The 230,686-nt window shown below is 41.0% G+C and carries 224 protein-coding genes; 208 read left to right on the forward strand and 16 right to left on the reverse strand.

Features of this window, described 5'->3' with window-relative positions; genetic code table 11:
- The first annotated feature begins 33 nt into the window (after window positions 1-33).
- The gene (locus AAZR19_RS08895) at window positions 34-87 is read left to right on the forward strand and encodes a hypothetical protein (protein WP_421727775.1); all 54 of its coding nucleotides are present in this window, start codon (window positions 34-36) and stop codon (window positions 85-87) included.
- Window positions 88-148: 61 nt separating this feature from the next.
- Here the strand turns inward: AAZR19_RS08895 and AAZR19_RS08900 are convergent, their stop codons facing one another.
- Window positions 149-1,858, reverse strand: coding sequence for an Rqc2 family fibronectin-binding protein (locus AAZR19_RS08900; RefSeq protein WP_024426952.1), 1,710 nt, complete (start codon window positions 1,856-1,858; stop codon window positions 149-151).
- Window positions 1,859-2,023: 165 nt separating this feature from the next.
- Between AAZR19_RS08900 and AAZR19_RS08905 the strand changes: the two genes are divergently transcribed.
- From AAZR19_RS08905 to spoVM, 17 genes are all read left to right on the forward strand, one after another.
- Entirely contained in the window at window positions 2,024-4,699 is a 2,676-nt protein-coding gene (locus AAZR19_RS08905; protein WP_434702908.1) for a calcium-translocating P-type ATPase, SERCA-type, read from the forward strand.
- A gap of 83 nt (window positions 4,700-4,782) precedes the next feature.
- Complete coding sequence (locus AAZR19_RS08910) at window positions 4,783-5,658, forward strand: YicC/YloC family endoribonuclease (protein ID WP_034281735.1); 876 nt, start codon at window positions 4,783-4,785, stop codon at window positions 5,656-5,658.
- Between the two features lie 76 nt (window positions 5,659-5,734).
- On the forward strand, window positions 5,735-6,004 hold the full coding sequence (gene remA, locus AAZR19_RS08915) for an extracellular matrix/biofilm regulator RemA (RefSeq protein WP_008344898.1): 270 nt from the start codon (window positions 5,735-5,737) through the stop codon (window positions 6,002-6,004).
- A gap of 9 nt (window positions 6,005-6,013) precedes the next feature.
- Window positions 6,014-6,628 carry a guanylate kinase gene (gmk, locus tag AAZR19_RS08920; RefSeq protein WP_024424214.1) on the forward strand — a complete coding sequence of 205 codons (615 nt, stop codon included), beginning with the start codon at window positions 6,014-6,016 and terminating at the stop codon, window positions 6,626-6,628.
- Window positions 6,629-6,631: 3 nt separating this feature from the next.
- The gene (rpoZ, locus tag AAZR19_RS08925; protein WP_003211647.1) at window positions 6,632-6,835 is read left to right on the forward strand and encodes a DNA-directed RNA polymerase subunit omega; all 204 of its coding nucleotides are present in this window, start codon (window positions 6,632-6,634) and stop codon (window positions 6,833-6,835) included.
- 117 nt (window positions 6,836-6,952) lie between these two features.
- Window positions 6,953-8,170 (forward strand): bifunctional phosphopantothenoylcysteine decarboxylase/phosphopantothenate--cysteine ligase CoaBC, encoded by a 1,218-nt coding sequence (coaBC, locus tag AAZR19_RS08930; protein WP_434702911.1) that lies wholly within the window; start codon window positions 6,953-6,955, stop codon window positions 8,168-8,170.
- The gene (gene priA, locus AAZR19_RS08935; RefSeq protein ID WP_076839542.1) at window positions 8,167-10,575 is read left to right on the forward strand and encodes a primosomal protein N'; all 2,409 of its coding nucleotides are present in this window, start codon (window positions 8,167-8,169) and stop codon (window positions 10,573-10,575) included. The genes coaBC and priA overlap by 4 nt, the downstream gene beginning before the upstream one ends.
- Before the next feature lie 15 nt (window positions 10,576-10,590).
- A complete protein-coding gene (def, locus tag AAZR19_RS08940; RefSeq protein ID WP_076839543.1) occupies window positions 10,591-11,073 on the forward strand; it encodes a peptide deformylase in 483 nt (160 codons plus the stop codon).
- A 5-nt stretch (window positions 11,074-11,078) separates the two neighbouring features.
- Entirely contained in the window at window positions 11,079-12,032 is a 954-nt protein-coding gene (gene fmt, locus AAZR19_RS08945) for a methionyl-tRNA formyltransferase (protein ID WP_076839545.1), read from the forward strand.
- Window positions 12,019-13,362: a 16S rRNA (cytosine(967)-C(5))-methyltransferase RsmB gene (rsmB, locus tag AAZR19_RS08950; RefSeq protein WP_326349655.1), complete on the forward strand. Its 1,344-nt coding sequence runs from the start codon at window positions 12,019-12,021 to the stop codon at window positions 13,360-13,362. Before fmt ends, rsmB begins: the two co-directional genes overlap by 14 nt.
- Before the next feature lie 3 nt (window positions 13,363-13,365).
- Window positions 13,366-14,448 (forward strand): 23S rRNA (adenine(2503)-C(2))-methyltransferase RlmN, encoded by a 1,083-nt coding sequence (gene rlmN, locus AAZR19_RS08955; RefSeq protein WP_024424208.1) that lies wholly within the window; start codon window positions 13,366-13,368, stop codon window positions 14,446-14,448.
- A gap of 3 nt (window positions 14,449-14,451) precedes the next feature.
- Window positions 14,452-15,222: a Stp1/IreP family PP2C-type Ser/Thr phosphatase gene (locus AAZR19_RS08960; protein ID WP_034281746.1), complete on the forward strand. Its 771-nt coding sequence runs from the start codon at window positions 14,452-14,454 to the stop codon at window positions 15,220-15,222.
- A complete protein-coding gene (gene pknB / locus AAZR19_RS08965) occupies window positions 15,216-17,171 on the forward strand; it encodes a Stk1 family PASTA domain-containing Ser/Thr kinase (RefSeq protein WP_076839548.1) in 1,956 nt (651 codons plus the stop codon). Before AAZR19_RS08960 ends, pknB begins: the two co-directional genes overlap by 7 nt.
- 12 nt (window positions 17,172-17,183) lie before the next feature.
- The gene (gene rsgA / locus AAZR19_RS08970; protein WP_326349654.1) at window positions 17,184-18,080 is read left to right on the forward strand and encodes a ribosome small subunit-dependent GTPase A; all 897 of its coding nucleotides are present in this window, start codon (window positions 17,184-17,186) and stop codon (window positions 18,078-18,080) included.
- A 3-nt stretch (window positions 18,081-18,083) separates the two neighbouring features.
- Window positions 18,084-18,734, forward strand: a complete 651-nt coding sequence (gene rpe / locus AAZR19_RS08975; RefSeq protein WP_262089406.1) for a ribulose-phosphate 3-epimerase — start codon at window positions 18,084-18,086, stop codon at window positions 18,732-18,734.
- Window positions 18,735-18,794: 60 nt separating this feature from the next.
- Window positions 18,795-19,439 carry a thiamine diphosphokinase gene (locus tag AAZR19_RS08980; protein ID WP_326349653.1) on the forward strand — a complete coding sequence of 215 codons (645 nt, stop codon included), beginning with the start codon at window positions 18,795-18,797 and terminating at the stop codon, window positions 19,437-19,439.
- A 71-nt stretch (window positions 19,440-19,510) separates the two neighbouring features.
- A complete protein-coding gene (gene spoVM / locus AAZR19_RS08985) occupies window positions 19,511-19,591 on the forward strand; it encodes a stage V sporulation protein SpoVM (RefSeq protein WP_008354550.1) in 81 nt (26 codons plus the stop codon).
- Between the two features lie 69 nt (window positions 19,592-19,660).
- Here spoVM and rpmB read toward each other — a convergent pair whose 3' ends face one another.
- Complete coding sequence (gene rpmB, locus AAZR19_RS08990; protein ID WP_003212514.1) at window positions 19,661-19,849, reverse strand: 50S ribosomal protein L28; 189 nt, start codon at window positions 19,847-19,849, stop codon at window positions 19,661-19,663.
- Window positions 19,850-20,120: 271 nt separating this feature from the next.
- Between rpmB and AAZR19_RS08995 the strand changes: the two genes are divergently transcribed.
- The 97 genes from AAZR19_RS08995 to AAZR19_RS09475 all read left to right on the forward strand — a co-directional run bounded on the left by AAZR19_RS08995 (window position 20,121) and on the right by AAZR19_RS09475 (window position 117,723).
- Window positions 20,121-20,483: an Asp23/Gls24 family envelope stress response protein gene (locus AAZR19_RS08995; protein WP_008344871.1), complete on the forward strand. Its 363-nt coding sequence runs from the start codon at window positions 20,121-20,123 to the stop codon at window positions 20,481-20,483.
- A 15-nt stretch (window positions 20,484-20,498) separates the two neighbouring features.
- A complete protein-coding gene (locus AAZR19_RS09000; RefSeq protein WP_076839554.1) occupies window positions 20,499-22,172 on the forward strand; it encodes a DAK2 domain-containing protein in 1,674 nt (557 codons plus the stop codon).
- Window positions 22,173-22,320: 148 nt separating this feature from the next.
- A complete protein-coding gene (gene sdaAB / locus AAZR19_RS09005; RefSeq protein WP_024424201.1) occupies window positions 22,321-22,983 on the forward strand; it encodes an L-serine ammonia-lyase, iron-sulfur-dependent subunit beta in 663 nt (220 codons plus the stop codon).
- A 20-nt stretch (window positions 22,984-23,003) separates the two neighbouring features.
- A complete protein-coding gene (gene sdaAA / locus AAZR19_RS09010; protein ID WP_024424200.1) occupies window positions 23,004-23,906 on the forward strand; it encodes an L-serine ammonia-lyase, iron-sulfur-dependent, subunit alpha in 903 nt (300 codons plus the stop codon).
- Entirely contained in the window at window positions 23,884-25,932 is a 2,049-nt protein-coding gene (recG, locus tag AAZR19_RS09015) for an ATP-dependent DNA helicase RecG (protein WP_076839555.1), read from the forward strand. Before sdaAA ends, recG begins: the two co-directional genes overlap by 23 nt.
- A 112-nt stretch (window positions 25,933-26,044) precedes the next feature.
- The gene (fapR, locus tag AAZR19_RS09020) at window positions 26,045-26,611 is read left to right on the forward strand and encodes a transcription factor FapR (protein WP_024424199.1); all 567 of its coding nucleotides are present in this window, start codon (window positions 26,045-26,047) and stop codon (window positions 26,609-26,611) included.
- Window positions 26,612-26,626: 15 nt separating this feature from the next.
- On the forward strand, window positions 26,627-27,625 hold the full coding sequence (gene plsX / locus AAZR19_RS09025) for a phosphate acyltransferase PlsX (protein ID WP_034281756.1): 999 nt from the start codon (window positions 26,627-26,629) through the stop codon (window positions 27,623-27,625).
- 15 nt (window positions 27,626-27,640) lie between these two features.
- Window positions 27,641-28,585, forward strand: a complete 945-nt coding sequence (gene fabD / locus AAZR19_RS09030) for an ACP S-malonyltransferase (RefSeq protein WP_326349652.1) — start codon at window positions 27,641-27,643, stop codon at window positions 28,583-28,585.
- Window positions 28,585-29,328: a 3-oxoacyl-[acyl-carrier-protein] reductase gene (gene fabG, locus AAZR19_RS09035; protein WP_024424196.1), complete on the forward strand. Its 744-nt coding sequence runs from the start codon at window positions 28,585-28,587 to the stop codon at window positions 29,326-29,328. Before fabD ends, fabG begins: the two co-directional genes overlap by 1 nt.
- Before the next feature lie 81 nt (window positions 29,329-29,409).
- Window positions 29,410-29,643, forward strand: coding sequence for an acyl carrier protein (gene acpP / locus AAZR19_RS09040; RefSeq protein ID WP_003212028.1), 234 nt, complete (start codon window positions 29,410-29,412; stop codon window positions 29,641-29,643).
- A gap of 181 nt (window positions 29,644-29,824) precedes the next feature.
- Window positions 29,825-30,568 (forward strand): ribonuclease III, encoded by a 744-nt coding sequence (gene rnc, locus AAZR19_RS09045; protein WP_008344850.1) that lies wholly within the window; start codon window positions 29,825-29,827, stop codon window positions 30,566-30,568.
- A 105-nt stretch (window positions 30,569-30,673) separates the two neighbouring features.
- The gene (smc, locus tag AAZR19_RS09050; RefSeq protein WP_326349651.1) at window positions 30,674-34,234 is read left to right on the forward strand and encodes a chromosome segregation protein SMC; all 3,561 of its coding nucleotides are present in this window, start codon (window positions 30,674-30,676) and stop codon (window positions 34,232-34,234) included.
- A gap of 21 nt (window positions 34,235-34,255) precedes the next feature.
- The gene (gene ftsY, locus AAZR19_RS09055) at window positions 34,256-35,242 is read left to right on the forward strand and encodes a signal recognition particle-docking protein FtsY (protein WP_024424194.1); all 987 of its coding nucleotides are present in this window, start codon (window positions 34,256-34,258) and stop codon (window positions 35,240-35,242) included.
- Between the two features lie 143 nt (window positions 35,243-35,385).
- Window positions 35,386-35,718 carry a putative DNA-binding protein gene (locus tag AAZR19_RS09060; RefSeq protein WP_012009935.1) on the forward strand — a complete coding sequence of 111 codons (333 nt, stop codon included), beginning with the start codon at window positions 35,386-35,388 and terminating at the stop codon, window positions 35,716-35,718.
- A 13-nt stretch (window positions 35,719-35,731) separates the two neighbouring features.
- Window positions 35,732-37,072, forward strand: coding sequence for a signal recognition particle protein (gene ffh / locus AAZR19_RS09065; RefSeq protein ID WP_024424193.1), 1,341 nt, complete (start codon window positions 35,732-35,734; stop codon window positions 37,070-37,072).
- Between the two features lie 105 nt (window positions 37,073-37,177).
- On the forward strand, window positions 37,178-37,450 hold the full coding sequence (gene rpsP / locus AAZR19_RS09070) for a 30S ribosomal protein S16 (protein ID WP_008344841.1): 273 nt from the start codon (window positions 37,178-37,180) through the stop codon (window positions 37,448-37,450).
- Window positions 37,450-37,695 carry a KH domain-containing protein gene (locus AAZR19_RS09075; protein ID WP_041108963.1) on the forward strand — a complete coding sequence of 82 codons (246 nt, stop codon included), beginning with the start codon at window positions 37,450-37,452 and terminating at the stop codon, window positions 37,693-37,695. The genes rpsP and AAZR19_RS09075 overlap by 1 nt, the downstream gene beginning before the upstream one ends.
- Window positions 37,696-37,798: 103 nt before the next feature.
- Window positions 37,799-38,185, forward strand: coding sequence for a YlqD family protein (locus AAZR19_RS09080; RefSeq protein ID WP_024424191.1), 387 nt, complete (start codon window positions 37,799-37,801; stop codon window positions 38,183-38,185).
- Between the two features lie 8 nt (window positions 38,186-38,193).
- Entirely contained in the window at window positions 38,194-38,718 is a 525-nt protein-coding gene (gene rimM / locus AAZR19_RS09085) for a ribosome maturation factor RimM (RefSeq protein WP_024424190.1), read from the forward strand.
- Window positions 38,715-39,449: a tRNA (guanosine(37)-N1)-methyltransferase TrmD gene (trmD, locus tag AAZR19_RS09090; RefSeq protein WP_326349650.1), complete on the forward strand. Its 735-nt coding sequence runs from the start codon at window positions 38,715-38,717 to the stop codon at window positions 39,447-39,449. The genes rimM and trmD overlap by 4 nt, the downstream gene beginning before the upstream one ends.
- A 137-nt stretch (window positions 39,450-39,586) precedes the next feature.
- Complete coding sequence (gene rplS, locus AAZR19_RS09095; protein ID WP_008354510.1) at window positions 39,587-39,934, forward strand: 50S ribosomal protein L19; 348 nt, start codon at window positions 39,587-39,589, stop codon at window positions 39,932-39,934.
- A gap of 89 nt (window positions 39,935-40,023) precedes the next feature.
- Window positions 40,024-40,872, forward strand: a complete 849-nt coding sequence (ylqF, locus tag AAZR19_RS09100; protein ID WP_034281765.1) for a ribosome biogenesis GTPase YlqF — start codon at window positions 40,024-40,026, stop codon at window positions 40,870-40,872.
- Between the two features lie 76 nt (window positions 40,873-40,948).
- The gene (locus AAZR19_RS09105; protein WP_087975448.1) at window positions 40,949-41,713 is read left to right on the forward strand and encodes a ribonuclease HII; all 765 of its coding nucleotides are present in this window, start codon (window positions 40,949-40,951) and stop codon (window positions 41,711-41,713) included.
- 26 nt (window positions 41,714-41,739) lie between these two features.
- Complete coding sequence (locus AAZR19_RS09110) at window positions 41,740-43,476, forward strand: glycosyltransferase (RefSeq protein WP_326349649.1); 1,737 nt, start codon at window positions 41,740-41,742, stop codon at window positions 43,474-43,476.
- Window positions 43,473-43,748: a FlhB-like flagellar biosynthesis protein gene (locus AAZR19_RS09115; protein ID WP_003211418.1), complete on the forward strand. Its 276-nt coding sequence runs from the start codon at window positions 43,473-43,475 to the stop codon at window positions 43,746-43,748. Before AAZR19_RS09110 ends, AAZR19_RS09115 begins: the two co-directional genes overlap by 4 nt.
- A 176-nt stretch (window positions 43,749-43,924) precedes the next feature.
- Window positions 43,925-45,085, forward strand: a complete 1,161-nt coding sequence (gene sucC / locus AAZR19_RS09120) for an ADP-forming succinate--CoA ligase subunit beta (RefSeq protein ID WP_024426972.1) — start codon at window positions 43,925-43,927, stop codon at window positions 45,083-45,085.
- A 22-nt stretch (window positions 45,086-45,107) separates the two neighbouring features.
- Entirely contained in the window at window positions 45,108-46,010 is a 903-nt protein-coding gene (sucD, locus tag AAZR19_RS09125; protein WP_007499624.1) for a succinate--CoA ligase subunit alpha, read from the forward strand.
- A gap of 63 nt (window positions 46,011-46,073) precedes the next feature.
- The gene (dprA, locus tag AAZR19_RS09130; protein ID WP_041108971.1) at window positions 46,074-46,976 is read left to right on the forward strand and encodes a DNA-processing protein DprA; all 903 of its coding nucleotides are present in this window, start codon (window positions 46,074-46,076) and stop codon (window positions 46,974-46,976) included.
- Window positions 46,977-47,168: 192 nt separating this feature from the next.
- Complete coding sequence (gene topA / locus AAZR19_RS09135) at window positions 47,169-49,244, forward strand: type I DNA topoisomerase (RefSeq protein ID WP_218677165.1); 2,076 nt, start codon at window positions 47,169-47,171, stop codon at window positions 49,242-49,244.
- Window positions 49,245-49,314: 70 nt separating this feature from the next.
- Complete coding sequence (gene trmFO, locus AAZR19_RS09140) at window positions 49,315-50,619, forward strand: FADH(2)-oxidizing methylenetetrahydrofolate--tRNA-(uracil(54)-C(5))-methyltransferase TrmFO (RefSeq protein WP_024424183.1); 1,305 nt, start codon at window positions 49,315-49,317, stop codon at window positions 50,617-50,619.
- Between the two features lie 62 nt (window positions 50,620-50,681).
- Window positions 50,682-51,599 carry a tyrosine recombinase XerC gene (gene xerC, locus AAZR19_RS09145; RefSeq protein WP_087978882.1) on the forward strand — a complete coding sequence of 306 codons (918 nt, stop codon included), beginning with the start codon at window positions 50,682-50,684 and terminating at the stop codon, window positions 51,597-51,599.
- A gap of 14 nt (window positions 51,600-51,613) precedes the next feature.
- Window positions 51,614-52,159, forward strand: coding sequence for an ATP-dependent protease subunit HslV (gene hslV / locus AAZR19_RS09150; protein ID WP_024424181.1), 546 nt, complete (start codon window positions 51,614-51,616; stop codon window positions 52,157-52,159).
- Between the two features lie 16 nt (window positions 52,160-52,175).
- Window positions 52,176-53,576: an HslU--HslV peptidase ATPase subunit gene (gene hslU, locus AAZR19_RS09155; protein WP_041108980.1), complete on the forward strand. Its 1,401-nt coding sequence runs from the start codon at window positions 52,176-52,178 to the stop codon at window positions 53,574-53,576.
- A 34-nt stretch (window positions 53,577-53,610) separates the two neighbouring features.
- Window positions 53,611-54,390, forward strand: coding sequence for a GTP-sensing pleiotropic transcriptional regulator CodY (gene codY / locus AAZR19_RS09160; protein ID WP_007499612.1), 780 nt, complete (start codon window positions 53,611-53,613; stop codon window positions 54,388-54,390).
- A 288-nt stretch (window positions 54,391-54,678) separates the two neighbouring features.
- Window positions 54,679-55,068: a flagellar basal body rod protein FlgB gene (gene flgB / locus AAZR19_RS09165; protein WP_041108983.1), complete on the forward strand. Its 390-nt coding sequence runs from the start codon at window positions 54,679-54,681 to the stop codon at window positions 55,066-55,068.
- Entirely contained in the window at window positions 55,068-55,520 is a 453-nt protein-coding gene (gene flgC / locus AAZR19_RS09170; protein ID WP_024424179.1) for a flagellar basal body rod protein FlgC, read from the forward strand. The genes flgB and flgC overlap by 1 nt, the downstream gene beginning before the upstream one ends.
- 11 nt (window positions 55,521-55,531) lie before the next feature.
- On the forward strand, window positions 55,532-55,849 hold the full coding sequence (gene fliE / locus AAZR19_RS09175) for a flagellar hook-basal body complex protein FliE (RefSeq protein WP_024424178.1): 318 nt from the start codon (window positions 55,532-55,534) through the stop codon (window positions 55,847-55,849).
- 49 nt (window positions 55,850-55,898) lie between these two features.
- Window positions 55,899-57,491: a flagellar basal-body MS-ring/collar protein FliF gene (fliF, locus tag AAZR19_RS09180; protein ID WP_326349648.1), complete on the forward strand. Its 1,593-nt coding sequence runs from the start codon at window positions 55,899-55,901 to the stop codon at window positions 57,489-57,491.
- An 11-nt stretch (window positions 57,492-57,502) separates the two neighbouring features.
- Window positions 57,503-58,519 carry a flagellar motor switch protein FliG gene (fliG, locus tag AAZR19_RS09185; protein ID WP_024424176.1) on the forward strand — a complete coding sequence of 339 codons (1,017 nt, stop codon included), beginning with the start codon at window positions 57,503-57,505 and terminating at the stop codon, window positions 58,517-58,519.
- Window positions 58,512-59,276: a flagellar assembly protein FliH gene (gene fliH / locus AAZR19_RS09190; protein WP_434702931.1), complete on the forward strand. Its 765-nt coding sequence runs from the start codon at window positions 58,512-58,514 to the stop codon at window positions 59,274-59,276. The genes fliG and fliH overlap by 8 nt, the downstream gene beginning before the upstream one ends.
- Window positions 59,273-60,589, forward strand: a complete 1,317-nt coding sequence (gene fliI, locus AAZR19_RS09195; RefSeq protein WP_041117382.1) for a flagellar protein export ATPase FliI — start codon at window positions 59,273-59,275, stop codon at window positions 60,587-60,589. Before fliH ends, fliI begins: the two co-directional genes overlap by 4 nt.
- An 8-nt stretch (window positions 60,590-60,597) precedes the next feature.
- Complete coding sequence (gene fliJ / locus AAZR19_RS09200; RefSeq protein WP_024424173.1) at window positions 60,598-61,041, forward strand: flagellar export protein FliJ; 444 nt, start codon at window positions 60,598-60,600, stop codon at window positions 61,039-61,041.
- 12 nt (window positions 61,042-61,053) lie between these two features.
- Window positions 61,054-61,755, forward strand: a complete 702-nt coding sequence (locus tag AAZR19_RS09205; protein WP_163115151.1) for a MotE family protein — start codon at window positions 61,054-61,056, stop codon at window positions 61,753-61,755.
- Window positions 61,756-63,081: a flagellar hook-length control protein FliK gene (locus AAZR19_RS09210; RefSeq protein WP_434702934.1), complete on the forward strand. Its 1,326-nt coding sequence runs from the start codon at window positions 61,756-61,758 to the stop codon at window positions 63,079-63,081.
- Window positions 63,081-63,527: a flagellar hook assembly protein FlgD gene (gene flgD, locus AAZR19_RS09215; protein WP_041108996.1), complete on the forward strand. Its 447-nt coding sequence runs from the start codon at window positions 63,081-63,083 to the stop codon at window positions 63,525-63,527. The genes AAZR19_RS09210 and flgD overlap by 1 nt, the downstream gene beginning before the upstream one ends.
- 17 nt (window positions 63,528-63,544) lie before the next feature.
- Window positions 63,545-64,339, forward strand: a complete 795-nt coding sequence (gene flgG, locus AAZR19_RS09220) for a flagellar basal body rod protein FlgG (protein WP_034281786.1) — start codon at window positions 63,545-63,547, stop codon at window positions 64,337-64,339.
- Window positions 64,340-64,376: 37 nt separating this feature from the next.
- Window positions 64,377-64,592, forward strand: coding sequence for a flagellar FlbD family protein (locus AAZR19_RS09225; RefSeq protein ID WP_008344794.1), 216 nt, complete (start codon window positions 64,377-64,379; stop codon window positions 64,590-64,592).
- The gene (gene fliL / locus AAZR19_RS09230) at window positions 64,589-65,017 is read left to right on the forward strand and encodes a flagellar basal body-associated protein FliL (RefSeq protein ID WP_024424168.1); all 429 of its coding nucleotides are present in this window, start codon (window positions 64,589-64,591) and stop codon (window positions 65,015-65,017) included. The genes AAZR19_RS09225 and fliL overlap by 4 nt, the downstream gene beginning before the upstream one ends.
- A gap of 32 nt (window positions 65,018-65,049) precedes the next feature.
- On the forward strand, window positions 65,050-66,048 hold the full coding sequence (fliM, locus tag AAZR19_RS09235) for a flagellar motor switch protein FliM (protein ID WP_024424167.1): 999 nt from the start codon (window positions 65,050-65,052) through the stop codon (window positions 66,046-66,048).
- The gene (gene fliY, locus AAZR19_RS09240; RefSeq protein WP_326148691.1) at window positions 66,038-67,159 is read left to right on the forward strand and encodes a flagellar motor switch phosphatase FliY; all 1,122 of its coding nucleotides are present in this window, start codon (window positions 66,038-66,040) and stop codon (window positions 67,157-67,159) included. The genes fliM and fliY overlap by 11 nt, the downstream gene beginning before the upstream one ends.
- 27 nt (window positions 67,160-67,186) lie before the next feature.
- Window positions 67,187-67,549, forward strand: coding sequence for a response regulator (locus AAZR19_RS09245; RefSeq protein WP_007499584.1), 363 nt, complete (start codon window positions 67,187-67,189; stop codon window positions 67,547-67,549).
- A gap of 18 nt (window positions 67,550-67,567) precedes the next feature.
- The gene (fliZ, locus tag AAZR19_RS09250; RefSeq protein WP_025092584.1) at window positions 67,568-68,227 is read left to right on the forward strand and encodes a flagella biosynthesis regulatory protein FliZ; all 660 of its coding nucleotides are present in this window, start codon (window positions 67,568-67,570) and stop codon (window positions 68,225-68,227) included.
- Window positions 68,220-68,885: a flagellar type III secretion system pore protein FliP gene (fliP, locus tag AAZR19_RS09255; RefSeq protein WP_008354479.1), complete on the forward strand. Its 666-nt coding sequence runs from the start codon at window positions 68,220-68,222 to the stop codon at window positions 68,883-68,885. The genes fliZ and fliP overlap by 8 nt, the downstream gene beginning before the upstream one ends.
- A gap of 16 nt (window positions 68,886-68,901) precedes the next feature.
- Entirely contained in the window at window positions 68,902-69,171 is a 270-nt protein-coding gene (gene fliQ / locus AAZR19_RS09260) for a flagellar biosynthesis protein FliQ (RefSeq protein WP_003211206.1), read from the forward strand.
- A 6-nt stretch (window positions 69,172-69,177) separates the two neighbouring features.
- Window positions 69,178-69,957: a flagellar biosynthetic protein FliR gene (gene fliR / locus AAZR19_RS09265; RefSeq protein ID WP_024426982.1), complete on the forward strand. Its 780-nt coding sequence runs from the start codon at window positions 69,178-69,180 to the stop codon at window positions 69,955-69,957.
- Entirely contained in the window at window positions 69,954-71,042 is a 1,089-nt protein-coding gene (gene flhB, locus AAZR19_RS09270) for a flagellar biosynthesis protein FlhB (RefSeq protein ID WP_056766440.1), read from the forward strand. The genes fliR and flhB overlap by 4 nt, the downstream gene beginning before the upstream one ends.
- Window positions 71,043-71,071: 29 nt before the next feature.
- Window positions 71,072-73,105, forward strand: coding sequence for a flagellar biosynthesis protein FlhA (flhA, locus tag AAZR19_RS09275; protein ID WP_041109003.1), 2,034 nt, complete (start codon window positions 71,072-71,074; stop codon window positions 73,103-73,105).
- Window positions 73,105-74,223 (forward strand): flagellar biosynthesis protein FlhF, encoded by a 1,119-nt coding sequence (gene flhF, locus AAZR19_RS09280; protein WP_076839572.1) that lies wholly within the window; start codon window positions 73,105-73,107, stop codon window positions 74,221-74,223. Before flhA ends, flhF begins: the two co-directional genes overlap by 1 nt.
- The gene (locus AAZR19_RS09285) at window positions 74,217-75,122 is read left to right on the forward strand and encodes a MinD/ParA family protein (RefSeq protein ID WP_434703155.1); all 906 of its coding nucleotides are present in this window, start codon (window positions 74,217-74,219) and stop codon (window positions 75,120-75,122) included. Before flhF ends, AAZR19_RS09285 begins: the two co-directional genes overlap by 7 nt.
- Window positions 75,119-76,192, forward strand: a complete 1,074-nt coding sequence (locus AAZR19_RS09290; RefSeq protein WP_075623043.1) for a protein-glutamate methylesterase/protein-glutamine glutaminase — start codon at window positions 75,119-75,121, stop codon at window positions 76,190-76,192. The genes AAZR19_RS09285 and AAZR19_RS09290 overlap by 4 nt, the downstream gene beginning before the upstream one ends.
- Window positions 76,193-76,197: 5 nt before the next feature.
- Window positions 76,198-78,225, forward strand: a complete 2,028-nt coding sequence (locus tag AAZR19_RS09295; protein WP_041109011.1) for a chemotaxis protein CheA — start codon at window positions 76,198-76,200, stop codon at window positions 78,223-78,225.
- A 24-nt stretch (window positions 78,226-78,249) separates the two neighbouring features.
- Window positions 78,250-78,711, forward strand: a complete 462-nt coding sequence (locus AAZR19_RS09300) for a chemotaxis protein CheW (protein WP_024424157.1) — start codon at window positions 78,250-78,252, stop codon at window positions 78,709-78,711.
- A gap of 12 nt (window positions 78,712-78,723) precedes the next feature.
- A complete protein-coding gene (locus AAZR19_RS09305; RefSeq protein ID WP_024424156.1) occupies window positions 78,724-79,350 on the forward strand; it encodes a chemotaxis protein CheC in 627 nt (208 codons plus the stop codon).
- Window positions 79,350-79,850 (forward strand): chemotaxis protein CheD, encoded by a 501-nt coding sequence (locus tag AAZR19_RS09310; RefSeq protein ID WP_024424155.1) that lies wholly within the window; start codon window positions 79,350-79,352, stop codon window positions 79,848-79,850. The genes AAZR19_RS09305 and AAZR19_RS09310 overlap by 1 nt, the downstream gene beginning before the upstream one ends.
- Before the next feature lie 24 nt (window positions 79,851-79,874).
- Window positions 79,875-80,642 (forward strand): FliA/WhiG family RNA polymerase sigma factor, encoded by a 768-nt coding sequence (locus AAZR19_RS09315; protein WP_024424154.1) that lies wholly within the window; start codon window positions 79,875-79,877, stop codon window positions 80,640-80,642.
- Between the two features lie 21 nt (window positions 80,643-80,663).
- Complete coding sequence (locus AAZR19_RS09320; RefSeq protein ID WP_041109013.1) at window positions 80,664-81,203, forward strand: hypothetical protein; 540 nt, start codon at window positions 80,664-80,666, stop codon at window positions 81,201-81,203.
- A 155-nt stretch (window positions 81,204-81,358) separates the two neighbouring features.
- A complete protein-coding gene (rpsB, locus tag AAZR19_RS09325; protein ID WP_024426991.1) occupies window positions 81,359-82,093 on the forward strand; it encodes a 30S ribosomal protein S2 in 735 nt (244 codons plus the stop codon).
- A gap of 91 nt (window positions 82,094-82,184) precedes the next feature.
- Complete coding sequence (gene tsf / locus AAZR19_RS09330; RefSeq protein WP_024424151.1) at window positions 82,185-83,066, forward strand: translation elongation factor Ts; 882 nt, start codon at window positions 82,185-82,187, stop codon at window positions 83,064-83,066.
- Between the two features lie 134 nt (window positions 83,067-83,200).
- Window positions 83,201-83,923, forward strand: coding sequence for a UMP kinase (gene pyrH / locus AAZR19_RS09335; RefSeq protein WP_008344767.1), 723 nt, complete (start codon window positions 83,201-83,203; stop codon window positions 83,921-83,923).
- Between the two features lies 1 nt (window position 83,924).
- Complete coding sequence (gene frr, locus AAZR19_RS09340) at window positions 83,925-84,482, forward strand: ribosome recycling factor (protein ID WP_024424150.1); 558 nt, start codon at window positions 83,925-83,927, stop codon at window positions 84,480-84,482.
- Between the two features lie 130 nt (window positions 84,483-84,612).
- Window positions 84,613-85,395 (forward strand): isoprenyl transferase, encoded by a 783-nt coding sequence (locus AAZR19_RS09345; RefSeq protein ID WP_024424149.1) that lies wholly within the window; start codon window positions 84,613-84,615, stop codon window positions 85,393-85,395.
- A 12-nt stretch (window positions 85,396-85,407) separates the two neighbouring features.
- Window positions 85,408-86,202, forward strand: coding sequence for a phosphatidate cytidylyltransferase (locus AAZR19_RS09350; RefSeq protein ID WP_024424148.1), 795 nt, complete (start codon window positions 85,408-85,410; stop codon window positions 86,200-86,202).
- Window positions 86,203-86,241: 39 nt separating this feature from the next.
- A complete protein-coding gene (gene dxr / locus AAZR19_RS09355; RefSeq protein ID WP_041109015.1) occupies window positions 86,242-87,393 on the forward strand; it encodes a 1-deoxy-D-xylulose-5-phosphate reductoisomerase in 1,152 nt (383 codons plus the stop codon).
- Between the two features lie 6 nt (window positions 87,394-87,399).
- A complete protein-coding gene (gene rseP, locus AAZR19_RS09360) occupies window positions 87,400-88,665 on the forward strand; it encodes an RIP metalloprotease RseP (RefSeq protein ID WP_087975441.1) in 1,266 nt (421 codons plus the stop codon).
- A gap of 80 nt (window positions 88,666-88,745) precedes the next feature.
- Window positions 88,746-90,443 carry a proline--tRNA ligase gene (locus tag AAZR19_RS09365; protein WP_226014873.1) on the forward strand — a complete coding sequence of 566 codons (1,698 nt, stop codon included), beginning with the start codon at window positions 88,746-88,748 and terminating at the stop codon, window positions 90,441-90,443.
- A 73-nt stretch (window positions 90,444-90,516) separates the two neighbouring features.
- Window positions 90,517-94,830, forward strand: coding sequence for a PolC-type DNA polymerase III (locus AAZR19_RS09370; protein ID WP_076839578.1), 4,314 nt, complete (start codon window positions 90,517-90,519; stop codon window positions 94,828-94,830).
- A gap of 425 nt (window positions 94,831-95,255) precedes the next feature.
- Window positions 95,256-97,106, forward strand: a complete 1,851-nt coding sequence (locus tag AAZR19_RS09375; protein ID WP_202739063.1) for a glycoside hydrolase family 9 protein — start codon at window positions 95,256-95,258, stop codon at window positions 97,104-97,106.
- 32 nt (window positions 97,107-97,138) lie between these two features.
- A complete protein-coding gene (locus AAZR19_RS09380) occupies window positions 97,139-99,244 on the forward strand; it encodes a glycoside hydrolase family 48 protein (RefSeq protein WP_076839581.1) in 2,106 nt (701 codons plus the stop codon).
- 80 nt (window positions 99,245-99,324) lie between these two features.
- Window positions 99,325-100,554: an endo-1,4-beta-xylanase gene (locus AAZR19_RS09385; RefSeq protein ID WP_076839583.1), complete on the forward strand. Its 1,230-nt coding sequence runs from the start codon at window positions 99,325-99,327 to the stop codon at window positions 100,552-100,554.
- Between the two features lie 24 nt (window positions 100,555-100,578).
- Complete coding sequence (locus tag AAZR19_RS09390) at window positions 100,579-101,712, forward strand: glycoside hydrolase 5 family protein (RefSeq protein WP_262089415.1); 1,134 nt, start codon at window positions 100,579-100,581, stop codon at window positions 101,710-101,712.
- Window positions 101,713-102,022: 310 nt separating this feature from the next.
- Window positions 102,023-102,616: a hypothetical protein gene (locus AAZR19_RS09395; protein ID WP_024426999.1), complete on the forward strand. Its 594-nt coding sequence runs from the start codon at window positions 102,023-102,025 to the stop codon at window positions 102,614-102,616.
- Window positions 102,609-102,902 carry a winged helix-turn-helix domain-containing protein gene (locus tag AAZR19_RS09400; RefSeq protein WP_024427000.1) on the forward strand — a complete coding sequence of 98 codons (294 nt, stop codon included), beginning with the start codon at window positions 102,609-102,611 and terminating at the stop codon, window positions 102,900-102,902. The genes AAZR19_RS09395 and AAZR19_RS09400 overlap by 8 nt, the downstream gene beginning before the upstream one ends.
- 21 nt (window positions 102,903-102,923) lie before the next feature.
- Window positions 102,924-103,817, forward strand: coding sequence for an ABC transporter ATP-binding protein (locus AAZR19_RS09405; protein ID WP_163115141.1), 894 nt, complete (start codon window positions 102,924-102,926; stop codon window positions 103,815-103,817).
- Window positions 103,818-104,044: 227 nt separating this feature from the next.
- Window positions 104,045-104,791, forward strand: a complete 747-nt coding sequence (locus tag AAZR19_RS09410; RefSeq protein ID WP_326349645.1) for an ABC transporter permease — start codon at window positions 104,045-104,047, stop codon at window positions 104,789-104,791.
- Between the two features lie 898 nt (window positions 104,792-105,689).
- Entirely contained in the window at window positions 105,690-106,163 is a 474-nt protein-coding gene (gene rimP, locus AAZR19_RS09415; protein ID WP_003211398.1) for a ribosome maturation factor RimP, read from the forward strand.
- Window positions 106,164-106,195: 32 nt separating this feature from the next.
- Window positions 106,196-107,311 carry a transcription termination factor NusA gene (gene nusA / locus AAZR19_RS09420; protein WP_024424140.1) on the forward strand — a complete coding sequence of 372 codons (1,116 nt, stop codon included), beginning with the start codon at window positions 106,196-106,198 and terminating at the stop codon, window positions 107,309-107,311.
- A 15-nt stretch (window positions 107,312-107,326) separates the two neighbouring features.
- Window positions 107,327-107,611, forward strand: coding sequence for an RNase P modulator RnpM (gene rnpM / locus AAZR19_RS09425; protein ID WP_024424139.1), 285 nt, complete (start codon window positions 107,327-107,329; stop codon window positions 107,609-107,611).
- Window positions 107,604-107,906: a YlxQ family RNA-binding protein gene (locus tag AAZR19_RS09430; protein WP_024424138.1), complete on the forward strand. Its 303-nt coding sequence runs from the start codon at window positions 107,604-107,606 to the stop codon at window positions 107,904-107,906. Before rnpM ends, AAZR19_RS09430 begins: the two co-directional genes overlap by 8 nt.
- A 19-nt stretch (window positions 107,907-107,925) precedes the next feature.
- Window positions 107,926-110,046, forward strand: a complete 2,121-nt coding sequence (gene infB, locus AAZR19_RS09435) for a translation initiation factor IF-2 (RefSeq protein ID WP_025092597.1) — start codon at window positions 107,926-107,928, stop codon at window positions 110,044-110,046.
- Window positions 110,043-110,321, forward strand: coding sequence for a DUF503 domain-containing protein (locus AAZR19_RS09440; protein WP_024424137.1), 279 nt, complete (start codon window positions 110,043-110,045; stop codon window positions 110,319-110,321). The genes infB and AAZR19_RS09440 overlap by 4 nt, the downstream gene beginning before the upstream one ends.
- 17 nt (window positions 110,322-110,338) lie before the next feature.
- Window positions 110,339-110,689, forward strand: a complete 351-nt coding sequence (rbfA, locus tag AAZR19_RS09445) for a 30S ribosome-binding factor RbfA (protein WP_007499525.1) — start codon at window positions 110,339-110,341, stop codon at window positions 110,687-110,689.
- Between the two features lie 68 nt (window positions 110,690-110,757).
- A complete protein-coding gene (gene truB / locus AAZR19_RS09450) occupies window positions 110,758-111,687 on the forward strand; it encodes a tRNA pseudouridine(55) synthase TruB (RefSeq protein WP_434702950.1) in 930 nt (309 codons plus the stop codon).
- A gap of 17 nt (window positions 111,688-111,704) precedes the next feature.
- The gene (gene ribF, locus AAZR19_RS09455) at window positions 111,705-112,670 is read left to right on the forward strand and encodes a bifunctional riboflavin kinase/FAD synthetase (protein WP_034623584.1); all 966 of its coding nucleotides are present in this window, start codon (window positions 111,705-111,707) and stop codon (window positions 112,668-112,670) included.
- Window positions 112,671-112,810: 140 nt separating this feature from the next.
- The gene (gene rpsO, locus AAZR19_RS09460) at window positions 112,811-113,080 is read left to right on the forward strand and encodes a 30S ribosomal protein S15 (protein WP_008354438.1); all 270 of its coding nucleotides are present in this window, start codon (window positions 112,811-112,813) and stop codon (window positions 113,078-113,080) included.
- Window positions 113,081-113,261: 181 nt separating this feature from the next.
- Window positions 113,262-115,379, forward strand: a complete 2,118-nt coding sequence (gene pnp / locus AAZR19_RS09465; protein ID WP_024424134.1) for a polyribonucleotide nucleotidyltransferase — start codon at window positions 113,262-113,264, stop codon at window positions 115,377-115,379.
- Between the two features lie 124 nt (window positions 115,380-115,503).
- On the forward strand, window positions 115,504-116,457 hold the full coding sequence (locus AAZR19_RS09470; RefSeq protein ID WP_218677185.1) for a polysaccharide deacetylase family protein: 954 nt from the start codon (window positions 115,504-115,506) through the stop codon (window positions 116,455-116,457).
- A 33-nt stretch (window positions 116,458-116,490) separates the two neighbouring features.
- On the forward strand, window positions 116,491-117,723 hold the full coding sequence (locus tag AAZR19_RS09475; RefSeq protein ID WP_041109058.1) for a M16 family metallopeptidase: 1,233 nt from the start codon (window positions 116,491-116,493) through the stop codon (window positions 117,721-117,723).
- A 51-nt stretch (window positions 117,724-117,774) separates the two neighbouring features.
- Here the strand turns inward: AAZR19_RS09475 and AAZR19_RS09480 are convergent, their stop codons facing one another.
- Window positions 117,775-118,038, reverse strand: a complete 264-nt coding sequence (locus AAZR19_RS09480; protein WP_051627339.1) for an acyl carrier protein — start codon at window positions 118,036-118,038, stop codon at window positions 117,775-117,777.
- 170 nt (window positions 118,039-118,208) lie between these two features.
- Between AAZR19_RS09480 and AAZR19_RS09485 the strand changes: the two genes are divergently transcribed.
- The 3 genes from AAZR19_RS09485 (at window position 118,209) to AAZR19_RS09495 (ending at window position 122,787) form a co-directional block, all read left to right on the forward strand.
- Window positions 118,209-119,129 (forward strand): aminoglycoside phosphotransferase family protein, encoded by a 921-nt coding sequence (locus AAZR19_RS09485; protein ID WP_326349644.1) that lies wholly within the window; start codon window positions 118,209-118,211, stop codon window positions 119,127-119,129.
- A gap of 173 nt (window positions 119,130-119,302) precedes the next feature.
- Complete coding sequence (locus tag AAZR19_RS09490) at window positions 119,303-121,072, forward strand: ABC transporter ATP-binding protein (RefSeq protein WP_226014865.1); 1,770 nt, start codon at window positions 119,303-119,305, stop codon at window positions 121,070-121,072.
- Window positions 121,069-122,787 carry an ABC transporter ATP-binding protein gene (locus AAZR19_RS09495; RefSeq protein ID WP_326349643.1) on the forward strand — a complete coding sequence of 573 codons (1,719 nt, stop codon included), beginning with the start codon at window positions 121,069-121,071 and terminating at the stop codon, window positions 122,785-122,787. The genes AAZR19_RS09490 and AAZR19_RS09495 overlap by 4 nt, the downstream gene beginning before the upstream one ends.
- Here the strand turns inward: AAZR19_RS09495 and AAZR19_RS09500 are convergent.
- Window positions 122,774-123,034, reverse strand: coding sequence for an acyl carrier protein (locus AAZR19_RS09500; protein ID WP_034281852.1), 261 nt, complete (start codon window positions 123,032-123,034; stop codon window positions 122,774-122,776). The genes AAZR19_RS09495 and AAZR19_RS09500 overlap by 14 nt on opposite strands.
- A gap of 101 nt (window positions 123,035-123,135) precedes the next feature.
- On the opposite strand from AAZR19_RS09500, the gene AAZR19_RS09505 reads away from it, so the two are divergent.
- From AAZR19_RS09505 to AAZR19_RS09520, 4 genes are read left to right on the forward strand one after another with little or no spacing between them, the layout of a single operon-like run.
- Window positions 123,136-124,149 (forward strand): hypothetical protein, encoded by a 1,014-nt coding sequence (locus AAZR19_RS09505; RefSeq protein WP_202739057.1) that lies wholly within the window; start codon window positions 123,136-123,138, stop codon window positions 124,147-124,149.
- A 19-nt stretch (window positions 124,150-124,168) separates the two neighbouring features.
- Entirely contained in the window at window positions 124,169-124,747 is a 579-nt protein-coding gene (locus AAZR19_RS09510; protein ID WP_144470524.1) for a CYTH domain-containing protein, read from the forward strand.
- Between the two features lie 6 nt (window positions 124,748-124,753).
- Entirely contained in the window at window positions 124,754-125,899 is a 1,146-nt protein-coding gene (locus AAZR19_RS09515) for a nucleotidyltransferase domain-containing protein (RefSeq protein ID WP_326349642.1), read from the forward strand.
- 23 nt (window positions 125,900-125,922) lie between these two features.
- The gene (locus AAZR19_RS09520) at window positions 125,923-127,092 is read left to right on the forward strand and encodes a hypothetical protein (RefSeq protein WP_226014861.1); all 1,170 of its coding nucleotides are present in this window, start codon (window positions 125,923-125,925) and stop codon (window positions 127,090-127,092) included.
- Here the strand turns inward: AAZR19_RS09520 and AAZR19_RS09525 are convergent.
- A complete protein-coding gene (locus AAZR19_RS09525; RefSeq protein WP_326349641.1) occupies window positions 127,089-128,171 on the reverse strand; it encodes a serine hydrolase domain-containing protein in 1,083 nt (360 codons plus the stop codon). The two genes, AAZR19_RS09520 and AAZR19_RS09525, sit on opposite strands and share 4 nt — an antisense overlap.
- A gap of 109 nt (window positions 128,172-128,280) precedes the next feature.
- Between AAZR19_RS09525 and AAZR19_RS09530 the strand changes: the two genes are divergently transcribed.
- The 53 genes from AAZR19_RS09530 (at window position 128,281) to mutL (ending at window position 192,458) form a co-directional block, all read left to right on the forward strand.
- Complete coding sequence (locus AAZR19_RS09530) at window positions 128,281-129,510, forward strand: methionine adenosyltransferase (protein WP_226014859.1); 1,230 nt, start codon at window positions 128,281-128,283, stop codon at window positions 129,508-129,510.
- Window positions 129,511-129,515: 5 nt separating this feature from the next.
- A complete protein-coding gene (locus tag AAZR19_RS09535) occupies window positions 129,516-130,550 on the forward strand; it encodes a hypothetical protein (protein ID WP_041109072.1) in 1,035 nt (344 codons plus the stop codon).
- A 13-nt stretch (window positions 130,551-130,563) separates the two neighbouring features.
- Window positions 130,564-131,115 carry an AAA family ATPase gene (locus tag AAZR19_RS09540; protein ID WP_326349640.1) on the forward strand — a complete coding sequence of 184 codons (552 nt, stop codon included), beginning with the start codon at window positions 130,564-130,566 and terminating at the stop codon, window positions 131,113-131,115.
- A gap of 4 nt (window positions 131,116-131,119) precedes the next feature.
- Entirely contained in the window at window positions 131,120-132,109 is a 990-nt protein-coding gene (locus tag AAZR19_RS09545) for a phosphotransferase enzyme family protein (protein ID WP_326349639.1), read from the forward strand.
- Window positions 132,106-132,834, forward strand: coding sequence for an SDR family NAD(P)-dependent oxidoreductase (locus AAZR19_RS09550; RefSeq protein ID WP_326148713.1), 729 nt, complete (start codon window positions 132,106-132,108; stop codon window positions 132,832-132,834). The genes AAZR19_RS09545 and AAZR19_RS09550 overlap by 4 nt, the downstream gene beginning before the upstream one ends.
- A gap of 14 nt (window positions 132,835-132,848) precedes the next feature.
- Window positions 132,849-133,622 carry an SDR family NAD(P)-dependent oxidoreductase gene (locus AAZR19_RS09555; RefSeq protein ID WP_202739047.1) on the forward strand — a complete coding sequence of 258 codons (774 nt, stop codon included), beginning with the start codon at window positions 132,849-132,851 and terminating at the stop codon, window positions 133,620-133,622.
- 15 nt (window positions 133,623-133,637) lie between these two features.
- Window positions 133,638-134,444, forward strand: a complete 807-nt coding sequence (locus AAZR19_RS09560) for a histidinol-phosphatase (protein ID WP_202739046.1) — start codon at window positions 133,638-133,640, stop codon at window positions 134,442-134,444.
- Between the two features lie 24 nt (window positions 134,445-134,468).
- A complete protein-coding gene (locus tag AAZR19_RS09565) occupies window positions 134,469-135,551 on the forward strand; it encodes an inositol-3-phosphate synthase (RefSeq protein ID WP_237727667.1) in 1,083 nt (360 codons plus the stop codon).
- A 3-nt stretch (window positions 135,552-135,554) separates the two neighbouring features.
- Window positions 135,555-136,406, forward strand: a complete 852-nt coding sequence (locus AAZR19_RS09570) for an HAD hydrolase family protein (protein WP_434702960.1) — start codon at window positions 135,555-135,557, stop codon at window positions 136,404-136,406.
- Window positions 136,407-137,543 (forward strand): aminoacyl--tRNA ligase-related protein, encoded by a 1,137-nt coding sequence (locus tag AAZR19_RS09575; RefSeq protein WP_254805754.1) that lies wholly within the window; start codon window positions 136,407-136,409, stop codon window positions 137,541-137,543.
- Entirely contained in the window at window positions 137,530-138,660 is a 1,131-nt protein-coding gene (locus AAZR19_RS09580) for a nucleotidyltransferase family protein (RefSeq protein WP_226014852.1), read from the forward strand. Before AAZR19_RS09575 ends, AAZR19_RS09580 begins: the two co-directional genes overlap by 14 nt.
- Window positions 138,661-138,664: 4 nt before the next feature.
- A complete protein-coding gene (locus tag AAZR19_RS09585; RefSeq protein WP_226014851.1) occupies window positions 138,665-139,921 on the forward strand; it encodes an ATP-grasp domain-containing protein in 1,257 nt (418 codons plus the stop codon).
- Window positions 139,908-141,218: a type III PLP-dependent enzyme gene (locus AAZR19_RS09590; RefSeq protein WP_202739041.1), complete on the forward strand. Its 1,311-nt coding sequence runs from the start codon at window positions 139,908-139,910 to the stop codon at window positions 141,216-141,218. Before AAZR19_RS09585 ends, AAZR19_RS09590 begins: the two co-directional genes overlap by 14 nt.
- On the forward strand, window positions 141,184-142,377 hold the full coding sequence (locus tag AAZR19_RS09595) for an acyl-CoA dehydrogenase family protein (RefSeq protein ID WP_202739040.1): 1,194 nt from the start codon (window positions 141,184-141,186) through the stop codon (window positions 142,375-142,377). Before AAZR19_RS09590 ends, AAZR19_RS09595 begins: the two co-directional genes overlap by 35 nt.
- A 25-nt stretch (window positions 142,378-142,402) precedes the next feature.
- Window positions 142,403-143,398, forward strand: a complete 996-nt coding sequence (locus AAZR19_RS09600; protein ID WP_202739039.1) for a hypothetical protein — start codon at window positions 142,403-142,405, stop codon at window positions 143,396-143,398.
- A complete protein-coding gene (locus tag AAZR19_RS09605) occupies window positions 143,367-143,921 on the forward strand; it encodes a hypothetical protein (RefSeq protein WP_075623087.1) in 555 nt (184 codons plus the stop codon). The genes AAZR19_RS09600 and AAZR19_RS09605 overlap by 32 nt, the downstream gene beginning before the upstream one ends.
- Window positions 143,922-143,939: 18 nt before the next feature.
- Window positions 143,940-145,901 (forward strand): asparagine synthase (glutamine-hydrolyzing), encoded by a 1,962-nt coding sequence (asnB, locus tag AAZR19_RS09610; RefSeq protein WP_202739038.1) that lies wholly within the window; start codon window positions 143,940-143,942, stop codon window positions 145,899-145,901.
- A 62-nt stretch (window positions 145,902-145,963) separates the two neighbouring features.
- On the forward strand, window positions 145,964-146,236 hold the full coding sequence (locus AAZR19_RS09615) for a YlmC/YmxH family sporulation protein (protein ID WP_056766481.1): 273 nt from the start codon (window positions 145,964-145,966) through the stop codon (window positions 146,234-146,236).
- Window positions 146,237-146,358: 122 nt separating this feature from the next.
- Window positions 146,359-147,261 (forward strand): dipicolinic acid synthetase subunit A, encoded by a 903-nt coding sequence (gene dpaA / locus AAZR19_RS09620; RefSeq protein ID WP_041117424.1) that lies wholly within the window; start codon window positions 146,359-146,361, stop codon window positions 147,259-147,261.
- On the forward strand, window positions 147,258-147,851 hold the full coding sequence (gene dpaB, locus AAZR19_RS09625) for a dipicolinate synthase subunit B (RefSeq protein ID WP_024427009.1): 594 nt from the start codon (window positions 147,258-147,260) through the stop codon (window positions 147,849-147,851). The genes dpaA and dpaB overlap by 4 nt, the downstream gene beginning before the upstream one ends.
- Before the next feature lie 139 nt (window positions 147,852-147,990).
- Window positions 147,991-149,010, forward strand: a complete 1,020-nt coding sequence (gene asd, locus AAZR19_RS09630) for an aspartate-semialdehyde dehydrogenase (RefSeq protein ID WP_024427010.1) — start codon at window positions 147,991-147,993, stop codon at window positions 149,008-149,010.
- A 92-nt stretch (window positions 149,011-149,102) separates the two neighbouring features.
- The gene (dapG, locus tag AAZR19_RS09635) at window positions 149,103-150,317 is read left to right on the forward strand and encodes an aspartate kinase (RefSeq protein ID WP_056766484.1); all 1,215 of its coding nucleotides are present in this window, start codon (window positions 149,103-149,105) and stop codon (window positions 150,315-150,317) included.
- Between the two features lie 30 nt (window positions 150,318-150,347).
- Window positions 150,348-151,214: a 4-hydroxy-tetrahydrodipicolinate synthase gene (gene dapA / locus AAZR19_RS09640; protein WP_024427012.1), complete on the forward strand. Its 867-nt coding sequence runs from the start codon at window positions 150,348-150,350 to the stop codon at window positions 151,212-151,214.
- A gap of 171 nt (window positions 151,215-151,385) precedes the next feature.
- Window positions 151,386-153,053: a ribonuclease J2 gene (rnjB, locus tag AAZR19_RS09645; RefSeq protein ID WP_056766486.1), complete on the forward strand. Its 1,668-nt coding sequence runs from the start codon at window positions 151,386-151,388 to the stop codon at window positions 153,051-153,053.
- A gap of 119 nt (window positions 153,054-153,172) precedes the next feature.
- A complete protein-coding gene (locus AAZR19_RS09650) occupies window positions 153,173-153,901 on the forward strand; it encodes a ClpP family protease (protein ID WP_024424124.1) in 729 nt (242 codons plus the stop codon).
- Window positions 153,898-154,134, forward strand: a complete 237-nt coding sequence (locus AAZR19_RS09655; RefSeq protein ID WP_008344712.1) for a YlzJ-like family protein — start codon at window positions 153,898-153,900, stop codon at window positions 154,132-154,134. Before AAZR19_RS09650 ends, AAZR19_RS09655 begins: the two co-directional genes overlap by 4 nt.
- A gap of 110 nt (window positions 154,135-154,244) precedes the next feature.
- Window positions 154,245-156,620, forward strand: coding sequence for an FtsK/SpoIIIE family DNA translocase (locus AAZR19_RS09660; protein ID WP_056766489.1), 2,376 nt, complete (start codon window positions 154,245-154,247; stop codon window positions 156,618-156,620).
- Window positions 156,621-156,784: 164 nt separating this feature from the next.
- Window positions 156,785-157,510 carry a GntR family transcriptional regulator gene (locus tag AAZR19_RS09665; RefSeq protein ID WP_024424122.1) on the forward strand — a complete coding sequence of 242 codons (726 nt, stop codon included), beginning with the start codon at window positions 156,785-156,787 and terminating at the stop codon, window positions 157,508-157,510.
- A gap of 102 nt (window positions 157,511-157,612) precedes the next feature.
- On the forward strand, window positions 157,613-158,842 hold the full coding sequence (locus AAZR19_RS09670; RefSeq protein WP_224426564.1) for an MFS transporter: 1,230 nt from the start codon (window positions 157,613-157,615) through the stop codon (window positions 158,840-158,842).
- Between the two features lie 312 nt (window positions 158,843-159,154).
- On the forward strand, window positions 159,155-162,271 hold the full coding sequence (locus tag AAZR19_RS09675) for an MMPL family transporter (RefSeq protein WP_349905054.1): 3,117 nt from the start codon (window positions 159,155-159,157) through the stop codon (window positions 162,269-162,271).
- A 145-nt stretch (window positions 162,272-162,416) separates the two neighbouring features.
- Window positions 162,417-163,697 (forward strand): EF-P 5-aminopentanol modification-associated protein YfmF, encoded by a 1,281-nt coding sequence (yfmF, locus tag AAZR19_RS09680; protein WP_056766495.1) that lies wholly within the window; start codon window positions 162,417-162,419, stop codon window positions 163,695-163,697.
- Window positions 163,694-164,986, forward strand: coding sequence for an EF-P 5-aminopentanol modification-associated protein YfmH (gene yfmH, locus AAZR19_RS09685; RefSeq protein WP_025092606.1), 1,293 nt, complete (start codon window positions 163,694-163,696; stop codon window positions 164,984-164,986). Before yfmF ends, yfmH begins: the two co-directional genes overlap by 4 nt.
- Before the next feature lie 151 nt (window positions 164,987-165,137).
- On the forward strand, window positions 165,138-165,614 hold the full coding sequence (locus AAZR19_RS09690; protein ID WP_041109112.1) for a MarR family winged helix-turn-helix transcriptional regulator: 477 nt from the start codon (window positions 165,138-165,140) through the stop codon (window positions 165,612-165,614).
- Entirely contained in the window at window positions 165,592-168,711 is a 3,120-nt protein-coding gene (locus tag AAZR19_RS09695; RefSeq protein WP_056766497.1) for an MMPL family transporter, read from the forward strand. Before AAZR19_RS09690 ends, AAZR19_RS09695 begins: the two co-directional genes overlap by 23 nt.
- A gap of 31 nt (window positions 168,712-168,742) precedes the next feature.
- Window positions 168,743-169,471 (forward strand): elongation factor P 5-aminopentanone reductase, encoded by a 729-nt coding sequence (ymfI, locus tag AAZR19_RS09700; RefSeq protein ID WP_056766499.1) that lies wholly within the window; start codon window positions 168,743-168,745, stop codon window positions 169,469-169,471.
- Between the two features lie 73 nt (window positions 169,472-169,544).
- Complete coding sequence (locus tag AAZR19_RS09705; protein ID WP_056766502.1) at window positions 169,545-169,802, forward strand: DUF3243 domain-containing protein; 258 nt, start codon at window positions 169,545-169,547, stop codon at window positions 169,800-169,802.
- A gap of 131 nt (window positions 169,803-169,933) precedes the next feature.
- Entirely contained in the window at window positions 169,934-170,725 is a 792-nt protein-coding gene (locus AAZR19_RS09710) for a DUF3388 domain-containing protein (RefSeq protein ID WP_003211480.1), read from the forward strand.
- Window positions 170,726-170,748: 23 nt separating this feature from the next.
- Complete coding sequence (locus tag AAZR19_RS09715) at window positions 170,749-171,648, forward strand: helix-turn-helix domain-containing protein (RefSeq protein WP_056766505.1); 900 nt, start codon at window positions 170,749-170,751, stop codon at window positions 171,646-171,648.
- Between the two features lie 74 nt (window positions 171,649-171,722).
- Window positions 171,723-172,304, forward strand: coding sequence for a CDP-diacylglycerol--glycerol-3-phosphate 3-phosphatidyltransferase (gene pgsA, locus AAZR19_RS09720; protein WP_076839598.1), 582 nt, complete (start codon window positions 171,723-171,725; stop codon window positions 172,302-172,304).
- A gap of 16 nt (window positions 172,305-172,320) precedes the next feature.
- Complete coding sequence (locus AAZR19_RS09725) at window positions 172,321-173,571, forward strand: competence/damage-inducible protein A (RefSeq protein WP_056766509.1); 1,251 nt, start codon at window positions 172,321-172,323, stop codon at window positions 173,569-173,571.
- 178 nt (window positions 173,572-173,749) lie between these two features.
- On the forward strand, window positions 173,750-174,793 hold the full coding sequence (recA, locus tag AAZR19_RS09730; protein WP_039178719.1) for a recombinase RecA: 1,044 nt from the start codon (window positions 173,750-173,752) through the stop codon (window positions 174,791-174,793).
- 143 nt (window positions 174,794-174,936) lie between these two features.
- Window positions 174,937-176,112, forward strand: a complete 1,176-nt coding sequence (locus AAZR19_RS09735) for a serine hydrolase domain-containing protein (RefSeq protein WP_056766511.1) — start codon at window positions 174,937-174,939, stop codon at window positions 176,110-176,112.
- A gap of 233 nt (window positions 176,113-176,345) precedes the next feature.
- Window positions 176,346-177,908, forward strand: coding sequence for a ribonuclease Y (gene rny, locus AAZR19_RS09740; RefSeq protein ID WP_003211958.1), 1,563 nt, complete (start codon window positions 176,346-176,348; stop codon window positions 177,906-177,908).
- Between the two features lie 90 nt (window positions 177,909-177,998).
- The gene (locus tag AAZR19_RS09745; protein WP_024424109.1) at window positions 177,999-178,793 is read left to right on the forward strand and encodes a TIGR00282 family metallophosphoesterase; all 795 of its coding nucleotides are present in this window, start codon (window positions 177,999-178,001) and stop codon (window positions 178,791-178,793) included.
- A gap of 202 nt (window positions 178,794-178,995) precedes the next feature.
- Window positions 178,996-179,256, forward strand: coding sequence for a stage V sporulation protein SpoVS (gene spoVS / locus AAZR19_RS09750; RefSeq protein WP_003211281.1), 261 nt, complete (start codon window positions 178,996-178,998; stop codon window positions 179,254-179,256).
- A 202-nt stretch (window positions 179,257-179,458) separates the two neighbouring features.
- Complete coding sequence (locus AAZR19_RS09755) at window positions 179,459-182,503, forward strand: efflux RND transporter permease subunit (RefSeq protein WP_434702974.1); 3,045 nt, start codon at window positions 179,459-179,461, stop codon at window positions 182,501-182,503.
- 174 nt (window positions 182,504-182,677) lie between these two features.
- Window positions 182,678-183,742, forward strand: coding sequence for an L-threonine 3-dehydrogenase (gene tdh, locus AAZR19_RS09760; RefSeq protein ID WP_163115125.1), 1,065 nt, complete (start codon window positions 182,678-182,680; stop codon window positions 183,740-183,742).
- Complete coding sequence (locus AAZR19_RS09765) at window positions 183,739-184,920, forward strand: glycine C-acetyltransferase (protein ID WP_117612523.1); 1,182 nt, start codon at window positions 183,739-183,741, stop codon at window positions 184,918-184,920. The genes tdh and AAZR19_RS09765 overlap by 4 nt, the downstream gene beginning before the upstream one ends.
- Before the next feature lie 150 nt (window positions 184,921-185,070).
- Window positions 185,071-186,597, forward strand: coding sequence for a tRNA (N6-isopentenyl adenosine(37)-C2)-methylthiotransferase MiaB (gene miaB / locus AAZR19_RS09770; RefSeq protein WP_434702977.1), 1,527 nt, complete (start codon window positions 185,071-185,073; stop codon window positions 186,595-186,597).
- 1 nt (window position 186,598) lies between these two features.
- A complete protein-coding gene (locus AAZR19_RS09775; protein ID WP_008358013.1) occupies window positions 186,599-187,033 on the forward strand; it encodes a RicAFT regulatory complex protein RicA family protein in 435 nt (144 codons plus the stop codon).
- A gap of 255 nt (window positions 187,034-187,288) precedes the next feature.
- Window positions 187,289-187,834, forward strand: coding sequence for an outer spore coat protein CotE (gene cotE / locus AAZR19_RS09780; RefSeq protein WP_024424105.1), 546 nt, complete (start codon window positions 187,289-187,291; stop codon window positions 187,832-187,834).
- 124 nt (window positions 187,835-187,958) lie between these two features.
- Complete coding sequence (mutS, locus tag AAZR19_RS09785) at window positions 187,959-190,535, forward strand: DNA mismatch repair protein MutS (RefSeq protein WP_434702979.1); 2,577 nt, start codon at window positions 187,959-187,961, stop codon at window positions 190,533-190,535.
- Between the two features lie 21 nt (window positions 190,536-190,556).
- Entirely contained in the window at window positions 190,557-192,458 is a 1,902-nt protein-coding gene (gene mutL, locus AAZR19_RS09790) for a DNA mismatch repair endonuclease MutL (RefSeq protein WP_087978924.1), read from the forward strand.
- A 36-nt stretch (window positions 192,459-192,494) separates the two neighbouring features.
- On the opposite strand, the gene bslA is transcribed toward mutL, so the two are convergent.
- Window positions 192,495-193,019, reverse strand: a complete 525-nt coding sequence (gene bslA, locus AAZR19_RS09795) for a biofilm surface layer hydrophobin BslA (RefSeq protein WP_024424102.1) — start codon at window positions 193,017-193,019, stop codon at window positions 192,495-192,497.
- Window positions 193,020-193,142: 123 nt separating this feature from the next.
- Window positions 193,143-193,547, reverse strand: a complete 405-nt coding sequence (locus tag AAZR19_RS09800; protein ID WP_024424101.1) for a hypothetical protein — start codon at window positions 193,545-193,547, stop codon at window positions 193,143-193,145.
- Between the two features lie 68 nt (window positions 193,548-193,615).
- Here AAZR19_RS09800 and AAZR19_RS09805 point away from each other — a divergent pair, with 68 nt between their 5' ends.
- From AAZR19_RS09805 to AAZR19_RS09820, 4 genes are all read left to right on the forward strand, one after another.
- A complete protein-coding gene (locus tag AAZR19_RS09805) occupies window positions 193,616-193,873 on the forward strand; it encodes a hypothetical protein (RefSeq protein ID WP_024424100.1) in 258 nt (85 codons plus the stop codon).
- 245 nt (window positions 193,874-194,118) lie between these two features.
- Window positions 194,119-194,592 (forward strand): CarD family transcriptional regulator, encoded by a 474-nt coding sequence (locus AAZR19_RS09810; RefSeq protein ID WP_024424099.1) that lies wholly within the window; start codon window positions 194,119-194,121, stop codon window positions 194,590-194,592.
- A gap of 309 nt (window positions 194,593-194,901) precedes the next feature.
- The gene (locus tag AAZR19_RS09815; RefSeq protein ID WP_285708386.1) at window positions 194,902-195,651 is read left to right on the forward strand and encodes a poly-gamma-glutamate hydrolase family protein; all 750 of its coding nucleotides are present in this window, start codon (window positions 194,902-194,904) and stop codon (window positions 195,649-195,651) included.
- Between the two features lie 161 nt (window positions 195,652-195,812).
- Window positions 195,813-196,961 carry a Rap family tetratricopeptide repeat protein gene (locus tag AAZR19_RS09820; RefSeq protein ID WP_024427032.1) on the forward strand — a complete coding sequence of 383 codons (1,149 nt, stop codon included), beginning with the start codon at window positions 195,813-195,815 and terminating at the stop codon, window positions 196,959-196,961.
- 89 nt (window positions 196,962-197,050) lie between these two features.
- Here AAZR19_RS09820 and AAZR19_RS09825 read toward each other — a convergent pair whose 3' ends face one another.
- A complete protein-coding gene (locus tag AAZR19_RS09825; protein WP_434702983.1) occupies window positions 197,051-198,376 on the reverse strand; it encodes a S8 family peptidase in 1,326 nt (441 codons plus the stop codon).
- A 585-nt stretch (window positions 198,377-198,961) separates the two neighbouring features.
- Between AAZR19_RS09825 and AAZR19_RS09830 the strand changes: the two genes are divergently transcribed.
- Window positions 198,962-199,696, forward strand: a complete 735-nt coding sequence (locus tag AAZR19_RS09830) for a poly-gamma-glutamate hydrolase family protein (protein ID WP_024427035.1) — start codon at window positions 198,962-198,964, stop codon at window positions 199,694-199,696.
- Between the two features lie 76 nt (window positions 199,697-199,772).
- Window positions 199,773-200,222 carry an OsmC family protein gene (locus AAZR19_RS09835; protein ID WP_024427036.1) on the forward strand — a complete coding sequence of 150 codons (450 nt, stop codon included), beginning with the start codon at window positions 199,773-199,775 and terminating at the stop codon, window positions 200,220-200,222.
- Window positions 200,223-200,268: 46 nt separating this feature from the next.
- Here AAZR19_RS09835 and AAZR19_RS09840 read toward each other — a convergent pair whose 3' ends face one another.
- The 3 genes from AAZR19_RS09840 to AAZR19_RS09850 form a co-directional block, all read right to left on the reverse strand.
- Entirely contained in the window at window positions 200,269-200,637 is a 369-nt protein-coding gene (locus AAZR19_RS09840; protein WP_434702985.1) for a DMT family transporter, read from the reverse strand.
- A gap of 15 nt (window positions 200,638-200,652) precedes the next feature.
- Complete coding sequence (locus AAZR19_RS09845; RefSeq protein WP_262089435.1) at window positions 200,653-200,970, reverse strand: DMT family transporter; 318 nt, start codon at window positions 200,968-200,970, stop codon at window positions 200,653-200,655.
- 307 nt (window positions 200,971-201,277) lie between these two features.
- Complete coding sequence (locus AAZR19_RS09850) at window positions 201,278-201,526, reverse strand: spore coat protein (RefSeq protein ID WP_262089436.1); 249 nt, start codon at window positions 201,524-201,526, stop codon at window positions 201,278-201,280.
- A 104-nt stretch (window positions 201,527-201,630) separates the two neighbouring features.
- Between AAZR19_RS09850 and AAZR19_RS09855 the strand changes: the two genes are divergently transcribed.
- The 9 genes from AAZR19_RS09855 (at window position 201,631) to AAZR19_RS09895 (ending at window position 208,501) form a co-directional block, all read left to right on the forward strand.
- Window positions 201,631-202,032 carry a YmaF family protein gene (locus tag AAZR19_RS09855; protein ID WP_041084774.1) on the forward strand — a complete coding sequence of 134 codons (402 nt, stop codon included), beginning with the start codon at window positions 201,631-201,633 and terminating at the stop codon, window positions 202,030-202,032.
- Window positions 202,033-202,102: 70 nt separating this feature from the next.
- A complete protein-coding gene (gene miaA / locus AAZR19_RS09860) occupies window positions 202,103-203,059 on the forward strand; it encodes a tRNA (adenosine(37)-N6)-dimethylallyltransferase MiaA (protein ID WP_395894620.1) in 957 nt (318 codons plus the stop codon).
- A gap of 25 nt (window positions 203,060-203,084) precedes the next feature.
- Window positions 203,085-203,306 (forward strand): RNA chaperone Hfq, encoded by a 222-nt coding sequence (gene hfq, locus AAZR19_RS09865; protein ID WP_024424088.1) that lies wholly within the window; start codon window positions 203,085-203,087, stop codon window positions 203,304-203,306.
- A gap of 162 nt (window positions 203,307-203,468) precedes the next feature.
- On the forward strand, window positions 203,469-203,789 hold the full coding sequence (locus AAZR19_RS09870; RefSeq protein ID WP_262089437.1) for a YmzC family protein: 321 nt from the start codon (window positions 203,469-203,471) through the stop codon (window positions 203,787-203,789).
- Window positions 203,790-203,868: 79 nt separating this feature from the next.
- Complete coding sequence (locus tag AAZR19_RS09875; RefSeq protein WP_003212415.1) at window positions 203,869-204,081, forward strand: hypothetical protein; 213 nt, start codon at window positions 203,869-203,871, stop codon at window positions 204,079-204,081.
- Between the two features lie 265 nt (window positions 204,082-204,346).
- The gene (gene nrdI / locus AAZR19_RS09880) at window positions 204,347-204,739 is read left to right on the forward strand and encodes a class Ib ribonucleoside-diphosphate reductase assembly flavoprotein NrdI (RefSeq protein ID WP_434702989.1); all 393 of its coding nucleotides are present in this window, start codon (window positions 204,347-204,349) and stop codon (window positions 204,737-204,739) included.
- Window positions 204,699-206,801, forward strand: coding sequence for a class 1b ribonucleoside-diphosphate reductase subunit alpha (nrdE, locus tag AAZR19_RS09885; RefSeq protein WP_034281935.1), 2,103 nt, complete (start codon window positions 204,699-204,701; stop codon window positions 206,799-206,801). The genes nrdI and nrdE overlap by 41 nt, the downstream gene beginning before the upstream one ends.
- 17 nt (window positions 206,802-206,818) lie before the next feature.
- Window positions 206,819-207,799, forward strand: coding sequence for a class 1b ribonucleoside-diphosphate reductase subunit beta (gene nrdF, locus AAZR19_RS09890; RefSeq protein WP_024424085.1), 981 nt, complete (start codon window positions 206,819-206,821; stop codon window positions 207,797-207,799).
- A gap of 84 nt (window positions 207,800-207,883) precedes the next feature.
- Entirely contained in the window at window positions 207,884-208,501 is a 618-nt protein-coding gene (locus AAZR19_RS09895) for a hypothetical protein (RefSeq protein ID WP_076839623.1), read from the forward strand.
- A 67-nt stretch (window positions 208,502-208,568) separates the two neighbouring features.
- Here the strand turns inward: AAZR19_RS09895 and AAZR19_RS09900 are convergent, their stop codons facing one another.
- Window positions 208,569-209,327, reverse strand: coding sequence for an N-acetylmuramoyl-L-alanine amidase (locus AAZR19_RS09900; protein WP_024427042.1), 759 nt, complete (start codon window positions 209,325-209,327; stop codon window positions 208,569-208,571).
- A gap of 320 nt (window positions 209,328-209,647) precedes the next feature.
- Between AAZR19_RS09900 and spoVK the strand changes: the two genes are divergently transcribed.
- The 5 genes from spoVK to glnA all read left to right on the forward strand — a co-directional run bounded on the left by spoVK (window position 209,648) and on the right by glnA (window position 215,184).
- Window positions 209,648-210,607: a stage V sporulation protein K gene (gene spoVK, locus AAZR19_RS09905; protein WP_024424083.1), complete on the forward strand. Its 960-nt coding sequence runs from the start codon at window positions 209,648-209,650 to the stop codon at window positions 210,605-210,607.
- Window positions 210,608-210,728: 121 nt separating this feature from the next.
- Complete coding sequence (gene hflX / locus AAZR19_RS09910; protein ID WP_041109155.1) at window positions 210,729-212,000, forward strand: GTPase HflX; 1,272 nt, start codon at window positions 210,729-210,731, stop codon at window positions 211,998-212,000.
- A gap of 6 nt (window positions 212,001-212,006) precedes the next feature.
- Window positions 212,007-213,287, forward strand: a complete 1,281-nt coding sequence (locus AAZR19_RS09915) for an aminotransferase class I/II-fold pyridoxal phosphate-dependent enzyme (RefSeq protein WP_041109157.1) — start codon at window positions 212,007-212,009, stop codon at window positions 213,285-213,287.
- Between the two features lie 91 nt (window positions 213,288-213,378).
- Window positions 213,379-213,789, forward strand: a complete 411-nt coding sequence (locus AAZR19_RS09920; protein ID WP_041109160.1) for a MerR family transcriptional regulator — start codon at window positions 213,379-213,381, stop codon at window positions 213,787-213,789.
- Between the two features lie 60 nt (window positions 213,790-213,849).
- Entirely contained in the window at window positions 213,850-215,184 is a 1,335-nt protein-coding gene (gene glnA / locus AAZR19_RS09925) for a type I glutamate--ammonia ligase (protein WP_024427046.1), read from the forward strand.
- 115 nt (window positions 215,185-215,299) lie between these two features.
- Here glnA and AAZR19_RS09930 read toward each other — a convergent pair whose 3' ends face one another.
- Window positions 215,300-216,454: a tyrosine-type recombinase/integrase gene (locus AAZR19_RS09930; RefSeq protein ID WP_076839627.1), complete on the reverse strand. Its 1,155-nt coding sequence runs from the start codon at window positions 216,452-216,454 to the stop codon at window positions 215,300-215,302.
- Between the two features lie 141 nt (window positions 216,455-216,595).
- Complete coding sequence (locus AAZR19_RS09935) at window positions 216,596-217,309, reverse strand: helix-turn-helix domain-containing protein (RefSeq protein ID WP_434702994.1); 714 nt, start codon at window positions 217,307-217,309, stop codon at window positions 216,596-216,598.
- 460 nt (window positions 217,310-217,769) lie between these two features.
- Between AAZR19_RS09935 and AAZR19_RS09940 the strand changes: the two genes are divergently transcribed.
- The 12 genes from AAZR19_RS09940 (at window position 217,770) to AAZR19_RS09995 (ending at window position 228,574) form a co-directional block, all read left to right on the forward strand.
- A complete protein-coding gene (locus tag AAZR19_RS09940) occupies window positions 217,770-218,930 on the forward strand; it encodes an AimR family lysis-lysogeny pheromone receptor (RefSeq protein WP_434702996.1) in 1,161 nt (386 codons plus the stop codon).
- A 35-nt stretch (window positions 218,931-218,965) separates the two neighbouring features.
- On the forward strand, window positions 218,966-219,088 hold the full coding sequence (locus tag AAZR19_RS09945; RefSeq protein WP_434702998.1) for a hypothetical protein: 123 nt from the start codon (window positions 218,966-218,968) through the stop codon (window positions 219,086-219,088).
- Between the two features lie 356 nt (window positions 219,089-219,444).
- Window positions 219,445-219,948 carry a hypothetical protein gene (locus AAZR19_RS09950; RefSeq protein WP_434703000.1) on the forward strand — a complete coding sequence of 168 codons (504 nt, stop codon included), beginning with the start codon at window positions 219,445-219,447 and terminating at the stop codon, window positions 219,946-219,948.
- On the forward strand, window positions 219,938-220,252 hold the full coding sequence (locus tag AAZR19_RS09955; protein ID WP_434703002.1) for a hypothetical protein: 315 nt from the start codon (window positions 219,938-219,940) through the stop codon (window positions 220,250-220,252). Before AAZR19_RS09950 ends, AAZR19_RS09955 begins: the two co-directional genes overlap by 11 nt.
- Complete coding sequence (locus tag AAZR19_RS09960) at window positions 220,227-221,288, forward strand: hypothetical protein (RefSeq protein WP_083703970.1); 1,062 nt, start codon at window positions 220,227-220,229, stop codon at window positions 221,286-221,288. Before AAZR19_RS09955 ends, AAZR19_RS09960 begins: the two co-directional genes overlap by 26 nt.
- A 328-nt stretch (window positions 221,289-221,616) precedes the next feature.
- On the forward strand, window positions 221,617-224,673 hold the full coding sequence (locus AAZR19_RS09965; RefSeq protein WP_434703004.1) for an RNA dependent RNA polymerase: 3,057 nt from the start codon (window positions 221,617-221,619) through the stop codon (window positions 224,671-224,673).
- Between the two features lie 183 nt (window positions 224,674-224,856).
- Window positions 224,857-225,057: a helix-turn-helix domain-containing protein gene (locus AAZR19_RS09970; protein WP_008343997.1), complete on the forward strand. Its 201-nt coding sequence runs from the start codon at window positions 224,857-224,859 to the stop codon at window positions 225,055-225,057.
- A gap of 480 nt (window positions 225,058-225,537) precedes the next feature.
- On the forward strand, window positions 225,538-226,005 hold the full coding sequence (locus AAZR19_RS09975; protein WP_434703006.1) for a hypothetical protein: 468 nt from the start codon (window positions 225,538-225,540) through the stop codon (window positions 226,003-226,005).
- Entirely contained in the window at window positions 226,002-226,715 is a 714-nt protein-coding gene (locus AAZR19_RS09980) for a hypothetical protein (RefSeq protein ID WP_434703008.1), read from the forward strand. The genes AAZR19_RS09975 and AAZR19_RS09980 overlap by 4 nt, the downstream gene beginning before the upstream one ends.
- A 43-nt stretch (window positions 226,716-226,758) precedes the next feature.
- On the forward strand, window positions 226,759-227,559 hold the full coding sequence (locus AAZR19_RS09985) for a hypothetical protein (RefSeq protein ID WP_434703010.1): 801 nt from the start codon (window positions 226,759-226,761) through the stop codon (window positions 227,557-227,559).
- A gap of 67 nt (window positions 227,560-227,626) precedes the next feature.
- Complete coding sequence (locus tag AAZR19_RS09990; protein WP_434703012.1) at window positions 227,627-228,091, forward strand: hypothetical protein; 465 nt, start codon at window positions 227,627-227,629, stop codon at window positions 228,089-228,091.
- A gap of 39 nt (window positions 228,092-228,130) precedes the next feature.
- Window positions 228,131-228,574: a hypothetical protein gene (locus AAZR19_RS09995; RefSeq protein ID WP_434703014.1), complete on the forward strand. Its 444-nt coding sequence runs from the start codon at window positions 228,131-228,133 to the stop codon at window positions 228,572-228,574.
- A 22-nt stretch (window positions 228,575-228,596) separates the two neighbouring features.
- Here the strand turns inward: AAZR19_RS09995 and AAZR19_RS10000 are convergent, their stop codons facing one another.
- Window positions 228,597-229,220: a hypothetical protein gene (locus AAZR19_RS10000; RefSeq protein WP_434703016.1), complete on the reverse strand. Its 624-nt coding sequence runs from the start codon at window positions 229,218-229,220 to the stop codon at window positions 228,597-228,599.
- 81 nt (window positions 229,221-229,301) lie between these two features.
- Here AAZR19_RS10000 and AAZR19_RS10005 point away from each other — a divergent pair, with 81 nt between their 5' ends.
- Window positions 229,302-229,709 carry a transposase gene (locus tag AAZR19_RS10005; protein ID WP_427128386.1) on the forward strand — a complete coding sequence of 136 codons (408 nt, stop codon included), beginning with the start codon at window positions 229,302-229,304 and terminating at the stop codon, window positions 229,707-229,709.
- 15 nt (window positions 229,710-229,724) lie between these two features.
- Here AAZR19_RS10005 and AAZR19_RS10010 read toward each other — a convergent pair whose 3' ends face one another.
- A complete protein-coding gene (locus AAZR19_RS10010; RefSeq protein WP_076839652.1) occupies window positions 229,725-230,375 on the reverse strand; it encodes a recombinase family protein in 651 nt (216 codons plus the stop codon).
- Window positions 230,376-230,686: the final 311 nt, after the last annotated feature.

The following is a 230,686-nucleotide window of genomic DNA, read 5'->3' on the forward strand; positions in this document are numbered from 1 at the left end:
TATATTGATTATTATAACAATATCCGAATTCAATTGAAATTAAACAGCCAGTCACCAAAAGAGTTTCGGCAACTGGCTGTTTTATAAAGGTGTTTTGATCCCTGTCTCAAAAACGGGGGTCAGTCCCGATTTTATCGGCTTTTTTTATTTATTTTCTCAGCTTGAGCACAAGATCTTCGTCAGGCGTGACAAATAATGTTTGCTGCTGATCATACGTAACAAAGCCTGGCTTTGCTCCGTTTGGTTTTTTCACATGCCGGATTTTTGTATAGTCGACAGGTACGGAGCTGGACTCTTTTGCCTTTGAAAAATAGGCGGCAATTTGAGCCGCTTCAAGCAGCGTTTGTTCATCAGGTGCTTGGTGGCGGATGACGACATGTGACCCAGGAATATCCTTTGTATGCAGCCAAATATCATCACGAGCAGCTGCCTTTGTAGTCAAATACTCGTTTTGTTTGTTGTTTTTTCCGACTAAAATTGGTATGCCTTGGGATGATTCATACGTTTCGAGCTGAATGGCCGCCGGTTTTTTCTTTTTGGCGAGACGCTTTTGTTTGGCGCGTAAATATTTTCCTTCAACAAGCTCTTCTCTCATTTCCTCTAAATCCTTCGGTGAAGCAGAGGACAGCTGCTGAATCAGCTCTTCAAAATAAGCAATTTCTTCATGTGTCCGCTTAATTTGTTCATTTACAGCTTCTACAGCATTTTTTGCCTTTTGATATTTTGTAAAATATGCCTGGGCATTTTCAGAAGGGGTTTTGTTCGTTTTGAGCGGAATCGTGATTTCTCCGCCGTCTTCATCGTAATAATTGATGACAGTCGCTTCTTTATCCCCTTTTTTAATCGCATATAAATTGGCTGTTAACAATTCGCCATAGAGCTGATATTTGTGTGCATCTTGAGATTCTTCAAGTGTTCTTTTTAGCTTTTTCAGCTTGTTTTCATTTTTCTTTTTTTCATTGACGACAAACCGTTCAAGGTCCGCTGCCTGCTGTTTGACTCTATCTCTCTCAGCTTTTCCAAAATAAAAGCGGTCAAGCAGCTGGCTGAGTGAGTCGAATGTCTTCATCTCGCCATGGACATGCTGAAGCTCTAATAAATAGAAATACTCTTTTCCGTCTTTTCTTGTGAGCTGCGGTGTAAAAGAATGCATGCGAATGAGCTGGAACATGTCGAGCAGTGTATTTGGAATCGTTTCTTGATTGGCAAGACCGGCCCGGTGTACAACTTCCTTTGCAAACAGCGGGGAAACCCCAGAGAAGGTATCGACAATTTGATTTGCGATCTTTCCTTCTTGAAAGCGTAAATGCTTCAAAATATCATCCTTTGTCACGTCAAAAGGATTCAATTTTTGCTGCGCAGGCGGCAGAAGGTATTCGTGACCAGGAAGCACCGTTCGATAGCTGTTCACAGATGGAGAAAGGTGTTTCAAACCATCAATGATCTGCTGCGTTCCATCCTCTACCAGAATGAAATTACTATGACGTCCCATGATTTCAATGTAAAGCTTACGCGTCTGCTCATCGCCAATTTCATTTCTGCTTCTTACATGAAGCACGATCACCCGGTCAAATCCAATCTGTTCAAAACGTTCAATGAAGCCGCCCTCAAGATGCTTTCTGAGGAGCATACAAAACATTGGCGGCTCGCTTGGATTGTCGTATTGATGCTCAGTGAGCTGCACTCTCGCATAGCTCGGATGAGCCGATAAAAGGAGCTTATGATTTTTCCCGTTTGCCCGAATATGAAAAATCAGCTCGTGCTTATATGGCTGATGGATTTTTGAAATCCTCCCGCCAGTTAATGTCTCTTGCAATTCATTTGTCATACCATATGTAAAAATGCCGTCAAATGACATGTTGGATACACCCTCTTCTTTCACACAAATCTACTGAAAGAACCTTCTGTTTTCTCGTTCTTTAGGCAGTCTTATTATTATAGCATGATTTAGGACGAGTCTGAATAAACTGGCTTATAGAACACTGCATATGAGAGAGAACAAAAGAGGAGTGGACGAGGTCAAATGAATTGGCATGAACTGAACCAAACCGATTTATTAAAAACAATGAATACATCGATAGGTGACGGACTGTCAGAAAAAGATGTACAAAAGCGGCTTGAAAAACACGGGCCAAATGAATTGCAGGAAGGAAAAAAGGCGTCGGCTCTGATCATTTTTTTAGCACAGTTTAAAGATTTCATGGTGTTAATCTTGCTTGCAGCAACAATCATTTCTGCCTTTTTAGGAGAATACATTGATGCTGTTGCGATTGTAGCCATTGTTTTAATTAATGGTGTACTCGGCTTTTATCAAGAGCGCCGGGCGGAAAAATCCCTTCAAGCGTTAAAAGAATTATCAACTCCGCATGTATATGCAAGGAGAAATAATGAATGGGTTAAGATCCCGTCTAAACATCTCGTGCCAGGGGATATTGTGAAATTTTCGAGCGGAGACCGGATTGGGGCGGATATTAGATTACTAGAAACAAAGAGCTTAGAAATTGAGGAGTCCGCTCTCACTGGCGAGTCCATCCCAGCAGTCAAACACGCAAGTCCTCTTTCAAGCAGCCATGTCTCGCTTGGAGATTTGACGAACATGGCCTTTATGGGGACGCTTGTTACTAGAGGAAGCGGCGTAGGGGTTGTCATTGGTACAGGAATGAATACAGCAATGGGACAAATTGCCGGTATGCTGGATGCAGCAGGTAATATGGAAACGCCGCTGCAAAGGCGTCTCGAGCAGCTTGGGAAAATTCTGATTGTGGCTGCTTTATTTTTAACGGTGCTCGTAGTGGTTCTCGGTGTTGTGCAAGGGCATGAATTGTATCATATGTTCCTAGCGGGAGTATCTCTTGCTGTTGCGGCGATTCCAGAAGGACTGCCGGCGATCGTCACTGTCGCACTTTCCCTAGGGGTGCAGCGGATGATCAAACAAAAATCGATTGTCAGAAAGCTCCCCGCGGTGGAAACACTCGGCTGCGCGTCAATCATTTGCTCAGATAAGACAGGAACGATGACGCAAAATAAAATGACCGTGACCCATGTATGGGCAGAGGGGAAAACGTGGAATATTTCTGGCACAGGCTACGAGCCATCCGGTGACTTTACCTTAAACGGAGAAATCGTCCATGCCGACAATCACCCAAGCCTGCAAAAGGTGTTATTATACGGGGCGCTGTGTAATACATCGACCATCGTTGAAAAAGACGGAGAGATGAGGCTTGATGGCGATCCGACAGAGGGGGCGCTTCTTACCGCAGCACGTAAAGCGGGTTTTACAGAGCAATTCATTGAAGCTGGATTTCATGTCATTGAGGAGTTTCCTTTTGATTCAGAAAGAAAGATGATGTCAGTCGTCGTTGAAACGAATCAAAAAGAGCGGTATGTCATTGCAAAAGGTGCGCCGGATGTACTAATGAACCGTTCAAGTCATATCATGCACGGCGGACGCACAGCTTCTTTTTCAGCGACTCACAGGCAAGAAACAGAAGCTGCAATTCAAGGGTTGGCAAGACAGGCGCTTAGAACCATTGCCATTGCGTATAAAAAAGTCAGTCTGACAGAAAAAATCACCTCTGTAAAGCAGGCTGAAACCGATTTAACATTGATCGGGTTAGAGGGCATGATCGATCCACCGCGTCCTGAAGTCAGACGAGCGATTAAAGAGTGCCGGGATGCCGGGATTAAAACGGTCATGATTACAGGCGACCACGTCGAAACGGCCAAAGCGATCGCCAAAGACTTGAGCCTTTTACCGAAGCAAGGACAGGTGCTCGACGGAAAAGCGCTTGATCAGATGAGCGACAAAGAGCTTGAGCAAACGGCTGAAAATGTATACGTCTTTGCCCGGGTTTCCCCTGAGCATAAACTGAGAATTGTCAAAGCCTATCAAAAAAATGGGCATGTTGTGGCGATGACAGGTGACGGGGTCAATGATGCGCCTGCCATTAAACAAGCAGATATCGGCATTTCCATGGGCATCACTGGAACAGACGTAGCCAAAGAAGCGTCATCTCTTATTTTACTTGACGATAACTTTGCGACCATTAAATCCGCCATTAAAGAAGGCCGGAATATTTATGAAAACATTCGTAAGTTTGTCCGTTATTTGCTGGCATCAAATGTCGGAGAAATTTTGGTCATGCTGTTTGCGATGCTCCTCGCGCTTCCGCTTCCGCTCGTTCCTATACAAATCTTATGGGTCAACCTTGTCACAGATGGTCTGCCGGCTATGGCACTTGGCATGGATAAGCCAGAAGGCGATGTCATGAAGAGAAAGCCGCGGAATGTGAAAGAGGGCATTTTTGCTAGAGGGCTTGGCTGGAAGGTCATTTCAAGAGGCTTCCTCATCGGACTTGCGACCCTTTTGGCATTTATATTTGTGTATCACCGCGATCCAAACAACCTGCAATATGCACAGACTGTCGCATTTAGTACGCTTGTTTTGGCGCAGCTCATTCATGTATTTGACTGCCGCAGTGAACGGTCCATTTTTGAACGTAATCCATTTGGGAACCTTTATTTGATCGGTGCGGTTTTGTCATCACTTTTGCTCATGTTTGTGGTCATTTATTACCCGCCGCTTCAGCCGATTTTCAAAACGGTCGCGATTGCACCAATTGATTGGCTGCTGATCATCGGGATGTCTGCACTGCCAACTTTTTTACTGGCAGGATCACTTTTGACAAGAAAAAAATAATTGATTATGGTATAATTTTGAGGTAATAGTGTCTGCTATTACCTTTTTCATTTTATTAATATGAAAGAATTGGGTGTTTTGACATGATACGCAGTATGACGGGATTCGGCCAAGCGAGTAAAACGGATGGAGAACTGACAGTGTCAGTTGAGCTAAAATCGGTCAATCACCGTTTTAAAGAGGTTCATGCCCGTTTGCCGAGGCCGCTTTTATATTTCGAAGATACATTAAAAAAAATCATTCTTCGTCACGTGCAGCGCGGTAGAATTGAGCTGTTTGTCACGATTGAAGGCGGTAAACTAGCAAGCCGGTCCTTACAGATCGACTGGCCGCTGCTTGATGAATACATGAAAGCCGCAAAAGACCTCGAAGAACGCTATCACATTTCAGGCATTCAGCATGCACATGACTTATTGGGGCTGGAGCTTGCCGTTCAGGTGGAAGAGTCAGCCAGCCGAAATGAACAGTTAGAGCAGCTGCTGATGGAAGCTTGCGAGGCTGCTGTCAAGGAGCTTTGCTTCATGAGAGAGCAAGAGGGAGCATCACTTCAAAAAGACTGTGAACTGAGGCTTTCTGAACTAGAGGCCTATACAGAAGAAATCAAAGTCTTTGCACCAGAGGTTGTGAGTCAGTACAAAGAACGATTGAATCAGCGATTGCAAGAATGGATCGGAGAGGCGCTTGACGAGAGCAGACTAACGACAGAGGCTGCCATCTTTGCTGACCGGTGTGACATTACAGAAGAGATTACGAGACTGAAAAGTCATTTTCAGCAGTTTCAGCAAATCTTGCTGCAAGGCGGTGCTGCCGGCCGAAAACTTGACTTCCTTGTACAGGAGCTCAACCGTGAAGTGAACACCATTGGATCAAAAGCGAACCATCACCATTTAACAAAGCTGGTGGTTGAAATGAAAAGTGCTATTGAAAAAATAAAAGAACAAGTGCAAAATATAGAATAGTCATTGTGTATGCTGTTTACAGTGCGTCTCTTTCGGCGAGACTAGAGACGTTTATATTACAGGGGGACGAAAGAAGATGACCATAAAGTTGATCAATATCGGATTTGGAAACATCATTTCAGCGAATCGGATGATTTCGATCGTCAGTCCGGAATCAGCACCGATTAAACGAATGATACAAGACGCAAGAGATCGAGGCATGCTCATAGATGCTACATACGGAAGAAGAACCCGTGCTGTTGTCATTATGGACAGTGACCATGTCATCTTATCTGCCGTTCAGCCTGAGACTGTCGCGCAAAGACTTTCTGTAAAAGAAGAAATCATAGATGAAGGGCAGGGGTAATACGCCATTATGAAAGAAAGAGGACTTTTAATCGTTCTCTCTGGACCTTCGGGAGTTGGAAAAGGAACGGTCAGACAAGCCATTTTCTCCCAGGAAGATACGAAATTTGAATACTCTATTTCTGTGACGACACGCAAACCGCGTGAAGGTGAAAGAAATGGTGTCGATTATTTCTTTAAAACCAGGGAAGAATTTGAACATATGATTGAAAACAAAAAGCTGTTAGAATGGGCAGAGTACGTCGGGAATTACTACGGCACGCCTGTTGACTATGTAGAACAGACATTAAGCGAAGGAAAAGATGTTTTCCTTGAAATTGAAGTGCAAGGTGCACTTCAAGTAAGAGAAGCATTCCCGGAAGGTCTTTTTATTTTCCTTGCACCGCCTAGTCTTTCAGAACTTCAAAACCGTATTATTACACGCGGTACAGAGTCTGAGGAGCTCATTCGAAACCGAATGGCCGCTGCGAAAGAAGAAATTGAAATGATGGATGCTTATGACTATGTCGTTGAAAACGATGATGTCGAGCTTGCTTGTGAAAGAATCAAAGCGATCGTCCTTGCAGAACACCTGCGCAGAGACAGAGTCGCACCAAGATATAAAAAAATGCTGGGGGTAGAATAAACCATGTTAGATCCTTCAATTGACTCATTGATGAACAAACTTGATTCAAAATATACACTTGTAACAGTGTCGGCACGCCGTGCACGTGAAATGCAGATCCATCAAGATCAGCAGATTGAAAACACAAAGTCTTACAAATTCGTAGGCAAAGCACTAGAAGAAATCGACGCTGGTCTTTTGACATTTGAAAAAGAGGATCAAGAATAACACATCGCTTCTGCAATGCAGATACGATACGTTCAAAAAAGTCAAAACTATGATTGGTTTTGACTTTTTTGAATTGTAGACGAATTTGTGAAAAAGGCCGTTAAGGGGGACAAACAAATGTTACAGTCAAAAAATATATTGCTTGGTGTCAGCGGAGGAATTGCCGTATATAAAGCAGCAGCACTTACTAGTAAACTCGTACAAGCAGGCGCAAATGTAAGAGTGATTATGACGGAATCTGCTCGTGAGTTTGTGTCTCCGCTTACCTTCCAAGCACTGTCTCGGCATGAGGTATATGTAGATACATTCAAAGAAAACAATCCAAAAGTCATTGCACATATTGACGTAGCTGACTGGGCCGATCTCATTCTTGTTGCCCCTGCAACAGCACATACGATTGGTAAAATGGCCGCTGGACTTGCAGATGATATGCTTACGACGACTTTGCTTGCTTCAACAGCGCCTGTATGGATCGCACCAGCGATGAATGTGCATATGTACGATCACCCGGCTGTCAAACGGAATATTCGCACATTATATGAACACGGCTACCGGTTTATTGAGCCAAGTGAAGGTTATTTAGCCTGCGGGTATATTGGAAAAGGACGACTAGAAGAGCCTGAAAAAATTGTGGAACACATCCGGGCCTTTTTTGAAGAGCCAAAAAGCTTACCGCTCTCAGGTAAAAAAGTCGTAGTGACAGCAGGTCCTACTCGTGAAGTCATCGATCCTGTCCGGTTCTTTACAAACCGTTCTAGTGGAAAAATGGGCTATGCGATTGCAGAGGCTGCTCAGCAAATGGGGGCAGATGTGACGCTGATTTCTGGACCTGTTTCTTTAAATGAACCTGACCATGTACATGTAGTGCACGTTGAATCAGCTGAAGAGATGTATCAAGCTGCGCTAGATGTATACGGGGAAGCTGATCTTGTCATTAAATCAGCAGCTGTCGCCGATTACACCCCTGTCACGACATATGCTCATAAAATGAAAAAACAGGACGGCGCTCTGGACATTGAATTCACCCGGACAAAAGATATTTTAAAAGAGCTGGGAAAAAGAAAAGAGCATCAAGTGCTGGTCGGATTTGCAGCTGAAACGCAGGATGTAGAATATTATGCGAAAAAGAAAATTGAATCCAAGCATCTAGATATGATTGTGGCCAATAACGTCACTAAAGAAGGGGCAGGCTTTGGCACAGATACCAATGTGGCAGCGATCATCAAAGCAGATGGAACGAAAAAAGAGCTGCCAATGATGAGCAAAAAAGACCTCGCCTTTGAAATTTTAAAGGAGGCAATACTGCTGCTTCCAAAAGAGCGTGATCGCGCATGATTGCTGAAGTCATCGTAGATGTCACAACGAAAGCCATTGACCGGCCATTTGATTACCGTGTACCAGATCGATTCAAAGATCTCGTCAAAGCGGGGATGAGGGTGGTCGTTCCCTTTGGCCCGCGGAAGATTCAAGGGTTTGTGACAAAAGTCAAAGAGGAAACAGACATCAAGTCAGGAAGCATCAAAGAGATAGTCGATTTATTTGATTTATCACCTGTTCTGACAGATGAGCTATTGGAGCTTTCCCACTGGCTGACGGAAAAAACATTGTCCTATCATATTACGGCACTTCAATCGATGCTGCCCGCAGCCATGAAGGCAAAGTATGAAAAAGAAATACAGGTGCTATCAGAGGAAGAACTTCCGCAGTCATTGAAAGAGCTTTTCGGTCAGCGAGAGAGCATTCTTTATGCTGACATCCCGGCTGAACAATTAAAACAGATTCAAAAACATGTCCAAAAAGGTCATCTAGAGGTGAGATACCATGTCTCGCAAAAATCTGGAAAGAAAAAGGTCCGCATGCTCCAGCTGGCTGTATCGAAAGAAAAACTTGAAGAAAAACAGCAGCAGCTAAAGAAAAATGCGGTAAAACAAAAGGCACTGATCTCTTACTTGCTTCAAGCGGGAGAGACAACCTTTTTAGCGAAAGACTTGCAGCAGCAAACAGGCGCGAGTTCTCAAACGCTTAAAACCTTTATTCAAGAAGGGCTGTTAACAGAAAGCTATGAAGAGGTCTATCGAGATCCTTACCGTGACCGGGAGTTTACACCATCTGCATCACTTGATCTCACGCCTGAGCAAAGAGAGGCGGCAAAACATATACATCAAGCAGTCAGTGAGGATCAGCACGAAACCTTTTTGCTGCACGGAGTGACAGGAAGCGGCAAAACGGAGATTTACTTGCAGACAATTGATCATGTTCTTCAAAAAGGGAAAGAAGCGATCGTTTTAGTTCCTGAAATTTCATTAACCCCTCAAATGGTGCAGCGATTTAAAGAACGATTTGGCTCAAATGTGGCTGTTCTTCATAGCGGCTTATCGACAGGAGAAAAATATGATGAATGGCGGAAGATTCATCGCAAGGAAGTCAAGCTTGTCGTTGGCGCAAGATCTGCTGTTTTCGCTCCATTTGAAAATTTAGGCATGATTATTATAGATGAAGAGCACGAATCCTCTTATAAACAAGAAGAAATGCCTCGTTACCATGCCAAGGATGTCGCCATTGAACGAGCAGTGCGGCATCAATGTCCAGTCGTATTAGGCAGTGCAACACCTTCACTTGAAACCTATGCACGTGCGAAAAAAGGCGTCTATACATTGCTGCCGCTCAAGCACCGCGTCAACCAGCAGCAGCTGCCGCACGTTTCGTTAATTGATATGAGAGAAGAACTAAGAAATGGAAACCGCTCCATGTTCTCAGAAGAATTAATGATCAGGTTAAAGGAAGTGCTTGAAAGAAAAGAACAAGCCGTTTTATTTCTGAACAAAAGAGGCTATTCATCCTTTGTGATGTGCCGTGATTGCGGATATGTGGAGCAATGTCCTCATTGCGAAATTTCTCTCACCTATCACCGCTATCAAAAACGGCTGAAGTGCCATTATTGTGGTCACGAAGCTCCAGTACCTTCTGAATGTCCAGAATGCCACAGTGAGCATATTCGCTATTTTGGAACTGGCACGCAGCGAGTAGAAGAAGAACTGACAAAGGTATTGCCTGAGGCGCGTGTGATCCGAATGGATGTGGATACAACGTCTCGAAAAGGTGCTCACGAAAAGCTTCTTACGTCTTTTGGCAATAAAGAAGCGGACATTTTGCTCGGGACGCAGATGATTGCAAAAGGGCTGGATTTCCCAGATGTCACACTTGTTGGTGTTCTCAGTGCGGATACATCCCTTCACATCCCTGATTTTCGTTCAAGTGAAAAAACATTTCAGCTTCTCACGCAGGTCAGCGGCAGGGCAGGGCGCCATGAAAAAGCGGGCTCGGTTATTATTCAATCGTATACCCCTTCTCACTATAGTATTGAATTAACGAAGCAGCATGACTACGAAGCCTTTTATGAACAGGAGATGCTGCATCGCCGCCACCAGTCCTATCCGCCATATTACTTTTTGGCGATGGTGACAGTGTCACACGAAGAAGTGACGAAGGCAGCACATGTCACTGATCAAATTGTCCAGTTCCTAAAAATGAACTGTGCACCGAATACTCGAATCCTTGGTCCGGCCGCATCGCCAATCGCTAAGATCAAAGATAGATATCGGTATCAATGCGTGATAAAATACAAAAGGGAAAATGAACTGACAAGTTTATTACGGAAAATACAAGACCATTATCAAAAGGAAATGGAACAAAAACAATTGATGATTTCAATAGATATGAATCCATACATGATGATGTAAAACGGAGGGCTGTAAGTGGCAGTAAAACCAATAGTCATACATCCGGCAGAAGTGCTTGAACAAAAGACAGAGCGTGTCGAGACGTTCGATAAAAAGCTTAAAAAACTGCTGGATGATATGTATGATACAATGCTTGAGCTGGATGGAGTTGGACTAGCAGCACCACAAATCGGTATTTCAAAAAGAATCGCTGTTGTAGATATCGGAGAAGAATCTGGCAGAATTGATTTAGTGAACCCCGAGGTGCTTGAAGTAGAAGGAAGCCAGACAGATATTGAAGGCTGCCTGAGCTTTCCAACTTTATACGGCACTGTAGAGAGACCGAACTATGTGAAGGTAAAAGCCTTTGATAAGAAAGGCAAACCATTTACAATAGAAGCAGACGGATTTTTAGCAAGAGCTTTATTGCACGAAATTGATCATTTAGACGGCATTTTATTTACGTCAAAAATCATTGAAACTTATACAGAAAAAGAACTTGCGGAAATGGAAGGGTGAAGAAAATGGCACGTATCGTATTTATGGGAACCCCTGATTTCTCAGTACCTGTGCTGCAAACACTGATAACAGAAGGATACGAAGTGGTAGGGGTCGTCACGCAGCCAGACCGCCCGAAAGGAAGAAAACGAGTGCTCACACCGCCTCCTGTAAAAGTGGAAGCCTTAAAGCACGGCATTCCTGTGTTGCAGCCTGAAAAGGTGCGCCTTGATGAAGAAATTGATAAGGTGCTTGCATTACAGCCGGATTTAATTGTCACAGCGGCATTTGGACAAATCTTACCAAAGCGATTACTCGATGAACCTAAGTTTGGCTGTATCAATGTTCATGCCTCGCTTCTGCCAGAACTAAGAGGCGGCGCGCCGATCCATTATGCGATCCTTCAAGGCAAAAAGAAAACAGGCGTTACCATCATGTACATGGTGGAAAGACTTGATGCAGGTGACATGATCAGTAAAGTAGAAGTAGAAATCGATGAATTAGACAATGTCGGAACATTGCATGATAAATTAAGTGCAGCTGGTGCCGCACTGTTAAAAGATACGGTGCCAAATGTTCTGAGCGGGTCTATTTCTCCGATTCCGCAAAATGAAGAAGCGGCCACATACGCACCAAATATTAAGCGGGAGCAAGAAAGGTTAGACTGGACAAAAACCGGTGAAGAGCTTTACAACCAAGTTCGCGGGCTAAATCCTTGGCCAGTTGCCTATACTGAATGGAACGGCGCTCATCTAAAAGTATGGGAAGCGAAAAAGGTTCCGCTCCAAGTTCAAGAAGAACCAGGGAAAGTGATTGAACTTCAAAAAGAAGGTCCGGTCATTGGAACGGGGAATGAGCAAGGCCTTTTATTAACAGGTGTGCAGCCAGCTGGTAAGAAAAAAATGAGCGGCGAAGACTTCTTAAGAGGCGCAAATATCGAAATTGGACAGAAATTAGGGTTAATGAATGAAGAAAAGTAATGTGAGAGAAGTAGCGCTGGACGCTTTAATCAAACTCGAACAAAATCAAGCTTACAGTAATTTGCTGTTGCAGTCAGTCATGAAAGATAAAGACTTAGCTGATCAGGACAAACCGCTGTTAACAGAGCTTGTATATGGTACACTGCAAAATAAACTGGCATTAGATTATATGCTGACGCCCTTTGTAAAAAAACCGCAAAAGGTCGCTCCATGGGTGATGCAGCTTTTGCGGATGTCTCTTTATCAAATGGTGTACCTTGAAAAAATACCAGATCGTGCAGCCATTCATGAAGCGGTCGAGCTAACGAAAAAGCGCGGGCACAAAGGCATTTCTTCACTTGTGAACGGTGTTCTTCGTTCTGTGCAAAGAGAAGGCGTTCCGGCATTTGATGCAATCAAAGATCCCGTAAAGCGGCTGTCCATTGAGACAAGCCACCCATTATGGCTTGTGCAGGAGTGGGTTCAGGCGTACGGGTTTGAAGCGGCAGAAAGCATGTGCCGCATTCATTTAGTCCCGCCAAAGCAAACCCTTCGTGTCAATCGAATGAAAACTGACCGCACGGCACTGCAGCAAAAACTAATGGATGCAGGCATCGAAACGGAGCTTGGCGACTTATCTGAAGATGCACTTAAGCTCATGAAAGGGTCCATCGTCTCAACCCCTTCTTTTCAAGAAGGCTATGTGACGATACAAGATGAAAGCTCGATGCTTGTCGCAAGAGCGCTCGACCCTCAGCCGGGAGAAACAGTGCTTGACGCCTGTGCGGCTCCTGGCGGAAAATCAACACATATTGCAGAACGTATGAATGATGAGGGCAAAATTGTTTCTCTTGATTTACATGAACACAAAGTGAAACTCATCAAACAAGCAGCAAAACGTCTGAACCTTACTCACATTGAGGCAAAAGCACTTGATGCAAGGAAAGCGGCAGACTATTACAGCGAAGCTTCGTTTGACCGTATTCTCATTGATGCACCGTGTTCCGGTTTTGGCGTCATTAGACGAAAACCAGATATGAAATATACAAAGTCTAAAGAAGACTCAGCAAAGCTTGCGGCTATCCAACAGGCCATTTTAAAGGAAGCGGCCCCGCTTTTAAAACCGGGCGGAACCCTTGTATACAGTACATGTACAATGGACCCAACAGAAAATCAACAAGTGATTCATGCGTTTTTACAAGAACACCAAGACTTCGAACCCGATCTATCTCTTAATGAACGGCTGCCTGAGCAGGTTGCTCCGTTTGTTCAAAACGGAAGTGTACAGATTCTTCCTCATTATTTCGGAACAGATGGTTTCTTTATTTGCAGCATGAGAAAGAAGGGATAAAAAATGACAGAACAAAAAGTAAGAAAAGAACTGAAGACAGAAATGCCGTCGATCTACTCATTTGAGCTTCACGAAATGAAAGAATGGTTAAAAGAACAAGGCGAAAAGCCTTTCCGCGCAGCCCAAATTTTCGAGTGGCTTTATGAGAAACGTGTGACATCCTTTGACGATATGTCTAACCTTTCAAAGGATTTAAGAGAAAAATTAAAAAATCAATTTGCGATCACTACATTAAAAACCGTGATCAAACAAACGTCTCAAGACGGAACGATCAAGTTTTTATTTGAATTACATGATGGCTATACGATTGAAACAGTACTGATGCGCCACGAATACGGCAACTCTGTCTGTGTCACAACTCAGGTTGGCTGCCGAATTGGCTGTACATTCTGTGCATCTACACTTGGCGGGTTAAAACGAAACCTTGAAGCAGGAGAAATCGTTGCTCAAGTATTGAAAGTGCAGCAGGCACTTGACGAAACAGATGAGAGAGTCAGCTCGGTTGTCATCATGGGAATTGGCGAACCGTTTGATAACTTTGACGAAATGCTTGCTTTCCTTAAAATCATCAACCATGATAACGGCTTAAATATTGGCGCGCGTCATATTACAGTGTCGACAAGCGGAATCATTCCAAAGATCTATCAATTCGCTGATGAGCAAATGCAAATCAATTTTGCTGTCTCCCTGCATGCACCGAACACAGAGATCAGAAGCCGTCTGATGCCGATCAATAAGGCATATAAGCTCCCAAAATTAATGGAAGCCATTGAATACTACATTCAAAAAACGGGTAGACGTGTCAGCTTTGAATACGGCCTGTTTGGCGGAGTAAATGATCAAGTGCATCATGCAGAAGAGCTTGCAGACTTATTAAAAGGAATCAAGTGCCATGTGAACCTCATTCCGGTGAACTATGTACCGGAAAGGGATTATGTAAGAACACCGAGAGAACAAATCTTCCTATTTGAAAAAACGCTGAAAGAACGCGGCGTAAACGTAACGATTAGACGAGAGCAAGGCCATGATATTGATGCTGCTTGCGGTCAGCTAAGAGCGAAGGAGCGTCAGGAAGAGACGAGGTGACGAATGTTGATAAGGGCAGCCTTTCAAACCGATACAGGAAAAGTCCGTCAGCATAATGAAGATGATGCAGGTATTTTTGAAGCAAAAGAAGACACCCTTCTAGCTGTTGTAGCAGATGGAATGGGAGGTCATCTTGCTGGTGATGTCGCCAGCAGGATGGCCGTCTCTTCTTTAAAAGAATACTGGGAAGAAACATCTTCAATCCCAGCAAAACCAGCAGAGCAAGAAAGCTGGTTAATCTCAAAAATAAGTGACATTAATGATCAAGTATATGAACATGCGAAAAACAATGAGGAGTGCCAAGGAATGGGGACAACCATTGTTTGTGCGCTCGTTCATTTGCAAACGGTCACAATTGCCCATATTGGCGACAGCCGCTGCTACTTGCTAAGAGAAGGAGCACTGACCCAGCTAACAGATGACCATTCACTTGTAAATGAGCTTGTGAAAACAGGTGAAATTTCTAAAGAGGATGCAGAATATCATCCAAGAAAAAATGTGCTTACGAAAGCATTAGGAACAGATAAACACGTTCAAATTGATGCACATACCTTTGAAGTGGACCCAGGAGATCAAATCCTGCTTTGCTCAGATGGTTTATCAAATAAAGTAGAAGAAGAGAATTTGATTCATATTTTAACGCAAACGACCGCACCAGATGAAAAAGTAACAGCATTAATCCAAACAGCGAATGACAACGGCGGTGAAGATAACATTACAGCAGTATTGTTAGAAATCTCCTCCCAGCCAGAGGAGGGTGACAGCAAGTGTTGATCGGAAAACGGATCAGCGGCCGTTATCAGATTCTTCGCGTCATAGGCGGAGGCGGAATGGCAAACGTTTATTTGGCGGAGGACATGATTTTAGATCGCGAAGTTGCGATTAAAATTTTGCGCTTTGACTTTGCAAGCGATGATGATTTTATTAGACGTTTCCGGCGCGAGGCGCAATCAGCCGCAAGCTTAGATCATTCAAATATTGTCAGCATCTACGATGTAGGGGAAGAAGATGACATTTATTATATTGTCATGGAATATGTCGAGGGGATGACGCTGAAAGAATACATACATGCCAATGGCCCGCTTCATCCGAAAGAAGCCGTTCGCATTATGGAGCAAGTGGTTGCGGCGATGGAAGAAGCCCATGCAAAGCAGCTCGTCCACCGGGACATTAAGCCCCACAATATATTAATAGACAACATGGGGAATATTAAAGTCACTGATTTTGGGATTGCCATTGCACTCAGCTCAGCGACCATCACCCACACAAATTCGGTTCTAGGATCCGTGCACTATTTGTCTCCAGAGCAAGCCCGCGGAGGTCTTGCGACGAAAAAGTCAGACATCTATTCACTTGGAATTGTGCTCTATGAACTCATTTCTGGACGCATGCCATTTGAAGGGGAATCAGCTGTCAGTGTTGCGCTGAAGCATTTGCAATCAGAGCCACCATCTGTAAGAAGGTGGAATCCTTCTGTTCCACAAAGCGTGGAAAACATCATTTTAAAGGCAATGGCCAAAGATCCATTTTATCGATATGAAGATGCATCTGAAATGCAAAAAGATTTACAAACTGCTTTCGACCCTTCAAGACTAAAAGAAAAACGCTTTGTCATTGAAGAGGATCATGAAGCAACGAAAGCGATCCCAATCATTCAAGATCATCAAGTCGATGAAGACAATGAAAAAACAGCTGTCCATCCGGTGCAAAAACCGAAGAAAAAAGAGAAACAAAAGCCGAAAAAGAAACGAAAAAAATGGCCATGGGTTGTGGCATCCATCCTGTTTATTCTAACTGCTGCGACCATTTTAGCCATCACTGTGTTTCCCGGACTGCTCTTTCCAAAAGATGTTGAGGTCTCTGATGTATCTGGCATGACGATTGAAAAAGCAGAGGACACCTTGAAGAAAGCCGGCTTTACCGTTGCCTCTGAACCAATTGAGATCGCTGATGAAAAAATTGAAAAAGGGCTTGTCGTCAAAACAGACCCGAAAATCGGCACAAAGGTAAAAGAAGGAACCGAGATTCAGCTTTACCAAAGTACTGGCAAAGAAAAGACCGAATTACCTGATGTAACAGGTGAAAAGGTCGATAAAGCAAAAGAATTATTAGAGAAAAAAGGGTTTAAGCAAGTTGTTGTGGAGGAAGTAAATGATAATGACACCGAATCTGGGATTGTCATGGAACAGAAACCTTCAGCGAGTACTGAGCTTGTGGCAGCAGATGAAGAAGTGACGTTGACGGTCAGCATAGGTCCTGCCGATATTACTTTGCGGGATTTAACGACATATAGTAAACAGGCTGCATCGAATTATTTAGAGGATAACGGATTAAAGCTTGATGAAAAAGAAGCGTATTCTGATGATGTGCCAAAAGGTGAGGTCATGAAGCAGGAGCCAGGAGCAGGTACTGCTGTGAAACCAGGGGATACGGTTAAGATCACCTTCTCACTCGGACCGAAGAAAAAACCGGCTAAAACGGTAACTGAGAAGATTGCCATCCCGTATGAGCCAGTCACTGAAGGGCAAGAGATGACCGTTCAGATTTCCATTGACGATGCTGAGCATAGCATTTCTGATTCATATGAAACCTTTAACATCACTGCACCAACGGAACGAACCATTAAATTTAAGATTGAACCAGGTCAAAAAGGATACTATCAAGTGACGGTTGATGATAAAGTCGTAAGCTCTAAAACAATTGAATACCCTGACGATGAATAAAGGAGGGACTTTATGCCTGAGGGCAAAATTATTAAAGCATTAAGCGGATTTTATTATGTGCTCGATGAGTCTTTAGAAAGTGGAAAAGTGATTCAGTGCAGAGCGAGAGGCATTTTTCGGAAAAACAAAATCACACCTCTTGTTGGAGATTATGTCGTATATCAAGCGGATAACGATAAAGAAGGCTATTTATTAGAAGTAAAAGAGCGGACAAACGAACTTGTTCGTCCGCCGATTAGTAACGTCGATCAAGCAGTGCTCGTTTTCTCTGCGATAGAACCGACCTTTAGCACATCGCTTTTAGACAGATTTCTAGTGCTGGTGGAAGCAAATGATATTAAGCCAATTATCTGTATCACAAAAGTGGACTTATTGAAAACAGATGAAGAGCTTGAAAGTATTCAAGGCTATGCAGAGGACTATCGGCAAATTGGATATGATGTTCATTTGACATCCACGATCGAGGGAGACGGAATTGAAAAGCTGACCCCGCATTTTTACAATAAAATCACTGTATTTGCCGGTCAGTCTGGGGTAGGAAAGTCCTCCCTTTTAAATGCGATGAGTCCTGATTTGGCGCTTAAAACCAATGATATTTCCTCCCATCTTGGAAGAGGAAAGCATACGACAAGACATGTCGAACTCATTCGTACAGCAGAAGGGCTCATTGCAGATACACCTGGCTTTAGTTCGCTCGAATTTACCGGCATCGAAGCGGAAGATTTAGGCCTTTACTTTTTAGAAATCAAAGAGCGGAGTGCAGATTGTAAGTTTAGAGGCTGTCTGCACGTGAAAGAGCCTGGCTGTGCGGTAAAAGATGCGGTCGAACAAGAGCAAATCAGAGAGTATCGTTATCAGCATTATTTAGAGTTTTTAACTGAAATCAAAGACAGAAAGCCGAGGTACTAACTCATGGTTTATATTGCCCCTTCCATTTTATCAGCAGATTTCGCCAATTTGGAGAAAGATATCCGTGATGTGGAACAAGGCGGAGCGGATTACATTCATATCGATGTGATGGACGGTCATTTTGTACCGAATATTACATTTGGTCCAAATGTTGTGGAAGCGATCAGACCGCATACAAAGCTGCCGCTCGATGTTCACTTAATGATTGAGCAGCCAGACCGGTATATTCCTGCATTCGCAAAAGCAGGTGCTGACATTATTTCTGTCCATGTAGAGGCTTGTCCGCACTTGCACCGCACGATACAGCACATAAAAGAACAAGGCGTAAAAGCAGGTGTCGTCTTGAACCCGCACACACCTGTTTCTCAGATTGAGCATGTATTAGAGGACGTAGACCTTGTCTTATTCATGACGGTGAATCCTGGTTTTGGCGGACAGGCGTTTATTCCATCTGTCCTCACGAAGGTAAAAGAAGTGAAGACCCTTAGCGAACAAAAGGGCTTAGCAGACTTACTCATAGAAATAGACGGCGGTGTCAATGTAGAGACTGCAAAGAGCTGTAAAGAGGCGGGCGCTAACTTACTTGTGGCCGGCTCAGCGGTATACGGTAAAGACAACCGCGCAGCAGCCATTAAAGCCATTCGAGAAGCGTAAAAAAAGGAACCAAAGTCACTCTGATCTTTGGTTCTTTTTACATGGAGAGGAGCGTATATCATGCACATACATATCGTAGCCGGCGGTCCTTTTGAATACATCCCGCCCCTTGAACATGAAGCATCACAGGACGATATTCTCTGGATCGGTGTAGACCGGGGGACGCTCTTTTTACTAGAGCACGGCATCATGCCTGCCAAGGCTTTTGGTGATTTTGACAGTGTGACAGAAGAAGAGCTTTGCGAGCTGAAAAAGAAATTGCCTGCCCTGAATGTATTTCAGGCTGAAAAAGATGAAACCGATTTAGAGCTTGCGCTGAACTGGGCCATGCGCCAGCACCCAGCGCATATTCACATCTACGGCATTACAGGAGGAAGGGCTGATCATTTTCTAGGAAATATTCACCTTCTATATCAAGGCATTCAGCACAAGCAGAACATCACTCTTGTAGATAAGCAAAATATCATTCAAATGTTTGGACCTGGTACATACGAAATAAAAGAAGACCCTGATAAAAAATATGTATCGTTCCTGCCCTTTGGTACATCGATTGAAAAGCTGACATTAAAAGGTTTCAAATATCCTCTGAAAAATTGTCATATTGAGCCTGGTTCCACACTATGTATTAGTAACGAACTCATCCACTCAAATGGTACTTTTTCTTTTCATGAAGGCATATTAATAATGGTAAGAAGCAAAGATTGACCAACCTATCAATGTGGATGGCTGATTAAGCTCAATTGTGCTGCAAGCGGTACTTTTAGGAGGGGGACAAAATGAAATTTTATACAATCAAACTGCCTAGATTTCTTGGCGGCATTGTCCGTGCGATGCTTGGTTCATTTAAAAAAGATTAATGAGTAATCTCCTTTATTTCCACATAAAAACGCCTGCTACAGTTTATTGTAGCAGGCGTTTACTCTTGCTTATACACGCTCAACTTTACCAGATTTCAAAGCTCGAGCTGATACATATACTCTTTTAGGCTTACCGTCCACTAGAATACGAACTTTTTGAAGGTTCGCGCCCCATGTACGTTTTGTAGAGTTCATTGCGTGAGAACGGTTGTTCCCAGCTTTTGTTTTTCTGCCTGTAATAACGCATTTACGTGCCATTTGTTTCCCTCCTAACTGCGAAAACATCATCATATTCTTCATATACGTACTTAGAGATGCCTCAAGATACTTTAATAATTTACCACAGCTTCAAGGGGTTTGCAAGGATTGTTTACTCCTCTTTCAAGAAAAATACCTTGACATCTTGATAAAAAATCAAGGCTATAGTATAAGTAGGATTGGGTCGGATTGAATGATTTCTTTTAAAAAGAAGGGTCTTATAGTAAAATAGTGATAACTCAGGGCAATTTCTCAAAAAGGGGGAACCAATGTGTCCATTGAACTTAGAACGAAATACGGACAAATTGATATATCAAATGAAGTCATTGCAATGGTGGCAGGAGGCGCTGCGATCGATTGCTATGGTATTGTTGGCATGGCGTCCAAAAACCAAATTAAGGACGGCTTGACGGATATTCTCCGCAAAGAGAACTTCAGCCGGGGTGTTCTTGTGCGTCAGAAAGAAGACCGCATTCATATTGATATGTACATCATCGTCAGCTACGGTACAAAAATATCAGAAGTCGCACATAATGTTCAAACGAAAGTCAAATACACGATTCATCACACAATTGGACTTTCTGTTGACTCGGTCAACATTTATGTACAAGGAGTAAAAGTTACGAACCCGTAGTAAGGAGGAAATATATTGTCTATTAGAAATCTTGATGGCCGCTCATTTGCAAAAATGATTCTTGCAGGTGCTCACCATCTTTCTCAAAACGCACAAATTGTTGATGCGTTAAATGTTTTTCCAGTGCCAGATGGAGACACGGGGACAAATATGAATTTGTCGATGACTTCAGGGGCAAAAGCAGTTGAAGAAACAAATACCGATCATATTGGGAAGGTCGGCGTGGCCCTGTCAAAAGGGTTATTGATGGGCGCAAGAGGAAACTCTGGTGTGATCCTGTCACAGCTCTTTAGAGGTTTCAGTAAACATATTGAACAAAAAGAAACGATTGATGCAAAAGAATTTGCTCTTGCCTTACAGGCGGGTGTTGATACAGCATATAAAGCCGTGATGAAACCGATTGAAGGAACGATCTTAACGGTTGCAAAAGATGCAGCAAAGAAAGCGGTTGCTGTTTCAGCAACAGAAGATCAAATTGACCGCGTTCTAGAGTTAACGATTGAGGAAGCAAGAGCATCACTTGATCGAACGCCAGATCTGCTTCCTGTCTTAAAAGAAGTGGGTGTTGTCGATAGTGGAGGTAAAGGACTTCTATGCGTATATGAAGGTTTCCTTGCTTCATTAAGAGGAGAAGAGCTTCCTCCTAAAGCGGCTTCTTTACCTACGCTAAAAGAACTCGTTAGTGCAGAGCATCATAAAAGTGCGCAAAGCCATATGAACACAGAAGATATCGAATTTGGCTACTGTACTGAATTTATGGTGAAATTTGAAGAAGACAAACAGTCCTTTGATGAGAATGCCTTCAGAGAAGACTTAAGTGAATTCGGAGATTCACTTCTTGTGGTGTCTGACGAGACACTGGCGAAAGTTCATATTCATGCAGAGCAGCCAGGAGATGTCTTATCCTATGCACAGCGCTACGGCAGCTTAATTAATATGAAAATTGAAAACATGAGAGAGCAGCATAGCTCAATCGTGAACGAAGAAAGAGAACACGCGCCTGCTGCACCAAAAGCACCTGCTGCTGAAAAACAGCGCTTTGGCGTCGTCAGTGTCGCAATGGGAGAAGGAATTGCTGACTTGTTCAAAAGCATCGGAGCTTCCGTCGTCATTGAAGGCGGGCAGACGATGAATCCGAGCACAGAAGACATTGTCACAGCAATAGAAAGCGTACATGCCGAAACCGTCTTTATCTTACCTAATAATTCTAATATTGTCATGGCAGCTAAACAGGCGGCAACTGTCTCAAGTCGTGAGGTCGTTGTCATTCCGACGAAGACCGTTCCTCAAGGAATGTCGGCACTTCTTTCTCTCAATGAAGCAGCTTCAAATGAAGACAACGAAAGAGCGATGCTAGAAGCGATTGACCATGTGAAAAGCGGGCAAATTACCTTTGCAGTAAGAGATACTCAAATTGATGGAATCGATATTGCGAAAGGTGACTATATGGGTCTGTTCAACGGGAAAATCACCTTAACAGCGAAAAATCAATTAGATGCAGCAAAAGAACTTCTCACCAAAATGGTGACAGAAGATGATGAGATTGTCACCATCATTAAAGGGGAAGATGCATCATCTGATGAGATGGATGCGTTACAAGCCTTTATTGAAGAAACATTTGAAGATGTAGAAGTTGAAGTCCACGATGGAAAACAGCCGCTTTATTCATATATTTTGGCGGTTGAATAACGAAAGAAGGGCAAATAAAGCCCTTCTTCTTCTTTTGCAATTTTTTACTAGCGATTCAACGGTGAAATGAGTTGCGGGAAATGAATGAATCCATTAGTCTAAAGAAAGAACCAAACCATACGCGAGTGGTTATGAGAGGGGAAGACCTATGAAATTTAGAAGTGTGTTTGATATTATTGGGCCCGTCATGATTGGTCCATCAAGTTCGCACACAGCGGGTGCGGCTCGTATCGGAAGAGTAGCTCGCAGCTTATTTGGAAGAGAACCGAAACGAATTGTCGTTTCATTTTATGGTTCCTTTAAAGATACGTATAAAGGACACGGTACAGATGTCGCCATTATCGGCGGTGTTCTTGACTTTGATACATTTGATGAACGAATCAAAACAGCGATCGATATTGCAAAAAGCAAAGAGATCGATATTGAATTTAAAGAAGAAGAAGCAGTGCCGGCACATCCGAATACAGCAAAAGTAGAGATTTCAGATGCGAACGGAAGCCTTGAACTAATCGGGATTTCCATCGGCGGAGGTAAAATTGAAATCACAGAATTAAATGGCTTTGAGCTCAGGCTTTCAGGGAATCATCCTGCCATTCTTGTGGTTCATAACGATCGCTACGGGACGATTGCGGCAGTTGCCAATGTCTTAGCGAAATTCGCCATCAACATCGGTCATATGGAAGTGGCGCGTAAAGATGTCGGGCAAGAGGCACTGATGACGATTGAAGTGGATCAAAATATTGACCCAGCTGTCCTATCAGAGCTTGAAACGCTGCCAAACATTATTCAAGTCACACAAATTGCAGAGTAACAACAAGGAGGTTATGAATGATGTTTAAAAACGTCAAAGAACTCGTGCAGCTAACAGAAGAACGGAATACCTCCATTTCAGAAATTATGATTGTGCAAGAAATGGAAGTGACAGGGAAATCACGTGAAGAAATTTTCTCCCAGATGTACCGCAACCTAGAAGTGATGGAGCAGGCCGTTGAAAACGGGCTGAAGGGTGTGAAATCATTATCAGGCTTAACAGGCGGAGATGCTGTCAAACTTCAAGCCTATATCGCATCAGGCAAAACACTGTCTGGTCATACGATATTAGATGCTGTCAGTAAAGCAGTTGCAACAAATGAAGTCAATGCCGCAATGGGAACCATTTGTGCCACGCCTACAGCAGGCTCAGCAGGTGTTGTACCAGGTACGTTATTTGCAGTAAAAGAAACATTAAAGCCAACAAAGGAACAAATGGTCAGATTCCTATTTACTTCTGGCGCATTTGGTTTTGTTGTGGCGAATAACGCCAGCATCTCCGGTGCAGCAGGCGGCTGTCAGGCAGAGGTAGGTTCTGCATCAGGGATGGCGGCAGCAGCTATTGTCGAGATGGCAGGCGGTACACCGCAGCAATCTGCAGAAGCGATGGCGATTACACTGAAAAATATGCTTGGACTTGTTTGCGATCCAGTAGCGGGACTTGTCGAGGTACCTTGCGTGAAACGAAACGCAATGGGTGCATCTAACGCCATGATCGCAGCAGACATGGCTCTTGCTGGCATCACAAGCCGCATTCCTTGTGATGAAGTCATTGATGCGATGTACAAAATCGGTCAAACGATGCCAACAGCTCTTCGCGAAACTGCACAAGGCGGTCTCGCTGCGACACCGACAGCAAGAGAGCTTGAAAAGAAGATTTTCGGAGGTGTGACCTCATCTCGTGATACAGAAACTGCAAGATAGTGTCTCTGTCCTGAAGGGGATTGGAGAGGAAACCGAAAAAACACTCAATGAACTTGGAATCTACACAGTAGCCGATTTACTCGGCTACTTTCCTTATCGATATGACGACTATGAGCTTCGTAACTTAGAAGAAGTCAAGCATGACGAACGTGTCACAGTTGAAGGGAAAGTACATAGTGAGCCCGTTCTCACCTACTATGGCAAAAAACGAAGCAGGCTGACATTCAGGCTGCTTGTCGGGCGTTTTCTCATTACAGCCATTTGTTTTAATCGCCCATATTTAAAACGAAGCCTTGTGTTAGGTGATACAGTTTCCGTCACAGGAAAATGGGATAAAAACCGTCAATCTATCATGGTGCAGGAATTTAAAAAAGGGACGCACGAGCAAGATGGCAGTATAGAGCCCGTTTATTCAGTAAAAGAAAATGTGACCGTGAAAATGATGAGGCGCTTTGTAAAGCAGGCCTTGTCACTTTATGCAGATAAAGCTGAAGATCCATTGCCAACGCAGCTTGTCTCTGCCTATAAACTCATGTCCTATCAGGAAGCATTAAAAACCATTCATCTTCCAGAAACAAGAGACTCGCTCAAGCAAGCAAGACGCCGTTTTGTGTACGAAGAATTTCTTATCTTTCAGCTGAAGATGCAGGCGATTAGAAAGAAAGAACGAGAGAGAACATCAGGTATCCAGCATCCGTTTTCCAAAGAGGCTGTTTTTGAGTTTGTTGACAGCCTGCCATTTCCGCTGACGAAGGCACAATCAAGAGTGCTTGATGAAATCATGTCGGACATGGCGTCTCCATATCGAATGAACCGGCTGCTTCAAGGAGATGTAGGTTCAGGGAAAACAGCTGTTGCAGCCATTGCGCTTTATGCCGCTCATTTATCAGGTTTTCAAGGTGCATTAATGGTCCCAACAGAAATTTTGGCAGAGCAGCATGCCGATTCACTTTACCAGCTGTTTGAAAAATGGGGACTGAATATCGCCCTTTTGACAAGCTCTGTGAAAGGAAAGCTGCGCAGAGAATTGCTTGAACGTTTAAAAGTAGGTGAGATTGACATATTAGTCGGCACGCACGCACTCATTCAAGACGAAGTCGAATTTCAGCAGCTCGGTCTTGTCATCACAGATGAACAGCACCGGTTTGGCGTCGAGCAGCGGAAAAAACTGCGAAGTAAAGGACAGGACCCAGATGTCTTGTTTATGACGGCCACACCTATTCCGCGAACACTTGCGATCACTGTCTTTGGAGAAATGGACGTCTCTGTCATTGATGAATTGCCAGCTGGCAGAAAACAAATCGAAACGTATTGGGTGAAGCATGACATGCTTGAGAGAATTCTTGCTTTTGTGGATAAAGAGCTGAGAAAAGGCAGACAGGCATATATTATTTGTCCGCTCATTGAAGAATCAGACAAGCTGGATGTGCAAAATGCGCTTGATGTCCATAGCATGCTCACTGAGGCATACCGCGGCAAGTGGTCAATCGGCTTAATGCATGGGAAGCTGGCAAGTGATGAAAAAGATCAGGTCATGAGAGCCTTTACCGCAAATGAAGTACAAATTCTCGTTTCAACCACAGTCGTTGAAGTCGGGGTCAACGTACCGAATGCAACCATCATGGTCATTTATGATGCAGACCGCTTCGGACTGTCTCAGCTTCATCAGCTAAGAGGCCGGGTCGGACGAGGAGAGCATCAATCATTTTGTATTTTAATGGCTGATCCGAAGTCGGAAACGGGGAAAGAGCGGATGCGGATCATGTCCGAAACAACCGATGGCTTTGAGCTGTCTGAAAAGGACTTAGAACTAAGAGGACCCGGCGATTTCTTCGGTAAAAAACAAAGCGGGATGCCAGAATTTAAGGTAGCAGATATGGTTCACGACTATAGAGCGCTGGAAACGGCTAGAAAAGATGCAGCAGACCTTGTCCAATCAGACGCCTTTTGGACTGATCCCGAATACAAAGAACTCCGGCAAACGCTGATAGACAGCGGTGTGCTGGGAGGAGATAAATTAAGCTGATCAAACGCTGGAGGAATTTTCTTGTCTTTTTGAAACAAGGATTGATTTATCATCTATGAGATTATATACTACTATTAGTACCTAGTCATAAATGTACGGATGGTGTCTGCATATGAAACTAAATAAAAAAGAACGTCAAAAGCTTCTCCAGCAAACGATCAGCTCGACTCCATTCATTACTGATGAAGAATTGGCAAGTAAATTCGGTGTCAGCATACAAACGGTTCGTCTTGATCGTTTAGAGCTGTCGATCCCTGAATTACGCGAAAGAATTAAGCATGTGGCCGAAAAGACATTAGAGGATGAAGTAAAGTCACTTCCACTGGATGAAGTGATTGGAGAAATGATTGATGTAGAACTTGATGACCAAGCCATTTCCATTTTAGAAGTGAGAAAAGAGCATGTATTCAGCCGAAACCAAATTGCCAGGGGACATCATCTCTTCGCCCAGGCAAATTCGCTGGCAGTTGCCGTCATTGACGATGAACTGGCTTTGACAGCAAAAGCGAATATCAGGTTTACAAGGCAGGTGAAACAAGGCGAAAGAGTCGTCTCTAAAGCCAAAGTAGCCTCACATGATAAAGAAAAAGGAAGAACCGTAGTTGAAGTAAACAGCTATGTTGGTGAGGAAGTTGTCTTCTCAGGTGACTTCGTCATGTATCGCTCAAAACAAAAGTAAAAGGTGGCACGTAATATGAGAATTGCAGTCGATGCAATGGGGGGAGATCATGCCCCTAAAGCCATTATTGACGGTGTGCAAAAAAGCTTAACAGCATTTTCAGATATCGAGATTACACTTGTCGGCGATGAAAACAAAATCAAACCATACATAACAAACAACGACCGCATCACGATTTTAGATGCAAAAGAAGTCATTGAACCGACGGATGAACCAGTGCGTGCAGTCAGACGTAAAAAGGATTCATCTATGGTGAAAATGGCGCAGGAAGTCTCCGAAGGACGAGCAGATGCCTGCATCTCAGCAGGAAATACTGGCGCCCTCATGACAGCTGGGCTGTTTATCGTAGGCAGAATTGACGGTATTGACAGACCGGCCCTTGCCCCAACTTTGCCAACACTGGATGGCAGCGGCTTCTTATTACTAGATGTTGGTGCCAACGTTGATGCTAAACCAGAACATCTCGTGCAATATGCCATGATGGGATCAATCTACGCAGAGCGTGTTTTCCCAAAGAGCAATCCGCGTGTTGGACTGTTAAATGTAGGAACAGAAGATAAAAAAGGCAACGATTTAACGAAAAAAACCTTTGAATTATTAAAAGCTTCCGACTTGAATTTCGTAGGAAATGTAGAGTCCCGTGACTTATTAGAAGGTGTTGCTGACGTTGTTGTCACAGATGGTTTCACTGGAAATATTGCGCTTAAAACGATTGAGGGCACAGCCCTTTCTGTCTTTAAAATGCTGAAAGAAACCTTAACATCCAGCTTCACAGCAAAAATAGCAGCAGGCATGATGAAGCCGAAATTGATGCAGATGAAATCTAAAATGGATTACTCCGAATATGGCGGTGCCGCATTATTTGGTTTAAAGGCACCTGTTATTAAAGCGCACGGCTCCTCTGATGAAAATGCCATTTTCCATGCAATTCGTCAGGCCCGTGATATCGTAGAAAAAGACGTTTCAGCCATCATTCATCAAGAAGTCCAAAAAGAAACGACGAATGAGTCTTAATGGAGGTAAAGCAGCATGACTAAAATTGCATTTTTATTCCCTGGCCAAGGCTCTCAAAAAATTGGCATGGGAAAAGATTTATTTGACCAAGAAGCAGTATCTAAAGCTGTATTTGAAGAAGCAGACAATACCCTCGGGTTTGATTTATCTTCTATGATTTTTGAAGGGGATGCAGAAGAACTGACGCTCACCTTTAACGCGCAGCCAGCTCTTTTAACGACAAGTATCGCCATCTTAAAGAAATTTGAAGAAAGCGGAATCAAAGCAGATTATGCAGCAGGACACAGTCTTGGTGAATACACTGCCCTCGTTGCAGCAGGCGCACTTTCGTTTAAAGATGCTGTTTATGCAGTCAGAAAGCGCGGAGAATTAATGAATGAAGCTGTTCCAGCAGGAGAAGGCGCCATGGCAGCGATTCTTGGCTTAGACAAAGCGGCACTTGAAGAAGTGACAAAAGAAGTGACAGAGAGCGGTCACCTTGTAGAGCTCGCTAACTTAAACTGTCCTGGTCAAATCGTAATCTCTGGTACAGCAAAAGGGGTAGAACTTGCTTCAGAGAAAGCGAAAGAAAAAGGCGCAAAACGTGCAATTGCCCTTGAAGTGAGCGGACCTTTCCATTCTGCATTAATGAAACCAGCCGCTGAAAAATTTACAGATGTTTTGTCAAAACTGGATATTGAGGATGCCAAAACTCCGGTCATCTCTAACGTAACAGCAGACATCGTGACTTCTCGTGATGAAATTGAGACAAAGCTCATTGAACAACTGTATTCTCCAGTTCGTTTTGAAGAAAGTGTGGAACGCCTTATTGATTTAGGCGTCACAACATTTATTGAAATTGGTCCTGGCAAAGTGCTTTCAGGTCTTGTGAAAAAAGTGAATCGCCGTCTGACGACGATTTCCGTTTCAGATCAAGAAACAATTGAAGCAGCCATTCAAACACTCAAGGAGGATTCTTGATGCTTACAAATAAAACAGCCGTTGTAACAGGAGCATCACGCGGGATTGGCCGTTCCATCGCGATTGATTTAGCGAAAAGTGGTGCAAATGTTGTCGTGAACTATTCTGGAAACGAAGCAAAAGCAAATGAAGTCGTAGATGAAATCAAAGCACTCGGTCAGCAGGCATTTGCTGTGAAAGCTGATGTCTCAAATGCTGAAGAAGTACAAGCCATGATGAAACAAGCAATTGATACCTTTGGTTCAATTGACATTCTTGTGAATAATGCAGGGATCACAAAGGACAACCTGCTCATGAGAATGAAAGAGAATGAATGGGATGATGTCATTAACATAAACTTAAAAGGTGTCTTTAACTGTACAAAAGCCGTGACACGTCAAATGATGAAGCAAAGAAGCGGAAGAATCATCAATTTGGCTTCAGTCGTTGGTGTGTGTGGAAACCCTGGACAAGCAAACTATGTTGCAGCAAAAGCTGGTGTCATCGGATTAACGAAAACAACAGCAAAAGAGCTGGCAACTCGTCACATTACAGTTAATGCAGTAGCACCAGGCTTTATTTCAACAGATATGACAGACAAGCTTGATGAAAATGTACAGACGGAAATGCTCAAGCAAATCCCGCTCGCACGCTTTGGTGCACCTGAAGATATTAGCAACGTCGTTGTCTTTTTAGCTTCAGAAGGAGCAGGTTATATTACAGGCCAAACCATCCAAGTAGATGGCGGAATGGTCATGTCCTAAGAAATATCAAAATTTCATTAGGTTTTCTCTAGTTTTTTAAAAACAATTCAACTATAATACTTTGAGGGGAGGTGAAAGGCAATGGCAGACGTATTAGAGCGTGTATCAAAAATTATTGTAGACCGCCTTGGCGTTGATGAGGCTGACGTGAAAATGGAAGCTTCATTTAAAGAAGATTTAGGCGCTGATTCCCTTGATGTAGTTGAGCTAGTTATGGAACTTGAAGATGAGTTCGATATGGAAATTTCTGACGAAGATGCTGAAAAAATTGCAACAGTCGGTGACGCTGTGAACTACATAAATAGCCAGCAATAAGCGTAACAAAGTCCCGTCTACTTTCGACGGGACTTTGAAAATTTATGTTAGTTTCAACACATTCAGCTGATCAATTGTCAGCCTTTTTCAGATGCTGGGAGCAATGTTTCCCTGCATGTAGAAAGAGAGACTCCATATAATCAGTATCCTTAAAGGCGATTACGCCTACCTGGAGGTTGCTATGCCAAAACAATATAAAGACAAACAGAAACAGAGCAAAAAACTAGAGCAATTTAGAGAATTCCAGCAGCGCATTTCTGTACACTTTAAAAATGAAAAGCTTCTATATCAAGCCTTTACCCATTCCTCTTATGTGAATGAACACCGGAAAAAGCCATATGAGGATAATGAAAGACTTGAATTTTTAGGAGATGCTGTTTTAGAATTGACCATCTCTCAATTCTTATTTGCAAAATATCCAGCGATGAGCGAGGGAGATTTAACGAAACTAAGAGCGGCGATCGTATGTGAACCGTCACTTGTATCACTGGCACACGAGCTGTCCTTCGGAGACCTTGTTCTTTTAGGAAAAGGTGAAGAAATGACAGGCGGCAGAAAACGCCCAGCACTCTTAGCGGACGTATTCGAGGCGTTTATCGGTGCACTTTATTTAGATCAAGGGCTTGAGCCGGTTGAACGATTCCTAGAAGCGTACGTCTATCCGAAAATTAATGATGGAGCGTTCTCGCACGTCATGGACTTTAAAAGCCAGCTGCAAGAATTTGTGCAGCGCGATGGAAAAGGTGTGCTTGAATACCGGATCCTGCATGAAAAAGGGCCTGCACATAACCGGGAATTTGAAGCAAATGTATCCCTTCGAGGTGAAGTGCTCGGAATTGGAAATGGACGCTCTAAAAAAGAAGCAGAACAGCACGCTGCACAGGAAGCACTTGCTAAATTGCAGAAACATCATATGAACCAATAAAATCCCCCTCGTTATTCAGGGGGATTTCACTCTGTTTTCCATCATCTTTTTTCACTTCATATGGTAAGATGATAGTACTTTAAATACATAAGGAGGATCACTCTCATGTTCCTCAAACGTTTAGACGTGATAGGATTCAAATCATTTGCACAGCGAGTGACCGTGGACTTTGTTAAAGGGGTCACAGCTGTTGTTGGACCAAACGGAAGCGGCAAAAGTAATATTACCGATGCCATCCGCTGGGTACTTGGAGAACAATCAGCGAAAAGCCTCCGCGGAGGAAAAATGGAAGATATCATTTTTGCAGGAAGTGACTCAAGAAAAAGAGTCAATCTAGCAGAGGTGACTTTAACGTTAGATAACGAAGATCACTTTTTACCGATCGATTTTCATGAAGTCAGTGTGACAAGAAGGGTTTATCGTTCAGGCGAAAGTGAATTTCTCATAAACAATCAATCTGTCCGCTTAAAGGATATTATTGATCTTTTCATGGATTCAGGTCTTGGAAAGGAAGCTTTTTCAATCATCAGCCAAGGAAAGGTAGAGGAAATTCTATCAAGCAAGGCAGAAGAGAGAAGAAGTATTTTTGAAGAAGCGGCTGGCGTTTTAAAATATAAAACAAGAAAGAAAAAAGCCGAAAATAAACTGTTTGAAACGCAGGACAACTTAAACCGAGTAGAAGATATTCTGCATGAACTAGAAGATCAAGTAGAACCATTAAGAATGCAAGCATCCATTGCAAAGGACTATTTGCAAAAAAAAGAAGAGCTTGAAAATGTCGAAATTGCCCTAACTGTTCATGACATCGAAGCACTTCATGAAAAATGGACAACACTTGGTGAAGCAGTCGAGCGCTTCAAACAAGATGAAATGAAGCAGTCTACAGATATCCAAGCAAAAGAAGCCAAAATTGAAGAGTCGAGAGACCGCATTCAAGCGCTTGACGAATCAATTAATGACCTGCAAGAAGTTCTTCTTTTCACAAGTGAAGAATTAGAAAAGCTTGAAGGAAAAAAAGAAGTGCTAAAAGAACGGAAAAAAAATGCGGCCGCAAACCAAGGACAGCTTGAAGAAACGCTCGTTCGTTTAACTGAAAAGCAGTCGCTGTTAACAGAAAAGATTGAGCAGCAGAAAATCACGCGGGACAGCTTGCAAAAAGAAGTGCACCAGCTAAAAGATGAAGTGAAAACAAAGCAGCATCAACTGTCGCTTCATAGTGAAGATGTGGAAGGTCAAATTGAACAGCTGAAAAGTGATTATTTTGATCTGCTCAATGAACAGGCTTCCATCCGTAATGAACGTAAATTACTAGAAGAACAGCAGCGCCAAGCAGCGATGCAGCTAGAGCGGCTGACGCAAAATAACCAAAAACATATCGAAGAACGAGTGTCTGTCAAAGAAAAGAAAACAGAAGCTGAGCAGCAGCTTTCAGCACTCGAAGAAGACATTCTGGCTCAAGTCAAACGTTTTAGAGAGGCAGAACAAAAGCTTGAGCAAATAAAACGTCAATACGAGAAAAAAGAAACGGCTCTTTACCAAGCCTATCAATACGTACAGCAGGCAAAATCCAAAAAAGAAATGCTTGAATCCATGCAAGAAGACTTCTCAGGCTTTTTCCAAGGAGTGAAAGAGGTCTTAAAGGCAAAAGAACGGTTAGGCGGTATTCATGGTGCCATTGCAGAGCTGATTCAAACGGATCAGCAGTATGAGACAGCGATTGAAATTGCACTGGGTGCAGCCACGCAGCACGTCGTTACAGAAAATGAAGCAGCTGCGAGACAAGCGATTGGATACTTAAAGCAGCATTCATTTGGACGTGCAACCTTCCTGCCAATGAACGTGATCAAAGAAAGAATCATTCAGCTCAGAGATGTTCAAACAGCAGAGCAGCATGCTGCATTTATCGGCGTAGCGAGTCACCTCGTTTCTTTCGATGAAAAGTATCAAAAGGTGATTCAGAATTTGCTTGGAACTGTGCTGATCGTTAGAGACTTAAAAGGCGCCAATGAACTGGCGAAAATGCTTGGACATCGTTACCGCATCGTGACCCTTGATGGAGATGTCGTAAACCCCGGCGGTTCAATGACTGGTGGTGGCGTAAAGAAAAAGAACAACTCTCTTCTTTCAAGAAACCGGGAGATCGAAACGTTAACAAAGCAGCTCGTTGAAATGGAAGAGAAAACAACGATCCTTGAAAAAGAAACAAAAGAAACGAAGCAATTGATCGGAGTTAACGAAAGCCAATTAAACGAACTGCGCCAGCGCGGCGAAACACTTCGTGAAAAGCAGCAAGATCTCAAAGGGAAGCTATACGAACTGCAAGTTGCAGAAAAAAATATCAATGCTCATCTTGAACTCTATGATCAAGAAAAAGAAGAATTGCAGCAGCGTTCTACTGAGCTCGCGGATAAGGATAAAAAGCAGGTTGCTCTTGAAGCCTCTATAGGTGAGAAACTGACGGCTTTAGATCAAGAGATCAATACATTAACAAAGCGTAAGCAGACGCAAAGCTCAACGAAGGAAACCATTTCAGCTGAATTAACAGACCTGAAAATCTCGCTTGCCAAAAAAGAGCAGTCCTTAGCGAATGAACAAGAAAAGCTTTCGAGCTTAATGGCTGAATTAGAAGAAGCTGAACAGACGCTGATGGAAACAAAAGAAGATCTGTCACTCTTAACAAGTGAAATGTCATCTAGTTCAAGCGGAGCCGAACAACTGGAAGAAGCGGCGAAAGAGAAGCTGGAAAACAAAAACAAAACAACTGCACTCATTTCAGAGCGTCGTAAGCAGCGTCTCGCTCTTTCTGAAACATTAGAATTCGCTGAACGTGAGCTTAAAGAACAAAAACGTTTGTATAAGCAGCTCACCACAAGCTTAAAAGATGAAGAGATTAAGCTTGGCCGTATGGAAGTCGAGCTCGATAACCTGATCGCTTATTTGAACGATGAATATGCTCTTTCATTTGAAGGAGCAAAAGAGATGTATCAGTTGACGTTATCGCCCGATGAAGCAAGAAAACGAGTGAAGCTGATCAAACTAGCCATTGAAGAGCTTGGAACAGTAAACTTAGGCAGCATTGACGAGTATGAACGTGTGAATGAACGCTATCTCTTCTTAACAGAACAGCGAAATGATCTGACAGAAGCGAAAAATACATTATTCCAAGTCATCGAAGAAATGGATCAAGAGATGACAAAGCGTTTCTCTGAGACATTCTCTCAAATCCGCGGTCACTTTGAATCTGTTTTCCAAGCATTATTTGGCGGCGGAAGAGCAGATCTTAAGCTGACAGATCCAAATGATTTACTCAACTCTGGCGTTGATATTGTCGCGCAGCCGCCAGGGAAAAAACTGCAAAACTTAAGCCTTCTTTCAGGCGGAGAGAGAGCCTTAACAGCGATCGCCTTACTATTCTCTATTTTAAAAGTGAGACCTGTTCCATTCTGCGTGTTAGATGAGGTAGAAGCGGCACTTGATGAAGCAAATGTTTTCCGTTTTGCGCAATATTTAAAGAAATACAGCCAGGAAACACAGTTCATTGTCATTACGCACCGCAAGGGAACAATGGAAGAAGCCGATGTGCTCTACGGCGTGACCATGCAGGAATCAGGTGTTTCTAAGCTTGTATCTGTCAAACTAGAAGAAACGAAAGAGCTTGTCCAGTAATTAAAGGAGGTTTTTGAACCAATGAGCTTTTTTAAGAAATTAAAAGAAAAATTTACGCAGCAAACCGATTCAGTATCAGAAAAGTTTAAAGATGGACTCGAAAAAACGAGAAACTCCTTCCAAGGAAAAGTGAATGAACTGATTTCTCGCTACCGCAAAGTCGACGAAGACTTTTTTGAAGAGCTGGAAGAGGTTCTGATCGGCGCTGATGTCGGTTTCACAACTGTGATGGAACTGATTGATGAGCTGAAAAAAGAAGTGAAATTAAGAAACATTCAAGACCCAAGTGAAGTACAAGCGGTCATTTCTGAAAAACTGGTTGATATCTACAATAGCGGAGAGGAACAAATCTCTGCGCTGAACATTGAAGACGGGCGTTTGAATATCATATTATTTGTAGGCGTCAACGGTGTTGGAAAAACAACGACGATCGGCAAGCTTGCAAATAAGCTGAAAAATGAAGGGAAATCCGTCATTTTAGCAGCAGGTGATACGTTCCGTGCCGGTGCCATCGAGCAGCTTGAAGTGTGGGGAGAGCGTTCAGGTGTTCCTGTCGTCAAACAAACGGCAGGCTCTGATCCAGCAGCGGTGATCTATGATGCCGTTCAATCAGCAAAAGCGAAAAATGCGGATGTCCTCATCTGCGATACAGCAGGAAGACTTCAAAACAAAGTGAACTTGATGAAAGAGCTGGAGAAAGTCAAGAGAGTCATTGAGCGCGAGGTTCCAGATGCACCTCATGAAGTATTGCTTGCTCTTGATGCGACAACGGGTCAAAACGCCATGGCACAAGCCAAGGAATTTTCGAAAGCGACAAATGTGACAGGGATTGCTTTAACAAAGCTTGACGGTACTGCAAAAGGCGGGATCGTTCTTGCAATTCGAAATGAGCTGAACATTCCCGTGAAGCTTGTCGGTTTAGGTGAAAAGGTGGACGATCTGCAAGAGTTTGATGCAGAATCGTATGTGTATGGATTATTCTCAGACGTGATTGATCAACAAGACTAACAAAAAAATGCCGGCGAAACTGCTGGCATTTTTATTTATACGCCGCTTCATGAAGTGACAAGATAAAAACTTGACACACAGAAGAGAACCGTGTAAACTTAGTTGATGTAAAGGGAATGAACTTAACAAAGGGGAGAGAGCCCATGACGCTTGAAAAAACAACGAGAATGAACTACTTGTTTGACTTCTATCAATCGTTGTTGACCGCAAAGCAAAAGAGCTACATGTCGCTTTACTACCTAGACGATTTTTCCCTCGGTGAAATTGCGGATGAATATGAAGTATCAAGGCAGGCTGTTTATGATAATATTAAACGGACTGAAGCGATGCTTGAACAATATGAAGAAAAGCTGCTCTTGTTTAAGAAATTTAAAGAGCGTAAAGAACTTCTCAAAAAAATGAGAGAGCTTGTAGCTGATTCTGCGCAAACAGAAGAAGCAGAAGCTTTAATTGAATCGCTTGAGAAATTAGATTAGGAGGCGGCACAGTATGGCATTTGAAGGATTAGCCGACCGACTGCAGCAGACGATTTCAAAAATCCGCGGCAAAGGAAAAGTGTCAGAGCAAGATGTAAAAGAAATGATGCGCGAGGTACGCCTTGCCCTTCTTGAAGCTGACGTCAATTTTAAAGTAGTCAAAGACTTTGTGAAAAAAGTAAGTGAGCGGGCAGTTGGACAAGAGGTCATGAAAAGCCTTACCCCTGGACAGCAGGTTATTAAAGTTGTAAAAGAAGAACTCACTGAATTAATGGGCGGAGAAGAGAGTAAGATCGCTGTAGCGAAAAAATCTCCAACCGTCATTATGATGGTTGGTCTTCAAGGGGCAGGTAAAACAACCACAACTGGGAAGCTTGCCAATTTACTTCGCAAAAAACATAATCGCAAGCCGATGATGGTAGCTGCTGATATTTACAGACCAGCAGCGATCCAGCAGCTTCAAACGCTTGGGAAACAGCTTGATATGCCGGTGTTTTCATTAGGTGATCAAGTCAGCCCTGTCGAAATTGCCAAACAGGCAATTGAAAAAGCGAAAGAAGAACACCATGATTATGTCATTTTAGATACAGCAGGACGTCTTCATATCGATGAAGAATTAATGGATGAACTTCAGAAAGTAAAAGAAGTAGCAAATCCAGAAGAAATTTTCCTAGTTGTTGACTCTATGACAGGTCAAGATGCTGTCAATGTCGCGAAAAGCTTTAATGAACAGCTTGGTTTAACGGGTGTCGTTCTAACAAAACTAGACGGTGATACAAGAGGCGGTGCAGCACTTTCTATTCGAGCTGTCACCAACACGCCGATTAAATTCGCTGCGCTAGGAGAAAAGCTTGATGCGATTGAACCATTCCATCCGGAGCGGATGGCATCAAGAATTCTTGGCATGGGAGATGTGCTCACGCTGATTGAAAAAGCACAGGCAAACGTCGACCAAGATAAAGCCAAAGAGCTTGAGCAAAAAATGCGGACAATGAGCTTCACGCTCGATGATTTCCTCGAGCAGCTTGGCCAAGTTCGGAATATGGGTCCACTTGATGAACTGATCCAAATGATGCCGGGAGCCGGTAAAATGAAAGGGCTCAAAAACGTCCAAGTAGACGAAAAGCAGCTCAATCATATCGAAGCGATCATTAAATCAATGACGACCAAGGAAAAAGAACAGCCAGAGGTCATCAATGCAAGCCGGAGAAAACGGATTGCAAAGGGAAGCGGAACATCTGTACAGGAAGTCAATCGCCTTTTAAAGCAATTTGATGAAATGAAAAAGATGATGAAGCAAATGACCAACATGTCCAAAGGAAAGAAAAAGGGCTTTAAATTACCATTTATGTAATTGGTTATACATGATAAAACCGTTGTTAAGAAAAAACACTTTACAAACCCTTTTATCATTGTTAATATACTATCTTGTTGAAATATTTTCGGAGGTGCTAGTAAAATGGCAGTAAAAATTCGTTTAAAACGTATGGGAGCAAAAAAATCTCCTTTCTATCGTATTGTTGTAGCAGATTCTCGTTCACCACGTGACGGTCGTTTCATCGAAACAGTTGGAACTTACAACCCAGTGGTATCACCAGCTGAGGTGAAAATCAACGAAGAATTAGCGCTTAAATGGCTTCAAAACGGTGCGAAACCATCTGATACAGTTCGCAACCTTTTCTCAAGCCAAGGAATTCTTGAAAAATTTCATAATGCGAAAAACAGCAAATAATGAATGAGCTGTCCTTGGAAGAATTGATTGTGTCCATCGTCGAGCCACTTGTTGATTTCCCTGAAGATATTCACGTATCTTCATTAGAAAAAGATGAGCAGCTGATTTACACACTGTCTGTCAATGCTGAAGATACCGGAAAAGTGATCGGAAAGCAGGGACGTACAGCAAAAGCGATACGAACAGTCATTTTTGCAGCAAGTGCAGAGTCTTCTAAGAAAGTTCAACTTGAGATTGCTGACTAAAAAGGGAGAGGGCTTAGGACCTCCCCTTTTTTTACACGTTTAAATCTATTTTTAGTTATACTGTAGAGGACAAATGCCTTCGGATAGGGGGACAAAAAGGAAGATGCAGATCATTCAACATGTCACCGTGATGCAAGTATTAACTGAAAGCAGTAAGGACAAACTGTTAACGACTTTTTTGGAGAAAAAAGAAAGACTAGAACGTGAATGCAATCAACTATATTTTCAACTAAAAAAACATGAAAAAGAACCACATCAGCAAGAAGCCATCCCTCAATTTCAAAAAGCGATCGATAAAAGGCAAGAGAAGATCCGGCAAATTGATTTTCAAGTAGAGCAGCTGCATATTTTGCCGCTTGGAAGTGAAATGAAAGAAACAGAAGTGGATGCATTGGTTGAAGTAAAAATAGGTGATAAATGGGATGACAAGATGCAAGATAATGTCATCGTCGTGAAAGACGGCACCATTGTGGAAATACGTCAGGGGTGATTGAGAACATGGAGCTAGAATGGTTGAATGTTGGAAAGATCGTCAATACACACGGAGTGCGCGGAGAAGTACGCGTCGTGTCAAAGACGGATTTCCCAGAAGAGCGCTACAAAAAGGGAAGCGTCCTCTATATTTTCAAGCAAGGTCAAAGCGAGCCGCTGAAAGTGACTGTCGCATCACATCGGCAGCACAAACAGTTTGATTTGCTCACATTTGAAGAAATCAACTCATTAAATGAAGCAGAGCATTTGAAAGAATCAATCTTAAAGGTAGAAAAAGAACATCTTGGGTCATTAGACGAAGGAGAATTTTATTTCCACCAAATCATTGGCTGTGAAGTATACGATGAAGAAGACAAGCTGATCGGCCAAATCAAAGAAATCCTTACGCCAGGGGCAAATGATGTGTGGGTGGTTGGAAGAAAAGGCAAAAAAGATGCCCTCATTCCATATATACCATCTGTCGTCAAAAAGATCGATATCTCATCCAAAACCGTACACATTGAAGTGATGGAAGGACTTATTGACGAATGAAAATCGATTTCTTAACCCTTTTTCCTGAAATGTTCGAAGGTGTGCTTCACTCATCGATCTTAAAAAAAGCACAGGAGAAAGAAGCTGTCTCATTTCAAGTCGTCAATTTTAGAAAGTATTCGGATCATAAGCATAAAACAGTGGATGACTATCCGTATGGCGGCGGTGCTGGTATGGTACTGAAAGCGCAGCCCGTATTTGATGCGGTAGAAGATTTAACGAAGAAAGCAAGCACGAAGCCCCGAATCATTCTTGTCTGTCCTCAAGGGGAAAGATATACACAAAAGAAAGCAGAAGAACTTGCAAAAGAAGAGCATCTTATGTTCATTTGCGGCCACTATGAAGGCTACGATGAGCGCATCAGGGAGCATCTTGTCACAGATGAGATCTCAATCGGAGATTTTGTCCTCACAGGCGGAGAGCTGCCAGCGATGATGATTGCAGACAGTGTGGTCAGGCTTTTGCCTCATGTGCTTGGAAAAGAAGCGTCTCACATCGAAGATTCATTCAGTACAGGTCTGCTTGAGCACCCGCACTATACAAGGCCTGCGGAGTATAAAGGACTAAAAGTGCCGGATGTGCTTCTCTCTGGAAATCATGCCAAAATTGAAGAGTGGCGGCGCAAAGAATCCTTGAAGCGAACCTATACAAGAAGACCAGATTTGATCGATTCTTGCAAAACATTAACGGATGAAGAAAAAAGATGGCTTTGGCAGCTTCATAATGACTAGATTGTATTGCACACGGCATAGAGGTATGGTATGATACTACTTGTGACTTGGACGGCTTGCTGATCCAAGTTTGAAAACGATGTTCCGCTGCAATGAAGAAAGAGGACATGAGCATCTGTTGGAAGGAGTTGAAAACGATGCAACATTTGATTGAAGAAATCACAAAAGAACAATTACGCACTGATCTTCCTGCGTTCCGTCCTGGTGACACTTTACGTGTACACGTTAAAGTTGTCGAGGGTACTCGTGAGCGTATCCAGATCTTTGAAGGTGTTGTAATTAAGCGTCGTGGTGGTGGAATCAGCGAAACTTTCACAGTTCGTAAGATCTCTTACGGTGTAGGCGTTGAGCGTACATTCCCTGTACACACACCAAAAATCGCTAAGATCGAAGTTGTACGTCACGGTAAGGTACGTCGTGCGAAACTTTACTACCTACGTGAACTTCGCGGTAAAGCGGCTCGTATCAAAGAAATCAGACGATAATGATATCAAAGGAAAGAGCTTGTTACCTGTAACAGGCTCTTTTTTTGTACAATGTATAAAGATAACGGTAGAAGAAAGAAGGTGCACATATGACGATTCAATGGTTTCCAGGCCATATGGCAAAAGCAAGACGTGAAGTCACAGAAAAATTAAAGCTCATCGACATCGTATTTGAATTAACCGATGCAAGAATTCCGATGTCCTCTAGAAACCCAATGATCGAAGAAATCCTTCAAAACAAACCCAAAATCATGCTCTTAAACAAAGCAGATAAAGCAGATCCTCGTATGACAAAGGAGTGGCAGGCGCATTTTGAGCAGCAAGGCGTTCGGTCACTTGCCATTAACTCTGTCGATGGACAAGGCTTAAATCAGATCATCACGGCTTCAAAAGAAATTTTAAAAGAAAAATTCGACCGCATGAAAGCAAAAGGCGTCAAACCACGTGCAATTCGAGCACTGATTATCGGGATTCCCAACGTCGGAAAATCGACCTTAATCAATCGTTTAGCAAAAAAGAACATTGCCAAAACAGGAGACCGGCCTGGTATTACGACATCACAGCAATGGGTAAAGGTAGGGAAAGAACTAGAACTGCTCGATACCCCTGGAATCCTCTGGCCGAAGTTTGAAGATGAGCAAGTAGGACTCAGACTTGCGGTGACTGGAGCGATCAAAGATTCGATCATCAATTTACAGGATGTCGCTGTGTATGCACTTCGTTTTCTAGAAGAGAACTACCCAGAGCGATTAAAAAAACGCTATGACCTAGCGGAGATACCTGAAGATACGGTTGAGCTGTTTGATGCAATTGGCACTAAGCGCGGCTGTCTAATGAGCGGGGGATTCATAAACTATGACAAAACCACCGAAATCATTATTCGGGATATTCGAACAGAAAAATTTGGTCCCCTCACTTTTGAGAAGCCTGAAAGCTAAAAGACACGCAGCTCATGCGGGTCTTTATTTTTTGCGAAAAACTGCCGATATAAAGAAGGAGGCTGCGAAAAAGCCTATGTACACGGTGAAACAAATAAAAGAACTTATAGAAAAGCATGCAGGCGACGAGTCCTACATTCGCGAGCTTGTGAAAGATGATACGAGAAAAAGTGTCCAAAAACTGATAGAAAAGTGGCACAAAGAGAGAGAAAAGCAGCAAGCACTGCGCGCAGCTTGGGATGACATGCTGCAATTTGAAAACAAAGCAAAGGCGCAGGGATACACATGTATTGCTGGAATAGATGAAGCAGGAAGAGGACCGCTCGCCGGCCCAGTTGTGGCAGCAGCCGTCATATTAAAGGAAGAGACAGTCCTGCTCGGTTTAAACGACTCAAAGCAATTATCTGAGAAAAAAAGATTGGCCTATTATGATTTAATTCAAAAAGAAGCACTTGATATCGGAATCGGCATTGTTGATGCGGCGACGATTGATGAAATCAATATTTATGAAGCATCAAGACTGGCAATGGTAAGAGCTGTGGAGCAGTTAACTCATACACCAGATTATCTACTCATAGATGCCATGACACTCCCGCTTTCTACTCACCAAGAGAATATCATCAAAGGAGATGCAAAAAGTGCATCCATTGCAGCAGGTGCATGTATTGCGAAGGTGACAAGGGATCAGATGATGGAAGAGTACGGGCGTAAGTATCCTGAGTATCAATTTGAAAAACATAAAGGGTACGGAACGAAAGAGCACCTAGCTGCGATTCAAACACATGGTGCTACCCCCATCCACCGATTATCGTTTGCGCCAGTGAAATCTGTTATATCATAAATTTTAATCTAAGGAGGCTGCCTGTGATGACAAGAGTTGAGGACATACATACAGCACTGAATAGCCGGCTGAATACGGCCGAATCGGTTCCATTAAACACCGAAGGGAAGGAAAATGTTCATCGGCTGATTCTCGGTAAAGTACTAAAAATGCTTGGAGATGATACAGCCCTTGTTCAAATAGGTTCAACGAAAATAAAAGCACAGCTGGCGGCCCAGCTTAAAGCAGACGCATTTTATTGGTTCCAATTTGAACAAGAGGGTGGAGGCAGCCTCAATAAACTAAGACCTGTTCAGCAATTTGATCAAGATCCTAAGACATTAAAGGATGCAGCAGCCAAACTATTAGAAGGTCTTTCACTTAAAAATGGGCTTGAAAACATGCTGACGGCTACAGCTTTTTTAAAGGAAAAGCCCGTCATCAATGAAGGAGAGTTAAAAACGGCAGTGAAGTGGATCGAACAGCTTCAAGGAGCTGATGTGAAGAAAGGGCTCCAGGCACTCCTCTTTGCTTTAAAGAAAGATTTACCGATCCAGCAAGGGGTGCTTCAATCTATTTTAGCCGTAAAATCACCCTCTGCCCTTCATCAGGATATAACAGCGCTATTAAATCAATTAACACAGCTTCCGAAGCACACAGATGCCACACAGACCCTTATACAAGCCGTTCGGTCAGTTGTAGATGCAGAGACAGCCGTCCATTCAGAAAAGCTCTTATCGGTCCTTCTAGCAGCGAGAGAAGGAGAGGCGAAGCAAGGCGGCAGTTTACCAGTAACGACTCAGCTTAATCCGTCTCAGCAAAAAGAAAATAGCCATGCCCCAATCGTTCAAGAGCGTCAGCCGTCCCAAGTTCTTCAGACAAACGTGCAGCAGTCAACAAGTCCAAAAGGGCTGCAAATCCCGCTTCAGCAAATTGAGCGGATACTGGCAAGCTTGATGAAACAAGGTGCAGACGGGCAGCAAGAGCCTAACTTAAAACAGCTTACAGCATTGCTTCAAGGACTCCAGCAGGCAGGCTCTCAGCCTGACGCAAAAGCAGCTGTACTGCAAAAAGAGTTTCCCTTCCTGTCAAAAAGAGAGGCGAAAGCTTTGGCTCAGGTGGTGCAGCAGACTGAACCAACATTAAGCAATAAAACCGATGTGCTCGATTTACTTATGACGATGAAAAAGGCAATAGGTGTGCGTGATGAAATTGGTATGCTGAAACTGCTTGAAAAAGGCAGCCAGGATGTCAAAAGTCAGGAGCTGCACCAATTAAAGCTTAGCTTAAATGATGTGAGACAGGCTGATTTACCAGAGCCCATTAAAAAAGAAGTGGATCAATTATTTCATAGATTGAATGGGCAGTTACTTGTGCAGCAGGAGAACCAAACCGTCAGTCAAATGATGGTTTCCTATCCTCTTTTCTCAAAACATAGTGTTCAAGATTTAACCTTTATACTAAAGGGACATAAGAAAAAAGATGGCTCTATTGATATTTCTCAGTGCCGTCTGATGTTTTATTTAAACATGGAAAACCTTGAAGAAACCTTAATAGACTGTACGATTCAGCAAAAGGTCATGTCCATTACTGTCGAGACAGCCCATGAACTGCAAGGAACCATTAATCCGATGATTCCGGCTGTTCGGGAGAATTTAAACGCTCTAGGATACAGTTTAACGGGAATTACAGCAAAAAAGAGACAAGAGCCAGTAGATCCGTCTCAATTTCTAGATGAACACTTTCATAAAATCAGCGAGAAAGGGCTGGACTTACGAGTATGAAGGATTCAAAACCGCTTAGAAGAGCGGTCGCTCTGCATTACGATGAAGAAAAACAAAAGGCGCCAAAAGTCGTTGCAACAGGCAGCGGCTATGTGGCAGATCATATTATTGAAGAAGCAAAAAAGTCGGGAGTCCCAATCCAGGAAGACCGTAATTTAGTCGAACTCATGCGCCACTTAACATTAGATGAGGAGATCCCTGAAGCGTTATACGATACTGTAGCAGAAATATTTTCGTTTATCTACAGGTTAGATCAAAAAATGAAAAAATAAGGTAAAAAAAGTGATTTGGCTGAAAAATTTATATTTTTAATAAAATAAAAGTTTGAATGTTTAGAAGGATTTTACGATTTTACATAGAACCCTAGACATTCTCTTTTTTATTCTTTAAAATGAAAGCGCAGTCTATTTTATAATTTTTGTTTCTACATATGTTGGGAGGATGGGAAATGAATATCCATGAGTACCAAGGAAAAGAAATCCTAAGAAAATATGGGGTTTCAGTTCCAAATGGTAAAGTAGCATTTACACCTGATGAAGCAGTGAAAGCATCAGAAGAGCTAGGGAGCTCTGTATATGTCGTAAAAGCACAGATTCATGCAGGCGGCCGTGGTAAAGCAGGCGGGGTAAAAATTGCAAAAACGAAAGATGAAGTGAAAGGGTTTGCAGAGGAATTGCTCGGCAAGACACTTGTCACACATCAAACAGGGCCTGAAGGGCGCGAAATAAAACGCTTACTTATTGAAGAAGGCTGCGATATTCAAAAGGAATACTATGTTGGACTAGTTTTGGACAGAGCGACATCAAGAATTGTATTGATGGCATCTGAAGAAGGCGGTACTGAAATTGAAGAAGTAGCAGAAAAAACGCCAGAAAAAATCGTCAAAGTGGTCATCGATCCAGCGATTGGTCTGCAAGGCTATCAGGCGAGAGAAGTGGCATTTAAAATTAATATTCCAACAAAATTAGTTGGCCAAGCTGTTAAGTTTATGACAAGCCTTTACAATGCGTTTATTGAAAAAGATTGTTCAATTGCTGAGATTAATCCACTTGTTGTAACAGGCGATGGAAAAGTCATGGCACTTGATGCAAAATTAAACTTTGATAGCAATGCCTTATATAGACAAAAAGATATATTAGAATACCGTGACCTTGATGAAGAGGATCCAAAAGAAATTGAAGCATCTAAATATGACTTAAGCTACATTTCTTTAGATGGAAATATTGGCTGTATGGTCAATGGAGCAGGTCTTGCGATGTCTACAATGGATATCATCAAGCATTACGGCGGGGACCCTGCAAACTTCCTGGATGTTGGCGGCGGTGCAACAGCTGAAAAAGTAACGGAAGCATTTAAAATCATTTTATCTGATCAAAATGTCAAAGGGATTTTCGTGAACATTTTTGGCGGTATCATGAAATGTGATGTGATTGCAGAAGGTGTTGTTGAAGCGACGAAACAAGTCGGCTTAACATTACCACTTGTTGTACGTCTTGAAGGAACAAACGTTGAATTAGGGAAGAAAATCCTGAGTGATTCAGGCTTAAATATCACTTCTGCTGAGTCTATGGCTGACGGGGCAGAAAAGATTGTATCTTTAGTCAAGTAGAGCAGAAAGGCAGGGAACCTAAATGAGTGTATTTATTAATAAAAATACGAGAGTAATTGTTCAGGGGATTACCGGTTCAACCGCATTGTTCCATACAAAACAAATGATTGAGTACGGAACAAATATCGTTGGCGGTGTCACACCTGGAAAAGGTGGGACTGAAGTAGAAGGAGTTCCTGTATTTAATACTGTATCTGAAGCAGTGCAGACAACCGGAGCGAACGCTTCTGTTATCTATGTACCAGCACCATTTGCGGCAGATGCCATTTTAGAGGCTGTTGACGCAGAAGTCGATCTCGTCATTTGTATCACTGAACATATTCCAGTACTTGACATGGTCAAAGTGAAACGGTATATGGAAGGGAAAAAGACAAGACTAGTTGGACCAAACTGCCCAGGTGTCATCACACCTGAAGAATGTAAAATTGGAATCATGCCTGGCTACATTCATAAAAAAGGTCATGTGGGTGTTGTTTCTCGTTCTGGAACGCTTACATATGAAGCGGTACATCAGCTTTCAGAAGCTGGCGTTGGTCAATCGACAGCTGTAGGAATCGGGGGGGACCCGGTAAATGGGACAAACTTTATTGATGTTTTAAAAGCATTCAATGAAGACCCTGAAACACATGCTGTGATTATGATCGGTGAAATCGGCGGTACGGCTGAAGAAGAAGCAGCTGAATGGGTAAAAGCAAATATGACAAAACCAGTCGTTGGCTTTATTGGCGGTAAAACGGCGCCTCCAGGAAAACGTATGGGACATGCTGGTGCTATTATTTCTGGTGGTAAAGGCACAGCTGATGAAAAAGTAAAAACAATGCGTGAATGTGGTATTGAAGTGGCAGAAACACCATCTGTCATGGGTGAAACATTGATTAAAGTATTAAAAGAGAAGAATCTCTTCGAAGCTTGTAAAACGCATTAATGACACAAGAAGACTTGTTCTTTGACAAGTCTTCTTCTTTCTATCTTAAACTGGAGGAATGGTATGTACAACGTGTCCGAAAGAATGATTTTTCACCGCTTAAAAGGCCTCATCTCACCCTCATTATTAACAAAATGGTGGAAAGTCGATCCTGAACTATATATAAATGAAGAAACACATCATTTTAAACAGGATCGAGCATTACAAACGATCGACTTTACCCGCTTAAAACAAGCTGAAGAAAATGAATTCCCCATTTTTCAACACATCGTTCAAGCCTATTTAACGCAAAACATTCACATGATTCCCATCACATCACCCTTATATCCCAGCACACTAAAAAATATTTATGATCCTCCCCCTGTGTTATTCCTAAAAGGAAACGTATCATATTTAAATGAAGAAAAAAGTTTAGGTGTAGTCGGCACAAGAATTCCATCATCTTATGGAGAAGCATGTGTGAAGAAAATTGTTGGTGAGCTTGTCAAGGAAGAGTGGATGATTGTCAGTGGTTTAGCTAAAGGAATCGATGGACTGGCACATAAAGAGTGCATCAGGAAAAAAGGGAAAACAATCGGCATTATAGCAGGCGGCTTTCAGCATTTATACCCAAAAGAACATGCACAAATGGCTCAATACATGGGCGAACATCATTTGCTTTTGTCAGAGCATCCACCTTATGTCAAACCAGAAAAGTGGCATTTTCCAATGAGAAATCGTTTAATTAGTGCATTGACGAAAGGGACCATCGTGATTCAGTGCAAAGAAAAGAGCGGTTCTCTTATTACAGCCTATCAAGCGCTTGAGCAAGGCAAAGAAGTATTTGCGGTTGCCGGATCCATCTTTGATTCTAATTCCACAGGTCCGGCAAGACTCATTCAGCAGGGGGCAAAGCTTGTTCATTCCACAAAGGATATTTTAGAGGAATTCTCCTTCCACAGCGTTCAATATACTGAACTCTCATAAAATATCGTTTGACAAAAGACATCGGAATATTTAATAATAGTGAGGATTTAAGTTTACACTTTGTTTTTCGTGTTTATAATGATGTTCATCATAAAGAATTTTTAATGATTGCCTGTTAGATAGGTGCAATTAACATAAATATGAATTGTGAAATGTATAAAGAGAGAACACCTCTTAAGGGGGATTTTGAGTATGGCTGATTATTTAGTCATCGTTGAGTCGCCAGCAAAGGCGAAAACGATTGAGCGTTATTTAGGAAAAAAGTATAAAGTAAAAGCTTCAATGGGGCACGTAAGGGATTTACCGAAAAGTCAGCTCGGTGTTGACACTGAGCATGACTTCGAACCGAGATATATTACGATTCGCGGGAAAGGCCCAGTTTTGAAAGAATTAAAAACAGCAGCGAAAAAAGCAAAGAAAGTCTATCTCGCAGCTGACCCCGATAGAGAGGGAGAAGCGATTGCTTGGCATTTAGCACACAGCCTTGACCTTGACCTCTCTTCTGACTGCCGCGTTGTTTTTAACGAGATTACAAAGGATGCGATTAAAGATTCCTTTAAGCATCCACGTATGATCAATATGGACTTAGTTGATGCGCAGCAGGCAAGACGGATCTTAGATCGTCTCGTTGGGTATAAAATCAGTCCGATTTTATGGAAGAAAGTGAAGAAGGGCTTAAGTGCCGGACGTGTTCAATCAGTTGCACTCCGCCTGATTATTGATCGCGAGAATGAAATTAATGAATTTAAACCAGAAGAATACTGGACAATTGACGGTACATTCCTTAAAGGAAAAGAAAGCTTCGAAGCGAGTTTCTTTGGCCTCAATGGCAAAAAACATCCATTGAAAACAAAAGAAGATGTAAATGAAATCCTTTCGAAATTAAAAGGAAGCAAATTCTCTGTAGAGAAAGTAACGAAAAAAGAGCGTAAACGTAATCCAGCCGTTCCGTTTACGACTTCTACTTTACAGCAGGAAGCTGCAAGAAAATTAAACTTCCGTGCGAAAAAGACGATGATGATTGCACAGCAATTATATGAAGGAATTGATCTTGGTAAAGAAGGAACAGTCGGTCTCATTACATATATGAGAACGGACTCCACACGTATTTCCAATACGGCGATTGAAGAAGTATCTGCCTTCATTGATCAGACGTACGGCAAGAATTTCTTAAATACAACAAAACGCCCGGCCAAAAAGAATGAAAATGCACAAGATGCTCACGAAGCCATCCGCCCAACTTCTACGTTAAGAAAACCGGCAGATGTCAAGCACGTGCTAAGCCGTGATCAGCTTCGTCTGTACAAATTGATTTGGGAACGATTCGTGGCAAGCCAAATGGCGCCGGCTGTTCTTGATACAATGAGTGTGGATCTTGATCATAACGGTCTTACTTTCCGTGCGAATGGAAGTAAAGTGAAATTTCCTGGGTTTATGAAGGTTTATGTGGAAGGAAAGGACGACCAGCTAGAGGAAAAGGACAAAATGCTTCCTGATCTGAAAGAAGGGGACACAGTTCTTTCAAAAGATATTGAACCTGAACAGCACTTCACACAGCCGCCTCCGCGTTACACTGAGGCAAGATTGGTCAAAACACTTGAAGAGCTCGGTATAGGCCGTCCATCTACGTATGCACCAACATTAGATACAATTCAAAAGCGCGGCTATGTCGCACTTGATAATAAACGATTTACTCCGACAGAGCTTGGAGAGATTGTACTCAACTTAATCATTGAATTCTTCCCTGAAATCATTAACGTTGAATTTACAGCGAAAATGGAAAAGGAACTTGATAGTGTTGAAGAAGGTACGATCGAATGGGTTCGTATTATCGACAGCTTCTATCAAGACTTTGCAAAACGGGTAGAAAAAGCTGAAGCAGAGATGCAAGAAGTTGAGATTGAGCCGGAATACGCAGGTGTTGATTGTGAAGAGTGCGGACATCCGATGGTGTACAAAATGGGTAGATACGGCAAGTTCATGGCGTGCTCTAACTTTCCTGACTGCCGTAACACAAAACCAATTGTCAAAGATATCGGTGTCAAATGCCCGTCATGTCATGAAGGAAACATTGTTGAACGAAAATCGAAAAAACGCCGCATTTTTTATGGCTGTGATCGTTTTCCAGAGTGTGAATTCGTCTCTTGGGACAAACCAATTGAAAGAAAGTGTCCAAAATGCGAAAATATGCTTGTAGAGAAAAAGCTGAAAAAAGGCGTTCAAGTTCAATGTGTCAACTGTGATTATAAAGAGGAACAACAAAAATAGCGGTGAGCAGCCTTGTTCACCTGCTTTTTTATGTCATCAAACAGACCTTACGAAATAGGAGAGTTGTACAATGAGTCAATTTGTAAATGTGATCGGAGCCGGTTTAGCTGGAAGTGAAGCAGCATGGCAAATCGCTAAACGAGGAATTAAAGTCAATTTATATGAAATGAGACCTGTGAAACAAACGCCGGCTCACCACACAGATAAATTTGCGGAGCTTGTATGCAGCAACTCACTGCGTGCGAATGCTTTGACAAATGCAGTAGGTGTATTAAAGGAAGAAATGCGTCATTTAGATTCAGCTATCATCGCAGCAGCAGATGAAAGCTCAGTTCCTGCTGGCGGCGCGCTTGCAGTAGACCGTCATGAATTTGCAGCAAACGTGACAGACCGCGTGAAAAATCATCCGAATGTTACTGTCTTTCAAGAAGAGGTGCAGAGCATTCCAGAAGGTCCGACAATTATCGCGACTGGCCCGCTGACATCTGAAGCACTTTCCAAAGAATTAAAATCGTTAACAGGAGAAGAATATCTCTATTTCTACGATGCAGCGGCACCTATTCTAGAGAAAGACAGCATTGATATGGATAAGGTGTACTTGAAATCTCGCTATGACAAAGGAGAAGCTGCTTATTTAAACTGTCCAATGACAGAAGAAGAATTCGATCGTTTTTATGAGGCGCTCATTTCTGCTGAAACTGTGCCATTAAAAGAATTTGAAAAAGAAATCTTCTTTGAAGGCTGTATGCCAATTGAAGTCATGGCGAAAAGAGGAAAGAAAACGATGCTGTTTGGTCCGATGAAGCCAGTAGGACTGGAAGATCCGAAAACAGGAAAAAGACCTTACGCTGTTGTTCAATTAAGACAGGATGATGCAGCAGGTACTTTATATAACATCGTTGGCTTCCAGACACATCTGAAATGGGGCGATCAAAAGGAAGTATTCCGTTTGATTCCAGGTCTTGAAGAAGCAGAGATTGTTCGTTACGGCGTGATGCACCGTAATACATTTATTAACTCCCCAAGCCTTTTAAGACCGACTTATCAGTTTAAAAATAGAGATGACCTATTCTTTGCCGGACAAATGACAGGCGTTGAAGGGTATGTCGAGTCCGCAGCGTCCGGACTTGTGGCTGGAATTAACGCCGCTCGTTTTGTCAAAGGAGAAGAGCTTGTGACACTTCCTGAGGAGACGGCGATTGGCAGTATGGCTCACTACATCACATCGACAAACAAGAAAAGCTTCCAGCCGATGAATGCGAATTTTGGTTTGCTGAAAGATCTAGGTGTTCGAATTAAGAACAAACAAGAACGCTATGCAGAGTACGCTAAGCGCGCAATCGAAACTATTCAAACTATTTCGAAATCTCTGTAGTAAAACATTGCACGGAAAGCAAGATATGTGATACCATTTAAAAGCCTTAAAGAGGTGTAAAAATGACGAATAAACAGCGTCTTGTCCACTTATTCATTGAATATCTGCAAATTGAAAAAAACTATTCAGCTTTAACGATCTCAGGATATACAGAAGCCATTGAAGAGTTTGTCAGATTTATGAACATTCAAGGAATAGACGGTTTTGAAGAGGTATCCTATCAAGATACGAGAATTTATTTAACAGAAGCTTATGAAAAAGGCCTGACAAGAAGAACGATTAGTAAGAAAGTCTCTGCGCTTCGCAGCTTTTATAAATTTTTATTAAGAGAACAGCTTGTGAAAGAAAATCCTTTTTTACTCGTTAGCTTACCAAAGCAGGATAAGCGGATTCCTTCATTTTTGTATGAAGAGGAACTAAAAGAGCTTTTTACAGTTTCTGATGTCAGCACACCGCTTGGGCAAAGAAATCAAGCCATTTTAGAACTTCTTTATGCAACAGGTATGAGGGTCAGTGAGTTATGTTCATTAAAAGAATCTGATCTTGATCTATCGATGGATACAGTGCTTGTTCATGGGAAAGGCAGCAAGCAGCGGTATGTTCCTTTCGGGTCATATGCTCATGAAGCGCTCATTACTTATTTAGAGGATGGAAGGCAGAAGCTGAAATCTAAAGGGAAAGACCGCGCTGATACTCATGTGTTTTTGAATCAGCGCGGGATGCCTCTTACAGACCGAGGTGTACGATTCATTCTCACTGAATTAATGAAAAAGGCGTCAGGTACATTACATATCCATCCTCACATGTTAAGGCACACCTTTGCTACGCATCTCTTAAACGAGGGGGCGGATTTGAGAAGTGTTCAAGAACTTCTCGGTCATTCAAATTTATCATCTACACAGGTGTACACGCATGTATCAAAAGATTCTTTAAGAAACACGTACATGTCTCATCACCCAAGGGCTTTTAAACGATCCTAAAAGGAGGTTTTTTCATGTCATCATTTCATGCAACAACCATCTTTGCCGTTCAGCATAAAGGAAAAAGTGCAATGGCTGGCGACGGTCAAGTCACTTTCGGGCAGGCTGTCGTGATGAAACACACAGCAAAAAAAGTGCGCCGTCTTTTCGGAGGCAAGGTGCTTGCAGGTTTTGCAGGTTCAGTAGCCGATGCTTTTACACTCTTTGAAAAGTTTGAAACAAAGCTTGAAGAATATGGTGGTAATTTAAAGCGGGCAGCCGTAGAACTAGCGAAGGAATGGCGAAGTGACAAGATGCTAAGGCAGCTTGAGGCTATGCTCATCGTCATGAACAAAGAAAGCATCCTGCTTGTGTCTGGAACAGGAGAGGTCATTGAACCAGATGATGGGATTTTGGCCATTGGCTCAGGCGGCAACTATGCGCTTAGCGCCGGGAGAGCACTCAAAACCCACGCAGGTGATCATCTCTCAGCGAGAGAAATTGCAAAGGCCGCTCTTGAAACGGCCGGAGAAATCTGTGTCTACACGAACGATCAAATCACTTTAGAAGAGCTTGAATAGAAAGGACATGAGACGTATGGAGAAAAAGCCGTTCACCCCAAGAGAGATAGTTGAAAAGCTTGATCAATACATCATTGGTCAGCTTGATGCGAAAAAAGCAGTGGCGGTGGCTTTAAGAAACCGTTACAGAAGAAGTCTTTTGCATGATAAGCTTAAGGATGAAGTCGTTCCTAAAAACATTTTAATGATCGGTCCAACAGGTGTGGGGAAAACAGAGATTGCCCGCAGAATTGCTCGAATTTCTGGTGCGCCTTTTATTAAAGTGGAAGCGACGAAATTTACTGAAGTGGGTTATGTCGGCCGTGACGTAGAGTCCATGGTGAGAGATTTAGTTGAAACAGCGATTAGACTCGTCAAAGAAGAAAAGATGAAAGATGTTCAAGAGGAAGCAGAAAAACAAGCAAATAAACGTCTTGTTCATTTACTTGTTCCTGGCAAGAAAAAAAGCCAGTCTGTGAAAAATCCGTTTGAGATGCTGTTTGGCGCCTCTGATGAAGATGACCGTGATCGAGATCATTCAAATGAAGAAGTGGAACTCGAATCGACAAGAAAGCGAATCGCTCATCAGCTGGCGATGGGAGAACTTGAAGATCATTACGTTACGATTGAAGTAGAAGAACAGCAGCCTTCCATGTTTGATATGCTTCAAGGCTCGGGTATGGAGCAAATGGGTATGAACATGCAGGATGCGCTCGGCAATCTAATGCCTAAAAAGAAAAAACGCAGAAAGCTGACTGTCAGAGAAGCAAGAAAGGCGTTAACGGCTGAGGAAGCTTCAAAACTGATTGATATGGATGAAGTCAGTCAGGAAGCGGTCTACAAAGCAGAGCAGCAAGGAATTATTTTTATCGATGAAATCGACAAAATCGCCAAAAGCGGTGGTGCATCATCTGCAGATGTTTCTCGTGAAGGGGTTCAGCGTGATATTTTACCGATTGTAGAAGGTTCAACTGTGATGACGAAATATGGTGCCGTTAAAACTGATCATGTGCTGTTTGTTGCAGCAGGTGCATTTCATATGGCAAAGCCATCAGATTTGATTCCAGAGCTTCAGGGACGTTTCCCAATCCGTGTAGAATTAGATAAATTAAGTATAGAAGACTTTGTGAAAATCTTAACGGAACCAGATAATGCATTATTAAAGCAATATAAAGCTTTACTTGAAACAGAAGGTATATCTCTTGAATTTTCTGACGATGCTATTCATAAGATTGCCGAAGTGGCTTATCATGTCAATCAGGAGACAGATAACATCGGTGCAAGAAGGCTTCATACCATACTTGAGAAGCTGCTTGAAGAGCTTTCATTTGAGGCGCCTGATATTACGATGGAGACAGTGACCATTACCCCTCAGTATGTCGAAGAGAAGCTAGGAAAGATTGCAAATAACAAAGATTTAAGTCAATTTATACTTTAACAAATGAATAAAGTAATCTAGGAGGATCATTATTATGGCGTTACTACAAAAAACAAGGATTATTAACTCAATGCTGCAAGATGCAGCGGGGAAACCAGTTAATTTCAAAGAAATGGCAGAAACACTGAGAGATGTCATTGATTCAAACATTTTTGTATTAAGCAGAAGGGGAAAGCTTCTTGGCTACTCCATTAATCAACAGATCGAAAATGCACGTATGAAAAAAATGCTTGAAGATCGTCAGTTCCCTGAAGAATATACAAAGAGTCTATTCAATGTCCCTGAAACGTCTTCAAACCTTGATATTAACAGTGAATATACAGCTTTCCCGATTGAAAACCGGGACTTATTCCAATCAGGTTTAACAACAATTGTTCCAATTATCGGCGGAGGAGATCGTTTAGGTACGTTAATCCTGTCCCGCTTACAAGATACATTCACAGATGATGATTTAATTCTTGCTGAATACGGGGCAACAGTTGTTGGAATGGAGATTCTTCGCGAGAAAGCAGAGGAAATCGAAGAAGAAGCAAGAAGCAAAGCGGTTGTCCAAATGGCGATTAGCTCTCTTTCATACAGTGAGCTTGAAGCGATTGAGCACATTTTTGAAGAGCTGGATGGAAACGAAGGTCTTCTCGTTGCAAGTAAAATTGCAGACCGTGTAGGGATCACGCGCTCAGTGATCGTAAACGCCTTACGTAAGTTAGAAAGTGCAGGCGTGATTGAATCTCGTTCTCTTGGAATGAAGGGAACGTACATCAAAGTGTTAAACAACAAATTTTTAATTGAACTCGAAAATTTAAAATCTCATTAATCAAAAACCTTTTTTGGCCGAAATAAAGGCTGAAAAGGGTTTTTTTATGTGAAAAAATGAGGATTTGTCCGAAAAATGTCACTCTTTTTCCCAAGAAACCCCTTACAAATCTGTAGTGCTTTGAATCTAGGTCTTTATACCCATTCGTAAAATAGATATATATTACGAGTTTTTTTTACATATACATCATAGACTTTAATCCTATTATTTCTTACAATGAACATATGGTTTTACAAATCTCGACATGATTAAATGGAATGAAATACATATGATTGGAGGTATATGGTTTTGGATATATTTTCTGGAACGATAAGCAACCTTGAGAATGCCTTGGGTAGAGCGAATGTTAAGCAAAAAGTCATAAGCAATAATATCGCAAATATAGACACACCGAACTACAAGTCGAAAAACGTCGCATTCCATGACATGCTAAATGATGCGTCAATCAAATTAGATGCTAAAAAAACATACCAAGGTCACATTGATTTTTCAAAAAAAGGGTCTAATTATTCAGTTGTTTCGAGCAACCGTACTTCATATCAAGAAAACGGAAATAATGTCGATATTGATCAAGAGATGAGTGAACTCGCTAAAAACCAAATTCAGTATAATGCGCTGGTGGAAAGAATGAGCGGGAAATTCAATTCTCTTAAAACAGTTTTGACAGGAGGTAAGTGATGTCGATCTTTTCAGGAGTGAACGCTTCGGCCTCAGCATTAACGGCACAGAGGCTCAGAATGGACGTTGTATCCTCAAACCTTGCAAATATGGATACAACAAGGGCTAAACAGGTTGATGGCAACTGGGAGCCTTATAGACGTAAGCTTGTCACATTACAGCCGTCAGGTGAATCGTTTTCATCTATATTGAACTCAAGTATGAATTCGAGCGGCAAATTAGGAAACGGCGTCAAAGTAACAAAGATTACTGAAGACGAAACTCCATTCAACCTTCAATATGATCCTACAAATCCCGATGCCAATGAAAATGGATATGTTCAAACACCAAATGTCGATCCATTAAAAGAAATGGTCGACCTCATCAGCAGCTCAAGATCATATGAAGCAAACGTGACTGCCCTAAATGCGAATAAAAGCATGCTGATGAAAGCTTTAGAAATAGGAAAGTAAGGTGAAAATAATTGGTTAATGCAATATCTCCTTTCCAGCTTCAAACTGCTCAGCAAGCAAGTGAATTGACGAATGCAACGCCCGTTCAGGCGGCTGCACCTAAAAGTCAAACGAATTTCTCTGATGTGCTGAAGAATTCCATTGAGGCATTAAATCAATCACAGCTGAAATCAGACCAGTATACAAATGCGCTTGCACAAGGAAAAGATGTCAATCTCGATGAAGTCATGATTGCTTCACAAAAAGCGAGTGTTACACTCACAGCTGCAACAGAGTTTCGAAATAAAGCAGTCGAAGCGTACCAAGAGATTATGAGAATGCAGATGTAGGAGGTGCTGGTGGACAAAAAAAGACTGAATGGAATGACCGGGGGTTAAGATGAATCGTACTTTAATGCAATTAAGAACAAAAACAGTTGAGTTTTGGCGAAATCGATCAAAATTACAAAAAATACTCATGATTGGCGGCGTTGCTGCCCTAGCAATCATTATTACGGTTGTTAGCATCTTTGCTTCTTCTGAAAAAATGGTTCCGCTCTTTAGAGACTTGTCTGAGGCAGAAGCTGGACAAATCAAACAGGAACTAGATGGCAAAAACGTTAAATCGGAACTTGCAAACAATGGAACAACGATTCTCGTTCCAGAAAAGCAAGCAGATTCTTTAAAAGTAACACTCGCATCTGAAGGGCTCCCTAAGACAGGCAACATTGATTATTCCTTCTTTGCAAACAATTCAGGCTTCGGTTTAACAGATAATGAATTTGATGTTCTGAAAGTAGACGCAACTCAGACAGAACTATCCAATCTGATCAACACGATTGATGGGATTAAAGATTCAAAAGTGATGATTAACCTGCCAAAAGATTCCGTTTTTGTTGGAGAAGAGCAAAGTAATGCATCAGCATCCATTGTGCTGCAAGTTGAGCCTGGCTACACGCTCACACCGCAGCAAGTAAAAGGCCTTTATCATCTTATTTCAAAAAGTGTGCCGAATTTAAAAACAGAAAACATTGTCATTATGGACCAAGATTCCAACTACTACGACTTAAACACCAGCTCCGATTCCTATGCAAGTGGAATGGATGCACAGCAGCAGAAAAAAGAGGAAATCGAAAAGAACCTTCAAAGAAAAATTCAGCAGCTGCTCGGAACAATGATGGGTCAAGATAAAGTGGCTGTATCGGTCACAACAGACATTGATTTTACTGAAGAAAAAAGAAAAGAAGATCTTGTAGAACCTGTTGATAAAGAAAACATGCAGGGAATTGCTGTCAGCGCTGAAAAGATTGCTGAAACTTATTCAGGCAATGGCGCAGCAGCTGGAGGCACTGCTGGAACAGGTGACGATGATGTCACAAATTATCAAGGTGCCGATGGAACGAATGGAAGCGGAGATTACGAAAAGAGCGAAGATCGCATCAATTATGAAGTCAACCGCATTCATAAAGATATCAAAGAAAGCCCTTATAAAATTAGAGATGTTGGCATTCAAGCATTGGTCGAACCACCAACTGCAAACGATGTAAACTCTTTAACGGCTGAAAGACAAGATGATATCAAAAAGATTCTTTCAACGATCATTAGCACATCGATTGATAAAGAATACACAAATGGTCAAGCGCTCACTCAAGCAGACTTAGATAACAAAATCGTTTTATCTGTATCAAAATTAGACGGTAAACAGCAAACTGCGGCAGATAACCCTTCAAACAATATTCCAATCTGGGTTTATATTGTAGGCGGTGTGCTCCTACTTGCAATTATCGCTCTTATCATTCTTCTTGTGCGCAAGCGTAGAAGAGATGAGGAAGAAGAGTTTGAGTTTGATGAACGTACACCAATCGATGTTCCTGATATCGACACTGAACCAGAAACAGAAGAAATGGTGAGAAAAAATCAGCTTGAAAAAATGGCAAAAGAAAAACCAGAAGACTTTGCTAAATTGCTACGCAGCTGGCTGTCCGAGGATTAGGAGGAATACACATGTCGAGAAAAGATCCAAATCGACTAACAGGCAGACAAAAAGCAGCAATCCTAATGATTTCCTTAGGGCTAGACGTGTCAGCATCTGTATACAAACATCTGTCTGAAGACGAAATAGAAAAATTAACATTAGAAATTTCCAATGTACGAAGTGTAGATACTGCTAAAAAAGATGAAGTCATCGAAGAGTTTCACAGCATTGCCATCGCGCAGGACTACATATCGCAGGGCGGTCTTATGTACGCAAGACAAGTGCTTGAAAAAGCGCTTGGTGAGGACAAAGCGGACAGCATCTTAAACAGGCTAACATCCTCTCTTCAAGTGAAACCATTTGATTTTGCTCGAAAGGCTGAGCCAGAACAAATTTTAAACTTTATCCAGCATGAGCATCCACAAACGATTGCACTTATCCTTTCCTACCTGGATCCAGTGCAGGCTGGGCAAATTTTATCTGAGTTAGGCGAGGAAGTACAAACTGAGGTTGCGAGACGTATTGCCTTAATGGACCGCACATCTCCAGAGATCATCAATGAGGTGGAACGTATTCTTGAACAAAAGCTTTCTTCAACCTTTACGCAGGACTATACGCAAACGGGCGGAGTCGAAGCGGTTGTGGAAGTGCTAAATGGTGTAGACCGTGCTACTGAGAAGACCATTTTAGACACACTTGAAATTCAAGATCCAGAGCTTGCGGATGAAATTAAGAAACGTATGTTTGTCTTTGAAGATATTGTCACTCTTGACAGCAGAGCGATTCAGCGCGTTATCAGAGATGTTGAAAATGATGACTTATTGCTCGCACTCAAAGTGGCAAGCGAAGAGGTCAAAGAAATTGTCTTCCGCAACATGTCACAGCGGATGGTCGAAACATTCAAAGAAGAAATGGAGTTTATGGGGCCTGTCCGGCTTAGAGATGTCGAGGAAGCACAAACCCGTATTGTCAGCATCGTAAGACGACTTGAGGAAGCTGGAGAAATCGTCATAGCTCGAGGCGGAGGAGACGATATCATTGTCTAGGATTATCAAACATGAAACATCTGTTATTCCTGAACAAGGACGGCAAACGATTCCTTTACAGCAAGTAGAGTTTAAAAGAGAACATCACGAAGAAGTGCTTGTCAATGAAACCGAAGCATCGCAGCTAGTACTCAGTGATGCAGAAGATCAAGCGAGCCGCATATTAGAACAAGCAAACAGTGAGCTGGAAAAAACAATGGCTGAAATCAATCAGCGCAGAACTGATTTTGAAGAAGAAAGAATGCAGCTCATTGAAGAAGCGAAACAGGCAGGTTATCAAGACGGCTTCCAAAAGGGCGAAGCAGATGCGAATATGCAGTACCAAGCTATTCTTGATCAAGCAAATGACATCGTTAGTCTTGCAAGACAGGACTACGAAGAAAAAATTGAAAGCTCTGCTGAGCAAATTGTGGAACTCGCTTTTGAACTCGCCAAACGCGTTTGGTATGCAGCCGAGGACACAAAAGATCCATTTTTGGCTCTTGTGAAGCAGGTCATTTCAGAAGTGAAAGAATATGATGATATTTCCATCTATGTTGACCCTGAACATTACGAGCATGTGATGGAATATAAAGACGAATTGATTAGAATCCTTCAAAAGGATACACACCTTGCCATTTACTCGGATGAAAAAGCGCCAAAAGGAACTTGTTACGTAGAAACAAGTTTTGGAAAAGTGGAAGCGAGTGTTGATACCCAAATGAATCAGTTGAAAGAAAAATTATTAGAAGTCATTGATTCAGGTGATCACAAATGAAAATGGATGTACTAAAAGAAACGATTGAAACCGCCGATCCTTATAAACGATTTGGTAAAGTCAATCGAGTGGTTGGGCTGATGATTGAATCTAAGGGGCCGGAGAGTTCGATCGGTGATGTGTGTCTCATTCATAAAAAAGGGAGCAAGCACCATCCGATAAAAGCAGAGGTCGTAGGATTTAGAGATGAAAACATTCTGCTCATGCCTTATGTAGAAGCATCCAATATTTCACCAGGAAGTCTTGTAGAAGCGACCGGTGAGTCGCTGAAGGTCAAAGTAGGGACTGGATTAATTGGTGAAGTCGTTGATGCCTTCGGTCATCCGCTTGATGGCAGTATGCTCCCAAAGGGACTTGCACCTGTTTCGACAGATCAGTCACCTCCAAATCCAATGGACAGGCCGCCTATTCGAGAAAAGATGGGTGTTGGTGTTAGAGTCATCGACAGTCTGCTCACAGTTGGCACTGGTCAAAGGATCGGGATTTTTGCCGGAAGCGGTGTTGGAAAAAGTACCTTAATGGGGATGATTGCAAAGCAGACAGAAGCAGACCTGAATGTGATTGCTCTTGTTGGAGAGCGTGGCCGTGAAGTTCGTGAGTTTATTGAAAAGGATTTAGGTGCTGAAGGACTGAAGCGATCCATTGTTGTCGTTGCAACTTCTGACCAGCCTGCACTGACGAGACTGAAAGCTGCGTATACAGCAACAGCTATTGCGGAGTATTTCAGGGACAGAGGCAAAAATGTCATGTTCATGATGGATTCTGTTACAAGGGTCGCTATGGCGCAAAGGGAAATAGGACTCGCAACTGGCGAGCCGCCAACAACAAAAGGATATACACCTTCAGTGTTCGCTATACTGCCAAAATTGCTCGAACGAACTGGGACAAATCAGCTTGGTTCCATCACAGCGTTTTACACAGTGCTTGTTGATGGGGACGATATGAACGAGCCGATCGCTGATACAGTGAGGGGGATCCTTGACGGGCACATTGTACTTGATCGTGCTTTAGCCAACAAAGGACAATTTCCCGCTGTTAATATTCTGAAAAGTATCAGCCGTGTCATGAGTAATATCGCAAGTCATGATCACAAGGAGGCGGCTAACCGGTTCCGCCAGCTTTTATCCACTTATCAAAACGCTGAAGACCTCATTAATATTGGAGCATATAAAAAAGGCTCCTCCAAAGATATTGATGAGGCCATGCAGGCTTACCCTCATCTGATTTCATTTTTGAAGCAGGATGTAGAAGAGGCTGTATCTATTGAAGACAGTGTGAGTTTATTGCTCAGTTTGATGAATAGAGAGGATTGACAAAAACAGTGAGATATCAATACAAATTTCAAAAGCTCTTAGAACTGAAAGAAAGTGAAAAAGACAAGTCACTCGCAGCATACCAACAATCCGTTTCGGCATTTGAGCAAGTTGCTGAAAAACTCTATGAAAATATGAGTAAAAAAGAGCTAATGGAAAAAAGCAAAGAAGAAAAGCTGAGAAGTGGAATGAGTGTTCAAGAAATGCGTCATTACCAGCAATTTGTGACCAACTTAGATAACACCATCCAGCATTATCAGCAGCTTGTGATCATGAAACGCCATCAAATGAATGAAAAACAATCTGATTTAACTGAAAAAAACATTGAGTTTAAAAAGTTTGAAAAAATGAAAGAAAAGCAATTTGAAAAGTTCTCCCTTGAACATAAGGCAATTGAAATGAAAGAAATGGATGATATCTCTATCAGCCAATTCATGTTTCAAGGACATTAGGAGTCGAGATGAATGCCTAAGAAGGAAAAAACGAAGGAATCAGGTGGCGGGAAATTTCAATGGATCTTGTTTATTGTCATCATCCCATTGATTGTGCTTGTGATTGTCACTGGCACGATCCTTTATATGGCAGGTTTTGATCTAAAAAAACCGCTCCAAAACATTCCGGTGATTAGCAGTTTAGTTGGTTCAGATGACACCTCAAAAACGTCATCTTCACCTAATGATCAAAGCGATGCAGAGTTGAAAGAACTGAAAAAGACCATTAAAGAGCAAAAAAATGAACTCGAAATTGCACAAAAAGATTTGAAAACAAGTGATGAAGAGATTAAAAGACTGAATCAAAAAATCAACTCACTTGAAAAAACATCTGAAAATGATGAAAAGAATACGTCAGCCAATGACAGTTCATCGAATAACAGCTCATCAAATAACACGTCAGGTAATAACTCGGCAGGAACGTCCTCTGATGCAGCGGCATCCTCTAATCAGCAGACAAAAGGAAAGGTCGCCAGCATTTATGAAAGCATGGACCCAGGGAAATCCGCCAAAATTTTATCAGAATTAAGTGATAAAGAGGCGTTAAAAATCCTTGAAGAGCTGAGCAAAAATAAACTGACAGACATATTAGCAAAACTGACACCTCAGAAGGCAGCAACGTTTACAAAAGAGCTTGCCAAAAAAGAAGAAAGTGAAAATGGGGGTGGACAATAAGTGAAGCTATTGGATATTGGAGCCTTACAGCAATCTTCTCAAGGTCTCTCAGGGCTAAAAGGAGACGGCGCTGCATCTGCACGCGGTTTGTTTAAACAATTGCTTAGCGGGGCAGGCGCTCAGAGCGGTCCTGTTCATGCTGAGACAGCCGCTCTTGCCTCTCTTTCTGTCAATGATGCGATGCAAATTGTTGAAAAATGGATGCAATCACCTGAAGAAGGAATGAGCGCAGACCTACTAAGTGCGCTTCAAACACTACAAGATCAAACGCTTGAATCATCCGATCTCAAATCACTTGAAGAGTTATTTCAAAAAATGGAATCTTCCATTTACGGTGATCAAGCTGAAAAGCCGGGTTCTGAACATAGTGAACAGCTCATACAAGTCCACTTTTTCATCTATCAATTGCTCAATCAACAGCCGCCAAGCTTTGATGCGAAACTTGTGCAGGATATTGAAGGGAAAGGTCAAGACTTCATACACTTTCTTTCGAAAAACGGGGTAGATGAGAAACTCATTCAGCAAGTAAAAGAGCAGTTCTTCTCGCAGGGATCAGCACCCAAGCTGAATTCGATGACTCAAAGTGAGCTAAAGCACTTTAATCAGTTAATCGACCATATGATGGCGAATGCGAAAGGATCTGACAAAGAGTGGAAAATTTCACTAGGAGAGTTGAAGGAACTAATCTCTCCAAAACAAGAATCTACTCTCGCTTCTCCGGCAAAAGGGAATGCATCTCTTGAGTGGCTCATCAAAAAAGAAGTCGTTAAAGGACAAAGCGCTGCTGCACCAGCTTCTGAAAAAATAATGACTCATACACTTTTGCCAGGTCATAAGCAGTTTTTCCAATTGCAGTCAGCGGCTCCTGTTCAGCAGACACAAACGACTGATGAAAAGCCAGGAACAGTTGATCAGCAAATTCTAAACACGTGGAAGCAAATGAAATTCACGCCGTTTGGCAATTCAAGCGGACGCTTTACCGTTCGATTAAATCCAGAAAATCTTGGATTCATTACCATTCAGCTAACCAAGCAAAACGGTATGTATGCGAGTAAAATTACAGCCTCGACGCAAGCAGCGAAAGAGCTGTTAGAGCATCATCTGCCGCAGCTCAAGCAGGCGCTTCCGAATATGTCGGTTCAAGTGGACCGTTTCCATATACCGCTTCAATCAAATGAGCAGCCGTTATTTGGACAGTTTAGTGAAGAAAACAAGCAGCAGCAGCCAAAAGGACAGAATTTCCAGCAGGCTGATGAACAGGAAGCAGAATTCCAAGATGTACTGGATGCTCTTGTTGGGTCAGATGAAGAAGAGGAGGAGATCTAATGGCAACAGTTGATGCTACGAATAGAACAGCCGCACTAGCAGACACTTCTTCAAAAGCAGAAAAGAAAACAGATACGCTTGGCAAAGATCAATTCTTGAAAATTTTGCTCACGCAGCTTCAAAACCAAGATCCGACAAACCCGCTTGATGACCGTGAGTTTGTCACGCAGCTTGCGACATTTTCATCTTTAGAACAGCAAACCAATATGAACGATTCGATCACCAAGCTGAATCAGCTCATGTCTACATTTGTTGCACACCAAGATCCGTTTACGACGTATGTAGGCTGGATTGGTAAAGAAGTATCGGGCAAATTGGATGATAAAGAGATATCGGGCACTGTGAAGTCTGTTAAAAACATAGACAATGAATACTTACTTGTTTTAGAGGATGGAACGAAAATCAGCCCTTGGGATGTTACAGCAGTTGGAGAAAAAACGAAGTAATTCGAGGAGGAAAATAAATGTTACGCTCACTTTACTCAGGAATTAGCGGAATGAAAAACTTCCAATCAAAATTAGATGTGGTAGCCAACAACGTAGCCAACGTCAATACACACGGATACAAAAAAAGCCGTATCACGTTTAAAGATATGGTCAGCCAAACAATTTCAAGCTCAGGTGGACCAACGAACAACTCTGGTTCAATCAACTCAAAACAAATTGGTTTAGGGTCCTCTTTATCTTCTATTGATAAAATCATGAAATCAGGTTCTTCTCAAAATACAGACGAACCATTTGATTTCTATATTAATGGAGATGGATTTTTCCGCATTCAAAAGCAAGGTGAAATCCTATTTACAAGAACAGGGAACTTCAAACCTGATTCAAATGGGGATTTGGCAACACCTGATGGAAACTATCTACTTGGCATGGATGGGCAAAGAATCAACATTCCAAGCGACAATGTGTCAAGTGTCAGTGTTGGGCCAGATGGGACCGTTTCTGTTGTTGAGAACAACGTTTCTCGTACTGTTGGGCAAGTATCACTTGTGTCATTCAGTAATGCAGGAGGATTAGATAAAGTTGGGGATAACCTATACCGCCAAACGCTCAGTTCCGGTGCGCCAAGTAATGCCATCGCTCCTGGAAGTCAAGGAACAGGTGAACTTCAAACAGGGAAACTTGAAATGTCAAACGTTGATTTAACAGATGAGTTTACCGAAATGATTATCGCGCAGCGTGGATTCCAATCGAATGCAAAGACGATCACAACATCTGATGAAATTCTGCAAGAGCTTGTGAATCTGAAACGATAGGAGGTAGGGGGAGCGGATGCTCGCTTCTCTGCTTAATATGATTGAAGTGACAAGATTAAATGGCAAAGGATTTATGCTGAACGCTCTCCATATCGAGCAAATCGAAAGTTTTCCAGACACGACCATTACTTTGGCCAATGGAAAGAAATTCGTTGTGAAAGAAGATGAAGAGCAGCTTCAAGAGAAAATCATTTCTTTCTACAGAAAAATCCAAGTCATTTCATTGAATCAAGGAATAGAGGAGTTTGAATGAAGAAGAAATTAGTCGTAGTAATGCTAATCATGATTATTGCCATCGTCGGAATTGGAGCAGGCATCTTTTTTCTGCTGAATGGGTCAGACGAAGCAAAAGCCGAAAAAGAGCCAACAGCAGATGAAGTTGTAAAAGCTTCTGTTGAAATTCCTGAGATTATCACCAATTTAAAATCTGAAGGAAATGCTGTCAAACTTGTCCTGAATATTGAAACGGACTCTGAAAAAGCAAAATCAGAGCTTGAGAAAAGAAGTTTCCAGGTAAAAGATGCTGTAATCGACATTTTATCAGACACGAATGCAGATGAACTTGATGGCAAAAAAGGCAGAGAACATTTTAAAACACAAGTCAAAAACAAAGTGAATAACTATTTGCAAGATGGCAAGGTGAAAGAAGTATATATAACCTCCTTTAATCTGCAATAGAGGCGATTAATTAACGCGATGGAGGTGAAGAAATGTCAGGAGAAGTGCTTTCCCAGAATGAGATCGACGCATTATTATCCGCCATCTCAACAGGCGAAATGGATGCAGAAGAGCTGAAAAAAGAGGAAACGACGAAAAAAGTGAAGGTGTATGACTTTAAACGTGCACTGCGCTTTTCAAAAGACCAGATTCGAAGTTTAACAAGGATTCACGATAACTTCGCTAGACTGCTCACCACGCATTTTTCAGCGCAGCTAAGATCATATATTCAAATTACTGTCAGCTCGGTTGACCAAGTACCATACGAAGAATTTATTCGTTCGATTCCTAATATGACATTATTAAACTTATTTTATGTCAGCCCGCTTGAAGGAAGAATCATGCTTGAAGTAAACCCAACAATCGGCTATGCGATGATGGACAGGCTGATGGGCGGGATTGGCATTAGTCATAATAAGACAGAATCACTTACAGAAATTGAAACAAAGATTATCTCAAACATGTTTGAGGGAGCTTTGGAAAATTACAGAGAAGCGTGGCAGTCCATAACCGACATCGAGCCTGAAATGGCAGATTTCGAGGTAAATCCCCAGTTTGTTCAAATGGTGTCACCAAACGAAACAGTTGTCGTCATTTCTCTTAATACACAGATTGGCGAGGTAAGCGGGGTTATTAACCTATGTATTCCTCACGTTGTATTAGAGCCTATTATTCCGAAGCTGTCTGTACACTACTGGATGCAGTCTGAACGAAATGAACCAAAACAGCAAGAAACAAAGGCCATTGAAAAACGGATTATGAAGGCAAAAATACCGGTAGTCGCAGAGCTGGGACAATCGGAAATGACGGTGGAAGAGTTTTTGAATTTGGAAATTGGTGATTGTATTGCCTTGGACAAACCAGTAAATGCGCCTCTTACTGTTATGGTCGGAAATAAACCGAAATTCTTGGGACAGGCCGGCCGCGTGAATCGGAAACAGGCGATTCAAATTCTAGATCACGACATAAGAGGTGAAGAAGATGGAGAATAACGGAAGTAAATTATCACAAGACGAAATCGATGCGCTCCTTAAAGGAGGCAGCAATGACGATATAGAGCCTGATACAATCCTTTCTGCAATGGAGCAAGATGCCATTGGAGAAATCGGAAATATATCATTTGGCAGCTCTGCAACAGCACTTTCAACCCTATTAAATCAAAAAGTGGAGATTACAACTCCAACTGTTACAGTGATTCAAAAAAGTATGCTGAATGAGGAATTTCCTCATCCGTATGTCGCTATTGAAGTGAATTATACGGAAGGTTTCAGCGCAAGTAACCTGCTTGTCGTCCAGCAAACAGATGCAGCAGTTATTGCGGACTTAATGATGGGCGGAGACGGGACAAATGCTGACCCTTCTTTAAGTGAAATTCACTTAAGTGCAGTACAAGAAGCAATGAACCAAATGATGGGTTCTGCTGCGACATCCATGTCGACTGTCTTTAATAAAAAGATTGATATTTCTCCGCCGCGCGTCGAATTACTTGATGTGAAAGAAGGAGAAGGGACAGACCGCATTCCAGCTGAAGAAATGCTTGTCAAAGTATCCTTCAGATTAAAAATAGGTGAACTCATCGATTCAAATATTATGCAGCTTTATCCTATTACATTTGCGAAGGATTTAATTGCAGAATTAACAGATCCTGCGCAAGAAGAAGAGCCGGTTCAAGAAGAAGTGAGTGCACCTGAACCTCAGCCGGCAGCTCCGCAAACGCAGTCTGCCCCAGCGCAGCAAGCAGCACCGCCGAAAAGACAGGCGAAGCCAAAGGCGGCAGCACCTGTAAATGTGGCGCCAGTTGAATTTGAATCGTTCAGTGAGCCTCAGCATACAACAAGCCAGCTTGGAAACCTTGATATGCTGATGGACATTCCGCTTTCCATTACGGTGGAACTTGGAAGAACTCAGCGCAGTGTGAAAGAAGTTCTTGAGCTTTCAGCTGGAAGTATCATTGAACTGGACAAACTTGCTGGTGAGCCAGTAGACATTCTAGTTAACAAACGAATCGTCGCCAAAGGGGAAGTCGTTGTCATTGATGAGAACTTTGGTGTTCGTGTGACTGATATTTTAAGTCAGTCAGAAAGACTTTCTAATTTAAAATAAACAAACATATAGGGAGAGAATAAGTAAATGGCTACTAAGGTATTAATCGTAGATGATGCAGCATTCATGAGAATGATGATCAAGGATATTCTTGTAAAAAACGGATTTGATGTAGTAGGAGAAGCAGAAAACGGCGCACAAGCAGTTGAAAAATACAAAGAAACATCTCCTGATCTTGTCACAATGGATATCACAATGCCAGAAATGGACGGAATCACTGCACTAAAAGAAATTAAACAAATCGATGCTTCTGCAAAAATCATCATGTGTTCTGCTATGGGACAGCAGTCAATGGTTATTGACGCGATCCAAGCAGGTGCAAAAGACTTTATCGTGAAGCCATTCCAGGCAGACCGCGTACTTGAAGCAATTAATAAAACGTTAGGCTAAAAAAGGGTGTAAGATTTGTTGAAAAAACGTTTGATATGTATAGCAATGATCAGTTTTATGCTTTTCTTGACGATGCAGCCTGCCTCACTGTTTGCCGAAACGAAAGATCCTGAGAATGGCACAGTGAATGACTGGCTCAAGGGTGAGAAAGAAAGCAAAAAGGATACAGAGAAGAAAACCACTGACAATCAAACGAATCCGGCAGAAGAAGTTCCCTCTTCTTCTGTCTCCATTATGGATTTTGTCAAAATGATTGGTGCCTTACTTTTTGTCATCCTGCTTATTTATGGATTGGTGAGATTTGTTGGTAAGCAAAACCGCTTACTCAAACCATTTCGATATGTTGAAAATATTGGCGGAACGACAGTCGGACAAAACCGTTCAGTCCAGCTGATCAAAGTGGGCAAACGAGTATTAGTTGTCGGCGTAGCAGACTCAATCCAGCTGTTAAAAGAGATTGATGATGAACAAGAATGTGAAGCAATCGTGAAACAATATGAAGAGGCGATGGAAAGCAAAACCGATTTACCAAAAATGGTTCAAAAATTCACATCGCAGGTAAAGAAACATGATCAGCCGACCACTTCTTCTTTTTCAGCCAATTTAAAGGCGCAGCTAGCCGAATTGAAAAAGACCCAATCAGAAGTCAGAAAGAAAGGCCCGAAACAAAATGAATGAGTTTATCGATTTATTTAATTCCAGCGGTGCAGGAAATATCAGCACATCTGTCCGTCTTCTATTACTTTTAACTGTATTTTCGGTTGCACCGGGCATTCTCATTTTAATGACGTGTTTTACACGGATTGTGATTGTTCTTTCATTCGTCAGAACATCACTTGCAACCAACTCAATGCCGCCAAACCAAGTGCTTGTTGGACTTGCGTTGTTTCTCACATTTTTTATCATGGCGCCCACGTTCTCACAGATTAATAAAGAGGCGCTGACGCCGCTTTTAAATGATGACATCACGTTAAATCAGGCGTATGAAAAAGCCGAAGTGCCTATTAAAGAGTTTATGAGTAAACATACAAGACAGAAAGATTTGGCTTTATTTCTTAGCTACGCAAAAATGGATACACCTGAATCGATTAAAGATATTCCATTAACGGCGATGGTTCCCGCTTTTGCCATTTCAGAATTAAAGACGGCATTTCAAATTGGTTTTATGATCTTTATTCCATTTTTAATTATTGACATGGTGGTCGCAAGTGTTCTGATGTCAATGGGGATGATGATGCTTCCGCCGGTTATGATATCGCTCCCTTTCAAAATATTGTTATTTGTTTTAGTCGATGGATGGTATTTGATAGTTAAATCTTTGCTGCAAAGCTTTTAGAGTAGGTGCTTAAAACATGAGTTCAGAATTTGTCATTACGATGGCTGAAAGATCAGTGTATGTAGTATTGCTTGTGAGTGGACCGCTTCTAGCGCTCGCACTTATTGTGGGACTGATTGTCAGTGTGTTTCAGGCGACAACCCAAATTCAAGAACAGACGCTTGCGTTTATTCCTAAGATTGTTGCTGTACTCATTGGGCTTGTTGTGTTTGGTCCATGGATGCTTTCAACAATCGTGTCCTTTACGACAGAGCTGTTCTCGAATTTAGATCGATTTGCAGGTTAACAAGCGATGTCAATCATAGAATTATTCCCTGCTTTTCTTTTAGTTTTTATTCGGATCACCGCTTTTTTTGTGACAGTACCGCTTTTAGCGCATAGAACGATCCCTGCTGTACACAGAGTTGGATTCTCACTGTTTTTAGCTGTCATTAGTTTTAGCACCATAAAAGAACCGCCAGCACTCGACATAGACGGTCTTTATATGATGCTTGCGGTGAAAGAAGCAATGGTCGGACTTCTGCTTGGGCTGATTGCATACATCATGGTGTCCGCTGTTCAGATTGCCGGCTCATTCATTGATTTTCAAATGGGTTTTGCGATTGCCAATATTATTGACCCACAAACAGGGGCGCAGACACCGCTGATGGGACAGTTTTTTTATACGGTCACATTGCTGTTGATGCTGGCAACAAACGCACATCACTTGCTGCTTGATGGAATCTATTACAGCTTTCAATACATTGCAGTTGATCAATACGCGCTGAATTTCGGCAGTGAATCCTTTGCTTACTTTATCGCAAAAAGCTTCAACCAAATGTTTATCATCGCCTTTCAAATCTCGGCACCTGTCGTGGCAAGTCTGTTTTTAGTCGATTTGGCGCTGGGGATTGTGGCACGTACAGTTCCGCAAATGAACGTATTTGTGGTTGGACTTCCTATTAAAATGGGTGTGAGTTTTATTATGATCATCATCTGTATGGGCGTCATCTTCGGTGTTGTCCAAAATACATTTGAAACGATTGTACTCACCATGAGGAATTTCTTAGCATTGGTCGGTGGTTCGTCATGATGACAAGGCTTAGACTAGACTTGCAATTTTTCGCAGGTGAAAAAACAGAAAAAGCAACGCCAAAAAAAAGGCGGGATTCACGTAAAAAAGGACAGGTTGCCAAAAGTACCGACGTCAATACAGCCATCTCATTTCTATTAATCTTTTTATCATTCTTTTTTATTGGGCCTTTTATGAAAGAGCGGATTATCGCGCTCATAGAACGTTTTTATTCAACAACTATGCTAATGAAGGTTAGCACATCTAATATTCATCAACTATTCTTGGAATTGCTTCAGGAAACAGGGCTCCTCCTCATGCCAATCCTTGGTGTTGGCATGCTGGCGGGGATTATCAGTAACTATTTACAAGTCGGCTTTCTCTTTTCGGCAGAAGTGATCAAACCGAAATTAGAAAAGCTTGACCCAATCAAAGGGTTTAAACGGATTTACAGTATTCGAGCCCTCGTAGAGCTATTAAAATCCATTTTGAAAATTGGCTTTGTTGGCTTTGCGACATTTATTGCTCTTTGGATGCACTTTGACGAAATTCTGCGGCTTCCTTTATTAACAGCAGAGGAAACCCTTCATTTCGTTGCAAATATGACCTTAATTATGGGGCTGTATGCTGCTGGTGCTCTTTTGATTTTGGCAGGGCTTGATTATATGTATCAGAAATTTGATTATGAAAAAAACTTGCGGATGTCGAAACAAGACATCAAAGATGAGTATAAAAAATCAGAGGGTGACCCGCTCATCAAATCAAAGATTAAACAGCGTCAGCGGGAAATGGCCATGAGACGAATGATGCAGGAAGTCCCAAAAGCGGACGTCATCATTACAAACCCAACCCACTATGCCATTGCTTTAAAGTATGATGAAGAAAAAATGGATGCGCCCTTTGTTGTGGCAAAGGGTACGGATATTTTGGCTTTGAAAATTAGAACGATTGCGAAAGAACATGATGTCATGACTGTAGAGAACCGCCCGCTTGCCCGCGCGCTCTATGATCAGGTCGACATCGACCAAGCGGTGCCGGAAGAATACTTTAAGGCCATCGCAGAAATTTTAGCTTACGTCTATAAAACGAAACAAAAGATTTTATGAATTTTTGGTTTTAAAAGGAGAGAACAGGCATGTCAGCAAGAGATTTATCTGTTTTATTCAGTGTTATTTTAATTGTGGCGATGCTGGTCATACCGTTTCCGCCCATTTTATTAAGTATTTTAATCATTATTAATATTTCTCTTGCGCTTATCGTGCTTCTCACCACAATGAACATGCAAGAACCACTGCAATTTTCAATTTTTCCATCATTGCTTTTGCTCTTAACGCTGTTTCGTTTAGGGCTAAACATCTCTACAACACGTTCTATTCTTTCAACAGGAGATGCTGGAAAGGTTGTCGAAACGTTCGGTTCATTTGTTGTTGGAGGAAATGTCCTCGTTGGTCTTGTTGTTTTCCTTATCCTGATCATCATTCAGTTTATTGTTATCACAAAAGGGGCAGAGCGTGTATCAGAGGTTGCGGCAAGATTTACACTCGATGCGATGCCAGGTAAACAAATGAGTATTGACGCAGATTTAAATGCAGGAATGCTGACCGAAAGTGAAGCAAGAAACCGCCGTGAAAAAGTAGCGAGAGAAGCAGACTTTTATGGAGCGATGGATGGTGCCAGTAAGTTCGTTAAAGGGGACGCCATCGCAGGTATTATCATCGTCATCATCAATATTATATTTGGAATCATTATCGGAATGCTTCAGCAAGGAATGTCGATTCAAGAATCAGCTTCCCACTTTACCCTATTAACGGTAGGGGACGGAATCGTTTCGCAAATTCCGGCACTCCTCATCTCAACGGCAACAGGGATTGTCGTGACGAGAGCTGCTTCTAACGGAAACCTTGGATCAGATATTACAGGGCAGCTCTTTGCATTCCCAGCCATGCTTTATGTGACAGCAGGCACGATCTTCCTTCTTGGGCTCTTTACTCCAATCGGCATCCTTTTGACAGGGCCGATCGCAGGTTTACTTGCCCTTGGCGCATACATGATGTCGAAAAACAAACAAGACCAAGAAGAAATCGAAGAGGTACTAGAGGAACAAGCAGAGGTAGAAGAGATGAAAAGTCCAGAAAGCGTTATTCATCTCCTGCAAATGGATGCCATTGAATTTGAATTTGGCTACGGCCTGATCCCGCTCGCTGATGCAAATCAGGGCGGTGACCTGTTAGACCGAATTGTGATGATCCGAAGGCAGCTTGCCCTCGAACTTGGTCTTGTCATTCCAGTCGTCCGGATCAGGGACAATATTGCACTGAACCCAAATGAATACCGGTTGAAAATTAAAGGGAACGAAGTAGCAAAAGGTGAGCTGCTGCTCGATCATTACTTAGCGATGTCCCCAACGCCTGATGATGATCCGATTGAAGGAATTGAAACAATCGAACCATCCTTTGGTCTGCCGGCTAAATGGATATCAGAAGCAGAAAAAGATCAGGCTGAGATGCTAGGCTATACGGTTGTGGACCCAGCTTCTGTTGTGTCTACTCACATCACAGAGAAGATTAGACAAAACACACACGAGCTGCTCGGACGCCAAGAAACGAAGCAATTAATCGATCATCTGAAAGAAAGTTATCCTGTCTTAGTGGATGAGGTAACGCCAAATCCGCTGGCAGTCGGTGATATTCAAAAAGTACTGGCGAAGCTGCTGAAAGAAAAGGTCTCTATCCGAAACCTTGTCACCATTTTTGAGACGCTTGCAGACTACGGAAAATTAACGACTGATACTGATTTATTAACAGAGTATGTGAGACAGGCGCTCGCAAGACAGATTACCGCACAGTATGCAAGAGAAAATGAATCACTCAAAGTCGTGACATGCTCAGGCCGAGTAGAAAAGGTGATTGCAGACAGCGTTCAGCAGACAGAGCATGGAAACTACTTATCGTTAGATCCAGAATCCTCTGAAAGTGTGATTCAATCAGTGGCGAGAGAAATTGAACAGCTTTCGCTTCGTCAGGAAACGCCGGTTCTATTATGCTCACCTCCTATAAGAATGTACGTTAAGCAGTTGTTAGAAAGATATTTCCCAGATTTACCGGTACTATCTTATAACGAACTAGAAGCGAATGTGGAAGTACAGAGCATCGGAGTGGTGGATATCTAATGAAAATGAAAAAAATCACAGCAAATTCTATGCAGGAGGCAACGATTCAAATCAGGCAGCAGCTTGGGAAAGATGCCGTTATTTTAAATTCTAAAACCGTTGTCAAACGCAAACTGTTCGGTTTGAAGAAACAGCAAATGGTCGAAGTGATTGCAGTGCTGGATCAAGATTTCGAAGAAAGAGCTGGTAAAGGGTTAAACCCTGCGCCGCCTCTTCCAGTATTACCAAAAAAGGAACAAGTTCAACAGCTGCCCGAAGAGCCTTCATTTGCTCCCAAGGCGGCGAAACCAGCGCCTTCTCATACTCAGCCTTTAGAATATGTGAGGAATGAACGGCATGCGGGTATTTTGCCTGATCCTCTCATATCAATCGATCAAAAGCTAAAGGATCAAGGGCTTGATGATGCCATTCGAGACGAATGCCTGAAGGGTCTTTTAACAAAGGGCGTGGTTAAAGAAGATCACATAAAAAAAGAACTTGAACAACTGCTGACAGATATGCTGCCAGCTAAAACCTCTGATGAGCCGATGATTTCTTCAAAATACATTGTACTGTTCGGTTCTACCGGAGCTGGTAAAACGACAACGATTGCAAAGCTGGCTGCTAAAACGGCCATTCAACAGCAAAAGAAAATCGCTTTTATTACAACCGATACGTACCGGATAGCAGCGATCGAACAGCTGAAAACATATGCTGAACTGCTGAATGCACCGCTTGAGGTTTGTTATTCAAGAGAGGATTATGTAAAAGCCCAAGAGACCTTTAAAGAGTATGATCATATCTTCATCGATACAGCAGGTCGTAACTTTAAAGAAGAAGCGTATATCAAAGAGCTGACCGACATTATTCCATTCGATGAGAGCATTCAAAGTTTTCTCGTGATGAGTGCCACATCGAAGTATCAAGACATGAAAGCCATGGTCAAACGCTTTGAGCACGTTCCAATCAATCAATTCATTTTTACAAAAGTAGATGAAACGGACACGATGGGAACCATTTTTCAAATCATTGCTGACTCTCAAATCAAACTTGGTTTTTTAACAAATGGTCAAAATGTGCCTGAGGATATTCTTGAAGGCTCGCCTCTTGAACTTACAAGGATGGTTTTACAATCATGAAGCCCGACCAAGCAGAAGGATTAAGAAAACTAGTTCAGCAGAGTCAAATCATCACACCGGCTCCTCTTAACGGTAGCGGACAGGTAAAAACCATTGCCGTCATGAGCGGTAAAGGCGGGGTAGGTAAATCGAATTTGACCCTGAATATGGCACTGTCTATTGCAAGTACAGAGAGAAGAGTGTTAGTGATCGATCTTGATTTTGGGATGGGGAATATTGATATTTTACTAGGGAAAACATCGACTAGTTCTATATTAGATGTTCTCGTTAGAAAAAAATCCTTCCAAGCAGCCATGACAAAAGGAACGGACAACCTATATTACATTTCTGGCGGAAGCGGGCTTGAACAGCTGTTTTCTTTAGATAAAGATCAATGGTCGTTCTTTTTGGAAGAGATGGAAAGAATAATGCAGGACTTCGATTGTATCTTCTTTGATATGGGAGCCGGCTTGTCAAAAGATCAGCTGCCTTTTGTCTTATCAGCAGGAGAAGTGGTCGTTGTGACTACGCCAGAGCCAACATCCATCATGGATGCCTACAGCGCGATCAAACACTTAGCCATTCATCAGTTTGAACGGTCTGTTCAAATCATTGTTAACCGGTGCAAAACCCCGTCAGAAGGGTCTGAAACCTACCGGAAATTAGCAGGAGTGGTCACATCTTTTCTTCACAGAAAACTTGTATTTGCTGGCGCTGTGCCTGAAGATCCTGCGGTTCCTAAAGCAGTATCAGAACAAATTCCATTTTATATGAAGCAGCCTCATTCAAGGCTGAGTAAAACGATTAAGATGCTGGCAGAAACACTATATCATCAGCAGATAAGAGAGGCACGGAGAGAACAGCATACGTTTATAGATAAGTTGTCCTCTTTTTTTAAAAGGAGGAAGGTGGACTCATGATTAGAGTGCTAGTAGTAGATGACTCGGCCTTTATGAGAAAGCTCATTAGTGATTTTCTAAGTGCCGAGCAAGAAATAGAAGTCGTCGGAACGGCGCGAAATGGGGAAGATGCCTTAAAACGGATCAAGGAACTGAATCCAGATGTTGTCACGTTAGATGTGGAAATGCCTGTTTTAAATGGGACAGAAGCATTAAAACAAATTCTGGCTGAACACGACCTTGCCGTGATTATGGTGTCAAGCCAGACAAAGCAAGGAAAAGATTTAACCATCCATTGCTTAGAACTCGGTGCTTTTGACTTTGTGACAAAGCCTTCGGGAAGTATTTCGCTCGATTTGCACAAAGTGAGGGGGCAAATTGTAGAGCGGGTACTTGCAGCAGGACTGTCAAGGAAACGCACTGAAGAGAAGGTGTCTCCTAAACCGGTGATAAAGCCGCCAAGTCCAGTGGCTTCACCCCGGCTGCAACCATTAAAAGGCAGCTCACTCCGAAAGATTATTACTATCGGAACATCTACAGGAGGACCAAGGGCACTTCAACGAGTCGTAACGAAGCTGCCTAAGGACATCGAGGCACCTATATTGATTGTGCAGCATATGCCAGCAGGATTCACGGCATCACTTGCTACTAGGTTAGATCATTTATCACAAATTACGATTAAAGAAGCGCAAGATGGAGACATCGCGAAAAATGGAGTGGCTTACATAGCTCCTGGTGGAATGAATATGTCACTTCATGACCAAGGGGGGTCACTTGTTATCAGGCTGTCCCCTGAAGACACGGAAAGCCGGCACAAGCCATCTGTTAACTATTTATTTGAATCCATCAGCAGCATAAAGGGTTACGAGAAAATCGCTGTCATTATGACAGGTATGGGCAGTGACGGTACTGAAGGTGTCAAAAAAATGGTCGCAAGCGGTCATACGAAAGTCATTGCAGAAAAAGAAGAATCATGTGTTGTTTTCGGAATGCCTAAATCAGTCATTAAAGCAGGCCTTGCACATGAAACAAGGCATGTGGATGACATCGCACATGCAATTATAAGCTCCATGAAAAAAGAGAGGGCGTGAACACGTTGGATGTAAACCAATACTTAGATATCTTTTTAGATGAAAGCAGAGAACACTTACAAACTTGTAATGAAAAACTTCTTGATTTAGAAAAGAACCCAACCGACTTGCAGCTAGTGAATGATATATTCAGAGCGGCTCATACATTGAAAGGCATGAGTGCAACGATGGGCTTTGATGATATGGCTCACTTAACGCATCATTTAGAAAACATGTTTGATGCTATCCGTAATGAACAAATGATTGTCACTCCTGAGTCAATGGATACGATGTTCGAAGCACTCGATCATCTTGAAGCAATGGTTCAATCGATTGCAGAAGGAGGAGACGGGAAACGTGATGTCACAGAGATTAGTAAAAAGCTAGATGTGACAGGAAGCCATGCTGAGGCAGCTTCTAGCGTTGAAACAGCAGATGCATCAGCTGCTGCTAATGACTTAGATTATAACGAATTTGAACGAACGGTTCTTGATGAAGCGAGAGAGCAAGGCTTTAAATGCTATGAACTTAACGTGACATTAAGCGAAGCGTGCTTACTAAAAGCCGTTCGTGTCTATATGATTTTTGAAAGATTAAATGAAGCAGGCGAGGTTGTCAAAACTGTTCCAAATGCAGAACTGTTAGAATCAGAAGATTTTGAATCTGAATTCAGCATTTCTTATCTTTCTAAACAGCCGATGGACGAAGTGCAGAAAATCGTCACGGCGATCTCAGAGGTTGAGAAGGTTGAGATCTCTGAAGTCTCCGCATTTGAAGAAGCAGCTCCGGCTGAAAAGCAAGAGGCGCAGCCTGAACAGAAAAAAGAAGAAGTATCGGTTCCTGCTGCGAAAGCGCCAGCAAATGATGCGCCAAAAGCAAATGGCAATAACGGTGCAGCTGCCGGCGGAACGAAAACAATTCGTGTCAACATCGACCGTCTTGATTCTCTTATGAATCTTTTTGAAGAACTTGTGATTGATAGAGGCCGTTTAGAACAGATTGCGAAAGAACTAGAAAATAACGAACTCACAGACACAGTCGAAAGAATGACTCGTATTTCTGGAGACCTGCAATCAATCATCCTGAACATGAGAATGGTACCTGTGGAAACTGTCTTTAACAGATTCCCGCGTATGATTCGTCAATTGACGAAAGAGCTTAATAAGAAAATTGAGCTGATTATTGAGGGTGCTGAGACGGAGCTTGATCGAACAGTGATCGACGAGATTGGTGATCCGCTCTTGCACTTACTCAGAAACAGTCTAGATCACGGGATTGAATCACCAGAAGAACGTGTGAAAAAAGGCAAGCCGGAAAAAGGTACGGTTCTATTAAAAGCGTACCATAGCGGAAACCATGTCTTCATTGAAGTAGAAGATGATGGTGGCGGAATTAACCGTAAAAAGGTGCTTGAAAAAGCATTAGAGCGCGGGGTTATCACAGAAAGAGAAGCAGAAACACTTGAAGATCATCAAATTGATTCATTGATCTTTGCAGCAGGATTCTCTACAGCTGATACGATTTCTGACATCTCAGGCCGCGGTGTAGGTCTTGACGTTGTGAAAAACAAGCTGGAATCACTTGGCGGATCTGTAAGCATTAACTCAACAGAAGGACAGGGTTCACTATTTTCGATCCAGCTTCCGCTTACATTATCGATTATTTCCGTTCTTCTTGTAAAACTAGAAGAGGAAACATTTGCGATTCCGATTTCTTCTATTATTGAAACGGCTGTCATTAAGAAAAGTGACATCCTGCAAACGCATGATCGTGAAGTGATTGATTTCCGCGGATTTATCGTACCGGTCGTGTACTTGAAGAAACAATTCAACGTACCAAATGCGAATGAATTAGAGGAAGAGCTGCACATCATTGTTGTTCGTAAAGGAGACAAGCTGACAGCATTTGTGGTCGATTCATTTATTGGTCAGCAAGAGGTTGTATTGAAATCACTAGGAGATTATCTGCCAAACGTATTTGCGATATCCGGCGCAACGATCCTAGGTGACGGTCAAGTTGCACTCATCGTTGACTGTAATGCACTGATCAAGTAAAAAACAATAGAGGAGCGGTCTGAAATGAGTACAGATATCAAAACTGGCGAAAAGATGATTGTGTTTATCGTAAACAAAAAAGAATACGCCATTTCAGTATCAGAAGTAAAGTCCATTGAAAAATGGCAGCAGCCGACAAGAGTTCCTGGCGTTGCCCCTTATATATGCGGTGTTATTAATTTACGCGGTGTCGTGACACCTGTCATTGACCTGAGAGTCAGACTTGGCTCTACTGACAACGAAATTACAGATGAAACAAGAATGATCATTGTACAAGTTGGTGACATTGAAGTCGGCTGGATTGTTGATGAAGCAAATGATGTCATAACCGTCCATCAGGAAGAAGTAGAATCTTCTCCTGAATCAGCTGAAAAAGAAGGACAGTCATGGGTGACAGGTATCATTAAGCATGATCAGCGTCTTTTCAATATCATTCATGCCGGTGCTGTCCTCGACAAGAGCGTTCAAGGTGCACCTGTTCATTAAGGGGGATGTGAAATGAGCATTTTCAACGAAATTAAAGATGAACAGCTAGATATTTTAGGAGAGGTTGGGAATATCGGGGCAGGCCACGCAGCGTCTGCTCTTGCCAACCTATTGGATCGCAAAATAGATATGGCTGTTCCTTTTGTCAAGGTTCTCTCGTTTGAAGATTTAATGGATTTCTTTGGCGGTGCAGACCTTCCTGTTGCAAGCATTTTCCTGCGAATGGAAGGGGATTTAACCGGCTCAATCTTTTTCATTATGCCGTTTGAGCAAGCAGAGCAATTTGTAAGAGAGCTTGTCCAGGATCCGGCATTTGATATTGATACGATTCATGAACATGAGATGGGGACGTCAGCACTTCATGAACTTGGAAATATTTTAGCAGGCTCTTATTTATCAGCGCTTGCCGATTTAACCAAATTGCAGCTTTACCCAAGTGTTCCAGATGTCACGCTCGATATGTTCGGGGCTGTCATTAGTGAAGGGTTGATGCAATTCAGTCCTCTTGGCGATCAGGCGATTGTGATTGATACATCTATTTTTGATGATCAAAATAAGCAAGAGCTGAAAGGAAATATGTTTCTATTACCAGACTTTGAATCGTTTGAAAAACTATTCAAAGCATTAGGTAACCTATAATGAACGTGCAAATTCCGGCAGTTGTAAAGGTTGGTATTGCGGATGTTCAGCTTGTTAAATCACCGGACCGTATTCGGACATCCGGTCTTGGTTCCTGCGTAGGGCTTGTCTTGTTTGATCAAGACAAAAAGCTGGCAGGCCTTGTCCATGTTATGCTTCCAGATTCCTCTCTTTCAAAAGGGGCGGTGGAGAATTTGGCTAAATATGCAGATACAGGTGTCAAGCATACAATTGATCTGCTCTTAAAAGCAGGCGCACGCAAACATGCGCTAAAGGCAAAACTTGCCGGCGGGGCGGAAATGTTTAAGTTTAAGTCAACCAATGATCTAATGAGAATTGGACCTAGAAACGTTTCAGCTGTAAAAGAACATCTGTCTCTTCATCATATCCCGATTATTAGTGAGGATACAGGCGGAAACAGTGGCCGTACGATTGAATTCGATCCGCTTACGGCAGAGCTTGAGATCCGTACTGTGAAGCAAGGCATTATGAAGATATAACTAAGGAAGTATAGGGGGATAAAGATGCAATCCTTAAATTACGAAGATCAGGCGCTATGGGCTAGATGGAAAGAGTGGAAAGACCCAGCTGCTGGAGATGATCTTATGCGCCGCTATATGCCGCTCGTCACATATCATGTTGGAAGAATTTCCATCGGTCTCCCGAAGTCAGTGCATAAAGAAGACTTGATCAGTCTAGGGATGCTCGGTTTATATGATGCCCTTGAAAAATTTGATCCCGGAAGAGATCTGAAGTTTGATACATATGCATCCTTCAGAATCCGCGGGGCCATTATCGACGGTCTTCGTAAAGAGGACTGGCTGCCTCGTACATCAAGAGAAAAAACAAAAAAAGTAGAAGCGGCTATTGAAAAGCTTGAACAGCGTTATTTGCGTAATGTGACGCCGACAGAGGTGGCTGAGGAACTCGGCATGAGTGAACAGGATGTCGTCACAACGATGAATGAAGGATTCTTTGCAAATCTGCTCTCAATCGATGAGAAGCTGCATGATCAAGAAGACGGAGAGAACGTCCAAGTCATGATTCGCGACGAGAAGTCTGTGACTCCAGAAGAGAAAATGCTGAAAGATGAATTAATTGAACAGCTTTCTGAAAAAATCACAGAGCTTTCAGAAAAAGAAAAGCTTGTGATCAGTCTTTTCTATAAAGAAGAACTGACATTAACGGAAATCGGTCAAGTGCTCAATTTATCTACCTCGCGCATTTCGCAAATTCATTCAAAGGCCTTGTTCAAGCTTAAGCATCTGCTTGATAAAGCCATTCAATCTTAAAGAGTTAGTGAGTGAAAAAATATGTTATGGCTGATTAGCTTCATGCTTCATGCTGCACTTATTTATTTTGTGATTATTTTATATACGAGAATGAATTCGCTGAAGGCAACAGAACAAAAGCAGCGAGAACTTCTAGAAGAAACGGAAAATACCCTGGCTGCATTTTTGATGGAGGTCAAAGAAGAGAATGACAAACTATCAAAAGTGGCAGCCGCTTCCCCTGATTTTTCTGCTGAAGAGCTGAAATCGGATCTTCAGACACCAAAGCAGCCACAACCACCAATTGAATCCCAGCAATCGGTCGAAAGTGAAGATCCCGTACCAGAGCACCTGTCGGCTCTCCTTAGCGAAGTTGAGGTGCAGGAAGAGAAGGTAAACGACCCCGTTCCACAACTTGAAACAGAGGCTTCTCTGCCTTCTAAAAGTGAAATAGAAGAAACATTCGAGGACCAAGTGAAGACCCTATATGATGAAGGGCGGTCACTAGAAGAAATAGCGAAAGAAATGAAAACTGGCAAGACAGAAATCGAGCTTTTATTAAAATTTAGCGGAAAGCTGTAAAGGATTCTTGATTGTCAGTCCATCATGTGTTATATTATTTCTTGGTGTTAAATACACACGCTTAATGATTCGTATAAAGGTGCTGCCGTGGCGCAGTTTTATGTGAACATGACTTAAGCGGAGGAAAAAAAACCATTATATTAGGAGGCAACAAAATGTCAGTTATTTCTATGAAACAATTGCTAGAAGCTGGTGTTCACTTCGGTCACCAAACTCGCCGTTGGAACCCAAAAATGAAGCGTTACATCTTTACAGAGCGTAACGGTATCTACATCATCGACCTTCAAAAAACGGTGAAAAAAGTAGAGGAAGCTTACAACTTCACGAAAAACCTTGCTGCTGACGGAGGAAAAATCCTATTCGTTGGTACGAAAAAGCAAGCACAAGATTCAGTGAAAGAAGAAGCAATCCGTTCTGGTATGTTCTATGTGAACCAACGCTGGCTTGGTGGAACTTTAACAAACTTTGAAACAATCCAAAAACGTATTAAACGTTTAAAAGATATTGAAAAAATGCAAGAAAACGGTACATTCGAAGTTCTTCCTAAGAAAGAAGTCGTTCAACTGAAAAAAGAATTAGAGCGTCTTGAAAAATTCCTAGGCGGAATCAAAGACATGAAGAGTCTTCCGGATGCACTTTTCATTATCGACCCTCGTAAAGAGCGTATTGCAGTTGCAGAAGCTCGTAAATTGAATATCCCAATCATCGGTATCGTTGACACAAACTGTGATCCAGACGAAATTGATGTTGTGATCCCTGCAAACGATGATGCAATCCGTGCTGTAAAACTTCTAACTGCTAAAATGGCAGATGCGATTCTTGAGTCTAAACAAGGCGAAGAAGAAGCTGTTGTAGAAGAAACGACAGAAACTGAAACAACAACTGCGTAACCTATTCAAAAGGTGATAAGAGGGAAATGCCTTTTATCACCTTTTTTTCACCTAGTAATCCGTGTTTTAACATAGAAGGAGGAAATGTAAAATGGCAATTACTGCTCAATTAGTTAAAGAACTGCGTCAAAAAACTGGTGCAGGTATGATGGACTGTAAAAAAGCGTTAACAGAAACTGATGGTGACATCGAGAAAGCAATCGACCTTCTAAGAGAAAAAGGAATCGCAAAAGCTGCGAAAAAAGCAGACCGTATTGCGGCAGAAGGATTAACTCTTATCAAAACTGACGGCAACACAGGCGTGATCCTAGAAGTGAACTCTGAGACTGATTTCGTTGCGAAAAACGAAGGATTCCAAGCACTTCTTAACGAACTTGCTGATCATTTGCTTGCTGCTAAACCTGCAACACTTGAAGAAGCTCATGCTTCTAAAATGGAAAACGGTTCAACAGTCGAAGAGCATATCACATCTGCAATTGCGAAAATCGGAGAGAAAATCACTCTACGCCGTTTCTCTGTCATCACAAAAGAAGATAATGCTGCATTCGGTTCTTACCTGCACATGGGCGGACGTATCGGTGTGTTAGCTGTTCTTAATGGAACAACTGACGAAGAGCTTGCAAGAGACATCGCAATGCACGTTGCAGCTGTAAACCCTAAATACATTTCTCGTGACCAAGTGTCAGAAGAAGAAGCAAACCGTGAGCGTGAAGTACTAACACAGCAAGCGCTTCAAGAAGGAAAGCCTGAAAACATCGTAGCTAAAATGGTTGAAGGCCGTCTAAACAAATTCTTCGAAGAAATTTGCTTACTTGACCAAGCGTTCGTTAAAAACCCAGATGAAAAAGTGAAACAAGTTGTAGCTGCGAAAAACGCAACTGTTCAAACTTATGTTCGCTATGAAGTGGGCGAAGGTATCGAAAAACGTCAAGACAACTTTGCTGAAGAAGTTATGAGCCAAGTGAAAAAATAATGTTTGAAAAGCTCTCTGGGGCTTTTTTAGGGAGCACAAGCACTGTGTTCCCTATTTTTTAGAGGATATTGATTTACAAAAGGCAGTTTCTTACGCATAATAAGAGACGGTATAGTATACACTTGGAGGTTATCATGAGCAAACCGAAATATAATCGCATTGTACTGAAGCTAAGTGGCGAAGCACTAGCGGGTGATGCTGGAAATGGAATTAACCCAACTGTCATTCAATCAATTGCAAAGCAAGTAAAAGAAATTGCAGAGCTTGATGTTGAAGTTGCAGTCGTTGTAGGCGGAGGAAACCTTTGGCGCGGGAAGACAGGCAGTGATCTAGGAATGGACCGTGCAACAGCAGACTACATGGGGATGCTGGCAACAGTGATGAACTCACTGGCGTTACAGGACAGCCTAGAAACGCTTGGCATTCAGTCTAGAGTGCAAACCTCTATTGAAATGAGACAGGTTGCAGAGCCATACATAAGAAGAAAAGCGATCCGTCATCTTGAGAAGAAACGTGTCGTCATTTTTGCTGCTGGAACAGGAAACCCTTATTTCTCTACAGATACTACGGCAGCACTTCGAGCAGCAGAAATTGAAGCAGATGTCATTTTAATGGCGAAAAATAATGTAGATGGTGTCTACAGTGCTGATCCTCGTACAGATGCGGATGCAGTAAAATATGATAAGCTTTCATATCTTGATGTACTTAAAGAAGGGCTTGCTGTAATGGATTCTACTGCGTCCTCATTATGTATGGACAATGACATTCCATTAATCGTCTTCTCCATTATGGAAGAAGGAAATATTAAACGTGCCGTAAACGGCGAATCAATCGGAACGATCGTGAGGGGGAAATAACGTGTCAAAAGAAGTGTTGAACCAAACGAAAGAAAAAATGGAAAAAGCCGTACAAGCATACGGACGTGAGCTTGCAACTGTTCGTGCTGGCCGTGCAAATGCTTCACTGCTTGATAAAGTGACAGTGGATTATTACGGTGCACAAACACCGCTTAACCAAATTGCGTCGATCACAGTGCCAGAAGCACGTATGCTGATTATCACACCTTACGATAAAACAGCAATCGGTGATATCGAAAAAGCGATCCAAAAGTCTGATCTTGGCATCACGCCAACAAGTGACGGAAATGTGATCCGCATTGCGATTCCTGCGCTGACAGAAGAAAGACGTAAAGAGCTTGTGAAAGTCGTAAAAAAATACTCAGAAGAAGCAAAAGTAGCTGTTCGTAACGTGCGTCGTGATGCAAACGATGATTTGAAAAAGCTTGAGAAAAATGGGGAGATCACTGAAGATGAATTAAGATCATCGACAGAGGATGTTCAAAAATTGACAGATGAATATGTTGCTAAAATTGATGACGTGACGAAAGATAAAGAAAAAGAAATCATGGAAGTTTAAGAAAAAACTATGTACAATAGATAATAGTGAAAAGACCCTCTTCATGTTTACAGGGGGTTTTTTTGTTAATACTGTTGATGACTATATTATTTAGCGGGAACGCAACCTTTTTGGGTGATGGAGGAATCTCATGCTCAATATACTCAAAAATTGGAAGAATCAGCAAACAGCAGCTTCCAACTTAGAAAGCCTAACAAAAGAAGACATATTAAATGGAGAAATTCCTGAACATATCGCCATTATCATGGATGGGAACGGAAGATGGGCGAAAAAACGTGCTCTTCCACGGGTAGCAGGTCATCATGAAGGAATGAAAGTCGTCAAGCGCATGACAAAGCTTGCAAATGAGCTGAATGTCAAAGTGCTGACTTTGTATGCTTTCTCTACGGAAAATTGGAAACGTCCAAAACTAGAAGTAGACTTTTTAATGAAACTTCCTGAAGAATTTTTAAACATCTACCTGCCTGAACTCATCGAGGAGAATGTCCGTGTGCGTTTAACAGGTGATCCAGACGGCCTCCCGCAGCATACGAAAAAAGCGGTAGAGAACGCAGTAAAGAGTACGGCGAATAACGACGGGCTCGTTTTGAATTTTGCGCTAAACTATGGAGGGCGCACAGAAATCGTCTCCGCATGCAGACAAATTTCTGAAAAGGTCAAAGAAGGTAAGCTTCGAGCAGAAGACATCACAGAAGAGATGTTTTCAGCTTATTTAATGACAGAATCTCTTCAAGATCCGGATTTGCTCATTCGCACGAGTGGAGAAATTAGATTAAGCAACTTTATGCTTTGGCAAATTGCGTACAGCGAGTTTGTCTTTACGGATGTGCTTTGGCCTGACTTTTCTGATGAGCACCTTATAGGCGCTATCGGAGAGTACCAGCGCCGCGGCCGGAGGTTCGGTGGAATTTAGAGGGTGGTGCAGATGAAACAAAGAATTTTGACGGGTGTTTTGGCAGCTGCAGTCTTTTTGCTTGCAGTTATATATGGACAGATGCCATTTACCCTGCTGATTTATTTAATGGGAAGTGTCGCTCTCTTTGAGCTTTTAAGAATGAAAAAGATCTCGATTTTCAGCTTTCCTGGTATTGTCAGCTTAATATTGCTTTGGCTTTTAATGGGCGGAGACAACAGCTTCTTCCCAAACGTGGACGCATCAAAAATGCAGATTGCTTTATTTGCAGTCTTAATACTTTTAACTTATACAGTTTTGAGCAAAAACTCTTTCACATTCGATGAGGTTGCTTTTGTTGTATTAGCCACATTATATATTGGCGTTAGTTTCTATTATTTTATCCAAATTAGAGGCTTATATGGCATGAGTGCGATCTTCTTCGCAGCAGTGATTATTTGGTCTACTGACTCAGGAGCCTATTTTATTGGGAAATCTATGGGGAAACGAAAGCTTTGGCCAGAAATCAGCCCAAACAAAACAGTAGAAGGATTTATCGGCGGAATCGTCACAGCGGTCGTGTTGTCACTTGTGTTTCAGGCGGTTACAGGATTTTTGCCATCATATCTGCTTGTGATGTTTATTACTCTTTTACTCAGTATCTTTGGACAGCTTGGCGACCTTGTGGAATCTGCTTTAAAGCGTCATTATCACGTGAAGGATTCAGGGACAATTCTCCCTGGCCATGGCGGGATTTTGGACAGGTTTGACAGCTTTTTATTCGTTCTGCCGTTTTTATACTTACTGCTCGCAACGTTTGCCAGCTAACCTCATAGAAACTTATTGAACGAGAGAAGGAGTGGCAATTTGAAATATATTTCGCTATTAGGCGCAACAGGATCAATTGGAGAACAAACGTTAGATGTGATCAGGCAGCACCCGGACAAGTTTAAGCTGAAAGCCATGACATTTGGCAGAAATATAGCAAAGGCGATTCCGATCATTGAGCGCTTTCAGCCTGAATTCGTCGGATGTGTAGACGAAGAAACCTATCACATGCTAAAAAATCATTCATTTGCATACGATGTGAAGCTGGCTGCTGGTGATGAAGCCAACATCGAGGCAGCGACCTATGATGCAGTGGACGTAGTGGTCAATGCACTTGTAGGAAGTGTTGGACTTGTTCCAACATTAAAGGCCATTGAACAAAAAAAGACGATTGCTCTCGCAAATAAGGAAACACTTGTGACAGCTGGTCATATAGTAAAAGAGTACGCTAAAACATATGATGTACCTTTACTTCCTGTCGATAGTGAGCATTCCGCTATTTTTCAATGCCTGCAAGGTGAACAAGCTAAAAATATTGAACGCTTAATCGTGACAGCTTCAGGTGGTAGTTTCCGAGATAAAAAACGAACTGAACTTGAAGGTGTTACGGTTGAAGAAGCGCTGAACCACCCGAACTGGTCGATGGGAGCGAAAATCACCATTGATTCAGCGACGATGATGAATAAAGGGCTCGAGGTGATCGAGGCACATTGGTTGTTTGATATCCCTTATGAACAAATTGATGTGCTGCTACATAAAGAGAGCATTATCCATTCGATGGTGGAATTTCACGACAAAAGCGTCATGGCTCAGTTAGGGACACCAGACATGAGAGTGCCTATTCAATATGCACTCACATACCCTGACAGGGCGCCGTTACAAGAAGCGAAATCATTGAACCTTTGGGAGATTGGACAATTGAATTTCCAAAAAGCGGATTTTGACAGGTATCGCTGCTTACATTTTGCTTATGAATCAGGTAAAATAGGAGGGACAATGCCTGCTGTACTTAATGCAGCAAATGAAATGGCAGTCGATGCATTTCTGAAAGGCAAAGTAACGTTCCTGCAAATTGAAGAATTGATTGAAAAGGCACTAATCAGACATCATGTGATTTCAACGCCTAGTTTGCAAGATATCCATGAAGTGGACAAAGATACACGAGACTTTGTTCAATCAATCCTCACATAAGGTGGTATGTTCGTGAATACAGTGATTGCGTTTATTATTATTTTTGGAACGCTCGTTTTTTTCCACGAGCTTGGCCATTTAATTATGGCGCAGCGCGCGGGGATTTTATGCCGCGAGTTCGCAATTGGTTTTGGGCCGAAGATTTTCTCCTTTAAACGAAAAGAAACCGTTTATACCATTAGACTTCTCCCTATTGGCGGATTTGTTAAAATGGCTGGAGAGGACCCTGAAGTTATCGAAATTAAACCAGGTCATACAGTGGGGCTCTTATTCAATGAGCAAAATGAAGTAGAAAAGATCATTTTAAATGATAAAGAAAAATATCCTGATGCACTTGTCATCGAAGTTGAGCAAATTGATTTAGATCATGCTATGAGAATCTCGGGATATGAAGCTGGAAATGAAGATATTCTGACTGGCTACAATGTCAGTCAAACAAGCTTCTATATTGCAGATGGTGAAGAAATTCAAATCGCACCATACAATCGTCAATTTGGTTCAAAAACAGTTTGGCAGCGAATTAAAGCCATCGCAGCTGGACCGATTATGAACTTTATCCTGGCGTATGTGATTTTGGTTGCTTTAGGTTTTATTCAAGGGGTAACCGTTGATGATCCTGTACTCGGTAAGCTGACGAAAGACGGCCGGGCGGCTGAGGCTGGACTCATGCAGGGAGATCACATCGTGTCCATTAACGGCGAGAAAATGAATTCTTGGACAGACGTCGTTCAAACAGTTCAAAAGAACCCTGAGAAAAAAATGAATGTCGTCATTGACCGAGACGGCAAAGAAAGCACTGTGCAGGTTGTACCTGAAGCTGTAAAAGCAGATGGGAAAAGCATTGGCCGTTTCGGATCATATCCGCCAACGGAAAATGGATTTTTGAAAGTTATTTCATCTTCTGGAACAACTGTCATTTCAACGGCAGGTCTGATCTTAACGAACTTGCAAAAAATTGTCACAGGACAATTTTCACTAGACATGTTAGCAGGTCCTGTTGGAATTTATGACATGACAGGAGAAGTAGCCAAACAAGGTGTGTTAACATTAATGCAGTTTGCGGCGTTCCTCAGCATCAACCTAGGCATCGTGAATTTGTTACCGATTCCTGCATTAGACGGAGGACGTTTACTATTCTTATTTGTTGAAGCCATTCGCGGTAAACCTATTAATCGTGAGAAGGAAGCACTTGTTGTCTTTATCGGTGTTGCTTTCCTCATGCTGTTAATGTTAGTGGTAACGTGGAATGACATTCAGCGGTTATTTTTATAAAAACCATTCTCTCTTGTTTCTCATTCCGGGAAACAAGAGTTTTTGTGAGAAGTCCTATTTCATAAATGAGGTGTAACGACATGAGACAATCCCTGACTTTTATTCCAACTCTTCGAGAGGTGCCGGCAGATGCTGAGGCAAAAAGTCATCAACTCTTAGTAAGAGCTGGGTTTATTAGACAAAATACAAGTGGAATCTATCATTATCTGCCGCTTGCGCATAAAGTCATTCAGCATATTCAATCGATCGTCCGCAAGGAAATGGAAAAGGCAGGCGCAGCTGAGCTGTTAATGCCAGTGCTGCAGCAGGCAGAAATGTGGCAAGAGTCAGGAAGATGGTATACATACGGTCCAGAACTGATGCGTATGAAGGATCGCCATGGACGCGAATTTGCGCTTGGCCCAACCCACGAAGAAGTGATCACATCACTAGTACGCAGCGAAGTGAAATCGTATAAGAAGCTTCCTTTAACGCTATATCAAATTCAATCAAAATTCCGTGATGAACAGAGACCACGCTTTGGACTGCTGCGCGGACGTGAATTTATTATGAAGGATGCATACTCATTCCATTCTTCACCAGAAAGCCTTGATGAGACATACAACAAAATGTTTACGGCTTACTCTAATGTGTTCTCAAAAGTGGGTCTCAATTTTAGACCGGTCATTGCAGATTCTGGGGCAATGGGAGGAAAAGATACGCATGAGTTCATGGCGCTCTCAGAAGTCGGAGAGGATACCATCGCTTATTCTGATACGTCCTCATATGCTGCAAACATTGAAATGGCTGAGGCTGTATATCACGGAGAAGAAGCAAATCCTGCGGACTTCAAAGAGCTTGAAAAAGTCCACACGCCGCAAGTGAAAACCATTCAAGATGTGGCTGGCTTTTTAGAAGTTGACCCTTCTGCTTGCATTAAATCTGTTTTGTTTAAAGCAGATGATGCGTATGTTCTCATTCTTACTAGAGGCGATCATGAAGTAAATGATGTGAAAGTGAAAAACTTGGTAGGAGCACAGCTTGTCGAGCTTGCTTCACGCGAAGAAGTGCTGAAAGTCATTGGAACTGAGCCTGGATTTGTTGGACCTGTTAAACTGGAAGCAGAAGTCGATATTTATGCGGACCTTGCTGTGAAGGGAATGACAAATGCAGTCGCTGGTGCAAACGAAGCGGATTATCATTATGTCAATGTCAATCCTGCACGTGACGTGTCAGTAAAAGAATTTACAGATCTTCGCTTGATTCAAGAAGGAGATGTTTCTCCAGATGGGGAAGGCACAATCCAGTTTGCAAAAGGGATTGAAGTAGGACAAGTCTTTAAACTCGGCACTCGTTATTCTGAGTCAATGGATGCAACTTACCTTGATGAGAATGGACGTGCGCAGCCAATGATTATGGGCTGCTATGGCATCGGTATCTCTAGAACGCTGTCAGCGATTGTTGAACAGCATCACGATGAGAAAGGAATCATTTGGCCGGAAACAGTGGCACCATATGACCTTCACCTCCTTGCATTAAATATGAAAAACGACGCACAGAAAGAACTGGCGGAAACGTTGTACGAGCGCTTAGAAGATGAAGGCTTTGATGTACTTTTTGATGACCGCCAGGAGCGTGCAGGAGTGAAATTTGCAGACAGTGATTTAATTGGACTGCCAATTCGTATTAGCTGCGGAAAACGTTCAGAAGAAGGTATAGTAGAAGTGAAGTTTAGAAAATCAGGTGAATCACATGAAGTATCTGTTGATGATCTGATTTCATTTATACGCCAAGCATAAAGCGAACAAAAAAATGAAGGTACCTCCTGTAGAAAAGAGGTACCTTTCTGATTGACAAAAGGAGGGTCCTGTCTTGGATGAACAATTACCGATCACACGGCGGCAATTTCATATATTACTCAATCAAATTCAAATGACAGATGATGACCTCAGTCGTTACTTTGAAGAAGGAGAAATCGTCAAATTGACCGTGCACAAGGCGACGAAAACATGGCATTTCCTTTTTAAATTTAAGGCGCTTTTGCCTTACAAAGTATACACCATGTTTCTCAGCAGGCTGACAAATGCATTTTCACATATTGCACAAATCACTTGTACGATTGAAGTGAGTGATCCGCACATATCTGAAGAACTCGTGCAATCGTACTGGTCACATTGTGTGGAAGAACTTCAAGGAATTTCTCCCCCAATCATCAGCTTGCTTCAGCAGCAAAAACCATCGCTGTCTGGACATAAAATCATCATTAAAACGAAAAGCGAAACAGAGGCACTCGCTATTAAGAAGAAGTACAGCCCGATGCTCCAGGCCGCATTTAAACAAGTGGGCTTTCCAGAGCTGCAATTCGATACAGAAATTTTTGTATCAGATCAAGAGATTCAGAAGTTCAGAGAACAAAAGCTTGCTGAAGATCAAGAAAGAGCCATGCAAGCCCTCACTGAGATGGAGAAGAAAGAAAGTGAGGAGCAGAATGAAGCTCCGTCAGGCCCTCTGATGATTGGCTATCAAATCAAAGACAATGAAGAAATTCGTACGCTTGATAGTATCATGGACGAGGAAAGAAGAATCACCGTTCAAGGCTACGTATTCGATGCAGAAACGCGGGAGCTGAAAAGCGGGAGAACGCTTTGTATCTTTAAGATCACAGATTATACAAACAGTATTTTGATCAAAATGTTTGCAAGAGAAAAAGAAGATGCTCAGCTGATGAAATCATTGAAAAAAGGCATGTGGGTGAAAGCAAGAGGGAGCATTCAAAATGATACGTTTGTCAGAGATCTTGTCATGATCGCCAATGATGTCAATGAAATGAAACCGCAGCTGAAAGAAGATACAGCACCTGAGGGTGAAAAGCGTGTGGAGCTTCATTTACATTCCCCTATGAGCCAAATGGATGCTGTCACTGGCATTGGCAGACTTGTTGAACAAGCAAAAAAATGGGGGCATGAAGCAATTGCCCTGACAGATCATGCCGTTGTACAATCCTTCCCAGATGCGTATGCAGCAAGTAAAAAGCATGGCATCAAAATGATGTACGGTGTGGAAATCAACTTAGTAGACGACGGGGTACCGATTGCATATAACCCAGAGCACCGCTTGTTAGAGGATGCGACGTATGTCGTATTCGACGTCGAGACAACTGGACTTTCAGCTGTTTATGACACAATTATTGAGCTTGCAGCAGTGAAAATAAAAGGCGGGGAAATCATTGACCGCTTTGAGGCATTTGCAAATCCCCATCACCCGTTATCAGCGACAACCATCGAATTAACAGGTATCACCGATGATATGGTGAGAGATGCACCAGATGTCGTCGACGTCGTACGGGATTTCAAAGAATGGATTGGGCAAGATATCCTTGTTGCGCACAATGCGAGCTTTGATATGGGCTTTTTAAATGCAGCGTATAAACGCCTGTTAAAAACAGATAAAGCGTCAAACCCTGTCATTGATACACTTGAACTTGGCCGGTTCCTTTACCCAGAATTTAAAAATCACCGGCTGAACACCCTTTGTAAAAAGTTCGATATTGAATTGACGCAGCATCACCGGGCGATTTATGATGCAGAGGCGACAGGCTATCTCATGCTGAAGATGCTAAAAGATGCCGCTGAAAAAGAGATTGCCTATCACGATCAATTGAATGAAAACATGGGGCAGTCGAATGCTTACCAGCGCTCACGTCCTTACCATGCGACTTTGATTGCTCAAAATGAGACAGGTCTTAAGAATTTATTTAAGCTTGTTTCACTTTCTCATATTCATTATTTCTACCGGGTTCCGCGTATTCCGCGCTCCCAGCTTGAGAAATATCGAGAAGGTTTAATTGTTGGGTCTGCTTGTGATAAGGGTGAGGTATTTGAAGGAATGATGCAAAAGTCACCTGATGAGGTGGAAGATATTGCAGCATTTTATGACTATTTAGAGGTACATCCGCCGGAAGTGTATCAGCACCTGCTGCAGCTAGAGCTTGTTCGAGATGAACGTGCGTTAAAAGAAATCATCACAAACATTGTCAAACTTGGCGAAAAGCTGAATAAACCAGTTGTGGCGACTGGAAATGTACATTACCTGCATCCTGAGGACAAAATTTATCGTAAAATCTTAATTTCATCACAGGGTGGAGCGAATCCGCTGAATCGCCATGAACTGCCAAAAGTTCATTTTAGAACGACAGATGAAATGCTCGAAGCCTTCTCCTTCCTAGGAGACGAAAAAGCGAAAGAGATCGTCGTAACAAATACGCAAAAAGTATCTGAGATGGTCGAAAGCATTAAACCTATCAAAGATGATCTTTACACACCAAAAATTGAAGGTGCAGATGAAGAAATACGGGAAATGAGCTATCAAATGGCGCGCAGCATCTACGGAGATGATTTGCCGAAAATCGTAGAAGACCGCATCGAGAAAGAATTAAAAAGTATTATCGGTCATGGCTTCGCCGTTATTTACTTAATCTCTCATAAGCTCGTAAAAAAATCACTTGATGATGGATATCTCGTTGGTTCAAGGGGATCTGTCGGCTCATCTCTTGTTGCGACATTAACAGAGATTACTGAAGTAAATCCACTTGCACCTCATTATGTATGCCCAAGCTGTAAGCACTCTGAGTTCTTTAATGATGGATCTGTTGGTTCAGGCTTTGACCTTCCTGATAAGGACTGTCCAGAATGTGGAGCGCCGTATAAAAAAGATGGACATGATATTCCGTTTGAAACGTTCTTAGGTTTTAAAGGAGACAAAGTCCCTGATATTGACTTGAACTTCTCAGGCGAATATCAGCCGATCGCACATAACTATACGAAAGAGTTGTTCGGTGAAGATTATGTATACCGAGCAGGTACAATTGGTACCGTTGCAGAAAAAACAGCATATGGTTACGTAAAAGGCTATGCAGGAGATCATAACCTTCATATGAGAGGCGCTGAAATCGACCGGCTTGTACAAGGCTGTACAGGAGTAAAACGGACAACAGGCCAGCATCCAGGCGGAATTATCGTTGTGCCTGATTATATGGACATTTACGATTTCTCACCTATTCAATACCCAGCAGATGCGACAGGTTCCGATTGGAAGACGACACATTTTGATTTCCATTCGATCCACGATAACTTGCTCAAGCTGGATATTCTTGGGCACGATGATCCAACGGTCATTCGTATGCTTCAAGATTTAAGCGGAATCGATCCAAAAACGATTCCAACAGATGACCCTGAAGTCATGAAGATTTTCCAAGGGACAGAGCCACTAGGTGTCACAGAAGAGCAAATTGGCTGTAAAACAGGTACACTCGGTATCCCAGAATTTGGGACGAGATTTGTTCGGCAAATGCTAGAGGATACAAAACCAACGACCTTCTCAGAGCTTGTTCAGATTTCTGGACTATCACACGGTACGGATGTTTGGCTCGGAAATGCGCAAGAGCTCATTCACAATAAAACGTGTGAACTAAGTGAAGTAATTGGGTGCCGTGATGATATTATGGTCTATCTCATCTATCAAGGCTTAGAGCCGTCACTTGCCTTTAAAATTATGGAATCTGTTCGTAAAGGAAAAGGACTTCCTCCTGAATGGGAAGAAGAAATGAAGAATAATAATGTACCAAACTGGTATATTGATTCTTGTAAAAAAATTAAATACATGTTCCCTAAAGCCCACGCGGCTGCTTATGTGTTAATGGCTGTTCGTATTGCTTATTTCAAGGTGCATCATGCACTCCTGTACTATGCGGCTTATTTTACCGTTCGTGCGGATGACTTTGATATTGAAACAATGACAAAAGGATCGAATGCGATTCGAGCCGTTATGGACGATATTAATTCAAAAGGTTTAGATGCATCACCGAAAGAAAAGAACCTATTAACTGTACTAGAGCTTGCCCTTGAAATGTGTGAAAGAGGCTACCACTTCAAAAAAGTTGACCTTTACCGCTCAAGTGCAACAGAGTTTATCATTGATGGAGACGGATTAATACCGCCGTTCAACTCGATTCCTGGCCTCGGTACAAACGTTGCATTAAATATTGTCCGCGCGCGGCAAGATGGGGAATTCCTCTCAAAAGAAGATTTACAAAAACGCGGAAAAGTGTCGAAGACCATCCTTGAATATTTAGATCGTCAAGGCTGTTTAGAAGCACTTCCTGATCAAAACCAGCTTTCTTTATTTTAATGTGATAAATAAGAGCGCCCTAAAAGGGCGTTCTTTTCTTTATATACAATAATTTTATTATGTTAACTAATAAAGATTTCTTATCAATTGGAATTATTTTCTTATTCGTTCATATATCTTGATTTAGCGTGATGTTTTAAGAGAAGAGATTGTATGTCATTCTTTCTACCCAAATAGAGCTCAAAAGAGAATTTCGCCGTCTGAAATGTTCTCAAGCGACATATGATCATTCTGGGTACAGTCAGAAGGAGAATCAAGAGAAAACCTTCGATGAGCGTAAAGCTGATTGCTGTTTACTATGCTTATTTTTGAAACATATTTGATTCTTTTCAAAACTGTACAGATCACGAAACGAAGGAGAGAAAGGAGGCGGTCGCGTCTATTGATTAATGTTTCACTAAAAAGAAGGGGTGAGCAATAGAGAAATGGCATCTTACAACTATGTAGAGGTTTTACAAAAATCCATGCTTTTTTATGAAGCGCAGCGGTCAGGCCGGCTTCCGGAAAACAATCGTCTTAACTGGCGGGGAGATTCTGGACTAGAGGACGGGAAGGATGTTGGGCATGACTTAACTGGCGGCTGGTATGATGCAGGAGATCATGTGAAATTTGGACTTCCGATGGCTTATTCAGCAGCCGTGCTTGCGTGGACAGTATATGAATACCGAGAAGCTTATGAAGAGGCGGAGCTGCTTGATGAGATACTAGATCAAATCAAGTGGGCAACGGATTATTTCTTGAAAGCACATACAGGACCGAATGAATTTTGGGCGCAAGTAGGTGATGGAAACGCCGATCATGCTTGGTGGGGACCAGCAGAAGTGATGCCGATGAACCGGCCAGCTTTTAAAATTGATGAACATTGTCCTGGCACAGAAGTAGCTGCACAAACTGCGGCGGCTTTAGCAGCAGGTTCTATCATTTTTAAAGAAACAGATGCGCCCTATGCAGCAAAGCTTTTGACGCACGCCAAACAGCTATATGCATTTGCTGACACGTATCGCGGCAAATATACAGATTGTGTCACCAATGCGCAGCCATTTTACAACTCCTGGAGCGGCTATGTTGACGAACTTATTTGGGGCGGAATCTGGCTGTACTTGGCGACAAATGAAGAAACCTATTTAAACCAAGCATTAAAAGCGGTAGAGGAATGGCCGAAGGATTGGGATTATACGTTTACCATGTCATGGGACAATACTTTTTTTGCTTCACAAATCTTACTAGCAAGAATCACGAAAGAAAACAGATTTATAGAATCGACAGAGCGCAATCTTGATTACTGGACCACAGGTCTTGTTCAAAATGGAAAAGTAGAAAGAATCACCTATACGCCTGGCGGTTTGGCATGGCTGGATCAATGGGGTTCACTTCGTTATGCCGCCAATGCAGCATTTTTAGCCTTTGTCTATGCTGATTGGGTATCTGATCAAGAAAAGAAAAATCGATACCAATCGTTTGCGATTAAGCAAACTCACTATATGCTGGGTGATAATCCACTGAATAGAAGCTACGTCGTTGGGTTTGGCCAGAATCCGCCGAAGCACCCGCACCACCGTACTGCACATGGCTCGTGGTCGAACCAGCTGACAAATCCTCCAGTTCATCGGCACACACTTTATGGAGCACTTGTTGGGGGCCCTAATGCACAGGATCAATATGATGATGACATCTCTGATTATATATCAAACGAGGTGGCCACCGATTATAATGCCGCCTTTACTGGAAATATCGCCAAAATGGTGCAGCTGTTTGGTCAAGGGCAATCAAAGCTGCCAAATTTCCCGCCTAAAGAACAGGTGGAGGATGAGTTTTTTGTAGAGGCAGCTGTGATGCATAACGATACAACATCTACTCAAGTGAAAGCAGTGCTGTACAACAGGTCCGGCTGGCCGGCAAGAAGCAGTCAAACACTATCCTTTAGATATTACGTCAATCTGAGTGAGGTCTTTGCAAAGGGATTCACTGAAAAGGATATTCAAGTGACAGCAGCCTACAATGAAGGCGCTTCCTTATCACCTTTAAAAGTATATGACGCATCAAGCCGCGTCTATTTTGCAGAAATCGATTTTACGGGCGTAGCTATTTCTCCTAGAGGAGAATCTGAGCATAAGAAGGAAATACAATTTCGATTATCTGCTCCAAATGGATCGAATATATGGGATGCCTCAAATGATTATTCCTATCAAGGATTAACATCCAATATGCAAAAAACAACAAAGATTCCTGTCTTTGACGATGGTGTTTTAGTATTTGGCACACTTCCAGACAAATAAAAATCAACGATTTTATTGAAAGGGTGAAGGACTTGTCAAACAAAGAACGGTTTTTAACGCTTTATCATCAAATTAAAAGCGATGCGAATGGATATTTTTCACCAGAAGGAATTCCGTATCATTCAATCGAGACACTCATTTGCGAAGCACCTGATTACGGGCATATGACAACTTCAGAAGCATATAGCTATTGGCTGTGGCTTGAGGTGCTGTACGGACATTACACAGGGGACTGGAGCAAATTAGAGGCAGCTTGGGACAATATGGAGAAGTACATCATCCCAGTCAATGAAGATGGACATGATGAGCAGCCGCATATGAACGCTTACAATCCGTCCAGCCCAGCCACATACGCAGCAGAGAAACCATTTCCGGATCAATACCCAAGCCAGCTGACCGGTGCTCGTCCTGCTGGTCAAGATCCAATTGATAGTGAATTGAAATCAACCTATGGGACGAATGAAACGTATTTAATGCACTGGCTCCTTGACGTAGATAACTGGTATGGCTATGGCAACTTGCTCAACCCATCACATAAAGCCGCCTATGTGAACACATTCCAGCGTGGTCCGCAAGAATCTGTATGGGAGTCCATCCCTCATCCATCACAGGACGATAAATCTTTTGGTAAGCCGAATGAAGGCTTTATGAGCTTGTTCACAAAAGAAAATCAAGCTCCAGCTGCTCAGTGGCGCTATACGAATGCCACGGATGCTGATGCGCGCGCGATACAAGCGATGTATTGGGCAAAGGAGCTCGGCTATAATCGGTCAGCTTATCTTGATAAAGCGAAAAAAATGGGGGATTTCCTCCGTTACGGCATGTACGATAAATATTTTCAAACGATTGGAAGCGGGAAGCAGGGGAATCCGTATCCTGGAAACGGAAAGGGTGCCTGTCATTACTTAATGGCATGGTATACCTCTTGGGGCGGAGGACTTGGGGAGTATGCAAACTGGTCATGGCGTATCGGAGCGAGCCATTGTCATCAAGGATATCAAAATCCTGTCGCCGCTTATGCTTTATCCTCTGATAAAGGAGGCTTAAAGCCATCTTCAGCAACAGGGGCAAGCGATTGGGAAAAAACATTAAAGAGACAGCTTGAATTTTATGTATGGCTTCAATCGAAAGAAGGAGCCATAGCAGGAGGCGCAACCAATAGCTGGAATGGAGACTATAGCGCTTATCCAGCAGGAAGAAGTACTTTTTATGATATGGCATATGAAGATGCACCTGTTTACCTTGACCCGCCTTCAAATAACTGGTTTGGAATGCAGGCATGGCCAATGGAGCGCGTAGCAGAGCTTTATTATATTTTTGTAAAAGATGGCGACAAAACATCTGAAAATGTCCAAATGGCCAAATCTGTCATAACAAAATGGGTCAGCTATGTCTTAGATTACATTTTTATCGGCAGCCGTCCTGTGTCAGATGAAGAGGGTTATTTCTTAGATGAGCAAGGACAAAGAATTTTAGGAGGAACGAATGTTTCGGTTGCTACAACAAGTGCGCCTGGAGAGTTTTGGCTTCCTGGAAATATTGCTTGGAGCGGACAGCCTGATACTTGGAATGGGTTCCAGTCTGCAACAGGAAATCCAAATTTAACAGCTGTAACTAAAGATCCGACTCAGGATACGGGCGTATTAGGAAGTCTAGCCAAAGCTTTGATATTCTTTGCTGCAGCCACAAAGCTGGAAACAGGTGATTATACAGCGCTTGGTGCAAGAGCGAAAGATGCAGCCGCGCAGCTCCTAGAGGTTGCATGGAATTACAATGATGGCGTCGGCATAGTGACAGAGGAAGATAGAGAAGACTATGACCGTTTCTTTAGAAAAGAAGTGTATTTCCCAAATGGATGGAACGGGACATTTGGTCAAGGAAATCAGATTCCTGGAGCCAGCACCGTTCCTTCTGACCCGCAGCGAGGAGGGAATGGAGTCTATACGAGTTTTGCTGATCTTCGTCCGAAGATTAAACAAGATCCAGCGTGGTCTTCACTCGAAAGTAAATATCAGTCTTCATTTAATGAAGCTACAGGCAAATGGGAGAATGGCGCACCAGTTTTCACTTATCACCGCTTCTGGTCTCAAGTGGATATGGCCACTGCCTATGCTGAATACCATCGTCTGATCAACTAAGAGGTCAAAATCAAGCTGCCGGCTTCTAGCCGGCAGTTTGAATAGGTAATATCAATCCAATGAAGATAAGGGTGATTTACATGGTCAAAGAAAGAAGCTTTCTTCATCATTCATTCAGTAGAGGCGAAAATGGGCAGGAAAATCTGATGTGGAAAAAAGAGGCGGATGATCGAATTTCAGAGCATAGACAAAGAGATCTTGTGATCAACGTGACAAACGGCGAAAAAAAGCCAATAGCAGGTCTAGAGGTTGAAATAAAGCAAATCAGACATGAATTCGCCTTTGGTTCAGCGATGAATGATCAAGTGTTATTTAATCAACAATATGCTGATTTTTTCGTGAAGCATTTTAATTGGGCTGTTTTTGAAAATGAAGCAAAATGGTATGCGAATGAGCCAGAAAGAGGGAAAATCACCTACGAAAAAGCAGATGCGATGCTGAATTTTGCAGATCGACATCAGCTTCCAGTGAGGGGGCACGCTTTATTTTGGGAGGTAGAGGATGCGAATCCAAGCTGGCTGAGGTCACTGCCGAATCACGAAGTATATGAAGCCATGAAAAACCGGCTTGAGCATGCAGGCAATCATTTTAAGGGAAGATTTCGTCATTGGGATGTAAACAATGAAATGATGCATGGTTCATTTTTTAAAGATCGCTTTGGGAAAAATATTTGGAAGTGGATGTATGAAGAAACGAAAAAAATTGATCCTCAAGCACTATTGTTTGTGAATGATTATAATGTGATCTCTTATGGTGAACACCATGCCTATAAAGCGCATATCAATGAACTGCGTCAGTTAGGCGCGCCTATTGAGGCGATTGGGGTTCAAGGCCATTTTGAAGAACGAGTTGATCCAGTCATTGTCAAAGAGAGGCTCGATGTCCTTGCTGAGCTTGGTCTTCCAATATGGGTCACAGAGTACGATTCTGTTCACCCTGACCCTAATAGAAGAGCGGATAACCTGGAAGCTTTATATCGCGTCGCATTTAGTCATCCAGCCGTAAAAGGAGTGCTGATGTGGGGATTTTGGGCAGGTGCCCATTGGAGAGGTGAACATGCAGCCATCGTGAATTATGATTGGTCTTTAAATGAAGCAGGACGACGTTATGAAAAGCTTCTAAATGAGTGGACGACCCAAAGAGTTGAAAAAACAGATGCTAATGGCAATGTGAAATGTCCAGCATTTCACGGAACATATAAGATTCGAATCGGTAAAGAAAGTAAAATGTTGAAACAGCAGACGATTGAACTTGATTCAAATGAACAAACACCTTTTCAACTAGACGTGATCCTGCCTCAAGAAGGATAGAGATAGATTGTGAGGAGAATGTAAATGAAAAAGTGGGCTCAAAGAGTGTCTTGCTTCATACTTATAGCCGCTATATGGTCTGGCTGGTTTTCGCTTACGATGAAGGCCGCCGCTTATGTGCAGACGTCTGGTACACAATTTACGCTGAATAATCAACCATTTTACTTCGCCGGCACAAATAATTACTATTTCCATTACAAATCTAAAAAAATGGTAGATGCTGTGTTCGATGATATGAAAGCAATGAATTTAAAGGTCATACGGATTTGGGGCTTTCACGACGGGGCCCCTCAAGAGAACTCAGTCTTACAATCTAGTCCAGGCGTCTATGAAGAATCTGGTTTTCAAAAACTAGATTATGCGATTTATAAAGCAGGACAGGAAGGAATAAAGCTTGTGATCCCACTAGTGAACAATTGGGATGACTTTGGCGGGATGAATCAATATGTGAAGTGGTTCGGGGCAGGATCGCATGATGCCTTCTATATAGATCCTCGTATTCAAAAAGCTTACAAAAATTATGTGCGCTATGTATTAGAAAGAACCAATACGTTTACAGGTGTTCAATATAAAGACGATCCAGCTATTATGACTTGGGAATTAGCCAACGAGCCGCGGATGCAGTCAGATCCAACGGGAAATGTACTAGTCAAATGGGCAGATGAAATGAGTACATGGATCAAATCGCTGGATCGTCACCATCTTGTTGCAGTAGGAGATGAAGGATTCTTTCGCATACCAGGACATGAAGATTGGTTTTACGGTGGAGGAGAAGGCGTCGATTGGGACCGTTTAACATCTCTTCCTAATATCGATTATGGAACCTATCATCTGTACCCAGATCACTGGAACAAGTCTGCTGCCTGGGGAGTGAAATGGATCGAAGACCATATCACCCGCGGGAAGTCAATCGGAAAGCCAGTTGTGCTAGAAGAGTTTGGCTATCAAAATCAATCAGCTCGTCCTGACGTATATCAAAGCTGGCTGTCAGCGGTTGAGCGGCTCGGAGGGGCTGGCAGTCAATTTTGGATTTTAACAAGCATTCAGGACGATGATTCGCTCTATCCGGATTATGACGGTTTCCGCATTATAAAAGGAAGCAGGGAGGCAGCACTTATCAGTGAACATGCGAAAAGAATGAATGAAAAGAACCGATGACGAATGCCTGCTGAATGCTCACTCCAATTAGTAGTTCTTACTTTCCAAATAGAAAATTTAAAATGCTTGTTTATCACTTTTTCTATATTTAAATTTCTTAAAATATGAAGCGTTTATGAGACCAACCATTGAAAAAGGTTTTCAGAAATGATCAACAAGCAGAAGGTATTTGGAGATTCGTTAGGAAGGAGGTGGTTATATCTATTTTTTATTTTAATTCACAAAAAATGTATTTCCAATAACTTGACTAAATGGAAATTTAATTCTATACTCTGTAGTACAGAGTTCTTTGTGGAAGAGGAGTTTATTTATGTCCAATGAAAAATTCAATAATTCAGAAATATTAGAGAATTTATCTCATATCAAGACGATTACAAACTATAAAACAGAGTATTGTAAACAAACCAGCATTTATTTTATCATTTGGGGCCTCATTTGGATAATGGGATATTCAATACCTTTACTTTTTGCTCATTCAATAACTGCAGGTGTCTTTTGGCTTATTTTAGGCATTGCGGGCTGGGTTATCACTTTAACTACATATTTTAAACAAAAGAAAATGATACCAATGCCCTTGTTTTTAAGAACTCAATTGCAATACACATGGCTCGGTATTGGAATCATTTTAGGTATCTTTATTTTTTTAATATGTGTTGGCTTATTACCATATACATTAAATAATTTACCCTTCTATGTTGTTTTATTGGTTTCCATCATGTATTTACTCTTAGGTATTGTTCTGGCTAAAGAGATCTTTATTATGGGGTTCTGGCTAAGTGTTTTAGGTGTAACTACATTTTTATTATTTCCTAGTTTAATGAACATTATCTTCGCTTTTATAGGTGGAGGAAGTTTGTTATTAACTGGTGTGATTTTAAAAAGAAAAGGACAAGGAAATGAGTAATGTCAATAATTTAAATGATTTAATCCATCCAAAAGTTCGGTTAGGGATTATGAGTTTATTAATGATTTATGAAAAATGTGATTTTAGCTTCTTAAAAGGTTCTTTATCTGTAACAGATGGTAATTTGGGCTCGCATTTAAAAAAATTAGAGGAAGCAGGCTATGTGCTAATTACAAAGACCTTTGTGGATAAAAAACCAAAAACAATCGTTAGTATAACAGATTTGGGAGAGCAAGCCTACAAAGAATATTTGAGTGTTATTGAAACCATTTTAAAAAATAAATGAGATGAAAGGAAAGGGTGCCGAATGTTGCAAATAGAAAACGTCAGTAAAACATATGGAACTTCCCAAGCGTTAAGAAGTGTTACATTAACGATTCCAGAAGGAGTTTGTTATGGATTAATAGGTCCAAATGGGTCTGGTAAATCAACCTTGATGAAAATTATATCTCACATCATTAAATCATATGAAGGCAAAGTTGAGCATGTTGGTGAATCTAAAAGTGCGCTCGGCTACATACCGCAAGACATCAGCTTAGAGGAAAAATTAACAGCTAAAGTAAATATGGAGTTTTTTGGACAAATTTATGGTTTGAAAGGGAAAACATTAGATGAAAGAGTAGAAAAAACACTAAAAGATGTAGGATTGTGGGAAAGAGCAAATGATATCGTTGAAAGCTTTTCAGGAGGTATGAAACGCCGTTTGAATATTGGCTGCGCTTTAATGCATGCTCCTAAGTTAATTCTTTTAGATGAACCGACAGTGGGGGTAGATCCTCAATCAAGACGTTATATTTTCGACATCATTAACAAATTGAAGGAAGAGGGAAGAACTATTATCTATGTTAGTCATTATATGGAGGAAATAGAGAGTTTATGTGATTATGTGGCTTTCATTGATAAAGGGAATATTGTTGAAGAAGGCAAAATAGATGAGCTTTTGAATCGTTACGCAGAAACATCAGTCTTTTTTGAATCTAAGATTCCTAATAAAACATTAACTAATCTCGGGTATGATTTTGTAACTTATCAAGGAGGAGTGTTAGTTAAAACTACAAAACCATTAGATACTTTAGAAGATTTGGCTAAACTGAGTAAAAAGGAATCATTGGTTCCCCAACAATTATCTTTGTACAGACCGAGACTTGAAGATGTTTTTTTTCAATTAACAGGAACAGATTTACGTGATCAATTACAATAAAAATGCCCTTTATGAATGAAAACCACTCTCGTATTTCAATGAAAATAACTTAAAAGAGTGACTGATGTAGAAAGAGCATAAATCTAACGAACAATTAATTTGTGTGTACCGTAGATTTAAAATCATAAGTAATTCGTCACATCCGCAAATGGTAAAATAAATAAAAAATGTTATTATTTGAGATTTGTATAGAAGGGAATCAAATGAATATAACGGGAGTGATTTTTATGTGGCCATTAGTCCGCATCGAATCTATAAAACAGGTGAAAGATCGATCATTGTTGTTCTGGACCATTTTATTACCAGTTGCTTCAATTATTCTTTTAATAGAATTATTTACATCAGGTAGTTATCAAGCACAAAAAACATTGGTTGCTTCTCAATCAGTGACAGGGATGAGCGTGTTTTTCTCCACATTTGTCATTATTTCAATTGTCATTAGTTTTGTAAAAGATCGTGAGAAAGGAATTGTGGCAAGGCTAGCAAGTACTCCTTTACAGCCGCATCATTTTTTTCTTGGAAAGTGCGTTCCGTTTTTTATCATTATCTTATTTCAAGTTTTGTTGTTAACCATTTTAGGGGTTTACTCATATGGTATTGAAATAACACAATACAGCTCGTATTTCTTAGTAGTTGTCCTATTATCAATGCAAGTGACTTCATGGGGAGTTGCCATCGCTGCATTTGCTAAAACTGAGAATACAGGCTTAGTTATGACAAACATGATTGCTTTAGGGACAGCAGTTGCTTGTGGTTTATGGACTCCATTTGATCAATTACCTAGTTATCTCAAAATAATTGGTATGCTCTTCCCGCAGTATTGGGCACATCAAGGCTTAGTGCAATCAGTATCAACACTACCAGGGGGAGAGAATTTGATCTTAGTAACAGCAGTCCTTATAGGCTATACACTGTTAGGGTTTATTCTTTCGTTGGTTGGCTATAAAAAATATATAAAGCGAGCCAGAGGCTAGTCTCTAAAAATTTCAGCTAAATGTTATGCATCGCAAAATCAATGCATGTATGCTGTCTGAAAAAAGGAGTGAGTCAATGTTAAGTGAAGAGTTAGAACTGTATGTTGAAAGTTGTTTTCGGCCATATAAAAAAGACAAAACATGTGAAGATAGGAAATGAAAATTTACAACAAACGTTAAGACAGGTTTCAGATGAATATAGCAGTTCAGCACAGAAGGCACCTTTACTTTTACATGCATGGCTTATTAAACAGTCTGGATAAAATAACTCCATATAAACATGGTTCTCTTATTTATAAACAATGTAAAGGTTATCCGTTCAGTCTCCGCTTACTCTTCGTAGAGTTCAATGTGAATGATCTCTAAATTGCTATTCGCTTAAAAGGCGTTCTTTGAAGCGAGGGAGCAAAGGCAAAGGGGATTAAAATTGAACTGCTTATTTCTTTAACGTTGAAGTACTTATCCACTCTTTTCTTCTATATGAATAACCACTCTGTGTCATACAAAATGCTTTTTCGAAATAGAAATGACTTTCACATTGAGTTCTGTTCTTCGCTCATAGTATACAGCTGCATGATTACCAGCCCGTTCTGTTCAGAGTGGCTTATAAGGAAGAGAGAGGTATTAATGGTACTGAACATGCTGCAGTAATCGTTGAGCAAGTACCTATTATAAGGAGGAACTTCATTTGCATAAAAAAATTGGATATGGTATAGTTTTTATGGAAATGCTAACGATTACCGAGACAAGAGTGGGGAAACCCGCTCTTTTGTATTGAACAGGCAATTTTTGTCTCGACATTATTCATCCGTTTTCTGCTCCCCCTGCTCACATAAAGCAGGGTTTTTATGCAGAATGATTGATAAGAGCGTTTATCGAAAGCACAAGGAGGAAGAGAATGAGCAAAAAAGTAGTGGATGTCGTAAGCGAAATGGTGCAGCCAATTTTAGATGGCTTACAGCTTGAACTCGTTGATGTTGAATTTGTCAAAGAGGGTCAAAACTGGTTCCTTCGCGTGTTTATTGACTCTGATAAAGGTGTCGATATCGAAGAGTGTGCCAAAGTGAGCGAAGCCTTGAGCGAAAAGCTTGATGAGGCAGATCCGATTAGCCAAAACTACTTTCTTGAAGTGTCCTCTCCTGGAGCGGAGCGCCCATTAAAGAAAAAAGCTGATTTTGAAAAAGCACTTGGAAAAAATGTTTTCATGAAAACATATGAACCAATTGATGGTGAAAAAGCATTTGAAGGTGAGCTTACAAGCTTTGATGGTGAGATTGCAACAGTGACAGTGAAGATCAAGACAAGAAAGAAAGAGATCAATATTCCATACGAAAAAATAGCTAACGCAAGATTAGCAGTTTCGTTCAATTAACCTTTTCATTGATATAAGGGGGAACCATAAAAATGAGTAGTGAGTTGTTAGATGCCCTGACTGTTCTTGAGAAAGAGAAGGGTATTAGTAAAGAAATTATAATTGAAGCGATAGAAGCTGCACTCATTTCTGCATATAAGCGTAATTTTAATCAAGCACAAAATGTTCGTGTTGATTTAAACCGCGAAACGGGAACGATTCGTGTGTTCGCAAGAAAAGATGTTGTAGATGAAGTGTATGATTCTCGCCTTGAAATCTCTGTAGATGATGCAGCCAATATTAACCCGAATTACATGGTTGGTGACGTCGTTGAGATTGAAGTCACACCAAAAGACTTTGGACGCATTGCAGCTCAGACAGCGAAACAAGTTGTGACGCAGCGTGTGAGAGAAGCAGAGCGTGGTGTGATCTACACTGAGTTCATCGACCGCGAGGAAGACATTATGACGGGAATCGTTCAGCGGATTGACAGTAAATTCATTTACGTGTCACTTGGCAAAATCGAAGCCCTTCTTCCTGTCAATGAACAAATGCCAAATGAAGAATACAAACCACATGATCGCATTAAAGTGTTCATTACAAAAGTAGAAAAAACAACAAAAGGACCACAAATTTATGTGTCTAGAACACATCCAGGTCTTTTAAAGCGTTTATTTGAAATTGAAGTACCAGAAATTTATGATGGTACTGTAGAGCTTAAATCGGTTGCTAGAGAAGCTGGGGACCGTTCTAAAATATCTGTTCGTACAGATGATCCTGATGTTGATCCAGTTGGCTCCTGTGTTGGACCAAAAGGCCAGCGTGTACAAGCAATTGTCAACGAGCTAAAAGGCGAAAAAATTGACATTGTCCATTGGTCGAATGACCCGGTTGAATTTGTTGCCAATGCGCTGAGTCCATCAAAAGTACTTGATGTCATTGTGAATGAAGAAGACAAGGCGACAACAGTCATTGTCCCTGATTATCAGCTGTCATTAGCGATTGGTAAAAGAGGTCAAAATGCCCGCCTTGCAGCGAAGCTGACCAGCTGGAAAATCGACATTAAAAGCGAAACAGATGCAAGGGAACTCGGTATTTTCCCAAGAACTGAAGACTCTGAATCTCTTTTCTTAGAGGCTGAACCAGTAGCTGAGGAATCTGACGAATAAGAGGTGATATTAAAGGTGAAAAGCCGAAAAAAAATCCCGCTTAGAAAATGCGTCGTGACGGGAGAAATGAAACCAAAGAAAGAACTGATCCGTGTTGTTCGTTCTAAAGAAGGAGAAGTGTCTGTTGACGCTACCGGAAAAATGAACGGACGCGGAGCTTACCTTTCTCTCGATAAAGAAACCATTCTTGCGGCAAAGAACAAACGCAGTTTACAGCAGCAATTTCAGACACAGATTGACGAACACATATTTGAAGAATTACTAGAACTAGCTGAAAAGGTGAAAAAACCTAATGAATGAATCTGAATGGTATCCTTTGCTTGGTCTAGCAAATCGAGCTCGTAAAGTCGTGTCAGGAGAAGATCTGGTGATCAAAGAAATTAGACATGCGCGTGCTAAGCTGGTTCTTCTTGCAGCAGATGCCTCATCTAACACAGAGAAAAAGGTATCTGACAAATGCAAATTTTATAATGTTCCGGTTAGAAAAGTTGAAGACCGTTCCGTTCTCGGACGTTCTATTGGGAAAGAAGCTCGCGTAGTTGTCGCTGTCACTGACCAAGGCTTCGCTAAGAAGCTCATAAGCTTGCTCGATTAATTTATTTGGGGGTGAACGAATGGCTAAAGTGAGAGTATATGAATACGCAAAAGCCATAGATGTTTCAAGTAAAGATATTATAGCAGCGCTTAAGGATATGAACGTGGAAGTGAACAACCACATGGCGACGCTTGAAGACGACACTGTGAAAAAGCTAGACGCTATCTATAAAAAAGCCAAAGCAAAAGAGACAGCTAACGAGAAACCCGCAGAACAAAAAAAACAATCATCTAACAAAAACAATGATAGAAAGAAGAATGACGTGCAGAATAATCAATTTAATAAAAACAAAAAAAACAACAACCAAAATAAAAACAAAAATAAACGCGGTGGAAATAACAAACCGCAGCATCAGCAAGCTAGACCTGTGAAGCCTAAAAAAGAGCTTCCTGAAAAAATTGAATTTACAAATTCAATGACTGTCGGCCAGCTGGCTGATGAGCTTGGAAAAGAAACAGCTGAAATCATCAAAAAGCTGATGATGCTTGGTGTCATGGCAACGATCAACCAAGAACTTGATAAAGATACAGTTGAATTAATCGCTTCTGAATATGGTGTTCCAGTAGAGGAAGTCATTATTTTAGAAGAAACTGAACTTGAAAAGTATGAAGTTGAAGATAAAGAAGAAGATATGCAAGTACGCCCTCCAGTTGTAACGATCATGGGACACGTTGACCACGGGAAAACAACTCTTCTTGACAGCATTCGTAAGACAAAAGTCGTCGAAGGCGAAGCAGGTGGAATCACGCAGCATATCGGTGCATACCAAATTGAAGAAAACGGCAAAAAAATTACGTTCCTTGATACACCTGGACACGCAGCATTTACAACGATGCGTGCACGTGGTGCCGAAGTAACGGATACGACCATTCTGGTTGTTGCAGCAGATGATGGTGTCATGCCGCAAACAATTGAAGCGATTAACCATGCAAAAGCGGCAGAAGTGCCAATCATTGTCGCTGTTAACAAAATTGACAAACCAACAGCAAATCCTGACCGCGTGATGCAGGAATTAACTGAGCATGGTCTTGTACCAGAAGCTTGGGGCGGCGAAACCATTTTCGTTCCACTATCTGCGAAAACAGGTGAAGGCATTGACGAATTGATCGAAATGATCCTTCTTGTCAGCGAAGTAGCAGAACTGAAAGCCAACCCTAATCGTGCGGCAAAAGGGACTGTCATCGAGGCTGAGCTTGATAAAGGAAGAGGTTCTGTTGCAACCCTTCTTGTTCAAACAGGTACACTTCATGTAGGTGACCCAATCGTTGTCGGAAATACATTTGGCCGTGTACGTGCAATGGTCAATGACATCGGCCGCCGCGTGAAAACAGCAGGACCATCTACACCTGTTGAAATCACTGGTTTAAACGATGTACCGAATGCAGGGGATCAGTTCCTCGTATTCAAAGATGAAAAAACAGCTCGTCAAGTCGGTGAGGCGCGTGCTTCTAAACAGCTGGACGAACAGCGTTCAGATAAAGCAAAATTATCTCTAGACGACCTATTTGAGCAAATCAAACAAGGTGACGTAAAAGATATCAACTTGATCGTGAAAGCAGACGTACAAGGCTCTGCTGAAGCATTAACAGCAGCTCTTCAAAAAATTGAAGTCGAAGGCGTAAAAGTGAAAATCATCCATACGGGTGTTGGAGCGATTACAGAATCAGACATCATTTTAGCAAGTGCTTCTAATGCCATCGTGATTGGCTTTAACGTACGTCCTGATGGAAATGCGAAGAGCACAGCTGAGACTGAGAACGTTGATATCCGCTTGCACCGCATTATCTATAAAGTCATCGATGAAATTGAAGCTGCGATGAAAGGAATGCTTGACCCTGAATATGAAGAAAAAGTCATCGGTCAAGTTGAAGTTCGTCAAACGTTCAAAGTATCTAAAATCGGTACAATTGCTGGCGGCTATGTAACTGAAGGAACGATTACAAGAGATAGCGGAATCCGCTTAATCCGTGACGGCGTCGTTATTTTTGAAGGCGAAGTTGACGTGTTAAAACGATTTAAAGATGATGTGAAAGAAGTTTCACAAGGCTATGAATGTGGTATTACCATTAAGAAATACAATGATATCCGTGAAGGTGATGTCATGGAATCATTCGTTATGCAAGAAATCGAAAGAAAATGATCGGTTATACCGAATGTGAGTGCATGATCTATGATGCATCCTCACTGAAGGAAAAACGTGCGGTTCTTCAGCGAATATTGACAAGAACGCGTCATAAATTCAATGTAACCATTGCTGAAATGGATTACCAGGATACATGGCAGCGTACATCAATCGGAATCGCCGTGATTTCCTCCTCTCGGGTTCAAGTGGAAAAGGAGCTTCAGCGTGTATTAAGCTTTATCGATTCTTTTCCTGAAATTGAACGAACGATCACGAAAACTGAGTGGTTTTAATTAGAGGTGATAAGATCATGAGTATGAGAGCAACCCGTGTGGGTGAGCAAATGAAAAAAGAATTGGGCGACATCTTAGGCAGAAAGCTAAAAGATCCAAGAATCGGCTTTTTGACTGTAACTGATGTCGAAGTATCCGGTGATTTGCAAATTGCCAAAGTCTACATTTCTGTTCTTGGCGACGAGAAGAAAAGAGAGGAAACCTTAAAAGGTCTTGCAAAGGCTAAAGGGTACATCCGCTCTGAAATTGGCAATCGAATCAGACTTCGCAAAACACCAGAACTGCACTTTGAATTCGACGAATCTGTAGATTACGGAAATCGAATTGAAAGCCTGATTGCTGAATTAAACACAAAAGATCACGAATAAGATGTTGAAATAAGGATAGGCGATGATCGTCTGTCCTTTTTCATCGTTTATGAAAGGAGAGAACGCAGATGATAAATGGTGTTCTTTTATTACATAAAGAAAGAGGCATGACCTCACACGACTGTGTGTTTAAAGTAAGAAAAATTTTGCACACAAAAAAAGTCGGCCATACAGGCACCCTCGACCCAGAGGTTTCAGGTGTTCTCCCTATTTGTATCGGAAGAGCAACGAAGATTGTAGAATACTTAACAGATAAATCGAAAACGTATGATGCGGAGATCACGATTGGCTTTTCTACAACAACAGAAGACCAAACAGGTGAGATCGTAGAAGAAAAAAAGGTGGAAAAACCGATCTCAGAAAAAGAAATTGATGAGGCACTGAAGCAGTTTGAAGGAACCATTGAACAAATTCCTCCCATGTTTTCTGCTGTGAAAATTGGCGGGAAAAAGCTCTATGAATATGCAAGAGAAGGCATTGAAATTGAGCGGCCGAGCCGAGAAATTACTATTCACCGTATCGAGCGGACTACACCTGTCACATATGAGGATGGTAGCGTGTCATTTAGGTTTACCGTTCTATGCTCAAAGGGAACGTATGTGAGGACCTTAGCGGTTGATATCGGGAAGAAACTAGGGTTTCCAGCCCACATGTCACATCTCATTCGTACAGGGTCTGGTGATTTTACACTTGATGAATGTATCACGCTGGATGAGCTGCGAGATATAAGCGAGGAAGGAACTGTAGATGAGCACCTTGTCCCGATCGAGCGTGCGCTCAATCATTTGCCGAAATGGGAGATAAATGATACATTAGCAAGTAAAGTGGAAAACGGTGCAGTCCTGCCAATGCCTGATGAATTTGCTCATTTCGCAGAGGCGGATCGTGTCGCTGTTTTTGCTCCTTCAGGCCGTTGTCTGGCGATATATATGAAGCACCCGACCAAACAGAACCTGATGAAGCCGGCGAAGATCTTATGTCAGGACAAGCAATCTTAAAGAAAAGGTGACATCTCGTGAAGACTATACATATTTCACACCCACATACATTGAATCAAAAGGATCAAGTCCCGTCTGTCATGGCTTTAGGGTACTTTGACGGTGTTCACCTCGGGCATCAAAAAGTCATTGATGAAGCGAAAAGCATTGCGGAAAAAGAAGGATTGGCCTTAGCAGTCATGACCTTTCATCCGCATCCATCACATGTTTTGCAAAAGGCACGGGAACCAAAAGACTTAATTACACCGCTTGAGGATAAAATTGATTTTATCGAACAGCTGGGCGCTGACTATTTATACATCGTACAATTCAGCGAGAGCTTTGCAGCTCTATCTCCTCAAGAGTTTGTGGATCAATATTTGGATGAACTGAATGTGAAGCACGCAGTAGCGGGGTTTGATTTTACGTTTGGCCGCTTTGGTGCAGGCACAATGGAAACGTTCGATGAATACGGAAAAGGCCGTATCAATGCAACCATCGTACCTAAGCTGTCCAATCAAGACCGAAAAGTCAGCTCCACTCTCATCCGTTCCGCATTAAAAAATGGGGATGTTGAATATGTGAGCGAGCTTTTAGGAAAACCTTATCAGCTTCGCGGCATTGTCATCCATGGAGACAAACGCGGACGGACGATCGGATTTCCGACAGCTAATGTCGGCTTATCTGCTGAATACATTATTCCGCCAACAGGGGTATATGCAGTAAGAGCGGAAGTAAAAGGTAAAGTATATGACGGCGTTTGTAATGTCGGCTATAAACCAACATTTTATGAAAAACGTCCTGATCAGCCTGCCATTGAAGTAAACCTCTTTGATTTTAACGAAGAAATATATGGCCAGCCGATTAAATTACAATGGTTCAAGCGCATTCGCAGTGAACGAAAATTTAACGGAATCCAGGAGCTGACGGCTCAAATCAGTCAAGATAAAGAAGAAGCGATTCAGTTTTTTCAAGATCAGCATAAGCAAACAAAAAAATCATAGAAAAACTGCTCTACCATTTGCAAATTCAGCATATTTTTAGTATGATAATTCCTGTAGCTTTAAAACCACTTACTTGGCAGGCCGACTTCACCGACGGCTGCGAGGTAGATGGGGCTAACATGATTTGGAGGTGAAACAGGATGGCTATTACTCAAGAGCGTAAAACGCAATTAATTAATGAGTTCAAAACACACGAATCTGATACTGGATCTCCAGAAGTTCAGATCGCTGTCCTAACAGAATCAATTAACAACTTGAACGAGCATTTACGTACTCATAAGAAAGATCACCACTCACGTCGCGGTCTTTTGAAAATGGTAGGTAGACGTCGTAATCTTCTTACGTATCTACGTAATAAAGACGTAACTCGTTACCGTGAGTTAATTAACAAACTAGGCTTACGTCGATAATCGTAAAAAGCGGGAGGATTCCCGCTTTTTTATCGTATAATCACTAATATTTTATGGTTAAAATGTTGAAAGAATGGCAAATACCCTTCTACATACAGCTTTCACATTGATATGTGAAAATCATTTTGTTCATAATAAGAACTAACTAAAATTTTACGATAAGAGAGGAGTTTATCTCAGAATGGGACAAGAGAAACATGTCTTCACCATAGACTGGGCTGGACGTCAACTGACAGTTGAAACTGGCCAGCTTGCAAAGCAAGCAAACGGAGCGGTCCTCGTACGCTACGGAGATACGGCTGTGCTTAGCTCAGCAACAGCTTCTAAAGAACCAAAACCACTTGATTTCTTCCCGCTCACTGTGAACTACGAAGAAAGACTATACGCAGTAGGTAAAATTCCTGGCGGCTTCATTAAAAGAGAAGGCCGTCCAAGTGAAAAGGCGATCCTTGCGAGCCGCTTAATTGACAGACCAATTCGTCCGCTGTTTGCAGATGGATTTAGAAACGAAGTACAAGTCATTAGTATCGTCATGAGTGTGGATCAAGATTGTTCATCTGAAATGGCTGCAATGTTTGGCTCATCTTTAGCTTTATGTGTGTCTGACATTCCATTTGAGGGACCAATCGCCGGCGTTACAGTAGGACGAGTGGATGGAAAGCTGATCATTAACCCGAATGTGGAGCAGCTTGAACAAAGTGACATCAATCTTGTGGTTGCCGGAACAAAAGATGCGATCAACATGGTAGAAGCTGGTGCTGATGAAGTACCGGAAGAAACAATGCTTGAAGCGATCATGTACGGTCACCAAGAGATCAAACGCTTAATCGAATTCCAAGAAGAAATTGTGAAGGCAGTCGGTAAAGAAAAAATTGATATTCCTTTATATGAAGTAGATCAAACGTTAGCAGACGAAGTAAAAGCACTTGCTGAAGCTGACCTGCTGAAAGCGATTCAAGTACATGAGAAGCATGCGCGTGAGGATGCAATCAGTGCTGTGAAAAAAGCTGTAGTTGAGAAGTTTGAAGCAGAAGAACGTGACGAAGCAACGATTAAACAAGCGAAAGATGTATTAAACAAGCTTGTCAAAAACGAAGTTCGCCGTCTGATCACTGAAGAGAAAGTACGTCCAGATGGACGCGGCGTAGATCAAATCCGTCCACTTTCTTCAGAAGTAGGACTTCTGCCAAGAACGCACGGTTCAGGCCTATTTACAAGAGGACAAACACAGGCGCTCAGTATTTGTACATTAGGTGCACTTGGCGATGTGCAAATTCTTGATGGTCTAGGTGTTGAAGAATCAAAACGCTTCATGCACCATTACAACTTCCCGCAATTCAGTGTTGGTGAGACAGGTCCAATGCGCGGTCCAGGCCGTCGTGAGATCGGACATGGTGCACTAGGTGAACGTGCACTAGAACCAGTCATTCCATCCGAAAAAGATTTCCCTTATACGGTTCGCCTCGTTTCAGAGGTATTAGAATCTAACGGATCTACTTCACAAGCAAGTATTTGCGCAAGCACACTTGCGATGATGGATGCCGGTGTTCCAATTAAAGCACCAGTTGCAGGGATTGCAATGGGACTGGTGAAATCTGGTGAATACTACACAGTGCTGACAGACATTCAAGGAATGGAAGATGCACTTGGAGATATGGACTTTAAAGTTGCAGGTACATCAAAAGGTGTCACAGCCCTTCAAATGGACATCAAAATCGATGGCTTGTCAAAAGACATCTTAGAAGAGGCTCTTCAACAAGCGAAAAAAGGAAGAATGGAAATCTTAGACAGCATGCTGTCAACGATTCCTGCTTCTAGAGGAGAATTGTCTCGTTATGCACCTAAAATCTTAACGATGACAATCAATCCGGATAAAATTCGCGATGTCATTGGACCAAGCGGTAAACAAATCAATAAAATCATTGAAGATACCGGTGTGAAAATCGATATTGAACAAGATGGTACAATCTTTATTTCTTCTACAGAAGAAGATATGAACCAAAAAGCGAAGAAAATCATTGAAGATCTTGTGAGAGAAGTTGAAGTAGGACAGCTTTACTTAGGTAAAGTCAAACGCATTGAAAAATTCGGTGCCTTCCTTGAAATCTTCAGTGGAAAAGATGGACTTGTTCATATTTCTGAGCTTGCGCTTGAGCGTGTGGGCAAAGTAGAAGATGTCGTGAAACTTGGCGATGAATTACTTGTCAAAGTCACTGAAATCGATAAACAAGGCCGTGTGAACCTTTCTCGGAAAGCTGTTTTACGTGAAGAAAAGGAAAAAGAAGAAAAGCAGTCTTAATGAGATCAAATAAAATGTGTTAGAAGCCAGGTATCCGTGCCAGGCTTCTTTCTTTTCTTGCGCTAACAATAGTTCTAGCTTGTTTCTCCCCATCATAATTTGTGGTATAGGGGAGGGACAACCATTGAAAAAAACGTTACCATTCATTGTGTTTGTATTTTTACTGCTCGTGTCATATCAAACGATGAAGCAGCCGGCTGCTGTTACATATATTGAATCAATGAAAGAGCATGCCGAGGTTGCATCTGTGTCAAAAGATATTTTATATCAGGAGATTGAATCGAAGTCTTCTGACTATGAAGTAAAGGCGCAAAATGCTAAGATTGATAAAGTGTGGAAAAAGATGCCTGGCTTAAATGGACAGACAGTTGATATCGATGCCTCTTATGAAAAAATGAAGAAACAGGGGTCATTCGATGAAAAGCTGCTTGTTTTTAATGAAACAAAACCATCTACTCATTTACATGAGCTTGGTGCAGAGCCCATTTATAAAGGACATCCAGATAAAAAAATGAATGCATTCCTCATCAACGTAGCTTGGGGTGATGAGCATTTAATCAACATGTTAAAGACGCTGGAAAAGCATCAAGTCAAGGCGACCTTTTTCTTAGAAGGCAAATGGGTGAAAAAAAGCACAGAGCTTGCTAAAAAAATCGTGGCAGATGGTCATGAAATTGGAAATCATTCATACAATCACCCAGATATGCGCACACTGACAAGAGAACGAGCATTAGAGCAGATAACGAAAACAAATCGCCAAATTGAAGAATCCCTTGGGAAGAAACCAAAATGGTTTGCGCCTCCAAGCGGCAGCTTTAAAGAAGAAACAGTCAAGCTTGCCAAACAAGAAGGCATGGAAACCATTATGTGGACAGTAGACACCATCGACTGGCAAAAACCATCCCCGGCTATTTTACAAAAGCGGGTGCTTGGGAAAATTCACAATGGGGCGATGATATTAATGCATCCAACAGATGCAACAGCGAAAAGTCTTGACGCACTTATCACTCAAATTAAAGAAAGAGGATATGAATTAGGGACGGTTTCTGACCTCCTAAGTGAAAAAAGACATCCGTGATGCGATCTGTTTGTTGAATAGGAGGAGCAAAACTTGGTCAAAACGTATACTTGCCAAAACGGAGTAAGAATTGTACTCGAAAACAATCCCACTGTAAGGTCTGTCGCAATTGGCGTCTGGATTGGAACAGGCTCTAGACATGAGACACCTGAAATTAATGGAATCTCACACTTTTTAGAGCATATGTTCTTTAAAGGGACAAAGACAAGATCTGCACGTGATATCGCAGAATCCTTTGACCGCATTGGTGGTCAAGTGAATGCCTTTACATCAAAAGAATACACTTGCTACTATGCGAAGGTGCTTGATTCACATGCTGGCTACGCCCTCGATGTATTAAGCGACATGTTCTTTCACTCTGCTTTTGATGAAGAAGAGCTGAAAAAAGAAAAAAATGTGGTGTACGAAGAAATTAAAATGTATGAGGATACTCCTGATGACATCGTTCATGATTTATTAAGCAAAGCCATTTATGGTGATCATTCATTAGGATATCCAATTTTAGGAACAGAGGAAACACTCTCTACCTTTAACGGAGACTCACTTAGAAAATACATGGATGAATTCTATACCCCGGACCGCGTCGTGATCTCTGTTGCAGGGAACGTAGATGAGACCTTTATTCGTGAGGTTGAAAAGTTATTCGGCTCTTATGAAGGAAAAGGGAAAAAGCAGCCTGTAGAAGCTCCAGCATTTCATTATGACAAGCTCACACGCAAAAAGGAAACGGAACAAGCGCACCTATGCTTGGGCTTTAATGGCCTTCCAGCTGGAGATAAGGGCATCTATGACTTAATCGTCTTAAATAATGTTCTTGGCGGAAGCATGAGTAGCCGATTATTCCAAGATGTAAGAGAGGACAAAGGACTTGCGTATTCCGTCTTCAGCTATCACAGTTCATTTGCAGATAATGGAATGCTGACGATTTATGGCGGAACTGGAGCGAAGCAGCTAAACCTGCTCTCTGAGACCATCTTACAAACATTAGACGTCTTAAAGCGTGAGGGAATCACGCAGAAAGAACTAGAGAACTCTAAGGAGCAAATGAAAGGCAACCTTATGCTCAGCCTTGAAAGCACAAACAGCAAAATGAGCCGAAACGGTAAAAATGAACTGCTCCTTGGCAAACATCGGACACTCGATGAAATTATTGATGAAATCAACAGCGTCACATTAGACGGCGTGAATAACTTATCTAAACGAATCTTTACAGAAGATTATGCGCTCTCGCTTATTAGTCCGACGGGTGATGTACCTTCTGCTTAAACAAAAAAGGCATGTCTTTTAAAGAGATGCCTTTTTTTCATGTAAAAAAGATTAATCAGCTAACTTGTTTTGCAGCTGATGAACAATTTTATTGATTGTTGAAAAGTGCTCTGTCAGTAATTCCTCATCTGCAAATTGAATATCAAAAACCTCTTCTAATTCCAAAATGAGTGAAACTGCTTTAATCGAATCGAGACCGTGATTTGTTAATTCCTCATCTGCACCAATAGAAACCTTGCTGCTATCATCCAAAGAACGCAGAACCAAATCTTTTACTTGACTTGAAAGTGAAAGGACATCTGTCGTTTCATTCATCTGCAACGCTCCCTTTTACAAATTTTCTATCATTTACATAAATTAACTATATTAGAATGAAAAAACATTGTAAAGCAGTTTCGACATAAATAGGAATTGTTAATCATTCTATTCAAATGGAATATTTGGTAGAGTGAGAAGAAAAGAGACTGGGAAGGATGAATCAATCCATGAATAAAACAGACCTTATGCAGCACATTCCCTTATTAAAAGAAGCGGTCAGCATAGACCACATTGATAAAGGATATTCTCGGGATGAAAAATGGGTCATGACTACCGTGTCAGGTGAAAAATATGTCCTTCGATTCACAGATCAAGACCAGTATGACAAAATAAAGATGCAGTTAGAGCTACTTTCCGAATTAAGACGTCATGGTGTTCAGTGTGCTGATCCAGTGAATATCGGTGTCTTAGAAGCAAAACAGCAAGTGTACTATATTTTATCGTTTATAGAAGGCCAGGAAGCAAAAGAAATCATGAGTGAGTTAACTGAAGAACAGCAGTATGCTATCGGGGGAAGTGCAGGTCAGGATTTAAGAAATATGCATAAATATCCGGCACCTTCACACATCGAACCTTGGGAAGATCGTGTCATTAAAAAGCATCATCGATATTTAGCTGCTTACCGGGAAAGCGGTTTCTCCCTTGAAGGGGATGAAAAAGTGGCTCAGTTTATAGCAAAGCACATAGATATTGTGAAAGGCAGGCCTAATCAATTTCAGCACGATGATTTTCATTTAGGGAACATTATTGTAAACAATGATAAATATGCAGGTGTTATTGATTTTAACAATTTTGACTGGGGAGATCCCATTCACGATTTTTATAAAGTAGCTCTTTTCAGCAGAGAAACAAGTGAAGCTTTTTCGGCTGGTCAAATCAATGGATATTTTGATGGGAACATTCCAGATGATTTTTGGCTACTTTACTCTGTTTATGTCGCAATGAGTATCTTTTCATCGATTATGTGGGTCATTAAATTCGATCCGGGTCAAATGGATGAGATGATTGAAAGACTAGAAAATGTGCTAAAAGAACATGATTATTTTAATCAAATAGAGCCTCAGTGGTATGCGCGTAACACTAGATAACAGTGAAATATAGGACGATTGGGCAGGGATGGAAGTCACTGCCTTTTTTGTTATAATGATGCAAATTACACATTGTCATGACTAAAAACATTTTATATAATCCAAACAAGGATCGAAAAAGATGTAAAAAAATTCCGTTTTTTGTTGAAAAAGAGCAAAAGGCTGGTGGTGGATTGAAACAAATCGACAAGGATTCAAAGCAGTTATGGCGTGTTTATTTATGGACGCTTTCATTCTTAAAGCCTTATACAGGTAAAGTGATTCTAGTTATTATGAGTGGTTTCGTTATTACCTTGAGCGAGCTCATCATACCTAAATTTATTCAATATTTTATTGAGACCATTTTGCCAGCAAAAGACTTTTCAAAAATGAATGGTTTATTGTTAGGACTGACTGGCTTAATTGTACTCGGTATTATACTGACAGCCGCACGAAATTTATGGCAAAGAAAATTAATTGAACAAGCCTCAAGAGATTCACAATTTGCTGCCTTCCAGCAAATCCGTCAACTTGGTTTCTCATACTACGAACAACATTCTGTTAGTGAAACACTCTCCTTTGTTAACACACAGACACGAGCTGTACAAGAAATTTACAGACGATACTTCCCACAATTTATCAATCAGATATTATTTATCGCCATCTCACTTTATTTTATGATAAACATTTCTATTTTTCTCACCCTAATCATCATTCCAAGTTTTATTCTCTACTATGTCTTTGGACCATGGCTTGAAAAAAAGGCCACGATCTACGGTAGACAAAGTGCAGAAGGTTTTCGCACGTTGCAAACAAAATTATACGAAAGTCTTGCTTCGATGGAAGAGCTTAGAATTTTAGGCTATATGAAATGGGATATGGAACGAATTCAAAAACTCCATGAAAAAGTGCGCCAAGATCATGAGAAAAATGTTTTTTTCGCCTATTTACGAGGAAGCAACCGCAGGCTGACTTATTATATTGGCGCTCTTGCCACTTTTGGTATTGGTATCCACCTTGTAAAGACTGGACAGCTAACGACAGGTGGTTTTGTGGCATATATATTATATTATTTTTCAGCGATGCATATGCTTACTTCCATTGTCACACTTTTAACAGAACAACGAATATTAACATTTCAAATTGAACCTTTATATCATTTTATGAAAAAAACACCTGATATTAGAGAGCCTCAGCAGCCGGTGTACCTTGATCATGTAGAAGGCGATATCGTGTTTCATGACGTCAGTTTTCATTATCCCAATCATCCTCCTTTATTAAAAGAAATGAATCTACATATTCGGAAGGGTGAAAAAGTAGCGCTTGTCGGTACAAGCGGCGGAGGGAAAACATCGCTTCTTAAGCTAATTGGACGCTTTTATGATCCCTCATCTGGGATGATTACAATGAATGGAGTTGATTTGCGCCGTTTACCTACTAGTCAAATAAGAGGTGCGATGGGATTTGTTTTTCAAGAAACGTTCTTATTTAATATGAGTGTAAAGGACAATATTCGTTTTGGAGATACAAGTCTTTCAGATCAACAGATCATTGAAGCCGCAAAAAAAGCAGACTGTGATTCATTTATAAGAGAGTTAGAAAATGGATACGACACCATACTCGGGGAAAGGGGATTAAAACTTTCCGGAGGGCAAAAGCAAAAAATAGCGATTGCCAGGCTATTTGCTAAAAATCCAAGTGTTGTATTACTCGACGAAGCCACAGCATCTCTTGACAATGTCAGTGAGCAAAAAGTCCAGCAGGCATTACACCAAACATTTAAGGAGTCTACTGTCATTGCGGTTGCGCATCGTTTATCAACGGTCAGCCATTTTGACAGAATTATTTTTATAAAAGATGGTTGTGTGTTAGAGACTGGACCATTTCATGAATTGATGAGGAAAAAAGGGCATTTTTATCAATTGGCGTCTGACCGCTCAGAAAAGGAGGCAGGTGTAACATGAGAAAAAATTGGCTGTTTCTTTTGATCACAAGGCAAAAATGGATGCTCATCCTTGCTCTTTTACTCGTTTTGATTGAAGCAGCAGCTAATTTAGCCATGATAGGACTGCAAAAGTGGCTCATTGATGATGTTCTTTTGAATAGTGGTATCAGTCAGCATTTCTCCCAAATCTTGATGCTGTTTGCCATTATATTTTTTGTATATGTTGTGATGTTTGTTGCCAGCCCATATGTGATGCATAAAAACTATCTGACCATCCATCATTCATTGCAGAAAATGATGTTAGATCAGCTTCAGCAAGTATCCATGAGATCATATAAAATTCACCCAGTCAGTTTTTATTTACACAAACTTAATCAAGATGTAAAGACAGTTGCTGTTACGGCTGCTTTACATATACCGAAAATTGTACAAACGATTTTTATGGCCATTGTTTTATCTATCATTTTACTATCTGTGAGTTCTGTCTTATTTTTCTTGCTTCTCTTTGCAAGCGCTTGTTATTTTATTGTCGGTAAAAAAATGGCGAAAACGGCAACAAACATAGCAAAAGATGTGCAGGAGAGAAGATCAGACCTATTCGTGCATGTAGAAGAAGGCATTTCTTCTACAAGGGAAGTTGTCGCATTCGATCGACGCAAGTGGGAAATCGGTTTGTATGAAAAGCTGTTTAACAAAATGATGGATCGTGTCATGAAGGAAGGTAAGTTTCAAAACAAGCTTCTTTTTTTAACAGAGCCATTGAAATGGTTTGGGATACTATCAGTTCTAGTGTTTGGCACATATCAAGTAGCAGCAGGAAACATGTCCATCGGTTTATTTGTCGTCATTTACCAATATGCATCTCAATTAATGAAGAGTTATCAAGAGTTATTCCAGTATGTATTTGAATTTTTCCAACAGCGTGCATCTGTTCACCGAATAGCAGAAGTGTTGCAAATGGAAAACGAAGAAAAAGGAACAAAACGAATAGATGCTGTAGAAGACGTGGTGTTTGAAGATGTTTGCTTTTCTTATGAACAAACATCTAAAGGCGCTTTAGACGGCTTGAATCTTCATATTCCAAAGGGAAGGAAAGTGGCGATTGTTGGAGCGAGCGGCAGCGGGAAATCGACGATCTCAAAGCTTACAGTTGGACTTTACCAGCCAGATAGCGGGGGAATTTTGGTGAATGGGGTTGATCTATCAGAGATCAATCCATCTCATTTATTAAAACGAATAGCCGTTGTCCCGCAAGAGCCCTATTTTTTCCCAGACACGATACGCCTGAATTTAATCATGGGATTACATGATGTGACCGAAGAACAACTTGAACAGGCGTGTGAAGTTGCACAAATTCTTTCCTTCATCAAAGGGCTTGAAAAAGGTTTTGACACAGTCATTGGAGAGAGGGGAATTTCCCTATCAGGAGGACAAAGACAGCGTTTAGCTATCGCCAGAGCGTTTTTAAAACAGGCTGATTTACTTATATTAGATGAGGCGACCTCCGCGCTAGATCGGCAGACAGAAAGGAAGGTTCAAAAAGGGATAGACGATGCCAAAGGAGGCGGCACCTTGCTTGTGATTGCACACAGATTATCGACCATACAAAATGCAGATTTAATCTATGTACTTGAAGGCGGTGCTGTTCAAAGCTGCGGTACTCATGAGGAGCTGATGGAAGCCTCCTCGCATTACCGCTCTTTATTTATGGCCCAGGTAATTACAGCGTCTTAGTCAGTTTGTTTTTAACTAAAGTGAAGAGTCGTTCTAAGGTGCGGAAGTGGTCAGGGTGTAATTCTTCGTCTTCAAAGGCAATATGAAAGGTGTCCTCTAATGAAATAACAAAAGAGACGATTTGGACAGAATTTAATCCTAAAGCTTTTAAACTATCATCCCGGCTTGGCTGCTCATTGAGAGACAACTTATTCATGACAAGCTGAACAATTTTTTCTTCAACTTCAGTTATTGTCAGTTCATTCATGTCGCGGCTCCTTTCTAAGAGATTGATATATGTTACATTTTGGTTGATGAAGGAAAAAAATGCAATTGTTTTTATAAATCTATCATAAGGGGTGGCATTCATTGTCATATGTAAGCTATCAAAAAAATGATGTTCGTGTCGTATTAGGTGCAGATGAATCAGTTCAGAATTTAGTGATAAGTAAAGTGCATCCCTATATTGATTGCAGCAAAATAACAGAAAAACATGAAGGTGACGTTTGGACGATTTTAACCAGTAAATATGCACAAGAAATTCAAAAAGAAATACCTCTTGAAGAAGTCTTTTACGAAACGAAGATGGAGCCCCGCTGCCGCTACCTGTATGACGGAGAGAAAAAAGTCATTGTGATAGATGAACCAAAAGATGTCAGATGGGCAGCCCAGCATGCGCTTCGGTTAATAAGAGTTTTGCTTCGTCTTTTGTGTTATCAGGATGGACTCATCTATTTGCATGGGGGCATGATGGAGATGAATCAAAAGGGAATTGCCCTAGTAGGCGGATCAAGGGCAGGGAAAACGTCCACCATCTTATCCTTATTATCATTAACTGATGCCCGATATATCACAAACGATGATATAGGTGTTTCATATACGAACACCGAGTACACAGGAACTGGCTGGCCGAGATCTATGAGTATTCGGAAAGATTCGTTTGAAGCCATTGAAAAGCTAGGTACCCCATACAGACTCCAAACATCGAGTCATCCATTTAACGAGGATGATAAAAGCTATCATTTTGTATATCCAGAGGAGCTAGAAAAATGGTTTTCACGTGAAGTCAAAACAATAGGAAAAATCGATGTGATGGTGTTTCCTGAATTTTTACCTCACGGGCAAACTGGTGCAGAACTTTCGAAAATCACCCCAGAGGAAGCAGCGGAACGTTTGAAGCAGCATGCAGTCATTAATCCTGGAAGACATAATGAATTCTTATTACCGTATTTCACATTGCCAACACCCGAAGAGCTAGAACCATTCCTTAACGCATTAGCGGAAAAGGTGCCTTGTTACTCATTAAAGCAGGCATTTACTTCTTTAGAGAAAGGCACTGCCCTCATTCAAGAGCTTCTTGAACAATCCGACATTGTCGTGTAAGACTTTTTGGAGGTGAGTTATGGTTGAGCAGGAGTACAAATATTTGTTGTCACAAGCAGATTTTCAGCACATATATGACATGTTCATACAAAGTCATACCCCTACTTATGTACTTAATTTCAATTACTATTACGACACACCAGATTTTTTATTAAAACGATTTGGCTATACCGTACGTATCCGTCAAATCAGCGGCAAACTAACACTTGAAATCAAACGCCCCAGTCAAACGTCTGGCTATAAAAGAGTAAGAGAAGAAACGTCATTACCTATTGAGGAGCTACCGCAAAAATTAGATATACAGAACATCATGACGTCTTTACCGATTACAATCTCTCAACAGCCAGAATTGTTAGGACTATTAGTCACTGAGCGAACAACCTTTTACATTGAGAAAGGCATCAAAGTCGATTTGGATCAAAGCAGCTATCTTGGCATCACAGATTATGAACTGGAAATTGAATATGACAGTGAAAAAGCATATGAGGCAGATCAATTGTTTCATACACTAACTGATGATTTGGACATGCCAGTCAATCGAAAAGGGAAGCGCTCTCGATTTATCACTAGATTTCAATCGTTTTACGGGAAGGAGTAGTCAAACATGCGGGCTGTTTTGGATCAATCCACTCTCTCAAACGAGCAGAGGCTGTTATTACTTAGCTCACGTATTCAATTAAATGAACAAGAAGAAGAGTCTATTAGAGCTCTATTGAAAGATGGCATCGATATGCCTAAATTAATTGGACTGGCATCAAGACATAAGGTGCTTCAGCTGATGACGCCTCATTTGATTCGCCTTGATGATGAAAAAAGCATGACGACAACATACAAATTTTTGCTTCACTATCACTATATAGGGAATCGGCAAAAAAATGTGGAGAGATTCAAAGAATTCAAGCGTCTTTTACAAACATTCCGAAATGCAAAGCTGAAAGCAGTCCCCCTTAAAGGTGCCATTTTAACCCCGCTTGTGTACAAAGATTATGGACTGCGAATGATGTCAGACCTTGATTTCTTAATTCATCCAGATGACCGGAAGAATGCCTCTTCATTGCTCAAGAAGGAAGGATTTATCATCGGGAAATATGACTGGGCTGCCGATCAGGAAATACCGATTGAAAGAGAAGAAGAAATGATGTGGAGAATAAATGCCGGGAATCTTTATTCACATATTAAACGAAGCGGAGAAGATTTTTTGAAGGTACACCGGGTCGATTTCTCTTATGATGTTGAGCTGAAAAAAAACTACGAAGCAACAAATGCCTTGCTGGATGCTGCTGAAGAAAAGCCCTTTTTTCAAACAGATGTCTATTTGCTTCAGCCGTTAGATTTTCTTATCCATCTTGCCTTCCATCTATATAAGGAGGCAACAAACGTACAGTATGTCTACTTACATGCAGATCTTAATTTGATTAAGTTTTGTGATGTAAGGGAGTACGTCATGTTTGCTGAAGAGCAAAATCAGCTTGATTGGCATGCTTTGCAAGAAAGAGCGAAGGAATTAGGGGCCGAGAAAGCACTTTTTTACACGTTCACGTTTTTAGATTTATTGTACCAAACGAACTATATTGACGAATTGAAGCAGCTAGACATGAGTGACCAATCATTCTTAGAAGCCTATGGAGAGAATGATTTCGGTTCTTCGAAAATATGGAAAAAATCCTTTATTGAACGTTTTTTCAGCTTGGATAATCGCGATGAGCTTGAAGAGGAACCAGCCATACAGCTATTTCCTGAAAGGCAATAGCAAATTGAATAGGAGGATTCGATATGGATATAAAAGCGCTTTTTGAAAAGCCGAAGACCGATTTTCCTTATGAAAAATCATTTGTGTTTGCAGGTATTCATTTTCATATTCTATCAATGGAATTGCTGGCGATTGAAGATATTGAACATTATATCCCAAAAGAATTGGATCGCCGCGAGGGGGATATCCCATCACAGATTGAAATACGGTTTATCATTGATCCGGAGCTTGAACAGTCTGTTCGCAGTGCTTGCTTTCAAAAGGGTGAAACCATTACTGCAAAGAGGAAGTTTACTTACAAACGATTAACATTAGACGATCAAGTATTATTTGCCTCACATGAAGGTGACGAACCGCATAGTGTGGCGGTCAATAACGGGCGTTATGCTGTGATTGGAAAAAACAATAATGAGTCTGCGATACGCTGTCCACTGCGAATTGTTCGAGAAATTGCCCTTAGAACATTAGAAAATCAAGGCGGATGCTTTACGCATGCAGCAGCTGTCTCTTTTGAAGATGGCCAAAAAGGAGCGCTCATTATCGGCGATAAAGGTGCCGGGAAATCAACCACTATGTGGCAGTTTTTGCATCATGGAGGAGCAGATTTTATCACAAACGATCGTTCCATTTCAGTGCTTGAAGATCAGGAACTTATTGTGTATGGATGGCCGATGTGCTTGGCGCTTGGAGTAGGAACTGTCCAAGCCACCACAAATATACAGGAACTGAAAAACAAAAAATTCAGCCGGTCTCAAGATAAAACAATATGGGATGAAACCATATCAACAGAGGAAGAGGCAAAAGAAAAATGGGCGAGCGGCTGTAAGTTTGAAATTACACCAAAAGAAGCTGCTGAAATGACAGGAACAACGATTAGAAGCTCTACGAAAGTAGATATGGTGATTTTTCCTTCACTTAAAATAGGTTCGGGTGAGATTAGGCTTGTGCCGGTAAAAAAAGATGATCAAAGAGCAAAAGACATTATGGCAGCAAATATAAGAGAACCAGAAGATCCCGACTATTTAAAAGGCTGGCTCGGACTTCGGCATGTGTCAGATACCTTTCTGGAGCAAAAGGCATCTGAGCTTATCCATCACTTGTTTAACATGCCATGCTTTTATTTAGAGGGTGATCCGCGTTATCTGCAAGAAGCAATTCCAGATCTGTTAAACAAAAAAGTCAGTTCGATTTAAAGAGACGATTGTCTAAACATTCGTTTGAGCCGGTCTTCACGTTTTTTCATTTGCTCGTGATCTGCTGGAAGCAAAATTTGTAAGAGCATTTCGGCAATTGGCCGTGCGAGCCTTTCGTCAGAGTTCAATAGAATGCAAACACCTAATTTTGTCTTGGGAATGAATCCAATATAGGAGGTGAACCCTTTAATTTCTCCGCTATGTTCAGCTAAGGTGCATCCGTTAAAAGGTCTCAAAAACCATGAAAGACCGGCACCTCTGCTGAAATCTTCTTCAACCATAACGGGGCTTTGCATTTCTTTTAGCGAATGCTGATGAAGCACGCTGTTTGCACCGTATTGAGCTTGAATGAATTGAATCAGATCTTCTGCTGTGGAGATTAGTCCGCTTGAACCGTCCTCCCAAGATGGTGTTTCAGCACTTGGATAGGATACGCGGGACAGGCCTGAGGAAGAAACTGTATACCCTTTGGCTGTGGATGCTGTTTCAATAAATCCAGTTTGCTTCAAATCGAGCGGTTTTAGTATGTGGGTATGCACTAATTCTCTATATGGCTGATGACTCACCTTTTCTAGCACTTTACTTAATATAGAGTAGCCAAGACTGGAATAATTGATGATAGACCAAGGCGGTGTGAAAATAGTGAGTATTTCAATACACTGAGCTAGAGTCATATCTCGTAAATGAACGGCTTTGTCGAGTGCTTTGGGCAGGCCTGAGATATGAGAGGCAATCATTCGGAAAGTGAGTGGAATTGGTTCAGACAAGTGACTTTTTATGAAAGAAAGTAGTGGTTCGTAAGTATGAATGGGTTCATCGAGTTGAATGAATCCTTCCTCTCGCAATTTCATCATAACCATTGCAGTAAAAGGTTTAGTCACAGAACCAATTCGAAAGGTTGTGTCTTTTGTAACAGGGGTGCCGCTTTCAATATCAGCGAGGCCCTCATGCCAAGACCAAATGTGCTCATCTTCATGAGAAATACAAATGGAACAGCCGGGAATTTGATGTTGTTCCAATAATTTCCTAATATTAGTGGTTGTATCTTGCAGACGCTGCAGGATCGATTCATTGATCAAAATAGACACCTCTTTCATACAGAATATATATATATTACCAAATGTTTCATGTTGTTTTAAGATGAACGATCAATATTTTTATATTTTAAAAGAGAGCGGGCGATAGATGATGAAAACAATTCAAAAAACCATTCTTGATATTTTAAAAGGTGATGGCCAAGATATAGAACAAATTCCATATGAGCTTGTGGAACGTAAAGGTGTAGGACATCCAGATACGATGTGTGACGCCATAGCAGAAAGAGCTTCTCAATACTATTCTCAATATTGCATGGAGCATTTCGGCAGAGTGGCACACCACTGGTTTGACAAAGTCATGCTTCTTGGCGGAGATGCTGATGTCACGTATGGGAAAGGGACAATGGTCAAACCGTATCAAGTTGTGTTTGCTGGAAAAGGGGCATACGCATACGGCGATGAGCCCATTCCTCTTAAACAGATTCTTTTCGATGCGGCAAAGGATGTGTTATCAGAGGTGACAACAGGATTTGATCCTGAAGAACATCTCGTCATTGACTGCCGAATCGTTGATCATCAGGGGGCAGGACGCAAAAATTCACGATATCGTCCGATGGTTGAAACGGACATGATTGAAATCGGTGATCCAAAGCTTGTGTCAAACGACTGTAACTTACTGCATGCACATGCCCCGTTAAGCCGTCTTGAGAAACTGGTTCTCTATACAGAGCGTTATGTAAATGGCCCAGAATTTAAAAAGGTCAATCCAGATACCGGCTGGGATGTAAAAATATTTGGAAGCAGACGTCATGAAGATTTTAAACTCATTGTGAACATGCCATTTCTAGCTAAAGATATTCATAGTCTTGAGGAGTATTTTGCCCGCAAAAAAGAATGCCAAGATCAAATCGCTCGCTATATTCATGAAACGTTAGGCCTCACGCCTGATCTCATGCTGAACGCAACAGATCGCAATGGCCGTCCGTACTTAACAGCGCTAGGTTCTGTAGCAGATACCGGCGATGTAGGAGTTGTTGGAAGAGGAAATAGATTAAATGGACTGATCACCCCAATGCGGTCTATGAGTATTGAAGCGCCAGCTGGGAAAAACCCGCTTGATCACACAGGAAAATTATATGGGGTGCTCGCACAAAGGCTGGCAGATCAAATTTTTGAAACGATTCAAAAGCCAACAGAAGTGCATATCTTTACTTCAAAAGAGGCACCGCTCCACAACCCGGATGAAATTGCCGTCCGTATTCAGCAGTGGGATGGAAATGAAGTTGATAGAAAAAGAATTGAAGATCTCGTCATGAATGCGGTTTATTCAATGGGCGATGTGACAACAGATTTAATCTTTAAAGGCGTGACAATGTGGTAAAAAGGATGAAAAAAAGAGTCATTGATGCCGTTCATGCATGTATTCATACAAAAGAACCTATGGCAGTGACCATTCATCCATATGAAATTGAAAAACAACAACAATTGAAACAACACCATCTTCTGTTGATGCTAAAACCTGAATTAACAAGCATCAATAAAGGTGTACAGCTTGATCTCATACTAGATGAACTTCTCCACCGATTAGATGATCGTGATGTACAAATAGGAGCCGTGCGCGTTATATCATCCTTATATTTGAAAGAAAAGAAAATAATTGAAAATCAATATGGGATGCTAAATAAAATTTCTAAAAACGGTCTGAGTGAAGTGTCAGATGCAGCAAAAAAGATGCTGGCTTTGAAATACCCAGAGTTTAATAAGAAGGAACATTTCATATATGGAGGCCATCAATTTTTACAAAAGTACAAAGAGCTTACGCCATATGGTTTAGAGCTTTTAACCCGAAACGTCAAGGTAGACAAGTTGGGTGCGGGCACATACGCCATAGAGGCCGAGGTGGATGGAGAAAAAATGCTTCTGCTCAATTCATTCCACCCTTGTCAAATCGAGTGGTTCACTGCACCTGCAAAGTCTATTATCGTCATTGAATGTTTTTCAAAGCAGCCAATGAGGATGTTGAGAGAAGATTTCATCGGTGCAACGGACCCTAAAGAGGCTAAAGCGGGTTCATTTAAACACATGCTGCTGTCTGAGCAAAAACGGTTTGGTTTATCTAACGTGTGTACTCGGTTTAATGGCATTCACCTGTCACCGGGTCCTGTAGAAGCGATGGCGGGAATGATTCACTATTTTAGTACACCTGATACAAGACTGACTCCCGCGCATACACTTTTTGGCCAGCTGTTAAAGGAAAATGGCTTTTCGGCGGAAGCATTAGATCTATTATGTAAAGATGTGTCCATTCATTCAAGCGAAACGCCCGTATTTGAATTAACAGAAAACCTAAATTGGGATGAAGCACTTGATCTGCTAGTAAAAGTGAGAAACGACATTCAAAAGCATGAACGTGTTCTGTAACGGAGGGAACAACTTGAACAATAAAGGAGCTAGCCAGCGAATTTGGATTGTCGGTCCACCTGGATCTGGAAAAACAACCCTTGCACATCAATTGAAGCAGGAGTTAACGTTACCTCACTATGAGCTCGATGCCCTATTCTGGCAAGCGAACTGGAAAAAAACAGATAAACCGGTGTTTATCGATAACGTCCATGAAATTGTCAAACAAAAGAAATGGGTCGTTGATGGTCAATATTCATCTGTTCACCACATATTGGCTGAATATGCTGATACGATCATTTGGCTTGATGTCAAGAGAAGACAGACATTCCCCCGTCTCATGAAAAGGACATTCAAACGGCTCATCACAAGGGAGAAACTTTGGAATGGAAATAAGGAGCGAATGGGTAACGCGCTCCATTTTTTCTCATATGCCTTTCAAGTCTATCCAGAGGTGATTCATCAAAATGAAAAGCTTTTTCACAAATTGAAAGAAAAATCTCATGTGAAATGCCTGCGCATAGACAAACGGGACGATGCAGACCAGGTGCTAATGAAAATCAAAAACCTTGAGAAAAAGGGGTGAGGACATGACGCCATTAGATGATGCTTATAATGTCCTGAAATATTGGTTTTCGGAACAGCCGATTCGTTTAACACCTTTAAATGGAAGAAGCCCTAATGAAGGATGGCTTGTAGAAACGATTAAAAACCGCTTTGTCTTAAAAAAATGTGCGAGAAATCATGATGCAAAGTGGCTTCAATATTTAGAGGAATTAACAGATGCTCTGCTTGAACATGGCTTCCCGATTCAACCTATGATGGAGGCAAAAGACCGTCGTAAGACCATTTTATTCAAAGAACACTTTTGGCAGCTGCGGCCCTATTTCGAAGGAAGACCATATGAAATGGGAAATCGTTCAGATGAACAAGAAGCCATCCGGGTATTAAAACAGCTTCATTCATTGAAGAACTTACCGAAAGGACCTGTGAATCCAAACTGCGAATTGAAGAACTGGATTACTTCTCCGGAGGAGACGATCGGCAAGACGGCTTACGCCTTAAAAAAGGTTGTTTCTTCTAAAAAGGCGGCTGCTTTGCTCAACGTGTATGAACGGGAACTAATGAATATCATCACGCTACTAAACCCTAGTATATACGAAGCATTACCTCATGCTGTTACACATGGTGACTTTCATTCTGGCAATCTGCTCATTCGTAACAAAAAGCTTGCCATGGTTCTTGATTTTGATACAGCAGGCTTTAGACCGCGAGTATATGATGCAGCCATATCTGCTTTTTTGTTAACGAGAATCAAGAGAGGAACGTTTCAACTAGATATTGTGAAAACGATTCAATTTTTAAAGGCATATGCAGATGACTTATCCGAATATGAATGGCGTTCTATATCTGCGTTTATCAGACTTTTATATATTCCGACAGAGCGGTATTTAACACTGCTGCATACCTATACACCTCACTTACTAAACTGGTATATTGATTGGTCTTTCGAAGCACTAGAATCTGCATCGAACCAGCTGAAGGAAGATTGGTATCTCCAAAAGGAGATGAGAACATGAAGATCGCTGTTGTCACTGGTGGGAATAGGGGCATAGGTAAAGAAGTATGCAGACAGCTTGCGCAGTGTGGAATGCTTGTTATTTTAACTGCACGGCAGCTTGAAAGTGCCAAAATAGCTGCGTCTGAAATGACTGAGCATGTTGTGCCATTTCAGCTGGATGTAACAAATGAAGAATCGGTTGAACGTTTCTCGGCATTTATGAAAGATTCGTTCGGGAGAGTGGATGTGCTCATTAATAATGCCGGTGTCTTTCATGACAACATAAAGGACCACACATTTCCATCTTTTCTAGATCTTCCTGTATCGACACTCCAAGAAACGATGAATGTGAATGTGTATGGTGCAGTCAGAATGACCAAGGCCGTTTTTCCTTACATGAAAGAGGCGGGATATGGACGGATTGTCAATGTATCTAGCGGTATGGGAAGGCTCTCTGCGATCTACGCTTCAGGCGATGTCAGGCGTGATGGAAAAAGCGGTCCTTACTACCGGATGTCAAAAGCGGCGCTGCATGTTCTCACAAAAGTCACAGCTTTAGAGGGGGCACCCTATTCTATCCTTGCGAATGCAGTGTGTCCTGGCTGGGTACAAACGGACATGGGGACATCTGAGGCTGTTAAAACCATACAGGAAGGTGCATCAGGAATCGTGTGGGCGGCACAGCTGCCCCGAGATGGACCAACAGGAGAATTGTTGAGAGACGGGCAAAGACTTCAGTGGTAAGAGGAGGCAGCTACATGCGAGGTATGAAAGGAAAGACAGTTATAGTGACAGGCGGAGCCCAGGGTATTGGATATGCGGTCGCAGAACGAGCCGCACAAGAGGGCGCACAAGTCGCCATTGCTGATCATCATGTAGATTACGGAATGGCAGCAGAAAAACAGCTCAAAGCAAATGGATATGATGTTTTGTTTATAGAGGCTGATATTGCTGATGAAACATCCATTGTTTCAATGATCGAAAAAACAGCCAATCATTTTGGGAAAATAGACATGCTGGTGAATTGTGCAGCCGTGTTTATCATGCGGGGTCTTGAAGCAACCGTTGAAGAATGGCGGCGCATTATGGATTTGAATATTATGGGACAAGCGCTTTGTGTCAAACACACTGCGCCTTACATGGAGAAAATAGGAAAAGGAGCAATTGTAAATATTGCCTCCATTTCAGGCCACATTGCCCAGCCAAAATATTTAACATATAACGCGACAAAAGCAGCTGTTGTCAATATGACGCGGTGCATGGCAATGGATTTGGCGGATGCAGGTATTCGTGTAAACGCAGTGAATCCAGGCACAGTATGGAACAAAAATAACGAGCGGTTCCATTTAGAAGAGCTTGGATTGACAAGAGAGCAAGCAAATCAGCATCCTGATATTGGCGGGATGCACATGTTGAAACGAACCGCTGATCCAGAAGAGATCGCATCTGCTGTCATCTTCCTTCTTTCAGATGAAGCGAGTTTTATTACAGGAGAAAATTTGATGGTTGACGGCGGCTATACTGCCATGTAGAGGAGTAAAAATTGCATGAAATTTGATCTGCACACACATCATCAACGCTGTGGTCATGCGGAAGGGAACATCAGAGAATATATCGATGAGGCTGTCAAATTAGGTCTGGATTTTATTGGGATATCAGATCACTCTCCGTTCTTTGGTGAAGAGGCTGACCACTTTAAACCATGGGTAGCGATGGCTAAAAGTGAATTTCAATCATATATAGAGGAAGTCCTGCAGTTGAAAAAGGAATATGACGGAAAAATTCACGTGCTGTTAGGTGTCGAATCTGACTATTTTCCAGAACACGAGGCCCTCTACCGAGACGTGTATCGACATTATCCATTTGATTATATCATTGGCTCGGTTCATGTCAGTAATGGATATGACCTATTTAACCGGAAACGGTGGGAACAAATCACAGAGCAGAAAGCCATCATTGAAAAAGAAACGTATTACCAGTTAATTAAAATGTCTGCTGAGAGTCAAATGTTCGACGTTTTAGGCCATATTGACGCCTTAAAAGGTTTTTATCCAGAGATTGCTCATCTCAAAACAGAAGCTGTCGATGATGCACTGCAAGCAATTGCGGAGAGTGGTTCTGTCATTGAAGTGAATACCTCTGGCAAAACAAAAGACTGCGGCGGCTGGTATCCATCAATGGATCTATTAGAGCGAGCCAAATTTTATGGAGTGGATGTCACGTTTGGCTCAGATGCCCATCAGCCAGCCCGAGTAGCAGATGATTGGCTGAAAGTAAAACAGACACTGAAGGAATTAGGTTACAAGGAATGGTATATCTTTCAATCTCGTCAAAAGCGAAAATTGGCTCTATAAATTCTAAAAAAAGGGGTTATGAAAATGACAAAAGTTCGCGTAGCAATTGCAGGAGTAGGATCATGCGCTTCAAGTATTGTTCAATTTGTAGAATTGGCAAAGGAAAAGATGGATACGCTCTCCGGTGTTATGCATGATGTCATTGGAGGTTATCACTTGTCTGATGTGGAATTTGTTGCAGCTTTTGAAGTAGATCAAAATAAAGTAGGAAAAGATTTATCAGAGGCTATTTTTACTAAACCAACGGCTGCAGTTAAACATATTGATGTTCCGTTTTTCCAAGTATCTGTTGAAGCAGGGCCTTTATGTGATGGTCTTGAAGGAGATTTGTCCAACTGCATTCAGCCGCATGAACATTCATTAAAAATGAACACACATGATGTGACGCAAAGATTAAAGGAAGTTCAGGCAGATGTACTAGTCTGCTTCTTACCGACGGGTTCATTTGAAGCAGTTCGAGTATACGCAGAGGCGTGTGCACACGCGCAAACTGCCTTTATTAATGCGACACCTGAACCGGTGGCAAATGATCCTGAATTTGTCAAAATGTTTGAAGAGTCGAATACCCCGCTCCTTGGAGATGACTTAAGAAGTCATTTAGGTGCCACAACACTGCATACAGCGTTAATTGAGCTATTAAAATCCCGGGGGATTGACATTACCAATACGTACCAATTAAATGTCGGAGGCAATACAGACTTTTTAAACCTTGCCAACCCAATGAGATCAACGAGTAAACAAAAATCGAAGCGGAAAGCATTATTTGCCTCTGGTATTGATGCCAGCGAAGTGGCAGCAGGTCCAAATGGCTATGTCAGCTACTTAGGAGATCATAAAGTCTGCTTCCTGCGATTGGAAGGGAATTCTGTTTTAGATTCAGACATTTCGCTTGAAATCCGTTTACAAGTAGAAGATTCTCCGAATTCAGCTGGTGTTATCGCTAACGCAATGCGTGTAGCAAAAGCCGCTAAAGACATGAATCACAGCGGTGTCATACATGACGTCTGCCCATTCTTATTCAAAAGCCCTCCAATTGGACAAGTAGATTCAGAATCATTGCGTCTATTCAATGAATATGTAGCAAATGCTGAGCTGAAAAAGGTGTGATCAGTGGAAGCAGAACTAAATCTTTGCGAGATAAAATTTGCCGCTTTTGACTTGGATGGAACATTAATTGATGATCGAGGCGAGCTTATTGGTGATGTCTATGGCGCAGTGAACATGCTGCGCCAAAGAGGCATTATTTCAATAATTGTCACAGGCAGGACCTATGATTCTTTCTTCTCTCTGAACTTAGATCCATCTTTACTCAATTTATTTCATCATGATGTTTTGCTGAATGATGGAAATGTGATTTGCCATCATCAAAAGAAAACATTTGACGTTAAACAATATCTAGATGCTGCTATATGCCGGCAGGTTATGTCATCACTTGATGGTCAAGCTGAATTTGTCATGGAATCACACGGGAAGCATGTGGCAACAAGTAAAAGCGCTAAGTTGAAATATTGCATGCTTTACACATTTCCACGAGAAAAAATAGAGGTTGGTCATCAGAAAGAATTCAAATTTGACCGTGTGACAAAACTGTTTATTTTACCGAAAGAAAAAATAGATATCGCTCATCTATTAAGAGATTGTCATTGTGATGTTGCGGATGCCCAGTTTTTAAATGCACAAGTGGTATCCCCGAAAGGAATTTGTAAGGGAGATATGCTTGAACGCCATTTATTAGATTGTTTTGGAGAAAGTGATTTAAATCGTGTGATTGCTTTTGGAAATGGTCATAATGACAGACTGCTGCTCAAGAAGGCGAGGTGGGGGCTGGCAGTTCAAGATAGCCATCCATCGGCGATTGAGTTATGTGATGTTCATCTGGGGGAGTCTATTTATGACTATCTTGATAAAGTTTCACAACCATTAGAAGCATCAAAAGTGATCAATGAAAAGGGAGGAATTTAGTTGAGAACCCTTCAGCTGCCTTTACCAGATGCGTTAGAAGATACAATGATACCAGATTTTGTGGAAAGAGTTTCTTTTCTATCTGCCCACATTTTGCACGTTGATCTTCTTGAAGAGGAATCCTTTATTGAAGTAACAGTCGATCATACAGGTGATGCAGAGGCAATATCAGCTGCGTTTTTAAAGTTATCGTCAAATGTAGCTCAACTGCGGAGGTTTCGTGAAAAGGAAATGAAATCAAATATTCATTTAAAAAGTGAGCCTGTTCATTCGAAACTAAGCTGGGATGACCAAAAGAGAACTTTCTATGATGAAATTGAAATGGAACTCGCACACTATTTTGATCAATTATTCTTAAATATGGGGGCTTCACTTGGGGCCAAATTAAGAAAATACCCTTCTACGATGAGTAAAGAATTAATGGAAAAGTGTAAATACCATACAAATTTTCCGCAAAATATTTATTCTGTTTTTGAAATACCTCATGATTACCAGGTGATTGATGACATTCGAGAAAAGCATCATGGGTTTCTGCCTGAACACTTCCAGCAAGCAGGTCGATTTTTACAGCCGTGCATTTGTTATCACTGCTACGAGGAATGGGAAGGCAAGACCTATACAGACAATCAAATGATGACAGCAGCGGGGCAGTGTTTTAGACATGAAATTTCTTGGAAAGTAGATCCTCTAAGGAAACTAGAATTTAGTATGCGCGAAATTGTCTTTATCGGTGATAACGAATACATTAACGAAACAAGAAAAACACTTCTTGAACACACATGGCAATGTTTTCATCAGCTTGGTCTTAGTGGTAAGGTCACCACCGCAAATGACCCCTTTTTCTTTTATGATGATATGGATAAAGCGAATTATCAATTAATGGCAAACAGCAAATATGAGTTAGTAGCTGTGACAGAAAAGAAAGACGTTTCGATCGCTTCTTTTAACGACTGTGGAGAGATGCTTTGTGAAAGGTTCCAGATCAAGGGAGAAGATGATATGCCGCTTTATTCGGGTTGTGCGGCTTTCGGTATCGATCGATGGGTTCAAGTATTTTTACAAACATACGGTCGAAATAAAAAGAATTGGCCGGATGAGATGCTTCATATAAAGGAGGGTCACTATGCTGCAAAGTAATCTGACTCAAGAAGAGCACACAGCCCTCATTTTATCTACTCCTTTTTTAGAAGACAGCCAGATAGAAGAGATGCAGGAGCTTCTATATCAGCAGCAAGACTGGAATGTCATTCTTGGAATGCTGCATGTTCATCGAACAGCTGGTATTGCATGGAAAAATATTAAACGTTACGCCATTCATTTAAGAAAAGATTTTAAAGCAACTTATTTTTTAAAGTCATTAGAGATTATGTATAAGGGGCAATTAGAAACGGCACGAGACAATATCAAGTTAAACGATCAGTTATTTCAAGCACTTGATCAAAAAGGAATTGAATATGCCATTGTAAAAGGAAGTGTGATTGGCCAGTGGGCATACGGCGATGTAGGGCTTCGCTTATTTGGGGACAACGATCTCTTTATCTCACAAGATCAGCTGCAAGAAACTGGACATGTATTAAAAGAATTAGGCTATATTCAAGGTTCTTGGAATTATGAAACGGAGACAGTCACACCTGCGAAACGAAAAGACATTCTTTACCTCATCATGAACTCACATCAAACCTACACCTACATGAAACCTACACCAGAATGCCGCTTTATTGACTGTCATAAAATTGATGTTCAGTTTTCAGTTGACCTCATGACAGGAAACCGGACAGATTCAATTGTCCAAGAAATGTTGTCTAGACGAATTCAAACGTCTGTTGACGAGCACCTTGTATGGTCATTAAAAGAAGAGGATATGCTGATTTTCTTATGTATTCATTTTTACAAAGAGGCGATTTATTTAAATGAAGTGGAGTCAATGAAAGATTTACTGCTTTATAAGCTGCTTGATATATATGGCATGTTTATGAGAGAAGACCTATTGGATGTGGAGTTGTTTGTCCGTCGAACGAAAGCGTATGGCTTTGGAAAGATGGTCTATTTTGCTTTGCATTATGTGAATGAAGTCTTTCCTCATACGATTCCTGATCTTGTCATGGATGCACTTCAGCCTGAATCACTTGCTTATTTATCAGAAGTACTGGATGCAAATGATGTCGTTCATACATGGAATCAGCCTATTCGTAAACGATTCTTTCACATTAATCGGTCTTTAGAAATACAAAAGCATTCTGTTCATAAGGAGTAGTGTGATGAAAGATCCGGCAGCTCTATTTGATTTTAAGGGAAGAAACGACGTGATATGGTTTGGGAATATGAATCAAGAACAAATCTGGGATCAAACAAAGGCTTTACCTGTTATGACAGACCATGTTCAAAATGAACTCGTTCTTCAGCAAGAACAACAACTGCTTTTGATTGCTTCTAAGGATCATCATGTCATCATGCATCATCAGCCAGAACCAGCTTTTTTAGCCTATTTGGAAAAGCAGGGTATCAAGCTTCCACATATGATTCAAAAAGAAGATGCGTTCAATTTAAAGGGACTCATTGTACCCTATCTTTTAGATGAATCGGTTGAACAAGATTCGTCACTTGAAAAAAGAAAGATTTATGGTTCAAATCCAACACTCGTAAAGCGATTTAATCATAAGATTTCGACTAGAAAGTGGGCAGAAGAACATCAGTTTAATGTTACGTGTGGTGCTGTTTGTCAAAACGCTGACGAGTTAAAACAGACGTATGAAGAATTAAGGGCGAATCATTTCTCAAAAATGGTTCTGAAATTACCTTATGGATCATCTGGTAAGGGACTTCGTATTTTAAAAAACGAGAGAGAATTCATGCAGTTAGTGACCTTTATTGAAAGAAGAAAAATCCAAACAGACCTCCTCTTAGAGGGATGGCATCCAATTAAGCGATCTTTAAATGCCCAATTGCTCATTCAAGAGGAAGGATCACACTTACTTTCAATTACAGAACAGAAAATCAATGAGGACGGCATCTACTTAGGGACGAATTTTGCGCCTATTTATGAACAGGACAAAAAACGTGAATATGAAGTAAGCATGCATCGAATCATAGAGCTTCTATATGCAGAAGGGTATCGAGGCGTGGTTGGCGTTGATTCGATCATTGATATAAATGAACAGCTCATACCGATCATTGAAATAAATGCACGGTTTACGCAGGTTACTTATTTACTCCCAATCATTTGCCGTTTTTTTTCAACCTACGAATATATTGAAAGCCGCTTTAAAAGATTCTCAAGCAGTGCCGACCTGCCGTTTGAAGATGTGTTAACGGAGGTAACAGAAGCACTCGATCCCGGAGAAGATGGTGGGTTTTTTATTTATACTTTCGGTAAAACGAGAGCGGATGATATGTGGCACTATCGACTGTTTATATTGTTTTACCATATGAAGAAGGACAAGCAGATTCATATGCTGACAAAGTTTGATGATATGGAATTTTCAGCTGAAAGGGGGAGGGAATTTGCCGAAAAATGACTCTACGCTCTTAGAGAAAGCGAATGGTTATGGGACGCCGATGTATGTATACGATGGAGATGCATTAAAAGATCACTATGATCACATTACAGCATGGCTCCATCAATCTGCTGAGGTGTTCTTTTCATTTAAGTCCAATGGAAATGTCTCGATTGCGTCACTGTTACGGTCTTTTGGGGCTGGTATAGAAGTGGCTTCTGCAGGAGAGCTCCTTATGGCTGTAAAAGCAGGTTATTCCCCGGAGCATATCATTTTTTCTGGCCCAGGTAAGCAGAAGCAAGAGATCGATGTCGCTATTCAGCATGAGATCTATTGTATTATCGCCGAATCAAAGGAAGAGCTCATTTATATCGCTGAGTCTGCAAAGCATCAGGATAAACAGGCATCAGTAGGCATTCGAATTAATCCAGAATCCATTGAGTCACGGGCAAAAATCAAAATGGGCGGAGTTCCAAGTCCATTTGGGATAGATGAATCCAAACTGAAAGACGTATTTGACCTATTTCATAAGTATGATCATTCGCTCTTATTTAAAGGGATTCATATGTATTTGGGAACTCAAGTTCTTGATGAAACATCGCTTTTATCATCGTTTGAATACACGCTCAACACAGCTGTTCGAATCAAGAATGAATTTGGACTAACATGCCAGATGGTTGATTTAGGCGGCGGGTTTGGCATTCCGTATTTTCAGCATGAGACACCTCTTCATGCTGAACGTTTATTTCAAAACGTAGCGGAATTGATTCGAACGTACGAAACTGAGCTGGAATATCCGAGATTTATTATTGAGATGGGGAGATTCCTTTTAGCGGAATGTGGGGTTTATTTAACCACTATACAATATGTAAAAGAATCAAAAGGACAGACGTTTTTAATTGCAGATGGAGGAATGCATCATCATCAAGCGATGACGTTTAGAGGCAGGCTGCTTCGCAATAATTATCCAATGCGGCTCATTAAACCTTCCAGCAAGCCCTCAGCTGTAGTGAAACAATCGATTGTGGGTCCACTCTGTACTCCAGAAGACTTAATTGGCCGGCAGGTGGAGCTTCCGCAAGGCGATGTAGGTGATCTTCTTTGTATTGAGAAATCTGGGGCATATGGACTTTGCTACAGTCCTACCTTATTTTTAGGTCATTCTTCTCCGCTAGAGCTGCTTTTGTTTGAAGGAAACGATTATGTCATTCGAGAGAGAGGGACCCCGGATGATCTTTTATTGAAACAAAATAGATTATTCTTTAGACAAAGGAGGGATGAATATGACATTGACAGAGCTACGTCAAGAAACGATTGATCGTCTTATTTTGCAATTTTCAGAAAGGGCGAGTCAGCTTGATGACGAATTTCAGTTCCCGCATCAAAATCTAGACGAGCTGATTGATTGTGGATTACATGTCGCCAATATGCCGAAACAAGACGGGGGTCTTGGATATGGATTTGAAGAAACGGTGACTCTTTTGTCACACATATCTAAAGGATGCGCGTCGACAGGACTCATTATGGCGATGCATTACTATTCGCTCGGCGCATTTTCTGAAGTGCTTACAAGTGAGCAGCAGGCCATGGTTTTTGACGATATTCGGCGTTCAGGAGAACTAATCGCTTCTGTTAGCGATCCGAATGTGATTTTTATTTATCAGCGTAAGCAAATGGACGGAATTCCGACCATTACCGCAGAAAAAACAGATGGCGGATATCTTGTGAGTGGAACTAAATTTACAGTAACTGGTGCACCGCGCATTAAATATTTACCGATTTATTGTCAGTATGCTCCGTCGTCATGCACATCTCAATATGGAATGACGGCGCTATTAATGACATTACCTAGTGAAGGCGCTGCGATTGAAGAATCGTGGAATTATTCAGGCATGAGGGCATCGATGAGTCATCACATTCATTTTGACCAAGTGTTTATACCCGATCATCAGCTAATCGGACGGGAAGGCTACGCGATAGAAGATACTGAAAATTTAATTTACTGGTTTCGTCTAGCTGTTACAGCTGTTTATTATGGCATTGCAAAAGCAGCATATGAACATGCCCTCGGTATGGCATATAAAAGAAATGATCGAATTTCCAAGAAAAAATCAGCCTTTTTACCAGGTCCACAATTTCGTATTGCAGATATGAAAATTAAATTAGATGTTGCACATTCTCAGCTTATGGCTTGCGCTCAGCAAGCAGATCAAGAAAAGAAACAAAATCATTACTCAAGTGATTTGTATACGAAGACACTGATTACAAAACATTTTGTGACGCAAGCAGCAGAAGAAATCGTGCAGCTAGCTTCTCAGGTCGAGGGTTTTTCTTCATTACAGCAAGGATCTTTGCTCGAGCGTTTAAGCCGTGATGTGAAAGCGGCAAAATTTCATCCGCCTTCTGAAGATTTATTAAAAGAAGTGATTGCGAAAAAAGAGCTGGGCATTATCCCGTTAAAAAATCGCTGGGTATGATGAAAAGAAAAAGGAGGAGACATATGTGGCTACTGCAGCACCTATTTACCGGAACAATTACTTAAACTGTTCTCAATTAACGATTGCAGCCATGCTTCTTAGAAAAGGGATTGAAATTGATAGGATTTGGAGGCAGGCAGGCCTTGTTTATAGACCCCAAGACAAAGGGTTTGTTTTGATCGGTTCCTTTAAACATTTTCGTGAGGATATTCTTCATCATAATGGCATTCATTTAGAAGAAATTTTTTACACGGAAGAGGAATTAGACCTCTATATCAATCGTGTGTTTAAACAGCATCCAAGCGGAGGGACTGTGTCTGTTTCCCTAGATATATTTGAATTACCGTACTGTCCATTTTACGAAAGAGAACACGGGTATCACACATTGGAAGTACTTGAGGTGAATGATGATCATGCAGTGGTCAGTGATCATGCATACTCCTATCATGGCACATTGAGTAAAGACCATTTGATGAAAGCTGCCCGCTCTGTATATGAACATACACCTCGAACCGAGAATCGTTATAAGTGGATCAAACATGCGGAACTTCAGAAAGAACCGGATGTGCTGATGATATTAAAAGAGCACGCAGCCATATTAGAAGGAGCACCGCCGCATTTTGATTTGCCTGGAGCTGTCACAGGGCTAGGCGCTATTTCAGTCATTCAAAGGGATTATATTGATAGTATCAAAGACAATGAAAATGGAAATTTATTAGACAATGTTTACTTTGAAGGACTAAAGGATGTGGCTAACTCCAGAAAACATATGGTGACATTCCTATCTTCTTATGAAAATGAGCTTTTACATCCCCTTATTCAAGCATTTGAAGATGCTTATCAAAGCTGGACAGTACTCGCCAATTTTACGGCTAGAGTAGGCCTCAGTAAAAATCCTCGCAGTATGATAGAAAGAACGGCGAATCGGTTTCAAAAAACATTAGAAGTGGAGACCAGCCTGCTCACAGAACTAAAAGAGGTGATTCAAAATGAAGACTTATCAAACTCTTTCTCTTCATGATTATGTCAATAACAGAGGCATCACATATCAAAATGAATATGAAAAAGGCCAATTAACAATTGGCGGAGCTTCTTTGCCGGCTGAGTTAATTATGAACGTGCAAGATCCTTTTATCGAAGGAATTCCTTTTCAGTTCATATATCAAGATCAAGGAGACAATATTGAATTAGAGGGACAGTCTCTTCATTTTCCGCCACTTGAAGCAGAAGCGCTTCATGTCGTTGGCTGTTCATCCAATGGCAATCTTTACGAAGAGATTTCATTATTACGAGAGGGGAACGTTGTCTGTGAGACTCGGCTTTCATTAACGGATGTGATTGAACGTGAACCTGCATTTCATGATCGAGCGGCGTATGCATTTGATTATATTCATACGGTATCCGGCATTAATCATCATATGACATCAAACCTATGGCTTGATTCGCTCACCTTCTCGCAAAAAGTAGTTTTTGATGAAATTCGCTTTCAAGATAATCCATTTATGCATATTTTCGCAATGACGATTCAGCAGTCAGATCATTAATGGAAGGGAGGCATGTCTATGTGCGGCATCGCAGGCTATTGTCATTTTAACCAAGCACCACTTGATCCTCGTATCTTACTGAAGATGAAAAACGCACTTGCTGTGCGTGGACCTGATGATAGTGGTGTATATCAAGATGACTCAGTTGGTCTGGTTCATACGCGGCTTTCCATTATTGATATACAATCTGGGCCGCAGCCAATAACAAATGAAGATGATTCTATCTGTGTGATTCTAAATGGTGAGATTTATAATTTCAAAGAATTAAGAGAGAAATTATGGAATAAAGGCCACTTGTTTCGTACGCAGACAGATACAGAAGTGCTTGTTCATGGCTATGAAGAATACGGAATTTCTTTTGTTGAGCAATTAAACGGAATGTTTGCAGCTGCGATATGGGATAAAAAGAAGAAAGCACTTTATTTGTTTAGAGACCGGTCTGGGATCAAACCGCTGTATGTTTCAGAATGCCAGGGAGGGCTTATTTTTGGATCGGAAATGAAGGCTCTTTTTCAGCATCCTGACATACAAACTGCTATTGAGCCGGAGGCTGTTCTTAGTTATTTATCCTTCCGTTATTCGATCGGAGAGCAGACTTTTTTTCAAGGAATTCAAAAATTACCCCCAGGTGTCATCTTGAGAATAGATGAAACAGGCATCACAAAAGAGAACTACTGGCAGTATCCGCTCCCAGCTGATGGGATCGATCGGGGAGAACGTTATTATCAAAAGGAATTGTTTGAATTAATTCAAGATAGTGTGCAAAAACAGATGATGTCTGATGTGCCTGTGGGAGCTTTTTTGAGCGGGGGAGTGGATTCGACTTCGATTGTCGCTTTGATGTCCAAATACAAAAACGAGAATATTCATTGTTTTTCGACCAGCTTTGAAGAGGAAGGCTTTTCTGAAGAAAGTTATGCCAAACTCGCGGCAGATCAATACAATGTCAAGCTTCACTCACATCGAATGAGTGAAGAAGAGTACTTTCAATTACTGCCTGAAGTTGTGAAGCGAAGAGATCATCCTCTTTCTATTCCTCATGAAGTCGCTTTTTACCATATGTCACGGGAAGCAAAAAAGCACGTGACGGTTGTTTTATGTGGTGAAGGAGCGGATGAATTGTTTGCAGGTTATGGACGTGTCTTTAGGAGTCCAGCAGATTGGCGGAAAATTTTATGGCTTCAAAAAAACCGAAAACTGTCCTCCATCCTTTCTAAGGTATTATTTGAACCATCCTTTCAGCAGCAGGTGCATCAAATGATCCACCTTGAAGGTGAGATGGATCATTACAAAAAAAGGTATGCATGGTTTACTGCTGGCGAAAAAGAGCTGCTTTTAAGTCGTCACGCTGATTCAATTGACCCTCCTGGCTCGCACATGAACCAGTATATCGCCCATTGCTTTCAAAAGATGGAGGGTGCGTCGTATGAAAATAAACTGCTCTATTTATTTCAGCAGATTCATTTACCCAATTTGTTAGACCGGCTGGATATGATGACGATGTCACATGGACTAGAAGCGCGTGTTCCATTTCTTGATCATCGCATCATCCAATTTGTCAATGACATGCCCTTCAAATATAAGCTTCCTTATAAAGGACTGCCTAGCAGGCTGCAAGCCTTTTTTCAGTCGAGTCTCAAAACAAGTGAGGTACAAGACATTCCGAAATATATGTTAAAAAAGACAATGGAGCAAACGGTGGATAAGCGTATATTATATAGAAGAAAAATGGGTTTTCCGGTTCCTGTGTATCATTGGATGAGCAAAAGGATGAAAGAAATCGAAGAGAAGCTTCTTGATCAACAAAGCTTTGCAACAGAACTGTTTCAAAGAAAGCCGCTAGAGCAATTTTTACGAGATCATTCGAATCAGAAAAACAAAAATGGAGCGGATCAAAAAGTCTGGATGCTTTACAACTTGGAATTATGGCATGATCACTACATGAAAGGGACGCGGCTTCCTCTCCAAACTAGTCATTAAAAAGATCCGGTCTATTCCTCTTGCCTGCTGCATATATGATACGGAAGGGAAGTGATGCGATTTTGAGGCTGAGTGAACTGTCAGGAAAAGAGATCGTCGATATTAAAAGAGCGGAGCGGCTTGGCGTGCTTGGACAAACCGACCTTGAAATCAATGAACAGGACGGTCAAATTACAGCACTCATTATACCTTCCGTAAAGTGGTTTGGCTTTCGAAAACAAGGAAATGACATCCGCGTCCCGTGGAATCACATTCAAAAAATAGGATCAGATATGATCATTCTCGATGTGCCTGAAGAACTTCAGCCGCACGGAGAAAAAGAGCACCCGAAATAATGGGTGCTCTTTTTCTTTTCTCTCTCTGATTCGTTCACAGGCTGAATCCTCTCCTCATATGCTGAAAGGGAGATTCAGAAAATATTACAGACTTTTTTAAATAAAGAAGGTGAACGGTCAGTATGTTGAGCGGTTTAACAGTTGCGGTGATCGGGGGAGATGCAAGGCAGCTTGAAATTATTCGCAAGTTGTCACAGCAGCATGCCAAAGTATTTTTAGTTGGATTTGACCAGCTGGATCATGGATTTATTGGTGCTGAAAAGCTGAAAATGTCTGAACTTCCATTCGAACAAGTAGACAGTATGATCCTGCCAGTATCTGGGACAACGGATGAAGGCGCTGTTGCTACCGTTTTTTCAAACGAGCAGGTCTTGCTGGAAGCTAAATATTTAGAAAGAACCCCTGCCCATTGTATCTTGTACTCAGGTATTTCAAATACGTACTTAGACAATCTGGCAAAGCAGGTGAACCGGAAGCTTGTGAAGCTGTTTGAGCGAGATGATATTGCCATATATAACTCTATTCCAACAGTTGAAGGAATTATCATGATGGCCATTCAGCAAACGGACTATACGATTCACGGGTCTCATGTCGCTGTTCTCGGACTTGGAAGAACAGGACTCACCATTGCCCGCACATTTCGGGCACTAGGGGCAGACGTAAAAGTAGGGGCGGCAGACACAGCACATTTAGCGCGGGCATTTGAGATGGGGCTTCATCCATTTTCAATGGACCAGTTAAAAGAGGAAGTAACGGATGTTGATATTATCATCAATACCATTCCAAGTCTTGTATTAGATTCATCTGTCATCGTCAGCATGACACCAAAGACACTCATTTTGGATATCGCCTCACGCCCAGGCGGAACAGACTTTGACTTTGCACAAAAGCACGGAGTGAAGGCACTTCTTGCACCAGGACTCCCGGGGATTGTTGCACCAAAGACAGCAGGACAAATCATTGCAAAAGTGCTTTCCGGGCTTTTATGTGAACTTGCGGAGGAAAAAAGGGGGATGGAATCATGACAACATTAAAAGGGAAAAGAATCGGCTTTGGTTTAACAGGTTCCCACTGTACGTATGAGGCTGTTTTTCCGCAAATCGAAGCGCTTGTAAAAGAAGGGGCAGAGGTGCGTCCAGTGGTGTCGTACACGGTGCAGAGCACGAATACGAGATTTGGAGATGGAGCCGAGTGGATCGAGCGGATTGAGAAGCTGACTGGATTTCAAGCGATTGACTCAATCGTGAAAGCAGAGCCGCTCGGGCCTAAGCTGCCGCTTGATTGTATGGTCATTGCTCCTTTAACTGGAAACTCGATGGCGAAATTTGCAAATGCCATGACAGACAGTCCTGTTTTAATGGCTGCTAAAGCAACTATACGGAATCATCGACCTGTCGTTTTAGGTATCTCAACAAATGATGCGTTAGGTTTAAATGGTACAAATCTGATGAGGCTCATGTCAACAAAAAATATTTTCTTTATTCCGTTTGGTCAGGATGATCCATTCAAAAAACCGACCTCTATGGTCGCGAACATGGATCTGCTATCTCAAACAGTAGAAGAGGCACTCCAGCATAGACAAATTCAACCAATTTTAATTGGACCAAACGAATAATAGATTCACTAGAAAATCATGAAAGATTCAAAAAAGATGCTTCAAGCCTTGCTTTTCTATGGTAAAATAAAATGTAAAAAGTCATAGGATGGCCATCCGAAAGAAAAGAATTATGGATGGGTCGGAAGGAGTTTTACTGATGGGAAGAGGATTGCATGTAGCTGTAGTTGGAGCGACTGGAGCTGTCGGTCAACAAATGTTAAAAACACTAGCTGACAGAGATTTTGAAATGGATACACTTACTCTACTATCCTCAAAACGTTCTGCTGGAACAAAAGTGACATTCAGAGGTCAAGAGTACACTGTTCAGGAAGCAACACCTGAAAGCTTTGAAGGAGTGAACATTGCATTATTCAGTGCTGGAGGAAATGTTTCTAAAGCGCTGGCTCCTGAAGCAGTCAAACGAGGTGCGATTGTTGTTGACAACACAAGTGCTTTTCGTATGGACGAAAACATCCCTCTTGTCGTACCAGAGGTAAACGAAAAAGATTTGCATGATCATCAAGGGATCATTGCAAACCCTAACTGTTCAACGATTCAAATGGTAGCGGCATTAGAACCGCTTCGTCAGGCGTATGGAATGAAAAAAGTCATTGTCTCTACGTATCAAGCAGTATCAGGTGCGGGACATGAAGCCATTGACGAACTATACAGTCAATCACAAGCCATTTTAAATAAAGAAGATGTAACACCAGAAGTCATGCCTTATCAAATTGCATTTAATGCAATCCCGCAAATTGATAAATTCCAAGACAACGGTTATACATTCGAAGAAATGAAAATGATCAACGAAACGAAAAAAATCATGCATATGCCTGAGCTGGAAGTAGCGGCAACATGTGTGAGACTTCCAATTGAAACAGGTCATTCAGAATCTGTCTACGTCGAACTAGAATCCAATGATGCAACAGTGGAAGATCTCAAATCAATTCTAAAAGATGCACCAGGAATTACGCTGCAAGATGATCCGTCTCAGCAAATTTATCCAATGCCTGCAGATGCTGTTGGGAAAAACGACGTATTTGTCGGCCGCATTCGGAAAGATTTGGACCGTCCAAACGGGTTCCATATGTGGATTGTATCTGATAACCTGCTTAAAGGCGCTGCATGGAACTCAGTTCAAATTGCAGAAAGCTTAAAAGCATTAAAATTAGTTTAACATTCAATGGATGATGAGGACGAACAGAAGAGAGTTAGGCATCTTTCGCCTGCTCTCTTCTGTTACGTCAGAATGAACTTGGAGTGAAAACAGTGAAAATAATTGTCCAAAAATTTGGCGGTACATCTGTCAAAGATGATCAAGGTAGAAAAAGGGCACTTGCACATATCTTATCTGCAAAAGAGAAAGGCTATAAGTCGGTTGTTGTCGTTTCTGCAATGGGACGAAAAGGTGATCCTTATGCGACAGATACGTTGCTTGGTCTGCTTTACGGCAGCGCGCAGCATATGACAAACAGAGAAAAAGACTTGCTTGTTTCCTGCGGAGAGAATATCTCAGCTGTTGTGTTTTCAAGTATGCTGAATGAAAACGGTCTAAAGGCTGTAGCGATGACTGGAGCTCAGGCGGGCTTTGTGACAGATAAGGAGCATACAAGTGCGAAAATAATTGACATGAAATGCGAACGTCTGGAAGCAGCACTGTTTGAACATGATGTTGTCGTTGTCGCTGGGTTCCAGGGAGCTGCGAAAAATGGAGACGTGACAACAATCGGACGAGGTGGCAGTGATACGTCCGCAGCTGCTTTAGGCGCTGCATTGCAGGCAGACTTTATTGATATTTTTACAGATGTAGAAGGCGTTATGACAGCAGATCCCCGTATTGTTGAAAATGCAAAACCGCTGAGAGTCGTGACATATACGGAAATTTGCAACCTCGCATATCAAGGGGCAAAAGTCATTCACCCGCGAGCTGTCGAAATTGCGATGCAGGCAAAAGTACCAATGAGGGTCCGTTCAACATACTCTGATGATGAGGGCACACTCGTTACATCACACTACTCAGATAAAATGAGCCATGATGTGTACGACCGCCTCATTACGGGTATTGCACATGTCAATGATGTGACGCAAATCAAAGTCCCTGCAAAAGAAGGACAGTACAGCGTACAAACAGAGGTCTTCAAAGCAATGGCAAACGCACAAATCAGTGTCGACTTCTTCAACATCACACCGAGTGAAATTGTGTATACAGTGACAGGTGCAATGACTGAAAAGGCAACGTCGATCCTAAAAGATCTTGGCTATACACCAATTGTGACAACAAATTGTGCAAAAGTATCAGCTGTTGGCGCAGGCATTATGGGTGTACCAGGTGTCACATCGAAAATTGTAACGGCTCTATCCGAGCAAAACATTCCGATTTTACAATCGGCTGACAGTCATACGACCATTTGGGTGTTAGTGAACGAAGAAAACATGAGAGCGGCTGTCAATGCCCTGCATGAAGTGTTTGAACTTTCAAGATAAATGTGATTGAATCATGATGAGGTGAAAAAAATGAATTTCGGAAATATCGCAACAGCTATGATTACACCTTTTGATAAAAAGGGCAACATCGATTTCCAAAAGCTATCAATTCTCATTGATTACTTATTAAAAAACGGCAGTGACTCCTTAGTCGTTGCAGGGACAACAGGCGAATCGCCAACTTTATCGAATGAAGAAAAAGTCGCTCTTTTTCAGCAATCGGTCAAATTAGCAAATGGTCGTTGTAAAATCATTGCAGGAACAGGCAGTAATAATACAAATGCGTCTATCAAACTAACGAAAAAAGCAGAAGAAGCGGGCGTTGATGCAGTGATGCTTGTCGTACCTTATTACAACAAGCCATCACAGGAAGGCATGTATGCACACTTTAAAGCCATTGCCGAGTCTACATCTCTTCCTGTCATGCTTTACAATGTACCAGGAAGAACGGCAGCTTCATTAGCACCAGAAACAACGATTAAGCTTGCGCAAATACCTAACATTGTTGCCATTAAAGAAGCAAGCGGCGATCTTGATGCTATGACAAAAATCATTGCAGAGACGCCAGAAGATTTCGACGTATATTCAGGGGACGACAGCTTAACACTTCCAGCTGTATCTGTTGGTGCAAAAGGAGTTGTCTCGGTTGCGTCTCATATCGTAGGACTGGATATGCAGCAAATGTTGAAAAGCTATGCTTCAGGCCAGACAGCGAATGCAGCATTGATCCATCAAAAGCTGCTTCCAATCATGAAACAGCTTTTCTCAGCGCCAAATCCAACACCTGTCAAAACAGCCCTTCAGCTGAAAGGACTAGACGTTGGATCTGTTCGTCTGCCGCTTTTGCCTTTGTCAGAAGAAGAGAGACTGGATTTAAGCAGCGTTTTAAACAGCTGATCAAAACAAAAGATTTCGTAAGCGGTCATTCTCAGATGTCCCTGAGTATGACCGTTTTTTATACATAAACACTTTCTTAAAATGTGACTTCATCTTGTTTTCTAAAATTAGATTCAGTTATAATAGCATTAAGCGATGATGGACGGGCTTGAGACTAGGAGGATAAGAATTTTGAAAAAGAAAAATACAGAGAACGTAAGAATTATTGCACTCGGAGGCGTTGGAGAAATCGGAAAAAACCTATATGTCATTGAGATTGATTCGGACATATATGTAGTAGATGCAGGTTTAATGCATCCAGAAAATGAAATGCTGGGCATTGACGTCGTCATTCCTGATATCTCTTATTTAACAGAGCGTGCTGATCGGGTGAAAGCAATTTTTCTTACCCACGGACATGATGAAGCAATCGGAGGCGTATTCCATTGCTTGAGCAAATTGTCTGTACCAGTCTACGGAACGAAGCTGACCCTTGCGTTACTTCGAGAAAAATTAAAGCAGTATGGCTTCAATCAAAAAGCTGATTTGCGTGAGGTACATGCAAAATCAGTTATTACTTTTGAAACAACAAAAGTATCGTTCTTTAGAACGAATCACAGCATTCCTGATTCAGTTGGGATCAGCTTCAAAACCTCTCTTGGTTCAATCGTATGCACAGGTGATTTTAAATTTGATCAAACCCCAGCGCTTAACCAAGCCTGTGACATCGGAGAGATTGCGAAAATTGGAAACAATGGCGTTTTAGCACTACTTTCAGACAGTGCAAATGCTGAAAAACCAGGCTATACACCTTCTGAGGCGCTCGTCCAAGACGAAATCTCAAATGCGATGTACAATGCTGAAAATCGTGTGATTGTTGCTGTGTCTTCATCTAATATTAACCGCGTGCAGCAGATCATTAATGCAACAAATCAAAATGGCCGTAAGCTTGCCGTTGCAGGGAAGAATATGATGACAACCCTTCAGCTGGCGATCAAGCTTGGTTATGTTACAGCAGACGAAGAATTATTTGTACCCGTTCAAGAAGTGAAGAAAATGGCGAAAAACGACGTGGTCATCCTGACCGCTGGAAGCCACGGAGAGCCGCTTGCTGCTTTAACAAAAATGGCGAAGCAAAATCACAAACAGCTTCATATTGAAAAAGATGACACGGTTGTGATTGCATCTACACCTCTTCCTGGACAAGAACTCACATACTCTAAAACAGTGGATTTCCTTACAAGAAGCGGAGCACAAGTCATTTTTGCGCAAAAACGTGTGCATGTATCTGGACATGGCTGCCAAGAAGAGTTAAAGCTAATGCTGAACTTACTAAAACCGAAGTATTTAATTCCGGTGAATGGCGAATATCGTATGCAAAAAGCACATTCTCGTATTGCTGAAGAAGTAGGTATGAAACGCAGTGACATTTTCTTGATTGATAAAGGAGATGTTGTTGAGTTTAGAGGACAGAACGTCAAAATCGGTGAAAAAGTTCACCAAGGAAACATTTTGATCGATGGTCTTGGCGTTGGTGATATCGGAAACATCGTGTTACGCGATAGACGCCTTTTGTCTCAAGACGGCATCTTGATTGTTGTCATTACGCTCGATAAACAAAAGAAACAATTAATTTCTGGACCTGAAATCATCACAAGAGGATTTGTCTATGTAAGAGAATCCGAAGAGCTTATTGTGAAAGCAACAGAAATGGTCAAAGAGATTGTCAAAGAGCAAACGGAGAACTCAGTTGTTGAATGGTCAACATTGAAACAATCCATGCGCGATGTGCTAAATCAATTCCTATATGAAAAAACAAAACGTAAGCCGATGATCATTCCAATTATTATGGAAGTGTGATGATAAAGCCCAAGGAGCATAAGCTCTTTGGGCTTTTTTGATGTGGCATGAGGAATGCGGATGGAATATGCCCTATTTGTTCATAATAGGAGAAGAGTTTGAGGAAAGGATGGAGACAAATGGACGAAAAGAATGAACAGCAGCCTGAGCGAAAGCCAGAAGAAAAAGACAGCATTATGAGCAAAATACAGCAGCTTGGTGAAACAGCCGTTCCGCAGCTGCCGCAAGATACAAATATCCATTGCCTCACCATTATTGGACAAATTGAAGGCCATATGCAGCTTCCACCGCAAAATAAAACAACCAAATACGAACATGTTATTCCACAAATTGTAGCCGTTGAACAAAACCCTAAAATAGAAGGTCTTTTGATCATCTTAAATACAGTAGGAGGAGATGTTGAAGCGGGACTTGCGATTGCAGAAATGCTTGCTTCTTTATCAAAGCCAACTGTCTCGATTGTGCTTGGCGGCGGCCACTCGATAGGTGTCCCGATTGCTGTATCGTGTGACTATTCGTATATTGCAGAAACAGCTACGATGACCATTCATCCTGTGCGATTAACAGGTCTTGTGATTGGCGTTCCGCAAACCTTTGAATACTTAGATAAAATGCAGGAAAGAGTCATTAACTTTGTCACAAGCCACTCCAACATTACAGAAGAGAAGTTTAAAGAGCTCATGTTCTCAAAAGGCAATTTGACAAGAGACATCGGAACAAATGTCGTTGGTCATGAGGCAGCAGAATACGGACTCATGAATGAAGTGGGCGGTGTAGGACAAGCGATTAAAAAGTTGAATGAACTTATCGGAGACAGGGCATCTCAAAACGAGGGGCTGATCCAATGATTTTATATACGCCTATGCCATATGAAGCCATTTACGCTGAGGAACAGGGAGAACGCAAGCTCCAGCAGGTAAACATTCAGGGTGTGCCAGTGATGGTAGAAATGAAAGAAGATGAAGCAGAAATCGTTCAAGTCATGAGTACCAATCCAATGGATTTTCTCAATCAAGAGCTTGCACCAGGCAAGCGATTGAAGTTACATTTAGGCACCAATCAAACCGACTCATATGAATGATTCTATGCTATAATAAAGGGAAAACTTACAACAAGATGCAGCCAAAACCAGGCTGCTTTCTTTCTGATCTTTCGGTAGGTTATATTTTCTTTCGTAGTAAGGTGATGAGTATGGCTAAAAAGAGAAAACGGAAAACGAGAAAAAAACAAAATAAACAGCTAAAACTGAAATATGAATTAAATGGGTTAGTCTGTATTGCCATAGCGATCATTGCCATTTTACAGCTGGGCGTTGTTGGACAAACCTTTGTACATCTATTCCGATTCTTTGCAGGTGAATGGTTCATTCTCTGCCTTATCGGATTATTTCTTTTTGGTGTGACGATTTTCTGGAAAAAACAAATCCCAGATATTTTAACAAGAAGAAAAGCAGGTCTCTACTGCATCATTGCGAGTATCTTGCTTTTGTCACATGTGAAGCTCTTTCAGCATCTTTCATCTGCTGGCGTCATTGGCTCTCAAAGTGTGATTAGAAATACATTTGAGCTTTTCTTGATGGATATGAAAGGTGAAACAGGATCGCCTGATTTAGGGGGCGGCATGATCGGTGCCGTATTGTTTGCTGCTTCTTATTTCTTATTTGCGCAAGCAGGTTCGCAAATCATGGCGATTGTTCTGATGCTGATTGGAATTGTCCTGATTACAAACCGATCCCTTCAGGAAATGGTGAAAAAAGTGACGATTCCTCTATCACAATTTATGGTGAAGCAGTGGAAAGCGTTTGTTGAAGATATGAAAGGGATCAGGCAGGCGAAAAAGAGCGCGTCCTCTCAGAAAACAGGTGAAAAGAAAAAACGTTCACGCATCCAAGAAGAAGAAGACGATGATGATCTGATCTTGATCGAAGAGGAAACCCCGTCTTCTGATAATAGCCAGCCGATTATTTCAAGCTTTGCAGACAGAGATGACATTCTCACCCCGACGGTTCAAAAAAAGCAGGCGGCAAAAGAGACAGCGCCTCTTCAGGACTCTGTGCAAAGTGCACCAGTTCAATCAGATACAGCCGATGAACCAAAAGAGGCACCGCCGATGACATTTACAGAACTTGAAAACAAAGATTACGAATTGCCGTCACTTGATATTTTGGCAGAGCCCCAGCATTCAGGTCAGCAAACAGATAAGAAAAATATTTATGAAAATGCCAGAAAACTTGAAAAAACATTTCAAAGCTTTGGTGTGAAAGCAAAAGTCACACAGGTTCATTTAGGTCCAGCTGTGACCAAATATGAAGTATATCCAGATGTCGGCGTGAAGGTCAGTAAAATCGTCAATCTAAGTGATGATTTAGCCCTCGCCCTTGCAGCAAAGGACATACGAATTGAGGCGCCGATTCCTGGTAAATCAGCCATCGGCATCGAAGTTCCGAATGCAGAAATTGCTATGGTTTCACTAAAAGAGGTATTAGAATCGAAGCAAAATGACCGTCCAAATGCCAAGCTCCTCATTGGACTCGGCCGTAATATCTCGGGTGAAGCTGTGCTTGCTGAAATGAACAAAATGCCGCATTTGCTTGTAGCAGGTTCGACTGGAAGCGGAAAAAGTGTGTGTATCAATGGTATTATCACAAGCATTCTCATGAGAGCGAAGCCTCATGAAGTGAAAATGATGATGATTGATCCGAAAATGGTTGAATTAAATGTGTATAACGGTATTCCGCACCTTTTGGCTCCTGTCGTAACTGACCCTAAGAAAGCCTCGCAGGCACTAAAAAAAGTAGTCAGCGAAATGGAACGCCGATATGAATTGTTTTCGCATACGGGGACAAGAAATATTGAAGGATACAATGATTACATTAAACGTATGAATCAAACAGAAGATGCTAAACAGCCAGAGCTTCCTTATATTGTTGTCATTGTAGACGAGCTTGCAGATTTAATGATGGTCGCTTCCTCTGATGTGGAAGATTCCATTACAAGACTTTCTCAAATGGCACGTGCTGCGGGAATTCATTTGATTATCGCCACACAAAGACCTTCTGTCGATGTCATTACAGGTGTCATTAAGGCCAACATCCCGTCCCGCATTGCCTTTAGCGTATCCTCTCAAACAGATTCAAGGACGATCCTTGATATGGGAGGCGCAGAAAAGCTGCTGGGCAGAGGGGACATGCTGTTTTTACCTGTTGGTGCAAACAAGCCGGTTCGTGTGCAAGGCGCCTTTTTATCAGATGAAGAAGTGGAACATGTTGTTGATCACGTGATTACACAGCAAAAAGCACAATACCAAGAGGAAATGATTCCGAGCGAAGAAACGCAGGATCAGCTTGCGGCTGTGGAAGATGATCTGTATGATGAAGCAGTTGAATTGATCATCGGCATGCAGACGGCTTCTGTTTCTATGCTGCAAAGAAGATTTCGCATCGGTTATACCCGGGCGGCACGTCTCATTGACGCAATGGAAGAGCGAGGCGTGGTAGGCCCATATGAAGGAAGTAAACCGAGAGAAGTTCTTCTCTCAAAAGAACAATATGACGAGCTCTCTTCATAAATTGAAGAGAGCTTTCCTGAAAAATAGTAAACGATAGTATGATTATGTCAACTGGATGTCAGACTATTTATTTATTTGCAAAAACATGATATAGTTATGTTCAACTTATCTCGGAATAGAGATTTCTCATCTTATCATTTGCATTGATTAGACGGAGGGAAAACATGTCGACCAAAACAGACAATCGCCATTTATATTTGAAAGTGATTGACCGTATTAAAGAAGATATTCAAACAGGTGTATATGCCGAAAAAGAAAAGCTGCCTTCTGAGTTTGAGCTCTCAAAACTTTTAGGTGTGAGCAGAGCGACACTGCGTGAGGCCCTTCGTATATTAGAAGAAGAGAAGTATTTAATTAGAAGGCATGGGGTAGGGACTTTCGTCAATTCAAGACCACTTTTTTCGACAGGCATAGAACAGCTGACAAGTGTCACGAAAATGATTGAGCAGGTCAATATGACGCCTGGCACCATCTTTTTATCCTCGCAAGAAGGGGAGCCAACAGAGAATGATGTCATTCGTTTTCAGTGTGATAAATCTGATGGGATTTTTTCAATGGAACGTGTTCGAACGGCAGATGGGCAGCCAGTTGTTTATTGTTTAGATAAAATTCCGGTCAAACATCTTCCCGCTTCTTTTACACATGAAGAAGAGTCTCTTTTTGAGCTGTTTGGAAGAGAACCGCACAGCGGGATTAAATATGCAGTTGCTGACATTGAACCAATTGGCTACCACGATCAGGTCTCACCGATTCTAGATTGTGACCCTGAAACGGCGTTATTATTACTGAAACAAATGCACTATGATCAGGATGATCAGCCGGTCTTATACTCCCTCAATTATTTTCGAGCGGATAAATTCAGCTTTCATGTCATACGCAAACGATTTTAATAAGCAGTCGCTTCCATAGGCGGCTGCTTTTTGTTTGCCCATACATAATACTCGTTAAACTTGCCACACTAATACGTAACAGTATATAGAATTGGGTGAATGATGTTGGGCGAGAAAACAGTCAGTAAAAAGAATATCATTGCATTATCATCAGTCCCTCTAATCATGACACTAGGGAACTCGATGTTAATACCAGTATTGCCAGAGATAGAAAAGAAACTCTCGATTACTTCCTTTCAAGTCTCTCTCATTATTACGGTATATTCGGTTGTAGCCATCTTATGTATTCCAATCGCCGGTTACTTATCAGACCGGATTGGGCGGAAAAAGGTACTGCTGCCGTGTCTTTTAATCGCCGGACTTGGAGGAGCTGTGGCAGCAGTCGCCTCAACGATCATGAAAGAACCTTATATGTGGATTCTGTTTGGAAGGGTCCTTCAAGGGATTGGTTCAGCTGGAGCCGCACCTGTCGTTATGCCGTTTATTGGAGATTTGTTTCATGATGATGAAGAGGTCAGTGCAGGACTTGGCGCCATTGAAACCTCTAATACAGCAGGTAAGGTACTAAGCCCTATTATTGGGGCACTTCTTGCTTCATGGTTTTGGTTTGTGCCGTTTTGGTTCATCCCGTTCTTTTCGATCATTAGCTTTCTCATGGTACTGTTCATGGTAGAGTCGTCGAAAAAAGAGGAGGACCCGCCTACATTTAAAGAATTTTTAAAATCAACAAAGACCATTTTTAAGCATGAGGGACGCTGGCTTTATGCCATTTTTGCTATTGGCGGTTTTATTATGTTTCTTCTTTTTGGTGTGCTTTTTTACCTATCCGATAACCTAGAGGCGGCTTATCAAATAAAGGGCGTCAAAAAAGGGCTCCTGCTGAGTATTCCGCTCCTTTTTCTATCAATCAGTTCCTACATTGCTGGAAAAACGATTGGAAAAGAAAAAGGAAAAATGAGAATCTTTTTAATTGTAGGGATGGCTTTGTTATCACTTTCTTATATTTTTTTATGGTGGAATCACAGCTTTTACGTATTGTTTATCTGTTTAAGCATTGGCGGAGTGGGCATCGGTATTGTGCTGCCTGCACTTGATGCGCTGATTACAGAAGGAATTGAAAAAGAGCAGTGCGGTACCATTACGTCATTTTATAGCAGTATGCGTTTTATAGGTGTTGCTTTAGGACCTCCGATTTTTGCCTATCTAATGGATAAAGGGGACTCCATTGTTTTTATTCTCTCGACCATTTGCAGTCTCATCTCTCTATTTTTGGTCCTCTTTTTCATCCAGCCAGATGAAGAGGATGAGACTGAACAATTAAAAACGGTTTAAATATAGAAAAAAGATGGTATTTTGCCATCTTTTTTCTTTTTTATAAATTGACATGTAAAATTTTGATAGTTAAACTAATGTATAGTAATATCTTTTAAATTATCCCAAATTGGAGGTGTTCAAAAACATTCATTTTCTGTCTTTCTTTAGGCAGAAATTGAGCTCGCAGTGCTGATGATGGAGATATGCTTCTTCAACACGAAAGGACAATTGAATAGGTCATCCTGCCATTTGAAGGAGACGCAGTCAGCACTTCAGACACGCTCAAATACAGCAAATTGATTGAAGAACTAGAAGGAGCTTGAAGCAGCTATGTTGCAAATAATTAAAGCAAGATGGATTGTATTAGTGGTGTGGATGATAACAGCTGTGATTCTGTTTATTACTGCGCCCGATTTAGAGGAATTAACAAGAGAAAAAGGGCAATTAAAGGTTCCGGAGGGGACACCAACAGCTGAGGCACTTCACCTATTGGATAAGCTGTCAGATAAGAACGGGAAAAAAGATACAGGTGTGCTTGTATTCTCCGAACAACATCTGTTCCCTGCGAAAGAGCAGGAATTAAAAAAGGCTTTAGCTGCACTCATGTCAAATGCCCCAGAACTCCACATTGACGGAATTACTTCGTATTTTCATGTAGATCCGGACATTCAAAAACAACTTTTATCAAAGGATAAAAGTACACTTCTTGTTCCATTCAAATTCGACCACTACGAAACAAAAGCTGTGAAGATTAAAGAACAAATTGAGGAAGTTTTAAAGCCCTATCATGTCTCATATGAAATAACGGGTCAAAAGTTTGTGGATTCAGATGTCATTCAAAGCTCTCAACAAGGTCTGAAGAAAACTGAACTTATCACGATGATTTTTATTTTCTTTATTTTAATCATAGTTTTCAGATCGATATTGGCACCTGTTGTTCCGCTCATTACGATAGGCATTTCTTACGCTGTCAGCCGGTGTATTGTGGCTTTTCTCGTAGAATATACACAATTTCCTCTATCTAATTTTACTCAGATTTTTATGGTAGCCATTATGTTCGGTATCGGAACGGATTATTGCATCCTGCTGTTAAGCCGTTTTAAAGAGGAGATCGGTCAAGGCCGTGATGTCAAAGAGTCGATTATCGTCACATATCGATGTGCAGGGAAAACGGTATTTTTCAGCGGCTTAGCCGTGTTAGTCGGCTTCTCAAGTATTGGCTTTGCTAAATTCCAATTGTATCAATCAGCCGTTAGTGTTGCCGTTGGAGTAGGCATTCTGCTGATTGCCCTTGTCACCATCGTTCCCTTTTTTATGTCTGTTTTCGGAAAATCTCTATTCTGGCCATCTAAAAGAGAAAACATTCGGCACCCGCAAAGTAAAATGTGGGAATGGGCTGGGCGTTTTTCATTTAAAAGACCGCTCATCAGCTTAGGGTTAGTCGCTCTTATTACGGTGCCTCCTATTCTTATGTACGACGGCACCCTGTCTTATAACAGTTTAAATGAAATTGGGAATAAGTATGAGTCGGTGTCTGCATTTAATACGATATCAGAGCAATTTGGTTTTGGTGAAGCGCTGCCGCTGAATGTGCTTGTCGAAAATGATGATAAGCTGGATAATCAAGAAAAGATTGTCATGATTGAAAAACTGACTCGTAAATTAAATGACATTGACGAAGTCAAAACAGTCCGCAGTGTCACGCGTCCTGTTGGGGACGGGCTGAGCCAGCTTTATGTCACCTCTCAAGCCAAAGAGCTTGGAGGAGAACTCGGCAAAGGCCATGAAGGAATCGGGAAAATTTCAGATGGCTTGACCGAAACAAATCTCGCCCTTCTCAAACAAAAACCAAAAATTGAAGAATCCGCTCAAGGCATTGACCAGCTGATTGATGGAACAAAAGCAATCAAAAGCGGTATCGGAGAAGTGAGGGAATCCCTAATCTCTTTAGAAGATGGGGTGAGACGCAGTAAGGAAGGCGTCGGCACCATTCGAAGTAAAATCAAAAAAGCGAAAAAAGAATTAGAGCAAGAATATCGCAGCAGCGAAACGATGATTCAAGAGCTAGAGCGAGTGGTGAATACACTTGAACGCCATGCGAAATCGAATCAGCAGCTGATGACAACCATTAAGAAAGTAAAGGCATCCTATGAAAATCTATCATTTGAAGCACTAGAAAATCGTCTTCCAGAAGTAAAAGACATGGATGAATATAAAGAAATCAAGAAGGTATTCAAAGAAACAAAAGGAATGCTTGATCAAGCAGGGGATCAAATGAGTGTATATGAAGAGGAAGCCGCTCACTTTAAGCAAAAGATCAAGCAGGCAGATCAAGTGATTCAAACCTTATCAAGCAAGCAGAAAGAAGTAAAACGCCAAGTGCAAGCGCTCATGGATGGGCTTGATCAAATTTATGACGGCCTTGATCAAACAAATGAGGGCCAAAAACAATTGATTAAAGAAATGCCTAAAATCGAAGATGGTGCAGATCAGCTGACAGACGGCCAAAAAGCCATCAAAAAAGGATTTAGCCAGCTTTCATCGAAACTTACGTTATTAACAGATGGATTAGATGAAAGTATTGAAGGGCTTGAGCAGGTCAAAAGCGGCTTCACCGAGGCTGACGGCTACTTAAAGCAGCTTCAGCAAGCGCCAGATGAAGAAGTAACGGGCTGGTTTATTCCAGAAGAAGTGCTGAAACGCCAAGAATTTAAGCAAATCTTTCATACGTATATGTCTCCAGATCGGAAATTAACGACTTTTGAAGTCATCTTAAATGTGAATCCATACAGCAATGAAGCGATGAAAGGTGTCGCGAAAATTGAGGAAACCCTTGATCAATATTTACCTGTAAGTGGACTCAAAAATGCCAAATACGGTGTATCTGGTATCTCAAGCTTAAATGTGGACTTAAAAGAAACGTCTGACGGTGACTTTATTCGAACTGTTATCTTCATGTTAATTGGTATTTTTATTATTTTAATTATTTTATTACGGTCAATCGTCATGCCGATATACTTAACACTTTCACTGATTTTAACGTATTTTACATCAATCGGGTTAACAGAATGGATCTTTAAAACATTTTTTGGCTACGATGGTGTCAGCTGGGCTGTTCCATTTTTCAGCTTTGTCATTCTTGTGACGCTCGGCATCGATTATTCTATCTTCCTCATGGATCGTTTTAATGAATGGAAGGGAGAGCATGTACAAGCATCGATGATATCAGCGATGAGAAATATGGGTTCTGTTATTATTTCTGCAGTGGCCATTTTAGCAGGTACGTTCGCTGCTATGCTGCCATCAGGAGTATTATCGCTTGTTGAAATTGCAACAGTCGTACTCATTGGACTTTTATTATATGCTTTTGTTGTATTGCCCCTCTTTATTCCGGTCATGGTTCGTATTTTTGGTAAATGGAATTGGTGGCCGTTTAGAATGAAATAACGACTGGCGTCTCTGCTATGAGCAGAGGCGTTTTTATTTCCTATCCTTTCCTCTGATTGATATAATGTCTATTAAATGGCTGTTTCACGTATATATCAGCTATGTTCTAATACATAATAAATAGGATGAACAAAGGAGGTTTCTCATGACGTACTTACAAGAGAAGACACTGGACACACCGGGTCTTCATACTCATATTGTCAAAACAGAAAAATTTAAAACCGTGACAATCCTTTTTAAAATGCTTGCACCGCTATCCAAAGATGACGTCACCATGCGTTCTCTTTTCCCGCATGTGCTGTTAAGAGGAACAGAAAAGATGCCGAAAACAGGAGCACTGCGTGCCTATTTTGATGAGCTCTATGGAGCAACCGTTTCGGCAGACATGGCGAAAAAAGGTGAGAATCATATCATTACCTTTCGCCTAGAAATGGCGAATGAAAAATATTTAAAGGATCAAACCCCTTTACTAGAAAAAGGGATTGCCTTACTATCTGACCTATTATTCCACCCGTATGTTGAAGAAGGGGTGTTTAGTCAATTATATGTAGATCAAGAAAAACGCACATTAAAACAGCGAATTCAGGCAGTTTATGATGACAAAATGCGTTATTCGAACTTAAGACTCGTGCAGGAAATGTGTAAAGGTGAACCATATGCACTGCACGTCAATGGTGAAATGGAAGACATTGACGCAATTACAGCTCACTCGCTCTTTGAAGCTTATGAGCATGCGCTTCAATCAAACCAGCTTGATCTTTATGTTGTCGGAGATGTTGACGAACAAGACATTAGCCGTATGGTTTCCCAATACTTTAAAACAAGTGAAAGAGAACCAGTCAAAAAGCAGACTAAATCAGCAAGAGCTCAAAATGAACCAAAAGAAGTCATTGATGAAGAGGACGTAAAACAAGGCAAGCTGAATATCGGCTTTCGCACACATACAACGATTGCAGATAAAGATTATCCGGCACTGCATTTGTTTAATGGCATATTCGGCGGTTTCTCGCATTCTAAGCTATTCATTAATGTTCGGGAAAAGGCAAGTCTTGCTTACTACGCTGTGTCTAGACTTGAGAGCTTTAAAGGCTTGATGATGGTCATGTCAGGAATTGAAGTCGGCAACTACCAGCAGGCAGTGGACATCATCAAAGAACAATTTGAAGCGATGCAAAAAGGTGATTTTTCAGATGAAGCAATGGATCAAACAAAAGCAGTCGTCAAAAACCAGCTACTTGAAACGATCGATACGTCATATGGAACAGCAGAATATTTGTATCAGCATGCCGTTGTGCCAACTGGGGAAACCCTTGATTCCTTTTTAGAAGCATTAGACCGAGTGACAAAAGAGGACATCATCAAAGTGGGTCAGAAAATCGAATGGGATACGACCTATTTTCTTAAAGGAACGGAGGGTGCTTCATGACAGTGAAAACAATTCAATTCGATCAGCTGCAAGAAACGGTCTATCACGAAAAAATGGAAAGCGGACTTGACGTCTATGTGCTGCCAAAGCAAGGGTTTAACAAAACCTATGCGACCTTTACAACAAAATATGGCTCTGTCGATAACGAATTTGTGCCGCTTGGAAAAGAAGACATGATTCGAGTGCCTGACGGAATTGCCCATTTCTTAGAGCATAAGCTGTTTGAAAAAGAAGATGGAGACGTGTTTCATACATTTAGTAAACAGGGAGCATCCGCAAACGCTTTTACAACGTTTACGAGAACGGCTTATTTATTCTCAAGCACCTCAAATGTCGAACAAAACCTTGAGACACTCATTGATTTTGTTCAAGAGCCTTATTTTACTGAAAAAACAGTCGAAAAAGAAAAGGGCATCATTGGTCAAGAAATTAACATGTATGATGACAATCCGGACTGGCGTTTATTCTTTGGTCTGATTGAAAATTTATATCAAGAGCATCCTGTGAGAATAGATATTGCTGGAACAGTAGAGAGCATTGCCCCTATTACAAAAGATCATTTGTATGAATGTTATGAAACGTTCTATCATCCGAGCAATATGCTTCTATTCGTCGTCGGGCCTGTTGATCCGAAGCAAATTTTAGATCAAGTCAGAGCGAATCAGGCGAAAAAGCCATTTACAGACCAGCCAGAGATCAAAAGAAAAGACATCAATGAGCCTGAAGGTGTGTACCGGAAAGAATACGAACTTCCAATGAACGTACAAGGCTCTAAATGTATGTTCGGTTTGAAAACAAAGAATCCGCATAAAAAAGGAAATCAGCTGCTAAAGCATGAGCTTGGGATGAACCTCATTTTAGAGACGCTGTTTGGCAAAAGCTCCTTACAATATGAACAGATGTATGAAAAAGGCTTAATTGATGAAACATTCAGCTACGATTATACAGAAGAGGGCGGCTTTGGCTTCACTTCAGTTGGTGGGGATACAAATGATCCTGATCAACTTGCAAAGGTATTAAAAGAAACCCTTCTTCAAGCAAAAAGCCTCATGACAGAAGAGAAAATTGAACTCGCGCGCAAGAAAAAAATCGGCAGCTTTTTAAAAGCCATGAATTCTCCAGAATATATTGCGAACCAATTTACTCGATATGCATTCTTAGACATGAGCTTATTTGATGTCGTCACAATGCTGGAACAAATTCAATTAGCTGATATTCAGCAAATTTTAGATGAAGAAATTGATGAAGAACGGATGTCTGTTTTCAAAGTCGTCCCAAAAACAAAATAAATTTAAAAAGACAAACTCATATCGGCAGAGTTTGTCTTTTTTATGTTCATTGAAAAAGCCGTTTTATTTGTAAGGATATTCATTGACAATTGTTTTGGACATTAGTTAAACTCTTTAATAGTTAAACACTTAAACTAAAAAGGAGCAGCGTATGGAACAAAATAAAATTGCCCAGCTCATCCAGAGGTATGCAGATGTCTATCTCTGGATGGAGAAAAAAGTCTCGAGTATGATCACCGAAAAGCTTGATAAAGAGCTGACGCTTGATCAATATTACTCGCTTCGATACATCAATTTACATCCAGGGTGTACATCTACGGACCTTGCTAATGTATGTAATGTAAACAAAAGTGCTGTAACATCCATGACTAATCGTCTTTTTACGAAAAACTATATTTTTCGTGAACATGATCAAGCTGACAGAAGGAATGTTCACCTGTACGTCACGCCAGAGGGCAAAGAAGTGGTCAGCCGAATGGAAAAGCAGCTTCAAGACCTAGTTCGATCTTATTTTGAAAAGCTTGAAGAAAAAGAAATGGAATCATTTATTCAAACATATGAAAAGATCTATCAAGTGATCATCGAAGAGGAGGCACAAAGTACTAATGAGAGCAATCATAAAGGGTAGATGGCTGATCACGATCTTGTGGATCGTATTAGCGGCAGTGTTACTCATCACCGCTCCTAATATGGCGCAATTAACAAAAGAAAAGGGGCAAATTTCTGTACCAGACGGCTATCCGTCCTCATATGCCAATCAGTTATTAAAGAAAATGTCTGAAAACGGCGATACAGAAAAATCAATCGTCATTGTCTTTCAAGAAAAGAACATTGTGAAAGAAAGAGAAACATCTTTAAAAAAGGCAATGAATATTTTAGAAAAAGATCAAGATCTCCACATAGAGGACATCACTTCTTACTTTGAAGCCAATAAAGATATCAAAAAACAAATGCTCTCTAAAGATCAAACGACACTCCTTGTTCCAGTTACATATGACTCAAACAAAATCAAAGCGTCCGATTTTAAAGAAAGAGTCAATGAAAAGCTGAAAAGCTTAAACCTGAAATTTGAAATGACAGGGCAGCCGTTAATTGATGATGATGTTATCACAAGTTCGCAGGAAGGCCTGAAGAAAACAGAATTCATTACGATTGGGTTTATTCTCGTTGTCCTTATTCTTGTTTTTAGGTCAGCTGTGGCGCCTTTCGTTCCGTTAGTCGCAGTGGCACTGTCTTACTTGGTGAGTCAATCAATCGTGGCTTATTTAGTGAAATATGTAGACTTTCCGCTCTCGACCTTTACTCAGATCTTTATGGTCGCGATCATGTTTGGAATTGGAACGGACTACTGCATACTGCTTCTCAGCCGCTTTAAGGAAGAGATCGCACACGGTAAAGATAAAATTGAAGCGATTCTGATTACGTATAAAACAGCAGGAAAGACCGTCTTATTCAGCGGAATTGCAGTGCTGATCGGCTTTACATGTATTGGTCTGGCACAATTCCAGCTTTATAAATCAGCTGTTGCAGTAGCAGTTGGGGTTGCTGTGCTCATTGTAGCTCTTCTCACGATTGTGCCGTTCTTTATGGCAGTTTTAGGAAAGGTGTTATTTTGGCCGATTAAAGGTGATATTGCCCATCCGCAGTCAAAAATGTGGGAAACAGCAGGCCGTTTTTCATTTAAGAAACCGCTTTTCAGCTTATTAATTGTAGGAATCATTACGCTTCCGCCAATTCTCATGTATAAAGGAACTCTTTCTTATAACAGCTTAGATGAAATTGGTAATAAATACGAATCGGTTAACGCATTCAATACCATTTCTGATAAGTTTGGACCGGGTGAAGCACTTCCGGCAACAGTGGTCGTGAAATCATCTGACCTTTTAGACAACAATGAAGGGCTGATTGCCATCGAAAAACTCAGCCGTGCAATTGAACAAACAGATGGGGTCAGTAAAGTGAGAAGTGCCACACGTCCTGTCGGTAAAGGGCTGAGTGATCTGTACGTGAAATCACAAGCCAAAGAACTGAACACAGGACTTGATAAAAGCAATGAGGGCTTGAAAAACATCCAAGATGCACTGACGACAATGAGTCAATCCATTGAGGATCAAACACCGCAAATCAAATCATCAGGAAAAGGCATTAACAAATTGATATCTGGTACAGAATCTGTGCAAACAGGGATTCAAAATGTTGAAAAATCCTTAAGAAAATTGCAAAACGGCATCGACCAAAATAAAAAAGGTGTAGCAGCCATTAAAGATGAAATCAAAGGTGCAAAAAAGGAATTAATGGCTCAAGTCGCACAAGTGAATCAGCAAGTTTCACTATATAAAAGCATTTCCAAAGAATTAAAGGCAGCATTAGCGCAAGTGGATACGTCATCCTCTGCCGCAGCAGATGTAAAAGCGTTAATCAAACAAGCAAATACACAATTTAGTACCCTTGAAAAGCAAATCCCGCAGGTAAAAGAAAATCAATCGTATCAAGCCATTAAAGCTTCGTACAATGAACTTTCTGCGACCTTACAAGAAGGGGCGAAACAGGCAGACAGCTATGCCAAACAAGCGAAAGAAGCTAGAAAGCAGCTTGAAGCAGCTGATGCCTTTATCGCAAAAGCTTCTGAGCAGCAAAAAGTCTTGACGAATCAAATCGATGAACTCATTGCTGGCTTAGATGCAGTTGAAAATGGACTGGATCGAACGTCTAAAGGTCAAGGACAATTAGCCGACAATATGCCAAAGCTTGCAAATGGAGCGGGCGACATCATGAATGGCCAAAAGCAAATGAAAGAAAAGATTGGCGGCTTTGGGGATAACCTGACCAAGCTGACAGATGGCCTGAACAAAAGTGTAAATGGACTGGAGAAAATTTCGAGCGGCTTAATGGGTGCAGGCGACTACTTAGACGAACTGAAAAATGCACCAGATCAAGACATGGCCGGCTGGTTTATTCCAAAAGACGTCTTGAAAAATAAAGCATTCAAGCAAGTATTTGATTCGTACATGTCAGATGATCGCAAGATGACAAAGATTGATGTCATTTTAGAGAAAAATCCATATGGAAATGACGCCTTGTCGACGATTAAACAAGTGGAAGCTTCTGTCGAGCGGGCACTTCCTGAAACAAACCTAAAAGATGCTTCATTTGGCGTCTCAGGTGTCTCAAGTATGAATGCTGATCTGAAACAACTGTCAGACCAAGATTTCAATAAGACAGTGCTTTATATGATGATTGGTATTTTCCTTATTTTGGTGATCTTGTTCCGTTCGCTTGTCATGCCGCTTTACTTGGTAGGTTCACTCATATTGACTTACTTTACAGCAATCGGTGTAACAGAATTTATTTTCACCCATTTCTTCGGATATCCAGGCATTAACTGGGCTGTACCATTCTTTGGATTTGTCATATTAATGGCGCTCGGAGTCGATTATTCGATTTTCTTAATGGAGCGGTTCAATGAATACAAAACAAAAGACATCCAGTTTGCCATGACTGAATCGATGAAAAATATGGGGTCTGTCATTATGTCTGCTGCTGTTATTTTGGCAGGAACATTTGCCGCCATGCTTCCATCAGGTGTGCTGTCTCTCTTGCAGATTGCAACACTTGTCCTTACAGGACTTTTACTGTACGCACTCGTTGTGCTACCATTGTTCGTACCTGTGATGGTGAAATTGTTCGGATCAGCCAACTGGTTCCCATTTAAACGAAAAGAATAGGTATTCTATATAGAAAGAAGGAATCAATGTGATGAGTCGTTGGGCGCTGATAACAGGTGCCAGTGGCGGGATTGGGCAGGCAGCAGCGAAAAAGCTTGCCCAAGAAGGCTGCCATGTGATGCTCCATTATCATAAAAATGAACAGGCAGCTATGCGCCTCGCCGCTCATTTGGATGAGGCATATTCCATTCAAACGCACGTTGTTCAAGCAGATTTATCTAAAACGGGCGGAGCAGATGAGCTTGTCAGCCGTCTGCCGCTCTGTCCAGATATTCTTGTTTTAAATAGCGGCAGAAGCCATGTCGGATTGGTGACAGACACAGAAAAAGACGTATTAGCCAGTATGGTGCAGCTTCATGTCACAAGTCCATATGAGCTTACCCAATCCCTTTTACCCGCCATGATTCGAAAGAAAGCAGGCCATATCATTGCGGTCAGCTCGATATGGGGAGAAACGGGAGCATCGTGTGAAGTGCTGTACAGCATGGTCAAAGGTGCGCAAAATGCGTTTATCAAAGGATTAGCAAAAGAGCTTGCTCCAAGTGGAATTAGAGCAAATGCTGTCTCGCCAGGTGCTGTCAAAACAGACATGATGAATCGTTTTACGCAGGAAGACATCACAATGCTGGAAGAAGAAATTCCGCTTGGCCGGCTTGCATCCCCTGAGGAAGTTGCAGATGTCATTTGGTTTCTCGCCTCAAAACAGTCAAGTTATATCACAGGTCAAATTTTATCTGTCAATGGCGGCTGGTACTGTTAAAAAACGTGTATAATTCGTCTCTCCATGACAAAAGCTATGGCTGTAATTCATCTTTTCGAATGGAGGAATAGACATGTCTGTACTTGAGAACTGGGACCATTGGAAAAACTTTTTAGGTGATCGCTTAAATCATGCGCAGGATAAAGGTTTAGAAGATGAGACCATCAATAACCTTGCGTATGAAATTGGCGGATATCTAGCTAACGAAGTTGACGCAAAGAACGAGCAGGAAAGAGTACTTGCTGACCTTTGGAGCGTTGCATCAGAAGATGAGCAGCGTGCCATTGCAAATATGATGGTCAAGCTAGTTGAAAATAATAGCTCGCACTAAACAAAAAGAGAGGTCGATTGTGCCTCTCTTTTTATTTTAACCGTTTGACAACATTGTGCTTTCTAAAAATGTGAAAATGCTTTATGATAAAGGAAGGTAAAAATTTGCCACAATGAAGGGGGTAATATCATTTGGCAAAGCTCGAATGGTATTTTGAATATGAGATACAGGTAAACCGTCCCGGACTTTTAGGAGACATTTCTTCTCTAATGGGGATGCTTTCAATTAATATTGTGACAATCAATGGTGTTGATGTATCAAGACGCGGAATGCTTTTACGCTGTGACCACACAGATCAAATAAAGCGGCTTGAATCAATTTTAAATACAATGGAAACGATAAAAGTAACGAAATTAAGACAGCCGAAGCTGCGTGACCGCTTAGCTGTTCGTCATGGAAGATACATACAGCGTGATGCCGATGACAAAAAGACGTTCCGTTTTGAAAGAGACGAGCTCGGTCTTCTTGTTGATTTTATGGCTGAACTCTTTAAAAAAGAAGGACATAAATTGATTGGGATTCGCGGAATGCCGCGTGTCGGAAAAACAGAATCAATTGTGGCTTCAAGTGTTTGTGCCAGCAAGAGATGGCTGTTTGTATCATCAACTCTTTTGAAACAGACGATCCGAAGTCAGCTGATCGCAGATGAATACAGCCCAGATAACGTCTTTATTATTGATGGGATTGTGTCGACAAGAAGAGGTTCTGAGAAGCATTTGCAGCTTTTAAGGGAAATTATGAGACTGCCGGCAACGAAGGTGGTCGAGCATCCAGACATCTTTATTCAAAATTCAGAATATACAATGGATGATTTCGACTATATCATTGAATTGCGGAATAGCGCAGACGAAGAGATTACATATGAACACGCTGAAGAACCACAAGTGTTTGATCATTCTGGTTTTTCTGGCTTCGATTTTTAATATGGTAATGGTAGGTGTTTGTTTTGACTGAATTGGGAAAACGGCTCGTTGAGGCCAGAGAGGAAAAAGGGATGTCGCTGGAGGATCTGATGGCGGTGACCAAGATCCAAAAGCGCTATTTGCTAGCAATCGAACAAGGAAACTATGATATTATTCCAGGTAAATTTTACGTCAGAGCGTTTATTAAACAATATGCCGAAGCCGTTGGACTGAATCCTGAACAATTGTTCGAAGAATTTCGTAAAGATGTTCCAAGCACGTATAACGATGAAGTATCTGATAAATTATCGAATATTAAGCCGCAAAGAGAGCTGCCAAAGCCTGCCTCGAAAGTGCTTGAACTATTGCCGACAATTTTAATTATTGGAGGCATCATTGTGGTCATCGCCATCATTTATGTGATCGTGCAGGCGGTCAATCATGATAGCGGACAGAAGAATAATCAGGCGGCCCCTCAGCAATCAGAATCTAAATATGAAGTATCTAAGGATTCATCTCTTGCAAAAGATCAAAAGAAAAAAGAAAAAGCTTCGTCAGATGATAAAGAAAAATCATCTAAAAAAGATGATTCATCAAAAGACGATGAAACTGTATCATTAAAGGCGACGAATACAGAAGGCTCGACAACAACGTATGAAGTATCAGGTGCAGACGAAATGGAGTTAAAAATTTCTGCCTCGCAAGCTTCATGGTTGCGTGTAAGAGACGAATCTGGAAAAGTGTTGAAGATGGGCGAACTAAAAGATGGCGAATCGTTTAAAACAGACCTGTCTGATCTTTCTCAGGTCGATATCCGTCTAGGCAATGCGTCTGGAATTGATATCAAGGTAAATGACGAGACACTTAAGTACGAATTAGACCCTAAGAACACCATGACACAAAACATTGTGATTGTGAATAAAGGAAAGGAAAAGTCATCTTAAGCAAGTAGATGACTTTTCTTTTGTTCCTACTATTATATACATAAAAAAATTGCATTATTGGAGGATTGGATTTCATGTTTAACTTACCGAATAAAATAACCCTTTCTAGGATCGCCTTGATCCCTGTTTTTATGATTATTATGCTTGCACCGCTAGATTGGGGTGTTGCGCGCTTTGGCGACGTCAGCATCGAAGTGACGCACCTTGTTGGAGCGATCCTGTTTATTGTCGCTTCAACAACTGACTGGATTGATGGATACTACGCACGTAAGCTTAATTTAGTGACGAACTTTGGTAAATTTTTAGATCCGCTTGCAGATAAATTGCTTGTTTCAGCTGCTTTAATTATACTTGTTCAATACAACCTCACACCGGCATGGATGGCGATTGTGATCATCAGCCGTGAATTTGCTGTAACTGGTCTAAGGCTTGTATTAGCCGGAGGCGGTGAAGTAGTGGCAGCGAATATGCTTGGAAAGGTGAAGACATGGGCGCAGATCATTGCGATTTCAGCACTTTTACTGCATAACCTGCCGTTTGAACTTGTATCATTCCCGTTTGGTGATCTGGCGATGTGGGTAGCGGTGTTCTTCACTGTTGTCTCAGGCTGGGATTACTTTGCAAAAAACTGGGAAACTTTAAAGAATTCTAACTAAAAAGGACGTGTACGCTTTGAAGTCAGAGAGAAAAGCAGAAATTATTGCAGTCGGTTCCGAACTATTGCTAGGGCAAATTACGAATACGAATGCACAATTCATCAGCAAACAACTAGCTGAAATTGGTGTGAATGTTTATTACCACACAGCAGTTGGTGACAATCCAGAGCGTTTAAAACAGGCCATTCAGGTGGCGCAGGAAAGATCTAATTTTATTATCTTCTCGGGTGGTCTTGGACCAACCAAAGATGACTTAACAAAAGAAACCATTGCGAGCACGCTTGGGAAAGAGCTTGTACTAAATGAAGAAGCATTTGAATCGATTCAAGACTACTTTCGAAAGACCGGCCGCGTTATGTCACCGAACAACCGTAAGCAGGCACTCGTTCTAGAAGGATCTGATGTGCTCGTGAACCGTTTCGGGATGGCCCCGGGTATGTTTATTCAAGAAGACGATACGTTTTATATGCTTCTTCCTGGACCGCCAAGTGAATTGCACCCGATGTTTGAAAACGAGGCAAAGCCGCTGATTTCTGAGAAGCTTGGCTTAAAGGAAAAGATCGTGTCTGTTGTTCTGCGCTTCTTCGGAATCGGTGAATCGCAGCTTGAAACAGACCTAGAAGATTTAATTGATGCTCAAACCAACCCGACGATTGCACCACTCGCATCTGACGGTGAAGTGACGCTAAGGCTGACTGCTAAGCATGAGGATGAAAAAGAAACAGAGCGTCTGTTAAAAGAAACAGAAGCGCAAATTTTAGCGCGGGTAGGAGAGTACTTCTACGGATATGGTGATACATCACTTGTCCGCGAAGCGTCCAAAGCCTTGCACGAGCACGGGAAAACAGTAGCAGCAGCAGAAAGCCTGACTGGCGGAATGTTCTCCGAATGGCTGACAGATCTCGAAGGAGCATCATCCATTTTGAACGGAAGTGTGGTTTGTTATACAAACCAAGTCAAGCAGCAGGTACTTGGCTGCCGGGAAGAAACACTGTCTTCTCATGGTGCTGTCAGCAAAGAGTGTGCTTTAGAGCTTGCTGAAGGGGTTAGAAAGCTGACCGGAAGTGATATTGGCATTAGCTTTACGGGTGTAGCAGGACCTGATACCCAAGAGGGTCAGCCTGTTGGAAAAGTGTTCATTGGACTATCTACGAAAGACCAGACGGACGTGTTTGAATGGATGTTTACAGGTAGCCGGTCGGGCATTCGAAAGCGCGCTGTGAAATATGGTCTGCATCACTTACTCAACTTATTAAAAGAGAGTTAATTTTGTTTTTTGTTAGGTTTACTCCTTTATAAAAGAGCGTTTTTTCTAATAGAAAACACTCTTTTCTTAAAAAATCTGCCGAGAAAAAAATCGAATATGTGTTCGTTTTTTTCTTGGCAAATGACGTAAAACAAGGTATAGTATAGATAGTGGAATTGATAAAGGAGGAAACAATAGAATGAGTGATCGTCAAGCAGCCTTAGATATGGCTCTTAAACAAATAGAAAAACAGTTTGGTAAAGGCTCTATTATGAAACTAGGAGAGCAAACAGATACACGTATTTCAACAGTACCTAGTGGTTCGTTAGCACTTGATACTGCGCTTGGAATAGGCGGATATCCCCGCGGCCGTATTATCGAAGTATATGGTCCAGAGAGTTCTGGTAAAACGACAGTAGCCCTTCATGCCATTGCTGAAGTTCAGCAGCAGGGAGGACAAGCTGCATTTATTGATGCAGAGCATGCACTCGATCCAGTTTACGCTCAAAAACTAGGTGTCAACATTGATGAATTGTTACTTTCTCAGCCGGATACAGGAGAGCAAGCACTTGAAATTGCAGAAGCTCTTGTCCGCAGCGGGGCAGTTGATATTGTTGTTATTGACTCTGTAGCTGCTCTTGTACCAAAAGCAGAGATTGAAGGAGATATGGGTGATTCACACGTTGGTCTTCAAGCACGTTTGATGTCCCAAGCACTTCGTAAACTATCAGGTGCTATCAATAAATCAAAAACAATTGCCATCTTTATTAACCAAATTCGTGAAAAAGTTGGGGTCATGTTCGGTAACCCTGAAACAACGCCAGGTGGACGTGCGCTGAAGTTCTATTCGTCTGTTCGTTTAGAAGTGCGCCGTGCTGAACAGCTGAAACAAGGCAATGACATTATGGGGAATAAAACGAGAATTAAAGTGGTCAAAAACAAAGTAGCACCGCCATTCCGTATTGCCGAAGTAGACATTATGTACGGTGAAGGGATCTCAAAAGAGGGAGAAATCATCGACCTTGGAAGCGAGCTAGATATCGTACAAAAGAGCGGTGCTTGGTATTCTTACCAAGAGGAACGTCTTGGACAAGGCCGTGAAAATGCGAAACAGTTCCTAAAAGAAAATAAAGATATCATGCTGATGATCCAGGAGCAAATTCGCGAACATTACGGCTTGGATACTAACGGAGTAACGCAGCAGGAATCTGAAGAGGCGCTAGAACAATTAGAATTAGAATAAAAATAAAATTAGTATGAAATGATAAAAAAGGCTGGGTGAAAAAACTCAGCCTTTTTTATTTTGCAAAAAACTTTCGACAACTTTTTCAGTACTTCATCCGTCTAAAGTGTACAAAATGGAATTTATTTTGGGAGGAAAAAATAATGACAAGCCCGACCCGCAGAAGAACTGCCAAACGCAGAGGGAGAAAACCAAGTCAGAGGGGAAAACTTGTGCTTGTTTTTTTAGCCGCGATGATTTGCTTAACGATGTGGAATGTGCTTCATCGAACTAGTGAAGAGAACAACCCGTTTCAAAAAACTGCAGTAGCTTTAGAAAATAGCCAGAAAAAAGAAGTTAAAAGGAAAACCGCCAAAATATCAGAGAAACAAATCAAAACAGTGGACCGCAATCACAAAATCAGCAGTTATTTAAATGAGATCGGTTTCAGCGGAACAGCCATGATTGTTAGAAATGGAGAAATTGTAACAAATAAAGGTTTTGGTTATGCAGACCGTAAACGAAAAATTCAAAATAATCCATTAACATCTTTTTATGTCGGTTCGTCACAAAAAGCGCTGATTGCAACCGCTATTTTGCAGCTTGAGGAAAAGGGGAAACTTCAGACAAGTGCTCCGGTAAGCACGTATTTACCTCATTTCCCTAACGGACAAACGATTACTTTGAAAAATCTGCTGACACATACATCGGGAATAAACGGACATATTGAAGGAAATGGCGCAATTACTCCGGACGAATTAATAAAAGACATAGAACGTCAGGGAATTCATCGGCAGCCGGGCATATGGGGCTACAAGGATTCCAACTATTCTGTTCTTGCTTATATTGTGGCTGAAGTAAGCGGTGAGTCCTATGAACAATATATAACGAATCATATTTTTAAACCGGCGGGAATGACGCATGCAGGCTTTTACAAAACATATGAAAAAGAACCTTATCCTGCTGTCGGGTATAAGCTGAAAGGCAGCAAAGCGGTTACACCGTATATGCCCGATCTATCTCAGCTTTACGGTGCTGGAGATATTTATATGAGTGCTATAGATATGTACAAATTTGACCAAGCCCTGATAGACGGCAAACTGTATTCACAGAAGAGCTATAAAAAGATGTTTACGCCAGGAAGCAGCTCCACATACGGAATGGGATTTTATGTTGCTCCCGGTAGCTATTCAAACCATGGTGTCATGCCGGGCTTCAACATTTTGAACAGCTTTAGCAAATCTGGGCAAACCATCGTTGTTTTGTTCTCAAATATACAAAATAACACTAAACTGGGCCAAGTGAACAATAAAGTATATCAGCTGCTGAATCAAGAATAATTCTGATCTGCTTTTGCAAACGCTAAGATAGCTAGCTTGACAAGTATTTCCGACACAATTACAATGGGAATGTATCACTTGTTTTTCTTAACATGATTGATAACTAATTTAAACTTGACAAGGGCAGTGAGGATCTCATTCCCTGTGAAGGCCCTGTATGTTGAGACACAAAACAATGTACATGCCGACACTTTATTTGTAAAACCAAGTTCATAGCAAGAGGAGGTGAAAATATGTCGCCTACGATGTTTACGATCATCTCCATTTTGCTGAGCCTAATCTGTTTAGTTGTTGGCTACTTTGTTCGTAAAACCATTGCAGAAGCAAAAATATCCGGCGCAAGAAACATGGCCGAACAAATTGTTGAGGATGCAAAGCGTGATGCGGAAGCATTGAAGAAAGAAGCGCTCTTGGAAGCGAAAGATGAAATTCATTCGTTTCGTGTAGAGGCGGAGCAAGAAGTTCGTGAAAGACGAAATGAGCTTCAAAGACAAGAAAACCGTTTACTTCAAAAAGAGGAAAATCTTGATCGCAAAGACGAATCTTTAGATAAACGGGAGTCCCTGTTGGAGAAGAGAGATCATTCTCTGAATGAACGACAACAACATATTGAAGAGATGGAAAGCAAAGTGGATGATATGATTCGTTTGCAGAAAGCCGAGTTGGAACGTATTTCAAGTCTAACTCGAGATGAAGCGAAACAAATCATTCTGGATCAAGTTGAAAATGAGCTTTCCCACGACATTGCAGTCATGACGAAAGAATCTGAAAACCGAGCGAAAGAAGAGGCTGACAAAAAGGCGAAAAATATTCTTTCACTTGCGTTACAGCGTTGTGCAGCTGATCATGTGGCTGAAACAACGGTATCTGTAGTCAATCTTCCAAATGATGAGATGAAAGGTCGTATTATCGGACGTGAAGGACGAAATATCCGTACGTTAGAAACGTTAACAGGTATTGACTTGATCATAGATGATACACCTGAAGCTGTTATACTATCGGGCTTTGATCCGATTAGACGTGAAACAGCGAGGATAGCTCTGGACAAGCTAGTCCAGGATGGCCGCATTCATCCTGCACGAATTGAAGAAATGGTGGAAAAATCACGCCGTGAAGTCGATGATTATATCCGCGAGATGGGTGAGCAAACGACATTCGAAGTCGGAGTTCACGGTCTGCATCCGGATCTGATCAAAATTCTCGGACGCTTAAAATTCCGTACAAGTTATGGACAAAATGTCCTGAAGCATTCAATTGAGGTTGCACATCTTGCAGGTCTCATGGCTTCAGAGCTTGGAGAAGATGCAAAGCTTGCAAAACGAGCAGGTCTTCTGCATGACATTGGAAAAGCCATTGATCACGAAGTAGAAGGAAGCCACGTAGAAATTGGCGTTGAGCTTGCGACGAAATATAAAGAGCATCCTGTTGTCATCAACAGTATTGCCTCTCACCACGGTGACCAAGAACCGACATCTATTATCGCTGTTCTTGTTGCGGCAGCTGATGCATTATCTGCAGCACGCCCTGGTGCAAGAAGTGAGACGCTTGAAAATTACATTCGGAGACTTGAAAAATTAGAAGATATCTCTGAATCTTATGAAGGTGTTGAAAAATCGTTTGCGATACAGGCTGGACGTGAAGTACGTATTATGGTGAAGCCAGATTCAATTAATGATCTTGAAGCTCACCGTCTAGCAAGGGATATTCGTAAGCGAATTGAGGACGAGCTCGATTACCCTGGTCACATTAAAGTGACAGTCATTCGAGAAACTCGCGCAGTAGAGTATGCAAAATAGAGCGGTGCGCTTAGCGCCGCTTTATTTTTTTGTGTAAATATGCAACACTGATAAGAAGATCAATTTAAAAGAGAAAGGGTTCAAAAGCGCATGAAAATATTATTTGTTGGAGATATTGTCGGTTCACCTGGCAGAGACACACTGAAAGAATACTTGCCAAAGCTGAAGAAAAAATATCAGCCGCACTTTACCATTGTCAACGGAGAAAATGCTGCTCACGGGAAAGGTCTAACTGAAAAAATCTATCATGAGCTGCTGCAAGCAGGAGCTGATGTGCTCACAATGGGCAACCATACATGGGATAAAAGAGACATTTTCGATTTCATCGATGATGCAGCTAATATGGTCCGTCCTGCTAACTTCCCAGAAGGCACACCTGGAAAAGGTCTCACGTTTATTAAAAAACAAGGAAAAGAATTGGCTGTCATCAACCTGCAAGGACGTACGTTTTTACCGCCAATTGACTGCCCATTTCAAAAAGTAGATGAATTAATTGCGGAAGCATCCAAACGGACACCGTTTATTTTTATTGATTTTCATGGTGAAGCCACAAGTGAAAAGCAGGCGATGGGCTGGTATACAGACGGCCGTGCATCATGTGTCGTTGGAACGCATACACATGTTCAAACAGCAGATAACCGCGTATTGCCAAAAGGAACTGCGTATATTTCAGATGTCGGGATGACAGGACCTTATGATGGCATTTTAGGTGTTGACCGAGAAACGATCATTAAACGATTCAAAACAAGTCTCCCAGTCCGGTTTGAAATTGCAGAAGGCCGCACGACGTTAAGTGCAGTAATCGTAGAAATTGACGAACAGTCGAAAAAAGCTGTCAAAATTGATCGAATTTTGATAAATGATGACCATATTTTCTTTGAATAAATGTTCACATATTTATTTCAGAAAAATATTAATCAGAAAGAAGGAATATGTGCCCTCTATCGTGAATATAGTAAAAATGGTAGGTAGCCTGCTATTTTTGAAAAACATTTTGGGGATGGATTTTCAAAAAAATAGCATCATCTAACAAAGATTGTTCTAATGAACACTCACTTATCCATTGTAAATTTAAGGGGGAGCAGAAATGGAAATTTTAAAAGTTTCAGCAAAGTCAAATCCGAATTCAGTAGCAGGAGCATTAGCCGGCGTTTTACGTGAACGCGGTGCAGCGGAAATACAAGCAATCGGCGCTGGAGCACTGAATCAGGCGGTTAAGGCTGTCGCCATTGCAAGGGGATTTGTCGCGCCAAGCGGAGTGGATTTGATATGCATTCCAGCCTTTACTGACATTCTGATCGATGGAGAAGAAAGAACAGCCATCAAATTGATTGTTGAGCCACGATAATTCTAATTTTATTATTTTCAACCTGCTTACATCATGTAAGCAGGTTGTTTTTGTTTACCGCTATACATTTCTTATATAACATATTCAGTTCGTGAAATAGATAAAAATGACATATTAGAGCTTGCATTTTTTCACCATGATGATAAATTAAGATTAAGTTGAATTTACTTCATCAAAAATAAATATTTAAGTAGGTGAAATAATGTTCGAAGCTTTTTTGAAAAGAGGAAAGCTTGTTTTTATTTTATTTTTTATCGTTCTCATTGCTGGCGGCTATTTATTCGCGCAGCTTCCTAAACGAGAACTGCCAGAATTCGAGGCGAATCTCGTCACGATTTCTACCGTTTTTCCTGGTGCAGATGCAAAACAGGTGGAAAGAGATGTCACCAATAAGCTGGAATCAGCCCTATCTGATATCAACGGTGTAGAGAAAACGAGCTCGGTTTCTGCCATTGGTTTCTCAAATATTGTGCTTGAAATTGAGGACCAAGCCGACTTTCAAAAGGTGGCAAGTCAAATTAAGAATGAAACCACAAGTGCTGCGTCGTCTTTTCCTGACGGGGTGAAGGAGCCGGAAGTAAAGGATGAATTCGGCAGCGTACCGGTTGGCTCTTATATGATTGTGTCGAGTGAATCATCGGACTTAGCAAAGAGTCAGCAATCGCTGCGTGCATTGAAGGAAAAAGTAGAGGACATCAAAGGGGTAGACAGTGTCGTTATCAAAGGCTTCAATGACAAACAAGCGATATTAAACTTAGATTCAAACAAGCTGGAGGGTGAAGGGCTCAATGTAACTGATGTCACAAATGCTATCAATCAGGAATTTGACACATCTCCACTAGGCGATATTCGGGCAGGCAAAGAGAAGGTGAAGCTGTCCATCGATACATATGACGGCTTAGATCAGGTTAAAAAGATTGAGCTTTTCTCAAAAACGAAAAGAGAGCCGGTCACAATTAGTCAGCTTGGCAGTTTAAAAGAAGTAGAAAAACAGAAAAGTGATATTGTGTCGTATAACGGAAAGCCCGCTTATTCATTTACTGTGAATATGAAACCAGGGCTTGATATTCCTAAAATGTATGACAAAGTCAGTGATGTCATTGAGAAAGAAAAGCAGCTGCCAAATGGGGTGGAGTGGGTAGACTACTATTCACAAAAAAGTGAAGTGGATACCATTTTCAATGATTTAATAAAAGAAGCCATTGTTGCGGTCATTGCGGTCATAATTGTTACCACACTTGGACTCACGATTGGCGGGGCGTTTATCGTTTCACTCGCCATTCCGCTATCCATTACAATTGGAACGATTCCGCTGCCATTTTTACAAGTGGACCTCAATCAAATTTCGATCATCGGCTTTATCATTGCTTTAGGGATACTTGTCGATGATGCCATAGTCGTCAATGATAATATTTTAAGACAAATGAAAAAATACGAAAGTCCGCTTAAAGGAACAATTGCAGGGGTGAAAGAAGTCGCAGGGTCCATTTTGACATCAACACTAGCTGTTGTGTTTGCCTTCCTGCCGCTTGTATTCCTATCAGGTGCAAACGGTTCATTTATTCGGGCATTACCGTCTGTTCTAGTTACGACTGTGCTTGCGTCCATGGTGATCTCTCTGACACTTGTACCGGTCTATCAATATACTGTGAACCGGAAAAGAAAGAACAAAAACAGTCAAAAAGAGCCGGGATTCCTAGGGAAACCATTAAAAAGGCTGGCTGATTTCTATGCAGACCGTGTGCTGACAAACATTGTGAAGCGGCCGCTCGTTATTGGACTAAGTGGTTTGCTCGTTGCAAGCCTAGCCTTTTTACTTATTTTCGTCACACCATTTGAATTTTTCCCTGCGGCGAATAAGAAAGAAGTGGTCGTCACTGTCACGCTTCCAAGTGAAACAACATTAGACAAAACAAATGAAACACTAAAGAAAATAGAACAAGAGATCAAACAGCAAAAAGGCATTGAAGAAACGGCGGTTTTTGCAGGCGGCGGTGTGCCGAACCTGTTTAATGAAAGTATTTCAAACGCAAGTGACCACACGGGTCAGGTTGTCGTGAGAGTAGACAATGATCAGATGACAAGTAAGGTATTAATAGATCGTATGACCGAGCCTTTGCGAGAGACATTCAAAGAGGCTGAAATCTTTATGAATACCATTGTACAAGGGCCGCCAACTGGAGCGCCAGTGACAGTAACGGTTGCGGGTGACTCTTTTTCAAAGCTCATTGATGTCAAAGAAACGCTGACAAATGAAATGAAAGACAAAGGGGCAAGCTTGATTACGGACGATGTCAATCAGCCGGTGAAAACGATCTCCTTTGAATTAAACCGCGAGCGGATGGCAGAGGATGGGCTCAGTGCTCAATTTGTCAGCAGACAGCTTGGTCTTGTGACAGAAGGGATTCCATTAGGTACCTTTCAACAAGGAACAAATGATATCGATTTAGTGGTGAAACAGGATATAGGCACACATCAAAATGGTTTAAAGCTAAAAGAAATGAATGTGCCTGTGAAGACAAATGAGGGCGGTATGCCTCAACTTGAGCCGCTTAGCCGATATGTAAAAGAAAAAGAAACAGAGCAGTACGAAAGCATTCCACATGAAAATGGAGTGCCGACCATTACGCTGAAGGCGTATCCCGGTGCATCAGATTCGTTTAAAGACGATATGAAAGAAGTCGTCAATCAAGTGGGAAAAAGTGCTTCAGCGAAGGATTTGACCATTTCACAAGGTGGAGAAAATGAAAATCAGACACAGTTCTTTATTGAAATTAGTCTCTTATTTGCAGTTGTCTTGCTGCTCATTTATGTGACCATCGCATTCCAGTTCAATTCATTGATGCTTCCGCTGTTAGTTCTAGGAACGGTTTACTTAGCCGTATCAGGAGCCATTATTGGACTGTTTGTCACACAAACACCATTCAGCTTTATGGCAACAATGGGAATTGTCTCATTGGCTGGTATTGTCGTCCGAAATGCGGTCGTCCTCTTCGAATTTATTGAGCAGCGGCGCAAGCAAGGGTTTGATCAACAGACAGCTGTCATTGAAGCAGGAAGAGCAAGGATTAGACCGATTCTCTTAACAGCATTTACGGCACTTGTTGCACTAATGCCTGTTGCATTAAGTCATGATCCACTCTTTAAGCCGCTGGCCATCTGCATTGTATCTGGTGTCTTTTTCTCAACAATACTGACATTATTCATTGTGCCAGCCCTATATGTTGCCGTTTCAAAGAAACGCTGACGATGAAAGCAAATCTCCGCTCGAAAGGAGATTTGCTTTTTTTTTAGAAAAATATCCAAAAAAATATGTGGGGTGTTCATTTGTCTTTTTCTAGTAGACAGTGGTATTTACGACTAAAATAAGTCGTGTTAAAATCTGATTGGGAGAAGTTTTTTAACAAAGGGGTTGTACGTCATGTGTGGAACGATGAAAGCAATTGTTAAAAAAGAAAGCGCTTACGGAGCGGTGATGATGGAGATGCCGATTCCAGAAATCAAAGATCATGAAGTTTTAATCCAAGTGAAAGCCACTTCGATATGCGGAACAGACGTGCATATTTATAATTGGGATGACTGGGCTAAGGGAAGAGTCAAAGCGCCCTACATTTTTGGACATGAATTTACAGGGGAAGTTGTTAAAGTGGGGAAGCAAGTCTCACGAGCAAAGGTAGGGGACTTTGTATCGGCTGAGACGCATGTTGTATGTAATCAATGTTATATGTGCTTAACAGGGCAGCAGCATTTGTGCAGTGAAACGAAAATTTTAGGGGTAGACATTGATGGCTGTTTTGCTGAATATGTCAAAGTACCTGAACAAAATGTGTGGCACAATCCAGCTCAAATGCCGGTTGAGCTTGCCTCTATACAAGAGCCGCTAGGAAATGCTGTTCATACTGTAATGCACACACCTGTTTCAGGTAAATCAGTGGCGATTTTTGGCTGCGGACCAATCGGTTTAATGGCAATCGCTGTTGCAAAAGCCTCCGGGGCTGTTCAAGTGTTCGCTGTTGATAAAAATGAATACAGGCTCGATCTTGCCCGAAAAATGGGTGCAGATCATATCGTGGATATTGGAAAAGATGATCCAGTCGCCATGATTAAGCAGCTCACGCGGATGGAAGGGGCAGACGTGATATGTGAGATGTCAGGTCATCCAGCTGCCATTAATCAAGCACTCGAAGCTTGTGCAAATGGAGGAAAAGTCAATATACTAAGCTTGCCAGAACGACCAGTGACAATTGATATTACGAATCAAATTGTTTTTAGGGGATTAACCGTGCAAGGGATCACGGGGAGAAAAATGTTTGAGACGTGGCGTCAAGTATCTGAGCTATTAAGAACGAATACCATTGATGTAAAGCCAGTTGTCACTCATACACTGCCATTTGAAGAGTTCCAAAAGGGATTTGAACTTATGCAAAGCGGTACGTGCGGAAAAGTCGTACTGATGATGCCATCATATCAAAGGGGGAAGAAATGATGAAAGAATTCACGTATTTACAAGATGAATTGGAAACAATGAAGCAGCAAGGCACCCACCAAACTTTGAAAGAGATCGACTCAAAACAATCATCCACTGTTACATTAAATGAACAATCTGTCATACAACTCTCCTCAAATAACTACTTAGGGCTCACCTCACACCCAAGGCTGATGAAAGCAGCAAAAGAGGCAATCGATGAATTCGGTGCGGGTACAGGATCTGTACGTACCATCGCCGGCACAATGACGATGCATGAACGTCTTGAAAAAAAGCTTGCTGCATTTAAAAAGACAGAAGCAGCACTTGTGTTCCAATCAGGCTTTACGACCAATCAAGGGGTCTTATCCAGTATCTTGACAAAAGATGATATTGTCATTTCGGATGAACTGAATCATGCCTCAATTATTGATGGCATCCGATTAACAAAAGCAGATAAAAAGGTATACAGTCATTCCAATATGGAAGAGCTGGAGAAGATTTTGAAAAAATCAATGAATTACCGCGTCCGCCTCATCGTTACAGACGGTGTGTTCTCGATGGATGGAGATATCGCGCCACTTCCTGAGATCGTCAGGCTCGCAGAAGCATATGATGCATTTGTGATGGTAGACGATGCGCATGCCTCGGGCGTGCTTGGTGAGAATGGCCGCGGAACGGTCAACCATTTTAAACTCGACGGCAGAGTGCACATTCAGGTCGGGACACTTAGTAAGGCTGTCGGAGTGCTCGGCGGCTATGTGGCTGGTTCAGCGGTTTTAATTGATTATTTAAAGCATAAAGCAAGACCGTTTTTATTCAGTACCTCTCATCCGCCAGCTGTGACTAGAGCGTGTGAAGAAGCGATTGAAGTGCTGTTAGATGAACCGGAGCGAATCGATACACTTTGGGAGAACGCCGCTTATTTTAAAGAAAAAGTCATCAGCCTTGGATTTCAAGTCGCCCGAACAGAGACACCGATTATCCCAATCATGATTGGAGACGAAGCACTTACTTTTCGTTTCTCAAAGGCTTTAATAGAACGAGGCGTGTTTGCCCAAGGCATCGCCTTCCCAACTGTAGCAAAAGGCAAGGCAAGAATTAGAGCCATCATCACAGCCGAGCACACAAAAGAAGAACTAGACCGGGCACTGACAATCATTGAAGAAGAAGCAAAAAAACTAAACATACTTGATTGAGAGAGCGCAGGCTCTCTTTTTTCTTTTTGTGAAAAATGGTTATGACTAATAGGTAATTTTCATAGAAGAACCGTATATGATTTATTTTCAATTCATCACAAAATAGTCTATACTGTAGGGTGGAACTTGGTTTGAAAGGAGTACAAATTCATGAATGAAGAGCAGAGAAAAGCGAGCGGACAAGTAAGTTCATCGGACAAAAAATCCGAGAAGGACTACAGCAAATATTTTGAAGCTGTGTACATTCCGCCTTCCTTAAAAGATGCAAAAAAACGGGGTAAAGAAGAAGTCGAATACAATCAATTTCAAATTGACGAGCAGTTTCAAGGGTTAGGAAACGGCCGCAAGTTTTATATTCGCACATATGGCTGTCAAATGAATGAGCATGACACAGAAGTGATGGCTGGTATTTTTATGGCGCTTGGCTATGAACCAACAAACTCAACGGAAGATGCAAATGTCATCTTATTAAACACTTGTGCTATTCGTGAAAATGCAGAAAATAAAGTGTTTGGAGAGCTTGGACATTTAAAAGCATTAAAACGTGAAAAGCCAGATTTAATTTTAGGTGTCTGCGGATGTATGTCACAAGAAGAATCTGTCGTGAGCCGTATTTTGAAGAAACACCCGTTTGTTGACTTGATTTTCGGCACGCACAACATTCACCGCCTTCCAGAGCTGTTATCTGAATGCTACCTTTCAAAAGAAATGGTCATTGAGGTTTGGTCAAAAGAAGGCGACGTGATTGAGAACCTTCCAAGAGCCCGTCAAGGTAAAATCAAGGGCTGGGTGAACATTATGTACGGCTGTGATAAATTCTGTACATACTGTATCGTGCCTTACACGCGCGGAAAAGAAAGAAGCCGCCGCCCAGATGAAATTACTCAAGAGGTCAGACGTTTAGCGGCAGAAGGATATAAGGAAATTACCCTTCTTGGTCAAAACGTGAATGCATATGGAAAAGATTTTGAAGATATGGAATATGGTCTTGGCCACCTGATGGATGAGCTGCGAAAAATTGATATTCCGCGTATCCGTTTTACAACAAGCCACCCGCGTGATTTTGATGATCACTTAATTGAAGTGCTTGCCAAGGGCGGAAACCTTCTCGATCATATTCACCTGCCAGTTCAATCCGGAAGTTCTTCTGTGCTGAAACTTATGGCGAGAAAATATGACCGTGAGCGTTACCTTGATCTTGTGCGCAAAATCAAAGAAGCTATGCCGAATGCTTCATTAACAACGGACATTATTGTTGGGTTCCCAAATGAAACAGATGAGCAGTTTGAAGAAACACTTTCCCTCTATCGTGAGGTTGAGTTTGATGCTGCTTATACATTCATTTATTCTCCAAGAGAGGGAACGCCTGCAGCGAAAATGAAAGACAACGTGCCAATGCGTGTGAAAAAAGAACGTCTGCAGCGCCTAAATGCACTTGTGAATGAAATTTCTGCGAAAAAAATGAAGGAATATGAAGGGCAGATTGTCGAAGTATTAGTAGAGGGTGAAAGTAAAAACAACCCTGAGATCCTAGCCGGATATACAAGTAAAAGCAAGCTTGTGAATTTTAAAGCACCAAAAGAAGCGATTGGCAACATCGTCAAAGTGAAAATCACACAAGCCAAAACTTGGTCTCTTGACGGAGAAATGGTTGGAGAAGCTATCGAGGTGAATTAAAATGACACTTTATTCAAAGAAAGAGATTGTCGAGCGTGCAAGAGAGCTCGCTAAAATGATTTCTGAAACGGAAGAAGTTGATTTCTTCAAAAAAGCAGAAGCGCAAATCAATGAAAATACAAAAATTTCAACGATTATTAATCAAATTAAGGCGCTTCAAAAACAAGCTGTGAACTTAAAGCATTACGGCAAACATGAAGCCTTAAAACAAGTCGAAGAAAAAATCGATGCCCTGCAAGAAGAACTGGATGACATCCCAGTGATTCAAGAATTCAAAGAATCACAAATGGAAGTCAATTCCCTGCTTCAACTTGTGGCGCACACGATTTCAAATCAAGTAACAGATGAAATCATTCTTTCAACCGGCGGTGATCTCTTATTAGGAGAAACCGGTTCAAAAGTGAAAAACTCATCACCAAGTTGCTCCATTAAATGAGAAAACCCCGCAGATGCGGGGTTTTTTGCTTTCCTATTAACATTTTTTGAAAAGCACTACCCATTCTTTTTCATGCTTCATCGCCTCCAAACCTCTCACTCTCCAACTTTTCCAATTTTCAAGGCAAGTTTATGGGCGACCATGCATACACTGAAACAGAAATGAATTTAATTGAACATGAAGTTCAAAATCGTGACACACTAGACGAATGCCCAGCATAAGATAAAACGATCAAGAACAAGGAGGCATGCCGGAATGTCTGAATACAGAGAAATTATTACAAAAGCGGTGGTTGCAAAAGGGAGGAAATTCACCCAAAGCACACACACCATTTCTCCATCGCAAAAACCAACCAGCATCCTAGGTGGTTGGATCATTAATCATAAGTATGATGCTGAAAAGGTCGGTAAAACCGTTGAGATCGAAGGAACATTTGATATTAACGTATGGTACTCTTACGCCGACAACACGAAAACAGAAGTCGTCACAGAGCGTGTGAAGTATGTAGACATCATTAAACTGAGATATAAAGATAAAAATTTCCTTGATGATGAGCACGAAGTAATTGCGAAAGTATTGCAGCAGCCCAATTGCTTAGAAGTGACCATTTCTCCAAATGGCAATAAAATTATCGTTCAGGCAGAGCGTGAATTCATTGCTGAGGTAGTCGGTGAAACAAAAATTGTCGTAGAGGTCGATTCAAGCTGGAAAGAAAAAGATGATCACGAGTGGGAAGAAGAAGTGGATGAGGAGTTAGAGGATATTCATCCAGAATTCCTAGCAGGTGAGACAGAAGAGTAAGGAATGACTAGGGCGCATATCCCCCTAGTTTTTTTGTGCCTGATCTAGGAGAAAAAAGGTGATTTTTTATGCTATAATTAGAGATGTTATGAATTCGAAAGTAATATAGTGAGGGATTAGAAATATGGCAAGTTATACGCCCATGATACAGCAATATTTAAAGATCAAGGCAGATTATCAAGATGCCTTTTTATTTTTTCGCCTAGGCGATTTTTATGAGATGTTTTTTGATGATGCAAAGGAAGCCGCGCAAGAACTAGAAATTACGTTAACAAGCAGAGACGGCGGCACAATTCCAATGTGCGGCGTTCCTTATCATTCTGCTTCTGCATACATAGAACAGTTGATTTCAAAAGGCTACAAGGTCGCCATTTGTGAGCAGGTGGAAGACCCTAAAACAGCAAAAGGTGTAGTCAAAAGGGAAGTCGTTCAACTGATTACACCAGGTACTGTCATGGATGGTAAAGGATTAAGTGAAAACGAGAACAACTTTATTGCGTCTGTTACCAGCTTTCAAAATGGGTACGGTCTTGCGTTGTCTGATTTATCAACAGGTGAAAACATGGCAGCTTTCATCGATCGATTAGATGAAGTCGTATCAGAAATTTATTCTGTCGGTGCAAAAGAAATTGTGGTGTCAAAACAGCTGGATGAGGAAACAATCAAAACCCTTAAAGAACGCTGCCAAGCAACTATTTCATACGAAGATAGTGATCAATTATTAGAGGAAGCTGAGCGTCTCGTTTCCCATCTAGACGAAAAGTTAAAAACGTCATTTTTAACACTATATGCCTATTTAAGAAGAACGCAAAAAAGAAGTTTGGATCATCTTCAGAAAGTTCAAGTGTTTGAACTTGAACAAACGATGAAAATCGATCTTTACTCAAAACGAAACCTTGAATTAACAGAAACGATTCGTTCAAAAAGCAAAAAAGGCTCTTTATTATGGCTGTTAGATGAAACAAAAACAGCGATGGGCGGCAGACTGCTCAAGCAATGGATCGATCGGCCGCTTATTCGCCTTTCGCAAATTAATGAGCGTCAGGAAATGGTGCAAATCTTGATGGATCATTTCTTTGAGCGAGAGGATCTGCGCGAACGATTAAAGCAAGTATATGATCTTGAGCGTTTAGCGGGCCGCGTGGCATTTGGCAATGTGAATGCCCGTGATCTCATCCAGCTCAAAGAATCCCTAAAACAAGTACCGGATATTAAACAACTCGTTCATTCATTACCAGAGGAAATGGCAAAATCAAGAGCGAATGAGATTGATCCTTGTGGTGATTTGCTTGATTTATTAGAAGATGCACTTCATGAAAATCCGCCGATGACGATAAAAGAAGGCAATTTGATTAAAGATGGCTACAATGCAAAATTAGATGAATACCGTGATGCCAGCCGAAACGGAAAGGACTGGATTGCACGGCTTGAACAGCAGGAAAGAGAATATACCGGCATTCGCTCCTTAAAAGTCGGGTTTAATAAAGTATTTGGTTATTATATCGAAGTGACACGCGCAAATACACATCTGCTGGAGGAAGGGCGTTACGAAAGAAAACAAACGCTTGCCAATGCAGAGCGGTATATCACACCTGAATTAAAAGAAAAAGAAGCACTGATTCTTGAAGCAGAATCAAATATTAACGAATTGGAATATGAACTATTTACAGCTCTCAGGGAGCAAGTAAAAGGCTATATTCCTAGATTACAGCTGCTTGCAAAACAAATGAGCGAGCTTGATGCGCTTCAATGCTTTGCGACTGTCAGTGAAAAGCGCCGTTATATCCGGCCGGAATTCTCAGAGGATGACGTGGATGTCAAAGATGGCCGTCACCCTGTCGTTGAAAAAGTGCTGGATCACCAGGAATATGTACCGAATGACTGCCATATGGGAAAAGGCAGACAAACCTTACTCATCACTGGACCGAATATGTCAGGGAAAAGTACGTATATGAGACAAATGGCGCTCATCTCGATTCTTGCGCAAATTGGCTGCTTCGTTCCTGCGTCAAAGGCGACGCTTCCAATCTTCGATCAAATCTTTACACGTATTGGTGCAGCAGATGATTTGATTTCTGGTCAAAGTACTTTTATGGTAGAGATGCTCGAAGCAAAAAATGCGATGGTGCATGCAACGAAAAACAGCTTGATTTTATTTGATGAAATTGGACGCGGGACAAGCACCTATGATGGAATGGCTCTTGCGCAGGCGATCATTGAATTTGTTCATGATCATATTGGGGCCAAAACCCTATTTTCTACACATTACCATGAGCTCACTGTCCTTGAATCCCAATTAAGCGAGCTGAAAAATGTTCATGTGCGAGCTGAAGAGCATGAAGGCACGGTCGTTTTCTTACATCAAATCAAAGAAGGTGCAGCTGATAAAAGCTATGGTATTCATGTAGCGCAGCTTGCTGAATTGCCTGATGCCATCATTAATAGAGCCCAGACTATTTTAACGGAGCTTGAGAGCGGATCACATGACGTGACTCCAACCGTATCTGCGGCACCAAAAGCAGAAAAGACTGTAGAAAAACAGCAGCTTTCTTTCTTTGAAGTAGAAGAAAAACCGCAGCCAAAAGCTGCGCTAAAACAGAAGGATCAAGCGGTCATCGACGAATTAAAGTCTTACAACCTAATGGATATGACGCCGCTTGAAGCAATGACAAAGCTGTATGAATTGCAAAAGAAATTATAATGTAGGGTGAGGTGAGCAGAAATGGCAAAGATTATTCAGTTATCCGATGACCTATCCAATAAAATTGCTGCAGGTGAAGTGGTCGAGCGTCCGGCTTCTGTTGTAAAGGAGCTTGTGGAAAATGCGATCGATGCAAAAAGTACAGTCATTGAAATCGATGTAGAAGAAGCAGGTCTTTCTTCTATCAGGATTATTGATAATGGTGTTGGAATCGATGCTGAAGATTGTAAGCTCGCCTTCCAGCGCCATGCAACGAGTAAAATCAAAGATGAAAATGATCTGTTTCGTGTTAGAACGCTCGGATTCAGAGGAGAGGCGCTGCCAAGTATTGCATCCGTCTCTCACCTAGAAATGAAAACAAGTACTGGTGAAGGAGCTGGGACACACTTAGCTTTGCAAGGCGGGAAGATTATTTCAGAGAAAAAAACCTCTGGCCGCCGCGGCACCGAGATTGTGGTCACCAATTTATTTTACAATACGCCAGCCCGCCTAAAATACATGAAAACCGTTCATACGGAACTTGGCAATATATCGGATGTTGTCAATCGAATTGCGCTAGCTCATCCCGAAGTATCGATCCGTTTGCGTCATCAAGGGAAAGTCCTGCTACAGACGAATGGAAACGGAGATGTACGTCATGTACTTGCGGCCATTTACGGGACAGCTGTGGCTAAAAAAATGCTGCCGCTTCACGTACAATCACTTGATTTTGAAGTGAAAGGATATATTTCGTTACCTGAAGTGACAAGGGCATCACGGAATTATATGTCTTCTGTTGTAAACGGCCGATATGTCAAACATTTTCCGCTCGTGAAAGCGATCCATGAAGGGTATCACACGCTGCTTCCGATTGGCCGTCATCCAATTACATTCATTGAGATGAAGATGGATCCCATTCTAGTGGACGTGAACGTTCATCCATCGAAGCTAGAGGTGAGGCTAAGTAAAGAACAGGAACTTCATGATCTGATTAAACAAGGAATTAAGGAAGTATTTCAAAAGCAGCAGCTCATTCCAAGTGCTTCAGTACCAAAAAAAGCACCAATGCCAGCTGTGAAAAATGAGCAGCAATCCTTAACCTTTGATGCGAAACAAAGGAACGCAAGCCCAGCGGAAACACCGCTAACCTATCAGCCGGAGCCGCACGAGTCGGTCGTATACGAGACAAGTCATACCGATGCATACGGAATGCCTAAACAAGAGAAGGCAGAAGCATCATCCCCAGTATTTTATGAAGAAGCCTCATCTGAGCGTGTTCATTTAGAGGAATCCGCCGCTTCACTTGAATATGAAGAGACGGTACTGCATGAAGATGTGACAGAAACGATTCCTGAAAACGAACGCGTCCCTGTGATGTATCCAATTGGGCAAATGCACGGCACATATATTTTGGCTCAAAATGAACGAGGGCTTTATATCATCGACCAGCATGCGGCTCAAGAGCGAATCAAGTATGAGTATTATCGTGAGAAGGTGGGAGAGATCGAACAGGAAGTGCAAGAAATGCTCGTCCCCTTAACATTTCACTACTCTAAAAACGATATGCTGATCATTGAAGAGCATAAGGATATTCTCGCGAAAGTGGGGGTCTTCTTAGAGCCCTTTGGTTCAGGTAGCTACATCGTTCGGTCGCATCCGCAATGGTTTCCAAAAGGTGAAGAGGCTGAATTGATCGAAGAGATTATAGAGCAAGTGCTTGATGAAAAACGTGTTGATATCAAGAAACTAAGAGAAGAAGCGGCGATTATGATGAGCTGCAAAGGCTCAATCAAAGCAAATCGTCATTTGCGTCATGATGAAATCAAAGCCTTATTAGATGAACTTCGGCAAACGAAGGACCCATTCACCTGTCCGCACGGCCGGCCGATCATCATTCATCACTCGACATATGAGATGGAGAAAATGTTTAAACGGGTGATGTGATATAAAAAAAGCGCTCTAATCAGAGCGCTTTTTTATTTAGCATCCGCAAGGATCTGGCGGTGTGACCACAACTGGTCGTGTATTAATATCAATCGTATCTTCTGCATAAAATGTGGAACCGATGCTGATGGCTCGATTTTCTGCACGGAACGTGTATGTACCTGCAGCAGGAAGTACTTTATGTGAAAGCTTTAATGTATATTTGGAAATTCCAAGTAAATCCAGTCTGAGCGGAATACGAACGGTTTGTCCGTTGTTCAAAATATAGCTGTCTTTTAATGCTTTGCCGTTCATAATGTCTTTAGTTGTTGCCTGGAAACCCTTTGGCAGAGTGAACTCAACCGCACCAAGACTTAGAACAGAATTTGGGCTGTATGTCAGCTCAATGTCAGAAAAAGACCATTCCTGCTTACTTGCTCCTGTAATTTTTGCGTAAAGTGCAGCTGGTTTTGCATTAGTTGTTGCTTTGCCGGCTTCCTCAGCAGATGCAGAAAGCGGTACTGACAGCGCCATAACCAATGTGAGCATCCCCATCATAAGAATCGTCCATGTTTTTTTCATTTTTTCCTTCCCCCTTGTTGAATATAGGTAAATAATAGATGATTACACCCATTATTTACCTATAATGTTACCATATTACCATATGGTATTAAATGGGATATTATACCCTTATTTTGTCATTCTTTAGTAATAGCGGGGAAATAGCGCATTTGGTTGATTCATTCCGTAATAATGGCCTGGCATTTGCTGGTTTGTTGGCATCATCATATGCATATCTTGATAACCATATGGATGGTGTGGCATCATCCCATATCCACCATAATGGCCTAGATGATGGTGATCCTTCATTGGAACATGCTTTGAAAAGGTATCATGCTGATTTGGGAACGGTGAATAAACTGAATGATGATGTGGATGGTGCGCGTTATACACATCTTTTTTGCCGCTATGATAATGGTTTGGCATATTCATATGATCATGCATGTTTGGCGCGATCATATGCTCATGATTGGCTGTATACACATTTTCAAATGTGTGATAGGGATTTTCTTGGTGATAATGATTCATTTGGCTGTTCATATCGTTCATGTATATCTCATCCTTTATGTCAGGTTGCCATATCCTATGAGACAGATCTGCTTCATGAGCCTATCCATATGAAAGAAAAAAACCGGCTTTTCAGCCGGGAAAAGGAAAAGCAGGTAAAGCGTCAAGCGTTAAATTGTGTAGCTGTGTCTTCTTCTGCGACGCTTTTTACATCTGCTGCAGACACTTTTAGGAAAATAACAGGGATCGTAGCTTCGAGAGGTATCCCAAAAATCGCTCTCAAACCATTTATCTTTTTTATGACAAAACTTTTTTTCTTTACATGGATCCTCATGGCAATGATCGTCATGCTTTTTATGGCAGTGTGAGTGGGAATGTTTGCACTTGCATTTGCACATTGTCATCCCTCCTAAATGTGACTCAATGCTAGTATATGCAAGAAAGAGTCATGAGGACTGGATGCTCATGCTTCTTTTATAAAAAAAGGCTTTTTCTAAAAAAACTCAAATAAAAAGAATTGACTAGTGCTAAATTAACATGATAAAATATAAATTTTTATCCTCTGATGAAATGTGTTATAATGATATTGTGAATACTTTCGGAGGTGGCGGATTTGTTTCAAATAGGTGATAAAATTGTTTATCCAATGCATGGAGCCGGTGTGATTGAAGGAATGGAAGAAAAAGAGATTTTAGGTAAGACACAGGAATATTTCCTGATTCAAATGCCGAATATGCAGATGATGGTCCCAAAAGGCAGAATCAATCAACTAGGTATACGTCCGGTAGCAGATCAAGCAACGCTGAAAGTTGTGATGAACAATTTTGCAGAAGAAACAAACGACGACACGCTTACTTGGAAGCAAAGATATGATGAAAATCTGAAAAAGCTAAAAACAGGTGCGATCGAAGATGGTGCAGACGTTGTCAAAGATCTAATGAGACGAAATCAGAAGAAAGCGTTAAATTCAAGTGAAAAGAAGATGCTTGAAGATGCAAGAGGCATGTTAGTGAGTGAGATTTCACTTGCACAGGGACTGACGCAAGATGAAGTGATGACAGCTTTAGAGAATGAATTAAGAATGTAATGATGATATACAGAGACTAGCTGTAAACTGAAGGGGACTACTTCTTTGTTTACAGCTTTTTTGTTTGAAAAAAAGAGTAATATTGCCATTTTTGTAGGTGGTTTTAACTAAAATTGAAATGAGGTCATACGATTTAGTTTTTACGTTCACAACAAAAATTTAAAGACCTCTGAAATACCTAGATCATATGAAAAACAGGTAACTTCTCCTGATTCATTCAAATGAGCCGGACAACCTTTGAATTTTCTAAGCCATTGATAGTAAAATATTGCGGTAAGATGACACCTAAGAGAAAAAAGGAGCGGTGAAATGAAAAGGCTACTAATATGTGGATTCATCTTTCTTATTCTGTGTACTCTTTTAATGGTGAAATGCAGCCATTCTGTTCAAGAAAAAAAAGAGCAAAAGCAGCAGCATCAAGAGGTAGAAAAGTATCAAAAAGAGCGAAAACAAGGCGATCAATATGAAAGTTTTAAACAGCTCATGCGATATGAAAGAGACGGTTATGAGATAGAATTTCACGAAAAGGGCGGAAGTGATTTACTTGTATTTTCTCCTCATGGAGGTGACATTGAACCAGGAACAAGTGAAATTGTAGAAGCCTTTCAAGAAAGCTACTCTACGTATTTGTTTGAAGGTACAAAGCAAGACAATAACCGGGACCTGCATATCACGAGTACCAATTTTGATGAACCCATTTTGGTTCAAATGATTAAAACGTATCCTTTTTCAATTTCCATCCACGGCTATAAAAGTGATAAAAGACACACGCTCGTTGGCGGCACAAATGAAAAAATGCAAAGAGCAGTTGTACGAGAACTAAAAGATCGGGGATTTTCCGCAGAAATGGTACAAAAAGGCGAACGGCTTTCTGGTACAGATCCCAAAAATATAAATAATCGAAATGCGAGTGGTGAAAGCGTTCAGCTCGAAATTAGTACAGCGCAAAGAGAAGCTTTTTTTGATAATTTTGAGACGAGAAAAGGAAAGAAAAAAGCATTTAGACGCTATATTAATGCGTTAAAAGAAGTACTAAGAGAATTCGATCCGTCTGCGTAAAAAAGTTTGATGGGCAAAAGTGCTCTATTTAAACTTGGTAAAAAAGATAGGAATATGCGATTTGAACATAAAATATGTAATAACTTACAATTTGCCTTGAAAACATAAATTATGTAAAATAATAGTTATCAGTTTGATATGATAGAATGGGGCTGAAGTGGATGGCACACAAAATACCATCTTCCGAAGTAGGTGTAAAGATCAATCAATGGTACACGCATATTTGCAAATTTGAAGTTGAACAGGCAAACGGCATGAAGCGCCTTGTTGAAGAAGAAATTCATGATATGGAAGAGGATCAAGATTTACTCCTATACTATTCTCTAATGGATTTTCGCCATCAAATGATGCTTCAGCACTTAGCGCCAGTCCATGCAGGGAGTGAAACGCTTCAAGCAGTGTCCTTTCCTAAAGAAATTGACGATGCAGAAGATGAAATGACAGGCTTACTCGGCTATTATTTTCATTTTTTTCATGGAATGTATGCGTTTATCCAGCGCCGGTATATCGAGGCCATTTCATATTACAAGCATGCGGAACATCAACTGATTTTAGTGACAGATGAGATCGAAAAAGCAGAATTTTACTATAAAATCGCAGAAGTATACTATCATATGAAACAAACCTATTTCTCCATGCACTACGCTAAAAAGGCAAGAGACATCTACAAGAAACATCAGCTTTATGGAAAAAGAAGCATTCAATGTGATTTTGTCATGGCAGGTAATTGGATTGATGTTAATCAGTATCAAAAAGCGCTTCCTTATTTAGAAAAAGCGTTAAAGGTCTGTGAAGCAATGGAACAAAAAGAATGCACATCTTACTTTAAAGCAATGGCTCTTAATAACTTAGGCACTTGTCATTATAGTATGGGAACGTACCATACAGCGACTGTCTTTTTTGAACAAGCCATTTCACTTTATCAGAAAGATCAAGCATCCACGATGATCAAATCGTTGTTTTCACTTGCCCTTACTTGTTTTAAACTCGGAGATATCAAGCGGGCAGGCGAGGCCATATCTACAGGAATGAAAGAGGCTTGTGTATTGGAAGATGAAATTTATCAGTTGAAATTCCAATTTTTGCAGGCGCTCTATATAGAGAAAGACGGCTGTGAGCAATTGAGGTCGGCCCTTTTTGGTCTGAGAAATAAAAAAATGTTTGCTGATTTAGAGGAATTAGCACTTGATGCGGCTAATTATTATAAGGAACGCGACATGTACAAGGAATCCTCCACTTTTTTTGAGATTGTGATCGAAGCGCGTACGCACATTCAAAAAGGAGATGAGATGTATGAGAACGAAGCATAACATGTCAGCTGCTCAAGTAGATGAAAGACTTCACACTTAAAAATGAGACAAACAACACCCTTTACGCAAAACGTAAAGGGCTTTTTTCTTTATTCTTTGATTGCTTTTTCTGCGTCAACTGCACCTGCTCCATAAACCATCGGGTCATCCCCAGACCACTTGCTTGTATTTTCTTTTAACAGGGTTTTGACTTCATCCGGTGTTAAATCTGGTGAATGCTCTAGTAGTAGAGCGCAAATACCAGCACAAATCGGTGTTGCCATCGATGTGCCAGATAACGTTGTATAATCATGATCGACTCTGCTTGATTTATCAAGTTTATCCAAAAAGGACCTTGGTGATCTGAGAGAAACGATGTTTACTCCAGGTGCGAGGATATCAGGCTTTGCCTCCCCGTAAACCGTTGGTCCTCTACTTGAAAACGGTGCCACGACATCGTCACTTGATTCTGGTGTATTTCTGTCATCGTAGGCTCCGACCGTAATGACTTTTTGACTGACAGCAGGGCTTGCAATCGTCTGGCTGTTAGGACCAGAGTTTCCGGCAGCGACGCATACAACAATCCCTTGATCCCAAGCCGCATTGACAGCACGCACCATTGGATCGTCCTGTTCGTCATCATAACGCTGCGCAGCTCCGCCCAGCGACATACTGATAATATGAATCGGATCATCGGGGTTGTCTTCGTTGAATTGTATGCACCATTCAACACCTTCTATAATAGTAGAAAGTGATCCAGCCCCTTGTTTATTTAACACTTTCACGCCAATCAGATTTGCTTTTGGGGCAGGTCCTTTGTATAAGCCGTCTGAGGCGGCTCCGTCTCCAGCGACATCTCCCGCGCAGTGAGTACCGTGGCCATTATCATCATAAGGCTTTGTTTTTTGTTTGACTAAATCCACAAAATCTCGAATTCTTCCATCTAAATCTTCATGTGGATAAATTCCCGTGTCAATGACAGCGACCGTAATGCCTTCTCCGGTTAAAGTTGTCCCGTTTCGGGTGACTTCTTCAGCATGGCTCGCTTGTGTGGCTACATCCAGCAACGCATGAACTTTCCGGTCTAAATAAATTTTACGAATATGCTCACCGTTTGTTAATAGCTCCTCTAAAGCAGCAGGCGTTAAATCAGCAGCGCAGCAGTCGATATGTGAAAAATGCCGTTTTATATTTGTTTTTCTGCTTTTTTTCATGAACTGTTTTGTGCTTTGAATCCCTGCCTCGGCTGCACCTTCCTTAAATTCAATGATCACACGAAGCTTCTTTTTCTTCTTCAGCCTGCCTTCGAAAAAACGATGAAGAAAGCATGGCGTCCATTTAAAAGGTTTATAAAGGTGAAGAACGGTCTCTCTTAAAGGCTGATCTAGTTTACTAGCATGTGTTCTGACCATTTGCACCATAGAAAATCCAAACATGTGATGCCCTCCATTCCAGCTATCCATTCTCGTACACTCTTACGTTATGAGAATGAGAACTGCTTGGTTCGGATTCTTGTCCCTCCTTTTCTTTATATTGGCGGCTTGCTTATGTCTTTCAAAAAAAGAAAAGCGCTTACATTTTGTAAAATAATAGAAAAAGGTGGAAATCATATAGAATCTGCCGATGATAGGTGGGAGAGTTCTTCTGAGAGAACCAGTGAAACAAAGGATTTTGCAGAAAAAGGAGGGCTGTGGACAGGGTCAATGCTCATATAAATGTGACTCGTTACAGATGAAAAAAATCAAATCCTTATCAAAAAAAGCCGAATTAAAGAAAACAGACTGGATAGGACTAGGTCATATTAAACATAACGTCATTTTTTTGTCATACTATTCTAACTCTGTTTTCAAAGAGGAGAGGCGTTTCTGTGTATATAAATGCAATTATCTTATTTTTGAGGAATCTCATGATCTAGAGTGTTATGATCAAACGTGAAGAGAAAATGTGGAAAAAATGATAAGAAATGATGATTCAATATAAATCATAGAAACGGCTTAGAAATCTGTTAAAGGAGAACGGGAATGAAGAAGTTTTTTGCTTTGCTTCTCCTGCTTGCGATCGGATGGGGCGTTTATTATACCATGCAAGCACAGGAACATGATGAGCCAGTGTCATCAGGTGGGGAAGACGAAAGCGGTTCAAATGATATTTATCGAAATTTTAAAGAACTTGAAGAAAACGAATCAACAAGCAGCTATAACATTACAGCCAACCCAGTGCCTGGCAGCCGCCTTCTTGTGATGTCACCTCATGGCGGGAGGATCGAAGGCGGCGTGAGCGAGATCGTCCATTTTTTTGACAACGATTTTTCGACGTATTTATTTGAAGGTCTAAGAGAGAATGCATCAGAACTTCATATTACAAGTACAAACTTTGATGAGCCAATCGGCGTCGCGCAGGCAAAAGCACATGATTACATTTTAGCAGTGCATGGATACAAAGGCGAGGAAGGAATTGACCATACTCTCGTCGGCGGAACAGATTACGACCGTGCAGAGAAAATTGTCAACTCATTAGAGCGGAACGGGTTTTCTGCTGAACTAGCTGTCGCACACGCAACCCTGAGCGGGACAAGCAATCATAATATTAATAATCTTACAAAAACAGGGCAGAGTGTGCAGCTTGAGATTAGTAGAAGTCAGCGTGAAGCTTTATTTGACAGTTTCGATTTTCGGAGGCGGTCAAGTACAAAAAACGAGACATTCTATCGTTATGTCAGGGCGATTCGGACAGTGCTGGATGAAGAATATACATAAGGGCTGTGCACATGTTAAGACAAGCAGTGGAATTCTTGTTACACTATGAACAGTGATAACAAAAGGAGAGACGGATATGGCGCGTCATCATTTTCATCTTCAGGCAAGCTGGCCCGGTCTGCGTAACGATGTGGGTACAATCGCATGTGAACAATTAAAAACAAAGATTTCGATTCCAAAGGAAATGGACGGTCCAGGTATTGGAACCAATCCAGATGAGATGCTCTTAGGTGCAGCGGCTACGTGTTATATCATTACACTTGCAGCCATGATGGAGCGAAGTCAATTAGAGAAAGAGGATCTATCGATGAGCTCTGAAGCCGTCGTAGATGTGACAAATGGCGTGTTTACTTATGAGGAAATCATTCATCGTCCTGTCATCACCCTCAAAGAGTCCGCTTCCGCACATGATATTGAGCTGGCCCGAAAGCTTGCGCATAAAGCCGAAAGCTCTTGTATGATTTCAAGAGCTGTTCAGGGGAATGTGAACATTTCCTTAGAAGAAACCATTCAAGTCGGCCGTTAAAACAAAAAAGTCATTTTCTCTTGAAATATGGAGAAAATGACTTTTTTTATGACGTCCATTCGGTTTGATCGAGTTGTGCGTTGGTTTCGTTCTTTTGCTTCTTGGACTGATTTAAGACAATCACGCCGCAGATGACAAGTACAAGGCCGATGTAGCCTTTCGTGCTGATCGTTTCGTTAAACAGCACAAGTCCTACAAGAGCAGTGAGAGCTGTTCCAACGCCAGACCAGGTTGCATAGGCAGACGAGAGCTCGATGGTTTTAAGTGCCAAGCTCAGGAAAGTAAAGGCGCATCCAAATCCGATCAGTACCCCGATACTCGGCAGCAGCTGCGAAAAGCCTTGAGAAAGCTTCAGCATTGTACTGCCAAAAACCTCCGTCAAAATGGCTCCTGTTAAGTAGAGTATTCCTTTCATCATCTCCCACATCCTTTATGACATATTTAATAGTACGACCCCTGAGACAAGCATCGCCATGCCAATGACTGCTTTTTGGTTCAAGGTTTCTTTGAAAAAGAGCACGCCAAAAATAGCCGTGAGGACCGTACCAACCCCAGACCATGTTGCGTAAGACATGCTTAGCGGAATGATATTGAATGTCAATGACAGCATATAAAAAGCAAGTGTATAGCCAGCCACAACAACCGCGCTAGGCTTCCAGCGCGTAAAACCATGAGATAATTTTAACATCGCGGCGCCAATGGCTTCTGAGAAAATGGCCACAGCCAAAAAAAGATATCCGAGGATCATGATCATCCCTCCTCTAATAGGTGTAAAATCCGATGAAGTAAAAGGGTTTTTATCCTCTCTTTTCAGCGGTTCAAGCTGAAATATTTCTGAAAACCAGCATGCTCTGCCATCTGCTGAAGGGAGAGCTGTCTTAATCCTTCTTTTAATATCAGGCGGTGAGCTGCATCAAAATGGCTCTTTTGTGGTTTTAGACATAAAAAAAACACCTACTTTACTGAACAGTCGGTAAAGTAAATGTTAACCCATGAAAAAAGAGCGTGTCAATCGATTCATTTTATGAACGGATGTTTTCACTTAAACGTCAAATTTAATACCAAGGGTATGGTCCATATGGCGGGTATGGCGGCGGATAAGGGTATCCATAGCCATATCCTGGCGCAAGCAGAGATCCAGCAAGCAGGCCTCCAGCAAAACCTCCTAAAAATGGAGGTCCAAAGAATCCAGGGCGTCCAAAGCCGAATCCAGGTCTCCCAAACCCAAAGCCAGGGCGTCCAAAACCAAAAGGTCTTCTCATGTCTTCTTCTTGAATAAATGGAGGTGCGTCAAAATAATTCATAATAAAAGGCTCCTTTCTCATAAAATCACTGTAACTGACATCAGTGTATTCCAGTTGCCTACATATGTTTGGGTGAACGCCTAATATAAGGAGGAATGTTAGAAATGGGCCTGTATCCATCTGATTGGGCAAAGTGTCCGCCTCATGCTCATGCATATAAAGCACGTACAGATGTAACGGAGGGGCATTATCATTTAATAGAAGGTATTTCTCAGCCTGTAAATGGAAGCAGTACCGACCGGCATACTCATTTTTATCGCGGAATCACCTCCTTTGAAAGAGGACACTTCCACAGGTACTACGGTATCACAGGGCCTGCAATTCCGAGAGTGGATGGAACGCATTATCACGAGATTGAGGAAGTCACCTATTCTGCCTATCTCGATTCTGTTCCCATCCCATATGGAGGTGTCGTCTATAGTCCAGATGAGAATCGGCCAACCCATAAGCATCGTTTAAAAGGAAAAACGTATGAAGTGGTTGGAAATGAACCGCTTGGCTGGTGATGGGCAACATATAGGAGAGTAAGAAAAGTTATGCTATACTGTAGGCAGTTTTGTAAAAGTGAGTGATGTTATGAATAAAGCGAAGCAGCCAGTAATCGTGTTAGTAGGGCCGACGGCTGTCGGCAAAACCAAATTGAGCATTGATATAGCCAAAGCATTTAATGGAGAGATTATCAGCGGGGATTCTATGCAGATTTATAAAGGGATGGATATCGGAACAGCTAAAATCACTCCCGAAGAAATGAATGGCATCCCGCACCATTTAATTGATATTAAACAGCCGGACGAATCTTTTTCGACAGCTGAATTTCAGCAGCTGGTTCGTTCGAAAATCAGAGAGATTGCCGCTAGAGGGAAAACGCCAATGATTGTCGGCGGAACAGGCCTCTATATCCAATCTGTTTTATATGATTACACATTTACGGATGAGAAAAGTGATCCTGCTTTTAGAGAAGAAATGACGCTCTTTGAACAGCAGCACGGCGCGCTTTTGCTGCACGAAAAGCTAAAGGCAGTAGATCCTGATGCGGCAAACGCTATTCATCCAAATAACGTCCGCCGCGTGATCCGGGCGCTGGAAGTGATTCATACAACAGGTCAGAAAATGTCGGAGATGCAAAACGGGCATCAAGAAGTTCCTCTTTATGATACAGCCTTCATTGGGCTGAAAATGGATCGAGAGGTTTTGTACGAGCGCATTCATCAAAGAATTGATATGATGATAGATGAGGGCTTGATTGAAGAAGTGAGAGCACTTTATCAATCTGGCTTGAAGGATTGTCAGTCTGTTCAAGCCATTGGTTATAAAGAGCTGTATGCCTATTTTCAAGGTGACTGCTCACTTGATGAAGCCATCGGGCAATTAAAGCAAAATTCCCGTAGATATGCGAAGCGTCAGTTCACGTGGTTCCGTAATAAAATGGCGGTCACTTGGTTTGATATGACACCGCCTTGCCACTTTTCAGACAAAAAAGAGGAAATTTTCGCATATATAGCAGGAAAGCTTGGACTTAAAGCGAAACTGTAGTTATCAGAATCAAGGAGGACGAAACATGAAACCGATTAATATTCAGGAGCAGTTTTTGAATCAGATCCGCAAAGACAATACATTTGTCACAGTATTCTTGCTGAATGGCTTTCAGCTTCGCGGTCAAGTGAAAGGGTTTGACAATTTCACGGTGCTGCTTGAAACAGAAGGGAAGCAGCAGCTTATTTATAAACACGCCATTTCTACATTTGCACCTCAAAAGAATGTAAATCTAGAATTAGAATAGGATATGTTGTATTTAAAATAGCCCCATGCCTCTGCGAATAAACCGGCCGGAACCCGCTACGTTTTTTGTCAGTGCAGAGGGGCTATTTTGTATGCAATGAAACTTTTCTGCCAATTTTCCGTATAATTCCTTATTGGATATTAGAAGGGTGAGGGGATTCATATGGAAAATGCAGAGCTTGAATTAAGAAGGATTAGAGTGATCCTCCTTTTGATTGGAATTGTTGTCTTGTTTGGATCGTGCGCTATCTCAAACATTGAAACGAGACAAGAAAGTTGGAATAACCATTCTCATGAAAATGCAGATGGAATTTTACCATCATCTGCTGCACTAAAAAATAATCATTTTGCTGTTGTGAAAGATGATCAAGTACATGTGTACCGGTTTGATGAAAAAGAAGGAGAGCTGACTCTCGTTACAACGAAATACATAGATGAATGGGACGGCGAAGAATATGATGATGGCTCTGATGAAGAAGAGTAAGCACGTAAATTTACAAATGAATGTGAAGCCGCTACACTATAATCATGCATCAGACATCTAGACAGAAAAGGATGAGTTCATGACACATAAAATTAAAATTAATCATTGGGAACAAACTTGTGAAGACGATTCCTGTTTCGAATATGGAACGAGTGTTTCTGTAAATGGGAAAGAATTAGTGAGAGAAGCTTCAATCGTCTCTGCGCTTGAAGCGGTGCTAAAAGAATTAGGTGTTGAAGTAGAAATTACAGAAGTGTCAGAAGATTTACAGTGCGATGCCTACAAAAAATAAAACAAAAAGTCTAGTCTACTAAGCGATTTTTTTTCGTGTTATGATAGATTTCGGTTTCAGTTGAATAGGGAGTAGAGCAGTCTATTTTTAGATCCTGTTCTGCTCTATTTATTTGAACGTACGAGTTCGGCTATGAAGGTTCGGCCGGGTTGGTTGATTTTTTTCGTTTCGAACATCTATATGTTGTGTTTTGAAAAAACATAGTATACTATATATAGTGAATAGCGAAATGATCAACAATACTAAAAACTAGGTCGTGATGGAATTGATTCAAATCGTATTTGATTCAAAAACAGGAAATGTTCAACGCTTTTTGGACAAGACCCCTTTTACAGACAAACGAAAATTGACTGGAGAAGAGTTTTTGGATACGCCGTTTATTCTCGTCACCTTTACGACAGGATTTGGACAAGTCCCTAGTACCACTCAGTCTTTTTTAGAGAAAAATGCTCACCTTTTACTAGGTGTTGCGGTGAGTGGCAACAAAGTGTGGGGAGATAATTTTGCAAAAAGCGCCGATACGATTTCTAAACAATATCAAGTTCCTATTTTGCACACCTTTGAACTAAGCGGAACAAAAAGGGATGTTGAATTGTTTACACAGGAGGTAGAAAGAATTGTCACAAAATCAGGTTCCAAAGTGGATACAACTAAATAACGAGATTATGATTCAAAAAGAAGGAAAGTTTCAGTTCGATAAGGACAAAGAAGCTGTACATAGTTATTTCGTAGATTACATTAATCAAAACACGGTCTTTTTTCACAATCTAGAAGAGAAGATTGATTACTTAATAGAAAACGACTACTATGAGGAAGAATTCTTAAGACAATACAGCATGGCAGACATTAAAGAAGTCTTTGAAGCTGCATATGCCAAAAAGTTTAGATTCCCATCATTTATGAGTGCATTTAAGTTTTACAATGACTATGCACTGAAAACAAATGATAAAAAGAAAATCCTTGAACGCTATGAAGACCGCATTTCAGTTGTAGCACTTTTCTTTGCGGGTGGAGATAAAGAAAAAGCACTTGAGTTTGTAGAACTGATGATCAATCAAGAGTACCAGCCAAGTACACCAACCTTCTTGAACGCTGGACGTAAAAGACGCGGTGAGCTTGTGAGCTGCTTCTTGCTTGAAGTAAATGACTCACTAAACGATATTTCAAGAGCGATTGATATTTCCATGCAGCTGTCAAAATTAGGCGGCGGCGTCAGTTTGAACCTGTCAAAACTTCGTGCAAAAGGCGAAGCAATCAAAGATGTAGAAAACGCGACAAAAGGTGTCGTCGGCGTGATGAAGCTTCTTGATAATGCATTCAGATATGCAGATCAAATGGGGCAAAGACAAGGATCAGGCAGTGCCTACCTGAATATTTTCCACAGAGATATCAATGATTTCTTAGATACGAAAAAAATCTCTGCCGATGAAGATGTTCGCGTGAAAACTCTGTCTATTGGAGTCGTCATCCCGGATAAATTTATCGAGCTTGCTAGAGAAGATAAAACAGCTTACACTTTCTATCCGCATACAGTCTATAAAGAATATGGACAGCATCTTGATGAGATGGACATGGAAGAAATGTATGACGAGCTTGTAGAAAACCCGAAAGTCAAAAAAGAAAAAGTCAATCCGAGAAAGCTTCTTGAAAAATTGGCTGTTCTACGCTCAGAATCAGGCTATCCATATATCATGTTCCAAGATAATGTAAACAGAGAGCATGCCTTGAACCATATTTCACGAGTGAAATTCTCAAACCTTTGCTCAGAAGTTCTTCAGGCTTCAGAGGTTTCTTCTTACACGGACTATGATCAAGAAGATGAAATCGGTCTTGATATTTCTTGTAACCTTGGTTCATTAAATATCATGAATGTCATGAAAAACAAATCGATCGAAAAAACAGTCAAGCTTGCAACAGACTCACTAACGCTTGTGTCTGAAACAACGGACATTCGCAATGCACCGGCTGTTCGAAAAGCGAACAAAGCGATGAAGTCAATTGGACTTGGCGCGATGAATCTTCACGGGTATTTAGCTCAAAACCAAATTGCCTATGAAAGTGAAGAAGCAAGAGATTTTGCAAATACGTTCTTTATGATGGTGAACTATTATTCAATTAAACGCTCAAGTGAGCTTGCAAAAGAAAAAGGAGAAACATTCCATCGTTATGAAGGCTCTGGCTATGCAACTGGTGAGTACTTCAATAAATACGTGGAGAATGATTTCACACCAAAAACAGAAAAAGCAGCAGCACTATTTGAAGGCATGCACATTCCAACAAAAGAAGACTGGGCAGCACTCAAAGAATTTGTAGCGGAAAATGGCATGTATCACAGCTATCGTTTATGTATTGCACCAACAGGTTCCATTTCTTATGTTCAATCGGCAACAGCCTCTGTTATGCCAATTATGGAACGTATCGAAGAAAGAACATACGGCAACAGCAAAACCTATTACCCAATGCCAGGTCTTTCAGCGCAAAACTGGTTCTTCTATAAAGAAGCGTACGATATGGACATGTTTAAAGTGGTCGATATGATCGCAACAATTCAGCAGCACGTGGATCAAGGAATCAGCTTTACACTATTCCTAAAAGATACGATGACAACGCGTGATTTAAACCGCATCGATCTTTATGCACACCATAAAGGCATTAAGACACTTTATTATGCAAGAACGAAGGATACAGGGCAGGAAGGCTGTCTTTCTTGTGTTGTTTGATTAAAGGAGAGTTTAACGTGACAAAAATTTATGATGCAGCCAACTGGTCAAAACACGAAGACGATTTTACACAAATGTTTTACAACCAAAATGTGAAGCAGTTCTGGCTTCCAGAAGAGATTTCCTTAAACGGAGATCTCTTAACATGGAAATATTTAGGTGAAAAAGAGCGAGATACGTACATGAAGGTACTTGCTGGACTGACTTTACTCGACACAGAACAAGGAAATACAGGAATGCCGATTGTTGCTGAACATGTGGACGGCCATCAGCGTAAAGCTGTACTCAACTTTATGGCAATGATGGAAAATGCGGTGCATGCGAAATCATACTCCAATATCTTCATGACACTCGCACCAACTGAAACGATCAGTGAAGTGTTTGAATGGGTCAAGAAGAATAAATTCCTGCAAAAGAAAGCAGATATGATTGTCAGTTTATACCGTTCGATACAAAAGGACGATCCTATTTCTCTCTTTAAAGCAATGGTTGCTTCTGTTTATTTAGAAAGCTTCCTATTTTATAGTGGTTTTTACTACCCGCTTTATTTCTATGGACAAGGAAAGCTCATGCAAAGTGGTGAAATCATCAACTTAATTTTGCGTGATGAAGCGATTCACGGTGTATACGTTGGATTATTAGCACAAGAAATTTACAACAAACAAACACCTGACGTGCAAAAAGAGCTGTATGATTTCTCAATTGACCTTTTAAACGAGCTTTATGAAAATGAACTTCATTACACTGAAGATATTTATGACCAAGTCAATTTATCGCATGATGTGAAAAAGTTCATTCGTTACAATGCCAATAAAGCGTTAATGAACCTTGGATTTGCCCCTTACTTTGAAGAAGAAGAGATCAACCCTATTGTATTGAACGGACTCAATACAAAAACAAAGTCGCATGACTTTTTCTCAATGAAAGGGAACGGCTACAAAAAAGCAACAGTTGAGCCGTTAAAAGATGACGACTTCTTCTTTGGAGATGAATCATAAGGAAAGCGTAAAAGTCAAAACGCATTACTCGTTTTGGCTTTTTGCCATTTCTAACAATGTGTTACATACTGGAGGTTACCGAACATGGGAAAAATGGACGAAATCATTTTAGTTGCACCACGCGCACGCGTGTTCCAAAACGAATCACTTGCGTTTAATGGTGTGAACAGTGAAGAGAAAACAATCAGCACCATTATGAAAGAAATCGAAGAGCACTTCGAGCAAATGCGAAGAGGCGATGCAGAAGAAAATCCTGACTTCAAGCAGCCGATTCCTTATGTCGTGATTAAGCGTGAGGACGAAGTGTACGTATACGAAAGACTTCAAGGCGGAGGAGAGACTCGCTTACATCATAAGTTATCTCTTGGCTTTGGGGGGCATATGAATTTCATCGAAGGAAAAAACTTTGCTGAGATTCTAAAAGAAAATACAGATCGTGAGCTCGACGAAGAACTTTCTATTCAAGAAGAAGACAAACTTGAAATGAAAACCCTTGGTTTAATCAATGACGATGACAACAGTGTCGGCCGTGTGCACATCGGACTGTTATCAGCGCTTGAACTATCTCCGGGTGCTCATGTGGAAGTAAAAGAAACAGATCAAATCTCAGGAAAATGGATGAAAGCAGCCGATTTGAAAAAGCCTGAATACTTCGATCGTCTTGAAACATGGTCTCAATTTGTCGTTAACATCTTAGCATAAATGAATACACAACAAACCGGCTCAGCAGAAGACTTGAGCCGGTTTGTTTCGTTACAACAGCTTCAGCTTATTGGAAAACGAATGCGTCGTGACCGGCCTGCTTCAATCTTGCGACGAGATCATCTGCATTTTGCTTTGTACGGAAAGCCCCGGCTTGCACTCGGAACATGCCACCGTCTAATACAACAAACGCGTCAAAGCCTTTGGATTTAAGTGTGGCTGCTAATTCATCTGCATTGGCTTTCACTTTGAAAGCTCCTGCCTGCACTTTATAAAGATTACTTGCTTTTTTTTTCAATTGAAAGGCTTCTTCTAGACCAGTCGCATGAGCGCGAGCGATGCCTTGAAGGAAGGTTGCGTTGCGGAGCTTATTAGCATCAGCTGCCGTATCGATGAAACCATTCTCTGTTAAAATAGCGGGCATAGAAGTTTCTCGAAGAACGTGGAAGTTCGCAGTTTTCTTGCCGCGGTTAGCAAAATCAACCGAGCGGACAATTTCATCATGAAGGGCATTGCGATACGTGGTGGTCGGTGCTGAAACGCCAGGATACACATAGCTTTCAAACCCTGTGCCCCCGCCAGCATTAATATGAATAGACACGAAATAGTCTGCCCCCCAGCTGTTTGCCGCATTCGTACGCTGGGACAAAGTGACGGATTGGTCAGTTGAACGACTTAAGCGGACGGAAACCCCATCATATTCACTAATCAAAATGTCTCTCAATAAAAGCGCGATTTGAAGTGTTATATTTTTCTCCAAAAGTCCATTAGCACTAGCTCCAGAATCTGTTCCTCCGTGGCCAGGATCAATAAAAATTTTCACCATCTATTCATCACCTCGTCTTTATTTTATGAGAAAATAGAAGAATTGCCTGTACAAAATGCGGAAATCATTGAGACTCTTTTCTGCATGATTTGTGATCAAAAAGCTACATTTTTCTAAGAAAAAGCAAATTGTTGGTTTGTCCGCCCAAACGGGATGAATACAATGGAAATAGCACATCATTTCCTGGGAAACCGCAGAAATCCCTACAATATTCGGTATCTCGGGTCATTTTGACAGCAAACTTGGGCTTAAGCGGGCGATTGTCACGATTACAGCTCCACCCGAATAGAATAAAGAGAGAAGAGCGAGAGGTGAATACGTTGGAGCGAGCTGTCACATATAAAAACAACGGCCAAATCAATATTATACTTAACGGACAAAAGCAAGTATTGGTTGATGCAGACTCTGAGGCTGAATATCTGGAAGCCTTGCAGAAAAATGAGGCAAAACACAGCATCTTACGGGAAATAGAGCGTGAAATGAACAGCCTTGTCGGTATGGATGAAATGAAACGAAACATAAAAGAGATTTATGCTTGGATTTTTGTTAATCAAAAACGGCAGGAACAAGGGTTAAAGGTAGGAAAGCAGGCGCTTCATATGATGTTCAAAGGAAATCCTGGCACAGGAAAAACCACAGTTGCAAGACTTGTCGGGAAGCTTTTCTTTGAAATGAATGTGCTCTCAAAGGGTCACTTAATTGAAGCAGAACGCGGTGATCTTGTTGGAGAGTACATTGGTCATACAGCGCAAAAAACAAGGGATTTAATTAAAAAATCACTAGGTGGTATTTTGTTCATTGACGAAGCCTATTCTCTTGCACGCGGAGGAGAAAAGGATTTTGGAAAAGAGGCGATTGATACCCTTGTAAAACATATGGAGGACAAACAGCACGAATTCATTCTCATTCTTGCTGGCTACTCCAAGGAAATGGATCATTTTCTTTCTTTAAACCCCGGCCTACAATCAAGATTTCCAATCAACATCAGCTTTCCTGATTATACAGTCGATCAGCTCATGGATATTGCAAAACGAATGATGGCAGACAGAGAATATGTATTTACACAAGAAGCCGAATGGAAGCTGCGGGATTATTTAATGCACATTAAAAGTACCACAAGCCCGGCAAAATTCAGCAACGGCCGGTTTGTGCGAAATACCATTGAAAAAGCCATACGAACCCAGGCGATGAGACTGCTTCTTGTGGATCATTATGATAAAAAAGATCTGCTGACCATTAAAAGTCACGATCTTCAAATGAAAGAGGATACGCCTTCTTGAAATGGCGTATCCTTTTTATAAAGAGTCACTAAAATAAACCATCCGAATAGTGGTATACGTGTGATGTGTTTGGTATGATGGTACTACTGAAAACTTAAGTACAGAAAGGAAACAACTAACGTTGAATGAACATGAAATGACTGAAAAAGCGATCCTTGTCGGCTGCCAATTGCCGCATGTAACGGATGAACGCTTTCAATACTCAATGGAAGAATTAGCTTCCTTAACTAAAACGGCTGGCGGTGAAGCTGTCAGCGTGATGACGCAGAAGAGAAATAGACAAGACAGCGCAACGTATATTGGTAAAGGGAAAGTAGAAGAACTTGAAGTGCTTTGCGAGGAACTCGAATGTGATGTCATTATTTTTAACGACGAGCTTTCTCCGAGCCAGCTAAAAGCTTTGGCGACTGCTTTAGATGTGAAAATTATTGATCGTACGCAATTGATTTTAGATATCTTTGCAAAAAGAGCCCGTACAAGAGAGGGGAAGCTGCAAATAGAGCTTGCCCAGCTTCAGTATGCCCTGCCGAGACTAAGTGGACAAGGGATCAGCCTTTCAAGACAAGGGGGCGGAATTGGCGCAAGAGGTCCAGGTGAAACAAAACTTGAAACAGACAGACGCCATATTCGAAACCGCATTCACGAAATTAACGGGCAGTTATCTGCAGTCAAAGAACACCGCACAAGATACCGAGAGCGCCGAAAGAAAAATGGTGTGTTCCAAATTGCCATTGTCGGGTATACGAATGCCGGAAAATCAACTTTGTTTAACCAATTAACAGAAGCGGATAGTCATGAAGAGGACCTGCTGTTTGCGACACTTGATCCAATGACACGTAAGATGACATTAGAATCTGGCTACAGTGTGCTGATTTCAGATACAGTTGGCTTTATCCAAGACCTTCCGACCACACTGATTGCCGCATTTCGTTCCACCCTTGAAGAAGTGAAGGAAGCCGATTATTTGCTTCATGTCATCGACTCTTCTAATGAGGATTATGAAGGGCACGAACGAACGGTTCATGAGCTTTTAGAAGAATTAGAAGCGGACCGTATTCCGATGCTGACTGTTTATAACAAGGAAGATCAAATTAGACCAGATTTCATCCCATCTTCAAAGCATCGCCACATCTTAATCAGTGCTAAGCACAAAGAAGATGTAAAAAGGTTAAAAGCGGATATTATGGCTGAGCTGAAAAAAGCCTTTTTAAAGCCATATCATGTAAAGATTCCAGCGCATGAAGGCAAGCTCATCTCCGCATTAAAATCAGAAACGCTTGTGGAATCACTAGAATTTCAAAAAGAAGCAGAGATTTATGATATCACCGGATTTAGTGGTGAGGATCAGACCATTTTAGGTCAAATCAAGAAGTATATGTTGGAAAGGAATTAAATCAAGATGTTTCACACATTAAAACACGGCAGTATTTTAGAAAAAGCAGCAGCAGAAACAGAACAAGAGATTTTACACGTGCATCAGCAAATTGATCAAAAGAGCGAACAAAATGAGTGGCGGGTGCTTGAAAGCTATCGAAAGCACAAAGTCAGTGACTCTCACTTTAATCCGACGACTGGATATGGCTACGATGATATGGGGAGAGACACATTAGAAAAGATTTATGCGGATGTCTTCGGAGGAGAAAGCGGGCTTGTGCGTCCGCAGATCATTTCCGGCACACACGCAATTTCCATTGCCTTATTTGGTGTGCTGAGACCTGGCGATGAATTGATCTATATGACGGGAAAACCATACGATACGCTAGAAGAAATTGTCGGGATTCGCGGGAAAGAAGGGACAGGCTCATTAAAAGACTTCCAGATTGACTACAAAGCCATTGATTTACGACAAGATGGATCCGTCGATTATGAGAAAGTAAAAGAGTCGATTTCCTCTAAAACAAAAGTCATCGGCATTCAGCGTTCAAAAGGCTATGCGTCAAGACCATCCTTTACTATAGAAGAAATTGAGCAAATGATTTCATTTGTGAAAGAGATGAATGAAGAAATCATTGTGTTTGTAGACAACTGTTATGGTGAATTTACTGAATTACAAGAGCCGTGTCATGTCGGAGCTGACCTCATGGCCGGTTCACTCATTAAAAACCCAGGCGGTGGCCTTGCCAAAACAGGCGGCTACATCGTTGGAAAAGAAAAATGGGTAGAAGCCTGCTCTTATCGGATGACATCTCCAGGCATCGGCAGTGAAGCGGGTGCTTCGCTGTATGCGCTTCAGGAAATGTATCAAGGATTTTTCTTGGCGCCGCATGTTGTCGCTCAAAGCTTAAAAGGCGCAGTGTTTACGGCTCGTTTTCTTGAGAAGCTCGGATTCCAAACAAACCCAGCGTGGAATGCGAAAAGAACGGATTTGATTCAATCAGTCGAATTTGGAGATCCTAAAAAAATGATTGCGTTCTGTCAGGCAATCCAGTATGCATCTCCGATTAATAGTCACGTCACACCACATGCAAGCTATATGCCGGGCTACGAGGACGATGTCATTATGGCAGCGGGCACCTTTGTACAAGGGGCCAGTATCGAATTATCAGCCGATGGTCCGATCAGACCGCCTTATACTGCCTATGTTCAAGGCGGACTCACGTATGCCCATGTGAAAAATGCGATTTGCAGTGCTGTCGATGCCTTATTGGAACAAGGTTTTATTGAAGTACCTGCTCAATAAAAAAATCCATGTTAATATTCCTAACATCTTGTTGACACATAATATAACATGACATATAATAAATTTAAGCAAAGAGGAGGAGACAGTTGAGATGAGTGATAACATTCGCCGCTCAATGCCTTTATTCCCAATTGGGATTGTCATGCAGCTAACAGAATTATCTGCAAGACAAATTCGCTATTATGAGGAAAATGGTTTAGTATTTCCAGCAAGAAGTGATGGAAACCGCCGATTATTTTCTTTTCATGATGTTGATAAATTACTAGAAATTAAAAACCTCATCGAACAAGGTGTAAACATGGCAGGAATCAAAAAGCTTTTTGCCAAAGCTGAGGCAGAAAATCCATCGTCTGATACAAAGACGGATGAAAAAGCTACAGCTAAGCACAACTTGACAGATGATGAACTCAGGAAGCTACTGAAGAAGGAACTCATTCAGGCTGGACGTTTCCAACAAGGAACGACCTTTAGGCAGGGGGATATGTCAAGGTTCTTCCGTTAACCAATTAGCAAAAGCATTGCTATACACATTTTACCTTTTGTAGGGGAGGAGTTTTACGAAATGGCAAAGTACACAAGAGAAGATATCGTAAAATTAGTAAATGAGGAAAACGTAAAGTACATCCGTCTGCAATTTACAGACATTCTCGGAACGATTAAAAATGTTGAGATTCCTGTGAGCCAGTTAGAAAAAGCTCTCGATAACAAATGTATGTTTGACGGTTCATCTATTGAAGGATTCGTACGTATCGAAGAATCAGATATGTACCTATACCCAGATCTAAACACATTTGTTATTTTCCCTTGGACAGCAGAAAAAGGTAAAGTTGCACGCTTTATTTGTGACATTTATAAGCCAGACGGGACACCATTTGATGGAGACCCGCGTAACAACTTAAAGCGTATCTTAAAGGAAATGGAAGAACTAGGATTTAGTGATTTCAACCTTGGACCTGAGCCAGAATTCTTCTTATTTAAATTAGATGAAAAAGGCGAGCCAACGCTTGAACTAAACGATAAAGGCGGATACTTTGACCTTGCACCAACAGATCTAGGCGAAAACTGCCGCCGTGACATCGTGCTAGAGCTTGAAGAAATGGGCTTTGAAATTGAAGCATCTCACCACGAAGTAGCACCTGGGCAGCACGAAATTGATTTCAAATATGCAGGCGCGATCCGTTCTTGTGACGACATTCAAACGTTCAAACTCGTTGTTAAAACCATTGCGAGAAAACACGGTCTTCATGCGACATTCATGCCAAAACCATTGTTCGGTGTAAACGGATCTGGTATGCACTGTAACCTATCATTATTCAAAAATGGTAAAAACGCATTCTTTGATGAAAAAGCAGATTTACAATTAAGCGAGACGGCTAGACACTTTATCGCAGGTATCGTCAAGCACGCAACAAGCTTTACAGCGGTCACAAACCCAACGGTAAACTCTTACAAGCGTCTTGTACCTGGCTATGAAGCACCTTGCTATGTGGCATGGAGTGCACAAAACCGCAGCCCATTGATCCGTATCCCGGCATCACGCGGCATCAGCACACGTGTAGAAGTGCGCAGCGTAGACCCATCTGCAAACCCATACCTTGCACTAAGCGTATTACTTGCAGCAGGTCTTGACGGAATCAAAAACAAACTAGAAGCACCAGCACCAATCGACAGAAACATCTATGTCATGGACAAAGAAGAGCGCCTTGAAAACGGCATCTCTGACCTTCCTGCAACACTTGCAGAAGCACTCGAGCTGCTGAAATCAAACGAAGTCATGATCAACGCACTAGGCGATCACCTATTCGAGCACTTCATCGAATCAAAAGAAATCGAATGGGATATGTTCCGCACCCAAGTACACCCATGGGAACGCGATCAGTATATGTCTCAGTATTAATAAAGAAACGTTGATTTAACAAGGTTTTTAAAAAGAATTTGGTGGACAAATTTATAGTGTCCACAATCCAAAAAAGGTTTGACCACTTTTTGACCACCAAATTCACCAAAAAATTTCAACTCAGAATTGAGTTGATGTAATTCTCGAAACTGTCCACAGATTTATTTTCGAGTTTTTCACTTATATGAGCATACACGTCAGAAGTTATGCTTATATTTTTATGTCCCAATCTTTCTTGGATGAACTTCATGCTCTGGCCAGCTTCTAATAGAAGAACGGCGTGAGTATGTCTTAGTCCATGGATTGGGATATTTTCAATTTCAGCCTTTTTTAATATTCTTTTTAGAGCATTGAAGAGGGAGGACTTTGGTAAGGGATCTCCTTTTTCTCTGCAGAAAACAAGGTCTAGATCATGATCGTATATTTCATTAAAGACCATTTTGTTATCGTTGATCCACTTCATATGAGCATGAAGTTCCTTTGCGAAAGACTCAGTAATCTTGATTGTTCGTTCTGAGTGATATGTTTTTGTGTTTCCGAATACTTCTTCACCAGGGTCTCTTTGGAAGTCTAGTGATTTGTTTATGGCTATTGTCCGATTTTTTAGATCGATATCTTTTCGTTGAAGAGCAGCAGCTTCACCTTTTCTCATTCCAGTTTCAATCAAAGTCTTAAAGTAAATGTAATAGATATAGTTGTCCTGACGAGCTGTTTTTAAGAACTTTCCAATGTCCTCAGAGTTGATATATTCCAAACTGTGTTTGGATTTGGATCGATCTTTTTTGGGCAATACAACTCCATCGCATGGGTTTGATGAAATTTTTTTGAGTGGTCTAACAGCCATCGATAAAGCATGATACATTGTACCGTGTATGATCTCGATAGTTCTTGTGCTGTATTTACCTGATTCCTCAAGAGTATTTATGAATTTTTGGTATCTCATTGGTGTTATGTCTTTTAGCTTAATCTCTTTGAAGTAGGGGAGGATTTTATTCTCAATATTTCTTTTGTGAATGTTAAACGTGTTTTTTGCAACCTTTCCTTTTTTATAAACTTCTAACCATTCAATAAGAAAATGTTTTAAAGATGTTTCTCCACCTCCAACCTCTATATCACTTCTAAGTAATTCCTCATGTTTTGAAGCAGCAATTTGTGCTTCTTTTTTTGTACTAAATCCACCTTTAGAAAGCTCTGTTACTTCTTGTGTTACAGGATCCTTATATTTAATTCTATACTGCCATGTCGTACCTCTTTTACGGAAACTTGCCAATAAAATGCCACCTTTCGATTTTAATTATGATAGAGAGTCCTGAATGAACTCTCTTATGTAATTTACTATAATAAATTCGCTTGTAATGAGATCAATTGGTTAGAATATGTCATCTATTCACCTCCTTTTAAAACTTTAAATTTAGATCCAAATATCATCTGATGTATCTAAAGAACGAATTTTTTCTCTCAAGCGTGGTTTGCCAAAAGCAATCATTTCTTCGTTAATTCGATTTTCCTCTTCGATTAAAGTGTTGAGGACTCTCAATAATGCTTTCTCATCTAAATTGTATGGACTGATGTCTTTAAAGAAATGAGCAAAGAATAAAAAGAACTCTTTTTTGCTTTTCATGGCCTCGGTACAATTGTATAAACCCTCAGCGATATTAAATCCGTAGTAGCCCAAATCCAAAGCTGATTTTAAGTTGTCGGATATACGATCTATTTTATCTACGACAATTTCTTCATGGCTTTTTTGTTCTTCTATATAGTCTAAAACTTTCTGAGGCACATAGTCAGGATTATTTTGAGCCTCTTGATTTTCCTCTTCGATTTTTCTTTCTTGTTCTTCTTCCCAATGCATTTCAATTTCTTCTTCTAAAGAAGGGCTGATATTGAAATGTTTTAGCGCTGGTTTAATTTCTTCTTCGGGTAGACCTAGAATACGAAACATTTTTCGCATAGTTATATAATCTGGCTTTTTGTTGTATCCGTTTTCTATCTGACTTACATAAGATCTGTTTTTTCCTAAAGTTCTAGATAATTCAGAAGAGCTTATATTGAGATATGCTCTTTTAACTTTTAAGAACTGACCTAAATTATCTCGGAATTCGGAAAAATGATTACTACTTTTCAAATTTCTCACCTCAATATCGAATTATACATCATGAATCAAATATAATCAAACGCATCATAAAAAATAAAAAATGTGAAATATGTTGATTCATATGATGCAATGATTTATAATTGATTTATGATAATCGTTAAGAATCAACTCACGTTCTTTGACAACTGAATAACCCACAATTAAAAATTTACATCTAATTGGAAGCGAGGTGATTTATAATGAGAGATATGCAAAACTTCTCATCTTGGCAACTAGCACAAAACATAATGATGCATGAGTTCATAGCGCAGAATGACGATCTAATAGACCGATTTCCATTATGGCTTCAGCACAACAGGCGTATCAAAGAATTTGACTTGCTCCCAAAGAGTGAAATCAACAAGATGATCAAACTATTTGATCCTGCAGCTGATGTTGAGATAGATAGAACATTGCAATTCATATAGAGATAACTAGGGGGATTATTGGATTGAGCAAATTAAAAGCATTCATCAAAAGCAAGTGTGAAGACGATTCTTCGCTTGCAGCAAAATTGGCTTCTATTGCAGGTTACTCTCAAACATCAGGATTGTACAAATTTCTTAATATCAGTGGAAAAGAAACGAGTGACTTGCAGATGATCATTGATATGATAAAAGAAATTGATCCAGACAGAGAGATTGATTTGATGTGTGACTACATATTCACGCTTGATCCAGGTAAACAATGTGCAAGACAGGCTTTGGAATACCTGTCTGTTAACGCTCAAAGTGAAAAGCTTGATGATTATATCGAATTTGTTTTAAGTAACACTGGGAATGCTAAAACCATAGAGTGGGCTAAAACGTATAAGTTACAAAGAGATGCAGAAAAAGGTCTAGTGAATTTTGAAAATTTAATCAGATTGCTTGGGAACTTAAACTTAAAGACAGAGGAAATGAAGGTCTACAGTATGATCATCCCGATGTATCCAGCATTATGGAACAACTATTTCAACAGACTTGAATCATTATCAGAGAATGTTTTCATTGATAACCTGGAAGACTCATATGTAAAACAATCATTTCACAGTCGATTGATGTTACTTCTAGCCAACTGTGCTTTTAACCAAAATCAGCTTGATAGGGTTCATTACTACACAAGCTATGGCATCCTCAATTCGAACGTAAGAAGAATCACAGCTTATTCATATTTAGCTCAGGGTAACTCTCTAATGCTTTCTGATTACTCAACAAGCAAGCGTTGCTTTCTCTCAGCTTTAGAACACTCAACTGAAAATAGAGAGAGATCAATTCAAGTATTAAGAAGCTTGTGCTTCCTTGAAAACTTATGGAGTAAAGAAAATAAATGGTTGCAGCATGACTCAGAGGAAATTACTGATAGACAAGAAGTGGCTCACGCTTATATCCGCAAAGGAGAACTAGAGCTTGCTAAATCGATTTTAGATAGCCTAGAAGCCGAGGAACACGATGACAACCAGTTAGGTATGCATATGTACCTCAAAGGCCTGCTACATCGCTCAGAGGACTATTTCTATAAGTCTATTAGACACTTCAAATTAAGTGGTGACAAATTCTCTGTTGGCTTTCCATTGCTTGAACTTGAAAAGTTAGGTGCAGATAAACTCATTCTAGAAGTATTGGCAATTTAACAATAAAAACTTGTCACTTGAAGGGAGGTGAAAAAATGAAAAAAGTATTCGCACTTACTATTGTTGTAGGTACAATTTTCTTCGGAGGCGTTGCTACAGGTACACAAATTGATACGGCTTCTGACTACAGCACTGCAGGATTTGGTCGTGGCGCTTAATTAAATGCTTTACATATTAGAAAGGTGGGGAGATTGAATCCCTGCCTTTTTGATATATCAAGAAATGATCTGAAAAGGAGAACTTGAAATGATTTTAAATCTAACTTGTACGTGTGGAAACGAAGTGAAGTTTAACAAGGAACAGAAGTTTCATAGTGAAATTTCTGATAATGATTTTGGCCACAATGAGATACATCTATCATTTGATTCTGAGATTTACGGTACTGATGAAATAGGCGGAGAGCATTTCGCAGTTAATGATCTTTATGTGAATGATGAAAGTTTGGTCTTAACTTGTAACCGATGCAATTCGTCTTTAACTATCAAGAAATCTTAATGGAGGGAGGAGGAAGCGATTGGGCAAATTCAGAAGTATGGCTATTGCAAGCATGGCAGAGGATCTTGGGTTCACAACTGAATTAAAAAACAACGGTACATATTATAACCCTGAATTGAATGCGTTGCTAATCACTAATGGATTTGTAGCTGATTTAGTGAAATTAGACCACATCGAGTCAGCGATCATCAAAATGCCTTATAGGATGAATAAAGGTGTGTTTAAAAAAATTCTCTATCGAGAGTCAACGACTAATCTAAGAAAAGACATAGGTGTAATGATCAGAAGTATGAACTCATTCACTTCTGATGGATATCATAGAATGAACATAATCAAATGGAATGAAGAAGGCGATTCATTAATCGTTGCAAGTGAATACTGTCCTGAAGCGACAATACATATTGATTTAATTGAAAGCAGAAAGTTGAAATACATAAGGAAATTAGAAGTGGGTAAAACAACTCTTTTATGCAAATTAGATTGTGATGAAGAAAGGAGAGTTGTTGTCCTGCATGCAAAATAATAACCACTATTACACTGATCAAGTATTTGAGGACGAGAAGGACGCTGAAATACAGTTCCTTCAAAACAATCAATATGCTCTTGAAATTGGTTTGGGCAACACCAACAAAGCGTTAAAACACTTTGAGAATCAAATAGCAATGCTTACGGATTTTATAGCGGAGTTAGGGTTAGATGAGAAATACATAAAGTACATGTACGAAATTGCAACAGATGAACATAGCGATAGCAACTGCAGAGAGACAGCGAGATATTACATAGATATTATTACTGAAAAGCATGGGAGCGATAATTATAAAAATTGAAATTTTAAAACCAGGAAAACAATTCAAAAATTATAAAGTTATGTGCCAAGAATTAGGCATCGAAGTGAAAAAATCATCGGATACGAAGAAAGCTCAGTTTAGAGAGTTGGAAAGGTACTGTACATATAACAAAGTTGGACATCTAATTACCATTGATCAAGTTTATGAAACTCCACTTGAAAAGAGGAAGCGGAAAGGGAATAACACTGTTTATGGCGACATCATGCAAATTTTAATTCTTGATCTGTTAGCTCAGAAAAGGAATAGTGGAAACCTGATAATCAGCAAAAGTAAATTTCTAAGGGAACTCAATCTGGTGAATCTAAACTACAGTCATTGTTTTAAAAGGAAAAAAGCTTTATCTATATTTTGCAAAGTAGATAGGCAGGTGGTAAGTGACTTTTACTATACTACAAATGACTCTTTTAAAAGAGCGATTGAGTTGGCTTTAAAAACCCTTCAAAATAAAAGGCTGATTATTTGTAATACTGTAACAAAGGTAAGTAAAAATGGGATGCATAGTTTAGCTTCGCCGGACGAAAAGCGTCTAATTTTATTTTCTGAGAGAAGCACGATGCTATCGCTCGGTTATACAAACCTCAAAAATCTTAGAATCTCAAAAGACTGGAAGGAGTTTTGTAAAAAGTCAAAAAAACTCTTAAAAGAACTTGGAGGTATTGATTTTTATTATTCTGCATATGAAATCACACCGAATGATAAATACTTGAAAGAAGAGTCTGATAAATTATTGGATTTTCTGTTGAACAAATTAGACAGGCAACGACATCAAAATGAGCTTAATAAAAAAGCTTGTAAAAAATTAGCTGTCAATGGTTCTAAAAGACACGAAACTGAAAGTGAATTGCCACAACAAAAGGAATTTAGACTTGAACAGTCATATTCTGAGGATATTAAGAAATTAATAGATATTGTGATTAAAGATAATGCAAAGATTATCTCACAAGAGATTTTGGAACTTGAAGAAATTAATGAGCTGGATTTTGAGATTGAATACAGCTTGCCTGACGGACTATAAAATTGACGGTTTAGACTTCCTATAGAAATATAAGAGCAAAACGTTTCAATCCGTTATTTTTTCCAATGTACATATTAGAGAAAAACATTCTTTAAAAGGAAAAACAAAATCCCAATCACAGTCTGAAGGGGGTATGGGGGATGGTTGGCTGCACGATAGATAATTTGGAACGCAGTGGAAAATTGTCTGTCTAAAGCATCCCCCATGTATTATATAAACACTCACATGCAAAAGAGCAGTTGCACAAAGCAAGCTTTGTACACCTTCTCATCATGATTAACAAGTTAATCATTCTTCGTGATAGAAATAACAATTTGGAGGAGATTCATTGAAATCAAACTTATCAAAGCAAGTATACATTTACTCATTAGACACATCAGCATTTTTTACACCAGAGGAACAGGTCATCAATAATGAAAATCTTAGCTTGACTTACTTCGTTGAATTTTTGAAAGAAGTCAAAAGTAGTAATGCTAGTCTAAGGGTAATGGATACAATTGAACTAACGGAGAAGCAAGAAGGAGAAATGAAAAAACATCGGCCTGCCAAAAAAATAATTACTGATTATGTTGATTCCTTGAAGATAGTTGCCAAAAAGGATCTGGAAGGTTCAGAAGAAAAGCAGCTGAAGAATATAGAAGTGTTGCAGGATGAAGGTCTTACTAGAAGAAAGATTGTTAAATTATGTGGGATTGCTAATCTTATTAAAAACCAAAATAAGAAGAAAATGAAAAAATTAATGGCTGACTTTAAAAAGACAAGGGAACTCAATCTCGATGCAATCAGATACAAGAACACTGGAGATATCAATATTAACAAGGTTATTGGTGTTTTTGAATCAACCTTAACTAGAACATTAGGAATTGAAACAGAAAACGAACAACCTTCAGATGAAATTATTATTGTTGAAAGTTTTTATGAAGAAGTCTTCGGCAGTCTGATCAAAAAAGGATTTAAGTTCAATAAAAAGCAGTACGACTATTATGCCTCATCTGCTGGACAGATTCGTGATAAGAAAGGTGTTTTCATCAAGAGGTCATCGCTCAATAAGCACAAAACAACCTTAATGTGTGGACTTGATGAAAAATTGATCAACTCTAAAGGCGGTATGAATATCAATAAGTGGAATGCTTATCTTGCTTTATCCAATAGTGCAAGTTCTGTGTGGGAAGGCTTCGATATTGATAAAGCTATAGTTGTTCCAGACTTTGAGAATGAAATTGAAGGAAGCTTTGACTATATTGATCGTAATACATATGAAATAACTCGTAAGAAGATGACTATTCCAGTCGATCAGACTGATGGCTGCGGAATGATATTGCCAACTGTTGCAGATAAACCATTTCAATTCAGAGCACCATTTATGAAGGGAATGCTAGTACCTTTCGATTTCAAACAGTTTGCAAAAGAGCATGGTAAATCAATTATAAAAGACATTGATGGTCGTGAATGGGATGTGCTGGTAGACGATATTCACATGATCCTTACAAGGTCTCAATTTAAAATGTGGAGCTATTATGGCAACGAAAGTGAAAGTAAGTGGGATCACTACAAACGCTGTTTCAAGGAATATAATTGTGAAGCATCCAAACTAAATGAGGAAGAGGAAAATTTAAAGACAAGTAAGCTTAACTATCAAATGCTTCAAACATTAACGGACATCACAGACAGCGAAATGACAAGATTAACAAAACTTACGATTAATGAGATCAAAACACTTTATCAGAGCACTGATGCCATGTTAGATGTTATGGGAGCCGTTGAAGAAAATGAGAAACGAAGCAATCTCCAGGAAGCTCTGTTTGTATATCCTGGCTTATTAAAAGATAATCATGTGAAAGAAACGATCAAAGAAATTAAAGCGAGGATGATTAAGGAAGCTAAAGCAGGAAAAATAAAGTTAAAAGGATCACATCATACTTTCTTAATACCCGACCTGTACGCAGCTTGTGAATTTTGGTTCAATGGTGAGAAAAATCCAAACGGATTAATTGAAGATGGAGAGGTTAGCTGTAAATTATATGAAGACAGCTTAGAGATTGACGTGCTTCGTTCTCCTCACCTTTATAGAGAGCATGGCATCAGATCCAATGTGATAAACGAAAGAACGAAGAAATGGTTCATCACAAAAGGAATCTATACATCAAACAAAGACTCTCTATTTAGGTTATTGCAGTTTGATTTTGATGGTGATAAGGCTCTTGTTGTAAGCGATAAGGAATTTGTCAGTATTGCTAAAAGAAATATGAAAGTTGGCCAACATGATGAAATTCTTCCTCTTTATTATGAAATGGAATCTGCTCAGAAAGATATCATTGAAAATGGCAAAATATATGACAATCTGAGAAGTTCTTTCAAGGTCAACATCGGAGAGTTTTCTAATAACATATCAAAAGTTTGGAATAGCAAAGATGTAAACCTTGATGTAATCAAATGGTTAACGATGGAGAACAACTTTGGAATAGACTACGCAAAAACGTTATACCAGCCAACAAGGGCTACACATGCTAGTAATGAGATTGAAAAGTTCTTGAAAGTTGAAGAAGGTGATAAAACAAGAAGGCGAAAGCTGCCATACTTCTTCAAATATGCGAAAGACAAGGACGAGAAAAACGTTGAAAAGCCTAATGGTGCTATGACTGTTGATAAGATAGATATAATTATGCCGACTGCAAGAGAAACGAAAAGAAGTTTTGATAAGACGTTGGATCCATTAGAGTTTAATTACAGACTGTTCTTGAGTCCGAAATTACATAAGAAAAAACCATTAACAAAAGAAAATATTTATAAATTAGATCAACTCCTTAAAGAGTATAAAGAATTATACAAAGCGAAATATTATGAAAGTTTAAGCGCACCTGATCGTAGCCCTAGATTGCTAGAAAGGATTAGAAGATTAAACGAATGTGTAATGCTTGAATTGAAGATAAATCATGGGGATTCAGATTTATTAAAGATGGTTGAAGTGATCAAAGTGTACAAAATGATGGATACGAATAAATACAGATTAAGCAATCAAGAGAAAAAGGAAGAAAAGAGATCTGATAAAAAATGGTTTGTGTATAAGGTATTCACTAACGAACTATTGAATCTAAATGTGACAAAAACTGAAGTGGTCGATATCTTAGTTGAATATCTATTCTTCATTAAGAAGACAAAATTCAAGGATACATTATGGGGATGCTTTGGAAATGATCTCCTGTGGAATCTGAAGACAAATTTAAATGTGATTGCTGAATGTAAAAACCATCATTGTGAAAACAAGTTGAGTGATCTGAATGCCAGACGACATTACTTATGCGAGGATTGTTATAAAGATCACCGGAAACAGTTGGATGCGGATAGAAAAGCAATTGCGAGAAAAAACAGAAAAATGTCCGCTTGAATTTGATAACAGATTAATGGATACACGAAGAACCCTTGATACAACAAGGGTTTTTTATGTTCATATGAATTTCTATAACCGTATACTAGGGAATAAATAATTTCCCATTTAAAACATAACATAAAAATGAATGATAACGCAATGATTAAATAAATCTTGCGAAAGGAGTCGGGACTAGAATAAATGAATATCGAACGATTTGAATTAAGACAAGCTATGCAAAAAAGAAGAATAACCCAAGTGGAAGCAGCCAAGCATTGTGGTTGTACTCAGTCTCATTTAAGTAAATACTTCACTTTCGAGTGCGAAATTTCAAAAGAAAAATTAAATCGACTTGTCGAATTTGTTTATTCTCGCCCTGAACTCGTATGGAAGAAAAAGTAACAAATTTTTTGGTCGTCACTACAATACCGTTTGTTGCGGAAACAGCGAATAAGGGTTGTACCTAGCAATTTCAGCGACCTTACCAAAAACAAATGAATTTGCGTTCACGTTTTGTAGTTTTGTAATCATTTCATTTCGCCTCCAGAAAAACGAATGATTAGGTGAGGTTTGTAAGATACAGCCCACTGCCCCCGAAAGTTACAAACATTTTTATTTCTCCTTTTTGTATGAGTGTTGGGGCGCTATATGCGCTCCTGTATTCGTACAACTAAAAAAATTCAAACGATAATATCTCATATAAATGGATGGTGTAAGCCATGTTTAAACCAAAATGGGGAAACCCAAATCCCAATACAGATTTTCAAAAAATCTATAGCAAAATTGATCCTGTCATACTGGAACGAGTTGAACAGAATATAAAGAAAGAGATTTCTAAGACGAGTCTAGTCCCTCATTGGATAAAGGAGGTGACACGTCTAAATGAGTAACATTGAGAAAAACTTTTTGGATATTTACAGACTGATTTCATCTAATGAAAAGAATAATAGGTTCTTATTCTATAAAGAATCCCCATTATCTTCAGATCGTCCCGATGTAACAAATGATGATCAAATCCCCTTGTTAATCTACAGATCCCCCAAAACAGATGATCTGGAAGATGAAAAACCGATTGCTAGAATGTGTATGTATTTAGCGAACGGTACTCCCACAAATAACCTGCAAATTCAATCCCAAGATATCATGATTGACATCTATACCAGTATTGATGAAGTGGAACAAATTGAATTAAGAAACTTAAAGATTCAAGACAATCTTGCGCAGCTACTTTTTGATAGCAGAGCAACTGGCTTTGGAAAAATTGTGAATTACAAACGATTGCTAATTCCAAATACTCCAAAGGGTTATATCGGTTATAAGCTTATTTTTACTTTTGGTACAAGTAAATGAAATCAAATGATTTTATGCAGCTTTTTGGTACTGGTCAGCCTGTAAAAACACCTATAGGGGATTGTCACTTCATCAAGATTAAAGAGTATGTTGATTTCTCAAGTGATCTTCAATTGATGGCAGACAGCAAAGATAAAATAGCAGAATCTATGCGACAAGTTTTGAAAGATAAGCTTGATGCCCAGGACATTGAAGAGATGGTTAATGGTCGTAATTTATTTCAACTAATTTTGATGCATCCGCTGTATTTAGAAGCTTATCAATCTATACTTATCAAGGTTTTCAATGATGAAGGGATCATGTCAAAAATATCGGATGAAAACTTCATGGAGTTGAGAAGTCTTGTCTTGAAGATGCATCTAATTAACGAAGACAAGAAGTCACCAAATACAGAGATAGACGAGCTTAATCAGATTTCAAAGGAATTAAAATCAAGTGATGACGGTGCTGATTTATCAGACATGATTAGTGCGGTTGTAGCAACGACAGGCATAGACTATTCCGCTATTAATGAGTGGACACTTTACCAGCTTTACCTTACATATCACCGCATACAAAAAAAAGTAAATCATGATGCGTCTGTTATTTTTGCTACTGTCAGTTCAGAAGTGAAGATTGATAGATGGGACGATCATATTGATTTATACGCTGAGGAGAAACACCACTTGTCACACAAAGATTCAGAATCAATTAAAAATTTACTAGGCTGATAAATTCAGTCTTTTTATTATTTAAGGAGTTGTTTATTTAGAAATGGCAAAGCAGACAGTTATTCACGAAGTCGCTAAAGTGACAATGAAACAAATTAGTACAGGGAAAGTGATTGGATCGGCCGTAACACAATTAACATCCCTCGCACAGCAAGTTCAGCAGGACTTTTTAAAAGGCGGCTGGGGAAACAAAGATTTATATGTAATTAACTCAAGCAAAGAGGTTTCGGGTAACGTCAGAAACGCATTCTTTGATCTTGATTTCATGGCAATGCAGCAAGGAGTTTCCATTGAGAATGAAACTATTTCTGTTTACGAAGACGAAGTTCTAACAGTTAGTGATTCAAATGGTGTTACTTTGACAAAAACACCTTTAGAAGATTCAGAAGTTACATTCACAAATAAAGCCAATGGTGAAGTCTATCAGACTGCCGTTTCTGGAACGAGTTATACATTATCCAATACTTTTGCTAAAAAAGGTGAACAAGTTACAGTTCATTACTTAATTGAAGTTGATGCTGAGACTGTTGAAATCAATGGTGATAAGTTCTCAGAGAACTATTACTTAGAACTCCATACACTTGAATATGATCCAATTACATCTAAAGTTTTCAGTGACTTATACATTCAGTTGCCTAAAGTTAACTTCTCAGGCGAGTTCGATATGTCTCTTGAGGCTGGACAGGCATTTACACCAGAGTTAGGTTATAGAGCGCTTGCGGATGACAACGGAAAAATCGGACGTTTTGCAAGAGTTAAGCGTAATGAAGATGGCTCAAAAGGAGTAGCGCCTTCAACACCTGGCAATACAACGCCTGATGATAGTGGAGATTTAGGAGATTAATTTATTTGGGTGTGTGATAAATAATTGCACACCCCTTTATATATTCACACAAAAAGGAGAATGGAAAATGACAACAAAAGCAGTGAATTTAACGACATTGGGTGAACTCACCAAGAAATATGATGAGAAAAAGAAGGTTCAATTGAATGAAGAGTTCCATCTTTATATTTATCCAGAGTTTGCGCCCAGTAAAATTGCGGAAGTGTTAAAAGAGTTAAATACCGATTACTTCAATGGAGATAAAAAAGGTTTGAAGATTGATGAAATTGCTATGACAGATTGGTTGTATTTCTTAATCATCAAAAAATTTACAAACCTTAAAATCCCAAACAGCCTGAAATCTAAAATGAGTGCGTATATCAACTTAGTCGATAGTGGATTGATGGGACAGATTATGATGTCATTTCCTGAAGAAAGCATTCAGAAGGTGCTAGATCATATCAAGAGTGTTGAGGATGCTGTAGAGCAGCTTGTGGACAGTGATTTGGATAATAAGACGGAGCAAGTTATTAAAGCGTTAGATGAGCTGTAAGACGACAGTGGAATTAAAATTAGAGAGGATGATTTAATAATGTTTAAAAAGATCAAAAATAAAGAAACAATTCTTATGGATTGTGATAAATGTTTAGTGGAGCGATGTAGTACACCAGAAGGAATCTTGGAGACAGTATCTCATCTATGTCGTATTCTAGGTGGGAAATATACGTTCCAACGGTGTGATTCCTGTAAAGAAAACAACGAGAAATTAGTTGATATCGATGGATTCAAAAGAGTTACCAAAGAAATGTTAGATCATATTGCCAAGCTAGAGTTTGAGAATGATCAATTGGCCAATCATAGGTTAGACCCGTTTTATGAACCAAGTGAAGAAGTAAAAGAAACAGTTGATCACATTGTTGAGGAATATAAAGATGAGATTAATGAAGTTTTGTCGGTGAGTAAAGATGCCGTTGAATGTCTAGGTAGATTATCGTTTAAAGATGCAAATGAAATTAGAAAGCTATTATCACCATGAGGATTAATAGCTTTTGTGTTGTTTAGATATCTCTAAATTGTAAAAGGAACTCTTCTACAATGTTTATACAACTTGGAATAAATTCTTTTTCTAACTGGAATATCATTTCACCTTTATCATTATTACTAATTATTAAATCATGTGGGGTGACTTTTAATTTCTCTTTTAAGATTGATGAATTATGAGCAATGACATTTCTCAATTCATTATATGCCTTAATTGATTCCCAATTGCTAGAATTGAATGGTTCCGTAATGTTACAGACTTTAGTAAAATAACTCTCTGCTTTTCTAATGCCCTGACCATGTAAATCCTTATATGATACAGTGAGATTTCTTTTTTCTTGAGCTACATCACAAAGAATTTTCATATGGTTTTCTAGAGTAAAATAGATTTGTAAAAAGACTGTCTTCCTTATTAATTGGGGATATATTTGCTCATAATAATAAAATTCTAAATCATGCATTTCATAATATTGCTGTTTATATTCTTCGCTCTTTCCTTCTGTTCCTGTTTGATATTTTCTTTCTAAGTTTAAGCTTAATAAATCATTTTCGTTTCTAATTTCTGAGTCTATGTAAAAATCTTTTATATGAGATAACTCTTCAATTGCATAGAATAACTTCACCTGAGCTGACCTGGACAAATTAACACCTACTTTAACTTAATAGGTGAATTATAATAAATAAACAAAATTATGTAAATAAAAAGGAGTGTAAAGCAAAATATGTTAGATGAAAGAAAGATTAAATCGATCTCATTATTAGCTGAAGGAAGGAAGACAGTGCAAGCTATTGCTGATGAAATTGGAGTCAGTCGTAATGCATTATACTTGTGGAGAAAAGATAAAGAATACTCACTGGAGCTGGACAATGAGATACAAAACTTCAAACTTTTAGCACAGCAAGAAAGAAGCGCAAGAGCTAAAAATTGGTTTAAAAAATTGGAGAATATAGGCATGGATGATAGTCAAAAGACTAAGGATCAGCTAGACGCTCTCAAAACGCTGCTGGCATATTCAGAAGGTACTCCAACATCTAAGGTTGAAATTACTGAAACAAAGTCTAATGAAGTAGATAAAGAAACAATCGAAGATGAGATTAAGAAGTGGAAGAAATCTAAGGAAGAACAATAAAAACCCTCATCTATATTATACCATAGAGAGGGTTTGTTGCTCCTGTTTGCTTTCATATTCTTTAATGATTTTATAAAAAGTATTCTTTTTAAGCTGCAGTAATTCAGCAAACTGAACGCCTGTAATCTCAGAGCTTTTCCATTTAGGATAGTTTGTTTCAAGTGTGTTCTTTTGTTCCTTAGTTAGAGTGCCATAGCTCATTTTAGGTCTGCCAAGATGCTTTCCAGCTTTCTTAGCAACTTTAATTCCCTCCGCTTGTCTCTCCCTTGTATCATCTCTTTCTTTCTCAGCGAAGGCTGTAAGAAGTGTTAATACTATCTTTTGAATGGCTTCTTTTAGAATGTCATCTTGATCCTCACTAGTGTTAATCATTGGCTCTTTAATAAATCGGAGCTTGATTCCATTTTCTACGAACCAATCATACTCCTTTAAAGTATCCTTCATGTTTCTACCCATCCGAGTAATTGAATCAAAGACAACTGTATCTCCTGGTCGAACCATTTGCTTAAGAGTTATATAAGAAGGTCTGTCAAAGTTCTTTCCACTTTGTTTATCTATGAATAAGTCACGTTCAGCAATGCCTTCTTTAGTCATATTGGCAATTTGTCTACTTTCGTTCTGATCCTTTGAGCTAACTCTTATGTAACCGAATGTTTTTTGTGTCATATGGATCACCTCTCTTTTATTGTATTTTGATTATAACATAAATGTTTATAAAGGTATATAGATATTTATAAACGTTTATTAAATAAATAGATAACCTTTATAAATGCATAAAAAGATATAATTGGAGTGGTTGAAAAGGCATACCTATATAAACGCTTTATCTCTTAATGAATCAAAGAATGAAAAAGTGCGATCGTTTAGAAAGTGTTTAAAGCTCGTTATAGAAGCGATAGAACAGTTGATACAAATATATATCGAAGTAGATAACGTGGCTTAGAAAGGAAGCAGATAGGCTTTAACCCCCACCTTTC

The sequence above is a fragment of the Bacillus sp. Je.9.29.b genome (genome assembly GCF_051129925.1).
In the GTDB taxonomy this organism is placed as follows: Bacteria; Bacillota; Bacilli; order Bacillales; family Bacillaceae; genus Bacillus; species Bacillus safensis.

Bases quoted from the DNA above. Each gene is read 5' to 3' on its own strand.
- AAZR19_RS08900 (WP_024426952.1), bottom strand. From the start codon at position 1,858: ATGTCATTTGACGGCATTTTTACATATGGTATGACAAATGAATTGCAA.
- AAZR19_RS08905 (WP_434702908.1), top strand. From the start codon at position 2,024: ATGAATTGGCATGAACTGAACCAAACCGATTTATTAAAAACAATGAAT.
- AAZR19_RS08910 (WP_034281735.1), top strand. From the start codon at position 4,783: ATGATACGCAGTATGACGGGATTCGGCCAAGCGAGTAAAACGGATGGA.
- remA (WP_008344898.1), top strand. From the start codon at position 5,735: ATGACCATAAAGTTGATCAATATCGGATTTGGAAACATCATTTCAGCG.
- gmk (WP_024424214.1), top strand. From the start codon at position 6,014: ATGAAAGAAAGAGGACTTTTAATCGTTCTCTCTGGACCTTCGGGAGTT.
- rpoZ (WP_003211647.1), top strand. From the start codon at position 6,632: ATGTTAGATCCTTCAATTGACTCATTGATGAACAAACTTGATTCAAAA.
- coaBC (WP_434702911.1), top strand. From the start codon at position 6,953: ATGTTACAGTCAAAAAATATATTGCTTGGTGTCAGCGGAGGAATTGCC.
- priA (WP_076839542.1), top strand. From the start codon at position 8,167: ATGATTGCTGAAGTCATCGTAGATGTCACAACGAAAGCCATTGACCGG.
- fmt (WP_076839545.1), top strand. From the start codon at position 11,079: ATGGCACGTATCGTATTTATGGGAACCCCTGATTTCTCAGTACCTGTG.
- rsmB (WP_326349655.1), top strand. From the start codon at position 12,019: ATGAAGAAAAGTAATGTGAGAGAAGTAGCGCTGGACGCTTTAATCAAA.
- rlmN (WP_024424208.1), top strand. From the start codon at position 13,366: ATGACAGAACAAAAAGTAAGAAAAGAACTGAAGACAGAAATGCCGTCG.
- AAZR19_RS08960 (WP_034281746.1), top strand. From the start codon at position 14,452: ATGTTGATAAGGGCAGCCTTTCAAACCGATACAGGAAAAGTCCGTCAG.
- rsgA (WP_326349654.1), top strand. From the start codon at position 17,184: ATGCCTGAGGGCAAAATTATTAAAGCATTAAGCGGATTTTATTATGTG.
- rpe (WP_262089406.1), top strand. From the start codon at position 18,084: ATGGTTTATATTGCCCCTTCCATTTTATCAGCAGATTTCGCCAATTTG.
- AAZR19_RS08980 (WP_326349653.1), top strand. From the start codon at position 18,795: ATGCACATACATATCGTAGCCGGCGGTCCTTTTGAATACATCCCGCCC.
- spoVM (WP_008354550.1), top strand. From the start codon at position 19,511: ATGAAATTTTATACAATCAAACTGCCTAGATTTCTTGGCGGCATTGTC.
- rpmB (WP_003212514.1), bottom strand. From the start codon at position 19,849: ATGGCACGTAAATGCGTTATTACAGGCAGAAAAACAAAAGCTGGGAAC.
- sdaAB (WP_024424201.1), top strand. From the start codon at position 22,321: ATGAAATTTAGAAGTGTGTTTGATATTATTGGGCCCGTCATGATTGGT.
- sdaAA (WP_024424200.1), top strand. From the start codon at position 23,004: ATGTTTAAAAACGTCAAAGAACTCGTGCAGCTAACAGAAGAACGGAAT.
- fapR (WP_024424199.1), top strand. From the start codon at position 26,045: ATGAAACTAAATAAAAAAGAACGTCAAAAGCTTCTCCAGCAAACGATC.
- plsX (WP_034281756.1), top strand. From the start codon at position 26,627: ATGAGAATTGCAGTCGATGCAATGGGGGGAGATCATGCCCCTAAAGCC.
- fabD (WP_326349652.1), top strand. From the start codon at position 27,641: ATGACTAAAATTGCATTTTTATTCCCTGGCCAAGGCTCTCAAAAAATT.
- fabG (WP_024424196.1), top strand. From the start codon at position 28,585: ATGCTTACAAATAAAACAGCCGTTGTAACAGGAGCATCACGCGGGATT.
- acpP (WP_003212028.1), top strand. From the start codon at position 29,410: ATGGCAGACGTATTAGAGCGTGTATCAAAAATTATTGTAGACCGCCTT.
- rnc (WP_008344850.1), top strand. From the start codon at position 29,825: ATGCCAAAACAATATAAAGACAAACAGAAACAGAGCAAAAAACTAGAG.
- smc (WP_326349651.1), top strand. From the start codon at position 30,674: ATGTTCCTCAAACGTTTAGACGTGATAGGATTCAAATCATTTGCACAG.
- ftsY (WP_024424194.1), top strand. From the start codon at position 34,256: ATGAGCTTTTTTAAGAAATTAAAAGAAAAATTTACGCAGCAAACCGAT.
- AAZR19_RS09060 (WP_012009935.1), top strand. From the start codon at position 35,386: ATGACGCTTGAAAAAACAACGAGAATGAACTACTTGTTTGACTTCTAT.
- ffh (WP_024424193.1), top strand. From the start codon at position 35,732: ATGGCATTTGAAGGATTAGCCGACCGACTGCAGCAGACGATTTCAAAA.
- rpsP (WP_008344841.1), top strand. From the start codon at position 37,178: ATGGCAGTAAAAATTCGTTTAAAACGTATGGGAGCAAAAAAATCTCCT.
- AAZR19_RS09075 (WP_041108963.1), top strand. From the start codon at position 37,450: ATGAATGAGCTGTCCTTGGAAGAATTGATTGTGTCCATCGTCGAGCCA.
- AAZR19_RS09080 (WP_024424191.1), top strand. From the start codon at position 37,799: ATGCAGATCATTCAACATGTCACCGTGATGCAAGTATTAACTGAAAGC.
- rimM (WP_024424190.1), top strand. From the start codon at position 38,194: ATGGAGCTAGAATGGTTGAATGTTGGAAAGATCGTCAATACACACGGA.
- trmD (WP_326349650.1), top strand. From the start codon at position 38,715: ATGAAAATCGATTTCTTAACCCTTTTTCCTGAAATGTTCGAAGGTGTG.
- rplS (WP_008354510.1), top strand. From the start codon at position 39,587: ATGCAACATTTGATTGAAGAAATCACAAAAGAACAATTACGCACTGAT.
- ylqF (WP_034281765.1), top strand. From the start codon at position 40,024: ATGACGATTCAATGGTTTCCAGGCCATATGGCAAAAGCAAGACGTGAA.
- AAZR19_RS09105 (WP_087975448.1), top strand. From the start codon at position 40,949: ATGTACACGGTGAAACAAATAAAAGAACTTATAGAAAAGCATGCAGGC.
- AAZR19_RS09110 (WP_326349649.1), top strand. From the start codon at position 41,740: ATGACAAGAGTTGAGGACATACATACAGCACTGAATAGCCGGCTGAAT.
- AAZR19_RS09115 (WP_003211418.1), top strand. From the start codon at position 43,473: ATGAAGGATTCAAAACCGCTTAGAAGAGCGGTCGCTCTGCATTACGAT.
- sucC (WP_024426972.1), top strand. From the start codon at position 43,925: ATGAATATCCATGAGTACCAAGGAAAAGAAATCCTAAGAAAATATGGG.
- sucD (WP_007499624.1), top strand. From the start codon at position 45,108: ATGAGTGTATTTATTAATAAAAATACGAGAGTAATTGTTCAGGGGATT.
- dprA (WP_041108971.1), top strand. From the start codon at position 46,074: ATGTACAACGTGTCCGAAAGAATGATTTTTCACCGCTTAAAAGGCCTC.
- topA (WP_218677165.1), top strand. From the start codon at position 47,169: ATGGCTGATTATTTAGTCATCGTTGAGTCGCCAGCAAAGGCGAAAACG.
- trmFO (WP_024424183.1), top strand. From the start codon at position 49,315: ATGAGTCAATTTGTAAATGTGATCGGAGCCGGTTTAGCTGGAAGTGAA.
- xerC (WP_087978882.1), top strand. From the start codon at position 50,682: ATGACGAATAAACAGCGTCTTGTCCACTTATTCATTGAATATCTGCAA.
- hslV (WP_024424181.1), top strand. From the start codon at position 51,614: ATGTCATCATTTCATGCAACAACCATCTTTGCCGTTCAGCATAAAGGA.
- hslU (WP_041108980.1), top strand. From the start codon at position 52,176: ATGGAGAAAAAGCCGTTCACCCCAAGAGAGATAGTTGAAAAGCTTGAT.
- codY (WP_007499612.1), top strand. From the start codon at position 53,611: ATGGCGTTACTACAAAAAACAAGGATTATTAACTCAATGCTGCAAGAT.
- flgC (WP_024424179.1), top strand. From the start codon at position 55,068: ATGTCGATCTTTTCAGGAGTGAACGCTTCGGCCTCAGCATTAACGGCA.
- fliF (WP_326349648.1), top strand. From the start codon at position 55,899: ATGAATCGTACTTTAATGCAATTAAGAACAAAAACAGTTGAGTTTTGG.
- fliG (WP_024424176.1), top strand. From the start codon at position 57,503: ATGTCGAGAAAAGATCCAAATCGACTAACAGGCAGACAAAAAGCAGCA.
- fliI (WP_041117382.1), top strand. From the start codon at position 59,273: ATGAAAATGGATGTACTAAAAGAAACGATTGAAACCGCCGATCCTTAT.
- AAZR19_RS09205 (WP_163115151.1), top strand. From the start codon at position 61,054: ATGCCTAAGAAGGAAAAAACGAAGGAATCAGGTGGCGGGAAATTTCAA.
- flgD (WP_041108996.1), top strand. From the start codon at position 63,081: ATGGCAACAGTTGATGCTACGAATAGAACAGCCGCACTAGCAGACACT.
- flgG (WP_034281786.1), top strand. From the start codon at position 63,545: ATGTTACGCTCACTTTACTCAGGAATTAGCGGAATGAAAAACTTCCAA.
- AAZR19_RS09225 (WP_008344794.1), top strand. From the start codon at position 64,377: ATGATTGAAGTGACAAGATTAAATGGCAAAGGATTTATGCTGAACGCT.
- fliL (WP_024424168.1), top strand. From the start codon at position 64,589: ATGAAGAAGAAATTAGTCGTAGTAATGCTAATCATGATTATTGCCATC.
- fliM (WP_024424167.1), top strand. From the start codon at position 65,050: ATGTCAGGAGAAGTGCTTTCCCAGAATGAGATCGACGCATTATTATCC.
- fliY (WP_326148691.1), top strand. From the start codon at position 66,038: ATGGAGAATAACGGAAGTAAATTATCACAAGACGAAATCGATGCGCTC.
- AAZR19_RS09245 (WP_007499584.1), top strand. From the start codon at position 67,187: ATGGCTACTAAGGTATTAATCGTAGATGATGCAGCATTCATGAGAATG.
- fliP (WP_008354479.1), top strand. From the start codon at position 68,220: ATGAATGAGTTTATCGATTTATTTAATTCCAGCGGTGCAGGAAATATC.
- fliQ (WP_003211206.1), top strand. From the start codon at position 68,902: ATGAGTTCAGAATTTGTCATTACGATGGCTGAAAGATCAGTGTATGTA.
- fliR (WP_024426982.1), top strand. From the start codon at position 69,178: ATGTCAATCATAGAATTATTCCCTGCTTTTCTTTTAGTTTTTATTCGG.
- flhB (WP_056766440.1), top strand. From the start codon at position 69,954: ATGATGACAAGGCTTAGACTAGACTTGCAATTTTTCGCAGGTGAAAAA.
- flhA (WP_041109003.1), top strand. From the start codon at position 71,072: ATGTCAGCAAGAGATTTATCTGTTTTATTCAGTGTTATTTTAATTGTG.
- flhF (WP_076839572.1), top strand. From the start codon at position 73,105: ATGAAAATGAAAAAAATCACAGCAAATTCTATGCAGGAGGCAACGATT.
- AAZR19_RS09290 (WP_075623043.1), top strand. From the start codon at position 75,119: ATGATTAGAGTGCTAGTAGTAGATGACTCGGCCTTTATGAGAAAGCTC.
- AAZR19_RS09300 (WP_024424157.1), top strand. From the start codon at position 78,250: ATGAGTACAGATATCAAAACTGGCGAAAAGATGATTGTGTTTATCGTA.
- AAZR19_RS09305 (WP_024424156.1), top strand. From the start codon at position 78,724: ATGAGCATTTTCAACGAAATTAAAGATGAACAGCTAGATATTTTAGGA.
- AAZR19_RS09310 (WP_024424155.1), top strand. From the start codon at position 79,350: ATGAACGTGCAAATTCCGGCAGTTGTAAAGGTTGGTATTGCGGATGTT.
- AAZR19_RS09315 (WP_024424154.1), top strand. From the start codon at position 79,875: ATGCAATCCTTAAATTACGAAGATCAGGCGCTATGGGCTAGATGGAAA.
- AAZR19_RS09320 (WP_041109013.1), top strand. From the start codon at position 80,664: ATGTTATGGCTGATTAGCTTCATGCTTCATGCTGCACTTATTTATTTT.
- rpsB (WP_024426991.1), top strand. From the start codon at position 81,359: ATGTCAGTTATTTCTATGAAACAATTGCTAGAAGCTGGTGTTCACTTC.
- tsf (WP_024424151.1), top strand. From the start codon at position 82,185: ATGGCAATTACTGCTCAATTAGTTAAAGAACTGCGTCAAAAAACTGGT.
- pyrH (WP_008344767.1), top strand. From the start codon at position 83,201: ATGAGCAAACCGAAATATAATCGCATTGTACTGAAGCTAAGTGGCGAA.
- AAZR19_RS09345 (WP_024424149.1), top strand. From the start codon at position 84,613: ATGCTCAATATACTCAAAAATTGGAAGAATCAGCAAACAGCAGCTTCC.
- AAZR19_RS09350 (WP_024424148.1), top strand. From the start codon at position 85,408: ATGAAACAAAGAATTTTGACGGGTGTTTTGGCAGCTGCAGTCTTTTTG.
- rseP (WP_087975441.1), top strand. From the start codon at position 87,400: ATGTTCGTGAATACAGTGATTGCGTTTATTATTATTTTTGGAACGCTC.
- AAZR19_RS09365 (WP_226014873.1), top strand. From the start codon at position 88,746: ATGAGACAATCCCTGACTTTTATTCCAACTCTTCGAGAGGTGCCGGCA.
- AAZR19_RS09375 (WP_202739063.1), top strand. From the start codon at position 95,256: ATGGCATCTTACAACTATGTAGAGGTTTTACAAAAATCCATGCTTTTT.
- AAZR19_RS09385 (WP_076839583.1), top strand. From the start codon at position 99,325: ATGGTCAAAGAAAGAAGCTTTCTTCATCATTCATTCAGTAGAGGCGAA.
- AAZR19_RS09390 (WP_262089415.1), top strand. From the start codon at position 100,579: ATGAAAAAGTGGGCTCAAAGAGTGTCTTGCTTCATACTTATAGCCGCT.
- AAZR19_RS09395 (WP_024426999.1), top strand. From the start codon at position 102,023: ATGTCCAATGAAAAATTCAATAATTCAGAAATATTAGAGAATTTATCT.
- AAZR19_RS09400 (WP_024427000.1), top strand. From the start codon at position 102,609: ATGAGTAATGTCAATAATTTAAATGATTTAATCCATCCAAAAGTTCGG.
- AAZR19_RS09405 (WP_163115141.1), top strand. From the start codon at position 102,924: ATGTTGCAAATAGAAAACGTCAGTAAAACATATGGAACTTCCCAAGCG.
- AAZR19_RS09410 (WP_326349645.1), top strand. From the start codon at position 104,045: ATGTGGCCATTAGTCCGCATCGAATCTATAAAACAGGTGAAAGATCGA.
- rimP (WP_003211398.1), top strand. From the start codon at position 105,690: ATGAGCAAAAAAGTAGTGGATGTCGTAAGCGAAATGGTGCAGCCAATT.
- nusA (WP_024424140.1), top strand. From the start codon at position 106,196: ATGAGTAGTGAGTTGTTAGATGCCCTGACTGTTCTTGAGAAAGAGAAG.
- AAZR19_RS09430 (WP_024424138.1), top strand. From the start codon at position 107,604: ATGAATGAATCTGAATGGTATCCTTTGCTTGGTCTAGCAAATCGAGCT.
- infB (WP_025092597.1), top strand. From the start codon at position 107,926: ATGGCTAAAGTGAGAGTATATGAATACGCAAAAGCCATAGATGTTTCA.
- AAZR19_RS09440 (WP_024424137.1), top strand. From the start codon at position 110,043: ATGATCGGTTATACCGAATGTGAGTGCATGATCTATGATGCATCCTCA.
- rbfA (WP_007499525.1), top strand. From the start codon at position 110,339: ATGAGTATGAGAGCAACCCGTGTGGGTGAGCAAATGAAAAAAGAATTG.
- truB (WP_434702950.1), top strand. From the start codon at position 110,758: ATGATAAATGGTGTTCTTTTATTACATAAAGAAAGAGGCATGACCTCA.
- rpsO (WP_008354438.1), top strand. From the start codon at position 112,811: ATGGCTATTACTCAAGAGCGTAAAACGCAATTAATTAATGAGTTCAAA.
- pnp (WP_024424134.1), top strand. From the start codon at position 113,262: ATGGGACAAGAGAAACATGTCTTCACCATAGACTGGGCTGGACGTCAA.
- AAZR19_RS09480 (WP_051627339.1), bottom strand. From the start codon at position 118,038: ATGAATGAAACGACAGATGTCCTTTCACTTTCAAGTCAAGTAAAAGAT.
- AAZR19_RS09485 (WP_326349644.1), top strand. From the start codon at position 118,209: ATGAATAAAACAGACCTTATGCAGCACATTCCCTTATTAAAAGAAGCG.
- AAZR19_RS09495 (WP_326349643.1), top strand. From the start codon at position 121,069: ATGAGAAAAAATTGGCTGTTTCTTTTGATCACAAGGCAAAAATGGATG.
- AAZR19_RS09500 (WP_034281852.1), bottom strand. From the start codon at position 123,034: ATGAATGAACTGACAATAACTGAAGTTGAAGAAAAAATTGTTCAGCTT.
- AAZR19_RS09510 (WP_144470524.1), top strand. From the start codon at position 124,169: ATGGTTGAGCAGGAGTACAAATATTTGTTGTCACAAGCAGATTTTCAG.
- AAZR19_RS09515 (WP_326349642.1), top strand. From the start codon at position 124,754: ATGCGGGCTGTTTTGGATCAATCCACTCTCTCAAACGAGCAGAGGCTG.
- AAZR19_RS09520 (WP_226014861.1), top strand. From the start codon at position 125,923: ATGGATATAAAAGCGCTTTTTGAAAAGCCGAAGACCGATTTTCCTTAT.
- AAZR19_RS09530 (WP_226014859.1), top strand. From the start codon at position 128,281: ATGAAAACAATTCAAAAAACCATTCTTGATATTTTAAAAGGTGATGGC.
- AAZR19_RS09535 (WP_041109072.1), top strand. From the start codon at position 129,516: ATGAAAAAAAGAGTCATTGATGCCGTTCATGCATGTATTCATACAAAA.
- AAZR19_RS09545 (WP_326349639.1), top strand. From the start codon at position 131,120: ATGACGCCATTAGATGATGCTTATAATGTCCTGAAATATTGGTTTTCG.
- AAZR19_RS09550 (WP_326148713.1), top strand. From the start codon at position 132,106: ATGAAGATCGCTGTTGTCACTGGTGGGAATAGGGGCATAGGTAAAGAA.
- AAZR19_RS09555 (WP_202739047.1), top strand. From the start codon at position 132,849: ATGCGAGGTATGAAAGGAAAGACAGTTATAGTGACAGGCGGAGCCCAG.
- AAZR19_RS09560 (WP_202739046.1), top strand. From the start codon at position 133,638: ATGAAATTTGATCTGCACACACATCATCAACGCTGTGGTCATGCGGAA.
- AAZR19_RS09565 (WP_237727667.1), top strand. From the start codon at position 134,469: ATGACAAAAGTTCGCGTAGCAATTGCAGGAGTAGGATCATGCGCTTCA.
- AAZR19_RS09580 (WP_226014852.1), top strand. From the start codon at position 137,530: ATGCTGCAAAGTAATCTGACTCAAGAAGAGCACACAGCCCTCATTTTA.
- AAZR19_RS09585 (WP_226014851.1), top strand. From the start codon at position 138,665: ATGAAAGATCCGGCAGCTCTATTTGATTTTAAGGGAAGAAACGACGTG.
- AAZR19_RS09595 (WP_202739040.1), top strand. From the start codon at position 141,184: ATGACATTGACAGAGCTACGTCAAGAAACGATTGATCGTCTTATTTTG.
- AAZR19_RS09605 (WP_075623087.1), top strand. From the start codon at position 143,367: ATGAAGACTTATCAAACTCTTTCTCTTCATGATTATGTCAATAACAGA.
- asnB (WP_202739038.1), top strand. From the start codon at position 143,940: ATGTGCGGCATCGCAGGCTATTGTCATTTTAACCAAGCACCACTTGAT.
- dpaA (WP_041117424.1), top strand. From the start codon at position 146,359: ATGTTGAGCGGTTTAACAGTTGCGGTGATCGGGGGAGATGCAAGGCAG.
- dpaB (WP_024427009.1), top strand. From the start codon at position 147,258: ATGACAACATTAAAAGGGAAAAGAATCGGCTTTGGTTTAACAGGTTCC.
- asd (WP_024427010.1), top strand. From the start codon at position 147,991: ATGGGAAGAGGATTGCATGTAGCTGTAGTTGGAGCGACTGGAGCTGTC.
- dapA (WP_024427012.1), top strand. From the start codon at position 150,348: ATGAATTTCGGAAATATCGCAACAGCTATGATTACACCTTTTGATAAA.
- AAZR19_RS09650 (WP_024424124.1), top strand. From the start codon at position 153,173: ATGGACGAAAAGAATGAACAGCAGCCTGAGCGAAAGCCAGAAGAAAAA.
- AAZR19_RS09655 (WP_008344712.1), top strand. From the start codon at position 153,898: ATGATTTTATATACGCCTATGCCATATGAAGCCATTTACGCTGAGGAA.
- AAZR19_RS09660 (WP_056766489.1), top strand. From the start codon at position 154,245: ATGGCTAAAAAGAGAAAACGGAAAACGAGAAAAAAACAAAATAAACAG.
- AAZR19_RS09665 (WP_024424122.1), top strand. From the start codon at position 156,785: ATGTCGACCAAAACAGACAATCGCCATTTATATTTGAAAGTGATTGAC.
- AAZR19_RS09670 (WP_224426564.1), top strand. From the start codon at position 157,613: ATGTTGGGCGAGAAAACAGTCAGTAAAAAGAATATCATTGCATTATCA.
- AAZR19_RS09675 (WP_349905054.1), top strand. From the start codon at position 159,155: ATGTTGCAAATAATTAAAGCAAGATGGATTGTATTAGTGGTGTGGATG.
- yfmF (WP_056766495.1), top strand. From the start codon at position 162,417: ATGACGTACTTACAAGAGAAGACACTGGACACACCGGGTCTTCATACT.
- yfmH (WP_025092606.1), top strand. From the start codon at position 163,694: ATGACAGTGAAAACAATTCAATTCGATCAGCTGCAAGAAACGGTCTAT.
- AAZR19_RS09690 (WP_041109112.1), top strand. From the start codon at position 165,138: ATGGAACAAAATAAAATTGCCCAGCTCATCCAGAGGTATGCAGATGTC.
- AAZR19_RS09695 (WP_056766497.1), top strand. From the start codon at position 165,592: ATGAGAGCAATCATAAAGGGTAGATGGCTGATCACGATCTTGTGGATC.
- ymfI (WP_056766499.1), top strand. From the start codon at position 168,743: ATGAGTCGTTGGGCGCTGATAACAGGTGCCAGTGGCGGGATTGGGCAG.
- AAZR19_RS09705 (WP_056766502.1), top strand. From the start codon at position 169,545: ATGTCTGTACTTGAGAACTGGGACCATTGGAAAAACTTTTTAGGTGAT.
- pgsA (WP_076839598.1), top strand. From the start codon at position 171,723: ATGTTTAACTTACCGAATAAAATAACCCTTTCTAGGATCGCCTTGATC.
- recA (WP_039178719.1), top strand. From the start codon at position 173,750: ATGAGTGATCGTCAAGCAGCCTTAGATATGGCTCTTAAACAAATAGAA.
- AAZR19_RS09735 (WP_056766511.1), top strand. From the start codon at position 174,937: ATGACAAGCCCGACCCGCAGAAGAACTGCCAAACGCAGAGGGAGAAAA.
- rny (WP_003211958.1), top strand. From the start codon at position 176,346: ATGTCGCCTACGATGTTTACGATCATCTCCATTTTGCTGAGCCTAATC.
- AAZR19_RS09745 (WP_024424109.1), top strand. From the start codon at position 177,999: ATGAAAATATTATTTGTTGGAGATATTGTCGGTTCACCTGGCAGAGAC.
- spoVS (WP_003211281.1), top strand. From the start codon at position 178,996: ATGGAAATTTTAAAAGTTTCAGCAAAGTCAAATCCGAATTCAGTAGCA.
- AAZR19_RS09755 (WP_434702974.1), top strand. From the start codon at position 179,459: ATGTTCGAAGCTTTTTTGAAAAGAGGAAAGCTTGTTTTTATTTTATTT.
- tdh (WP_163115125.1), top strand. From the start codon at position 182,678: ATGTGTGGAACGATGAAAGCAATTGTTAAAAAAGAAAGCGCTTACGGA.
- AAZR19_RS09765 (WP_117612523.1), top strand. From the start codon at position 183,739: ATGATGAAAGAATTCACGTATTTACAAGATGAATTGGAAACAATGAAG.
- miaB (WP_434702977.1), top strand. From the start codon at position 185,071: ATGAATGAAGAGCAGAGAAAAGCGAGCGGACAAGTAAGTTCATCGGAC.
- AAZR19_RS09775 (WP_008358013.1), top strand. From the start codon at position 186,599: ATGACACTTTATTCAAAGAAAGAGATTGTCGAGCGTGCAAGAGAGCTC.
- cotE (WP_024424105.1), top strand. From the start codon at position 187,289: ATGTCTGAATACAGAGAAATTATTACAAAAGCGGTGGTTGCAAAAGGG.
- mutS (WP_434702979.1), top strand. From the start codon at position 187,959: ATGGCAAGTTATACGCCCATGATACAGCAATATTTAAAGATCAAGGCA.
- mutL (WP_087978924.1), top strand. From the start codon at position 190,557: ATGGCAAAGATTATTCAGTTATCCGATGACCTATCCAATAAAATTGCT.
- bslA (WP_024424102.1), bottom strand. From the start codon at position 193,019: ATGAAAAAAACATGGACGATTCTTATGATGGGGATGCTCACATTGGTT.
- AAZR19_RS09800 (WP_024424101.1), bottom strand. From the start codon at position 193,547: ATGAACGATATGAACAGCCAAATGAATCATTATCACCAAGAAAATCCC.
- AAZR19_RS09805 (WP_024424100.1), top strand. From the start codon at position 193,616: ATGAAAGAAAAAAACCGGCTTTTCAGCCGGGAAAAGGAAAAGCAGGTA.
- AAZR19_RS09815 (WP_285708386.1), top strand. From the start codon at position 194,902: ATGAAAAGGCTACTAATATGTGGATTCATCTTTCTTATTCTGTGTACT.
- AAZR19_RS09820 (WP_024427032.1), top strand. From the start codon at position 195,813: ATGGCACACAAAATACCATCTTCCGAAGTAGGTGTAAAGATCAATCAA.
- AAZR19_RS09825 (WP_434702983.1), bottom strand. From the start codon at position 198,376: ATGTTTGGATTTTCTATGGTGCAAATGGTCAGAACACATGCTAGTAAA.
- AAZR19_RS09830 (WP_024427035.1), top strand. From the start codon at position 198,962: ATGAAGAAGTTTTTTGCTTTGCTTCTCCTGCTTGCGATCGGATGGGGC.
- AAZR19_RS09835 (WP_024427036.1), top strand. From the start codon at position 199,773: ATGGCGCGTCATCATTTTCATCTTCAGGCAAGCTGGCCCGGTCTGCGT.
- AAZR19_RS09840 (WP_434702985.1), bottom strand. From the start codon at position 200,637: ATGAAAGGAATACTCTACTTAACAGGAGCCATTTTGACGGAGGTTTTT.
- AAZR19_RS09845 (WP_262089435.1), bottom strand. From the start codon at position 200,970: ATGATCCTCGGATATCTTTTTTTGGCTGTGGCCATTTTCTCAGAAGCC.
- AAZR19_RS09850 (WP_262089436.1), bottom strand. From the start codon at position 201,526: ATGAATTATTTTGACGCACCTCCATTTATTCAAGAAGAAGACATGAGA.
- AAZR19_RS09855 (WP_041084774.1), top strand. From the start codon at position 201,631: ATGGGCCTGTATCCATCTGATTGGGCAAAGTGTCCGCCTCATGCTCAT.
- miaA (WP_395894620.1), top strand. From the start codon at position 202,103: ATGAATAAAGCGAAGCAGCCAGTAATCGTGTTAGTAGGGCCGACGGCT.
- hfq (WP_024424088.1), top strand. From the start codon at position 203,085: ATGAAACCGATTAATATTCAGGAGCAGTTTTTGAATCAGATCCGCAAA.
- AAZR19_RS09870 (WP_262089437.1), top strand. From the start codon at position 203,469: ATGGAAAATGCAGAGCTTGAATTAAGAAGGATTAGAGTGATCCTCCTT.
- AAZR19_RS09875 (WP_003212415.1), top strand. From the start codon at position 203,869: ATGACACATAAAATTAAAATTAATCATTGGGAACAAACTTGTGAAGAC.
- AAZR19_RS09895 (WP_076839623.1), top strand. From the start codon at position 207,884: ATGGGAAAAATGGACGAAATCATTTTAGTTGCACCACGCGCACGCGTG.
- AAZR19_RS09900 (WP_024427042.1), bottom strand. From the start codon at position 209,327: ATGGTGAAAATTTTTATTGATCCTGGCCACGGAGGAACAGATTCTGGA.
- AAZR19_RS09915 (WP_041109157.1), top strand. From the start codon at position 212,007: ATGTTTCACACATTAAAACACGGCAGTATTTTAGAAAAAGCAGCAGCA.
- AAZR19_RS09920 (WP_041109160.1), top strand. From the start codon at position 213,379: ATGAGTGATAACATTCGCCGCTCAATGCCTTTATTCCCAATTGGGATT.
- glnA (WP_024427046.1), top strand. From the start codon at position 213,850: ATGGCAAAGTACACAAGAGAAGATATCGTAAAATTAGTAAATGAGGAA.
- AAZR19_RS09945 (WP_434702998.1), top strand. From the start codon at position 218,966: ATGAAAAAAGTATTCGCACTTACTATTGTTGTAGGTACAATTTTCTTC.
- AAZR19_RS09955 (WP_434703002.1), top strand. From the start codon at position 219,938: ATGCAAAATAATAACCACTATTACACTGATCAAGTATTTGAGGACGAG.
- AAZR19_RS09960 (WP_083703970.1), top strand. From the start codon at position 220,227: ATGGGAGCGATAATTATAAAAATTGAAATTTTAAAACCAGGAAAACAA.
- AAZR19_RS09970 (WP_008343997.1), top strand. From the start codon at position 224,857: ATGAATATCGAACGATTTGAATTAAGACAAGCTATGCAAAAAAGAAGA.
- AAZR19_RS09975 (WP_434703006.1), top strand. From the start codon at position 225,538: ATGAGTAACATTGAGAAAAACTTTTTGGATATTTACAGACTGATTTCA.
- AAZR19_RS09980 (WP_434703008.1), top strand. From the start codon at position 226,002: ATGAAATCAAATGATTTTATGCAGCTTTTTGGTACTGGTCAGCCTGTA.
- AAZR19_RS09985 (WP_434703010.1), top strand. From the start codon at position 226,759: ATGGCAAAGCAGACAGTTATTCACGAAGTCGCTAAAGTGACAATGAAA.
- AAZR19_RS09990 (WP_434703012.1), top strand. From the start codon at position 227,627: ATGACAACAAAAGCAGTGAATTTAACGACATTGGGTGAACTCACCAAG.
- AAZR19_RS09995 (WP_434703014.1), top strand. From the start codon at position 228,131: ATGTTTAAAAAGATCAAAAATAAAGAAACAATTCTTATGGATTGTGAT.
- AAZR19_RS10005 (WP_427128386.1), top strand. From the start codon at position 229,302: ATGTTAGATGAAAGAAAGATTAAATCGATCTCATTATTAGCTGAAGGA.
- AAZR19_RS10010 (WP_076839652.1), bottom strand. From the start codon at position 230,375: ATGACACAAAAAACATTCGGTTACATAAGAGTTAGCTCAAAGGATCAG.